The organism is Geodermatophilus normandii, assembly GCF_003182485.1.
In the GTDB taxonomy this organism is placed as follows: Bacteria; Actinomycetota; Actinomycetes; order Mycobacteriales; family Geodermatophilaceae; genus Geodermatophilus; species Geodermatophilus normandii.
Window position 1 is genome coordinate 3,877,938 of sequence record NZ_QGTX01000001.1, and the last position, 230,686, is coordinate 4,108,623.

Below are 230,686 nucleotides of genomic sequence, written 5' to 3' on the forward strand. Positions count from 1 at the left end.
GCGGCGGGCGAAGTCGGAGACGGCGATCCGGCCGGTGATCTTCTCCAGCCACGGCCGCACGACCGGCCCCCAGGCGGCCAGCCACTTCGACCGGACGGTGGCGGCGTGGAAGGTGGCCACGATCGGCCCGGTGGCGATCATGCAGACCAGCAGGCCGATCGACGGCGGCGCCGGGTCGTGCACGTGGACGACGTCGAAGTGCCCCTCGCGCAGCCAGCGGCGCACCCGGGAGGCCGAGACGGGCCCGAACTGCACGCTGGCCATCGACCCGTTGTAGGGGATCGGCACGGTCCGCCCGGCGAAGGTGACCCACCGGTCGGGGAGCGACTCCTCGCGCTCGGCGGGGGTCAGCACCTCGACGTGGTGGCCGAGCCCGCGCAGCGTGTCGGCGAGGTCGCGCACGTGGTACTGGACGCCCCCGGGGACGTCCCACTGGTACGGACAGACCAGCCCGACGCGCATCAGCGGCGCTCCCCGGCCGGTGGGTCCGGCGGCACGTCGGCCCAGATCCGGCCGGGCACGTGCCAGTCCTCGGGCTGCTCGGCGATGCCCGCGGCGAACGCGTCGGCCACCCCCTGCATCGCCGACCGCACGCGGTCGCGCAGCCGCGTCGCGCCGTCCAGCGGCACCTCGGGGCGGAAGTCGAGCTCCCAGCCCCGCGCGGTGAACCGGCACACCATGGGCAGGAGGGCCGCGCCGGTCTGGGCGGCCAGCAGCGCCGGGCCGCCGGGCATCGTGGCCGGACGCCCGAAGAACTCGACCGGCACGCCCCCGTCCCCGAGCGCCCGGTCGGCCAGCAGGCAGACCACGCCGCCGTCGTCGAGCCACTCGCGCAGCACCGTGGCGCTGGGCCGGCTGCCGCCGGTCAGCGGCACCACCCGCATGCCGAGCGTCTCGCGGAAGGCGACGAACCGCTCGTAGAGCGACTCCGGGCGCAGCCGCTCGGCGACGGTCAGGAAGGGGCCCCCGAGCCAGTCGACGAACCAGACCCCGGCGGCGTCCCAGTTGCCGCTGTGCGGCAGGGCCATGACCAGCGGCCGGCCCGCGTCCCGGGCGGCCGCCACGTGCTCGACGCCGCGGACGACGGTGTCCCCCACGACCCGTGCGGGGTCCAGCCGCGGCAGCCGGAAGGCCTCCTGCCAGTAGCGGGCGTAGGAGCGCAGCGCCCGGGCGGTGAGCTCGTCGAGCTGGTCCTCGGACAGCTTCCCGCCGGTGGCCACGCGCAGGTTCGCCCGCAGCTGGCGGGCACCGCGGCCCGCGCGGCCGGCGGCGTACCGGCCGGCGGCGTCGAAGGCGCCGCGGGCCACCGGCTCGGGCAGCCGCTGCACCGCCTGCCAGCCCGCCGCGTAGCCCAGGTCGGTGAGCCGGGGCAGGACCCGGGCCCGCAGACCGCTCACGGGGCCGGGGCCGACGGCGTCAGCGACCTGCCCGCGGCGCCGCGGCGCACGGCGACCACGCGCTGGGCGACGGTCACCGCGCCACCCACCACGAGCAGCCACAGGCCCACGTCGACGGCGTACGGGAGCCCCAGGCCGGTGAGACCGGTCCCGGCGAGCACGAGGATCAGCCGCTCGGTGCGCTCCACCAGCCCGACGTCGCAGGGGATCCCCACGCCCTCGGCGCGGGCCTTGATGTAGCTGGTCAGCACGCCGAGGACCAGGCCGACGAGGGCCAGCAGCGCCAGCAGGCGGTCGCCGCCGGCGCCGGTGTACCACCAGACCAGCGCCCCGAAGACGGCGGCGTCGACGGCGCGGTCGCAGGCCGAGTCGAGCACCGCGCCGAACGCCGAGCCACCGCCGCGGGCCCGCGCCAGGGCGCCGTCGAGCATGTCGAGCAGCACGAACACCGTGACGGCGAACGCGCCCCAGAACAGGACCCCGTGGGCGATGAGCGCCACGGCCGCGGCGATCGCGCCGACCGTGCCGGTGACGGTGATCGCGTCCGGCGTGACCCCGGCCCGCGCCAGCCGCGACACCACCGGTGCCCAGAACCGGCCGACGGCCGCCCGGGCGCCCGACCCCAGCACGGGTCAGTCCCCCGCCGGTGCCGGCCGGACGCCGCCCGGCCAGGCCGCGGCCAGCAGCGTGCGGGTCTCGGCCAGCACCTGCGGCAGCACCCGGGTCAGGCCGATGACCGGCATGAAGTTGGTGTCCCCGCCCCAGCGGGGCACCGCGTGCTGGTGCAGGTGGTCGGCGATGCCGGCACCGGCCACCGACCCCTGGTTCATGCCGATGTTGAAGCCGTGCGCTCCGGTCACCTGCCGCACCACCCGCATCGCCGTCTGCGTGAACGCGCCCAGCTCGGCGACCTCGGCATCGGTCAGGTCGGTGTAGTCGGGCACGTGTCGGTAGGGGACCACCATGAGGTGCCCGGCGTTGTAGGGGTAGAGGTTCAGCACCGCGAACACCGTCTCCCCGCGCGCCACCACCAGCCCGTCCTCGTCCGCCATCGCCGGGATCAGGCAGAACGGGCAGTCGTGCTCGCCGGTGGGCTTGCCGGAGCCGCGGATGTAGGCCATCCGGTAGGGCGTCCACAGGTGCTCGAAGACGGTGGCCGGGCCGCCGTCGTCGCTGGAGACGGGGACGGTGAAGCCCTCCGGGCCGACGGTCACGGCCGTTCCAGCGGCGCGTCGGCGGTGGGGTCGGGGTTGTGCCGGGCGGCCACCCAGGCGACGACGGCCTCGACGGCGTCGGCCACCGGCACGCCGTTGCGCTGGCTGCCGTCGCGGTAGCGGAAGGAGACCGCGCCCGCCTCGGCGTCGGTGGCCCCCGCGATGAGCACGAAGGGCACCTTCTGCTTGCTGGCGTTGCGGATCTTCTTCTGCATGCGGTCGTCGGAGTCGTCGACCTCGACCCGGATGCCGCGGGCGCGCAGCCGCAGGGCGACGTCGGTGAGGTAGCCGACCTGGTCGTCGGTCACCGGGATGCCGACCACCTGCACCGGCGCCAGCCAGGCGGGGAACGCGCCGGCGTAGTGCTCGGTGAGGACGGCGAAGAAGCGCTCGATCGAGCCGAACAGCGCGCGGTGCAGCATGACCGGCTGCTGCCGGGAGCCGTCGGCGGCGGTGTACTCCAGCCCGAAGCGCTCCGGCAGGTTGAAGTCGACCTGGATGGTCGACATCTGCCAGCTGCGGCCGATCGCGTCGCGAGCCTGCACGGAGATCTTCGGGCCGTAGAAGGCCGCGCCGCCCGGGTCGGGCACGAGCTCGAGGCCGGAGTCGAGCGCGGCCTGCCGCAGCGCCTCGGTGGCCACCTCCCAGCTCTCGTCGGACCCCACGGACTTCTCCGGGTTGCGGGTCGAGAGCTCCAGGTAGAAGTCGGACAGGCCGTAGTCGGCGAGCAGGCCGAGCACGAAGTCCAGCAGGCCGCGCAGCTCGCCGGCCATCTGCTCGGGGGTGCAGTAGATGTGCGCGTCGTCCTGGGTGAAGCCGCGCGCGCGGGTCAGCCCGTGGATGACCCCCGACTTCTCGTACCGGTAGACGGTGCCGAACTCGAACAGCCGCAGCGGCAGCTCCCGGTAGGACCGGCCGCGGGACCCGAACACCAGGTTGTGCATCGGGCAGTTCATCGGCTTGAGGTAGTAGTCCTGCCCCTGCCTGCGGACGGTGCCCTCGGCGTCGCGCTCCTCGTCGAGCTGCATGGGCGGGTACATGCCCTCGGCGTACCAGTCGAGGTGCCCGGAGATCTCGAAGAGGCGGCCCTTGGTGATGTGCGGGGTGTTGACGAAGGAGTACCCGGCCTCCTCGTGCCGCTGCCGGCTGTAGGCCTCCAGCTCCCGCCGGACGACGCCGCCCTTCGGGTGGAACACCGCCAGCCCCGAGCCGATCTCGTCGGGGAAGCTGAACAGGTCCAGCTCCGCGCCCAGCCGGCGGTGGTCGCGGCGCTCGGCCTCGGCCACCTGCTCCAGGTACGCCTTGTGCGCCTCGCGGCTCTCCCACGCGGTGCCGTACACGCGCTGCAGCTGCGGGTTCTTCTCGCTGCCCCGCCAGTAGGCGGCCGCCGAGCGGGTGAGGCTGAACGCCGGGATGGTGCTCGTGCGCGACAGGTGCGGACCGCGGCACAGGTCGGTCCACACGCGGTCGCCGGTGCGGGCGTCGAGGTTGTCGTACATGGTCAGCTGCGCGCCGCCCACCTCGACGTCGGCGCCCTCGGTGTCGCCGGCACCGCCCTTGAGGCCGATCAGCTCGAGCTTGTACGGCTCGTGGGCCAGCTCGGCGCGGGCGTCGTCGTCGCTGACCTCCCGGCGGGCGAAGCGCTGGCCGGCCCGCACGATCTGCTGCATGCGCTTCTCCAGCGCCTGCAGGTCCTCCGGGGTGAAGGGCTTCTCGGGGTCGAAGTCGTAGTAGAAGCCGTTCTCGACCGGCGGGCCGATGCCCAGGCGGGTGCCGGGGAAGAGGTCCTGCACGGCCTGGGCGAGCACGTGCGCGGTCGAGTGGCGGATGACCGCGCGGCCCTCGGGGCTGGCGGCCGGCACCGGCTCGACCTCGGCGTCGGCGCCGGGCACCCAGGCCAGGTCGCGCAGGTCGCCGGTGGCCACGTCGCGGACGACGACCGCGCCGTCGGGGCCCTTGAGCGCCACCCCGGCGTCCTTGAGCGCCTGCTCGGCCGTCGTCCCGGCCGGCACCCGGACGAGGGTGGTGGCAGCAGGACGGGGCGCGGCGGACACGGGGTCTCCTGGGGGTCGCGAGGTGCTCGGGAGGGCGTCCGCCGGGGCGGACGCGCACCGGCCAGCCTAACGAGCGCCCTCCCCCTGGCCGGGCACCCGACTACGCGGGGACGACCTCGTCGCCGACGGCGACCGTGCCCGGCTCGGCGACCTCGGCGTAGACGCCCAGGCAGTGCTTGGGCAGCCGGGTGACCTGCAGCACCGCCGAGCCCAGCCGCAGGCGCCGGCCCACCCAGGAGCGCTCGTCGTCGGCGGGCAGGTCGAGGACGAGGTTCGCGCGGGGGTCCTCGGCGCCGCAGCCGGCCGGGACGACCCCCGCGGCCGCCCGGTCCAGCGCCTGGCGGGACACCAGGTGCACCGCCGCGGCACCCTCGGGACGTCCCGTCAGCGGCTCCAGCCGCACCGCCTGCCCCAGGGCCGCGGTGACGGCGGCGGCGTCCAGGTCCGGGTGCCCGGTCGGGGTGACGCCGGCCAGGCCGGGGACGTCCCGGCCGCGCAGCACCCGCCCGGCCGGGTCGACGACGGCGAACGCACGGTCCCCGGCCAGTCCGGCCGGGCCGACGTCGGCCCGCTCGAGCGGGGTGCCGGCGCAGCCGCGCACGGGGTAGACCGAGATGCCGACGACGGTGCCCACGGCGTCACGCTACGACCGGCCGGGCGGCGGGTCAGGCGGCGAGGGCGCCGCGCCTGCGCAGCCGGCGGAGCTGGGACTCCAGGTAGGGCCGGGCCCTGCGCTGCCCGCCGCGGACGGCGATCGCGGCGGCCAGGTCGGCGAGGACCCGGGCCAGCCGCACCTCGTCGGCCGGCCAGCCGCGGCGCAGGCACTCCTCCAGCCACTCGACCGGCGCGGTGTGCCCCCGCTCACCGTTGCAGCGCCCGCAGGCGGCCACCTCGTTCTCCAGCCACGACGGGCCGCCCTTGACCCGCGGCACGACGTGCTCGGTGGTGGCGGCGACCTGCCCGGTGAGAGCGCGGCCGCACCAGATGCAGGTGGGGCCGTCCCGTTCCACGGCCGCCTCGAGGCGGGCGGCCCTGTCCAGTGCCATCGGTTCCATGGTGCGCCCGGACCGTGCCGCGCGCCTGAGGGATCGGCCACTCAGCCCCGGCGGCGCCGCCCGGCCACCCGCGGCCGGCGCGGGGCCACCGCCGCGGCGAGCGCGCTCTCCCGGCGGCGGACCGCCCGGCGGAAGCGCGCGCGGCCGGGGTGGACGCCCGGCGGGTACGCGTACCAGCCGAGGTCCTCCGACGGCGGGTCCGGCGCCGCCTCGTCCTCGCGCATCCGGTGCCGCAGGCGGGCGAGGACGGCCTCGGCGACGTGGTCGTGGTCGAGCACCCGCCGCGGGTCGGTGACCCCCTCGGCCTCCAGCGCCTCGCCGTACCACCGCTGCCAGCCGTGCCCGAACGCCCGCTCCGCGAGGTCGGTGACGACGGCGTACGCGGCGTCGACCCGCACGTCCGCCTCGAGGGCGAGATCGAGCTCGACGACCGCACGCAGCGTGTACGGGCCCGGCCCGGGCCACTGGCCGCCGTCGGGGAGGGTGGGCGGGTGCTGGTCGGTCACCGGCGCATCGTGGCAGTCGGCGGGTCACTCACCGATGAGAAACGGGATCGGCCAGTGTCTGACCCCACGAGACCGACCGACCGGCCGACAGCGGCCGACCGACCTCGCGAGGAGACAGACATGGGCGTCATCCGGGTGCACGAGTTCACCACCGTCGACGGCGTCGTCGACGCACCGATGTGGACGGTGGACTACGGCTTCCCCGACGACCTGGCGACGTCCATCGGCGCGCTGACCGCGCCGGCCACGGGCATCCTGCTGGGGCGCACCACCTTCGAGATGTTCGCCCCGGCGTGGTCGACGCGGACCGAGGAGGAGGACCCGGGCGCGCCGTTCTTCAACGACACGACCAAGTACGTCGTCTCCTCCACCCTGACCGACGCCGAGGGCGTGTGGCGGAACTCGACGGCCCTCGGCGGCTACGACGCCGACCGCATCCGCGAGCTCAAGGCCGACCACGACCTCTACGTCAGCGGCAGCGCCACCCTCGTCCGCGGGCTCGTCGACGACGGCCTGGTCGACGAGCTGCACCTCTACGTCTACCCGGTGGCCGTCGGCTCGGGCATCCGGCTGTTCCCGGAGGGCCGGCCGCAGACCAAGCTGTCCCTGGTCGGCGTCGAGGCGCTGAGCAACGGCGTGGCGCACCTGACCTACGGCCCCGCCGCCTGACGACGGCAGCCCCCTCACGGCAGCCCCCTCACAACAGAGGCCCGGGTCCCCTCGCGGGACCCGGGCCTCTCGCGCGGGGTGGGCCCGTCGACGACTCCCGGGCCCGGCGCAGGTCACGGCCGCATGGCCGGGTTCGTCACTCGATGACGACCTCGCTCGACGGCGGAGCCGGAGCCGCCGGACCCGACGCGCCGCCGCACGTCGTGCGGTCCGCGCGCGAGCGGCCGGCCGCCGAGGAGGTCGTCCACGCCCGCCACCGGACCCGCTGGGCCGCGCCACGACCCCGGACACCAGGAAGGGCCAGGCTCCCCCGTCTCCGGGGTGACCTGGCCCTTCCCGCGGTGGGCGATACTGGGTTCGAACCAGTGACCTCTTCGGTGTGAACGAAGCGCTCTACCACTGAGCCAATCGCCCGCTGCGCCGTCCATGATGCCAGACGGTCACCGCCACAGCGGCACCCACCCCGGCACCCAGTCCGGCACGCCCATCACGTGCAGCACGACCACCAGGACGCCGTAGACGAAGGCCGCCGTCAGCGCGGCGATGCCCAGCCGCACCCAGACCGGCTGGCGGCCGAGCCAGTCGGTCCATGCCTTGACGTTGCGCTTGGTGTACTCCAGCAGCCGCTCGGCCCAGGTGAACTCGCTGGCGAGCACGAACAGGCCGGCGATGACGGTGAGCCAGCCGGGGCCGGGCAGCGGGATGGTGACCAGGCCGACGGCCACGATCAGCCCGCCGATGATGCCCACGCAGACGCGGTAGGCGTGGTCGAGCGAGCGGCGGGCGCCCAGGCGGCGGCGCCAGCCGGTGTCGGCGATGCGCTCGCGCAGGCTGTGGTGGCCGTCGCTCGCGTACTGCTCCCGCCGCTCCTCCGCGGTCGGTCGTGCCCGCCGCTCCCGCGGGAGCGGGGGCACCGTGTCCTGTCCGCTCAGCTGGTCACCTGCCCGCTCGCCACCACGTCCGTCGGTTCCGACGGCATCTGACGACCGGGCTCGATGCTGATCGCGTACCCCACGTAACCGTCCAGCCCGGTCGAGGCGGAGCCTACGGTCCGGAGGTCCGTTTGTGGGGAGACGACGTCGAAGGTGCCGAGCGCCACGGGCGAGTCGTCGACCATCCCCCACACCACGTACACGCTGTCGCTGTCGTCGTTGACCTGCAGCCCGTGGGTGACGACCTCCAGCTGCGCCTCGCGGGCGACGACGGTGGCCACCTGCTCACCGTCGCCGTCGCGGTAGACGGGCGCGATCGTCGCCCGGCCCGGCTGCAGCACCGAGTCGAGGACCTGGGCCTGCTCGGCGGCGGCCGCCTGCGCGTCGTCGCGGGCGGAGCTGAGCACGACGTTCCAGGTGCCCAGCGCCAGGATCGCGGCCACGGCGGCGGCGACGAGGGCGTTGGGCAGCACCCGCCGCCACGCGGTGGGCGCGGGCGGGACGGGCGCCGCGGCCGGCGGCTCGTATCCCGGGAAGCCCGTCGCCGCGGGGGCGTCGGTGCGGCGGCGCCCGCCGGACGCGGCGGTGGCGCCGGACGGCCGGGCAGGGGGGACGTCGGCCGGGAGGTCGGCGCCGGCCGGGGGCGGCAGCTGCTCGGTCTGCTCGACGGCGGCACGCAGCCGGTCGCGCAGCCCCTCGCTCGGCTCGGCCTGCGGCAGGTCGCCGGCCAGCGCGGACATCACCTCGGAGGTCTCGGCGACGGTCCGGGCGCAGCGGGGGCAGCTGGGCAGATGGGCGCCGAAGAGCGTCTCGTCCTCCGGCTCGAGCGCGTGCAGCGCCCAGCCGACGGCGAGCTCGTCGTAGGGCTCGTGATCGTCGTCGCGCGGGTTCACCGGGCTCCTCCGTCGACCGCGGCGGGGCCGCTGAGCGCGCCGCCGGCGGTGCCTCCGGCCACGGCACCGAGCTCCTCCTTGAGCCGGCGCATCCCGGCGAGCATGCGGGTCTTGACCGTGCCGAGCGGCGCGCGGGTCAGGGCGGCGACCTCGCGCTGGGTGTAGCCGCCGTAGTAGGCCAGGGTCAGCGCCTCGCGCTGGGCGTCGGGCAGCGTGCCGAGCGCGGCGCGCACCCGCTCGGCCACCAGCCGGGTCCAGGCGTCGTCCTCGACGTCACGGGCGCTCGTGGGCGCGCTGAGGGCGAGGTCGTCCTCGGCGCGGGCCTGGCGGCGGCGGTGGGACTCCTCGCGGCGGACGGCGTCCACGGCCTTGTGGTGCACCATCGCCATCAGCCAGGAGGCGAAGCTGCCGCGGCCACCGTCGTAGGCGTGCGGATCGCGCCAGACGGTGAGGAAGACGTCCTGGACGACGTCCTCGGCGAGGGTGTCGTCGGCGAGGATCCGGCGGGCCAGCGCGAAGGCGGGCCGCCGGAAGCGGTCGTAGAGGTCGTCGACGGCACCCCGCTCGCCGGCGCGCACGCGGGCGACCAGGTCCGCGTCGCCGGGGTCGCCCTCCGGACGTCGTGCCGGACGCGTCACGGCTCCCATCGTCACACGTACCGTTCGCCACAGGGAGGCGTCACGGTTCACCACGCCGGGTAGTGCCTCCCCTCGAGGGAGCCGGACAGGTCGAGACGACGTCCACCGGCGGCCCTCGTCCGCACGGGCGACACGCCCGGAGACCGGTCGGCGCAACATCCGGCCGTTCCGGTCGTTCTACCGATCATGGAACGAGGCGACATGGCACACCGCTCCTCCCCCGGGTACACCGTCCCCACGACGCTGTACCTGGTCGGCCCGACCTCCTGGACCGAGGTGCCCGCCGTCCTCTCCTACGCGGTGTCCGACCCGTTCGCGGTGCGGATCGGCTTCGGCGACGCCGACGAGCCCGTCGACGACGGCATCACCTGGTTGCTGGGCCGCGAGCTGCTCGCCGCGGGGCTCGAGCGGCCGGCCGGCGACGGCGACGTGCGGGTCTGGCCGGCCCGCACCAGTGGCGACGTCCTCTACCTGCACCTGCGCGCACCCTCGGGCGAGGCGCTCTTCGAGCTGTCCCGCGCCACCGTCGCCGCCTTCCTGCAGCGGACCGAGGAGCTCGTGCCCTCCGGGCAGGAGACGGCGGCCCTCGACGTCGACGACGCGCTGGCCGCACTCCTCTCCGGCGGCGGCGCCGACCCCGGGACGCGCTGACCCCGCGGGGGGACCCCCCGTGAAAGCCCCTGTGGTGGTCGGGTATCGTTCTCCCTGCACGACAGCGACACGGCAGGACAGCAGCACAGCAACGCGGACGTGGCTCAGTTGGTAGAGCATCACCTTGCCAAGGTGAGGGTCGCGGGTTCGAATCCCGTCGTCCGCTCGGGACCTCGGGCGCTGGTCGCGAGACCGGCGCCCGTGTGTGCGGTGGAGTGGCCGAGAGGCGAGGCAACGGCCTGCAAAGCCGTCTACACGGGTTCAAATCCCGTCTCCACCTCGCCTCCTCGCCGAGCGCGGTGGAGCGGGCCGGTCGACTGACCGGACTCGGGCGATTGGCTCAGTGGTAGAGCGCTACCTTGACACGGTAGAGGTCACTGGTTCGAACCCAGTATCGCCCACCGGCACGCAGAGCCCCGGACCCCCGCGGTCCGGGGCTCTCGTCGTCCTGCGGAGACGTCGCCCCTCACGCCGCCGGGGGCGGATCGTCACCAGGGTGGGTCGGGGTCCCGCTCACCGGCCTCCTCCTGCCGGCGCTCGCGCGACAGGACCGAGCCGGGAGACCCGGACCGAGCCGGAGGACCCTCCGGACACCGTTGACGAGCCGCCGGTGGCGTCGCACGATCTGCCGCCACGCGAGTGCCGCGCCCACTGCTCGGCCGTGGCTCCCACGGATGACACCTCCCGGCACCAACTGGACACGGTAGGAGGTGTGCTGCACGTTGGCGGCCCTCAACTTGTACGGCTGCATACCGCGGAGGAAGTCGATCTGGGCTGCTCCCGCCTTCGCTGCACGGACCCTGCTCTGACTCTCGAGGTAGGTGCCCACCCCGAAGGGCGCGACGTCGGCGTGGTAGGAGGCGTAGTAGGTGGCCACCGTCGAGGGAGCGACCAGGTCGAGTTGATAGGCGACGAGGCGGCCGTCGACGCGGACGCCTGACAACCACCGCGACGACGAGGGTGCCGCGGACAGGAAGTCCCGGAGCAGCGCGCCGGAAGGACCCCTCCAGGGATGGGTGCGACGCTTCGCCTGGGGATGGCCGGCGTCGACCGCGGCGCACTCGTCAGCCAGCGAGAGCACCTCGGCTCGCGTGGGCACCCGCGAGAGCAGGTCGGCGAGCACCTCGACCTCGCCCAGCGACTCGAGCAGTCGCAGGGTCCGATGACCGTGACGGCGCATGCTCCTCGTCTTGGGCGGTACGGGTACGCCTCTCTCGACCTGGAAGACCTCCTGCATGCTCTCCGACTGCCGCCGGCAGTGGACGCTCAGCCCCCGCCGGCGCCCCCAGTCCTGCAGGAGAGGGAGGACCGGGTCCGCGTCGGAGACCTGTTCGAGGTCCAGGAGGCTCCCCGGCACCACCGCACGTGCGGCGTCGAGCAGCGCGTCGAGGATCCGTGGCTGGTCCTGCGGTGAGTCGGGATCCACGAGGATCGTGCCGTAGTCGCTGGGACCTGCGCCGAGGAAGGACAGGATCGACAGGCCACACCGGCGCCGGACGGTGAGGGCGAGCAGGCCGACGAGGTCACCCTCGTCTCGAGCTGTGATCACCAGCGGCCACCCCCGCCCCGTGTGCCGGTGAGCCGACCAGGCCCAGGCCGGTGTGGCGAACACCGCCCCCGCACGGGCGGCCAGCCCCTCCCACTCGCGCGTGAGGAGGGTCCACTCCCCCGTGGGGCCGTCGGCGGGTGCGAGGACCTCCACCTTCAACGGAGAGCGAGGACGCCCACTGTCGGCTCGAGCGCTCGTCGCGGTCATGCGTGGACGTCACCGCCACCCGGACGCTGGGCCCGTCTCGCCACGTGCGTGTCCCAGAACCGGTCCACCTGGGCGGCGAGGTCCTCGGGGGTGCCGCTGTTGTCCAGGACGACGTCGGCCACGGCCCGCCGCTGCGAGTCGGTGGCCTGCGCGGCGATGCGGGCCCGGGCGTCCTGCTCGGACAGCCCGCGCAGCCCGAGGCGGGCCACCCGGGTCTCCAGGTCGGCCTCGACGACCAGCACGAGGTCGTGCGCGCCGGCCTGCCCGGTCTCCACCAGCAGCGGCACGTCCTGCACGACGACGGCGTCGTCCGGCGCCGCGCCGATGACCTCCTGTGCCCGGGCCCGCACCAGCGGGTGGACGATGCCGTCCAGCCGCGCCCGCGCGTCGGGGTCGGCGAAGACGATCCCCGCCAGCGCCGGGCGGTCCAGCGCTCCTTCGGCGGTCAGCACACCGGGGCCGAACACCTCGACGACGGCCGCCAGCCCCGGGGTGCCCGGCTCGACCACCTCCCGGGCGATCCGGTCGGCGTCGACCACCAGCGCTCCACGGGCGGCCAGCAGCGCCGCCACCGTGCTCTTCCCCGACCCGATCCCGCCGGTCAACCCGATGCGCAGCACGTACGGACGGTAACGAGCGCGCGGGCGGCGGTCACAGAGGGGTAACACCTGCCCGTCGAACACGGCGCGTCGCTCCAGTCACACCCGTCACTCCTCTTAACGTCCGCCTCGTCGGTTCCCCACGGAGGGGGACGCAGCCGAGAGAGGCAGGCACTGACGATGTCGCAGTCCCGTACCGCCGTCGCGACGGTCCCCGCCGGTTCCTCCGCAGCGGGGCGGCACCGGGTGGAGCGTGCCGGCGGCATCCGGGTGGCCGACCTGCCTGCCGTCCGGGAGCGTCGCGCGCTGCAGGCCGCCGCGCCCGCGCGCCGCAGCTTCCTGCGCTGGCTGCTCGACGCCGCCCCGGCCGGCCGGCACACCTGGCAGGCGCTCGCTGCCGCCGGTGGCCGCCCGCGCTCGGCGTTCGCGATCATCCTGAGCCTCTGAGCGGGGCCCCGCGGGGCCACCACAGACCGGGTGCCCGCCCGGACGGGGACGGCGGGCGGGCACCCCTGCTCCCGTGCCTCCGGCCGGGTGCACGCACGACAGAGGCCCAGGACCTCGCGGGTCCTGGGCCTCTGTCGTCGATCAGACCGTCAGCCGACGGTCAGCGGGTCACTCCCCGCCGGCGAGCTTCGCGCGCAGCGCGGCGAGCGCCTCGTCGCTGGCCAGCGTGCCGCCCGTGGCGGCCTCGGGGCCGGCCTCGGCACCGGAGGTGTAGTTGCCCCCGGCAGCAGCCTCGGCGTCGGCCTCGCGGGCCGCGGCGATCTGCTTGCGGTGCGCCTCGAAGCGGGCCTGGGCCTCGGCGTACTGCCGCTCCCAGGTCTCGCGGGCCTCCTCGTAACCCTCGAGCCACTCGCCGGTGTCGGGGTCGAAGCCCTCGGGGTAGATGTAGTTGCCCTGCTCGTCGTAGGACGCGGCCATGCCGTAGGCGGCGGGGTCGAACTGCTCCTCGTCGCCGATGACGCCCTCGTTGGCCTGCTTGAGCGACAGCGAGATGCGGCGCCGGTCGAGGTCGATGTCGATGACCTTGACGAGGATCTCGTCGCCGACCTGCACGACCTGCTCCGGGATCTCCACGTGGCGCTCGGCCAGCTCGGAGATGTGGACCAGGCCCTCGATGCCCTCGTCGACCCGGACGAACGCACCGAAGGGCACCAGCTTGGTGACCTTGCCCGGCACGACCTGGCCGATCTGGTGGGTGCGGGCGAACTGACGCCACGGGTCCTCCTGCGTCGCCTTCAGCGACAGGGAGACCCGCTCGCGGTCGAGGTCGACGTCGAGGACCTCGACGGTGACCTCCTGGCCCACCTCGACGACCTCGGAGGGGTGGTCGATGTGCTTCCAGGACAGCTCGGAGACGTGCACGAGGCCGTCCACGCCGCCAAGGTCGACGAACGCGCCGAAGTTGACGATCGAGGAGACGACGCCGGTGCGCACCTGGCCGCGGGCGAGCTTGTTGAGGAACTCGCTGCGGACCTCGGACTGCGTCTGCTCCAGCCACTGCCGGCGGGAGAGGACGACGTTGTTGCGGTTCTTGTCGAGCTCGATGATCTTCGCCTCGAGCTCGCGGCCCACGTAGGGCTGCAGGTCGCGGACGCGGCGCATCTCGACCAGCGAGGCGGGGAGGAACCCGCGCAGGCCGATGTCGAGGATGAGACCGCCCTTGACGACCTCGATGACGGTGCCGGTGACGACCTCGTCGGCTTCCTTCTTGGCCTCGATCGTGCCCCAGGCGCGCTCGTACTGGGCGCGCTTCTTGGACAGGATCAGCCGGCCCTCCTTGTCCTCCTTCTGGAGGACGAGGGCTTCCACCTCGTCGCCGACCTTGACGACCTCGTTGGGGTCGACGTCGTGCTTGATGGACAGCTCACGCGAGGGGATGACGCCCTCGGTCTTGTAGCCGATGTCCAGCAGCACCTCGTCCCGGTCGACCTTGACGATGACGCCTTCGACGATGTCGCCGTCGTTGAAGTACTTGATCGTCTGGTCGATCGCGGCGAGGAAGTCCTCGGCGGTGCCGATGTCGTTCACCGCGATCTGGGGGGTGCTGTCAGGACGGACCTGGGTGGAGGTCATGTGGTCGAGTGCTCCGGACGGGGGGTGCGTAGGGACGGGGGTACCGCGGCCGGGTGACCGCGGGAGCGGGGAGAGCCGGCGCGCGCCGATCCCCTGCGGGGACAGCACTGACAGACCTCTGGCGCACCCCCCATGGTACGGACGCGCGCGCACCCGGGTCCACCTGGGTGGGCGACCTCTGCCGGGCCCGCACGGCGTGTCACGCTGGGCGTGTCATGACCCCGCTGCCCGAGCTCCCCCTCGGCCCCGACGGCTACCCCGCCGCCGGTGGCGTCGAGCGCCGGCCGGCCGGGTCGGCGGAGTCCGCCCGCGCCAACCGCGGCTGGTGGGACGCCGCCGCACCGGCCTACCTCGCCGAGCACGGCGAGGACCTGGGCGACGTCGACTTCCTGTGGTGCCCGGAGGGGCTGCGCGAGGCCGACGCCTCCCTGCTCGGCGACGTCGCCGGCCGCCGGGTGCTCGAGGTCGGCTGCGGATCGGCGCCGTGCGCGCGGTGGCTGCGCCGGGCCGGTGCCGACGTCGTGGCGCTGGACCTCTCCGGCGGGATGCTGGCCCGGGCCGCGGAGCTCAACCGGTCCACCGGCGTCGCGGTCCCGCTGCTGCAGGCCGACGTCGGCGCGCTGCCGCTGGCCGACGCGTCCGTCGACGTCGTGTGCTCGGCGTTCGGCGGGCTGCCGTTCGTGGCCGACGTCGAGGGGGCGCTGGCGGAGGTGGCGCGGGTGCTGCGCCCGGGTGGGCGGTTCGCCGCGTCGGTCAACCACCCGTTCCGCTGGCCGCTGCCGGACTCCCCCGACCCCGGGGACCTGCGGGTCGTCTCGTCCTACTTCGACCGGCGGCCGTACGTGGAGACCGACGGCGAGGGGCGGACGGTCTACGTCGAGCACCACCGCACGGTCGGCGACTGGGTGCGGGCCGTCGTCGGCGCGGGCCTCGTCCTCGACGACCTGGTCGAGCCGGAGTGGACGCCGGGCCGGACGCAGGAGTGGGGCCAGTGGTCCCCCGCCCGCGGCGCGCTGGTCCCCGGGACGCTGGTCCTGGTCGCGCACCGACCCTCGACCTCGACCTGACGGTCAGTGCGCGGCGGCGTCCCAGCTGGCGCCCAGGCCGACGGACACCTCGAGCGGCACCGACAGCTGGGCGGCGCCGGCCATCTCGCGGCGGACGACGGTCTCCAGCGCCTCCCGCTCCCCCGGCGCCACCTCGAACACGAGCTCGTCGTGCACCTGCAGGAGCATCCGCGAGCGCAGCCCCTCGGCGGTGATCGCCCGCTCGACGCCGAGCATGGCGACCTTGATGACGTCGGCCGCCGAGCCCTGGATCGGGGCGTTGAGCGCCATCCGCTCGGCCATCTGCCGCCGCTGCCCGTTGTCGCTGGTCAGGTCGGGCAGGTAGCGGCGGCGGCCCAGCGTCGTCTCGGTGTAGCCGGTCTGCCGGGCGTCGTCGACGACGCCGTCGAGGTACTCGCGGATCCCGCCGAAGCGCTCGAAGTAGGCGTGCATCTGCTCGCGCGCCTCCTCGGTGGAGATGCGCAGCTGCGCCGCGAGGCCGTAGGCCGACAGCCCGTACGCCAGGCCGTAGCTCATCGCCTTGATCCGGCGCCGCATCTCCGGGTCCACCTGGTCGATGGGGATGTCGTAGGCGCGCGAGGCGACGAAGGAGTGCAGGTCCTCGCCGGAGGTGAACGCCTCGATCAGGCCGGCGTCCTCGGACAGGTGCGCCATGATCCGCATCTCGATCTGGCTGTAGTCCGCCGTCATCAGCGACTCGAACCCGGGGCCGACGACGAACGCCTGCCGGATGCGGCGGCCCTCGGCGGTGCGGATCGGGATGTTCTGCAGGTTCGGGTCGATCGAGGACAGCCGGCCGGTGGCGGCGATCGTCTGCTGGAACGTCGTGTGGATGCGGCCGGCGTCGTCGACCATCGGGATCAGCCCGTCGATGACCGTGCGCAGCCGGGTGACGTCGCGGTGGCGCAGCAGGTGCTCGAGGAAGGGGTGCCCGGTCGAGGCCAGCAGGCCGGTCAGCGCCTCGGCGTCGGTGGTGTACCCGCTCTTGATCTTCTTGGTCTTGGGCAGGCCCAGCTCGTCGAAGAGCACCGCCTGCAGCTGCTTGGGCGAGCCGAGGTTGATCTCCTTGCCGATGACGGCGTAGGCCTCGGCGGCCGCGGCGGCCACGCCCTCGGCGAACTCCCGCTGCAGCTCGTGCAGCAGGTCGGTGTCGACGGCGATGCCGGTGCGCTCCATGCCGGCGAGCACGCGCGTGAGCGGCAGCTCGATCTCGCCGAGTAGGTGGTCGCCGCCGCGCTGGCCGAGCACCTGCTCCAGCGCGTCGGAGAGGTCGTTGACCGCGACGGCCTTGAGGACGTCGGCGTGCGCGGCCTCGGCGGCGAGGTCGGCCTCGCTCGGCCCCAGCCCGTCGAGGGTCATCTGCCCCTCGGGCTCCGCGGCGTCCCGGAGCTCGCGCTTGAGGTAGCGCACCGAGAGGTCGCCGAGGTCGAAGGACCGCTGCCCCGGCGTCGCCAGGTAGGCCGCCAGCGCGGTGTCGCTGACCAGTCCCTGCAGGTCCCAGCCGCGCGCCCAGACCGCGAGCAGCGGGCCCTTGACGTCGTGGGCGACCTTCTCGGTGGCCGGGTCGGCGAGCCAGGCGGCCAGCGCCTGCTCGTCGGCGACGTCGAGGTCCGGGCCGAGGTCGACGAAGACGGAGTGGTCGTCGGCGGCGGCCAGCGCCAGCCCGGTCAGCTCTCCGGTGCCCCGGCCCCAGGTGCCGCGGAAGACCAGGCCGGTCCGGCCGGTGCGGGCGTGCGCGTCGAGCCACGCGGACAGCCCGCCGGCGGGGACGTCGTCGGCGGTGACGTCGAAGCCGCCCTCGACCTCGGGCTCGGCGCTGGTCAGCGTGGCGAACAGCCGGTCGCGCAGGACGCGGAACTGCAGGTTGTCGAAGAGGGTGTGCACCTCGTTGCGGTCCCACGCGCGGACGGCGAGGTCCTGCGGGCCCAGCTCGAGGGCGACGGACCGGTCGAGCTCGGTGAGCCGCCGGTTCTGCAGCACCGAGGACAGGTGCTCGCGCAGCTTCTCCCCGACCTTGCCCTTGACGGTGTCCACCCGGTCGACCAGCTCGTCGAGGGAGCCGTACTCGCGGACCCACTTGGCCGCGGTCTTCTCCCCCACGCTCGGGATGCTGGGGAGGTTGTCGCTCGGGTCGCCCCGCAGCGCGGCGAAGTCGGGGTACTGCCGCGGCGTCAGGCCGTACTTCGCCTCGACCTCCTCCGGTGTGAACCGGGTCAGGTCGGAGACGCCCTTGCGCGGGTACAGCACGGTCACGTGCTCGTCCACGAGCTGCAGGGCGTCGCGGTCGCCGGTGCAGATGAGCACGTCCATGCCCTGCTCGACGGCCTGCACGGTGAGCGTGGCGATGACGTCGTCGGCCTCGTAGCCCGGCGCGGTGATCACCGGGACGTGCAGCGCGGCGAGCACCTCCTGGATGAGGCTGACCTGCCCGCGGAAGTCGGTGGGGCTCTCGCTGCGGTTGGCCTTGTACTCGGCGTAGATCTCGCTGCGGAAGGTCTGCCGGCCCACGTCGAAGGCCACGGCCAGGTGGGTGGGCTGCTCGTCGCGCAGCACGTTGATCAGCATCGACGTGAAGCCGTAGACGGCGTTGGTCGGCTGTCCCGTCGTCGTGGAGAAGTTCTCCACCGGGAGCGCGAAGAAGGCCCGGTAGGCCAGGGAGTGCCCGTCGAGCAGCAGCAGCCGCGGGCGCGTGGCCGGGCTGGTGGGGGCGGCGGACTCGGGAGTGGTGACCGGAGCGGACATCGCCGCCGATCCTAGGTCCGGGGGACGACCGTCCGAGGTCCGGCAGGCGAGGGCGCCGCGGCGCTGGCTACCGTGCCGGGCGTGACCTCCGCTCCCCCGGACTGGCTGCCCCCGAGCGCGGCGAGCCCGCTCGACGACAAGCTGGGCATCACGATCGTCGACTACGACCCGCAACGGCTCGTGGCGACGATGCCGGTGGAGGGCAACCAGCAGCCCTTCGGCCTCCTGCACGGCGGGGCGACCTGCTCGCTGGTGGAGACGATCGGCTCGTGGGCGGCGATGCTCAACGCCGGACCGGGCAGGAAGGCCGTGGGCGTGGAGCTCAACGCCAGCTACCTGCGTGCGGCCACGTCCGGCACGGTCACCGCCGTCTGCACGCCCGCGCGCACCGGGCGCACCCTGTCGACGTTCCTCGTCGAGGTCACCGACGACCGCGGGCGCACGACCGCCACGGCCCGTCTGACCTGCGCGATCCTCCCCGCCTAGCGAAAGGACCTGCTGCCCCCCACCGCTCGCACGCTCGCGGCGGGCCCCTGCAGCGAGGCCGGACCACCGGAACCCCACCGCTCGCACGCTCGCGGCGGGGCCCTGCAGCGAGGCCGGACTACCGGATGCCCACCGCGGGCAGGACCGGCGGCACCGGGCGCCGGCGGGTCAGCGGGCGGCGGGGCACCGGGACGCCGCCGCGCTGCCAGGCGGCCAGCGACCGCACGAGGGTCTCGCGCGGCACGATCCGGCGGGTCGTCAGCGGCGCGAAGCCCATCCGCGCGAAGAACCGCTGGCGCTCGGCCTCGTGCCCGCCGACCGCCGCGACGACGTGCTCGGCGCCGACCTCCCCGGCGTAGGAGGCCGAGGCCGCGAGCAGCGCGGCGCCGGTCCCGCGACGGCGGTGCTCGCGGTGCACGACGAGGTTGTCCACGGTGACCTGCGGGACGCCGAGCACCGCGGAGAGCGGGTCCAGGCCCAGCACGGCCAGGCCGACGACGACCTCCCCCGCGCTCGACGCCGTCGCCGCGTTGGCGCCGGGCAGGACGGCGAGCACGACGCGGTGCGCGGGGTCGGCCAGCAGCCGGCGGAAACCCGCCGCGGCGGCCGCACCCGGCGTCTGACCGGTGAGGACGCCCTCCGCGTGCGCCTCGGCACGGTGCTGGCGCACCAGCGTGAGGACGGCGGACAGGTCGTCGGGTCGCGCCGTGCGCGTGACGACGCGGGACCGCTGGCCGGTACCTGACACGGGAGCCCTCCCCTGGGACGGTGCCGCAGAGCCTGCACCCCGCGCACCCGGCCGCCACGCCGACGCGCCGGTCCTGGGACGGGAGTGATCACTCCGACGGGTGGGTCGGCGCGTCGCTCTTCGGTCACAGTGCGGCGACGAGGGAACGGGGACGCAACACGCCTGGGTTACCGTCACGCCTCCACTGCCACGACCAGGGAGGTTGTGTGAGGCACCCGTCAGCCACTGCGGGGCGACCCGAGCCGCTCCGGAGCGCGATCCGCCCGGGCCCCGGGGCCGCCCTCCGCGGGGTGCTGCTGCGGCTCGTCCTCGTCCTCGTCGCCGCCACCGGGCTCGCCCTGCTCGTCCCCGGCGTCGCGAGCGCCGAGGGGGAGACGATCGTCGGCACGCTGCAGACCAGCCGCAGCGGCCCGATCGAGGGCATCGAGGTCACGGTGGCCACCGCCGACGGCGACGAGGTCGACAGCGTCGAGACCGACGAGGACGGGAAGTTCGCCGTCGAGGTCCCCGGTGCCGGCCAGTACACCGTCAGCATCGACGCCGACTCGCTCCCCGAGGGCGTCGTCATCACCGGCGAGGACAGCCGCACCGTCACCGTCGACCCGGGCCGCCGCCAGCCGGTGCAGTTCGGCCTCAACGACGGCACCCAGGGCGCGGGCAGCGGCAACATCGAGGCCATCCAGCTGTTCGTCGACGGCCTGCGCTTCGGTCTGCTGATCGCGATCTCCGCCGTCGGCCTGTCGCTGATCTTCGGCACCACCGGCCTCACCAACTTCGCCCACGGCGAGCTGGTCACCATCGGCGCCCTGTTCGCCTGGTGGGTCAACACCGGCCTGGGGGTCCCGATCATCCCCGCCGCGATCATCGCCATGATCGGCGGCGCGGCGTTCGGCGCGCTCAACGAACTGGGCCTGTGGCGGCCGCTGCGCCGCCGCGGCACCGGCCTGGTCGCGGCACTGGTCGTCTCGATCGGCCTGTCGCTGCTGCTGCGCTACCTGATCCAGATCGTCTACGGCGGGTTCTCCAACCCCTACTCGGGCCTGGGCACCTCGCGCGCGGTCGACTACGGCGTGTTCCGGCTGACCAACCAGGCACTGATCTCGATCGTCATCTCGGTCGTCGTCCTGGTGCTCGTGGCGGTCATGCTGCAGCGCACCAAGATCGGCAAGGCCATGCGGGCGGTGTCGGACAACCGCGACCTCGCCGCCTCCTCGGGCATCAACGTCAACCGCGTCATCCTCGTCGTCTGGATGATGGGCGGCGCCCTGGCCGCGCTCGGTGGCGTCCTGCTCGGCCTGTCCGACCAGGTCCGCTGGGACATGGGCTTCCAGCTGCTGCTGCTCATGTTCGCCGGGGTCACCCTCGGTGGCCTGGGCACCGCCTACGGCGCGCTCGTCGGCAGCGTCATCGTCGGCGTGTTCGTGCAGATGTCGACGCTGGTCATCCCGAACGACGTCAAGTACGTCGGCGGGCTGCTGCTCCTCATCGTCATCCTCGTCATCCGGCCCCAGGGGATCCTGGGCAGCCGCGCACGGATCGGCTGACCCATGGGCGACCTCCTCAACGCGCTCGCCGTCGCCGGCAAGTCGGCGCTCGGCTTCCAGGCGGTGTTCTTCGCACTGCTGGCCATCGGCCTGAACGTGCACTTCGGGTACACCGGCCTGCTCAACTTCGGCCAGATCGCCTTCGCCATGCTCGGTGGCTTCGGCATCGCCATCTCGGTGACCCAGTGGGGCTGGAACTTCTGGGTCGGGGTCGTCGTCGGCATCGTCGCGGCCGTCGTCCTCGCCCTGCTGCTCGGCCTGCCGACGCTGCGGCTGCGGGCGGACTACCTGGCGATCGCGACCATCGCGACGGCGGAGGGGCTACGACTGCTCTTCCGGTCGGTGTCGGCCAGCCCGGTCACCGGTGGCACCCGCGGCCTGGCCGCCTTCAACGGCTCGTTCATCTCGCTGGCGCCGTGGGACACCAGCCGGCGCTACGCCGTCCTCGGCACCCGCTGGAGCGGCGGCGAGCTGTGGGTCGCGCTGGTGGGCTGGTTGCTCGTGGCCCTGCTGTGTCTGCTGGTGTGGCTGCTCATGCGCAGCCCCTGGGGCCGCGTCCTCAAGGCGATCCGCGAGGACGAGGACGCCGTGCGCGCGCTGGGCAAGAACGTCTACCTCTACAAGATGCAGGCGCTCGTGCTGGGCGGCGTGATGGGCGCCCTCGGTGGCATGGTGTACGTGGTGGCCACCGGCGCGGCGAACCCCGACCAGTTCCAGAACGCCAACACCTTCCTGGCCTACACCGTGCTCATCCTGGGCGGTGCCGCACGGGTGCTCGGCCCGGTCATCGGCGCGGTCATCCTGCTGTTCGTGGTCCAGTTCGCCGACACGGGGCTGCGGGCACTCATCGGCAACGGCGTCATCCCGGAGGGACTGCTCTCGGCCACCGACGTGGCGCAGATCCGGTTCGTCCTGGTGGGGCTGGGCCTGATGCTGCTGCTCGTCTTCCGCCCGCAGGGCATCTTCGGCGACCGACGAGAGGTGATGCTCGATGCCCGCTGAGAACCAGCCCACGGGCGCCCACGCGGCGTCCCTCGACAAGGGCGCGCAGACCGCCGGCACGGGCACCCGCCCCGGCGGCGGCGCTCCGCAGCGACTGGCGCAGGCCGCGCTGCGGGACCTCCCCTGGGAGGTCGGCGTCGCCAAGCCCGACCCGGCGATCGTCGTCGAGAACGTCACCCGCACCTTCGGTGGCCTCACCGCGGTGTCGGTGGACCACCTCGAGGTGCAGCGCGGCGGGATCACCGGCCTGATCGGGCCCAACGGCGCCGGCAAGACGACGCTGTTCAACCTGCTCACCGGCTTCGACCAGCCCAACACCGGCACCTGGAGCTTCAACGGCAAGCCGCTGGGCAAGCTGGCGCCGCACCAGGTGGCCCGCCTCGGCGTCGTCCGGACCTTCCAGCTCACCAAGGCGCTGTCCCGGCTCACCGTCCTGCAGAACATGCTGCTGGGCGCGCAGGGCCAGCGCGGCGAGAGCTTCCTGCGGGCGCTGGTGCCGGGCACCTGGCGCGGCCAGGAGAGGGAGAACACCGACAAGGCGATGGACCTGCTGCGGCGGTTCAAGCTCGACGCCAAGAAGGACGAGTTCGCCGGCACCCTCTCCGGCGGCCAGCGCAAGCTGCTGGAGATGGCCCGGGCGCTCATGAGCGACCCGCAGGTGGTCATGCTCGACGAGCCGATGGCCGGGGTGAACCCGGCGCTGACGCAGAGCCTGCTCGGGCACGTCAAGGACCTCCGCGAGGAGGGCATGACGGTGATCTTCGTCGAGCACGACATGGACGTCGTCCGCGACATCAGCGACTGGGTGGTCGTCATGGCGGCCGGCCGCGTCATCGCGGAGGGTCCGCCGGAGTCCATCAGCCAGAACCAGGCCGTCGTCGACGCCTACCTCGGCGCGCACCACGACGCGCCGCTGACCGTCGAGGAGGAGGACCAGGTCCTCGCCCAGGCGGAGGCGGCGATCGCGCAGGAGGAGCACGGCGGCGGCGAGGTGCTGGGGAGCGACAGCACGACCGGGAGGACCGAGCGATGAGCGAGCCGCTGTTCGAGGTCGACGAGTCCGGCGAGGACGTCACCCGCGCCGCCGAGGCCTCCTCCGGCACCGCGGCGCTCTCGCCGGCGGAGAAGGCCGCCACCCGCGAGGAGCACCTGCGCCTGGCCGAGGGGGCGCTGGTGCGCGCCGACGACCTGGTCGCCGGCTACGTCCCGGGCGTGAACATCCTGCGGGGGTGTGACTTCTACCTGCAGGAGGGCGAGCTCGTCGGCATCATCGGCCCGAACGGGGCCGGCAAGTCGACGCTGCTCAAGACGCTGTTCGGGTTGATCCCGGTGCGCTCGGGCTCGGTGCGGCTGCGCGGTGAGGACATCACCTCCGCGCCCGCCCACCGGCTGGTGTCCCTGGGCGTCGGCTACGTCCCGCAGAACAACAACGTGTTCCCCTCGCTCACCATCGAGGAGAACATGCAGATGGGCGTCTACCTGCGGTCGAAGACCTTCAAGGAGCGCTTCGACTACGTCGTCGACCTGTTCCCGCTGCTCGGTGAGCGGCGCAAGGGCAAGGCCGGCTCGCTGTCCGGCGGTGAGCGGCAGATGGTCGCGATGGGCCGGGCGCTGATGATGGACCCGTCGGTGCTCCTGCTCGACGAGCCGTCGGCCGGCCTCTCGCCGGCGTACCAGGACGAGGTGTTCATCCGCTGCCGGCGGATCAACGCCACCGGTGTCTCGATCATCATGGTCGAGCAGAACGCGCGTCGCTGCCTGCAGATCTGCGACCGCGGCTACGTGCTCGACCAGGGCCGCAACGCCTACACCGACACCGGCCGGTCGCTCATGACCGACCCGAAGGTGATCGAGTTGTACCTGGGGACCCTCGCCAAGGCGCAGTGACCACCTGAGCACCACCGGCCGAGGCCGGCGTCCCCACGGGGCGCCGGCCTCCGTCGTTCCCGGGCGTCCCCACGGGGGCCGGCGGTACGTGCGGAGCCGGTCCGGCTCCTGCGGTGTCGCGGGTGTCCCCGCGGCGCTGCAGCACCGCAGGAGCGAGGGGGACACCGCAGGAGCGAGACCGACCCCGCGGGAGCGGCCGGCGGATGAGCGGCCGGACCGGGACCGACGACAGCGGCCCGGCACCCCGCGAGGGGTACCGGGCCGCTGCCGGAGGGGACGTTGCAGGCGCCGTGTCACCACGGCGCCTCGGCACTCAGCGCTGCGGGCCGATGCCGTTCTCGTTCAGGCCCTGGATGATCCGCGAGGACTCCTCGAACCCGATGACGACGATGCCGTCGGGGTTGAGGTCCACCATCTGCTGGACCTCGGAGTCGAAGTTCGCGGCGTTCGGGTCGTAGGTGATGCTCACGACCTGGTCCTCGGCCAGACCACCGGCGAGCAGGTTCTCGACGGTGTTCTCGGCAAGCCCGGTGCCGTAGGGGTCGTTGCGGGCGAGGATGCCGACGGTGTTGTTGCCGTCCTCGGCGAGCAGGTCGGCCAGGGCGCGGGCCTGCAGGACGTCCGGCGGGGCGGTGCGGAAGTACAGACCGTTGTCGTTGTAGGTCGTGAACTGGTCCGACGTGTTGGCCGGGCTGATCTGCATGACACCGGCACCGGTGATGCGGTCGATCACGTTGAGGCTCACGCCCGAGGACGCTGCACCGACGATCGCGTTGACGCCGGCCTGCAGCAGGCGGTCGACGGTCTGCGTCGCGGTGTCGGTCGTGGCGTCGCCCGAGTCACCCTCCTCGAGGCGGACGTCCTGACCGAGGACGCCACCGGCGGCGTTGATCTCCTGGACCGCCAGCTTGGCGCCGGCGACCTCCGGGGGGCCGAGGAAGGCGAGGTCACCGGTCAGCGGCAGCAGCGTGCCGATGACGAGCGGCTCGGGGCTGGTGGTGCCGGGGGCCGCGGGGGCCGGACCCTCGTCGGTGGTGGCGTTGGCCTCGTCGCCCGCGAGGACGAACTGGGTCAGCGAGTCGTCGATCGTGTTGTCGTCGCCGAACTGCTGGATGCCGAAGCTCGCGGCGGCCGGCTCACCGGCGTCCACGAAGGCCAGCGGGCCGCTGACGCCGTCGTAGTCGGGGTTGCCCCCGGCGTTGACGATGTCGAGGCAGGCCTGCAGTGCGTCACACTTCTCGCCGCCGGTGGTGACGCCGTTGACGTAGGCCTTGAAGACGTTGGCGTCGTTGGTACCGGCCAGCTGCGCGGCCAGCGCGGTGATCACGACGGCGTCGTAGGTCTCACCGGCGTAGTTGAACGTGTTCCCCAGGTTCGGGTCGACCGCCAGCAGCCGCTCGGTGAAGTCACCGGCCAGCTCGGTGAGCGGCAGCGTGCCCTTCATGCCGGCCAGGGCACCCTGCTCCTCGAAGTCCTCCCCGAGGGTGGAGCCCATGTTGCCGTCGGTGCCGTAGATGTTGACCTGCTTCTCGCCGCCACCCGCGGCGGCGTCGCCGCCCGAGCCGCTGCCGCTGTCGTCGCCGCCACCGCAGGCGGTGAGGGCGACGAGCGCGGCGGAGGTGACGGCGATGCTGCGGGCGTAGGTACGCGTGCGCATCCAGCAACTCCCAGTTGTCGTACGTCGGTCCGGCGGGCTCCGGGCGTGCCGGGGCCCCGTCAGTCCGCAGAACGTAACTGCTGGGTCCGGGGATGGATGCGGGTCGTGGGAGACCGTGATGGGGTCGTGACCTGGCCTGTTCCGCCTGGGTTACGCGTTCCCCCGGGAGGGTGCACCCTCCGCAGGAGCCCCGTCCGAGGCCAGGATCCTCTCCGCGAGGGCCTTCATCGACGTCCGGTCGTTCATGGCGGTGCGCTGGATCCAGCGGAACGCCTCGGCCTCGGTCATCCCCTGCTCGGCCATGAGCCGGCCCTTGGCCTTCTCGACCACCTTGCGGGCCTCGAGGCGCTCCTCGAGCGTCCGGACCTCGCCGTCGAGGGCGGCCATCTCGGTGAAGCGCGCGCGGGCGACCTCGATCGCCGGCACGAGGTCGTTCTTGCTGAACGGCTTGACCAGGTAGGCCATGGCGCCGGCGTCGCGGGCCCGCTCGACCAGCTCGCGCTGGCTGAAGGCGGTGAGCACGATGACCGGGGCGATGCGGGCGGAGGCGATCTGCTCGGCGGCGGCCAGCCCGTCGAGGACCGGCATCTGGATGTCGAGGATGACCAGGTCGGGCGTCAGCTCGCGCGCGCGGTCGACGGCGGCCTGCCCGTCCCCCGCCTCGGCGACGACGACGTACCCCTCCTCCTCCAGCATCTCCTTGAGGTCGAGGCGGATCAGTGCCTCGTCCTCGGCGATGAGGACCCGGGTCGGCTCGCTGCTCACGCGCAGGAGCCTAGCGACGACGGCTGGGAGTGGCTGCCCGGCTACGCTGGCCGGGCCGTGACCTCGGTCGCGGCGGGCCCCCGTACCCCAATCGGCAGAGGGAGCGGATTCAAAACCCGCGCAGTGTGCGTTCGAGTCGCACCGGGGGCACCGTGTTCTTGGTCGTCCTACCGGACGACACCGCGACCAGGTGCCGTCCCGGCCTGCACTGAGCCGTCACCGGCCCTCGTCGCGGAGGCCTCCGGCCCCCACTCCTCGGACCGCCTCGCAGGGCGGCTCACCGGGTCGTCGTCCCGAGTGGCCGCGTCGGCACCCGGTCGCCACCGCATACGGTGATCGGCGTGAGCGAGCCCGTGCCCCACATGACACCCGAGCAGTTCCGGCAGCACGGTCACGAGGTGGTCGACTGGATCGCCGACTACTGGTCGCGCATCGAGTCCTTCCCCGTCCGCTCGCGGGTCTCCCCCGGCGACGTCCGCGCCGCGCTGCCGCCGTCGGCGCCCGAGCGGGGCGAGCCCTTCTCGGCCGTCCTCGCCGACCTCGAGCGGGTCGTGCTGCCGGGCGTCACCCACTGGCAGCACCCGGGGTTCCTCGCCTACTTCCCCGCCAACACCTCCGGCCCGTCGGTGCTCGGCGACCTCCTCTCGGCCGGCCTCGGCGTCCAGGGCATGTCCTGGGTGACCAGCCCGGCGGCCACCGAGCTCGAGCAGCACGTCATGGACTGGCTGGCCGAGCTGCTCGGGCTGCCGGCGGCCTTCCGCTCCACCGGGACCGGCGGCGGGGTCGTGCAGGACTCGAGCTCCGGGGCCAACCTGGTCGCGCTGCTGGCGGCCCTGCACCGGGCCAGCGGCGGGGCCACCGTCCGGCACGGGGTGCTGCCGGAGGAGTACACGGTCTACGTCTCCTCGGAGACGCACTCCTCGATGGAGAAGGCCGTGCGGATCGCCGGGCTCGGCACCGACGCCGTCCGGATCGTCGAGGTCGACGGCGACCTCGCCATGCGCCCCGCCGCGCTGGCGGCCCGGCTGGAGCGCGACACCGCCCGCGGGTACCGGCCGGTGCTCGTCTGCGCCACGGTCGGGACGACGTCGACCACGGCGATCGACCCGCTCGCCGAGATCGGGCCGATCTGCCAGAGGTACGGCGCCTGGCTGCACGTGGACGCCGCCTACGCCGGCGTCAGCGCCGTCGCCCCGGAGCTGCGGGCCCTGCAGGCCGGCGTCGAGGAGGCCGACAGCTACACCACCGACGCGCACAAGTGGCTGCTCACCGGGTTCGACGCGACGTTGTTCTGGGTGGCCGACCGCGCGGCGCTGACCGGGGCGCTGGCGATCCTGCCCGAGTACCTGCGCAACGCCGCGACCGACGCCGGATCCGTCGTCGACTACCGGGACTGGCAGGTCGAGCTCGGCCGCCGCTTCCGCGCGCTGAAGCTGTGGGCGGTGGTGCGCTGGTACGGCGCCGAGGGGCTGCGCGCGCACGTCCGCTCCGGGGTCGCGCTGGCACAGGAGCTCGCCGGCTGGGCCGCCGCCGACGACCGCTTCGACGTCGCCACGCCGCACCCGCTGTCGCTGGTGTGCCTGAAGCCCCGGTGGCCGGCCGACGTGGACGCCGACGTCGCCACCATGACCCTGCTCGAGCGGCTCAACGACGGCGGCGAGGTCTACCTCACCCACACCGCCGTGGGCGGCTCGGTGGTCCTGCGGGTGGCCGTCGGCGCGCCGACGACGACCCGGGTGCACGTCGAGCGGGCCTGGGCGCTGCTGTGCGAGGGCCACGACTGGCTGGCGGCCGACTTCGCCGAGCAGGCCGCCGAGCGGGCGCGGGCCGAGGCCGAGCGCAAGGACGCCGAGCGCCGGGCGGCCGAGGAGGAGGCCGCGCGCCGCCACGCCCGCGAGCAGGAGGCCGCCGGCGCCGGGACCGACCCGGAGGCGGTGGCGGCTACTCCCCCAGTGACCGGATGAGCCCCTCCTGGGCCACCGTGGCCACGTGCCGGCCGTCGGCGGTCCAGATGCTGCCGAAGCACAGCGCGCGGCCCTCGGAGGCGGCCGGGCTGTCGGTCTCGTAGAGGAACCACTCGTCGGCGCGGACCGGCGCGTGGAACCAGATGGCGTGGTCGAGGCTGGCACCGACGTAGCGCCCGCCCCACCCGCCGCCGACCCGTGCCAGACCGGCCGACAGCAGCGTCAGGTCGCTGACGAAGGTGAGCGCCGCGGCGTGCACGCCGGCGTCGTCGGGGAGCCTCCCGGCCACCCGGAACCACGCGTGCGACTGGGTGTGCGGCGGGGACTTCGGATCGGGGGCGAAGGGGTTCACCAGCGGCCGCTGCTCCACCGCCCGGCTGATCTCCAGGGCCGGGGCGGCCAGCTCGCCGTACCCCGCGGCGTGGTCGGCCAGTGTGCGCAGCTCGTCGGGGCCGGGCACCTCCGGCATCGGCCGGGCGTGGGTGACGACGGCCGGCTCGCCGGCGTGGAAGTCCGCCGTCAGCGCGAAGACGGCGACGTCCTCACCGCGGCGCTGCTGGCAGGCGATGACCCGGCGGGTGGAGAAGGACCGGCCGTCGCGGATCCGCTCGACGGTGTAGCGCAGCTCCTCGTTCGGGTCGCCGGGCCGCAGGAAGTACGAGTGCAGCGAGTGCACGCCGCGGCCGCCGGGCACCGTGCGCGCCGCCGCCATGAGCGCCTGCCCGGCCACCTGGCCGCCGAAGATGCGCTGCAGCCTGGTGGTGGGGGTCTGCCCGACGAAGACGCCCGGCGAGCGCTCCTCGAGGTCCAGGACACCCATCAGCGCGGCGGCCTGGGTCTCCCCCGCGGTCACGAGTCCGTGCCGACTTCGTGCACCCGGATGAGGTTCGTCGAGCCGACCGTGTTCGGCGGGCTGCCGGCGACGACGACGACGCGGTCGCCGACCTTGAGCCGGCCGATCGACAGCAGCGAGAAGTCCACCTGCTCGACCATGTCGTCGGTGTGCTCCACCGAGGGCACGAGGAAGGTCTCCACGCCCCACGACAGCGCCAGCAGGCTGCGCACCCGGCCGTCGACGGTGAAGGCCAGCAGCGGCTGGCGGGGGTGCAGCGCGGCCAGGCGGCGGGCGGTCTCGCCGGTCTGGGTGAACGTGCACAGCGCCTTGACCTCGAGCGCCTCGCCGATGTCCTTGGCGGCGCGCACGATGGCGCCCGAACGGGAGCGGGAGCGGCGGTTGAGGTCCGGCACCCGCACGTCGTCGCTCTCGACGGCGTCGATGATCCGCTCCATCGTGCGCACCGCCGCGATCGGGAAGCGGCCGACCGAGGTCTCGCCCGACAGCATCACCGCGTCGGCGCCGTCGAGGACGGCGTTGGCGACGTCGGAGGCCTCGGCGCGGGTGGGCCGGGAGTTGGTGATCATCGACTCGAGCATCTGGGTGGCCACGATGACCGGCTTGTTGCGCTCGCGGGCGGCCTGGACGGCGCGCTTCTGCACCAGCGGGACCTGCTCGAGCGGCAGCTCCACGCCGAGGTCGCCGCGGGCCACCATCACGCCGTCGAAGGCCTCCACGATGGCCTCGAGGTTGGCCACCGCCTCGGGCTTCTCCAGCTTGGCGATCACCGGGACGAAGACGTCCTCCTGCCGCATGATGTCGCGGACCAGCTCGACGTCGGCCGGCGAGCGGACGAACGACAGCGCGATGAAGTCGACCGACAGGTGCAGGGCGAAGCGGAGGTCCTCCTCGTCCTTCTCCGACAGGGCGGGGACGCTGACGGCGACGCCGGGCAGCGACAGGCCCTTGTTGTTGGAGACCTCGCCGCCCTCGACGACCAGGCACCACACGTCGGGGCCGTCGACGGCGACCACCGACAGGGCGAGCTTGCCGTCGTCGACCAGCAGCCGGTCGCCGACGCGGGCGTCGTTGGCCAGGCCCTTGTAGGTGGTGGAGACCCGCTCGGCGGTGCCCGGCACGTCCTCGACGGTGACGCAGACCCGGCTGCCGGTGGCCCAGTGGACCGGGCCGTCGGCGAAGGTGCCGAGCCGGATCTTGGGCCCCTGCAGGTCGGCCAGGACGGCGACGGCGTGCCCGGTGGTGTCGGAGGCCTTGCGCACGTTGCGGTAGGCGGCCTCGTGGTCGGCGTGCGCCCCGTGGCTGAAGTTGAGCCTGGCCACGTCCATCCCCGACTCGACCAGGGCGGTGATCTGCTCGAGGGAGCTGGTGGCCGGGCCGAGGGTGCAGACAATCTTCGCGCGGCGGGACATGGGGAGAACGCTAGTGGGCTGCCCACCGCCGCACGGACAGGGGCCGGGCCCCGCGGGTGTCGCGGGGCCCGGCCCCCGGCCGGTCGGAGTGGTCGCGCCCGTTACCGGAGGGCGACCGCCGTCGGCGTGACCGGGCGCGGCAGCATCGAGCTGCCGGTCAGGTACGTGTCGACGGCGCCGGCGGCCGCGCGGCCCTCGGCGATGGCCCACACGATCAGCGACTGGCCGCGGCCGGCGTCCCCGGCCACGAACACCCCGGGCACGGAGGACATGAACTCGTCGTCGCGGGCGACGTTGCCGCGCCCGTCGACGTCGACGCCGAGCGCCTCGACCAGGCCCTCGCGCTGCACGCCGGTGAAGCCCATCGCCAGCAGCACCAGCTGGGCGGGGAGCTCGCGCTCGGTGCCCTCGATCTTCTGGAACCGGCCGTCGACCCGCTCGACCTCGTGGACGACCAGCGCGCGCACGCGGCCCTCGTCGTCGCCGAGGAAGCGCTCGGTGTTGACCGAGTAGAGCCGCTCGCCGCCCTCCTCGTGGGCCGAGGACACCCGCATCACCATCGGGTAGGTGGGCCAGGGGTTGCCCTCGGCCCGCTTGTCCGGCGGCGCCGGCATGATCTCCAGCTGCGTGACCGAGCGGGCGCCCTGGCGGTGCGAGGTGCCCAGGCAGTCCGCGCCGGTGTCGCCGCCGCCGATGATGACGACGTCCTTGCCCCGGGCGGTGATCGGCGGGTCGTCGAGCTCGCCGAGCGCCTGCCGGTTGCCGAAGGGCAGGAACTCCATGGCGAGGTGGATGCCGTCGAGCTCCCGTCCGGGGGCGGGCAGGTCGCGGCCGACGGTCGCGCCCGCGGCGATCACGACGGCGTCGTACTCGCCGCGCAGCTGCTCGGCCGACAGGTCGCCCTCGCCGGAGCCGCCGACCTCGACGCCGGTGACGAAGCGGGTGCCCTCGGCGCGCATCTGGTCCAGCCGCCGGTCGAGGACGGCCTTCTCCATCTTGAACTCGGGGATGCCGTAGCGGAGCAGCCCGCCGACCCGGTCGGCCCGCTCGAAGACGGTCACGTCGTGCCCGGCGCGGGTGAGCTGCTGGGCGGCGGCCAGGCCGGCCGGGCCGGACCCGACGACGGCGACCTTGCGGCCGGTGCGCTCGGCCGGCGTCTGCGGCTCGACGTAGCCGTGCTCGAAGGCCTGGTCGATGATCTCCCACTCGATCTGCTTGATCGTGACCGGGGAGTCCTGCAGGTTCAGCACGCACGCGCCCTCGCACGGCGCGGGACACAGCTTCCCGGTGAACTCCGGGAAGTTGTTGGTGGCGTGCAGCCGCTCGATGGCGTCGCGCCAGTCGTCGCGGCGGGCGAGGTCGTTCCACTCCGGGATCAGGTTGCCCAGCGGGCAGCCGTGGTGGCAGAAGGGGATGCCGCAGTCCATGCACCGCGCGGCCTGCTGGCGCAGCGCGGCGACCGGGTAGACGCCGTCCTCACCGTTCTGCCGGGTGAGGTAGACGTCCTTCCAGTCCAGGATCCGGACGTCGACCGGCCGCCGGGGCGGCAGGGCCCGCTCGTACTTCAGGAACCCCGTGGAGTCAGCCACGTGCGGCCTCCATGGTCTCTAGGCGAGGGAAGTTGCAGGGTCGGGGGCGCGAGTCAGCCACGGGCTGCCTCCATGACCGCGCGGTCGACGTCGGTGCCGGCGGCCTCCGCGGCGCGCCGGGCCTCCAGGGCGCGGCGGTAGTCGCGCGGCATGATCACGCTGAACTGCTCGGACCAGCGGCCCCAGTCGGCCAGCAGCGCGGCGGCCACCGGCGACTCGGTCTCGGCCGCGTAGCGCACCAGGACGTCCCGCAGCCACTGCGCGGACTCGCCGTCGAGGGCCTCGACGTCGACCATCTCGGGGTTGACCCGGTGCCGGGCGAGGTCGAGGACGTAGGCGACGCCGCCGGACATGCCGGCCGCGACGTTGCGGCCCGTGGGCCCGAGGATCACGGCGCGGCCGCCGGTCATGTACTCCAGCGCGTGGTCGCCGACGCCCTCGACGACGGCCAGCGCCCCGGAGTTGCGGACGCAGAACCGCTCGCCGACCCGCCCGCGGAGGAAGACCTCCCCGCTGGTGGCGCCGTAGCCGATGACGTTGCCGGCGATGACGTTGTCCTCGGCGGCGAAGGTCGCCTCCCGCGCCGGGCGGACGACGATCCGCCCGCCGGAGAGGCCCTTGCCGACGTAGTCGTTGGCGTCGCCGAACAGCCGCATGGTCATGCCGCGCGGGACGAAGGCGCCGAAGGACTGGCCGGCCGACCCGGTGAAGGTCAGGTCGATCGTGCCGTCGGGCAGGCCCTGGCCGCCGAAGCGGCGGGTGACCATCGAGCCGAGCATCGTGCCGACGGTGCGGTTGACGTTGCGCACCGGCAGCTCGAGGGTGACCGGCCGCGCGTCGAGCAGCGCGCCCTCGCACAGCTGGATGAGCGTCTGGTCCAGGGCGACGTCGAGGCCGTGGTCCTGGGTGCGCACCGCGCGGCGCGGGGTGCCCTCGGGCAGCTCCGGCAGCGCGAGCATCCTCGACAGGTCCAGCCCGCGGGCCTTCCAGTGGTCGACCGCCTGCCGGGTGTCGAGCAGCTCGACGTGGCCGATGGCCTCCTCGACCGAGCGGAAGCCCAGCTCGGCCAGGTACTGCCGCACCTGCTCGGCGAGGAACTCGAAGAAGGTGACGACGAACTCCGGCCGCCCGGTGAACCGCTTGCGCAGCTCCGGGTTCTGGGTGGCCACGCCGACCGGGCAGGTGTCGAGGTGGCAGACCCGCATCATGATGCAGCCGGAGACGACCAGCGGAGCGGTGGCGAAGCCGTACTCCTCGGCGCCGAGCAGCATCGCGACGACGACGTCGCGGCCGGTCTTCATCTGCCCGTCGACCTGGACCACGATCCGGTCGCGCAGGCCGTTGGCCAGCAGCGTCTGCTGGGTCTCGGCCAGGCCCAGCTCCCACGGCGAGCCGGCGTGCTTGAGCGAGGTCAGCGGCGCGGCACCGGTGCCGCCGTCGTGCCCGGAGATGAGCACGACGTCGGCGTGCGCCTTGCTGACGCCGGCCGCGACCGTCCCGACGCCGACCTCGGCGACCAGCTTGACGTTGACCCGCGCCTCGTTGTTGGCGTTCTTCAGGTCGTGGATCAGCTGCTTGAGGTCCTCGATCGAGTAGATGTCGTGGTGCGGCGGCGGGCTGATCAGGCCGACGCCGGGCGTCGAGTGCCGGGTGCGCGCCACCCACGGGTAGACCTTGCCGCCGGGCAGCTGACCGCCCTCGCCGGGCTTGGCGCCCTGCGCCATCTTGATCTGGATGTCGTCGGCGTTGACCAGGTACTCGCTGGTCACGCCGAAGCGGCCGCTGGCCACCTGCTTGATCGCCGAGCGGCGCAGGTCGCCGTTGGGGTCGGCCACGTACCGGTCGGGGTCCTCGCCGCCCTCGCCGGTGTTGGACCGCCCGCCGAGCCGGTTCATGGCGATGGCGAGGGTCTCGTGCGCCTCCTGCGAGATGGAGCCGTAGCTCATCGCGCCGGTCTGGAAGCGCTTGACGATCTCGCTGACCGGCTCGACCTCCTCGATCGGCACCGGCGGGCGCTCGCCGCTCCGGATGCGGAACAGCCCGCGCAGGGTCGCGGCCTCCTCCGACATCGCGTCCACCGTCTGCGTGTAGCGCTCGAAGACCTCGTACTGCCGCGAGCGGGTGGAGTGCTGGAGGAGGAACACCGTCTCGGGGTTGAACAGGTGCACCTCGCCCTCGCGGCGCCACTGGTACTCCCCGCCGGTCTCCAGCCGGCGATGCGCCCGCTCGGTGGGGTTCTCCGGGTAGGCGCGCCGGTGCCGCATGGCGACCTCCTCGGCGAGGACGTCCATGCCGACGCCGCCCAGCGGGCAGGAGGTGCCGGTGAAGTACTCGTCGACGACGTCCTGCGACAGGCCGACGGCCTCGAAGATCTGCGCCATCGTGTACGAGCCGACGGTGCTGATGCCCATCTTGCTCATGACCTTGAGGACGCCCTTGCCGAGCGCCTTGACGACGTTGCGCACGGCCTGCGCCGGCTGCACGCCGGTGAGGACGCCGTCGCGGATGAGGTCCTCGATGGACTCGAAGGCCAGGTAGGGGTTGACCGCGGCCGCGCCGTAGCCGAGCAGCAGCGCGACGTGGTGCACCTCGCGGCAGTCACCGGACTCGACGACGAGGCCGACCTCCATGCGGGTCCGCTCCCGCACGAGGTGGTGGTGCACCGCCGCGGTCATGAGCAGCGACGGGATCGGGGCGCGCCGCTCGTCGCAGTCGCGGTCGGAGAGCACGATGACCCGGGCGCCGGCGGCGATGGCCTTGCTGACCTTGGCCCGCAGCTGCTCGACCGCCTGCACGAGCGCCGGGCCGCCGCCGGTCACGTCGTAGTGGCCGGTGATCCGCACGGCGGCGAAGCCGGGCAGGTCGCCGTCGTCGTCGATGTGCAGGATCTTGGCGAGCTCGTCGTTGTCGATGACCGGGAAGGGCAGGTACACCTGCCGGCAGGACGCCGGGGTGGCCGAGAGCAGGTTCTGCTCCGGGCCGAAGGTGCGCCCGAGGCTGGTCACCAGCTCCTCGCGGATGGCGTCCAGCGGCGGGTTGGTCACCTGGGCGAACAGCTGCTGGAAGTAGTCGTAGAGCTGCCGTGACCGGTCCGACAGCGCCGCGATCGGGGTGTCGGTGCCCATGGAGCCGATCGGCTCGGCGCCGCTGGAGGCCATGGGGGTGAGCAGGACGCGCAGGTCCTCCTCGGTGTAGCCGAAGAGCAGCTGCCGGCGGACGACCGACTCGTGGCTGGGCCGCGCGCGGCGCCGCTCGGGCAGCGAGGGCAGGTGCACCAGGCCGGCGTGCAGCCAGTCCTCGTAGGGCTGCTGGGCGGCCAGCGCCCCCTTGACCTCCTCGTCGGAGACGATCTGCCCGGAGGCGGTGTCGACGAGGAACATCCGGCCCGGCTGCAGGCGGCCCTTGGCGACCACGTCACCGGCCGGGATGTCGAGGACGCCGGCCTCGCTGGCGAGGACGACCAGGTCGTCCTCGGTGCGCCACCAGCGGCCCGGGCGCAGGCCGTTGCGGTCGAGGACCGCGCCGATGAGCGTGCCGTCGGTGAACGCGACGCAGGCCGGCCCGTCCCAGGGCTCCATGATCGAGGCGTGGAACCGGTAGAAGGCCCGGCGGGCCGGGTCCATCTCGTCGTGGTTCTCCCACGCCTCCGGGATCATCATCAGCACGGCGTGCGGCAGCGAGCGGCCCGACAGGTGCAGCAGCTCGAGCACCTCGTCGAAGGTCGCCGAGTCGCTGAAGTCGCTGGCGGTGACCGGGAAGATCCGCTCCAGGCCCAGCTCGCCGGCCGGCCCGGCCGGGCCGTCGAACAGCTCGGTCTCGAGCTTGGCCTCACGGGCGCGCATCCGGTTGCGGTTGCCCTTGATGGTGTTGATCTCGCCGTTGTGGGCGATGAACCGGAACGGGTGGGCCAGCGGCCAGCTCGGGAAGGTGTTGGTGGAGAACCGGCTGTGCACCAGCGCGATCGCCGACTCGTAGCGCTCGTCGCGCAGGTCGGGGAAGAACGCGGGCAGCTGGTCGGTGGTCAGCATGCCCTTGTAGGTGATGGTGCGCGAGGACAGCGAGACGACGTAGAGCGAGCTGCCGGCCTCGCGGGCCTCCCGCTCGGCGCGCTTGCGCAGCACGAACGAGCGCCGCTCCAGGCGGGTGACGCCGTTGACCTCGCGCGGGCCGCCGAAGGCCGCGGCGTCGGCGCGGGCGCCCATCGTCTCGGCGACGAACAGCTGCCCGAAGTGGGGCATGACCGCGCGGGCGGTGGGACCGAGGTCGGCGCCGTCGGGGTCGACCGGCACGTCGCGCCACCCGAGGACGGTCAGGCCCTCCTCGGCGGCGATCCGCTCGACGTCGGCGTGGCGGGCGGCGCGCTCGTCGGCGTCGACGGGGAGGAAGGCGATGCCGACGGAGTACTCCCCCATCGGCGGCAGGTCGAAGTCGACCTCGGCACGCAGCAGCGCGTCGGGCACCTGGGTCAGGATCCCGGCGCCGTCCCCGGAGTTGGGCTCGGAGCCGGCCGCCCCGCGGTGGTCGAGGTTGTGCAGCGCGGTCAGGCCGGCCGCGACGATCGCACGCGAGCGGCGGCCGCGGGCGTCGGCCACGAAGGCGACACCGCAGGCGTCCGAGTCGTTGGCCGGGTCGTAGAGACCGGCGGCCGGCGGGGTGGCCGAGAAGGGCACGGCCTGGGGGGCGGGGGTGTGGGACCCGGACATGATCACTCCCGTCGTCGGCTGGCACGCCGCCCTCGCGGAGGACGACGTGGGGGCGCAGGGCCCGGCCGGGGGTCAAGGGGGGCGGAGCGGCAGGGGTGCAGCGCGGGACTGCGGTGAGCCGGCATCCGGCGGGACACGGTGTGCCCGGGCCGGCTGGAGCTCGCGGCCCGCGGGTGGTGCCACGGGGTCGTCGTCCGCGGGGCAGCGCTGGCCCGGTTCCGACGGGGTGACCACCCAGGATCACTGGGGTGTCTGGTCAGGAGGGTACACAGCGGGAACGCCCGCTTCCCACGCCGAAAGCCCAGGTACGGCGCGTCCCGTCAGGCCGGTCCCGGCGTGTCGTGAGTCCGGTCACGCACCCGCGCCGGGGCGTCGGCATCGGTGCTGGTCGGCGCCTCGTCGGGAGTTCCCGCGGGGTCGTCGGCGGTGTCGCCGTCGTCACGCCGGAGGTCCTCCCCCGGCTCCCCGCGGTCGATGACCTCGCGGGGGCGGCCCCGCTGCCAGACCAGGTAGGCCACCGCGAGCAGGCCGACCACGACGCAGGTGAAGACGTTGAGGCGGACGCCGAGGAACCGGTTGGCGTCGTCGATGCGGAGCACCTCGATCCACAGCCGGCCGGCGCAGTACAGCGCCACGTACAGGGCGAACGCGCGGCCGTGGGAGAGCCGGAACCGGCGGTCGGCCCACACCACGACGGCGGCCGCGGCCAGGTTCCACAGCAGCTCGTAGAGGAACGTGGGGTGGAAGGTGGCGAAGGCCTCGTAGCCCTCGGGCCGGTGGGCCGGGTCGATCTCCAGGGCCCACGGCAGCGTCGTCGGACCGCCGAAGAGCTCCTGGTTGAACCAGTTGCCCAGCCGGCCGACGGCCTGGGCCACCAGCAGGCCCGGGGCGATGGCGTCGCCGAACGCGGGCAGCGGGATGCCCCGACGACGGCAGGCGATCCAGGCGCCGACGCCGCCGAGGGCGATGGCTCCCCAGATGCCCAGGCCGCCCTCCCAGATGGCCAGCGCCCGCAGCGGGTCACCGCCCTCCCCGAAGTAGGGCTGGGGCGTGGTGACCACGTGGTAGAGACGGCCGCCGACGATCCCGAACGGCACCGCCCAGATGGCGATGTCGAGCACCTCGCCGGGCCGCCCGCCGCGGGCCACCCAGCGCTTCTCGGCGATCCAGCAGGCGGCGACGATGCCGGCGATGATGCACAGCGCGTAGGCGCGCAGCGGGAACGGCCCGAGCTCCCAGACCCCCTGCGAGGGGCTGGGGATGGCGGCGAGGGCGCTCACGAGGGCACCCCGGCCCCGCGGCGCACACCCTCGGCCAGCTCCGCCGAGAGGGCCCGGACCCCCTCGGGGCCGCGCCCGTCGAGCATCCGGCGGACGTAGGCCGAGCCCACGATGACCCCGTCGGCGAAGCCGGCCACCACGGCGGCCTGGTCGGCGTTCGAGACGCCGAGCCCGACGCAGACCGGGAGGTCCCCGGCCACCGGCCGGGTGCGGGCGACGAGCTCGCCCGCGGCCGTGCTGACCGTGGCGCGCGTGCCCGTGACACCCATGGTGGAGGCGGCGTAGACGAAGCCCCGGGACGCCGCGACGGTGGCGGCCAGCCGCGCGTCGGTGGACGACGGGGCGACCAGGAAGACCCGGTCGAGGCCGGTGCGGTCGGTCGCGGCGATCCAGGCGCCCGCCTCGTCCGGGATGAGGTCGGGCGTGATCCCCCCCGCTCCCCCTGCGGCGGCCAGGTCGTCGGCGAACCGGTCGACGCCGTAGCGCTCGATCGGGTTCCAGTAGCTCATCACCACCGGCACACCGCCGGCTGCCGCGACCGCACGCACGGCCGGCAGGACGTCGCGCAGGCCGACGCCCGCCCGGACGGCCACGTCCATGGCCTCCTGGATGACCGGCCCCTCCATGCCGGGGTCGGAGTAGGGAACACCGACCTCGAGGGCGTCCGCGCCTCCCTCGATGGCCGCGACCATCGCCTCGATGGACGTGTCGACGTCGGGGTAGCCGACCGGGAGGTAGGCGATCAGTGCCGCGCGGCCCTCGGCCCGGGCGGCGGCGATGCGGTCGGCGAGGAGGCTCATGCCTGGCTCCCGGCGTCCTGGCCGGGCACCGCGTCGCCGTTGGCGACGGCGCCCTCGGTCGGCTGCTGGTCGGTGTCCATGCCGGGGCCGGGGTCGACCTCGGTGCGGTCGCCCTGCCCGTCGTGACCGAGACCGAACCAGCGCGACGCCGTCTCGACGTCCTTGTCGCCGCGGCCGGAGAGGTTCACCAGCAGCAGCGCGTCCGGGCCCAGCTCCTGCCCCAGTCGCATCGCGCCGGCCAGCGCGTGCGCGGACTCGATCGCCGGGATGATCCCCTCGGTGCGGCACAGCAGCGCGAAGGCCTCCATGGCCTCGGCGTCGGTGACGGGGGCGTACTCGGCGCGGCCGATGTCGTGCAGGTACGAGTGCTCGGGACCGACGCCCGGGTAGTCCAGGCCCGCGCTGATCGAGTGCGACTCGATGGTCTGGCCGTTGTCGTCCTGCAGCAGGTACGAGCGCGCGCCGTGCAGCACGCCGGGCGCTCCCCCGGTGATGGTCGCGGCGTGCCGGCCGCTGCCGACGCCGTCGCCGCCGGCCTCCAGCCCCACCAGGCGCACCCCCTCGTCGGGGACGAAGGCGGTGAAGATCCCGATCGCGTTGGAGCCGCCGCCGACGCAGGCGAGCACGGCGTCGGGCAGCCGGCCCTCGCGCGCGAGCACCTGGCCGCGGGCCTCGTCACCGATCACGCGCTGGAAGTCCCGGACCATCGCCGGGAAGGGGTGCGGGCCGGCGACGGTGCCGAAGACGTAGTTCGTGGTCTCGACGTTGGTGACCCAGTCGCGGAACGCCTCGTTGATGGCGTCCTTGAGGGTGCGCGAGCCGGTGGCCACCGGGACGACCTCGGCGCCGAGCAGCCGCATGCGGGCGACGTTGAGCGCCTGCCGGCGGGTGTCCTCCTCGCCCATGTAGACGGTGCAGGACAGGCCCATGAGCGCCGCCGCGGTGGCGGTGGCGACGCCGTGCTGGCCGGCCCCGGTCTCGGCGATGACCCGCTGCTTGCCGATGCGCTTGGTGAGCAGCGCCTGGCCCAGCACGTTGTTGATCTTGTGCGAGCCGGTGTGGTTGAGGTCCTCGCGCTTGAGCAGCACGCGGGCGCCGCCGCAGTGCTCGGCGAAGCGGGGCACCTCGGTGACGGGGCTGGGGCGGCCGGTGTAGTCGCGCTGCAGGGCGGCGAACTCGGCCAGGAAGGCGGGGTCGACCCGCATGGTCTCGTAGGCCTCGGTCAGCTCGTCGAGCGCGGCGACGAGCGCCTCGGGGACGAAGCGGCCACCGAAGACGCCGAAGTGGCCGGTGGCATCGGGCCAGGTCGGGCGGGCCGGCTCGAGTCGTTCCTCGGGCGGGTGCACGGCGCTGGTCGTCATGCGCCCAGTGTCGCGCGCCGCGGCGCCCCGGTGGTGGAGGGGGTCGGCGGTGCGTCAGCGGGTGGTGCGCGGCACGGCCGGGTGCGACCCGGCGGTCACCAGGTCGGCGACCGCCTGGCGGGGGTCGCCGGCGGTGACCAGGCCCTCGCCGACCAGGACGGCGTCGGCGCCGGCGGCGGCGTAGCCGATGAGCTCGCGCGGGCCGCGGACGCCGGACTCGGCGACCTTGACGATGCCCGAGGGCAGCCCGGGGGCGATCCGCTCGAACGTGCCGAGGTCGACGTCGAGGGTGGTGAGGTCGCGGGCGTTGACGCCGATCACCGACGCGCCGGCCGACAGCGCCCGGTCGGCCTCGGCCTCGGTGTGCACCTCGACCAGCGCGGTCATGCCGAGCGACTCGACCCGCTCGAGCAGGCCGATGAGGGCGTTCTGCTCGAGCGCGGCGACGATGAGCAGGACGACGTCGGCGCCGTGGGCCCGGGCCTCGTGCACCTGGTAGCTGCTGACCACGAAGTCCTTGCACAGCACCGGCACGCGGACGGCGGCACGGACGGCGGCGAGGTCGGCGTGCGAGCCGCCGAAGCGGCGCCGCTCGGTGAGGACGCTGATCACCCGGGCGCCGCCGGCGGCGTACTGCGCGGCCAGGACGGCGGGGTCGGGGATGTCGGCGAGCGCGCCCTTGCTCGGGCTGCGACGCTTGACCTCGGCGATGACGCCGACACCGGGCTCGCGCAGGGCGGCGAGCGCGTCGAGGGCGGGACGGGCGTCGCGGGCGGCGGCCTTCACCTCGGCGAGCGGGGTGGCCGTCTCGCGCGCCGCGACGTCCTCACGGACGCCGGCGACGATGTCGTCGAGGACGGTCACTCCGCCTCCTCGCTGCTGGGGGTCGGCCGTGCCCGGCCGGACGGTGCGTCCACCCTAGCCGCGGCGTCCCCCGTGGTCGGTCGCCGGGTCGGCCTCCCCGGGGGTCGGGTCCTCGGTCGGGTCGTCACCGCGGTCGAGGGCGCGCCAGGCGTCGAGCGCGCGGTCCTCGTCGGTACGCGCCCGCGCCGGCGCCGCGGCCGCGCCGGGGATCCGCTCGTAGCGGCGCCCCATGCCCGGCCAGCGGCGGCCGCGGACGGCGACGAGGACCCCGGCGGCCAGCGCGACCACGGCGGCGACCACGACCAGCACCGGCCAGGCCGCGGCGAGCTCGGCGCTGCGCCGCTCCCCCGGTCCCGCCGTGGCGGTGTCCGGCCCGGAGACCAGGACGCGCAGGGCCGACCAGCCCAGCGCGGCCCCGGCGAGGGCCACCAGCACCCCGACGGCGATCCGCCCCGCGCCGCGCACCGCGAGGACGGCGACGGCGGCGGCCAGCAGCAGCAGCCCCGCGGCGGGGACCAGCGGGGCGACCGCCGACCCGGCCAGCGTCTCGGTGACCGGCGGCAGCGGCGGTGTGCGGGTGACCGTGACGGTGGCCCAGGCCTGCCCGCCGGCCGACAGCGCCAGGCCGCCGGCGACTGCGCACCCGGCGACCGCGGCGCCCAGCTCCCGCCGCGCGGCCGTCACCGCACCTCCCGCATGCCCTCCGCCGTCGCGATGGCCGACAGCACCGCCCGCGCCTTGTGCCGGGTCTCGGCCTCCTCCGTGGCGGGGTCGCTGTCGGCGACGATGCCGGCGCCGGCCTGCACGTAGGCCCGGCCCTGGTGCAGGACGGCGGTGCGGATGGCGATGGCCATGTCCATGTCGCCGCTGGCGTCGAGGTAGCCGACGGTGCCGGCGTACAGCGCGCGCCGGGTCGGCTCGAGGGACTCGATGATCTCCATCGCCCGCGGCTTCGGCGCGCCCGAGACGGTGCCGGCGGGGAAGGTCGCGTCGAAGACGTCGAGCGCGTCGCGGCCGGGCGCCACCTCGCCGGAGACGGTCGACACCAGGTGCATGACGTGGCTGTAGAGCTCGATCCGCATGAAGTCGGGGACCTCGACGGTGCCCGGCACGCAGACCCGGCCCAGGTCGTTGCGCGCCAGGTCGACGAGCATGACGTGCTCGGCGCGCTCCTTGGGGTCGGCGAGCAGGCCCTCGGCCAGCCGCAGGTCCTCCTCCTCCGTCGCCCCGCGCGGGCGGGTGCCGGCCGGCGGGTGCACCACCGCGCCGGTGCCGGTGACGGTCACCAGCGCCTCCGGCGAGGAGCCGACGACGTCGAAGGGCGTCTCCCGCCCGGCGAAGCGGAGCAGGTACATGTACGGCGAGGGGTTGGTCGCGCGCAGCACCCGGTAGAGGTCGAGGGCGTCGACGTCGGTGTCGGTCTCGAACCGCTGGGCGAGCACGACCTGGAACGCGTCGCCGGCGCGGATGTGCTCGCGGATCGTCTCGACCGCGGCCTCGTACCCGCCCGGCGGCATCGTGCTGCGCACCGGCGGCGGCTCGGCGGGCGAGAAGGTGGCCACGCCCGGCGGGACCGCCTCGGTCAGGTCCGCGGCCATGGCGTCGAGTCGGGCGACGGCGTCGTCCCAGGCCGCGCCCGGGTCGGCGGTGCCGTCGGAGGTGCCGGTCAGGGCGTTGGCGATGAGCAGCACCGTGCCGTCGGTGTGGTCGAGGACGGCGAGGTCGGTGACCAGCAGCAGCGACAGCTCGGGCATGCCGAGGTCGTCGGTGGCGGTGCTCGGCAGCCGCTCCAGCCGCCGCACGACGTCGTAGCCGAGGTAGCCGACCAGCCCCCCGGTCAGCCGGGGCAGGTCGGCCCGGCGCGGCGAGCGCAGCCTGCGGGCCAGCGTGCGGACGGCGGCCAGCGGGTCCGCGGGCAGGTCGTCGGTGAGGCCGGGCAGGTCGTCGCCGAGCCACAGGGTGCGGCCCTCGCGCTCGCTGAGCACCCCGGCGCTGCGCACGCCCACGAAGCTGTAGCGCGACCAGCGCTTGCCCTGCTCGGCCGACTCGAGCAGCACGGTGCCGGGCCGGTTGCCGGCCAGCTTGCGGTAGACGCCCACCGCGGTCTCGCCGTCGGCCAGCAGCCGCCGGGTGACCGGCACGACCGCCTGGCCCAGGGCGGCGAACTCCTCCCGGGAGGGACTGGTCTCACCGAGCCGCACGGGTGACCTCCAGGTCACGGGGGAGGATGTCGCGGGAGAAGCAGGAGCGGGTGCCGGTGTGGCAGGCCGGGCCCTCCTGGTCGACGAGCACCAGCAGCGCGTCGCCGTCGCAGTCCAGGCGCACGTCGCGGACCCACTGCCGGTGCCCGGAGGTCTCGCCCTTCACCCAGTACTCCCGCCGGCTGCGGGACCAGTAGGTGGCCCGGCCGGTGGTCAGGGTGCGGTGCAGCGCCTCGTCGTCCATCCAGGCGACCATGAGCACCTCGCCGGTGTCGTGCTGCTGGACGACGGCGGCGACCAGCCCGGCGGGGTCGCGGCGCAGCAGCGCGGCGACGGCGGGGTCGAGGGCGGAGTCGAGGGCGGAGTCGACGGCGGGCACGGCGGACATGCCGGCGATTCTCCCCCGCCCCGCCGGACCACCGGGTCAGCGGCCCCGCGTGGCCTTCCGGACGGCGAGCCAGCGCGCCGCGGACGGCGCGAGGGCGAGGGCGCCGGTCGCCACCGCGAGGGCACCGAAGACCACCGCGGCGCCGCCCAGGACGAGCCGGTCGCCGTCGTGCGCCCCCAGCGGGCCGGTGGACAGCTGGACCAGCCACCACCCGACGAAGCCGAGCTCCACGACGCAGGTGACCACCAGCGTCCACCGGTCGATGCCGGTGACGACGAGCACCGCGCCGGTCACCAGGGCCCCCACCGCCGCGAACTCCAGCAGCGCCACCACCAGGCCCTGGCGGGGGACGCTCGACCCCAGCTCGCCGTAGGGGTCGCTGAAGCCGGCGAACCACCAGGTGGCCACGGCCCCGGGCACGGACAGGGCGGCCAGGACGCAGGCCAGCACGCACGCGGTGACCGCCGTGCCGGGCCGGCGCGGGGGACGGGCCGGCCCGGCACGGCGGGCGCGAGCGGCGGGTTCGCCCAGCCGGTCACCGCGCCGCCCCCCCGACGGGTGCGGCGCCGGCGTCGTCGGACCACCGCCGGACCGGCCCGACCAGCAGCAGGCCCAGCGCCACGGCCGGTGCCGCGACGTAGAACAGCACCGCGGCCACGAGCAGGCCGGCGGAGCCGAGGACGTCGTCGGTCAGGGCGTCGAGCGAGGACAGCCGCACCAGCCAGTAGACGGCGAGCAGGAGCTGGACGGCCAGGGCGACGAGCAGGGTCAGCCAGGACGAGCGGCTGCGCCGGTTGAGCACGAGGATGCCGCCGACCACGAGCGCGACGACCGACAGCAGCTGCACGATGGTCACGACGGTGCCCTCGGCGACCAGGGCGTCGGCCTCGGCGTCGCCGCCGAACCCGGTGGAGACGACGCCCAGCGTGCTGGCCAGCAGCAGCAGGTACGCCGACGTCAGGGCGACCAGCCCGCCCTGGACGAAGGCGAGCACCGAGGAGGCGACGAGCTGCCCGGGCCGGCGCGGGCGGGCGGGCACCGGCGGGCCGTAGGCCGGCCAGTACGGGGCCGGCACCGGCCAGCCCCCGCCGTAGGGGCCGGGAGCCGGCGGCGCGTACGGGGCCGTGGGCGGTGGACCGAGGTAGGCGACCGGCTCGGTCGTGGTGGCCGGGTCGGCCCAGGGACTGCCGGGCGCGGTCACAGCGCGGCCGCCAGGGCCCGGCCGGCGACCCGCCCGGAGAACAGGCAGCCGCCGAGGAAGGTGCCCTCGAGCGACCGGTAGCCGTGCATGCCGCCGCCGCCGAACCCGGACGCCTCACCGGCGGCGTACAGGCCGGGGAACGGGCCGCCGCCGTCGGCGCGCAGCACCCGCCCGGACAGGTCGGTCTCCAGGCCGCCGAGCGTCTTGCGGGTGAGCAGGTTGAGCCGCACGGCGATCAGCGGGCCGGCCTCGGGGTCGAGCAGCCGGTGCGGCGGGGCGACCCGGATGAGCTTGTCGCCCAGGTAGCCGCGGGCGCCGCGGATCGCCGTCAGCTGCAGGTCCTTGGTGAAGGGGTGGTCCACCTCGCGGTCGCGGGCGACGACCTCGTGGTGCACCGTCTCGAGCGCGATCTCGGGCGCTCCGCCGGTGATCCGGTTCATCCCGGCGACGAGCTCGGGCAGCGTCGTCGCCGTCACGAAGTCCTCGCCGCGGTCCAGGAACGCCTGGACGGGGGCCGAGACCCCGGACCGGACCCGGCCGAGGAGCAACTTGAGGTCCCTACCGGTGAGGTCGGGGTTCTGCTCGGAGCCCGACAGCGCGAACTCCTTCTCGACGATCTTCTTCGTCGACACGAACCAGGTGTGCTCGTACCCGGTCTGCCCGATGTGGGCGAGCGTGCCGAGGGTGTCGAAGCCGGGGAACAGCGGGACCGGCAGCCGCTGCCCGGTGGCGTCGAGCCACAGCGAGGAGGGGCCGGGGAGGATCCGGATGCCGTGCCGCGCCCACACCGGCGAGTGGTTGGCGATGCCCTCGGTGTAGTGCCACATGCGGTCGCGGTTGACCAGGTGCGCGCCGGCGTCCTCGGTGGCCTGCAGCATCAGCCCGTCGACGTGCGCGGGGACGCCGGAGAGCAGGCGCTGCGGCGCGGGACCGAGCCGGGCCGGCCAGTTCCGCCGGACGAGGTCGTGGTTGCCGCCGATGCCGCCGGAGGTGACGACGACGGCCTGCGCGGCGAGCTCGAAGTCGCCGACGGCGGTGCGCGAGCTGGCCTCCCCGCGGGCGGCGTCACTGGGCTCGAGCACCTCGCCGCGCACGCCGGTGACCGTCCCGCCGGTGACGACGAGCGAGGTCACCCGGTGGCGGAAGCGCAGCTCCACCAGGCCGCGGTCGACGGCCGCGCGCACGCGGCGGGCGAAGGGCTCGACGATCCCGGGGCCGGTACCCCAGACGATGTGGAAGCGGGGCACCGAGTTCCCGTGGCCGGTGGCCGTGTAGCCGCCGCGCTCGGCCCAGCCGACGACGGGGAAGAACCCGACGCCCTGCTCCCGCAGCCAGGCCCGCTTCTCCCCCGCCGCGAACTGCAGGTAGGCCTCGGCCCACTGCCGCGGCCAGTGGTCCTCGGGACGGTCGAAGGCGGCGGTGCCGAACCAGTCCTGGCGCGCCAGCTCCAGGGAGTCGCGCACCCGCAGGCGGCGCTGCTCGGGCGAGTCGACGAGGAACAGGCCCCCGAAGGACCACCACGCCTGCCCGCCGAAGGTCGCCTCCGGCTCCTGCTCCAGCAGCACCACCCGCTTGCCGGCGTCGGCCAGCTCGGCGGTCGCCACCAGCCCGGCCAGGCCGGATCCCACCACCACGACGTCTGTGTCGCTCACGGCGGGCACGCTAGCGGGCGCGGCCGTCCCGGCGGGGACCGGCGGACGGCGGCGTCCGCGGTGTCGCCCGGCCGGGACGGGTCCACTCCCGGATCGGGCGGCGCACCGCCAGCGTCAGGCAGCCGACCGGGCCGACGAGCAGCAGCAGCGCCCAGCCGACCGCGGAGTCGTCGCCGAGCGCACCGAAGAGCGCGGCCACGCCGAGCAGCAGGAGCAGCGGGAGCGCCGCGGCGGCGGTGAGCACCAGCCAGCCGCGGCCCCGGCCGAGCCACACCAGCGCCGCGCCGGCGACCGCCAGCAGCGCCAGGACCGCCGACACGGCCAGGTGGCGGCCCCACCCCGCGGGCTGGCCCGCCCACAGCAGCCAGCCGAGGTAGAGGTCCTCGGCGGCGACCAGCAGGCCGAACACCGCGGCGAACGGCGCGGTGAGCGGACGGCCCGGCGAGGGCACGGGCGGGGCGACCCGCCGGACCGCCGGCGACGGCGCGGCGGCCGCCCGGGGGAACGGCGGGTCGTCGCCCGGCGGGATGGGGACGACGGCATGCCGCGCAGCGTAGAGAGCGGACCTCCCTGCCCCCGCCGCTCGCACGCCCGAGGCGGGACCCTGCGGGGAGGCCACCTGCGGCGGGCTACGCCGCGCGGCCGCGCCGGTGGGCCCGCGCCTCGGCCAGCCAGCGGCCGACGGCCGGGGTCATCGCCAGCCCGGCCGCCAGCACGGGGCAGACGGCGAGGACGAACGGGCCCAGGCCCACCGACTGCCCCACCGACGCGGCGGTCGCGAGCACCAGCACGCCGGCGGCGATCGCGGCCAGCGCGGCGAGCACCAGCGGCACCCGCCCGCGCCGGAGGAGGAACCAGCCGAGGGCGAACAGCTGCAGCAGGGGCGGCAGGAGCAGCAGGACCACGCTGACCCAGTCCCGCCGCCCGGAGTCGGCCTCCAGGCCGCCGAGCGCGACCACCAGGAAGGCGACGACGACCAGCGGCAGCACACCCAGCGCCGCGAGGACGGCGGCGGCCAGGGCCGGCCCGGGGATCCGAGAGGGCGTGCTCATGGGGCGCAGCCTAGGAGAAGGACCGTCCCGCACCCCACCGCCCGCACGCTCGCGGCGGGCCCTGCGACAGGGCCGCCCCCCTGGGCACCCGGGGTCAGCCGACCGCTTGGGGCTCGCCGGCCGACGAGCGCCGCCAGGAGGCGTGCAGGCGGGCGTAGGGGCCGACGGCGTCGACCAGGTCGGCGTGCGTCCCACGTTGCACGACCCGGCCGGCGTCGACGACGAGGACCTCGTCGGCCCGCTCGGCGGTGGACAGCCGGTGGGCGATGGTCAGCGTGGTGCGGCCCTCGGTGAGCCGGTCGAGCGCCAGGGTCAGCCGCCGCTCGGTGGCCGGGTCGACGGCGCTGGTGGCCTCGTCGAGGACGAGCAGGTCGGGAGCGGCCACGTGCGCGCGGGCGATGGCGACCAGCTGCCGCTCCCCCGCCGACAGCGACTCCCCGCGCTGGCCGACCGCCGTCGCGACGCCGCCGGGGAGACCGGCGAGCCAGTCGCCCAGGCCCAGCTCCTCCAGCGCCGCGGTGACCTGCGCGTCGGTGAGCCCGGGCCGCCCGTAGCGGACGTTGTCGGCGACGGTCGCGTCGAAGAGGAACCCGTCCTGCGGCACCATGCCCACCCGCCGGCGCAGCGAGGAGAAGGCGACGTCGGTCAGGGGCACCCAGCCGGACGCGTCCGACCCGAGCAGCACGCGCCCCCCGGTCGGGTCCATGAGCCGGGTGACCAGCTTGGCGAACGTCGTCTTGCCCGAGCCGGTCTCCCCCACGACGGCGTAGCGGCGCTGGGGGGCCAGCGTCAGGTCGACGTCGTCGAGGGCCGGCCGCGCGCCCGGCGCGTAGCGGAAGGTGACGTGCTCGAGCCGGACGCCGAGCGGCCCGGCGGGCAGCTCGAGGGCCGAGCCGGTGGCGGCCGGGTCGCGGACGTCGGGCCGGGTGTCGAGGACGTCGAGCACCCGGCGGAACCCGGCGACGGCGTTCTGGCCCTCGTTGAGCACCTCGCTGGCGGTCTGCACCGGCGCGACGAACAGCGTGACGAGGAAGAGGAAGGCGACCAGCGTGCCGGCGGTGACCTGACCGGCCAGGCCGAGCCAGACGCCGACCACGACGACGGCGGCGTTGGCGACGGCGGCCACGAACTCGCCGCTGACGAACACCGCGGCGGTGACCTTCTGCGCGTCGACCTGGGCGCGGTAGTGCCGGCCGATGGCGCGGTCGAGGCGGGCCGCCGTCCGCTCGCGGATGCCGTAGGCACGCACCGTCGGGGCGCCGACGACGGACTCCGCGACGGCCGCGAGGACGTCGCCCACCCGCTCGCGGACCACGCCGTAGGCGACCTGCAGCCGCTGGGCGAACCAGCGGACGGCGATCGCCAGCGGGACGAAGCAGACGAGCACCAGCAGGGTCAGCTGCCAGGAGTAGACCGCCATGACGACGGTGGCCACGACCAGCTGGCCGAGGCTGACCACGCCGAGCACGCCGCCCCACTGCATGAAGGTCGACAGCTGGTCGACGTCGCTGGTGACGCGGGAGACCAGCGAGCCGCGGCGCTCGCCCTGCTGGTGCAGGACCGACAGGTCGTGCACGTGCCGGAACGCCCGCGAGCGCAGCCCGGCCAGCGCGGTCTCGGTGGTGCGGAAGAGCCGGACGTTCATCCGGTAGACGGCGACGCCGGTGACCAGGACGACGGCGGCGCAGACGGCCACCAGGGTGCGGACCAGCCCGAGGTCGGGGCCGCCGGGGGCGAGCAGGCCGCGGTCGATGACCTGCTGGACGGCGATCGGCACGACGACCCGCCCGGCGGTGGCGATCAGGGCGAGCGCGAAGGTGGCCGGCAGCCCGCGGCGGAACTCGGGCATGGTCCGCAGGCCGCGGCGCAGCGTGGCGATCGCGCCTCGCCCGTCGCTCACGCCGCCACCTCGGCCTGCGAGTACGCGCGCACCAGCGCCGCGTAGCCGGGGACGGTGGCCAGGAGCTGCTCGTGGGTGCCGCGGGCGGTCACCCGGCCGTTCTCCAGCCAGACCACCTCGTCGGCCAGCGCGATGGTGGCCTGCCGGTAGGCGACGACCACCACGGTCGAGGGCCGGTCGGCCGAGCGCAGCGCGTCGAGGATGCGCGCCTCGACGGTGGGGTCGACGGCGCTGGTGGCGTCGTCGAGGACCAGCAGCCGGGGCCGCCGGATGACGGCGCGGGCGAGCGCGAGCCGCTGCCGCTGGCCGCCGGAGAGGGTGGCGCCGCGCTCGCCGACGCGGGTGTCGAGGCCCTCGGGCAGCCGGTCGACGAAGTCCTCGGCGGCGGCCACCCGCAGCGCCGCGCGGACCTCGTCGTCGGAGAAGTCGCCGCCGAGGGTGACGTTGCCGCGCACGGTGTCGTCGAAGAGGAACGTGCCCTGCGGGACGAACGCGGCCTGACCGCTGACCTCGCCCTCGCGCAGCCGGCGCACGTCGACGCCGTCGAGCAGGACCTCGCCGGCGATCGGGTCGACCAGCCGCACGAGCAGCCCCGCCAGCGTGGACTTGCCCGACCCGGTCGGCCCGACCACGGCGACCGTGCTGCCGGCCGCGACGTCGAAGGTGATCCCGGAGAGCACCGGCGCCGCGGCGCCGTCGAAGACGTGGTCGACCGCGCGCAGGCCCAGGCGGGCGCCGCCGTCGCCGCCGGCCGCGGCGTCCGGGCCGTGCGGGGTCTCGCCTGTCGCGTCGAGGACCGGGGTCACCCGGTCGAAGCCGGCCAGCGCGCGCGGGAGGTCGGCGAGCACCCAGCCGATCGCGCGGATGGGCAGCGCGAGCAGGGTGAACAGGTAGGCGATGCTCACCAGGTCGCCGGCGTCGGTGTCCCCGGAGGCGACCCGGCCGGCGCCGACCAGCAGCACGGCGAGCGTGCCGAGGTTGGGCAGCGCCTCCATCAGCGGGTCGAACAGCCCGCGCACCCGGCCGACGGCGACCAGCCCGTCGCGCAGCTCCTCCGCCCGCTCGGTGAACCGGGCGCTCTCGACGTCCTCGCGGCCGAGGGTCTTGACCACCAGGCCGGCGTCGAAGCTCTCGTGGGCGATCTCGCTGACCTCGGCGCGCAGCTGCTGGGCGCGTTGCATGCGCGGGCTCATCACCTGCGAGTAGACGGCGTTGACGACGAACACCAGCGGGAAGACGACCAGGCCGACCAGCGCGACCACGGGGTCGGTGAGCACCAGCGCGACGGCGGTGATGGCGATCATCACGAGCGTCCCGCAGGCGAAGGGCAGCGGCGAGACGAAGTACCAGGCGGCCTCGACGTCGGAGTTGGCGTTGGACAGCAGCTGCCCGGTGGGGTGGCGCTGGTGCCAGGCCAGCGGCAGCCGCAGGTACTGCCCGGTCACGCGGCGGCGGTAGTCGGCCTGCAGCCGGTAGGCCATGATCCCGGCGAACAACCGGCGGCCGAGGATGCCGAGGATCTTGAGGACGGCGACGCCCAGGACCACGGCGACGGTGAGGGCGAGCGCGCCGGCGGTCGTGTCGCCCTCGGCGAAGGCCGGGAGGATCACGCGGTCGGTGATGCCGCCGACCACGAACGCCGACAGCACGGTCATCGCGGCGTAGACGCTGCTGGCCAGCACGGCGAGGGTGAACATGCCCGGCTGCTCGCGGATGGACAGCAGCACGTGGCGCAGGCCCCGCCGGACGACGGCGTCTCGGGCGCGGGGCACGGGTCTCCTCGGGGTCGCGACGGCGGGGGCGTCCGCACGTCCTACGTCAGGCTAACCACCTGCCGGACGACCGGCCCCGGGGTTTCCGGGGCGGGCACGATCGGTAACCCGCGGCGGTGACCGATGCTTCCCGCCCGCTCGCCGCCCGCGAGCGCGCGGCCCTCGCCGACCTGCTCGACGACCTCGGACCGGACGCGCCGACGTGCTGCGAGGGGTGGAGCACGGCGCACATGGCCGCGCACCTGGTGACCCGCGACCGCCGTCCCGACGCGATGCCGGGCTACGCGCTGGAGCGCACGCCGGTCGGCGCGGCGCTGCACGCGCACGCGGAGCGGCTCGAGGACCGGCTGCGGACCACGACGCCGTATCCGGAGCTGGTGTCGCGCGTGCGCACGGGCCCGCCGGGATGGCTGCCGGGTGGCTGGCCGCTGGCGCAGCTGGTGGACGGGCCGGAGTTCGCCATCCACCACGAGGACGTGCGGCGCGCGCAGCCGGGTTGGGAGCCGCGCGCCCTGCCGCTGCCCGACGCCGACCGGCTGTGGAGCGCCGCGCAGCTGTTCGCGCGCACGGCGGCGCCGCGGTACCCCGGCGGCCTGGTGCTGCAGCGCAGCGACGTCCCCGGGCCCGGCAGGCGGATCCGCGCGGGCTCCGACGTCACGACCGTCGAGGGCGAGCCGCTGGAGGTCCTGCTGTGGGCGACCGGCCGCGACGTCGCCCGCGTCGCCGTCCGGGGCGGGGCGCCCGCTAGCTGAGGGGGGTGTCCCGCTCCGCCCGCACCGGGGCGCCGGCCCGTGCCAGCGCCTGCTTGACGTCGCCGATCCGCAGCGTGCCGAAGTGGAAGACGCTGGCGGCGAGCACCGCGTCCGCGCCGGCCTCGACCGCGGGCGGGAAGTGCTCCACCGCGCCGGCTCCCCCGCTGGCGATGACCGGCACGCTCACCTCCCGGCGCACCGCGCGGATGAGCTCGGTGTCGAAGCCGGCGCGGGTGCCGTCGGCGTCCATCGAGTTGAGCAGCACCTCCCCCACCCCGAGCTGTGCGGCCTGCACCACCCACTCGACGGCGTCGCGGCCGGTGCCGCGGCGCCCGCCGTGCGTGGTGATCTCGAAGCCGGAGTCGGTGACGGCGCCGTCCCGGCACCGCCGGGCGTCGAGGGAGAGCACGAGCACCTGGTTGCCGAAGCGGTCGGCGATCTCGCTGATCAGCTCGGGCCGGGCGACGGCGGCGGTGTTGACCGCGACCTTGTCGGCGCCGGCGCGCAGCAGCCGGTCGACGTCGTCGGGGCTGCGCACGCCGCCGCCGACGGTGAGCGGGATGAAGACGCTCTCGGCGGTGCGCCGGACGACGTCGTAGGTGGTCTCGCGGTCGCCGGAGCTGGCGGTGATGTCGAGGAAGGTCAGCTCGTCGGCGCCCTCGGCGTCGTAGACGCGGGCCATCTCCACCGGGTCGCCGGCGTCGCGCAGGTCGACGAAGTTGACGCCCTTGACCACCCGGCCGGCGTCGACGTCGAGGCACGGGATCACGCGGACGGCGAGGCTCACGGGACCCGCACCGCGTCGGCCTCGACCTCGACGAGCATGTCGGGGTGCAGCAGCGAGGCCACGCCGATCATCGCGGTGGCGGGCCGGACGGCGCCGAAGACCTCGCCGTGCACGCGGCCCACCTCCTCCCAGCGGGACGTGTCGGTGACGTACATCCGGGTGCGGACGACGTCGGTCGGGCTGAACCCGGCGGAGGTGAGCGCGTCGACCAGCACGCCGAAGGCGACGCGGGCCTGCGCGGTCACGTCCCCGGGGTGCACGACGGCGCCGTCGACGGTGGCGGTGCAGCCGCTGACCCACGCCTGCTGCCCGGCGACGACGACCCGGCTGTAGCCGACGACGTCCTCCCACGGCCCGCCGGAGCCGATGCGCCGCACCGTCACGACGACGCCTCGCGGGTCACCTGCAGGGCCTCCGGCAGCGTGAAGGCCCCGGCGTAGAGGGCCTTGCCGACGATGGCCCCCTCGACGCCGACGGCGGCCAGCCCGGCCAGCGCGCGGATGTCGTCGAGCGAGCTGACCCCGCCGGAGGCGACGACGGGCTTCGGGGTGGCGGCGCAGACCTCGCGGAGCAGGTCGAGGTTCGGGCCGCGCAGGGTGCCGTCCTTGGTGATGTCGGTGACGACGTAGCGGGCGCAGCCCTCGGCGTCGAGGCGGGCGAGGGTCTCGTAGAGCTCGCCGCCCTCGCGGGTCCACCCGCGCGCGGCCAGCCGGGTGCCGCGGACGTCGAGGCCGACGGCGATGCGGTCGCCGTGCTCGGCGATGGCGCGGGCGCACCACTCGGGCGACTCCAGCGCGGCGGTGCCCAGGTTCACCCGGCGGCAGCCGGTGGCCAGCGCGGCGGCCAGCGACTCGTCGTCGCGGATGCCGCCGGAGAGCTCCACGTCGACGTCGAGCTCGCCGACCACGCGGGCCAGCAGCTCGTGGTTGCTGCCGCGTCCGAAGGCGGCGTCGAGGTCGACCAGGTGCACCCACTCGGCGCCGTCGCGCTGCCACTGCAGCGCGGCGTCGAGGGGGTCGCCGTAGGAGGTCTCGCTGCCGGCCTCCCCCTGGACGAGACGGACGGCCTGGCCGTCGGCGACGTCGACGGCGGGGAGCAGCTGGAGGGTCGGCACGGCGACCAGCGTAGGGACCGGCCGCCGTGCCCCGAGGCACCCGGGGCAGGCTGCGGGCGTGGAGTTCGCCGACGTCGTCCGCAGGCGCCGCATGGTGCGCGACTACGACCCCGACCGGCCCGTGCCCGCGGAGGTGCGCGAGCGGCTGCTCGCCCACGCGATCCGGGCGCCGTCGGCCGGGTTCACCCAGGGGTGGGCCTTCCTGGTCCTGGAGTCGGCGGAGGAGCGGGACCTGTTCTGGTCGGTGACGGCCGGTCCCGGGGCCCCGGACGCCTGGCTGACCCGCATGCGCCGCGCCCCGCTGCTCGTCGTCCCGCTCTCGTCGAAGGACGCCTACCTCGACCGCTACGCCGAGCCGGACAAGGGCTGGACCGACCGCGACCCCGCCGCCGTCGCTGCCCGCTGGCCGGTGCCCTACTGGGACGTCGACGCCGGGATGGCCGCGCTGATGATGCTGCTGACCGCCGTCGACGAGGGGCTGGGCGCCTGCCTGTTCGGGATCCCGGGCGAGCGGGTGGACGCCTTCCGGGCCGCGTTCGGGATCCCGCCGTCGCACCGGCCGGTCGGCGTCGTGTCCGTGGGCTACCCGGGCGACGGCGACCGGCGCTCCCCGTCGCTGAAGCGGGGGCGGCGGGGCGTGGACGAGGTCGTGCACCGGGGCCGGTGGTGAGCGGGCCGCCTGGTTGACTGCCCGCCCGTGACCGACACCTCGCGCGCCGTCCTCGTCACCGGTGGGTCCCGCGGCATCGGCCGGGCCATCGCCCGCGCCTTCGCCGGGCGTGGCGACCGGGTGGCCGTCCACTGGGGCACCTCCCGGGAGCGCGCCGAGGACGTCCTCGCCGGGCTGCCCGGGTCCGGCCACGCGCTCGTGCAGGCCGACATGGCCGACGCCGCGTCGGTCGGCGCGATGGTCGACGCCGCCGCCGAGGCGCTCGGCGGGCTCGACGTGCTGGTCAACAACGCCGGCGTCTTCGTGGCGTCCCCGCCGCTGACGTCGTCGTACGAGGAGTGGCAGGCCGTCTGGGCGCAGACCCTGGCGGTGAACCTGCTCGGCGCGGCCAACGCCACCTTCCGCGCCGTGCCGCACCTGCGGGCCGCCGGGGGTGGCGCGGTGGTGAACGTGTCGAGCCGCGGCGCCTTCCGGGGCGAGCCGCAGAACCCGGCCTACGGCGCCTCGAAGGCCGGGATGAACGCGTTCGCGCAGTCGATGGCCCTCGCGCTCGCGCCGCTGGGCATCTCGGTGACCTGCGTGGCGCCGGGCTTCGTGCAGACCGAGATGGCGCGCGAGGTGCTCGACGGGCCCGGCGGGGACGCGGTGCGCGCGCAGTCCCCGCTGGGCCGCGTCGCCCGGCCCGAGGAGGTCGCCTCGGCGGTGGTGTGGCTGGCCTCGCCGGAGGCGCGGTTCTCCACCGGGACGATCGTCGACGTGAACGGGGCCTCCTACCTGCGCAGCTGAGCGGGTCAGCCGCGGTGCGCGGCCGCCCAGTGCGGGTTGGTCATGAGGCCGAGCAGGTTGCCGAACGGGTCGGCCACCACGGCGGTGGCCCAGCCCTCGCCGCGCACGGTGGGCGGCTGCACGACGGCGGCGCCCGCGGACTCCATCCGCGCGACCGCGGCGGGCAGGTCGTCGACGTGCCAGTGGACGACGACGCCGGCCGGCTGCCCGGCGGTCCAGGTGGCGTAGCGGACGTCCATGACGCCGAGCTCGTCCTCGTCGTCGCCGATGCGGAACTCGACGTAGGCCGGCGGGCCCTCCAGGGGCCGGGTGAAGTAGGGCTCGGCGTCGAGCACGCCGGCGTACCAGCGGACCGCGGCGGGGACGTCGGCGGCGAGCAGGGTCACGGTGGCGAGGCCTCGGAGCACGGGAGGGTCCTTCCGTCGGGCGGTCCGCCGGCTGCGATCCGCTCGAGGACGACCCTGCCGGTCGAAGTGCTCACCTCCTGAGCACTTTGCGGGGCATCCTCTCCCGCGTGCGCGCCGACCGGCTGGTGGCCCTCCTCCTGCTGCTGCAGACGCGCGGCCGGGTCACGGCCGCCGAGGCGGCCGGTGAGCTGGAGGTCTCCGTGGCCACGGCCCGGCGGGACCTCGAGGCACTGGCGGCGGCGGGCGTGCCCGTCTACCCGCAGGCCGGGCGGGGCGGCGGCTGGCAGCTCGTGGGCGGTGCGCGCACCGACCTGACCGGGCTGTCCGCGCCGGAGGCCCGGGCGCTGTTCCTGCTGCTGGGCCCGGCGTCGTCGGCCGGCCCGGACGCCCGCGGCGCCCTGCGCAAGCTGCTGCGGGCGCTGCCGGGGACCTTCCGCGCGGACGCCGCGGCCGCGGCCGAGGCCGTCGTCGTCGACCCGGCGGGCTGGGGCGAGCGGGCGCGCGAGCGGCCGGAGGTGGCCCTGCTGCTCGACGCCGTCGTCGCCCGGCGGGTGGTGGAGTTCGACTACGCCGGCCGGGGTGGTGCGCCGGGCCGGCGGCGCGCGGAGCCGTGGGGGCTCGTGGACAAGGACGGCACCTGGTACCTGGTCGCCGGGACGCAGGCCGGGCGGCGCACGTTCCGCCTGGACCGGATGGGTGCGCCCGCGGTGACCGGGGAGGTGTTCGAGCGGCCCGCCGACCTCGACCTGCCCGGGGTGTGGGACGAGGTGGTCGGCGCGGTGGAGCGCTCCCGGTCGCTCGTGGCGGCGACCGTGCTGGCGCCCGGGCGGCTGGTGCCGGTGCTGCTCGACCGGTTCGGCCGGCACTGCACGGTCGAGGACGCGGCCGTGCACGGGCCGGACGCCGACGGGCACGTGCGGCTGCGGGTGGCCGCGCACACGGCGCGGTCGGTCGCCGAGCAGCTGGCCGGCTTCGGCGGTGTACTGCAGGTGCTGGGCCCGCCCGCCGTCCGCGCCGAGCTGGCGGCCCTCGGCGCCGAGCTGGTCGAGCGCCACGGCGGTGCATGAGAGCGCCCTCATCGCGCTCTCACCGCCGCGTCACCGGCGGTCCCCAGGGTGGGCCGGTGGACACCTCGCTGCTGCCCCCGACCGCCGTGCCGCCGTCGTGGCCGCCGTCCCTGCGGGTGCTGCTGGGAGAGCCGGCGGCGGGCTCGACGCGCTGCCCGCGGTGGGCACCGCCCGGCGCGGCGCGACCGACCCGGTCCCGCGGGTCCGGGCGCACGCGACCGTCTCCGTGACCCCCGGGTGAGACGCGGATGAGAGCACTCTCATCCGACCGGCTCGGCGAGCGCCGTCAGAACGGCGGTGGGTGCGTCCCCCCGGCCGCGGACGGTGGTGCGCCTGCCCGGACCGGCGGCGCGTCGACCACGCGCGGCGGATCGGTGACCCGGGTGACGCCCGAGGGCGTGGTCACCTCCAGCCGGCCGCCGGGCAGCATCCGGAAGCGCCAGCCGCGGGCGTGCGTCTTGAGCCGGTGGTGCCGGCGGCACAGGCAGCACAGGTTGTCGCAGGTCGTGGCCCCGCGCGGCCAGGGGACGCAGTGGTCGAGGTCGGTGCGGCCCACCCGGCGCGTGCACTGCGGATGCCGGCACCGGCGGTCGCGGATGGCGGTGAACCGCCGCTGTCCCGTGCGCGGCCGGTAGTGCGGGGTGCCGGGAGGGCGCCGCAGACCCGCCTCGCGGGCCCCCCGCTCGACGGCCCGCCGGGTCCCCACGGCCACCAGGTCCCCGGCCCCGTCGTGGACGGCGAACTCGAGGCTGCCGCCCTCCGGACGCCGCAGGCCCAGCGCGCCGGCCTCCGCCAGGAGCGCGCGGCACTGCGCCCCGCTCACGGGGTGGCCGTCGACCTCCGCCGGCCCGTCCCCGCCCCGCAGCGTGGACAGCTGCGCGTGGACGACGAGCGAGACGCCCACCGCGGGGCGCCGCTCCCAGGGCCGCAGCACGAGGTCGCGGAGGACCGCGGTGCGCAGCTGACCGATCGGCCGCGCGTCGCCGGCGGCGCGCAGCTGGCGCGCCCAGCCGTCGATGGCCGTGCCACACGCAGCGGCCTCGGGCAGCGGCAGGTCGGCCATCAGCCGGCCCATCCCGTCCTCCGTCGCCCACCAGCGGACGTCGGCGGCGGAACGGGCCCGCTGGTGGCGCCGCTCGCGCGCCTCGGGGTCGAGCCGGTCGATGCGCCGACGGAGGGCGTCCCGCAGCCCACCCGGTGTCCGGCCTCCCGCCCGGGGCAGCACGTCGGTCTCCACGCGCGCGGCGAGGTCGGCGTCGAGCGGCTCGAGCAGGTCGACGACGGCGTCGGCGTGCGCCTCGTCGATCTCGCCGCGGCGCAGCGCCTCCAGCGTGGCGAGGAACCGGGTGGTCAGCGCCAGCGACGTCCGGATCAGCCGCCCGGCCCGGCGTTCCCCGTAGGGGTGGACGAGGGCCAGCTCGCACGGCAGCCACTCGCTGACGTCCATGACCTCGGGGACGGCCGGGCCCGGCTCGGCGGGGCGCTGCGCGGCCAGCAGCCCGACCAGCTCGGCGCGGTCGGCGGCCAGCGCGGCGGCGCGGCGCTCGCCCAGCTGCAGCAGCCGGACGATCCACCGGTCGGGCAGCGCCGCCCGCTCGGGACTGCCCGGCGGGCAGGCGGCGGCGATGAACTCGTCGGTGGACGGCAGGTCGTCGAGCGCCGCGACCAGCTCCTCCCGGGACACCGGCGTGCCGTCGTCGGCGAAGCAGCCGAGGGACCGGACGACCCCGTCGGCGGACACCTCCGCACACTCGAACACGTGTACGAGAGTAGCGGTTCCGGTCGGGTACGGCGCGGTGGATCCCCAGGTCAGCAGCCGGTCCACAGCTTCCCGGGGCCTAGCCGAGGTCGGTCGTCGCGCCCACGACCACGAGGCCGGAGCCGGGGCTGCCGGCCGAGTCGACCCCGGGTGGGCGCGGCTCGTAGCCGGGCAGCCGGGTCAGCCCGTCGCTGCCGTCGACCACCCGCAGGGCCAGCGGCCCGTCCCCGTCCACGGTGAACGTCGCCTCGACGCCCCGGGCGGCGGCGCGTGGAAGGTCACCGCGAGCCGGTCCTCCCCCAGCGCGTCGGCGGGGACGTCGCGCGCCTGCAGCCGGGCCGCGCTGACCGTGCCCCCGGGAGCGGTCAGGCCGAGCACGACCAGCCGGACGTCGCGCTGGGGGGTGACCCGCACGGTGACCGTGCGCTGCCCGCCGGAGGACCGGTCGTCGAGCACCTCGACCGCCGACGCCGGCAGGGCGGCGACCTCCGCGGGCCCGGCCGCCACCGCCCGCCCGCCCAGGTGGGGGTAGTCGTGCGGCAGCGTCCGCGGCGTGCCGACGTAGCGCGCGGTGTACTCCCCCGGCTGCTCCTCCGTGCTGGCCCACCACGCCTCGCCGGTGTCGGCCTCCAGCGCGTACACCAGCTGGCTGGGCACCGGGTGCTGCTGGTCGAAGCGGTCCACGGCCAGCCCGACCGCCGTCAGCAGGACGGCCAGGACCACGGCGGCACCCGGCACCGCGAGCGCCCGCAGCAGCGCCGGCCCGGCCGGGAAGAGCCCCTCCAGCGCCGGCAGCAGGGCCAGCGCGAGCAGCGTCGCGACCACCGCCGGGGCGGCACCGCCGGCCAGCCCGAGCGCCGGGAACAACAGCGCCACGGCGGGCGCCAGGACGACGACCGCGACCGCCCCCGCTGCCAGCGCACCGAGCAGGTGCACCGGCCGGGGCAGCAGCCCCGCCAGCACACCCGCGAGCGCCGGGAGCGCGGCCAGGTAGGACCCGCCGGGCGCGAGCGCGGCGAGGACGACCGCGAGGGCGGCGAGCAGCACCAGCGCCCCGGTCCGCAGCGCGGCCGCGCCCAGGCGGCGGCGCAGCAGCGCGTACCAGGCCAACACCACGACGGCGACCAGCGCGACCGCCGCCAGCCGGAACCAGCCCGGCCGCCACGGGTCGGTCATCGAGGCGTACGCGGGACGGACGAGCACCAGCACCCGCCACAGCCCGACGACCGCCAGCGGCGCGAGCGCCAGCGGCACCAGCGCGGCGACCGTCCCGAGCAGCGTCCGCGGCAGCGACGACCCGCGGCGCCGGTCCACCACCGCCAGGACAACGACGCCGAGCACCGCGGCCCCGGCCAGCGGCCACACCAGCGACCCGGGGTAGCGGACGAGCCCGGTCGGCAGCGGGAAGTACGTGGCGTCGCCGTCGCCGGGCCGGGCGAGGTCGGTGAGGTCGGCGTCGCCCAGCTCCCGGGCGAGCGCCAGCGTGTTGTCGCCGAGCGCCTGCAGGGTCCCCCGGTCCAGCCGCGAGGGCGTGTCCTGCGGGGTGTGGTACGCCGCTCTGCCGTCGATGAAGGCGGTGTCCAGGCCGGTGAAGCCGTCGGCGAGCAGGACGCTGAGGTCGGTGTCGTCGGACAGCCTCCGGTAGACCTCGACGGCGAAGCTGGTCGCCACCGGGTGCGGCACGGCGGCGGCGTAGCGCTCGGCCAGCCCGGCGTTGCCGAGCGACGTCTCGGAGGTGATCGGCGGGCCGGTGGTGCCGCGGGCCCCGAGGTTGAGCACCACGCCGCCCTCACCGGCGAGCGGGTGGCTCTCCGTGAACGCCTCCGCGCCGCACAGGCACGCCTCCTCGGCGTCGGTGAGCAGCACCACGACGTCGTTGCGCAGCGGCTCGCCCGCGGTCAGCGCCCGCACCGTCTCCAGGAGCGTCGCCACGCCGGCGGCGTCGCCACTGGCACCCGGCCCGGTCTCCACCGAGTCCGAGTGCGCCACGAGGAACAGCCGCCCGGTGCTGTCGGTGCCCGGCAGCACCGCGACGACGTTGCGCACCCGCGCCATCTCCGCCTCCCCGGCCCGGACGGCCGGGTGCCGACGGCGTTCTGCACGCGGGTGTCGAGCCCCAGCCCGCCGAGCGTGGCGACCAGGCCGTCGACGACGCGGTCGTGCGCCGGGCTGCCCGTCACGTGCACCTCCCCGGCGATCTCCTCGACGTGCGCGAACGCCCGGCCGGCGCTGAACGACGCCGCGGGCGCGTCCGCCGCGACGGGCGCCGGAGGGCCCAGCGCCAGCACGCTCCACGCCGTCAGCCCGGCCAGCAGGACCAGGACGGCCAGCGACCCGAGCAGCCGCCCGCGGCTCTCGGGCGCGGGGGCGGGCGGGCGCGACGCGGGCAACGGGTCCTCCTCGACCGGGGGGCGGGCCGCGTCACCCTAGGGGCGCGGGGAGGACACTCCGGGGATGCCGGCCGGTGCGCTCCCCCGTCGCGCCGGGCGGCGGACCGACCTCGGCCTGCTCGCGCTCCTGCTCGTCGCGGGGGCGTCGGGAGTGCTCGCCTTCGGCGTCGGGACGCCGCTGCCCTCCCGCGCGGTAACCGCCGTCCACGGTGCCGCCGGCCTCGGGCTGCTGCTGCTCGTCCCGTGGAAGGCCGTGGTCGTCCGGCGCTCGTGGGCGCGGACCCGCGGCCGGCGCGACCCGACCGCCGCGTGGGCCCTCGTGGTCCTGGTCGCGCTGACCGTCGTCACCGGGGTGCTGCACACCGTCGCCGGCACGACGGTGGCCGGGGTGGGCGTGCTGCAGGTGCACGTGGCCGCCGCCGTCGGCACGGCCGCCCTGGTGGTGGTGCACGCCGTCGGCAGCCGGCAGCGTCCGCGGCGCAGCGACGCCTCGCGCCGCGCCCTGCTGCAGACCGGCGGGCTCGCCGTCGGAGCGGCCGCGTTGTGGGGTGCCACCGAGGGCGGCCTGCGGCTCACCGGGGCGCCGGGCGCGCGGCGGCGCGGCACCGGCTCGCACGAGCGCGGCAGCGGCGACCCCGACGCCATGCCGGTCACCCAGTGGTTCACCGACGCGGTGCCCGCGGACGGCGACGGCGCCGTCGACCTCGTCGCCGGCGGGCGCACCACGCGGCTGCGGCGGCGGGACCTCGACCGCGGCGACACCGTCGAGGCCGTCCTCGACTGCACCGGCGGCTGGTTCGCCGTCCAGGAGTGGCGCGGCGTGCGCCTCGACCGGCTGCTGGCCGGCCTCGACCTGCCCGACGGCGGCAGCGTCGACGTCGTCAGCGTCACCGGCTACCGGCGGCGGCTGCCGCTGGCCGACGCGGGCTGGCTGCTGCTGGCCACGCACTGCGCCGGCCGGCCGCTGTCGGCCGGGCACGGGGCGCCGGTGCGGCTGGTCGCGCCCGGCCGCCGCGGTTACTGGTGGGTGAAGTGGGTGCGCCGGGTGGAGGTCGTCGACGCGCCGTGGTGGCTGCAGCCGCCCGTCCCCCTCCAGTAGCTCAGAGGGTCGCGAGCCAGTTGGTGAGCAGCTGGGCGCCGGCGTCGCCGCTCTTCTCCGGGTGGAACTGTGTCGCCGACAGCGCGCCGTTCTCCACCCCGGCGACGAACCGGTCGCCGTGCTCGGCCCAGGTCACCTTCGGCGCGGCCAGCGGGCCGGGGCGGCCGTCCTGGCCGAGCGGGAAGTCGCGGACGCCGTAGGAGTGCACGAAGTAGAAGCGCTCGTCGGCCAGGCCGTCGAACAGCACCGTGTCCTGCGGCGCGGTGACGGTGTTCCAGCCCATGTGCGGGAGCACCGGTGCCTCCAGCTGCTCGACCGTGCCGGGCCACTCGCCGCACCCCTCGGCGTCGTGGCCGTGCTCGACCCCGCGCTCGAAGAGCACCTGCATGCCCACGCAGATGCCGAGCACCGGGCGTCCGCCGGCCAGGCGGCGGCCGATCGTGCGCGGGCCGTCGACGGCGCGCAGCTCCTGCATGCAGTGCGCGAAGGCGCCGACGCCGGGGACGACGAGCCCGTCGGCGTCGAGCGCGGCCTGCCGGTCGGCGGTGACGGTCACGTCGGCGCCCACCCGGGTCAGCGCCCGCTCGGCGGAGCGCAGGTTGCCCGACCCGTAGTCGAGGACGACCACCTTCTTCACGGCTGCCACGGTACGTCGCAAGCACCGGGGACCCGCCGGGGATTCCCGCTCGGTCCTCCGGCAGTCGCGGAACGGCGCGGGCGGCGCGGTGCCGAGGCGGTCGGCGCACCGGAGGTGCACGGCCACCGTCGGGTCGGCGAGGACCAGCCGGAGGAGCTCGTCCTCCGGCATCAGACGACGCGCAGCACGCCCGACGCGGTCGCCAGCAGCGCCGCCACCAGCAGGACCACCGCGAACAGCACCTGGGGGCCGGTGCGGCCCTCGGTGTCGTGGTCGGCCCGCCAGATGCTCCACGCCCCGCCGAGCAGGAACCCGCCCAGGACCATCAGACCGACGCCGAACTCCATGCGGTTACAGCGCGCCCTTGGTGGAGGGGACGTCGGCCACCCGCGGGTCGATCGCGACGGCCGTGCGCAGCGCCCGCGCGAGCGCCTTGAACTGGCCCTCGACGATGTGGTGGGCGTCGCGGCCGGCGTACAGCACCCGCACGTGCAGCGTGATCCGCGCGTTGAAGGCGAAGGACTCGAGGACGTGCTTGGTCAGCGACGTCGGGTAGTCCGGCCCGATCATCGGCGTCATCGTCTCGGGCTCGGCGTGCACGAAGTACGGCCGGCCCGACAGGTCGACGGCGGCCTGCACCAGCACCTCGTCCATGGGGATCGTGGCGTCGCCGTAGCGGGTGATGCCCCGCTTGTCCCCGAGCGCCTCGGCGAAGGCCTGGCCCAGCGCGATCGCGACGTCCTCGACGGTGTGGTGCGCGTCGATGTGCAGGTCGCCGTCGGCCTGCACGGTGAGGTCGATGCCGCTGTGCCTGGACAGCGCGGTGAGCATGTGGTCGTAGAAGCCGACGCCGGTGCTGATCGAGCTCTTCCCGGTGCCGTCGAGGTCCAGCTCGACGACCAGCTTGGTCTCGCTGGTGGCCCGCTCGACGCGTGCAGTACGGCTCATGGGGTCAGTCTCCCAGGCGGTGGTCGGGGGCGACCTCACCCAGCGCGGTGAGGAAGGCGTCGGTCTCCGCGGGCGTGCCGGCGGTGACCCGCAGCCAGCCGGGGATGCCGACGTCGCGGACGAGGACGTCGTGCTCCAGCAGCGCCCGCCACGCGGCGGAGGCGTCGGCGAACCGGCCGAACAGGACGAAGTTGGCGTCGCTGGGCACGCTGGTCAGCCCCAGCGCGGGCAGCGCGGCGACGATGCGGTCGCGCTGCTCCTTGACGGCGTCCACGGTGGCCAGCAGCGCGTCGGTGTGCGCGAGCGCGGCTCGGGCGGCGGCCTGGGTCAGCGACGACAGGTGGTAGGGCAGCCGGACCAGCTGCAGCGCGTCGACGACGGCCGGGTCGGCGGCCAGGTAGCCCAGCCGCAGGCCCGCCATCCCGAACGCCTTGCTCATCGTGCGGCTGACCAGCAGCCGCGGCCGCCCCGGCAGCAGGGTCAGCGCCGACGGCGTCCCGGTGCGCGCGAACTCCGCGTAGGCCTCGTCGACGACGAGCACGCCGGCGCGCCCGTGGCCGTAGGACGTGGCGTCGTAGAGCTCGGTGATCGTCTGCAGCGCGACGGCGGTGCCGGTGGGGTTGTTCGGGCTGGTCACGAAGACGACGTCGGGACGCAGCTCGCGCACCTGCGCGACCGCGGCGGCGGGGTCGATGGTGAAGTCCGCGCGCCGGTGCCCGTCGGCCCACGCCGTCCCGGTGCCGGCGGAGATGATCGGGTGCATCGAGTACGACGGCGTGAAGCCCAGCGCCGTCCGCCCGGCCCCGCCGAAGGCCTGCAGGACCTGCTGCAGGACCTCGTTGGACCCGTTGGCCGCCCACACCTGCGCCGGCTCGACGTGCTCGCCGCCGCGGCTGAGGTAGGCGGCGAGGTCGCTGCGCAGCGCGACGGCGTCGCGGTCGGGATAGCGGTTGAGCTCCAGCGCGGCGTGTCCCAGCGCCTCGCCCAGGCTGGCGAGCAGCTCGGCCGGCAGGGGGTGCGGGTTCTCGTTGGTGTTGAGGCGGTGGGTGACCTGCAGCTGCGGGGCGCCGTAGGGCGTGCGGCCGCGCAGCTCCGGCCGCAGCGGGAGCGCCTCCAGCCCCGTCGTCGGAGTGGGTGTCACCGCTGCTGCCGGAGCCGGACGGCGGCCGCGTGCGCGGGGAGGTCCTCGGCGGAGGCCAGCGCGTCGACGTGCCCGGCCACCTCGGCGAGGGCCCGCTCGTCGTACTCGACGACGTGGATGCCGCGCAGGAACGTCTGCACCGACAGGCCCGACGAGTGCCGCGCGCAGCCGCCGGTGGGCAGCACGTGGTTGGAGCCGGCGATGTAGTCGCCGAGCGACACCGGCGACCAGGCGCCGACGAACACCGCGCCGGCGTTGCGGACCCGCATCGCCACCTCGCGGGCGTCCCGGGTCTGGATCTCCAGGTGCTCGGCGGCGTAGGCGTCGACCACCGCGAGGCCGGCGTCGAGGTCGTCGACCAGCACGATCCCCGACTGGCTGCCGTCGAGCGCGGTGAGGATGCGGTCGGAGTGCTTGGTGGCCGCGACCTGGCCCGGCACGAGGTCGAGGACGGCGTCGGCGAGTGCCTCGCTGGGAGTCACGAGGACCGCGCCGGCCAGGGGGTCGTGCTCGGCCTGGCTGATCAGGTCGGCGGCGACGTGCACCGGGTCGGCGGTGTCGTCGGCGAGGATCGCGACCTCGGTCGGGCCGGCCTCGGAGTCGATGCCGACGAGCCCGCGCAGCAGGCGCTTGGCGGCGGTGACGTAGACGTTGCCCGGGCCGGTGACCAGGTCGACCGGCTCGCAGGAGCCGGCGCCGTAGCCGAAGACGGCGATGGCCTGCGCCCCGCCGACGGCGTGGACCTCGTCGATGCCGAGCAGCGCGCACGCGGCCAGCACGCCGGGGTCGGGCAGCCCGCCGTGGTCGCGCTGCGGCGGGGAGGCGACGGCGATGGAGGTCACGCCGGCGATCTGCGCCGGGACGACGTTCATCACCACGCTCGACAGCAGGGGGGCCAGGCCACCGGGCACGTACAGCCCCACGCGGCGCACCGGCAGCCAGCGCTCGGTGACGGTGCCGCCCGGGACCACCTGCGTGGTGACGTCGGCGCGGGCCTGGTCGGCGTGCACCCGGCGCACCCGGGCGATCGACTCCTCCAGGGCGGCGCGCACGGCCGGGTCGAGGCCGTCGAGCGCCGCGCGCAGGGCCTGCGGCGGGACGGTGAAGTCCTCGGCGTCGACGCCGTCGAGGCGGGCGGTGATCTCGCGGACCGCCTGGGCGCCGCGGAGGCGCACGTCCTCGCACAGCGGGCGGACGGTGGCCAGGACCGAGTCGATGTCGGTGGCGGCGCGCGGTAGCAGGCCGGCCAGGTCACGGACCCCCGGCAGCGCGGAACCGCGCAGGTCGATGCGGGCGAGCACGGGGGGCCTCCGGGGTACGGGCGAGGGAGGGACGACCCCCCGAGGGTAGTCGGGGCAGCGCTGCCCCTGTCACGGCGCCGGGGGTCCCGGGCCGCCCGTAGGCTCCCCCGTGTGGGCGACCTCATCCCGCTGTTCCCGCTGGGGTCGCCGCTGTTCCCCGGGATCGTGCTGCCGCTGCAGGTCTTCGAGCCCCGCTACCGGGTGCTGGTGCAGGACCTGCTGGCCCTGCCCGAGGGCGACCGGCGCTTCGGGGTGGTCGCCATCCGCCAGGGCTGGGAGGTGGAGCGCGTCGCGCCGGCCGAGGCGCTCTACGACGTCGGCTGCACCGCCCGGCTGCAGGTGGTCCGGCCCCAGCCCGACGGCGGGTTCCGGGTCGTCACCGTCGGCGGGGACCGGTTCCGGCTGCTCGACGTCCTGGTCGGGGAGACGGCCGGGGAGGCCGCCGGCAGCGCCCCGCCCTACCTGCGCGCCGAGGTCGAGTGGCTGGCCGAGGAGGAGGCCGCGGAGGAGGCCGCCGGCGACCAGGAGCAGGTGCTGGGCGCGCCCCCGGTCGGCGGCCTGGACGAGGGCCTGGTCGCCGAGGCGGCCCGCGGGTCGCTGCGGCTGCTCGAGCGCGGGGTGGGCCGGCTGTTCACCCGCTACGTCACCGCCGTCGCCGGGCTGCAGAGCGGCCGCGAGGAGACCGCCGTCGCCGGCGAGGCGGAGGGGCTCAGCGGCGCCGCGGCGCTGCTCGACGCGGTCGCCGGGGACCCGCGGGCGCTGTCCTACCTGGTGGCGTCGGCGGCGCTGTTGACCACCGAGGACCGGCAGGCGCTGCTGGCCGAGTCGGCGACCCGCCGCCGGCTGCTGACCGAGACGCGGATGCTGCGGCGGGAGCTGACCCTGCTGACGACGCTGGGCGCGGTGCCGGCACCGATGCAGCAGTTCGCCGGGCCGTTGAGCCTGAACTAGCGGCGGCCCAGGTCGTCGGCGCCGGCGAACAGCGCGGCGACCACGTAGACCAGCAGCGCGGTGAACGGCGCGACGGCCAGCGCCGGGAGGCTGGAGAGGTCCAGGCCGGTGGTGACGCGGGTGCCGACGTCGCCGAGCTGGGCCGCGGTCGGCCCGGGGGCGAGCAGCTCCCCCAGCTGCCAGGCGAGGACGGCGGCCAGCGCGGTGCCGACGGCGGTGGCCACCAGGGTGGCCACCCCGCGCCGGCGGCGCATGGCCCAGGCGGTGCCGCCGGCGAGCAGGCCCAGGCCGGCGAGGACGAGGACGAGGACCGAGTCGTCGGCGACCAGGAGCTCCGCCGACGGATTGCCCACCGGCACCGCGCCGCCCTCGACGACCTCGAAGCGGGCGCGCGGTGCGAGCCACACCCACAGCAGGCCGGCCGGGATCCCGGTGACGACGAGGGCCAGCGCCCACACCGCGGCCCCGCGCAGGTCCCGCCGCACCTCGGCGAGGACCGCGCGGGCGACCGGCCGCACGGGCGCCACCGCGGCGGGTGCGGGAGGAGCGCTCGCCACCGGGGCGTACGGACCGTCGGGGAGCGGAGAGGGGCTGCTCACGGACCCCAGTGAACCCCGCCCCGCGGGGTCCTCGCTCACAGGAGAGCGACGCTCGTGGGCCCGAGCAGCGCCTTGATGTCCCCCATCAGCGCGGTGCTCGGCCGCACGCGGAGGCCCTGGTCGAGCCGCAGCACGGTCTCCCGGCCGTTGTTCACCAGCTTCAGGTGCACCTCGGTGGTGCCCGGGTGGCTGCCCAGCACCTCGCGCAGCCGCTCGACCACCGGCGGGGTGCACCGGGCCGCCGCCATCTGCACCAGCACCGGGCCGCGCGGACCCTCGGTGAGCTCGGGCACGGTGACCTCGGACCCGAACAGCGAGGGCTGGTCGTCGCGGCGGCTGATCCGCCCCTTGACCACGACGATCTGGTCGCGGACGACCTTCTCCGAGACCTCCGCCCACGTCTTGGGGAAGAACAGCACCTCGATGCCGGACTCGAGGTCCTCCAGCGTCGCGATCGCCCACGGCGCGCCCTGCTTGTTGGTGCGCGGGCTGACCCCGGTGAGGATGCCGGCGATCGTGACGTTCGCGCCGTCCTCGACCCCGCCGGCGTTGATCTCGGCGATCGGGGTGTCGGCGTTGGCCGCGAGCACGTGCTCCACGCCGTGCAGCGGGTGGTCGGAGACGTAGAGGCCGAGCATGTCGCGCTCGAAGACGAGCCGCTCGGACTTCGACCAGTCCGCCGTCGGGACGACGATGTCGAGCGCGCCCCCGAACGGGTCGTCGTCACCGGCGTCGGCGCCGAAGCTGCCGAACAGGTCGAACTGCCCCTCGGCCTCCTTGCGCTTGAGCGCCATCGCGGAGTCCACGGCCTGGGCGTGCACGGCGGCGATGCCCTGCCGCGAGTGGCCCATCGAGTCGAACGCGCCGGCCTTGGCGAGGGACTCGATCACCTTCTTGTTGCAGGCGACGGTGTCGATCTTGCGCATGAAGTCGGCGAAGTCCTTGAACGCGCCCTTCTCCTCGCGCGCCCGGACGATGGAGTCGACGACGTTGTGCCCCACGTTGCGCACCGAGGCCAGGCCGAAGCGGATGTCGTCGCCGACGGCGGTGAAGTCCCAGGAGGACTCGTTGACGTCCGGGGGTAGCACCTTGATGCCCATCCGCCGGCACTCGGCCAGGTAGACCGGCCGGCGGTCCTTGTCGTCGCCGACGCTGGTGAGCAGCCCGGCCATGTACTCGGCCGGGTGGTTGGCCTTGAGGTAGGCGGTCCAGTACGAGACCAGCCCGTAGGCGGCCGAGTGCGCCTTGTTGAACGCGTAGTCGGCGAACGGGACGAGGATGTCCCACAGCGTCTTGATCGCGGCGTCGGAGTAGCCGCGCTCCTTCATGCCGGCCTCGAAGCCGACGAACTCCGCGTCGAGGACCGACTTCTTCTTCTTGCCCATGGCGCGGCGCAGCAGGTCGGCCTTGCCGAGCGAGTACCCGGCGACCTTCTGCGCGATCGCCATGACCTGCTCCTGGTACACGATCAGGCCGTAGGTGCCGCCGAGGATCTCCTCGAGCGGCTCGGCCAGCTCGGGGTGGATCGGCGTGATCTCCTGCTGGCCGTTCTTGCGCAGCGCGTAGTTGGTGTGCGAGTTGGCACCCATCGGGCCGGGCCGGTACAGCGCGCCGACGGCGGAGATGTCCTCGAAGTTGTCCGGCCGCATGAGCCGCAGCAGCGAGCGCATCGGCCCGCCGTCGAACTGGAAGACGCCGAGGGTGTCACCGCGGGCCAGCAGCGCGTAGGTGGCCGGGTCGGTGAGGTCCTTGCTGATCTCGTCGAGGTCGATCGGCTCCTTGCCGTTCGCGACGATGTTGCGCAGCGCGTCGTCGATGACCGTGAGGTTGCGCAGGCCCAGGAAGTCCATCTTGAGCAGGCCGAGCGTCTCGCAGGTCGGGTAGTCGAACTGCGTGATGATCGCGCCGTCGGCCTCGCGCCGCATGATCGGGATCGAGTCGATCAGCGGGTAGCGGCCGATGATGACGCCGGCGGCGTGCACGCCCCACTGGCGCTTGAGGCCCTCGAGCTTGCGGGCCTGGTCGACCACCTCGGCCGCGCCCGGGTCGGACTCGTAGCGGGCGCGGAACTCCGCGGCCTCCTTGTAGCGCGGGTGGGCCGGGTCGAAGACCCCCGCCAGCGGGATCCCCTTGCCCATCACGTCCGGCGGCATGAGCTTGGTGAGCTCGTCGCCCACCGAGTAGGGCCGGTCGAGCACCCGCGCCGCGTCCTTGATCGCGGCCTTGGCCTTGATGGTGCCGTAGGTGACGATCTGGCTGACCCGCTCCTCGCCGTACTTCTGCGAGACGTACTGGATGACCTCGCCGCGGCGGCGGTCGTCGAAGTCGATGTCGACGTCGGGCATCGAGACGCGCTCGGGGTTGAGGAACCGCTCGAAGATCAGCCCGTGCGCCAACGGGTCGAGGTCGGTGATGCCCATGGCGTAGGCGGCCAGCGAGCCGGCGGCCGACCCGCGGCCCGGCCCGACGCGGATGCCGTTGTCCTTGGCCCAGTTGATGAAGTCGGCGACCACGAGGAAGTACCCCGGGAAGCCCATCTGGGTGATGATCCCGACCTCGTAGTCGGCCTGCTTGCGCACGTGGTCGGGGATGCCGTTGGGCCACCGCTTGTGCAGCCCGCGCTCGACCTCCTTGACGAACCAGGAGGTCTCGTCCTCCCCCGGCGGCAGGGGGAAGCGCGGCATGAGGTCGGCGCCCTCGGTGAAGGACACCTCGCACTGCTCGGCGATCAGCAGCGTGTTGTCGCAGGCCGCGGCGAGGTCACCGGTGAACAGCGCGCGCATCTCCGCGGCGCTCTTGAGGTAGTAGCCGTCGCCGTTGAACTTGAAGCGGTTGGTCTCGTTGAGCCGCGACCCGGTCTGGATGCACAGCAGGGCGTCGTGGGCCTCGGCGTCCTCCTTGTGCGTGTAGTGCAGGTCGTTGGTGGCCAGCAGCGGGATGCCGAGGTCCTTCGCGATCTGCAGCAGCGCCGGCCGGGTCGCCTTCTCGATGGACAGCCCGTGGTCCATCAGCTCGGCGTAGAAGTTCTCCCGCCCGAAGATGTCCTGGAAGTCCGCCGCGGCCTGGCGGGCCCTGTCCTCCTTGCCCGCGCGCAGCCACATGTTGACCTCGCCCGACGGGCAGCCCGTCGTCGCGATGAGGCCCTTGCCGTAGCGCTCGAGCAGGTCGCGGTCGAAGCGCGGCTTGCGGTACTGGCCCTCGAGGCTGGCCAGCGAGGAGATGCGGAAGAGGTTGTGCATACCCTCGGTGCTGCGGGCCAGCAGGGTCATGTGGGTGTAGGCCGCCTTGCCGCGGTTGGACCCGCCGTCACCCTCCTCGTCGATCAGCTTGTCGCCGAAGTCGAAGGGCGCGCGGTCGAACCGGGAGCCGGGCGTGTAGTAGCCCTCCATGCCGATGATCGGCTTCACGCCGGCGGCCTTGGCCTGCTTGTAGAAGTCGTAGGCGCCGAAGACGTTGCCGTGGTCGGTCATCGCCAGCGCCGGCATGCCCTGCTCGGCGGCGGCCCTGGTGACCTCGGGGAGCTTCGCCGCCCCGTCGAGCATCGAGTACTCGGTGTGGACGTGCAGGTGCACGAACGAGTCTGACGGGCTGCTCACTGCGGTGCGGTGCTCCTCACGGGTCGTGCTGGCCCGGCCGTCGGGTGCTCCGGCGGGCGACCGGCGGGGAAGACCGGGCGGTGCGGTGCGGGCTCGGGGACCGACTCCTCCCGGGCGACCGACGCGGGCCCGGGCCGGTCTCCCGATCCTCGCACCGGGGACGTTCTACGCCGAGGGTCTGACAGGACGTGTCTCGGCCCGCGGCGAGGCGCCGGTCACGTCCGCGGCGGGTCGAGTGCGCGCCGCATCGTCACGTGCACGATCCCGGCCTCCTCGTACTCCCCGCCGACGGCGGTGTAGCCGGCCCGCTCGTAGAAGCCCCGCGCGGTGACCTGCGCGTGCAGCTCCACCTCGGTCAGGCCTCGGGCGAGGGCCTGCCGGTGCAGCTCGCCGAGCACCGCCGCCCCGTGGCCGCGGCCCCGGACCGCGGCGTCGACGGCCATGCGCCCGATCACCGCCCGCCCGTCGCGCTCGAGCAGCCGCCCGGTCGCGACCACCCGGCCGGACCCGTCGCGGGCCACGGCGTGGACCGCGGTCGCGTCCGCGGCGTCCTGCTCGACCTCCGGCGGCACGCCCTGCTCCTCGACGAAGACCCGCGTGCGGAGGGCGACCACCTCGGGCCAGTCGGCGGCCGTCGCGACCGCGGCCGTCGCGGCGCTCACGCCAGCGCTCCGCCGGCGGCGCGCCGGGCGTGCAGCACCTCCGGCAGCGCCGACGACGGGACGAGCAGGAACCGCAGGTCGACGGCGGCGTGCAGCAGCACCGGCAGCAGCAGCGACCCGGTCTCCAGGTACAGCGCCGCGAACACCCCGCCGAGGACGCCGGTGAGCACGATCCCGGAGACGCCCTGGTAGGCGTGCGCCAGCCCGAAGGCCACGGCCGCGACGGCGACGAGCGCGACCCGCGGCAGGTCGCCGGCGACGGCGGCCACGACGGCGAGGAAGAAGCCGCGGTAGAGCCACTCCTCGCACACCCCCGCGGTCACCCCGACGACGGTGAACAGCCGCCGCTCGGACCGGCTGCGCGGCAGCAGCGCCAGCGTGGCGTGCACCGTCGGCTCGGCGTGGCGCCCCTCTCCCGGCTGCGGCAGCGTGGCCGCGCGGGCGAGTGCCCCGCCGCGCAGCGCCCGCACCGACGCCAGCGCGAGGACCAGGACCAGCACCGCGGCGACGCCGGTGACCGGCCCGGGCCACCCGGTGGGCCAGGCCAGCCCGACGGCGGCGGCGTCCACGTCCGGCGCCGCGAGCCAGATGGCCAGGGCGAGCAGCGCCAGGCCCCACTCGAGGACGAGCAGCCGCAGGTAGAAGGAGCGCCGGGCGGCCGGGTCCGACCGCAGCCGGCCCTCGAAGCGGCGGTGCAGCACCTGCCCGACCAGCGGCTCCCCGAGCACGAGGTAGACCCCGACGACGACGGCCGACAGCGCGGCGGGGCCGTAGTCGGCGAGGGAGGCGGGCAGACCGGACACGGGCGGCTGCTAGGGCTGCGGGCGCACGGTCAGGACTCGGCGCGCAGGATCGCCAGCGCCCCGGCGAGGTCGGCGGGGTAGGCGCTGGTGAACTCGACCCAGGAGCCGTCGGCGGGGTGGGCGAAGCCGAGCCGGACCGCGTGCAGCCACTGCCGGGACACCCCGAGGCGGGCGGCCAGCGTCGGGTCGGCGCCGTAGGTGGTGTCACCGACGCAGGGGTGGCGCAGCGCGGAGAAGTGCACCCGGATCTGGTGGGTGCGGCCGGTCTCGAGGTGGACGTCGACCAGGCTGGCCGCGGCGAAGGCCTCGACCACCTCGTAGTGCGTGACCGAGGGCCGCCCGCCGGAGACGACGGCGAACTTCCAGTCGTGCCGCGGGTGGCGGTCGATCGGGGCGTCGATGGTGCCGCGCGACGGGTCGGGGTGGCCCTGCACGAGCGCGTGGTAGCCCTTGTCGACGGTCCGCTCCCTGAACGCCGCCTTGAGGACGGTGTAGGCCCGCTCGCTCTTGGCGACCACCATCAGCCCCGTCGTCGCGGCGTCGAGGCGGTGCACCACGCCCTGCCGCTCCGGCGCGCCGGAGGTGGAGATCCGGTAGCCGGCCGCGGCCAGGCCGCCGACGACGGTCGGGCCCTCCCAGCCGGGGCTGGGGTGCGCGGCGACGCCGACCGGCTTGTCGACGACCACCACGTCGTCGTCGTCGTGGACGACGGTGAGGCCGGGCACCGGCTCCGGCGGCGGGGCCTCGACCGGGGGCGGGGGCAGCTCGACCTCCAGCCAGCTGCCGCCGCTGAGCCGGTCGCCCTTGCCGCGCACGCGGCCGTCGACCCAGACCTTGTCGGCGTCGGCCAGCTCGGCGGCGACCGCGCGGGAGAGGCCGAACAGCCGCGTCAGCGCCTGGTCGACCCGCTGCCCCTCGAGGCCGTCGGGCACCGGGAGGGCGCGGTGCAGGCCGGGAGCGCTCACGCCCCCATCGTGACAGAGGAAGGACCCCCTCCTCCCCACCCCTCGCAGGCTCGGGGCGGTGCCCTGGAGGGGCCGCTCAGGAGCGGCGGACCGCGTCGTCGCCACGGTCGCGGGCGCGGCTGCCGTCGAACTCGACGCCGCGCAGGGCGAGGACGGCGCCGAGCAGCCCACCGCAGACGATCGCCGAGTCGGCCACGTTGAAGATCGGGTAGACCTCGCCGTCCGGCGCGAACACCGACACGAAGTCGACGACGCCGCCGCGCAGGAACCCGGGGTCGCGGAACACCCGGTCGACGAGGTTGCCCAGGGCACCGCCGAGCACCAGGCCCAGCGCCACCGCCCAGCCGGTGGAGAACAGCCGCCGCGCCGTCCGGACGATGACCACCACGACCGCGACGGCGATCAGCGTGAAGACGACGGTGAAGCCCTCGGCGAAGGAGAACGCCGCGCCGGTGTTGCGCGCGTGCGTGAGGTAGAGCAGCCCGCCGAGCAGCCGGAGGTTCTCGCCCCGGTCGACCGTGGCGACGACGAGCAGCTTGCTGCCCAGGTCGGCGAGGAAGACCAGCACCGCGAGCCCGAGCAGCAGCCGGGTGCGCGGCCGGCGCGGCGGCGTCGCGGGGGCCCCGGCGGCGGCTCCCGGACCGGCCTCGGCCCCGTCGTCTCCGGCGACCTCGGGCTGCTCGTCCAGCGGGGGCTCCTCCTGCTCCGGGCGGCCGCGGGAGGCGGCCGACGAGGCGACGATAGCCTCGGCCGCCGACCCCTCCGGGCCGCCGCGCGGCCGTACCACCGCGCCGGTGGTGAGGCACGTCACCCGTGGGTAGACCAATCTCACACCCGCCGGGCGCGTGTACGGGCTCCGTTCGGCCGATCGTCGGAGATGGCGCACGTCCACCCGGCAGGAAGGCAGTCGTGTCCACCGACCTCGGTTCAGCAACCGACCCCGATGTGGTCCTCGTCGGCGGGGGCATCATGAGCGCGACGCTGGCGTCGCTGCTGGGTGTCGTCGCGCCCGACTGGAGCATCACCGTCTTCGAGTCCGCGACCGAGGTCGCCGGCGAGAGCTCCGACGCCTGGAACAACGCCGGCACCGGCCACGCGGCGCTCTGCGAGCTCAACTACACCCCGTCGGGGCCAGACGGCCGGGTCGACACCCGCAAGGCCCGCACCATCAACGAGCAGTTCCAGGTCTCGCGCCAGTTCTGGTCCCACCTCGTGCGCACCGGCCTGACCGGCTCGCCCAAGGAGTTCATCTCCCCCGTCCCGCACGTCAGCTTCGTGACCGGGGAGGGCGGCCGCACCTACATGCGCAACCGCCACGCAGCACTGTCGGCCGAGCCGCTGTTCGCCGGGCTCGAGTACACCGACGACCCCGCCGAGCTGGCGCAGTGGGTCCCCCTGGTCATGGACGGCCGCGACCCCGCGCAGGTCGTCGCCGCGACCCGCTCGGTCGCCGGGACCGACGTCAACTTCGGCGCCCTCACCCGGCTGCTGCTCGAGCAGGGCGAGGCCCGCGGCGTGCAGGTGCACACCGGCCAGCTGGTCACCGGCCTGGAGAAGCTCGACGACGGCCGCTGGAAGGTCACCGTCACCGACCGGCGGACCGGCGAGGACCGCACCCTGCGCACCCGGTTCGTCTTCGTCGGCGCCGGCGGAGGTGCCCTGCCGCTGCTGCAGAAGGCCGCGATCCCCGAGATCCGCGGGTTCGGCGGCTTCCCGGTCAGCGGGCTGTTCCTGCGCACCCGCTCGCCGGAGCTGGTCAGCCGACACCAGGCCAAGGTCTACGGGCAGGCCGCCGTCGGCGCGCCGCCCATGTCGGTGCCGCACCTGGACCTGCGCCTCGTCGACGGCGAGTACTCGCTGCTGTTCGGCCCCTACGCCGGGTTCTCGCCGAAGTTCCTCAAGGCCGGCTCGATGTTCGACCTGCCGCTGTCGGTGAAGCCCAACAACCTCGGCTCGATGCTCGGTGTGGCGCGCACCGAGATGGCGCTGACCAAGTACCTGGTCACCGAGCTGCTGCAGAGCCGCAAGGCCCGGCACCGCACCCTCGTCGAGTTCGTGCCGCTGGCCGAGCAGGCCGACTGGGAGATGATCACCGCCGGGCAGCGGGTGCAGGTCATCAAGCAGGACCCGACGAGCGGCAAGGGCGTGCTGCAGTTCGGCACCGAGCTCATCGTCGGCTCCGACCGCTCGATCGCCGGCCTGCTGGGCGCCTCCCCGGGCGCCTCGACGGCGGTCTCGGCGATGCTCACGCTGGTCGAGAATGCCTTCCCGGAGCGCGTCGCCGCCCGGCGGTCGGCGCTCGAGGAGGCCATCCCCTCCTACGGCCGCGACCTCTCCTCCGACCCGGCCCTGCTGGCCGCCGTCCGCACGGAGACGATGCAGACCCTCGAGCTCAACGGCTGAGACCCCACGCGACTGCGGGGAGACACCGTCCGGGCCTCCTCCGGACGACGACTCCCCCGGCAGTCGTCCCCCGGCTCCTCAGTCGGACTCGGTGGCCGCGCCCTGCTCGCCGCGCCAGCTGGCCAGCCGGCCGGCGCGGCTGACCGCCCGCAGCCGCCGCTCGGCCTCCGGGCGCGACCGGCGCGCCGAGACCAGCAGCGCCTGGTCCCCGCGCATGAGCCGGGTGGTCTCGTCGGGCACGAACGAGCGCCCGTCGCGGACGATGAGCACCACGGCGGCGTCCTCGGGCAGCCGCAGCTCGGGCAGGTAGACGCCGTGCAGCCGGGAGCCGTCGGGCACCCGCATCTGCATGAGCTCGGCGTCGAGCTCCTCCAGCGGCGCGGACTCCACCTCGATCTCCCGCGGGGTCAGCGGCGCGGCGATGCCCAGCCGGCGGGCCATCCAGGGCAGCGAGGAGCCCTGCACGAGCGTGAAGACGACGACCAGCACGAAGACCGTGTCGAACACGAGGGTGGCGCGGGACACCCCGGCGGTCAGCGGGATGGTGGCCAGCACGATGGGCACCGCGCCGCGCAGTCCCGCCCACGAGACGAAGGCCTGCTGCGCCCACGGCATCCGGAACCAGGCCAGGCTCGCCGCCACCGACAGCGGCCGCGCCACCAGCAGCAGCGCGAGGCCGATCAGCAGCGCCGGGCCGACCGCGGTGGGCAGCCGGCCGGGTGAGACGAGCAGGCCGAGCAGCACGAACAGCCCGATCTGCGCGAGCGAGGCCATGCCCTCGGCGAAGCCGATCGTCACCGCCCGGTGCGGCAGCGCGGCGTTGCCCAGCACCAGCCCGCACAGGTAGACCGCGACGAAGCCCGAGGTGTGCGCCAGCGACGCGGAGGCGTACGCGAGCACGCACAGCGCCAGCGTGGCCAGCGGGTAGAAGCCCGACAGCGGCAGCGCCGAGCGGCGCAGCAGCCAGGCGCCGCCCGCGCCGAGCGCCAGCCCGACCACCGCGCCGCCGGCGAGCTCGGCCACCACGACGACCGCGGTGACCCACCACGCCTCGGACTCCCCGCCGGTGAGGGTCTCCGACAGCGCGGCCACCAGCAGGATGACCGGGGCGTCGTTGAGGCCGCTCTCCACCTCCAGCGCGGCCACCATCCGGCGCGGCAGCGGCAGCCGGCGCAGCGTGGCGAACACCGCGGCGGCGTCGGTGGAGCTGACGACGGCGCCCAGCAGCAGCGCGAAGGGCCAGTCCAGGCCCAGCAGCCAGACGCCGACCGCCGCCGTCGTCGTCACGCTGACCGCGACACCGACCGTCGACAGCGCCAGCCCCGGGCCCACGGCGCGGCGGACGTCGGCCCACCGCGTCGTCAGCCCGCCCTCGGCGAGGATGACGACGAGCGCGGCGACGCCGAGGGTCTGGGTGAGCGCGACGTCCTCGAACTCGACGCCCAGGCCGCTCTCCCCCAGCGCCACGCCGAGGGCGAGGTAGAGCAGCAGGCTGGGCAGGCCCAGGCGGTCGGCGAGCCGCAGCGCCAGGGCGGCGACCAGCACGACCAGCGCCCCGACGGCGAGGGCCACGGTGACCGTGGTGTTCACCGCCGCCCGCCCATGGTGATCAGTCTCCCGTACGCCCGTGTCGGGGCCGTTGCGCCTGCACGCGATCGCGCTCGACGGCTCGGGGACAATGGAGGCGTGAGCTCTCCGTTCCGTGCGCTGCCGCCCCAGGTCGACCTGCCCGCGCTCGAGCAGGACGTGCTGCGGCGCTGGGAGGACGCCGACGTCTTCGCCCGGTCGCTGGAGGCCTCGCAGGGCAGGCCGCAGTGGGTCTTCTACGAGGGCCCGCCCACCGCCAACGGCCGCCCGGGCACCCACCACATCGAGGCGCGCGCCTTCAAGGACGTCTTCCCCCGCTTCAAGACGATGCAGGGCTGGCACGTGCCCCGCCGCGCCGGCTGGGACTGCCACGGCCTGCCGGTCGAGATCGCCGTCGAGCAGGAGCTCGGCTTCGCCGGCAAGCCCGACATCGAGCGCTACGGCATCGCGGAGTTCAACGCCCGCTGCCGCGAGTCGGTCATGCGGCACGTGGACGCCTTCAGCGACCTCACCCGCCGCATGGGCTACTGGGTCGACATGTCCACCGCCTACTGGACGATGGACCCCGCCTACGTCGAGAGCGTGTGGTGGTCGCTCAAGCAGGTCTTCGACAAGGGCCTGCTCGTCGAGGACCACCGCGTGGCGCCCTACTGCCCGCGCTGCGGCACCGGCCTGTCCGACCACGAGGTCGCGCAGGGCTACGAGTCGATCACCGACCCCTCGGTCTACGTCCGGCTGCCGGTCACCGACGGCGAGTGGGCCGGAAAGGCCGACCTGCTGGTCTGGACGACGACGCCGTGGACGCTGCCGTCCAACACCGCCGTCGCCGTGAACCCCGACGTCGCCTACCTCGTGGTGCGCAAGGACGACGCCGTCCTCGTCGTCGCCGAGCCGCTGGTCGCCGCGGTCCTGGGCGAGGACGTCGAGGTGCTGGCCCGCACCACCGGCCGCGACTGGGAGCGCACCCACTACCGGCGCCCCTTCGAGCTGGTCGACTTCCCCGAGGGTCCCGACGGCCGGCCACAGGACGCCCACTACGTCGTCCTGGCCGACTACGTCACCACCGACGACGGCACCGGCCTGGTGCACCAGTCCCCCGCCTTCGGCGCCGACGACCTCGCCGTCTGCCGCGCCTACGGCCTGCCCGTCGTCAACCCGATCGACGCCTCCGGCCACTTCCTGCCCGAGGTCGCGCTGGTCGGCGGGCGGTTCTTCAAGGCCGCCGACGACGAGCTCGTCGTCGACCTGCAGGCGCGCGGGGTGCTGTGGCGCGAGCAGCGCTACGAGCACAGCTACCCGCACTGCTGGCGCTGCCACACGCCGCTCATGTACTACGCGCAGCCGTCCTGGTACATCCGCACCAGCGCGGTCAAGGACCAGCTGCTCGCCGAGAACGAGAAGACCCGCTGGCACCCCGAGACCATCCAGTGGGGCCGCTACGGCGACTGGCTGAACAACAACGTCGACTGGGCGCTCTCCCGGGACCGGTACTGGGGCACGCCGCTGCCGATCTGGCGCAACGACGCCGACCCCTCGCGGATGGTCGTCGTCGGGTCGCTGGCGGAGCTGTCGGAGCTGACCGGTGAGGACCTCGCCGGCCTCGACCCGCACCGGCCGTTCATCGACGAGGTGACCTTCACCCGCCCCGGCGAGGAGGGCACCTACCGGCGGGTGCCGCAGGTCGTCGACGCCTGGTACGACTCCGGCTCGATGCCCTTCGCGCAGTGGGGCGCCCCGCACCGGAACCTGGCCGAGTTCGAGGCGTCCTACCCCGCGCAGTTCATCTGCGAGGCCATCGACCAGACCCGCGGCTGGTTCTACTCGCTCATGGCGGTGGGCACCGTCGTGTTCGGGAGGAACGCCTACGAGGACGTGCTGTGCCTCGGCCACATCCTCGCCGAGGACGGCCGCAAGATGAGCAAGCACCTGGGCAACATCCTCGAGCCGATCCCGCTGATGGACCGCCACGGCGCCGACGCCGTCCGCTGGTTCATGCTCGCCGGCGGCTCGCCGTGGTCGGCCCGCCGGGTGGGCCACGAGACGCTGTCCGAGGTGGTCCGCAAGGTCCTGCTGACCTACTGGAACACCGCGAGCTTCCTCACGCTCTACGCCGAGACCAACGGCTGGGACCCGGCCGCGACGCCGGCCCCGCCGCGCGCCGAGCGGCCGCTGCTGGACCGCTGGGCGCTGGCGCAGCTGGCCGCGGTCACCGAGGGCGTCACCGAGGCGCTGGAGGCCTTCGACACCCAGGGCGCCGGCCGGCTGCTGGCGCAGTTCGTCGACGACCTGTCCAACTGGTACGTGCGCCGCTCCCGCCGCCGCTTCTGGGACGGCGACCCCTCGGCGCTGGGCACGCTGCACGAGGTGCTCGACGGCCTGACCCGGCTCATGGCGCCGTTCACGCCGTTCGTCACCGAGGAGGTGTGGACCCGCGTCGTGCGGCCCGGCCTCGGCGGGGACGCCCCCGACTCGGTGCACCTCGCCTCCTGGCCGGCCGTCGACGCCGCTGCCCGCGACCCGCAGCTGGTGGCCCAGGTCGACCTGGTGCGCCGGCTGGTGGAGCTGGGCCGCGCCGCCCGCACGGCGGCGAAGGTGCGCACCCGGCAGCCGCTGGCGCGGGCGCTGGTGGCCGCGCCGGGCTGGGCGACGATGGGCCGCGACCTGGTGGCCGAGGTCGCCGACGAGCTCAACGTGGCCGAGCTGGTCGAGCTCGCGGCGGTGGGCGGCGACCTGGTCGACGTCAGCGTGAAGGTCGACTTCCGCGCGGTCGGCCGGCGGCTGGGCGGGCAGGTGCAGGCGGTGGCGAAGGCCGTCGCCGCGGCCGACCCGGCCGCGCTCGTGTCGGCCTACCGGTCGGGGACGGCGACGGTCGACGTCGAGGGGCAGACCGTGCCGCTCGAGGACGGCGACCTGGTGGTCACCGAGACGCCGCGCGAGGGCTGGGGCGTGGCCAGCGCCGGCGGCCTCACCGTGGCGCTGGACCTGACGCTGACGCCGGAGCTGGAGCGCGCCGGGCTGGTCCGCGAGGCGGTGCGCCTGGTCCAGGAGGCCCGCAAGAACGCGGGCCTGGCGGTCAGCGACCGGATCCGGCTGTGGTGGACCGCCGAGGGCACGATGGCCGAGGCACTCACCGGGGCCGGCGAGGAGCTGGCCGGCGAGGTGCTCGCGACCGCCGTGCACGCCGGTGCCGCGGGTGAGGGTCCCGGCGTCGAGGGACCCTCGGGCTCGCGCTTCTGGCTCGCCCGCGCCTGACCTCGCCGCCCGCCGCGGTCAGCCGCGGCGGGCGGCCTTCCGGGCGCGCTCGGCGTCGGCGAGGAACCGGTCGGGGCCGCAGCGTCCGCACGGGGTGAACCCGTCGGTGCGCGCCTCCCTCACCGGCAGCGGGATGGTCTCCCGGCCGGCCAGCCAGGGGCAGTCGGCCAGGTGGTAGCGGGGGTGCTCGTCGACCACGAGCACCTCGTCGGTCAGGTCCACGACCAGGAGCAGGTCGGTGACCTCGACGTCCTCCTCCGGCGGGTCGGCCTGGTCCGCGGCCGCGGCGGCGGGGGTGCCGTTGCCGCTGGCGGCCGTGGTCGGCCGGGACGCGGTGACCGGGGGGTGGGCGGACGCGGGGGCCCCCGCCACGTCACCGGGGGCCTCGTGGTCACCGGGGGCCTCGTGGCGCCCGTGCCGGCCGGCGGGCCCGTCGTCGGCCGGGGGTCCGTCGGCAGCCGGCGTCGGCGGGGCGGCCGGCGTGGCGCTCGGCGCCGCCGTCGCGGCGGCCGCCGTCCGGCCGGCGGAGCGGGCCGGCTGCGGCTCGGACCCCGGTCGGCGGGCCGGGACGCGGGTGCCCGCCGGTGCCCGCAGCCGGGCGACCACCAGCAGGACCGCGGCGAGGGCGCAGGCGGCGACGCAGGCCCAGTACCAGGCGGTGTCGGCGGTCAGGACGCCGGCGACGAACAGCCCGAGGCCGGCGAGCACGAGGAGACCGGCGGCGACGACCACGGCGCGACTGTAGCGGCGGACGGGCCGGGGACCCCGGCCCGTCCCGGCCCGGGAACGCGACAGGGCCCCCGGACGGGAGTCCGGGGGCCCTGTCGGGGATCGCGCGTCAGGCGGGAGCGTGCTGCGTCTGCCGGGTGGCCGACGACGGCTCGGCCGAGCCGCGGGCGTCGAGGTCGCGCAGGTGCGACTCGAGGTAGGACCGGAAGCGGGTCCGGTACTCGCGCTCGAAGGTGCGCAGCTCCTCGATCTTGCGCTCGAGGTTGGCCCGCTTCTCCTCGAGGCCGCCCATGACCTCGGCGTGCCGGCGCTCGGCGTCCTGGTCGAGGGCCGCGGCCTTGGCGCGGGCCTCGCGCTCCATCGTGTCGGCGCGGGTGCGCGCGTCGTTGAGCATCGAGTCGGCCCGGGTGCGGGCCTCGCTGACCATCTGCTCGCTCTTGGCGCGTGCCTCGGCGACCATCCGGTCGCTGTTGGTCTTGGCCGTGGAGACCATCTGGTCGGCCTGGGACTTGGCCTCGTTGACGTAGCGGTCGGCGGTCTCCGACGCCAGCGCCAGCATCCGGGAGGCGCGCGCGGTGTCGTCCTCGCGGGCCACCGGCTGCGGCGGCGGGGCGGGCGCCGGAGCCGGCGTCGGCTCCGGGGCCACCGGCTGGGCGGCGACACGGCCGGTGCTCGAGCCGGCGCGCAGCTCGTTGTTCTCCTCGATCAGCCGGGCGAGCTCGGCCTCCACCACGTCGAGGAACGCGTCGACCTCGTCCTCGTCGTAGCCACGCTTACCGATCGGCGGCTTCTTGAAGACGACGTTGTGCACGTCGGCTGGCGTGAGTGGCAAGGGGCTCACCTCGGGTCGGACGGCGGGTACGGGGTCTGTCGGGTCGCGCGCCGGTGCGCGCGCACGGCGGTCACGCGGTGAGGGCGAGACCGGACGTGATGCTCCGCAGGATGTAGACGGCGATCAAGAGCACCATAAACGCGAGGTCCAGTCGGATGGACCCCAGGTTCAGGGGCGGGATCACCTTCCGGATCGCCTTGAGCGGCGGATCGGTGGTCGCGTACACGACCTCCAGGCCCGCGGCGACGAAGCCGGACGGGCGCCAACTGCGCGCCAGCACCATCACCCAGTCCACGACGAAACGCGCGAACAGGAGGATGAGGAAGACGAGCAGGACCGATGACACGACCTGCCAGAAGATGCCCACTGTCCTCGCTCGTCCCGGGGCACCAGCGGTGCCGTTGTCTCTGCGCTCCCAGCGCCCCGGCCGACGGCGTCAGGACTCCTCGAAGAACCCGCCCTCGCGGATCTTGGCCTTGTCCTCGGCCGTCACGTCGACGTCCCGCGGGCTGAGCAGGAACACCTTGGCCGTGACGGGCTCGATGCTACCGCGCAGCCCGAAGACGAGTCCCGCGGCGAAGTCCACCAGTCGCCGCGCGTCGGCGTGGTCGAGCTCGGTCAGGTTCATGATGACCGGGCTCCCCTCGCGGAACGCCTCGCCGATGGCGCGCGCCTCGTTGTAGGTCTTGGGGTGCAGCGTGGTGATCCGGTAGGGCTGCGCCACGGGGGCGGGCGCCGGCTCGGGCACCGCGGCCACCTGCTCGCGGGCCGCCAGGCCGGCCGCGGAGGCACCCGCGCCGCCGGCGCCGACCGCACCGAGCCGCGAGGGTCCCGAGGCGGCCGGGGCGACGCCGGACACCGGCTGCGCCAGGCCGATGCGGGGTGCGCCCGCGCGGCGGAGGACGGCGGGCTCGGAGCCGGCCGGGGCGGGGGTGCGGACGGCGGGACGGCCCTCGTCGGCGCGGTCGCCGTCGTAGCGGTCACCGGAGGAGCGGTCGCCGTCGTAGCGGTCGCCGTCGTAGCGGACACCGTCGTGCCGGTCGGCCTCGCGGCGGCGCCCCTCGTCGGTGCGCTCGCCGGGGTGGCTGTCGCCCAGGCGGTCGTAGCGGCGCTCGTCGTAGCGGCCGGAGTCGAAGCGGCCGTCGTCGTACCGGGCCGCGTCGTAGCGGCCCTCGTCGTAGCGGCCCTCGTCCAGGCCCCGGGAGTCGAACCGGCCCTCGTCGTAGCGGCCGTCGTCGTAGCGGCCGTCGTCGTACCGGTCGTGGTGGTCGGACTGGCGCGCGTCGTAGCGCCCGTAGGCGCGGGCGTCGTCGTCCTCGACGAGTCCGAGGTAGATGCCCATCTTCCGCATGGCACCGGCCATCAGACGACCTCCTCCGGGGATCCGGGTGGGACCCCTGTGACTGGTGTGACTCGCGCCGAGGTTAGGGGCCGGGAGCCGAAGAGCGCGGTACCGACACGCACGAGCGTGGCGCCCGCCGCGATCGCCTCCTCGAGGTCCCCGCTCATCCCCGCCGACAGCTCCGCGGCGCCGGGGTGGTCGGCCCGGACGCGCGCGGCGAGGTCCGCCAGGCGGGCGAAGGCGGGCCCGGGCTCCTCGCCGCGCGGCGCGACCGCCATGAGGCCGCGCAGCGTCAGGCCGGGCAGGTCCGCGACGGCGTCGGCGAGGGCGGGGACGTCCTCCGGCGCGGCGCCGCCGCGCTCGGCCAGCTCGCCGGCCGCGCCGCCGAGGTCGACCTGCAGGAAGACCCCGACCGGGTGGCCGGTCTCCTCCCCCACCCGGGCCAGGGCGCGGGCCAGCGGGAGCCGGTCGAGGGAGTGCACGACGGCGCCGGTGCGGGCGACGGCGGCGGCCTTGTTGCGCTGCAGCTGACCGACGAAGTGCCACTCGAGCGGCAGGTCGGCGAGCTCGGCGGCCTTGGCGGTGAGCTCCTGGGCGCGGTTCTCGCCGAACGCCGCCTGGCCGAGCGCGGCGAGCTCGCGGACCGCCCCGGCCGGCCAGGTCTTGCTGACGGCGAGCAGCGTCACCGACGACGGGTCGCGCCCGGCGGTCCGGGCCGCGGTGGCGATGCGGTCGCGGACGGCCTGCAGGCGGTCGGCCGGGGAGGTCATGGGCCGATCCTCCCCGCCGCTCACCCCAGCCAGGTGACGCCGGCCTGCCGGCCGGTGACGCCGTCGCGGCGGTGGCTGAACAGCCGCCGGTCCTCGACGGTGCAGCGCGGGTCGTGCACCACCTGGGGCAGGCCCGCGCGGGTCAGCAGCTCGGCGAGGCCGGCGCGCAGGTCCAGCCCGGGCGTCCCCCTGCGGGTGCGGACGGCGGCGGCGGGCGCCACCCGGGCCACCTCGGCCTGCATCTCGCGCGGCACCTCGTAGTCGGCGCCGCAGACGGCCGGGCCGAGCAGCGCGGTGGTGTCCGACGGCCGGCTGCCCAGCCGGGCCATGGCGGCCAGCGTGGCGGGGACGACGCCCCGGCGGACGCCCTCGCGGCCGGCGTGGACGGCGGCGACCACACCGGCGACCGGGTCGGCCAGGAGCACCGGCACGCAGTCGGCGACCAGCACGCACAGCACCAGGCCCGGGGTGCGGGTCACCAGCGCGTCGGTGGCGGGCAGCGGGCCCTCGACCGGCCCGTCGACGACGGCGACGCCGGTGCCGTGGACCTGGTCCATCCACACCAGCCGCTCGCCGGGCACGCCGATCTCGCGGGCCAGGCGCTCGCGGTTGGCCGCGACGTCGACGGGGTCGTCGCCGACGTGGCCGCCGAGGTTGAACGCGTCGTGGGGCGGACGCGAGCGGCCGCCCCGCCGGTCGGTGACCACCCTGCGGGGGCGCACCGCCGGCGGGGCAGGTGACGTGCTGGAACGGCCCCCGTGCAGGGGCCCGCCCTGAGCGGAGCGAGGGGTGGGGGGCACGGGGGTCCTTCTACTGGCGCAGGAACTCCGGGATGTCGAGCTCCTCCTCGAAGTCCTCGTTGCCCAGCGGCCGGCGGCCGGCCGACGCTGCGCTCGCCGCGGCGTTCTGCACCGGCGGCAGCGGCGGGACGGTGATCCCGCCGCCCGGAGGCGGGGCCTGCCGGACCGGCGCCGGGGCGGGTGCCGGCGCGGCGGCCGGTGCCACGGGCGCCGGCGGGACGTGCCCGACGAGGCGCTCCCCCGTCGCCCGCGGCGGGGCGGGGGCGACCGGCGGCGACGCGCTGAACCGGCTCGGCGCCGCGGCCGGGGGCGCCGCCGGGACCGACGCGACGGCGCCGTCCTTGCGGGCCGAGGGCCGGCCGCCGTCGAAGCCCGCGGCGATGACGGTCACGCGGACCTCGTCGCCCAGGGCGTCGTCGATCACCGCACCGAAGATGATGTTGGCGTCGGCGTGCGCGGCGTCCGAGACCAGCGAGGCGGCCTCGTTGATCTCGAACAGGCCGAGGTCCGACCCGCCGGAGATCGACAGCAGGACGCCGTGGGCGCCCTCCATCGAGGCCTCCAGCAGCGGGCTGGCGATGGCCTGCTCGGCCGCGAGCAGCGCGCGGTTGTCGCCGCGGGCGCTGCCGATGCCCATGAGCGCCGAGCCCGCCCCGGACATGACCGACTTGACGTCGGCGAAGTCCAGGTTGATCAGGCCGGGCGTGGTGATCAGGTCGGTGATGCCCTGGACACCGGAGAGCAGCACCTGGTCGGCGGTGCGGAAGGCGTCCATCACGCTGACGTTGCGGTCACCGAGCTGCAGCAGCCGGTCGTTGGGGATGACGATGAGCGTGTCGCACTCGTTGCGCAGCTCCTCGATCCCCGACTCGGCCTGCACCGCGCGGCGCTTGCCCTCGAAGGAGAACGGCCGGGTCACCACACCGATGGTCAGCGCGCCGAGCTTGCGGGCGATCGAGGCGACGACGGGCGCACCGCCGGTGCCGGTGCCGCCGCCCTCGCCGGCGGTCACGAAGACCATGTCGGCGCCCTTGAGCACCTCCTCGATCTCCTCGCGGTGGTCCTCGGCGGCCTGCCGGCCGACGTCGGGCTGCGCGCCGGCGCCGAGGCCGCGGGTGAGCTCGCGGCCGACGTCGAGCTTGACGTCGGCGTCGCTCATCAGCAGCGCCTGCGCGTCGGTGTTGATGGCGATGAACTCCACCCCCTTCAGACCGACCTCGATCATCCGGTTGACCGCGTTCACGCCGCCGCCGCCGATGCCGACGACCTTGATGACCGCGAGGTAGTTGTGCGGAGGTGTCATGTGGGGCTCCCGACCTCGACCCTCATCCTCAAGTGGAGACTTAGTGTTATGTCAACTGGGTCGACGCGGACGAAGTTAGGTGGGGCGCGTCCGGCCCTACAAGCACCCTCCCCGGCCCGGCGTGTCGCGACCACGACACCTCACGGACACCGGGCGACCCGGTGGTCACATCTGCACCACTGTGGGTGACGACCCGCCTGTCCCAGGCCTCATCCCCGGCTCGAGAGTCGCTCCACGAGCGGGACCAGGACGAATCGGATCCGTGCTGCGTGTCGGGCGTGTCGCGGCAGTGGGCGTGTCGGCGGCGCACCGCCGCGACCGCTGTCCGCGCCCGCCCGCGCACCCTCTGCGAGGACCTCGGCCCTCCTGCGGGGGCCCGCGGCGAGCACGCGAGCCGTGGGGGGCAGGGAGGTCCTCACCGGAGGACGACGGCGCGCGGAGCGCTCACGTCGATCGCGGCCGCGGGGTCGAGCGCACCGGAGGCGACCTGGGCCAGCAGGGCCACGAGCACGGCGGCCTTGTCGTCGGCGTCGTCGGCACCGCCCCAGACGACGGTCGTGCCGTCGGCCAGGGTCAGCGTGACGTCCTCGCCGGTGGTGGCCCGGGCGCCGGTGACCTGCGCGCGGACGTCGGACGGCAGCGACACCAGCGCGCCCAGGGCCGAGCGGGTGGCCGGGTCGTCGGGGCCCGGTGCGGCGACGTCGAGCGGGACGACGCCCTCGGGCGCCTCGCCGGTGACGGTGTCGAAGAGCACGCCGGAGGCGTCGACCAGCGAGCGCGTGCCGGCCTGCTCGACGACCGCGACCGGCCGCCGCTCGACCACCGTGACGACGACGCTGCGCGGCCAGCCCCGGGTGACCGCGACGTCGGCCACCTGGGGCAGCCGGGCCACGCGTGCCGCCGCGGCCTCGACGTCGACCCGCAGCAGCGGCGTCCCCCCGGGGATCCCGGCGGCGGAGCGCACCTGCTCGGCGGTGAGCGTCGTGGCGCCGTCGACGCGGACCTGGTGCACGGCCAGCAGCGGGCTGGCCCACACCGCCCACCAGGCCAGGGCGACGACGGCGACGGCGACCACCGCGCGGACGACGCGGCGCCGGCGGCGGTCGGCCGGGGTGTCGCGGCGCGGGCGGCGCCGGGCCGGCCGGACGACCTCGGCCGGGACCCCGCGCTCCCGGTCGGCGGTCGTCAGGCCGGAGCGGCTCACTGCCGGGGGTCCCCGTCGTCGCCGGGAACGCCGCCGTCCAGCGCGGCGAGGACCTCCGGGCCGAGCATCGAGACGTTGCCGGCGCCCATGGTGATGACCAGGTCGCCGGGACGGGCGCGGCCGGCCAGGGCCGGCGCGGCCGCCGACCACGAGGGCTCGAAGGCCACCTGCCCGGCCGGCAGCGGGACGGCGTCGGCCACCAGCGCCCCGGTGACGCCGGGCACGGGGTCCTCGCGGGCGCCGTACACGTCCATGACCACGACCTCGTCGGCCAGGCCGAGGGCGGCGCCGAAGGCGGTCGCGAACTCGCGGGTGCGGCTGTAGAGGTGCGGCTGGAAGGCGACGACGACGCGCCCCTCGCCGGCCACCGCGCGGGCGGCGCGCAGCTGGGCGGTCACCTCGGTCGGGTGGTGGGCGTAGTCGTCGTAGACGCGCACCCCCGCGGCCACGCCCTTGAGCTCGAACCGGCGGTGCACGCCGCCGAAGCGCTCGAGCCCCGCGATCAGACCCTCGGCGGGCAGGCCGAGCTCGAGGCCGGCCAGCAGCGCGGCGGCGCTGTTGCGGGCCATGTGCTCGCCGGGCACCCGGATCCGGACCCGGCCGAGCACCGCGCCGTCCAGGACGGCGATCCAGCTCGTGGCGTCCGGGCCGACGTCGAGGTCGACCATCCGCAGGTCGGCGTCCGCGGCGGTGCCGTAGGTGCGCACCCGGGCCGGCGTCGGGACGCCGCGCAACCGGGCCGCGCCGGGGTCGTCGGCGCAGAGGACGACGAACCCGCCGGGGTGCACCGTGCCGAGGAACCGGTCGAAGGCCGCCTCGACCGCGGCGAGGTCGCCGTAGTTGTCCAGGTGGTCGGCCTCGACGTTGGTGACGATCGCCCCGTGGGGGGCCAGCAGCAGGAAGGAGCGGTCGCTCTCGTCGGCCTCGGCGACGAAGACGTCGCCCTCCCCCGCGTGCGCGTTGCTGCCCGACTCGTTGAGGGTGCCGCCGATGGCGAAGGACGCGTCGACCCCGCAAGCCTGCACGGCGACGGTGAGCATGGAGGTGGTCGAGGTCTTGCCGTGGGTCCCGGCGACGGCCACGCTGCGCCGCCCCGCCATGACCGCGGCGAGCGCCACCGCGCGCGGCAGCACCAGCAGCCCGCGGGCGCGGGCGGCGGCGAGCTCGGGGTTGTCCTCGCGGATCGCGGAGGAGACCACCACGCTGTCGGCGTCGCCGAGGTGGGCGGCCTCGTGCCCGACCTCCACCCGGGCGCCCAGGGCGCGCAGCGCCAGCAGGGTCGGGGTGTCGCGCCGGTCGCTGCCGGAGACCCGCACCCCGCGGGCCAGCAGGATGCGCGCGATGCCGCTCATGCCGGCACCGCCGATCCCGACGAAGTGCACCGCGCCGAGCTCCTCCAGGGAGGGCACGGGCGCCGTCCAGGCCGCCGTCGCGTCAGCGGTCACCGGTGGCCACCTCCAGCACGATGTCGGCCAACCGCTCGTCGGCGTCGGGCACACCGGCCGCCGCCGCGTGCGCGGCGTACGCCGAGAGCGCGGCGGGGTCGGTCAGGAGCGGCAGCAGGGTGGCCTCGATCCAGGAGGGCGAGAGGTCGGCGTCGTCGACCAGGAGCCCGCCGCCGGCCTCCACCACCGGCAGGGCGTTGCGCCGCTGCTCGCCGTTGCCGATGGGCAGCGGCACGAACGCCGCGGGCAGGCCGACCGCCGAGAGCTCCGCGACGGTCACCGCGCCCGAGCGGCACAGCGCCAGGTCGGCGGCGGCGTAGGCGAGGTCCATCCGCTCCAGGTAGTCGACGACGACGTAGGGCGCCGCGCCGGCCGGGCGGGGCGGCACCGAGACGTCGGTGTTCTTGGGGCCGCGGGCGTGCAGCACCTGGACGCCGGCGGAGGTGAGCGCGTCGGCCGCGGCGGTGGCCGCCCGGTTGAGCGAGGCCGCGCCCTGCGAGCCGCCGAAGACCAGCAGCGTGGGCCGGTCGGCGTCCAGGCCGAAGGTCTCCCGGGCCTCGGCGCGCCGGGCGGCGCGGTCCAGGCCGCTGATCGCCGTGCGCAGCGGCATGCCCACGTGCTCGCCGCGGTGCAGCGGCGTGTCCGGCACGGTGACCGCCACGCGGGCGGCGATCCGCGCACCGATCCGGTTGGCGAGCCCGGGCAGCGCGTTCTGCTCGTGCACGACCACCGGCACCCCCGCGCGCCGGGCGGCCAGGTAGGCCGGCAGCGCGACGTACCCGCCGAACCCGACGACGACGTCGGCGGCCAGCTCCTCGAGCAGCGCGCGGGTCTCGGCGACCGAGCGGCGCACCCGGCCGGGCACGCGCAGCAGGTCGAGCGTGGGCCTGCGGGGCAGCGGGACGGGCGGGATCAGCCGCAGGTCGTAGCCGCGGGCGGGCACCAGCCGGGTCTCCATGCCGCGGGCGGTGCCCAGGCAGGTGATCCGCGGCGCCTCGGAGCGGCGGCCGAGCGCGTCGGCCAGCGCCAGCATCGGCTCGATGTGGCCGCCGGTGCCGCCACCGGCCAGGACCACCGACCGCGGGCTCACCGGGACCGTCCCGGGCGGTCGGCCGGGCGCACGGGGGCGCGGTCGCGGTCGGCCGGGCGGGCCGGCACGCGGTCCCGCTCGGGCGCCGGGCGGCCGGGGACGCCCCGCGGCGGTCGGCCGGCCGCGGCCCGTCGGGCAGGTGGACGTCGGCGGCGCGCCGCACCGGGTGGGCCTCCACGGGACGGCGGCCGACCGGGCGGGGTGCCCGCTCGGGGCGGGGCCGGCGGGGCCGGACCGGGTCGACGGCGTGCGCGGGGACGGGCAGCAGCCAGCGGGCCAGGCGGCCGCGCGGGACGCGGCGCAGGTGCTCGATGGCGTCGGGCTCGGATCGGGCGAAGCGGATGAGGAGTCCCACGATGAAGAGGGTGAGCACCAGCGAGGTGCCACCGGCGGAGACCAGCGGCAGCGTGACCCCGGTGACCGGGAGCAGGCCCACCACGTAGCCCATGTTCAGGGCCGCCTGGCCGACCAGCCAGACGGTGATCGCCACGCTGGCCAGCGACACGAAGCGGTCGGCCGAGCGGCGGGCGATGCGGAAGCCGGCGTAGGCCAGCACCGCGTAGAGGGTGATCACGACCAGGCAGCCGAGGAAGCCGAGCTCCTCGCCGATGATCGCGAAGATGTAGTCCGACTCGGCCTCGGGCAGCAGGTTCCACTTCATGGCGCTGTTGCCCAGGCCCACGCCCCACAGGCCGCCGGTGGCCAGGGCGTAGAAGCCACGGATCGCCTGGAAGCCGGTGTCGGTGGGGTCGTCGAAGGGGTGGAGGAACGCGGTGACCCGCTCCATCCGGTACTCCGACGTCCCGACCATGAGGACGACGAGGGTGACCACGCCCGCCCCGGCGATCGCCCAGAGCCGGCCGGGCAGGCCGCCGGCGTAGAGCAGGCCCGCCACGACCAGCAGGAGGCTGACCACCGCGCCGAAGTCCGGCTCGAGCATGAGCAGCCCGCACAGCAGGACGAACACCGGGACCAGCGGCAGCAGCAGCGTCTTGACCGTCAGGTGCCGCCCGTGCACGGCCAGCACGTGCGCGCCCCACAGGGAGACGACGAGCTTGGACAGCTCGGAGGGCTGGAAGTCGGTGAAGCCGAGGCTGATCCACGCCCGGGAGCCGTTGTACTCCACGCCGATGCCCGGCACGAGCACCGCCACCAGCAGGACGACGACGGCGACGAGCGCCATCGGCGACCAGCGGCGGACCAGACCCGCGGGCAGCCGCACCGCCACCCCGAGGGCGACCAGGCCGAGGGCGGCGAACAGCAGCTGGTCGACGCCGGGGCGCCAGGCCGGCTGGTCGGCCAGCGCGGCCTCGATCGCCGAGGCGGAGAAGACCATCACCAGCCCGATGGCCAGCAGCAGCCCGGCGGCGCCGATGACCAGGTGGCAGCTGGTCATGGGCCCGTCGAGCCAGGCGGGCCCGCGCAGCCGCGGGCGCGGGCCGGCGGCGGGCGCCCGGCGCGGCGTGCGGCGGGTGCGGGTCGACTCGCTCCGGCCGTCCATCCCGCCATCGTCGCCGCTGGCGGCGTGCAGCCGGGTCAACGGCCGCGCGTGTCGCGCCCGGTCCCCGCGGGACCGCACGCTCCCCGACCGCGTGCTCACAGCCCGGTGATGGACAGCCAGTCGGCGTAGAACAGTCCGAGGCCGAAGGCCACGGCCATGCCGGTGACCAGCCAGAACCGCACGATGACGGTGTTCTCCGCCCACCCGGCCAGCTCGAAGTGGTGGTGCAGCGGTGCCATCCGGAACACCCGGCGGCGGGTGGCGCGGAAGAAGGCCACCTGGATGACCACCGAGAGGGTCACCGCGACGAACAGGCCGCCGAGCACGATGAGCAGCAGCTCGGTGCGGGTGACGACGGCCAGCCCGGCCAGCAGGCCGCCGAGGGCCAGCGAGCCGGTGTCGCCCATGAAGATCCGCGCCGGGCTGGTGTTCCACCACAGGAAGCCCAGGCAGGCGCCGAGGCCGGCGGCGGCCACCAGCGTGATGTCGAGCGGGTCGCGCACCTGGTAGCAGCCGTCGACGAGCGCGCTGGAGCAGTCGTGGGTGAACTGCCAGAACGAGATGACCGTGTAGGCGCCGCAGACCATGGCCGAGCAGCCGGCCGCCAGCCCGTCGAGGCCGTCGGTCAGGTTGACCGCGTTGGAGAACCCGGCGATGAACAGGTAGGCCAGGATCACGAACCCGACCGAGCCGAGGAACAGCGGCCCGATGTCGCGGACGAAGGAGACGAACTCGGAGGCCGGCCGCACGCCGGCCTCGTCCGGGAAGTTCATGGCGAGCACGGCGAAGGAGACGCCGACGACCAGCTGGCCGACCAGCTTCGACGTCTTGTTGAGGCCGAGGCTCCGCCGGAACCGGATCTTGAGGTAGTCGTCGAGGAAGCCGACGGTGCCCAGGCCCACCATGAGGAAGAGCACCAGCAGCCCGCTGGCGGTGACCCCGCGGTTGGGCTGGCCGATGAGGAACAGGTGCGAGAGCAGGTACCCGCCGACCGTCGCACCGACGATGACGGTGCCCCCCATGGTGGGCGTGCCCTTCTTCGACAGGTGGGACTCGGGACCGTCGTCGCGGATCTCCTGCCCGAAGCCGCGCCGGCGGAAGACCCGGACGGCCAGCGGCGTGCAGAGGATCGAGATGATCAGCCCGAAGGCCGCTGCGATGAGGACGGACTTCACGCGCCTGCCCCGGCCCGGTCCCCGTCGGCCCCGTCCGCGGTCAGCAGGCCGTCCGCCAGGACCTCCAGCCCGTGGGACCGGCTGGCCTTCACCAGCACGACGTCACCGGGCACCAGCACCTCCGAGAGCAAGTCGAGTGCGGCCGCCCGGTCGGGCACGGACACGGCGGCCGTCCCGTGCCCTCCTCCGGCGCCCTGCCCGTGGCGGGCACCGGCGGCCGTGGCACCCGCCACCATCCCTACCCCATCCGGCCCGACGGCGACGAGCAGGTCGACCCCGGCGGCGACCGCGTCTCGCCCCAGCCGCTCGTGCTCGGCGTCGGCGTCGGGACCGAGCTCGGCCATCCCGCCGAGGACGGCGACCCGGCGGGTCGCGGGGAGCCCGGCGAGCGCGGCGAGGGCGGCGCGCATCGACTCGGGGTTGGCGTTGTAGGCGTCGTTGACCACGGTGACCCCGTCGGCGCGGCGGGTGACCTCCATGCGCCAGCGGCTGCGCGGCCGCGCGGCCGACAGCGCCGCGGCGACCGCGGCGGGGGTCATGCCGGCGGCCAGCGCGGCGGCGGCGGCCGACAGCGCGTTGGCCACCTGGTGCTCCCCCACGACCTGCAGCGCCACCGGGTGTTCCTCCCCGGCGGCGGCGAGGGTGAAGCGGGCGCGGGCGGCGTCGTCGAGCGTGACGCCGGTGGCGCGGACGTCGGCGTCCGCCGAGCGGCCGGTGGTGACCACCCGGGCACGGGTGCGCGGCGCCATCCCGAGCACCCGCGGGTCGTCGGCGTTGAGGACGGCGGTCCCGGACTCCGGCAGCGCCTCCACCAGCTCGCCCTTGGCCAGCGCGATCCCGTCGACCGAGCCGAACTCCCCGAGGTGCGCCGAGCCGACGTTGAGGACGACGCCGACGTCGGGCCGGGCGACGCCGCACAGCCGGGCGATGTGGCCGACGCCGCGCGCGCCCATCTCCAGCACCAGGTGGCGGGTCGTCTCGTCGGCCGACAGCACGGTGAGCGGCAGGCCGATGTCGTTGTTGAAGGAGCCGGGCGGGCTGACCGTGGGCCCGGCGGCGGCGAGCACCTGGCCGAGCAGGTCCTTGGTCGAGGTCTTGCCCGAGGAGCCGGTGATGCCGATCGTCAGCAACCCGCCCGCCCGCGGGCCGTCCGCGGCCAGCCGGGTGTGCACGGCGGCGGCCAGCCGGCCCAACGCGGCGACGGCGTCGTCGACGACCAGCGCCGGCAGCGGGCCACCGGGGCGGGTGGTCAGCGCGGCGACGGCACCGGCGGCGGCCGCGGCGTCGAGGAAGTCGTGCCCGTCGACGCGCTCGCCGGCGACGGCGACGAACAGGTCGCCGGGGCCGACGGTGCGCGAGTCGAGGGTGACGCCGGTGACGGTCCCCTCGGCGGCGTGCGGAAGCGCTGCGCCGACGGCCTCCGCGACCTCGGCGAGGGTCAGGGCGATCACCGGCGGGCCGCCCCGGCGGGCGTGCCGGCGGTGGTGGCGGCGGTGGCGGCAGTGGTGGCGGCGGTGGTGGCGGCGATGACCTCGCGCAGCACCGCGCGGTCGTCGAACGGCGTCACGGTGCCGGCGACCTCCTGACCCGACTCGTGTCCCTTGCCGGCCACCAGGACGGTGTCGCCGGGGCCTGCCAGCGCGACGGCGCGGGCGATGGCCGCCCGGCGGTCGCCGATCTCCTCGACCGACCCGCGCCGCTCGGCCGGCACGCCGGCGAGGACGGCGGCGCGGATGGCCGCGGGGTCCTCCGAGCGCGGGTTGTCGTCGGTGACGACGAGGTGGTCGCTGCCGAGCGCCGCGGCGGCACCCATCGCCGGGCGCTTGCCGGGGTCGCGGTCACCGCCACAGCCGAGCACGGTCACCAGCCTGCCGGTGGTGGCGCCGCGCAGCGCGGCGAGCGCGGAGGCGACGGCGTCCGGGGTGTGCGCGTAGTCGACGACGGCGGTGAACGGCTGGCCGGCGTCGACCGGCTCCATGCGGCCGGGGACGACGGCGCCGCCGATCCCCTCCAGCGCCGCCGGTACCGGGACGCCGACCGCGTCGAGCAACGCGACGGCGAGCACGGCGTTGGTGACGTTGAACCGCCCGGGCAGGCGCACCCGGGCGGGCCAGGTGCCGCCGGGGCCGGTGAGGGTGAACGCCGATCCGCCGTCCGGGGCGGCCTCGACGCCGGTGGCCGTCCAGTCCGCCCCGGCCCCCGCTGCCGAGACGGTGACCGCCCGATCCCCGAGCATCCCGGCCAGGCGGCGGCCGTGGTCGTCGTCGACCACGACGACCTCCCGCGCGGCGCGGCCGTCGAACAGCAGCGCCTTGGCCCGGAAGTAGTCCTCGAGGTCGCGGTGGAAGTCGAGGTGGTCCTGGCTGAGGTTGGTGAACCCGGCGGCGGCGAAGGGCACGCCGCCGACCCGGCCCTGCACCAGCGCGTGGCTGGAGACCTCCATGACCACGGTGTCGACCCCGGACTCGGCCATGGTGGCCAGCAGGGCGTGCAGCACGGGCGCCTCGGGCGTGGTGCGGACGCTGGGGAAGGCGGTCTCGCTCCCCCGCGCGCGCACGCGGGTCTGCACGGTGCCGATCAGGCCGGTGCCGTGCCCGGCGGCGGCCAGGCCGGCCTCCACCAGGTACGCCGTCGTCGTCTTGCCGTTGGTGCCGGTGATGCCGATGACCGGCAGCCGGCGGGCCGGCTCGCCGTACACCCGGGCGGCGACGTCGCCGAGCAGCGCCCGCGGCCCGTCGACGACGCACACGGGCAGGCCGGTGGCGGCGGCCTGCTCCAGGCCCGCGGGGTCGGTGAGGACGGCGACCGCGCCCCGGCCGGCGGCGTCGGCGGCGTAGCGCGCGCCGTGGGTGCGGGCGCCGGGGAGCGCGGCGTACAGGTCGCCGGGGCGCACCTCGGGCGAGGCGAGCGTGACGCCGGTGACCGTCGTCGCGGGATCCCCCTGCACGGGGTCGCCGAGGAGGTCGCGCAGCGCGCTGAGGGCGAGCGGGCGGGTCCCCGCAGGCCGGGGCACCGACCCGGGTCCGGTCGGGCTCACGTCGGCCCAATCTACCGGCGGACCCGTCCCGTCCCGCGCACCCGCGGGCCCTCGGCGGTGTCCCGCCCCGTGCACTCCCGCGGACGTGCCCGTCCCGCGCCTCAGTCCCCGGCGGGGCCGCCGGTCGCGGCCTCGGCGAGGTCCTCACCGGTGAGCGCGAAGTCCGGCCGCGGCGTGCCGGAGGGCACCACCCCGCCCTCGGTGAGCACGTAGCGCATGACGTCGGCGAACACGGGCGCGGCGACCTGGCCGCCCTCCGCGGAGCTGGTGGGCCGCTCGAGGTCGACCGCGACGACGTACTGCGGGTCGTCGGCGGGGGCGAACCCGACGAACGTGGTCACGTAGCCGCCGCCCTCGTAGCAGCCGCACTCGGGGTTGGCCCGCTGCGCCGTCCCCGTCTTGCCGGCGACGCGGTAGCCCTCGACCTCGCCCAGCGGTGCCGTGCCGCCCGGGCCGACGACGGCCTCGAGCATGTGGGCGAGGGCGTCGGCGGTGTCCTCGCTGACCACGCGGGTCGGCTCCGGCGCGGCCGGGGTCGACGTCGTCCCGTCGGGCGCGGTCACCGAGGCGACCACCCGAGGCGGTACGCGCACGCCGCCGTTGGCGAGGGTCTGGTAGATCGAGGCCATCTGCAGCGTCGTCACGGACACGCCCTGCCCGATCGGCACGTTGGCCGCGCGGCTCTCGGTCCAGTCGGCGGAGTCCTGCAGGATGCCGGCGCTCTCGCCGGGCAGCTCGATGCCGGTCTCCTCGCCGATGCCGAAGGCGCGCAGGTAGCGCTCGAGCGTGTCGTCGCCGACCTCGCGGGCCAGCATGATCGTCCCGACGTTGCTGGACTTGGCGAGGATGCCGGTCACCGTCCAGTCGACCGGGGCGTGGTCGTGGGCGTCGGTGACGACGGCGTCGCCGGCCTGGATGTGCCCGTTGACGGTGAGCACCCGGTCGGGGGTGGCCTTCCCCTCCTCGACGGCGGCCGCCATGGTCACCGCCTTCATCACCGAGCCGGGCTCGAAGACGTCGGAGACCACCGGGTTGCCGAGCAGCTCCGGGTCGGTGCTGCCGGCCTGCCCGGGGTCGTAGCCGGGGCAGGACCCCATCGCCACGACCTGTCCGGTGTGCACGTCGAGCACCACCGCGGAGGCGCGGGTGGTCGCGCCGTCGGCACAGGCCTCCGCCAGGCGCTGCTCGGTCGTGTACTGCACGTCCTGGTCGATGGTGAGCTCGACGGTGCTGCCGTCGGTGGCCGGCGACGACTCGTCGATGCCCGAGGGGATCGGGTTGCCGCCGCTGCCCACCTCGACCCGCCGCTGCCCGTCGGTGCCGGCGAGCGCGTCCTGGAAGCGCAGCTCGACACCGCCCAGGCCCTCGCCGTCGCGGCCCACGAAGCCGATCACCTGCCCGCCGACGGTCCCGGTCGGGTAGAGCCGCACCGGGTCGTCCTCGAAGACGATCCCGGCCAGGTCGAGCGCGTCGATGGCGTCGACGGTCTCCGGCGACACCTGCCGGGCCAGGACGACGTAGCGGCCGTCCCGGGTCAGCTCCTCGGTCAGGTCGGCCACCGGCACGTCGAGCAGCGCGGTGAGCGCCAGCGCGGTGCGCTCGGGGTCCTCGACGACGGTGGGGTCGGCCACCACCCGCGAGGCGTCGACGGTGTAGGCGAAGGGGTTGCCGTCCCGGTCGACGATCGCGCCGCGCAGGGCGGCGATGGGATAGGTGCGCAGCCGGTCCTGCTCGGCGGCGTTGGCGTAGGCCCCGCCGTCGACGCCCTGCAGCAGCACCAGCTTGCCGGTGACCACCAGCAGCGGGACGACGACGAGGACCAGGCCCCACCACAGCCGCCCGGGGCCGGAGGTCAGCGGCCGGCCGACCCGCCGGCTGCCGGGGGCGCGGCGCGGCGCGAAGGCCCCCGACCGCGGCACCGGCTCCCGCGTCAGGGGCTCACGGGGGCCGCGGGGCGCACCGGCGCGTGGGGAGGGACGGGGCACGGCGCCCCGGCTGCCGCGGGGAGCGGTGCGCGGGGCGGTGCGGCGGCCGGGCTCGGGGCCGCGGACGGGAGGGGCCACCTCAGCCCTCCCCCTCGGGCGCCCCGGGGGTCTCGGGGACCGGGGCCGGCTCCGGCGCGCCGCGCAGGACGGCCGCGCCGTCCTCGCCGAGCACGAGGTGGCCGGCGGCCCCGGCGGGCACCAGGCCGGCGGCGACGGCGGCCGCGGCCAGCTGCGCCGGCGTGTTGCCGGAGACGACCTGCTGCTCCAGCTCCTGCACCTCCTCGGCCTTCTCGGCGTTGGCGGTGCGCAGCTCGGTGGCCCGCAGCGAGTTGACCGCGATCGCGGTGTTGAGGACCAGCAGGCCGATGGTGGTGAGCACCAGCAGCCCGACGAGCGCCAGCGCGAACGGCGCGCGCCGCCGGGCGTCGGCCCGGCGGGTCCGGGCCCGCCGCCGGGCAGCAGCCGCAGCTCGGGCGCCGGCGTCCGGGTGGCGGCGGTCCGGGCCGAGGAGGTCCGGGCCGTGGAGGTGCGGGCCGTGGAGGTGCGGGCCGTGGAGGTGCGGGTGGGGGTGACCCGGGGCGCCGGTCCCGTGGTCCGGGTCCGGCCGGGGACGGCGCGCAGCGGCCGCGCCGCCGAGGTGCGGGCGCCGCGGTCCCCCGGGGGCCGCGGCGGTGTCGGCTCGGCGCGCGAGGCACGGGCGGCGGCGCTCACGCGTCCTCCTCGCCGGCGCTCGCCGGCCGCGTCCGCGGGACTGCCGTGCCCATCGGCGCGCTCGCGAGCTCGCTCACGCGGCCCGCCGGATGCGCTCGGCCGCGCGGACCCGGGCCGAGGCCGCGCGCGGGTTGGCGGCGAGCTCGTCGTCGCCGGGTCCCTCGCCGCCGCGGGTGAGCAGGCGCAGCACGGGGCCGTACTCGGGCAGCCGGACCGGGAGCTCCGGCGGCGTGCGGTCGGTGGCACCGGCGGCGAGGGTCTGCTTCACGATGCGGTCCTCGAGCGAGTGGAAGGTGATGACGGCGATCCGGCCGCCCACGGCGAGCGCGTCCAGCGCCGCGGGCAGCGCCCGCTGCAGGGCGCCGAGCTCGTCGTTGACCTCGATCCGCAGCGCCTGGAAGGTCCGCTTGGCCGGGTGGCCGCCGGTGCGGCGGGTGGCGGCGGGGATGGAGTCGCGCACCAGGTGGGCCAGCCGCTCGGTGCGGCTGAACGGCTCGCGCGCCCGCTCGCGGACGATCGCCGCGGCGATGCGGGAGGCGAAGCGCTCCTCGCCGTAGACGCGCAGCACCCGGGCGAGCTCGGCCGCGGGATAGGTGTTGACGACGTCGGCGGCGCTGCGCGGGGCGCCGGGGTCCATCCGCATGTCCAGCGGCCCGTCGCCGGCGTAGCTGAAACCGCGCTCGGGGCGGTCGAGCTGCAGCGAGGAGACGCCGAGGTCGAACAGCACGGCCTGTACCTCGGGCAGGCCGAGCCGGTCGAGGACGTCGGGCAGCTCGTCGAAGACGGCCGGGACGAGGGTGACGCGGTCGGCGTGGCCGGCGGCGGCGATGCGGGCGGCCGCCTCGGCGCGCGCCTGGGGGTCGCGGTCGAGGCCGACCAGGCGCAACCCGGGGTGGGCGTCGAGGAGGGCCAGCGAGTGGCCGGCCAGGCCGAGGGTGGCGTCGACGAGCACGGCGCCCTCGGCGGCGCAGGCCGGCCCGAGCAGCTCGGTGACGCGGCCGAGGAGGACCGGGACGTGCACCGCGGGCGTGCTCACGACGGTCCTCCTCGCAGGTCGGGCCCCCGGGGCGGGGCGGGCGTCTCATGGTGACGCGGACGGCGGGTCGGCTGCGGGAGCTCGCCGGGCGTGCCGCGCGGGAGTGCGGTGTCCGGGGTGCGGGCGGGCCCGGGGAAGAGGAGACCCCCACCCCCCGCGGGACCGCCTGGCGCCGGGGAAGAGCGTCAGGAGGCCGCGGGGGGCGGGGGTCGCCGGATGCCGGTGGCCGGTCCGGCCGGCGGCGCGGGGAGGCGCCGGTTCCGCTGCTGCGGACCGAGCCGCGGGGAAGGCGGTTCGGGCCGCGTCCGGTCGAGCCGCGGGGAAGACGGCTCGCGACGGGGCGCGCGGCGGCCGGGGCGACCGGCGGGACGGGGGGTCAGGACAGCGTGGGCATCCCCTCGCTCTCCATGGCGGCGTAGGCCGCCTCCTGCTCCTCCACGTAGGCGTCCCACGTGGCCTGGTCCCAGATCTCGAAGCGGGTGTCGACACCGACGACGACGACGTCGCGGTCGAGGCCGGCGTACTGGCGGAGGTTGGCGGGGATGGTGATGCGGCCGGTCTTGTCCGGCTCGACCTCGACCATGGAGCCGAAGCTCATGCGGGCCCGCATGCGCGCCTCGGCGGTGTCGGCGGGGGCCATCGACGCGGCGGCGCGGCTCTGCTCGGCGACCCGGGCCAGGGTCAGGCCGTAGACGCAGCGCTCCTGCCCCTTCTTGATCACCATGCCGTCGGCCACCTGGTCGCGGAACCGCACCGGGAGTGCGAGCCGGCCCTTCTCGTCCAGACGCAACGCGAAGCTGCCGACGAACACCGGATCACCTCCCCCATCGGTCCTCCTCGCGTCCTCCGCGGACCCGGGACGGGCCCTGGCTCCCCACCGCGCCACACACTAACCCACTACGCCCCACCAGACACCACTCGACACCATGTCGTGACCGGTCTCCTCCACCCGCTCGCGTGCAGGTCAGGGGCGTGGGGACGGCCGGGGGAGCCGGGTGGGGCCCGGTGGGGGACGGCCCGCCGGGAGGGGTCCCGGGGACCTCCCGGACGGGGGCCTGGTGGGGACCCGGCAGGGACGGCCCGCGACGGTGCGGGGGCGGAACGCGATCGGCGTTGCGGACGGCTCCGGACACGTACCGTGTGTCGGGTGACCGACACCATCCGTGCGGCCGACGGGACGGCGGGGCTGCCGGTCGACGTCGCCGCCGAGGGCGCACGGATCGCGGCCAACGTGTCGCGCGTCGTCCAGGGCAAGCACGACGTCGTCCGCCTGGCCCTCGTGGTGCTGCTGGCCGAGGGGCACCTGCTCGTCGAGGACGTGCCCGGCACCGGCAAGACGACGCTGGCCAAGGCCCTGGCCGCCTCCATCGACGCCAGCGTGCGCCGCATCCAGTTCACGCCCGACCTGCTGCCGAGCGACGTCACCGGTGTGGCCGTCTACGACCAGGAGACGCGGGCCTTCGAGTTCAAGCCCGGCGCGGTGTTCGCCAACGTCGTCGTCGCCGACGAGATCAACCGGGCCTCGCCCAAGACCCAGTCGGCGCTGCTGGAGTGCATGGAGGAGCGCCAGGTCACCGTCGACGGCGTCAGCTACGAGCTGGCCCGGCCGTTCCTGGTGATGGCCACCCAGAACCCGGTGGAGATGGAGGGCACCTACCCCCTCCCCGAGGCGCAGCGCGACCGGTTCACCGCGCGGGTGTCCATGGGCTACCCCGACCGCGAGGCCGAGGTCGCCATGCTCGACGACCGCGGCACCACCGACCCCCTGACCAGCCTGCAGCCGGTGGCCGACGCCGCGACCGTGCGCGCGCTGGTCACCGCGGTGCAGGGACTGCACGTCTCCGACGCCATCCGCCGCTACGTCGTCGCGCTGGTCGAGGCCACCCGGCGCTCTCCCGACCTGCGGCTGGGCGCCTCCCCGCGGGCCGGGCTGCAGCTGCTGCGCACCGCCCGCGCCTCCGCCGCGCTGGCCGGGCGCGACCACGTGCTCCCCGACGACGTCCAGGCGATGGCCGGCCCCGTGCTCGCCCACCGGCTGCTGCTCACCGGCGACGCCGCGGCCGCCCGCCGCACCGCCGAGCAGGTCGTCGCGGGACTGCTGTCGTCGGTCCCCGTCCTCCGCGGGCGCTGACCGGCGTGGGCGGGCCGGTGCGCACGGCGCTGACGTCGCTCACCCTGCGCGGCCGCTGCCTGGTCGCCGCCGGGATCACCCTGCTCGCCCTGGGCATGCTGCTCGGGGAGCGGCCGCTGGTCCAGATCGCCGTCTTCGTGCTGGCGCTGCCGCTGCTGTCGGCGCTGGCCGTCTCCCGGCAGCGGTTCCGCGTCGGGGTCCGACGCACGGTCAGCCCGGCGCGGGTGCCGCGCGGGCAGGACGCCGAGGTGCTGCTCGAGGTCACCAACGCCGACCGGCGAGCCGGCCGGCTGTGGCTGCTGTCGGAGCAGCTGCCCGCCGACCTCGGCCGCACCCCCTCCTTCGTCGTCGAGCGGCTGCCCGGGGGCGACACCGCGGCGATGCGCTACCGGGTCTCCGGCGGCCGCCGCGGCCGCTTCCGGCTCGGCCCGCTGCGGCTGCGCCTGGTCGATCCCTTCGGGCTGGTGCAGCGCACCACCAGCGGCACCGACGGTGCGCCCCTCGTGGTCGTGCCCCGGGTGCGGCCGCTGGGTGCCGGCGGTCCGGGCGGCGGGCACGGCGGCGGCGGCGCGGGCGCCCGCCGCTCCATCGCGGTGCACGGCGAGGACGACGTCAGCACCCGGCAGTACCGGCACGGGGACGACCTGCGGAAGGTGCACTGGCGGGCCACCGCGCGCACCGGCGAGCTGATGGTCCGGCTGGAGGAGCGGCCCTGGCGTGCCCAGGCGGCCCTGCTGCTCGACACGCGCTCGGGCGCGCACCTGCTCACCCGCGCCGCGGGTCCCGGACCGGCGGCCGGCAGTACGCCCCCCGGCCCGCCCGGGGACCCGGCGCCACCGCACGACAGCCTCGAGTGGCTGGTGGAGGCGGCGGCCAGCATCGGCACCCACCTCGCGCAGCGCGGCGCGGTGCTGCGGGTGCTCACCACCGGCGGCGAGCTCACCCCGGCGGCGGGGCCCGCGGCGCGGGGAGCCGCGGGCCTGGGCAGCACCGAGCTGCTGGACCGGCTGGCCACGCTCGGCCCGGGCCGTGGCGCGGGCCTCGGGCAGGCCGCCCAGCTGGTGCACCGCGCGGCCGGCGAGGGTCCGGTCGTGGCACTGCTCGGCGCCGTCGGCCCCGACGACCTCACCGAGCTGGTCTCGGTGCGCTCGGGCCCGGCCCGCGACGTCGCCGTCCTGCTCGACGTCAGCAGCTGGGCCGATCCGGCTCCGCGCAGCCGGCGCGGCCTGTCGGGCACGGCCCGCGCGGCGCTCACCGCCCAGCTGGAGAAGTCGGCCACGCTGCTGCGCGGCGCCGGCTGGCAGGTGGTCGTCGCCGACGCCTCCCGCACCGTCGAGTCCGTGTGGGCCGACCTCGCCCTGTCGGCGGGGGACGGAGCCGGGTCGCGGCCCGGCGGGACCCTGGGGGTGCCGGCGTGACCGCCCTCGCCCCGCCGCCCGTCCGCGCCGGCGGGCCGGTCCCCCGCCGCACCGGCCCGCGCCGCCGCCCCCGGCCGAGCCCGCCGTCCCGGGCACCCTGCGCCGGGAGGGCGCCGCCACGCTGGCCGCGGCGGTCGCGACGGCGCTCGGCGTCTGCGCGCTGGGTCCGGTCTTCACCCGCCCCGCCTGGGTGCCGCCCGCGCTGGCCGCCGTCGCCGTGGTCGCCCTCACCGGGCTGGTGCTGCGGGCGGCCGGTCCGGCGCTGTGGGCCTGGGCCTCCGGCGGCCGCGTCCTGCCCGCGCGCGCCGCCGCCGTCGGCGTCCCCCTCGTGCCGCTGGGCCAGCTCGGCGCGCTGCTGTGCCTCATGACGCTGCTGTTCTCCCCGGCCGGCGCGATCGGCGGCTGGCTGCCCACCCCGGGCTCGCTGGCCGGCCTCGGCGCGGTGCTCACCGACGGCTCGGCCGAGATCCGCGAGCAGTCGACGCCGGCGCTGCCGCTGACCGGGCTGCTGGCGCTCACCGTGCTGCTGGTGGGGATCGTCGCGGTCGTCGTCGACCTGATCGCCGTCGGCGGCCGGCAGCCGGCCCTGGCCGGGCTGGGCCTGCTGGTGCTGTTCTGCGTGCCGGTCAGCACGGTGACCGGGAGCATCGGGCTGGCGGCGGTCGCGGCACCGGCGGCCGGGCTGGCGCTGCTGCTGTGGGCCGACCAGTCGCGGCGGCTGGCCGGCCGGGGCGGGCGCAGGAGGCGGGGCGGCGCCGGCGCGCTCGCCGCCACCGGCACCGCGCTGCTCGCGCTGCTCGTCGCACTGGTGGTGGGCAGCGTGGTCCCGGCCCTGCCCGAGGGCCGGCTGGCGCAGGGCTTCGGCTCCGGGGGCGGCGGCGGGTCCACCGGCACGGCGCTGGACCCGGCCGCGGCGCTGCAGGGCCAGCTCACGCTCCCCGAGCCGATCGACCTCCTGAAGGTCGACGCCTCGGTCCTCGACCCCGGCTACCTGCGCGTGGTGACCCTCGAGGTCTACTCCGCCGAGGAGGGCTGGACGGTCGGCAACCTCGACGGCGAGGAGTCGGTGGCGCAGGTCGAGGAGCTCGCGCCGCTGCCGGGGCGCCGCGAGGGCCGGGAGGTCACGGCCACGATCACCGCCGTCGGCCACGACGACCGGTTCCTGCCGGTGTTCGCCTCGCCGCTGGCGGTGTCCATCTCCGACCCCGGCGCCTGGCGGTTCGACCCGGCCGCCGGGACCGTCTTCGGCCGTGACGTGTCCACGACCGGCGACCGCTGGGCGGTCACCGCCGTCGAGCCGCAGCCCTCCGAGGAGGAGCTGCGCGCCTCCGGCCCGCTGCAGGGCGGCTCGTCGGTGCTCGAGCGGGACACCGCCCTGCCGCCGCTGGACCCCGCCGTCACGGAGCTGGTCGCGGGACTGACGGCCGACGCGGCCACCCCCTACGACGCGGTGCTCGCCATCCAGCGCCACTTCTCGCGGGAGAACGGCTTCGTCTACAGCCTCTCCACCACGCCGGGCACCACCGGCGACGACCTGGCCGACTTCCTGCGGCTCAAGCAGGGCTACTGCGAGCAGTACGCCGGTGCGATGGCCGCGATGGTCCGGGCCGCGGGCATCCCCGCCCGGGTGGCGCTCGGCTACACGCCCGGCCGGGTCCAGCCCGGCGGCGGGCGGATGGTCACCAGCGACGACGCGCACGCCTGGGTGGAGGTGTACTTCGACGACCTCGGCTGGATCCCGTTCGACCCGACGCCGATCGACAGCGAGCGCGCCGTCGACCTGCCGTGGGCGCCGCGGCCGGCCGACCAGGAGGTGCTCGAGCGCCCGCAGGACGTGCCGACCGTCCCGACCGCGCCCACCGGTCCGACGCCGGCCCCGCTGGACCGGGTGGACGGCGCCGTGCCGCAGGGCCAGACCGCCGCGCAGGGGTCGACGTCGGCGCGCCCGGTGCTCGTCGGCGCCGGCGTGCTGCTGGGGCTGGCCGCGCTGGGGCAGCGCCGGCCGGTGCGCGGGCGCTGCAGCGGCGTCGGCGGGTCGCCGGCGGCAGCCCGGCCGCGCTGTGGGACGAGCTGGCCGCGACCGCCCGCGACCTCGGGCTCCCCTGGGACCCGGCGCAGACCCCGCGCCAGCAGGCGGCCGCGCTCACCCGCCTGCTCGATGGGACCGGAGGCCGCGGTGCGCACCGGGCCGGCGGTGCCGGCGCCGCCGACGCGGTCGGGCGGCTGGCCCGCGCGGAGGAGGCGGCGAGCTACGGCCGTCCCGGCGCGGCCGCCGACCCGGCGCTGGAGGTCGCGCTGGCGCAGGCCCGCTCGGGCCTCACCGCCGCGGTCCCGCCCCGCGCCCGGCTGCGGGCGCTGCTGTGGCCGGCGTCGCTGGGCGACGCGCTCGGGGCCGCGGTCACCTCCCGCCTCCCCCGCCGCACCCCCGCCTGAGGCATCCACCGCCTGCAACCGGGCGGCAGGATGGCCGCTTCTGTCATCCGGCCCCGGGAACGCCGACGGCCGCCGTCCCGGGTGGGACGGCGGCCGTCGGCGGAGGTCGGGTGCGGCTACTGGTCGTAGCGGCGGCGGAAGCGCTCCTCGAGCCGGTTCTTCAGCGGCTGCTTGCGGGGCTTGCCGCCGCGGCCGCGGGCGGCGGTGGCGCCGCCACGGGCACCGGCCGGGCCGGCCTCGACGACGCCGGTGGCCGAGCGGTAGTTGAGGACGCCGAGCGCCGCGCCGCCGAACATCACCAGGAAGCCCAGGACGCCGAGCGGGACGGACGGGGCGACCGCGCCGCCGACGAGGACGGCCAGGCCCACCAGCACCAGCAGCGCACCGAGTTGCAGCTTCCGACGGGCCTTGAGCCTGCGGTCACCCGTGCGGACGGAGGAGGCGAACTTGGGATCGTCGTCGACGAGGGCGCGCTCGATCTGCTCCAGCAGTCGCTGCTCGTGCTCGGAGAGCGGCACCGAGACCTCCAGGTGGGCGGAGCCGGACACCCCCGGGTGAGTACCCGGGGGTGCCACCGAGGATACGAGCCGTTGGCGGGGTGCGAAAGGCGAGCGCGCGGGGACCCGTCACACCCGCCCCGTGACCACCCTCACGGGTGGCATCCGGGCAGGTGAGGGGCCCGCCGGGTCAGCGCAGCCGGCGGTCGCGGTCGCGGTGCAGCAGCGTGGCGGGCCGGACCGCACCGGCGCCGAACCGGCGGGCGGCGCGGTCGGCGGCCAGTTCGGCGTCGCGGCGGCCGTGCTCGCGGGCGCCGAGCTCGAGCTGGCGCGGCGCCTGGCCGGCCTGCACCAGCCGCTCGGCGCGGACGCCGACCAGCCGGATCCGCGCCCGGTCCAGCCCGAGGGCGTCGAAGAGCGCGCGGGCGGTCTCGTACACCTCCTGCCCGACGTCGGTGGGGACGCCGAGCGTGCGGCTGCGGGTGATGGTGGTGAAGTCGGCGAAGCGGACCTTGATGCTCACCGTGCGGGTCAGCCAGCCGCCGGCGCGCAGCCGTCCCGCCGTCCGCTCCGACAGCCGCAGCAGCTCCCGGTGGACGACGGCGGGGTCGTCGACGTCGGTGCCGAAGGTCTCCTCGTGCCCGGTCGACCTCTCCGGCTCGTCGGGCACCACCCGGCGCGGGTCGCGTCCCCAGGCCAGCTCGTGCAGGTGGCTGCCGGCGGCCGGCCCGACCGCCCGCTGCAGGGTGCGCGCCGGGACGTGCGCGAGGTCGCCGACGGTGCGCAGGCCCAGCCGCAGCAGCACCTCCTCGGTCTTGGCGCCCACGCCCCACAGCGCGCCGACCGGCAGCGGGTGCAGGAAGTCGATGACCTCGGCCGGGCGGACGACGAGCAGCCCGTCGGGCTTGGCGCGGGTGGAGGCCAGCTTGGCCACGAACTTGGTGCCGGCCACCCCGACCGAGCAGGTGATGCCCTGCTCGTCGAAGACGCGGGCGCGCAGGTACTCGCCGATCTCCGCGGCGTCGCCCAGCCGCCGTCCGGCCCCGCCGACGTCGAGGAAGGCCTCGTCCAGGCTCAGCGGCTCCACGACCGGCGTCACCGACCGGAACAGCGCCATGACCGCCCGGGACACCTCGGCGTAGAGCGCCAGGTCCCCCGGCAGCACGGTCGCCGTCGGGCACAGCCGCAGCGCCCGCGCCGTCGGCATGGCGGCGTGCACGCCGTACGCGCGGGCCTCGTAGGTGGCCGAGGTGACCACCCCGCGGTTGCCCGCGCCGCCCACGATCACCGGGGTGCCGGCCAGCTCGGGGTGGCGGCGCACCTCGACGCTGGCGAAGAAGGCGTCCATGTCGACGTGCAGCACCGTGCACCCCTCGGCACGCCCCGACGACCGCACGGACCCTCCCTGATCGAACACCTGTTCGCACCGACCCGGGGAGGGTAACGGCACCGTGCGGCCGGTGGCGCGCCGTCCCCGCGGACCCTCCCGGCGTGTCCCGGCGTGCCGAGAACTCGCTGGTCGACGCATGTGTGACCGGCCCGTGATCGAGGTAGGTGGGACGCGACCGACCGTCGTCCGGCGGCCGGTCCCGACCCGGATCCCGGAGGAGCCCGATGGCGCTCGACGACGACGACATGACCAGCACGGAGGGTCCGGCCGACAGCGGCGCCGGAGAGGGCACGCCCGGCCAGCACGACGGCGGTGCCGACGGCGGCGCGGACAGCGGCGCCGGTCACGGCCCGGCCGACGGCGGCGCGGCGGGCGGCGGCTCCGACGGCGGGGCTGACGGCGGCGCTGACGGTGGTGCCGACGGCGGGGCCGACGGCGGCGCCGGTCACGGCCCGGCCGACGGCGGCGCGGCGGGCGGCGGCTCCGACGGCGGCTCCGACGGTGGCGCTGACGGCGGGGCTGACGGTGGCGCTGACGGTGGTGCCGACGGCGGCGCGGACGGTTCGGCCTGAGCCAGGACCCGACCGTCGCGGGGCCGGGTGGGGCGCAGGCCCGCCCGGCCCTGCGCCGGTGCACGCACCTCGACCCCGAGGTCTTCGCCGAGGAGTACTGGTCCCGCCGCCCGCTGCTCGCCCGCGCGGAGGACACCGGGGAGTCGTTCACCGACCTGCTGACGCTGACCGCCGTCGACGAGCTGCTCTCGCGCCGCGGCCTGCGCACGCCGTTCCTGCGCGTCGCCAAGGACGGCGCCGTCGTCGACCCGAAGCGCTTCACGACCTCCGGCGGCGCCGGTGCCGAGGTGGCCGACCAGGTCTCCTCCGACGCCGTGCTGCGGCTGTTCGCCGACGGCAGCACCGTGGTCCTGCAGGGCCTGCACCGGCTCTGGCCGCCGCTGATCGAGTTCGCCGACTCCCTGGCCGCCGACCTGGGGCACCCGACGCAGGTCAACGCGTACGTCACGCCGCCGTCCTCGCGCGGCTTCTCCCCCCACTACGACGTGCACGACGTCTTCGTGCTGCAGGTGGCCGGCGAGAAGCACTGGACCATCCACGCGCCGGTGCTCGACGACCCGCTGCGCACCCAGCCGTGGACCGACCGCGCGGCCGCCGTCGCCGCGGCCGCCGAGCGGGAGCCGGTGATCGACGCCGTGCTGCGCCCGGGCGACGCCCTCTACCTGCCCCGCGGCTACCTGCACTCGGCCGTCGCGCTGGGCCGGACCAGCGCGCACCTGACCATCGGCGTGCACTCCGTCACCCGCTGGGCGGCCGCGGAGTCGGCGCTGGACCTGGTGCGGGTGCTGGCCGCCGAGGACCGCGAGCTGCGCCGGTCGCTCCCGCTGGGCGTGGACCTGTCCGACCCGGCGTCGGTCCGTGACGACGTCGCCACCGTCGTCGCCGCGCTGCAGGAGTGGCTCGGCCGGGTCGACCCCGACGAGGTCGCCGACCGCCTGCGCTCGCGGACCTGGTCGCAGGTGCGCCCCGAGCCGGTCGCGCCGCTGGCCCAGGCCACCGCGGCCGCGGCACTGTCGCCGGACACGGTGCTGCGCCTGCGCCGGCGACTGCGCTGCGCCCTGCGGGACGCCCCTCCCACCGCCGAGGGCGAGCGGGTGGCCCTGCTCGCCGGCCGGCGCCGGCTGGAGTTCCCCGCCTCGACGCGCGAGGCCCTGACCGGGCTGCTGTCCACCGGCGAGACCAAGGTCGCCGACCTGGCCGGGCTCGACGCCGCGGATCAGCTCACGCTGGCGAAGCGGCTGGTGACCGAGTCGGTCGCGCTCGTCGCCGACGCGGCCGTGCAGGGCGCCGACGGGTACGACGGCGTCCCGGCCACCGCACCCGAGCCCGGCCCGACCGGACCGGACGCACCGGCCCCGGACGCCGGCGGGGACGATGGGGAGCGTGCCGACGCCCTCGGGACCGGGTCGTGACCGGGCCGCTCCCCCCGGGGTGAGCGGCGCGGTCCCCGAACGTGCCGGCCGGCTGGACGCCACCCGCTGCTCGGTGACGGCCCTGGTCCGGGGGGACTCCCCCGTGGCGACGGCCGGGCCGGCGCAGCGCTGGCTGCTGGTCGAGCAGCCGGGACCGTGGGGCCGTGACGCGCTCACCGGTTCCCGCTTCGACCAGGCGGTGGCCGCGCGGCTGTCGGCCCGTGCCCGCGCCGAGGGCGTGCGCGTGCTGCTCGTGCGCCGGCCGGGTGGGCGGCTGGCCGACGCCGGCCGCCGCTGGGCCTACGCCGACGGCCGCCCGGGCCACGAGGGCCTGTGGTGGTCGGTGCGCACCGACGACGCCGACGTGGTCGACGCGCCGTGGGACGGCTCGGTCGGCGAGCGCACCGACCGGCCCACCTACCTGGTGTGCACCCACGGCCAGCACGACGCCTGCTGCGCGCTGCGCGGCCGGCCGCTGGCCGCCTCGATGCCGGCGCCGGACGTGTGGGAGTGCAGCCACCTCGGCGGCTGCCGGTTCGCCACCAACGTGCTGGTGCTGCCGCACGGCTTCGCCTACGGGCAGGTCACCGGCGACGGCTCCGACGTGGTCGCCGCGCACGCCCGCGGGGAGGTGGCGCTGCCGTGGCTGCGCGGGCGGGCGGGGTGCCGCTGCCGGCCCAGGCCGCCCAGCAGGCCGCCCGCGAGCGGCTGGGCCTGCTGGGGGTCGACGACCTGCCGGTGCGCGGGTCGCGGCGGCTGGCCGGCACGGGCACCGAGGACGCCGACGGCGTCGAGCGGTTCGAGGTGGTGCTGGGCAGCGCGGACGGCGACGTGGTGGTGCGGGTGGAGAGCCGGCCCGCGGACGAGGCCGCGCAGCTGACCTGCCGGGCGCTGCACCCGGCGCACCCGCGCACCTGGACGGCGCTGTCGGTGTCGCCGGTCCGCTGATCCGCTAGCCGAGCGCCCGGCCGCGGGCGAGCAGCAGCGGGATCGCGACCTCGGCCGCGGTCAGGGAGCCGTGGTAGGCCGCCAGCCGGCTGGGCCCGGGCTCGGTGGCCGACGCGGTGACCGCCCACGGGCCGCGGGCCAGCGCGACGACGTCGCCGATGCGGGCCGCCATGCCCTCGCCCACGGCGCCGAAGACCCCGCTGGCGACGGCCTCCTCGCGCCCGGCCACCCACGCCCGGTCGCCGAGGACGCCGCGCCACGCGTCGAGGACGTCGCCGGCGGCGCCCGGGACGGCGTGCACGTAGCGGGCGCGCGGCTCCCCGGCCAGCATCGCGACGCCGTCGAGCAGCGCGGGCTCGTCGTCGACGTCGACGCGGGTGCCGCGGGGGACGTCGAGCATGCCGTGGTCGGCGGTGACGAGCAGGGCGGCGTCGTCGGGCAGTCCGTCGACGACCTGCTCGACCACCCGGTCCACCAGCCCCAGCTGCAGCCGCCAGCTGTCGGAGTCGATCCCGCGGACGTGGCCGGTGAGGTCGAGCTCGGGGGTGTAGCCGTAGACCAGCCCGGTGGGGGACGCGGCCAGCGACCGCAGCACCCCCGCGGCGAGGTCGCCGGCGCTGACCGTGCCCGAGTAGCCCGCGCCGCGGTAGGCGGCGGTGGTCAGCCCGGAGCCGGCGTAGGCGTACGGGGCGACGGCGGTGACGGACAGGCCGGCCGCCGCGGCCTGCTCGAAGACGGTCGGGCGGGGCTGCCAGTGGCCCGGGTCGGGGTCGTCGGCCCACTGCACGTGGTTGAGCAGCCGGTCCTCGCCGGGGACGGCGGTGACGAAGCCGAGGACGCCGTGCCCGCCCGGGGGGACGCCGGTGCCGAGCGTGACGAGACTGACCGGGGTGGTGCTCGGGCACGGGGCGGCGAGGTCGCCGGCGGGGGCGCTCAACGCGGCGAGGGCCGGGGCGAGCCCGGCGTGCGCGCGCAGCAGGTGCGCGCCGAGGCCGTCGACGAGCAGGACGGCGAGCCGGCGGGCTCCGGCCAGGGCGGCGGTGAGGCCGAGCGGGTCGGGCGGCAGCCCGCCGCGGTCGACGGGAACGCCGAGGGCGGCGGCCGCGCCGGGGAGGACGTCGGCGAGGCTGGCCGCGCCGTAGGCCGGCGGGACCAGGTCGGGAGGCAGCACGCCGGGGGGCGGCCCGTCGGGGGGCACCGCCGTCACGGGCGGGTGGCCAGGACGTGCAGGCCGGTGGCGACGTCGCGGTAGGGCGAGGTGCCGGCCAGCGCGAGCTCGAGCCGGCGGACGGCCTCGGGGTCGGCGCCGGAGCTGGCGTCGAGCAGGTCGGCGACCACCGCGACGCCGCGCCACTCCCCCGGCTCGAGGCCGGCGTTGCGCAGGAGCGCGAGCAGGTCCTCGGAGGCGAAGCGGCGACGGGCCGGGCGGGTGCGGCCGGGGGCGGGGTCGCGGTCCTCGAGGAGGGCCAGCGCCTCCTTCGGGTGGCCGCTGAGCGCTCGGGCGAGGACGGCACCGGCCCGGTTGGCGGTGGCCACGCTCACCTGGCCGCCGGGGCGCAGCGCCCGGGTGATCTCGCCGAGGGTGGTGGCGGGGTCGTCGACGACCTCGAGGACGGCGTGGCAGAGCGCGAGGTCGTAGCCACCGTCCCCGAGGGGCAGCTCGTGCAGCAGGTCGCCGTCGCCCTGCAGGCCGCGGACCCGGTCGCCGACGCCGGCGGTCTGCGCGCGGCGCTCGAGGGTGGCCAGGGCGTCGGCGCTGGGGTCGACGACGGTGACCTCGTGGCCGAGGCGGGCGAGCGGGACGGCGAAGACGCCGCTGCCGCCGCCGACGTCGAGGACCCGCAGCGGCGTCCCGCCGCCGGCCAGCGCGTCGAGCGCGGCCCAGACCGCGGCGGTCCGGACGGGCAGGTGCTCGCCGGAGGACGGTGCGGGGGCGGTCACCCGTCGGAGACTAGTGGCGCCGCCCCGCGCACACCGGGCACCGCTAGGCCGAGACCGAGTCGGCGGCCCGCTCCAGGTCGGCGATGACGATCTTCCGCATCGTGAACATCTCCTGCACGGCGCGCTGCCGGCGGTCGGGGTCGGGGTCGGCCTGCAGCTCCAGCAGGCGGGTGGGCACGACCTGCCAGGAGACGCCGAAGCGGTCCTTGAGCCAGCCGCAGGGGGCCTCCTGGCCGCCGTCGGTGAGGCGGTCCCAGTAGTGGTCGACCTCCTCCTGGTCGGCGCACAGGACCTGGAAGGAGATGGCCTCGCTGAAGGACCAGTCCTGCGGGCCGCCGTTGAGGCCGACGTACTCGGTGTCGCCCAGCCGCCAGCTGACGGTGAGGGCCTGGCCCTCCCGCGCGGGGTCCTCCGCGCCGTAGCGGACGGTGCCGAGGACCTCGGCGTCCGGCCAGATCGACGTGTAGAACCGCGCGGCCTCCTCGGCCTCGGTGTCGAACCACAGGCACGGGATCTGCTTCGGCATGGCCGTGTCCTCCTCTGCGGGGCCGGCGGGGTGCCGGCGCTCACCGTTCCGACCGCGCCCGCGGCCGGGACTCATCGCCGGCAGCGGGCCCCCTAGTGGCCGGAGCTGCCGGGGCTGGAGTGCCAGAGCTTGCGCGGGGCCGCCGCGGCGCGGCGGGCGGCGGTCGCGGCGTCCTCGCCGGCGGGCTTGACGTCGGCGTAGGGCGACATCCGGAAGCCGGTGGGGTGCACGAGCACGGGTGTGACCACCACCGGCCGCGAGCCGTGCGAGGCCGCGGCCCCGGCGATCGCCTGGTCGGTGTACTCCCCCGGCGCGGCCATGTGCTCGGCCACCGCGGCCGGGCCGCCGTTCTCCCACGCCTCGTGCAGCGCCGGCAGCTCCCACGCGCCGGTGGCCCGGATCGACACCCCGCGCGGGCCGGTGCGCCGCAGCACCCCGCGGATCACCAGCAGCCACGAGTGGAACACCGTCGCCGCGTAGGGGCCCTGCACGTCCTCGAAGAAGGTCGAGTCGGTGCAGCCGGTGCCGTCGTCGAGGGTCACGAAGACCACCCGGCGTCCCGACCGGATCGGCGGCGTCTGGGTGGCCACCTTGACCCCGGCCACCAGCACCTCGGCGCTGCTGCGGCAGCCGAGCAGCTCCCCCGCCGGCACCGCGCCGATCGCCGCCAGGAACGGCCGGTAGAAGTCGACGACGTGCCGGCTGGCGTCCAGCCCGAGCACCTCGAGCTCGGCGCGGACCAGTTCGGCGTCGGTGAACTCCGGCAGCCCGCTCCCCCCACCCCACTCCGGCCCGGCCCACTCCGGCCGGGCCCACTCCGGCCCGGCCCACTCCGGCCCGGTCTCCTCCGGGCCCGGCCCGTCCGGTCCGGAGTCCTCCCCCGGCAGCTCGAGGCCGAGCAGGTCCAGGCTCAGCTGCCCGACCGCGCCGGCCTTCTTCCCGCTGCGGCTCCACCGGTCGAGCTCGCTGATCTGCAGCAGCAGGTCGCGGCGGGTCACCGACCGGCGCGAGCCGGTGGGCCGGCCGACCTCGCGGTCGCGCACCCCGAAGCCGTAGAGCGAGTCGAACCCGCCGGCCAGCACCAGCCGCTCGACCACCGGGCGCGACACCGAGGCCCGCGACCAGAAGTCGGTCAGCGACCGGTAGGGCTGCCCGGCGACGATCCGCGCCACCTCGTCCTCGCCGATGCCCTTGACGTCGGTCAGGGACAGCCGGATGCCGTGGCCCGACGGGTCGGCCATCGACGGCGGCATCCAGTCCGGCCGCCGCCAGTCCGCCCGGCGGTCCTCCTCGGCCAGCCGCTCCACCCGGTAGGCGCCGGTCGAGGCGTTGACGTCGAGGCCGAGCACGCGGATCCCGAAGTTGCGGGCGTCGTCGAGGATCAGCCGCTTCGGGTACATGCCGGGGTCGTGGGTGAGCACCCCGGCGAGGAAGGCAGCCGGGTGGTGGGTCTTCAGCCACGCCGACTGGTAGGTGGGCAGCGCGAACGCCGCCGCGTGCGCCTTGCAGAACCCGAACGAGCCGAAGGCGACCAGCACCTCCCACACCTGCTCGACCACCTCGACCGGATAGCGGCGCAGCGCCTCCGGCACGAACCAGGCCCGCACCTCCGGGTGCAGCTCCCGATCGCCGAGCGCGCGGCGCGCCTCGTCGGCCTGGGCGAGGTCGCAGCCGGTCATCTGCGCCACGATCTGCAGCACCTGCTCGTGGAAGACGACGACGCCGGCGGTCTGCTCGAGGAACGGCGCGAGGTCGGGGTGCGGGTAGACCGGGTCCCGCCAGCCGTTCCGGGCCAGCAGGAACGGCGTCACCATGTCGCTCTTCACCGGCCCGGGCCGGAACAGCGAGATGTCGATGACGATGTCCTCGAACGTCTCCGGCCCGAACTTGCCGACCAGCTCGCGCTGCCCCGGCGACTCGATCTGGAACATGCCGAGGGTCCGGGTGCTGCGGATGAGCTCGAAGGTCGTCGGGTCGTCGCGCGGGACGGCGTCGATGTCGACCTCGGTGCCGTCGACCCGGGCCACCTCGTCGAGGGCGTGCGCGATCGCCGACTGCATCCGGATGCCGAGCAGGTCGAGCTTGAGCAGCCCGAGCTCCTCGACGTCGTCCTTGTCGAACTGGCTCATCGGGTAGCCGAGATAGCTGCTCTCCACCGGCGTGCGGTCGAGCAGCGTGGCGTCGGACAGCAGCACCCCGCACGGGTGCAGCGCGATGTGCCGGGGCAGGCCGTCGAGCCGGGCGACCAGGTCGAAGAGCAGGTCGAGGTCGCCGGTGCCGCCACCGCGCCGGGACCCCAGCCGGCTGGCCCGCAGCTCCGGCAGGTCCTTGAGCGCGGCGTGCACCTGGTTGGCCCGGACATGCGGGAAGGCCTTGGCGACGGCGTCGATCTCGGCCGGCGGCAGCCCGAGCGCGGCGCCGACGTCGCGGATGGCGTGCCGCACCCGGTAGGTGTCCATCATCGAGATGCAGCTGACCCGGTGGGCGCCGAAGCGGTCGAGAACCGCGTCGTAGACCTCCATCCGCCGGGCGGACTCCACGTCGATGTCGACGTCGGGCAGCTGGTGGCGCAGCGGGGAGAGGAACCGCTCCATCAGCAGGCCGTAGCGGATCGGGTCGACGTCGGAGATGCCCAGCAGGTAGGTGACCAGGCTGCCGGCACCCGACCCGCGCGCTGCCGCCCGGACCCGCAGGCTCCTGATGAGGTCGACCACGTCAGCGACGGTGAGGAAGTAGGACGGGTAGCCGAGGGAGTCGATCACCGCCAGCTCGTCCTCCAGCCGGCCGAGGACCTCCTGGCTGCGCGCCATCCCCCGCCGGCCGAGCCCGGCCTCGCAGCGGGCGCGCAGCACCTCCGAGGCACCCGCGCCGCGCTCCCCGGGCGCGGTGACGACGTCGAGCTCGGGATAGCGCACGGTGCCGACGCCGAGGTCCTCGCGGACGTCGACGGCGCACTGCTCGGCCAGCCGGGCGGTGCGCTCGGTCAGCCGCAGCGCCGCGTCGCGGTCGGGGCCGACGAGGTCGGCGGCGACCTCGGCCATCTCCTTGCCCGACTTGAGGTACCCCTCGGCGGTGCGCCGGTCGACGTGCCGGGTGTCGAGGGCGACCAGCCGCCGGGAGGCGTCGAGGACGTCGGCGGTGGGCGCGTCGAGGGCGTCGACGTAGCGGACGGCGTTGGTGAGGACCGCCGGCACGCCCTCCTCCTCGGCGAAGCGCAGCAGCCGCTGGGCGCGGGAGCGGTCGCCCCGGCCGCGGTGGTGCACCAGCTCGACCACCAGCGCCCCCGGGCCGAACACCGACCGCCAGGCCGACAGCCGCGCCGAGGCGACGTCGGCCCGCCCGGCGGCGAGCGCCCGGCCCACCGGGGAGTCCGGTCCCAGGACCGCGACCAGCCCCGGTGCGTGCTCGGCGGCCAGGGCCAGCGAGGCCACCGGCTCGCCGCGGGTGCCGCGCAGGTGCGTGGCGCTGGTCAGCCGGCACAGCGAGCGCCAGCCGGCGCCGTCGCGGGCGAGGAAGGTGACCCGCGGCAGCTGCGGGTCGACGCCGGCGCCGCCGCGCACCGGGCTGCGGCGTGCCGGCACCGGTCGCACCGAGCCGCTCCCGGTGCGGCGGAGGGAGAACTCGTCCTCACCCAGCACGTGCGCCCGCGCCGGCGGCACGGCCGTGTCCACCCCGGGGGCGACCGCCAGGTCGACCCCGAACAGCGGCCGCAGCCCGGCCGACCGGCAGGCCAGCGCGAACTTGACCGCGCCGTAGAGACCGTCGCGGTCGGTCAGCGCCAGCGCCGTCATGCCGTGCTCGGCGGCGCGCGCGACCAGGTCGGCCGGGTGGTTGGCCCCGTACCGCAGGGAGTAGCCGGAGGCGACGTGCAGGTGGACGAAGGGGTCCCCGCTCACCGCCCGCGCACGGGACGGTGAGCGGTGCCGCCGACCACGCGCGGACGCGGAGCCGGCTCGGGCGTGCGGGCCAGCACCTCCTCGACCACGGTCAGGAAGGCGCCGGCGTCGCGGACCAGGTCGTCGGCCTCGCGCTCGGTGACCGCGCGGGACAGCCCGGCCTCGGCCGCGGCGCGCTTGGCCGCCCCTGCGGCGAAGAAGGTGGCCCACTCCCCCAGCTCCGGGGCGACCTGCTCGAGCAGCACCCAGGCGCTGCGCGGCCGGCGGCGGCTGCCCTCCGGCCGCGTGCGGGCGGCCAGCACGCCCGCGGCGGCGCGCAGCGCCGCCAGGTGGGCGGTGGCGTAGCGCCGGCACGCGTCGGGAGCGTGGCGGGCCTCGGCCAGCGCGCGGGTGGCCTGGTCGAGCAGCTGGGCCGCCGCCGCCGGGAGCGGCGGGGGCAGGGGCAGCTGGTCGGCCGGGTCGTGGGTCATGGCGTACGCGGCGCCCATCAGTCGTGCACCCGCACGAGCGACCAGCGGTTGTCCGCCGCGTCCCAGCACAGGTCGTAGACGCCGGCGAAGCTCGTCCGCGAGCGCCCGGCCCGCAGCGCCTCGACCCGGAACACCTCGCGAGGGGCGACCAGGTCGGCCGAGGCACCGCCGGCAGCCTGCTGCCACCACGGCGCGGTCTCGACCCAGGAGTCGAGCAGCTCGCCGACGACGTAGCGGCCCTGCCCGCGCCAGAACTGCGCGGGCCCGAGCGGACCGCGCTCGACCTGCACCTCCTCGCCGACCCGCTCGCCGACGTCACCCAGCACCCGGCTCATGTCCGTCTCCCCACCCCGTGCCGCTGACGGTCCGGCCACCGGCCCGGGCGGGGAAGGTCCCGGAGCGGTGGTCGACCCGTTCGAACGCGTGTTCGAACACGTCGAGTGAACCCGACCGCGCCGGTCGCGTCAAGCCGGACGCCCCACCCGCGGTCCTCCTGGCGCGGGGTCCCCTCCCGCCCGTGCACCGGACGGTAGGGCGGGGGTCCGACAGCGGTGGCAGGATCGACGCATGAGCCGACCCACCCACCCCCGGGTGGCCGCGATCGCCGGCCTGCTCGCCGAGGCCGGCGCTCCCGGGCGGGTCCACGAGCTCGCCGAGGGCGCGCACACCGCCGCCGCGGCCGCCGCGCAGCTCGGCGTCCCGGTCGGGGCCATCGCCAACAGCCTGGTCTTCGACGTCGGCGGGCAGCCCCTGCTCGTGCTCACCAGCGGCGCCCACCGGGTCGACGTCGGCCGGGTGGCCACCCTGCTCGGCGTGCCCCGCGTGCGGCGCGCCGCGGCCGACTTCGTCCGCGAGCACACCGGCCAGCCGATCGGCGGGGTCGCCCCGATCGGGCACCCCGCGCCGATCGGCACGCTCGTCGACGTCGAGCTCGCCCGGTACGAGCGCGTGTGGGCCGCGGCCGGCCACCCCTCGGCCGTCTTCCCCACCACCTACGACGAGCTGCTGCAGCTGACCGGCGGCACCCCCGCCGAGGTCGGCGACGGCCCCACGGCCGACAGCCCGGCCACCGTGACCCACCCGGCCGCGGTGGGCCCGTGAACGAGGAGACCCCCGTGACCGGCACGACACCCGCGACGCGGGTGACCGAACTGCCCGCCGGCTGGCTGCGCGAGCACATGCACGAGGCGCTGACCATCTACGGCGAGGCGATGGGCTACGACGCCTCGGTGGTGGCCGGCCGCTACGGCTACGCCGTCCAGCACACCGAGCGCCCCGGCTTCCGCGCCGTCGGGGGCTTCGAGTCCACCCCGGACGGCGAGCGGCTGGTCGGCTTCGGCTACGGCTACCTCGTCGCCCCCGGGCAGTGGTGGCACGACCAGGTGCGCGCGGCCCTCGACCGGCGCACCGCCAAACGGTGGCTGCCCGGCGCCTTCGAGGTCTGCGAGCTGCACGTGCACCCCGACGCGCAGAGCCGCGGGCTGGGCCGGCAGCTGCTGCACGCGCTGGTCGAGGGCGTCCCGGCCCCGGTGGCGCTGCTGTCCACGCCCGACGCCGACACCAAGGCCTTCCGGCTCTACCACGCCGACGGCTTCGTCGACCTCGCCCGCGGCCACCACTTCCCCGGCGACGCCCGGCCCTTCGCCATCCTCGGCGCCCGCCTGCCGCTGCGGCCGGGCGCGGGCCCGTCCTGAGCGCGCCGGACCTCGCCGTCGACGCCGTCGTCGTCGGCGCGGGCCACAACGGGCTGGTCGCGGCCTGCTACCTGGCCCGGGCGGGGCTGTCGGTCGAGGTCGTCGAGCGCGACGAGGTCCTCGGCGGGGCGGTGTCCACCGTCGAGCGCTGGCCGGGGGTGCGGGTGGACCGCGGCTCCAGCGCGCACGTCATCGTCCGGCACAGCGGCGTCGTCGAGGAGCTCGACCTCGCCGCCCACGGGCTGCGCTACCTCGACTGCGACCCGTGGGGCTTCGCGCCCGCCCCCGTCCCCGGCGACCCCGGCCCGGACGGCCGCCCGCTGGTCTTCTCCGTCGACCTCGACGCCACCTGCGCCTCGATCGCCGCCGCCTGCGGGGAGGACGACGCCGCCGCCTACCGCCGATTCGTCGCCGTGTGGGGCCCGCGCAGCCGCGCCGTCGTCGACTCCTTCGGCCGCCGGCCGACCCCGCTGGGCCTCGCCCGGGCGTTCTGGCCGCTCGGCGCCCCCAGCGGCGACGCGCCGCGCACCCCCGGCGGCGACCTCGCCGTCGACTTCCTCGGCTCGGGCGACGCGCTGCTCGACCGCTGGTTCGCCAGCGAGCGGCTCAAGGCGGCGCTGGCCTGGTTCGGCGCCCAGTCCGGCCCGCCGGTGTCCGAGCCGGGGACGGCCGCGATGGTCGCCTGGGTGGCGCTGCTGCACGACACCCCGCCGGGCCACCCGGTGGGCGGCTCCGGGGGGCTCACCCAGGCGCTGCGGGCCCGGCTGGAGTCCGACGGCGGGCACGTCACCCTGGGCGACGGCGCCGCGCGGCTGCTGGTCGAGGACGGCCGCGTCCGCGGGGTGGAGACGACGTCCGGACGGCGGGTGCACGCGCCGGTCGTCGTGGCCGCCTGCCACGTGCTGGCCACCCGGGACCTCGCCGGCGACGACGCCCCGCCCGCGCTGGCCGACGCCGCGCCGCCCGTGGGCAACGGCTTCGGCCTGGTGCTGCGCTGCCTCACCGACGCGCTGCCCGGCTATCCCGGCGTCGACCCGGCGGTGTCGAGCCAGGGCCTGCAGCTGCTGTGCACCGACCGCGCGCAGCTGGCCGCCGCGCACGGCGACTGGCTGGGCGGCCGGCTGCCGCGCGAGCCGGTGCCGCTGGCGATGTCCTTCTCCGCGAGCGACGACACCCTCGCCCCGCCCGGGCAGCACGTGGTCACCGTGTGGGGCCAGTGGTACCCCTACGCGCTCGCCGACGGCGGCGACTGGGACGCCCTCGCCGAGGTCGAGGCCCAGCGGCTGGTGGCCGCCGTCGACCGCCACGCGCCCGGCTTCGCCGGCTCCGTCCGGGAGCTCTACGTCCAGACGCCGCTGCTGCTGGAGCGCGAGCTGTCGCTGCTGCGTGGCAACGTCATGCACGTGGAGATGGGGCTGGCCAGCATGTTCTCGCTGCGGCCCACGCCCGCGCTGGCCGGCTACCGGGTGCCGGGGCTCGCCGGGCTCTACCTCGCCGGCGCCTCCACCCACCCCGGCGGCGGGGTCTCGGGCAACTCCGGCCGGACGGCGGCGCGCGCGGTGCTGGCCGACCGCCGGCCGCTGGCCCGGGCGCGGGCGGCCGCCGGCCGGGCGGTGCGCGCGGCCCGTCCCCGGTGAGCGCGACCGTGGGCTCCGGCCTCGCGGCCGTCCGCCGGGCCACGGCACCGGCCGCGCGGCTCCCGCTGGCCCTCGCCGTGCTGCTCGTGCTCGCCGCCGTCGCCTATCCGCTGACCGGCGGCGGCGCCCGGGACGCGGTGTCCTGGACGATCGTGCTGCTCGGCTCGGCGGTGTCGGTGACCTCCGCCGCGGCCGCCCACGGCGCCCGCACCGGGGCGGCGGTGCTGGGGACGGTGGCGGTCACGGCCGTCGCGTTCGAGGCGGTCGGGCTGGGCACCGGGTACCCCTACGGCGGGTACTCCTACAGCGACGCCCTGGGCCCCACGCTGCTCGGCGTCCCGTTCCTCGTGCCGCTCGCCTGGCTGATGATGGCCTGGCCGAGCCGGGTGCTGGCCGCGCTGCTCACCCGCCGGGTGCGGCCGGACCGGCAGCGGACCGCGCGGGTCGCCGTCGCCGCGGCGGTGTTCGCCGGCTGGGACGTCGTCCTCGACCCGCAGCTCGTGCAGGCCGGCTACTGGACGTGGGCCCACCCCGCCCCGGGACTGCCCGGCATCGACACCGTGCCGCTGACCAACCTCGCCGGCTGGCTGCTGGCCGGGCTGGTGCTCATGACGCTGCTCGAGGCGGTCGTCGCGCGCACCGCCCGCGCCGACGTCCCGGGCACCGGCGCCGCCCCGCTGCTGGTGATCGCCTGGATGGTGGCCGGCGGGGCGCTCGCGCACGCCGTCTGGCTGGACCTGCCCGGGTCGGCGGCGTGGGGGGCGGCGCTGTCGGCGGTCGTGCTGGCCGTGCTCGCCGCGCAGGCCTGCCGCCGGTGAGCGGCCCGGCGGTCCGGGTCCTCTCCGGCCTGGCGGTGGCCGGCGCGGTGCACGCGGCGGTCAACGCCGCACTGCTGCGCCGCCCGCCCGCCGACCCGCCCGAGGTGACCCGGCCGGTCACCGTGGTGCTGCCGGTGCGCGACGAGGAGGCGCAGGTCGGCGGCTGCCTGGCCGCGCTGCTGGCGTCGACCGGCGTGCCCGACCTGCGGGTCGTCGTGGTCGACGACGGCTCCACCGACGGCACGGCCGCCGTCGTCCGCGCCGTCGGCGACCCGCGGGTGCGGCTGGTGACCGCGCCTCCCCCTCCGGCCGGGTGGCTGGGCAAGCCGCACGCCTGCTGGGTGGGCGCGCGGACCCTGGACGACGAGGGGTACCTCGTCTTCGTCGACGCCGACGTCCGGGTGACCCCGCGCGCGCTGGCCGCCGCCGTCGCGCTGCTCGACGCGCACGGACTGGACCTGGCCTCGCCCTGGCCGCGGCCGGTGGCGGGCACCCCCGCCGAGCGGCTGGTGCAGCCGCTGTCGCCGTGGCTGTGGATGACCACGCTCCCCCTGCGGCTGGCCGAGCGCTCCCCGCGGCCCTCGCTCACCGCCGCCAACGGCCAGTTCCTGGCCCTCACCCGGCGCGGCTACCTGCGCGCCCGGGGGCACGCGGCGGTGCGCGACGAGGTGGTGGAGGACGTCGCGCTGGCCCGGGCGGTGAAGCGGGCCGGCGGGCGGGCGGTGCCGGTGGGCGGCGCGGCGCTGGCCGAGTGCCGGATGTACGACGGCTGGGCGGCGATGCGGGAGGGCTACGGCAAGTCGCTGTGGGCGTCGGTGGGCGGGTCGACGGCGGCGTCGGTGGCCGCGGCGGCCGTGCTCACCGCCGTCGGCGTCGTCCCCCCGCTGGCCGCGCTGCGGGGGTCGCGCGCCGGGCTGGCCGGCTGGGCGGCCGGCGTGGCCGGGCGTGCGGTGAGCGCGGCGGCGACCGGCGGGCGGGTGTGGCCCGACGCCCTCGCCCACCCGGTCTCGCTGCTCGCCCTGGACGTGCTGCTGGCCGGATCGGTGGCCGGGCACCGGCGGGGCACCCTCACCTGGCGCGGGCGCGCGCTGGCCTGACCCGGGCGAGGATGGGGCGTGACCTCGCCCGACAGCAGCACGGCCGGCACCGGTGCGCCCGGCGCCGGCACGCCCCGCACCGCCTTCGACCCCGGCGGCATGCGCCCCTCGGACTTCTACCGGGTGATGAACTCCGTGGTGGTCCCGCGGCCGATCGCGTGGGTGTGCAGCCGCTCGGCCGAGGGCGTGCACAACCTGGCGCCGCACTCCTTCTACACGGTGGCGTGCGTCCGGCCGCCGGTCGTGCAGTTCACCTCGGTGGGCCGCAAGGACTCGCTGAACAACGTCGAGGCCACCGGCGACTTCACCGTCAACCTGGTCCCCGAGGAGCTGTTCGAGCAGGCCAACGCCACCGGCACGGACTTCCCGCCGGACCAGAGCGAGGCCGAGGCCGCCGGCGTCCGGCTCGAGCCGAGCGAGAAGGTGGCGTCGATGCGGGTCGCGCAGTCGCCGGTCACCATCGAGTGCACGCTGCACTCCACGCTGCGGCTGGGCGACAGCACCGTCGTGTTCGGCCGGGTCGAGTGGATCAGCGTCTTCTCCCGCGCCGTCCGCGAGGGCCGCCCGCGGATCGAGGAGCTGCGGCCGCTCGCGCGGCTCGGTGGCAACGAGTGGTGCACCGTCGGCGAGCTGCGCGTGATCCCGCGGATCCCCTACGCCACGTGGGCCGGGGACCCCTCGATCGGCGAGCAGGTGCGGCGGGACCGGCGCGGTGGGCCGGACCACGGATCGTCAGGGAGCTCCTACGCGGAGGGATGACGCACACCCTCCGGCGCTTCCCCACCGCTGCGCCGGCGTCGGACCTCCACGTGCGGCAGCGACCTCCCTACGCTGCGTTCCTGCGCTCGGTCTGCGGCTCACCAGGGGGAAGCCATGGACGGCTCGACGACGCACGCGGCGGAGGAGAGCGTCCCCGGTCGCGCGCCGACGACGACGGGACACCCCGGGCCCGTGCTGCAGACCTGTGTCCTGCTGACGGTCACCGCCCTGACCTACGCCCTCGTCTCCGTGGGTGCCGGCAGGACGTCGGTGCTCTCGACCCGTGAGTGGTTCGTCTGGCGCTTCGCGGCGTCCCTCGGTGTCGGCCTGGCGTGGTTGATGGCCCTCCGCTCGGTGCGCGATCTCCGACCGGCGGCCCGGCGCGTCGGCACCCGCCTCACCGGCCGGGACCGGCTCGGCTACGCCCTCGTGACCGCGGTGCTCGTCCTCGGCGTCTTCCTGTTCCTGTACAACGCCGGGCAGATGGACCGGACCTGGCAGATCGCGCACATGGAGGGCCGGCTGGCGGGTGTGGTGCTGGCCGTGGGGGTCACCGGTGTCCCGTGGGTCTACCTCCTCCTCACGACCAGCGCCACGCTGGGTCGCTGGGAGCCGCACCACCGCCTGGCGGGGCTGCTCGAGTCCTGGGACGTCCTCGTGCGGTGCCTGACGGTGTTCGCCGTCCTGGTCGTGATCTCGCTGGTGCCCACGGGTGCTCTGCGGGCGCTGTGGCTCGCCCAGCGCGGGGACACCGATCGACTGGCCGACCAGTTCCCCGCGTCCGACGTCCTGCTCTACGGCGCCTTCTTCACGGTCGTCCTGGCGGCGATCACCCTGCCGGTCGTCGCCGCGTGGCGGACGGAGGCCAGGAGGCTGGTCGCGCACGTCTACCCGGTGACGACCGTCGAGGACCTCACCGACGACTGGGACAAGGGACGCAAGCGCCTCGAGGAGGTCCTGCACCTGGACAAGGGGATCCTGCGCAACCCGTTGACGGCGTTCACCGTGTTCACCCCTCTGCTGACCTCCGTGCTGGCCGGCTTCGTCCCCGGGCTCGCCGCGTCCTGAGGCCGGCTCCGCCACGGCCGCGACGGGAGCCGACCCGGGGCGGAACGGGCTCAGCCCGGCAGGTGCGGGGCCACCTCGGCGGCGGCGTCGGCCCCGAACGCGGCGGCGAACCGCTCCAGGAAGGGCTTCCGGCGCAGCTCGTACTCCTGCGTGCCCACCACCTCGACCGCCTCGGTGGCCACCGCGGAGCCCAGCTGGGTGGCCCGCTCCAGGCCCAGGCCCCAGATCCGGCCGGCGATGAACCCGGCGCGCAGCGCGTCGCCGCCGCCGGTGGGCTCGACCGGCTTGGTCTCGGGGACGGCGATGACCTCGATCGGGTCGGCGCCGGCCTGGCGCACGAGCACGCCGTTGGCCGCGCGCGTGGTGACCCAGGTGCCCACCCGGCCGAGGATCTCCGGCGCGTCCCAGCCGGTCTTCTGCATGAGCAGCGCCGACTCGTACTCGTTGGTGAACAGCAGGTCCGCGCCGTCGACCAGCTCGCGGATCATCTCGCCGTCGGCCCAGGCCAGCTGCTGGCTCGGGTCGGCGGCGAAGGCGTAGCCGCGGTCCCGGCACTCGCGGGTGTGCCGCACCATCGCCTTGGGGTCGTTGGGGCCGACGACGACGAGGTCGGGCGCACCGACCCGCTCGCACACCGGCGCCAGCTCGATCTCCCCCGCCTCGCTCATCGCGCCCGAGTAGAACGACGCGATCTGGTTGTTCACCGCGTCGGTGGTGCACACGAAGCGGGCGGTGTGCTTGAGCTCCGACCAGCGCACGTCGGCGGTGTCCACGCCGTTGCGGGTCAGCCAGGCGTCGTAGTCGGCGAAGTCGCTGCCCACCGAGCCGACCAGGACCGGCGAGAGGCCGAGCAGCCCGAGGCCGAAGGCCATGTTGGCGCCGGCACCGCCGCGGTGCTGGATGAGGTCGTCGACCAGGAAGGACAGGGACACGTTCTCCATCTGTCCCTCGACGAACTGGTCGGTGAACCGACCCGGGAAGGTCATCAGGTGGTCGGTGGCGATGGAGCCGGTGACGACGACGGGCACGGTGGCTCCTCGGGAGCTGCGGGAGGACGGCGAGCAGCGCAACCCTAAGAGGCGCCGGCGACGGCGCGCGCCCCGGAGGCCTACCCCTCCCCGAGCGCCCGGCGCAGCGACACGCCCAGCTGCGCGGTCCCGACCAGCCCGAGGACGGCGCCCACGGCGGTCCCCAACGTGACCACGACGGCCGGGCCGTCGGCCACCCCGACCGCCCCGGCCAGCCCGGTGGCCGCCACGATGCCGGCCCCGCCCACGGTGAACCCGGTCATCACCACCCGGGTGGGCCGCTCCCACACCGAGATCGACCCGGTCTCGGACACCCCGGCCTGACCGGCACGGGCACGCAGGTAGTCCGGCAGCCAGCACAGCGCCCCGAAGGCGGCGGCCAGCCAGCCCGGCGCGCCGGCGACCCACAGTGCCAGCGCGTACGCGGCCTCGGTGAGCCGGTCGACGGCGGAGTCGAGCACGTACCCGCGCCGCGAGGCCCGGCCGCCGGCGAGGGCGAGCGCGCCGTCGAGGGAGTCGAGCAGCCCCGAGAGCCCCACCAGCAGCCCGCCCGCGACCAGCCAGGCGCCGCCTGCCAGCGCCGGGCCGACGGCGGCGACCGCCACCAGCAGGCCCAGCGCGGTGGCGGCCAGCGGCGGCAGCCACGACACCGCACGGGCCAGCGCGTAGGCCAGCGACAGCCACCCGTGCACCAGGCGGCTCGCGGCCGGGTCGGTGCCGCCGTGCCACCGCGACCACTCGGCGAGGTACTCGTCGCGGCTCAGCACCGGCGCAGTCTCTCCCAGCCCCGCCGCCCCCGGGCGCGACCGGGGACAGTGGGGAGGTGCTCGCCGGCCTCGCCCCCGCCCGCCGCCGCCTGGTCCTCGCCGTGCCGGTCCTCCTCGTCGTCGCCGCGCTCACCGCGGTCGCCCTGGTGCTGGTCACCCGCGAGGACTCCCCGGCTCCGGCCGCGCCGGTGTCGCAGGAGGAGCCCGGCCCGGTGCTGCTCGTGCCGGGCTACGGCGGCGGGACCGGCTCGCTGCGGGGACTGGCCGACCGGCTGACCGCCGCGGGCCGCGACGTCACGGTGGTGTCGCTGCCCGGCAACGGCACCGGCGACCTGTCCGCCGCGGCCGACGCCCTCGGGACCGCCGCCGACGCCGCGCTGGAGCGCACCGGGGCCGGCAGCGTCGACGTCGTCGGCTACTCGGCCGGGGGCGTCGTCGCGCGGCTGTGGGCCGCCGACGGCGGGGCGGACTCGGCCCGGCGGGTGCTGACGCTGGGCTCGCCGCACCACGGGACGACGCTGGCCGACCTCGCCGCCGGCGTCGCCCCCGGCTCGTGCCCCGAGGCCTGCCGGCAGCTGGCCACCGACAGCGACCTGCTCGCCGGCCTCAACGCCGGCGACGAGACGCCGGCCGGCCCGACGTGGGTGTCGGTGTGGACGGCGCAGGACACGACGGTCACCCCGCCGGACTCCGCCCGCCTCGACGGCGCGCTCAACCTGGAGGTGCAGTCGGTCTGCGCGACCGCGCAGGTCGCTCACGGCGACCTGCCGCGCGACCCGCTGGTGCAGGCGATCGTGCTGGCCGAGCTCGCGCCGGGCGACCCCGTGCCGCTGGGCGCGGCCGACTGCGCCCGCCTCGGCGGCTGAGGACCGCGGGTCGCTGCCGGGGACCGGCGGGGTGCTGCCCGAGGAGCCGGGGGCGATGCCGGTGCGGGCGTGACCGGCGACCCGGCCTCCCCCGGCCGGCGGCGCCCCTGGGCGCGGTCACCGGCGGGCAGCCGTTCAGCTCGTGACGTCCTTGGTGGCGAAGTTCGCCCACGCGGCGGTCAGCAGCACCCCGACGTAGACGCCCTGCAGCGCCAGCCCGCGGACGACGTCGCGCCACAGGACCGGGTCCCGGAACAGGTCGACGAACGCCAGCCAGTAGCGCGTGGGCAGGTACGGCGCGATCGGCGAGGCGGCGTCGAGGGTGAACAGCAGCGAGGAGGTCACCAGCACCGCCAGCGCGCCGAGGGCGGCGGCCAGCGGCGAGTCGGTGAGCGTGGAGAAGAACAGCCCGAAGGCCGCGACGCCGAGCATCGACACCGCCACGTAGCCGATGGCCATGACCGTGCGCCCGGCGAGCTGCTCCGGCGTCAGCGAGGTGCCCGACACCGACGTGCCCGCGGCCACCGGCTGGGCGTCGAAGAGCAGGGTGCCCACGAGGTAGCCGACGGCGGCGACCACCACCACGGTGACGACGACGAAGGCGAGCACCGCCACCAGCTTGGCCACCAGCAGCCGGGTGCGGCCGGCCGGGCGGGCGAGCAGGTAGCGCAGCGTCCCGGCCTGGGCCTCCCCCGCGACGGCGTCCCCGCTGACCACCGCGACGGCGATCGGCAGGAACAGCGGCAGCACGATGGCCAGCGCCGCGAGCGGGTAGAGCTGGCCGTTGGTGAGGACGGCGGACAGGAACGGCGGGCCCTCGCCGGGTCGCGGCGCGAGGTCGGTGAGCCGCAGCAGCACCGCGACGAGCACCGGCAGGGCGTTGAGGACCGCGATGGTCACCCAGGTGCGCGGCCGGCCGAACGTCTTGCGCAGCTCGACGCCGATCACGCCCGCTCCACCCGGTCGGCGCTGGTGCCCGCGGCGGCGAGCACCACCTCCTCGAGCGTGGGCCGCTGCAGCGCCAGGCCGCGCACCGGCACGCCCGCGCCGACCAGCAGCGCGTTGACCTCCGCCGGGTCGGTCCCGCGCACCACCACCCGCCCGCCCTCGGCGCCGAGCACCCGCCCGTCGAGCACCGCGCGCACCCGCTCGGGCGCCGGCGTCTCCACGACGGTGGCGCCGGTGGGCGCGGTCAGGGAGGCCATCTCGTCCTGGAGCACCAGCCGCCCGCGGTCGAGCACGCCCACGCGGCTGCACAGCTGCTCGACCTCGGCCAGCAGGTGGCTGGAGAGGAACACCGTCGTCCCGCCGCGGTGCAGGTCGAGCAGCAGCGCGCGGACCTCGGCGATGCCCTGGGGGTCCAGGCCGTTGGTCGGCTCGTCGAGCACCAGCAGCTCCGGCCGCCGCAGCAGCGCCCCGGCCAGCCCGAGGCGCTGGCGCATGCCGAGGGAGTAGGCGCCGACCTTCCGCCGTCCCACCCCGCCGAGGCCCACCTGGTCGAGCACCTCCGCGATCCGGCGCCGGCGCGTGCGGCGCGACCCGCCCGGCCCGGCGGCGTCGAGCAGCGCCAGGTTGGCCGCTCCGGACAGGTGCCGGTGGTGCGCCGGCCCCTCGACGAGCGCGCCCACGCGGGGCAGCACCCGGCGTCCCGCCCGCGGCATCCGCTCGCCGAGCAGCTCGACCTCACCCCGGGTGGGCAGCACCAGGCCGAGCAGCATGCGCACCGTCGTCGTCTTCCCCGAGCCGTTGGCCCCGAGGAAGCCGTAGACGTCGCCGGCGCGGACGTCGAGGTCGATCCCGTCGACGGCGCGCACCCGGCCGTACTGCTTGACCAGCCCCCGCGTGACGATCACCGACGTCACGACGGCCCGCCGGAGAGCGCCTCCGCGGCGTCGGCCAGCGCGTCGAGCGTCACCGTGCCGGTGAGCACGCGGGTGCCGGCGCCCGGCGCGTCGACCAGCATCAGCCCGAGCGGGCCGGCGGCGATCCGGGTGCCCCGCGCGTCGCGCACCGCGTCGGGGGCGGCGGCCAGCGTGGAGCGGATCGCCGAGGCCAGGCGAGCCGGGACGGGCGCCACCGCGAGCAGCGTGACGCCGCTGCCGTAGAGGCCCACCGCCTCCGGCGCCCCGGCGAGCGCCCGCCGCGGCAGGCCGGCCAGCTCGCCGGGCAGCGGCACCGGGGCCAGCCGGCGGCCGGCCTCGCGCAGCAGCCCCTCGGCGTCCTGGCCGGTCCGCACCCGCGCGGCGGCCGGCGGGGTGAACGCGACGACGCCGGCCGGCGGGACGGCGAGCTCGAGGTCGAGGAACCGGGTGTCGAGCGCGGGCACCGCAGCGTCCTCGGCCACCACCTCCACGGCCAGCGGCAGGCCGGTGGCCGCGTCGGCCCAGACGTCGACCCGGGCCACCGAGGCGGCGGGCGCCGCGGGCACCAGCCGCAGGCCGAGCGCGTCCCGGCCGGCCACGCGGCGGGCGCCGATGCGCGTGAGCTCGTCGTCGGCGGCCTCGGACAGCAGCCGCCGGCCCAGGCTCGCGGGCACCAGGTCGGGAGGGGCGGGCAGGGTCAGCGGCGCCGGCGCGGTGCGGGTGGCGGTGGCCGACTCGTACTCCCAGGTCCACGTGCCGCCCGGGTCGACGTGCACGCCGGTCTCCCCCGCGGCGGACACGACGTCGACGCGGTGCTCGGCCGGCCCGCGCCACCAGACGCGCAGCGCCGTCCGGTCGCTGAGCAGGTCGGCGACGGCGGGCAGCCGGTCACCCACCGGGAGCGCCAGCCCGCCGGCGGAGACGGCGTACCCGGAGAAGCCGACGCGGTCGCTGGCGAGGACGGCGGCGCGCAGGTCGGCGGCGGGGACGTCGGCGTCGTCGGCCGGCAGCGCGCCCACGACGGCGGGCAGCGACGCGAGGACGGCGACCAGCGCGACCACGACCGACCAGCGGCGGGCCCGCCCGTACCCGCGTGCGGTCATGGCCGACACGGTACGAGCGCCGGGCACGCGCGGCTCCGGGTGACCGGCTCCCGTCCGCGGCGCGTCCGCGGGGTGCCGGGACCGCCGTCGACGGGAGGTGATCACGGGGACCCCGGCGGGTAGGTGTCCCCGCATGGCTCCTCCCCTCAGCGACGCCGTCGTCGTCGACGTCCTGCGCCGGCTCGACCGGCTCACCGCGCCCCTCGTGCGGCGGCTGGGCCGCCCGCCGGAGCTGCCGGCCGCCGAGCGGGACGCCTGGTGGGCCACCCGGGCGGCGCAGGTGGGCGCCGTCGCGGGCGGCCTGCCGCGGCTGGCCGGCCGGCTCGCCGACCTGCTGCCGCTGCAGAACACCGTCGGGACGGCGGTGCAGTCGCTGGTGGTGCTCGGTGTGGCCGGCGAGCACGGCGTCACCGACCCGGCCGAGCGGGTGGCGCTGCTGTCGGCGGTCCTGCTCGACCGCGACCTGCCCGCCGAGCGGGTGCGCCCGCTGCTGGAGCGGGTCCGCGGGAGCTACGTCGAGGCCGCGTTCGGGGCGCGCGAGGAGCGCGCCGGGCTCGCCGGTGCGGGGCGCACCGTCTGGCGGGCCGCGCGGCTGCTCGGCCGCATCGACGAGGCGCTCGACGCCCGCCCCAAGGGCCGGCTCGGCGCGCGGGCGCTGTCCCAGCTGCCCGTCGTCGGCGTCCTGGGCGGCTACGCCGCGGAGCGCGAGGCCCTGCGCCGGGCCGCGCGGATGACCGCCGAGCTGCTGGAGCCCGGCCGCCGGGTGACGGTCTAGGGCACGGCCAGCGTCGAGGGGACCGAGGTGGCGGCGCCGGTGAGGTTGGTGAACACCTCGCGGGTCGCCGTCGACCGGTTCATGGTGATGAAGTGGATGCCGGGCACGCCCTCGTCCAGCAGCCGCCGGCACATCGCCGTCGCCACCTCGACGCCGTAGGCGCGCACCGCCGCCTTGTCCTCGGGGGCGTCGCCGTCGAGCTCGGCGAAGCGCGCGGCCAGCTCCTCGGGGAACGCCTGCCCCGACAGCTGCACGATCCGGGCGATCTGCCGGGCGTTGGTCACCGGCATGACGCCGGCGATGACCGGGACGTCGCAGCCGCGGGCGGCCACCCGGTCGCGCAGCCGCAGGTAGTCCTCGACGCGGAAGAACATCTGGGTGACCGCGAAGTCCGCGCCGGCCCGGCACTTGCGCACGAACATCTCGACGTCGGTGTCGAAGTCCGGCGAGCGCGGGTGCCGCTCGGGGAAGGCCGCGACCCCCACGGAGAAGTCGCCCATCGAGCGGATGAGCTCCACCAGCTCGGAGGCGTACTCCAGGCCCTGCGGGTGCTTCACCCAGTCGGCCTGCGGGTCGGCGCCCGGCGGGTCCCCGCGCAGCGCCAGCAGGTTGCGCACGCCCGCGGCCGCCAGCCGGCTCACCACGTGCCGCAGCTCGGCGACCGAGTGGTCGACGGCGGTCAGGTGCGCCAGCGGCGTCATCGTCGTCTCGGCGGCGATCCGCTCGGTGACGGCGACGGTCCCCTCGCGGGTGGAGCCGCCGGCGCCGTAGGTCACCGACACGAACGACGGACGCAGGCGCTCGAGCTCGCGCAGCGCCGTCCACAGCTGGGCCTCGCCCTCGGGCGTCTTGGCCGGGAAGAACTCGAAGGACCAGGTGGGCCGCGACGAGGCGAGCAGCTCGCGGACGCTTCGGGTCACGGGGACCGAGGGTACGTGCGGGACCGGGCGCTTCCCTGCATCCGCCCCGCCACCCGCGGCGGAAGACAGCCCGGAGAGCGACCCCGAGGAGGAGCCGGTGAGCAGGCAGCCCCACCCCCTGGACAGGACGCGCACGACTCGATGGGGCGATACTGGCCGGGTGATCACCGGCGCGGCGCAGCGGGACCCCGTCGTCCGGCCCCTGGTCCCCTCGCTCGAGGCCGCCGACCTGGGCCGGGTCCGCGGCGCGGTGTCGGCCGCGCTGACCGGCTTCCTCGAGGAGCAGCGCACCACGCTGGCGGCGATGGACCCGTCGCTGACGCCGGTCGTCGACGAGGTCTGCGCGCTGGCCGACGGCGGGAAGCGGCTGCGGCCGGCCTTCGCCTACTGGGGCTGGCGCGGCGTCACCGAGGGCCTCAGCGCCCCGGCCGAGGACGACGCCGCGGTGCTGCGCGCCGTGGCCGCGCTGGAGTTCGTGCACGCCAGCGCCCTGGTGCACGACGACGTCATGGACGGCGCCCTCACCCGCCGCGGCCGCCCGGCCACGCACGTCGGCTTCGCCACCCGGCACGGCGACGGCGGCCTGTCCGGCGACGGCGACACCTTCGGGGTGGGCGCGGCGATCCTCGTCGGCGACCTCGCGCTGGTGTGGTCCGACGAGCTGCTGCGCCGCTCGGGCATCAGCGGCCCCGCGCTGGCCCGCGCCCGCTCGGTCTGGGACACCATGCGCACCGAGGTCACCGCCGGGCAGTACCTGGACCTGCTGCGCGCCGCCGGCGGCCTGCCCGGCGCCCAGGGCGCGCTCACCGTGGCCCGCTACAAGAGCGCCGGCTACACCGTGCAGCGCCCGCTGCAGCTCGGCGCCGCGATCGCCGGCGCCGGTCCGCGCGCGGCCGACGTCTACACCGCCATCGGCCTGCCGCTCGGCGAGGCCTTCCAGCTGCGCGACGACGTCCTCGGCGTCTTCGGTGACCCCGCCGTCACCGGCAAGTCCGCCGACGACGACCTGCGCGAGGGCAAGCAGACGCTGCTCGTCGCGCTGGCCGAGGAGGAGGCCGACGACGACGGCCGGCGGCTGCTGCGCGAGTCCCTCGGCGACCCCGACGCCGGCGAGGAGCAGTTCGCGGCGCTGCGCGCGCTGATCGAGGACACCGGCGCCCGCGCCCGCGTCGAGGAGCGGATCGCCGAGCGCACCGCCACCGCCCGCGGCGCGATCGCCGACGCCCCGATCGCCGAGGAGGCGCGCGCCGCCCTCGACGCGCTCGCCGTCGCCGCCACCTCGCGCACGGCCTGAGCGTGCGCACGGTCCCCGGCACGACCGACCGGGTCGTCGTCGTCGGTGCCGGTCTCGCCGGCCTGGCCACCGCGCTGCGGCTGCGCGGCGCGGGCCGCGAGGTCACCGTCGTCGAGCGCGGGGACGGGCCGGGCGGGCGCGCCGGCGTCGTGCGGCGCGACGGCTACGTCCTCGACACCGGCCCCTCGGTGTTCACCGCGCCGGAGTTCGTCGCCGACACGCTGGCCGCCGTGGGCGAGCGGCTGGAGGACCGGCTGACGCTGGTCCCGCTGGAGACCACCTACCGCGCGCAGTTCGCCGACGGCTCGCACCTGGACGTGCACGCCGACGTCGACGCCTTCGCCGCCGAGGTGGAGGCGCTGGCCGGCCCGGCCGAGGCCGCCGCGCTGCGCCGGTACCTCGCCGACCTCGCCGAGCTCCACCGGCTGCAGGTCGACACGTTCATCGACCGCAACCTCGACACCCCGCTGGACCTGCTCGGCCCGGAGCTGTGGGCGCTGGCCCGCCGCGGGGGGTTCGGCCGGCTGTCCGCGCACGTGGCGCGCTTCTTCGACGACGACCGGCTGCGGCGGCTGTTCAGCTTCCAGGCGCTCTACGCCGGCGTCTCACCGTTCCGGGCGATCGCCGCCTACGCCGTCATCGCCCAGCTCGACATCGGCGCCGGCGTCTGGCACCCGGTCGGCGGGATCGGCGCGGTGCCGCGGGCGATGGCCGCCGCGGCGCAGGACGCCGGGGTCGTGTTCCGGTACGGCGCGACGGTCGAGCAGCTCGACGTCCGCGGCCGGCGCGTGACCGGCGTCTGCCTCGCGGGCGGGGAGCGGCTGCCCGCCGACGCCGTCGTCGTCACCACCGACGTCCCCGAGACGCTGGTGCCGGGCCTGCGGCGCCGCCGGCCCACCTACTCGCCGTCGTGCGTGACCCTGCACCTCGGCGTGCGCGACGAGCTGCCCGGGCAGGCGCACCACACGATCAGCTTCGGCGCGGCGTGGCGGCAGGTCTTCGACGAGCTGACCCGCGACGGCCGGCCGATGAGCGACCCGAGCCTGCTGGTCAGCATGCCCTCGCGCACCGACCGGTCGCTGGCACCCGCCGGCGGGCAGGTGCTGAGCGTGGTCGCGCCCGCGCCCAACCTCGACCCGCACAGCGGCGGCAACCCCGGCATCGACTGGGACGCGCTGACCCCGCGCTACCGCGAGGAGGTCCTCGGCGTGCTCGAGGCCCGCGGCTGGACCGGCCTCTCCGACGCGATCGAGGTGGAGCACGTGGACACCCCGCTGACCTGGGCGCGGCAGGGCATGGCCGCCGGCACGCCGTTCGCCCTCGCCCACACCTTCGGCCAGACCGGCCCGTTCCGGACGCCGACGCTCCCCCGCCGCGGGCCGGAGAACGTGGTGCTGGCCGGCTCGTCGGTGCAGCCCGGCGTCGGCGTCCCGATGGTGGTCATCAGCGGCCGGCTCGCCGCCGAGCGGATCACCGGGCCGGCCCGGTGACCGCGACCGAGCGGCCGCTGTCGATGGCCGAGCGGCAGGAGCGCCTGGACGCCGCCTACCGGTTCTGCGCCGCGGTCAACGCCGAGCACGGCAAGAGCTACCACCTGGCCACCCGGCTGCTCACCCCCGACCGGCGCCCGGCCGTGCACGCCCTCTACGCCGCGGCGCGCACCGCCGACGACCTCGTCGACCACCCCGGCGCCGACCCCGAGGCCGACCTCGCCGACTGGTCGCGGGCGCTGCTGGCCGAGCTCGAGGCCGGCTGGTCCGACGACCCCGTGCGCCTGGCCACGGTGCACACCTACCGCCGGTACCGCATCCCGGTCGAGCACCTCGTCGACTTCCTCGCCGCCATGACCAGCGACCTCACCGTCACCGGCTACGCCGACATGGCCGCCCTCGACCGGTACATGTGGGGCTCGGCGTCGGTGATCGGGCTGCAGGTGCTGCCCGTGCTCGGCACCGCGCCCGGGGTGTCGCAGGAGGAGGCCGCGCCGCACGCGATCGCGCTCGGCGAGGCGTTCCAGCTCACCAACTTCCTGCGCGACGTCGCCGAGGACGCCGACCGCGGCCGGGTCTACCTGCCCGCCGACGTCATGGCCGCGCACGGCGTCACCCGCGAGCAGATCGAGGCCAAGCGGTACGACGCCCGGTACCGCGCGCTGATGCAGGAGATGGTGGCGATCGTGCGCCGCCGCTACGACGACGCCGCCCCGGGGACGCCGATGCTGGCGCCGGAGTCGCGCGACTGCGTGCGGGCCGCCACCGCCCTCTACGGCGGGATCCTCACCGAGATCGAGCGCGCCGACCACCGCGTCCTCGACCGCCGCGTGACGGTGTCCAAGCCCCGCCGGCTCGGCATCTTCGCCCGCCGCCTCGCGTCGGCCCAGGCCGCGCGGCTGCGGCGGCGCTAGAACGCCAGGGCCTGCGCACGCCTCGTGACCTCGGTGTGCCGGTCGTCACGCAGCGCCTGCACCGGCGTGCCGGGCAGCGACTCGTCCTCGCGGAAGAGCCACTCGAACACCTCGGCGTCGGTGAACCCGCCGTCCTTGAGGACGGTGATCAGCCCCGGCAGGTGCCGCAGCACCGCGCCGTCCTGGAGGAAGTCGGCCGGGATGCGGCTGTAGCCGCTGCCCGGCACCGCCATGAGCTTGCCCTCGCGGATCAGCTGCCGGACCTTGTTCGGCGAGACGCCGAGGGCCGCGGCCACCTCCGCGGGCTGGAGGGTCTCCATGGCCGGCAAGCCTATGGGGCCGGGGACGGGGCGGGCGCCGGAGGTCGTCTCCCGCCGGGCTTCCGCTCCCCGTGCCGGGCGCGCACGATCGCAGGCGGGCGCCGGCTCCGGGCCCTCCGCCCCCGACCCCGAGGAACCGCACCGATGCGCATCGACACCGTCCTCACCAACGCCCGCATCACCACGCTGGACCCGGCGCGGCCGACGGCCTCCGCGATCGGTGTCCTCGACGGCCGGGTCGTCGGCGTCGACGAGGAGCTCGACGGGGTCACCGCGGACGTGCGCCACGACCTGCGCGGCGCCCCCGTGGTGCCGGGCCTCAACGACGCCCACCTGCACTTCTCCGTGCTGGGCAGGGAGATGACGCAGCTCGACCTCTCCGCCGAGGCCGCTCCCACCCTCGACGCGCTCTACCGGCGGGTCGCCGAGTGGGCCGCCGCCAGGCCCGAGGGCGCCTGGGTCGTCGGCAACGGCTACGACCAGAACAAGATCGGCGAGCACCCCACGCGTCAGGCGCTGGACCGCGTCGCCGGGGGCCGTCCGGTCTACCTCCTGCACGCCAGCAACCACATGGCGGTCGCCAGCACCCAGGCGTTCCGTCTCGCGGGCCACGACGACCCGGACGCGGTCGAGGCGCCCGCGGGCGGCAGCGTCGTGCGCGTCGACGGCGTCGTCACCGGGCTGCTGCAGGAGCAGGCGATGGCGCTGGTGAGCTCCGCCCTGCGCCCCGTGCCCCAGGAGGAGCTGGTGGCCGCGCTGGGGGCGGCGTCGGCCTGGGCGCTGCGCAACGGCCTCACGAGCGTGACCGAGCCCGGGATCGGCGGCCGGATGATCGGGCACGGGCCCGCGGACGCCCGCGCCTTCCAGCTGGCGCGCGAGCGCGGGGTGCTGCGGACGCGGGTCACGGCGATGCCCTTCGTCGACGCCCTCCACGAGCTCGGCCGGGTCGACGACGGGCTCGAGGGCTGGGGCCTGGACCTCGGCATCCGCACCGGTCTGGGCGACGAGTGGTTCCGGCTGGGACCGGTGAAGATCATGTCCGACGGCTCGCTCATCGGCCGGACGGCCGCGATGTGCTGCGACTACGCCGACACCCCGGGGAACGCCGGGTTCCTGCAGACGGAGGCCGAGGCCCTGCACGAGACGATCGTGCGCAGTCACGAGAACGGGTGGCAGGTGGCCACCCACGCGATCGGGGACCGGGCGCTCGACGTCGTCCTGGACGCCTACGAGGACGCCCAGCGCCGGGCCCCCCGCGCGGGTGCCCGGCACCGGATCGAGCACGTCGGGGTGGCCTCCGACGAGCAGGTCGCGCGGATCGTGGCAGCGGGGCTCGTCCCCGTGCCGCAGGGCCGGTTCATCTCCGCGCTCGGCGACGGGTTCCTGACGGCGCTCGGCCCGGAGCGGACCGACCTCGTCTACCGGATGCGGTCCTTCGTCGAGGCCGGTGTCGAGCTGCCCGGGTCGACGGACGCGCCCGTCGTCCCCGGCGAGCCGATCCTGAGCATCCACGACATGGTGAACCGACGGTCCGCCGGCGGGGACGCCATCGCCCCGCGCGAGGCGCTCACCGCCCGCCAGGCCCTGCGCGCCTACACCGTCGGCTCCGCCCACGCGGTCTTCGAGGAGACGCGCAAGGGCGTGCTGCGCAGGGGCATGCTCGCGGACCTGGTCGTCCTGTCCGACGACCTGCTGGCCGTCGCTCCGGAGCGGATCCGCGACGTGCAGGTCCGGGCCACCATGGTCGGCGGCGTGTTCGGCCACGACGCCGAGGGAGAGCTCACCGGGGCGTGAGCGCGCGGGCCGGCGTCCGCCACCGCGGGCCCGCCGACCCCCGGTAGGATCGGCCGGGGCCGTGACTGGCGCATCGAGGTGGGGCACCACCGGGGAGCGGCCTGCACTCCCCCGCCGGGCGCCTGGGCACCGCTGACGCCGACACCCGCCAGGAGCCCCCATGAGCGACGTGACCCCCTCCTTCGACGCCGCCGCCGCGTCGACCGCCTACCGCAGCGCCCTGTCGGTCATCGCCGAGGTCGAGCCGCGGGTGGCCGACGCGATCGGTGCCGAGCTCGCCGACCAGCGCGCCTCCCTCAAGCTGATCGCCAGCGAGAACTACGCCAGCCCCGCCGTGCTGCTGACCATGGGCAACTGGCTGAGCGACAAGTACGCCGAGGGCACCGTCGGGCACCGCTTCTACGCCGGCTGCCAGAACGTCGACACCGTCGAGGCGCTGGCCGCCGAGCACGCCCGCGAGCTCTTCGGCGCCCCCTACGCCTACGTCCAGCCGCACTCGGGCATCGACGCGAACCTGGTCGCCTTCTGGGCGGTGCTCGCCCAGCGGGTCGAGTCCCCGGCGCTGGAGCGCGCCGGCGTCCGGCACGTCAACGAGCTCACCGACGAGGACTGGGCCACGCTGCGCCACGCCCTCGGCGACCAGCGGATGCTCGGCATGAGCCTCGACGCCGGCGGCCACCTCACCCACGGCTTCCGCCCGAACATCAGCGGCAAGATGTTCGCCCAGTCCTCCTACGGCACCGACCCGGAGACCGGGCTGCTCGACTACGACGCCGTCGCCGCCCGCGCCCGCGAGTTCCGCCCGCTCATCCTCATGGCCGGCTACTCCGCCTACCCGCGCAAGGTCGACTTCGCGAGGATGCGCGAGATCGCCGACGAGGTGGGCGCCACGCTCATCGTCGACATGAGCCACTTCGCCGGCCTGGTCGCCGGGAAGGTGTTCAGCGGCGACTTCGACCCGGTGCTGCACGCGCACGTGGTCACCAGCACCAGCCACAAGTCGCTGCGCGGCCCGCGCGGCGGGTTCGTGCTCGCCCAGCCCGAGTACTCCGACGCCGTCGACCGCGGCTGCCCGATGGTCCTGGGCGGCCCGCTGCCGCACGTCATGGCCGCCAAGGCGGTCGCCTTCGCCGAGGCGCGCCGCCCGCAGTTCGCCGGCTACGCGCAGGCCGTCGTCGACAACGCCGTCTCCCTCGCCGAGGGGCTGTCCCGGCGCGGCGCCCGGCTGGTCACCGGCGGCACCGACAACCACCTCGTGCTGCTCGACGTCTCCGGCTACGGGCTGACCGGCCGGCAGGCGGAGTCCGCGCTGCTCGACGCCGGGATCGTCACCAACCGCAACGCCGTCCCGGCCGACCCGAACGGCGCCTGGTACACCTCCGGCGTCCGGCTGGGCACCCCGGCGCTGACCACCCGCGGGTTCGGCGCGGCCGAGTTCGACCGCACCGCCGAGCTGATCGTCGACGTGCTGTCGAACACCACCCCCACGGCCACGAGGGACGGCTCGCCGTCCAAGGCGAAGTACGTCGTCGACGGCGGCCTGGCGGAGAAGACGCGCGCCGCCGCCTCCGAGCTCGTCGCCGCCCACCCGCTCTACCCCGGCCTGGAGCTCTGAGCGGGCAGCCCCCCTGCTGAGGCGCCGGCGGGCCCTCCCGTGACCCGTGTGACGGGAGGGTGCGCCGGACCCGCCACCTGCGTGTGGGGACGCCGTTCGCGCGCCGGTCGCTCCTAGACTCGTCCCCGTGGACACCGCCGTGACCGACCCCGTGGTCGGCCTGGTCCTCGAGGGGCGCTACCGCCTCGAGGAGCGGCTGGCCCGCGGCGGCATGTCCACCGTCTACGCCGCCACCGACCTGCGGCTGCACCGCACGGTGGCGGTCAAGGTCATGGCCGAGCACCTGGCGCACGACCCGACCTTCGTCGACCGGTTCACCCGCGAGGCGCGCGCCGCGGCGATGCTCAGCCACCCCAGCGTGGTCTCGGTGAGCGACCAGGGCGCCGACCAGGGCCTGGTCTTCCTCGTCATGGAGCTCGTGCGCGGCCGCACGCTGCGCGACCTGCTGCAGGCGCGCGGGCGGCTCACCGTCGCCGAGGCCTTCGCCGTCCTCGAGCCGGTGCTGGCCGGGCTGTCGGCGGCGCACCGGGCCGGGATCGTGCACCGCGACGTCAAGCCGGAGAACGTCCTCATCGGCCACGACGGGACGGTGAAGGTCGCCGACTTCGGCCTGGCCCGCGCCCTCACCGGCACCGGGCAGACCAGCCACACCGGCGGCGTGCTCATCGGCACGGTCGCCTACCTCTCGCCCGAGCAGCTCGAGCGCGGCCGCGCCGACGCCCGCAGCGACGTCTACGCCGCCGGGCTCGTGCTCTTCGAGATGCTCACCGGCCACCCGCCCTACGGCGGGGACACCCCGCTGGCGGTGGCCTACCAGCACGTGCACCACGACGTCCCGCTGCCGTCGGCCGAGGCGCCGACCGTGCCCTGGCAGGTCGACGAGCTGGTCAAGCGGACCACCCGCCGCGAGCCCGCCGTCCGCCCGCTCGACGCCGGTGCCTTCCTCGCCGACCTCGAGGACGTCCGCAGCGACCTGGGCCTGGCCCGCGTGCCGGTGCCCACCGGGCGCAGCTCGGCCGGCCCGGCCACCATCCGCCCGACCAACCGGCCCTCCCGGCGGCACCCCAGCGACCCCGGGGAGGGCAGTGACCCGGGCACCGAGGTGCTCGGCGGCCGCTCCTCGCGCGCCGGCCGCACCAGCCTGCTGCCCGCCGTGGGCACCGGCTCCACCGCCGACGTCGGCGGCCGGCGGCCGGCCCCTCCGCAGCGCCCCGGCGTGGCTCCGCAGGTCCGGCGCCGCCGCGCCCGGCTGGCGGTCGCGGTCGTGCTGCTCCTGGCGATCACCGTCGGCGCCGTCGGCTGGTGGATGGGCTCGGGGCGCTGGACCGAGGTCCCCACGCTGGTGGGCAGCGACCGCGCGGCCGCCGTCGACCTGCTGCAGGAGGCCGGGCTGGACCCCGTCTTCGCCGAGGAGGAGTTCAGCGAGACCGTGCCCGAGGGCGTGGTCATCTCCGCCGACCCCGAGGGTGGCGAGGCCATCCGCAACAGCGACGTCGAGCTCGTCGTCTCCAAGGGACCCGAGCGCTTCGTCGTGCCGACCGACCTCGTCGGGCAGCCGATCGAGGTGGTGCGCGAGAGGCTGACCGGCATCCCCGTCGTCCCCACCGAGCAGCAGGACTACGACGACGACGTCCCCGTCGGCTCGGTCACCGGCTTCGAGCCCGAGGCCGGGACGGAGGTCCGGCGCGGTGACCCGGTGACCGTGTACGTCAGCCGCGGCCGCGCGCCGGTCGCGGTCGCCAACGTCGTGGGCCAGCCCGCCGACGCCGCGGAGGCGAACCTCGAGGCGCAGGGGTTCAGCGTCGTCCGCACCACGGGCCGCAGCGCCGACGTCCCGACCGAGGCGGTGATGGCGGTCAGCCCGGCGCCGGGCACCGAGGCGCCGTACGGCAGCGAGGTGACCATCCAGGTCTCCGAGGGCGTGCCGCAGGTGACCGTGCCCGACGTGTCCGGCGAGCGCGCCGCCGACGCCATCGCGACGCTGGAGGCGGCCGGGCTGGAGGTCACCACCTCGACCTTCATCACCGGCGACCGCGTGTACCGGCAGAGCCCGGGCCCGGGCACCGTCGTCGACCAGGGCAGCGAGGTCAACCTGCTGCTCAGCTTCGGGTGAGCGCCGCGCCCTCCGTCCCGGTCGGTGCGCACGTCCAGGTCGCCGGCGGCCTGGCCACCGGGGGGCTGCGCTACACCGACGACGTCGGCGCGCAGGCGGTGCAGGTCTTCGTGGGCAACCCGCGCGGCTGGAGGCGGTCGGCCGGCGACCCGGCGCAGGACGCCGCGTTCGTCACCGGCCTGGCCGAGCGCGGCGTGCCGTCGTTCGTGCACACGCCGTTCCTGGTGAACGTCGGCTCCCCCACGCCGGCCACCGTCGACCGCTCGATCGAGACGATCGCCGCCGACCTCGCCCGCGGCGTGCGGCTCGGCGTGCGCGGCGTCGTCGTGCACGCGGGCTCCGCCGTCGACGAGGACCGCTACGAGGCCGCGCTGCGCCAGCTCCGCGAGCGGCTGCTGCCGGTGCTCGACGCCCTGCCCGACGACGGCCCGCGGCTGCTGGTCGAGCCGACGGCGGGCGGCGGCCGGTCGCTCGCGGCCACCGTCGAGGACCTCGGCCCCTACCTCGCGGCGCTGGACATGCACCCGAAGGTCGGCGTCTGCCTGGACACCTGCCACGCGTGGGCCGCCGGGCACGACCTGGCCGCGCCCGGCGGCACCACCGCCACGCTCGACGCGCTGGAGGCCGCCGTCGGCCCCGGCCGGCTCGGGCTGGTGCACGCCAACGACTCCCTCGACGCGCGCGGCTCCCGGCGTGACCGGCACACCACGATCGGCGAGGGCTCGATCGGGGTGGGCGCCTTCGCCGAGCTGATGGCGCACCCGTCGATGGCCGGGGTGCCGGTCGTCGTCGAGACGCCGAGCGCCGACCGCGGCCACGCCCGCGACATCGCGCTGCTGTGCGCGCTGCGCGACGGCCGCCCCGCGGACGAGGTCCCCTCCGCCGCCTGAGCACGGTCCCCACCCGTGCGCGGTGGTCCGGGCACGGGTGGGGACCACCGTGGCCGGAGGTGGCCACGATGGGACGGCGCGCCCGGGAGGCGCCGACACGCGCGTCACCCTGCGCATTCGCGTCTTCGCTTGCGGTGATCTACGACACCACGTTGGCTCGGATCACCTCGCGGCCGACCGGCCGCCGGGAGCCTCCCCGAGGAGCCGTCCTTGCCCACCCGCCGCACCCTGGCCGTCGGGATCGTCGCGCTCGCGACCACCGGCCTCGGCGTCACCGCCGGACCTGCCGCCGCCGCCCCGCCCGACACCGGCCCCCGCGCCACCTACGTGGTCACGGTCGACCGCTCGACCCCGCCCGACCGGGCCGCGGAGCGGGCGCGCGGCATGGGCGGGCGGGTCGCGCACGTCTACACCGCGGCGCTGACCGGCTTCGCCGTCGAGCTGCCCGAGGCCGCCGCCGGCCGCCTGTCGTCGATCCCGGGCGTGGTCGCCGTCGAGCGCGACCAGGTGGTCACCGCCGACGGCACGCAGGCCGGCGCGCCGTGGGGCCTCGACCGCGTCGACCAGCGGGACCTGCCGCTGGACTCGACGTTCGGCTACACCGCCACCGGCAGCGGCGTCACCGCCTACGTCATCGACACCGGCATCGCCTACGGCCACGCCGACTTCGGCGGCCGCGCGGTGTCCGGCTACGACGCCGTCGACGGCGGCTCGGCCGACGACTGCAACGGCCACGGGACGCACGTGGCGGGCACGGTCGGCGGCGGCACGCACGGCGTCGCGAAGGGCGTGCGGCTGGTCGGCGTGCGGGTGCTGGGCTGCGACGGCAGCGGCACCACCTCCGGCGTCGTCGCCGGCATCGACTGGGTGACCGCCCACCACGCGGCGGGCGCCCCGGCGGTGGCGAACATGAGCCTCGGCGGCGGGGCGAGCACGGCGATCGACAACGCCGTCCGCTCCTCCATCGCCGACGGCGTCACGTACGCGGTCGCGGCCGGCAACGGCAACTCCGCGGGCGTGGCCCAGGACGCCTGCGCCTCCTCCCCCGCGCGCGTGCCCGCCGCGCTCACCGTGGGCGCCACCGACCGCACCGACACGGCCGCCGCGTTCAGCAACTACGGCTCCTGCGTCGACCTGCTCGCCCCCGGCGTCGCCATCACCAGCGCCTGGCACACCGGCACGACGGCGACGAACACCATCAGCGGGACGTCGATGGCCACGCCGCACGTCGCGGGCGTCGCGGCGCTGTACCTGTCGGGCAGCCCCACCGCCGCCCCGGCCGCGGTCGCCGGCGCGGTCACCGCGGCCGCGACGACGAACCACGTGACGATGTCGCGCACGGCCACGCGGGCCGGCACGCCCAACCGGCTGCTCTTCAGGACCTGGTGAACCGCGGCGCCTGCCGGCCACCCCAGCGGGAGCCGGCAGGCGCCTCAGCGGTCGAGGAGGTCGGCCAGCACGTCGCCGGCGCGGTCGACCGCGGCCCGGTCCACCTCGAGGGAGGTGACCAGGCGGATCCGCCGCGGGCTCACCTGCGACACGAGCACCCCGCGCGCCTTCGCGGCCTCCGCCACGACCGGCGCCGGGACGTCGTCGACGACGACCATGTTGGTCTCCACCGTCGCCGGGTCCATGCCGAGGCGCTTGGCCAGCAGGCGGGCGTGCTCGTGGTCCTCGGCCAGCCGCGGGAGGTGGGCGTCGAGCGCGTGCAGCCCGGCCGCGGCGAGCACGCCGGCCTGGCGCATCCCGCCGCCGAGCCGCTTGCGCCACAGCCGGCCGACGGCGATCCGCTCCGCGGAGGCCACGAGCACCGAGCCCACGGGCGCGCCCAGCCCCTTGGACAGGCACACCGACGCGGTGTCGGCCAGCCGCCCGTAGGTGGCCAGGTCGACCCCGGAGGCCACGGAGGCGTTCCAGATCCGCGCGCCGTCGAGGTGCACCGCGACACCGGCGTCGCGGGACCAGGCGAAGAGCCGCTGGAGCTCGCCCAGCGGCTGCACGCGCCCGCCGCCGCGGTTGTGCGTGTTCTCCACGGCGACGGCGGCCGTGGCGGTCAGGTGCCAGTCACCGCGCGGGCGCACCTGGTCGATGAGCGCACCGGCGTCGAGCAGGCCCCCGGAGGACACGACCGTGCGGGTGGAGATGCCGAAGACGGCGGCCGCGGCGCCCATCTCGTAGGTGACGACGTGCGCGTCGGCGTCGCAGAGCACCTCCTGGCCGGGCTCGCAGACCAGCCGCATGCCGATCTGGTTGCCCATCGTCCCGGAGGGCACGAACAGCGCCGCCTCGTGGCCGAAGAGGTCCGCGACCCGCTCCTCCAGCGCCCGGACCGCCGGGTCCTCGCCGTAGACGTCGTCGCCGACCTCGGCCTCGGCCATGACCCGGCGCATGGCCGGGGTGGGGCGGGTGACGGTGTCGGAGCGCAGGTCGATCACGGCCTCGTCCCGAGGCTCGTCCCGAGCGTGCGAGCGATGAGGAGGACGAGGTCCTTACCCACGCAGCATCTCCGCCACGAGGAAGGCCAGCTCGAGGGACTGCCCGGTGTTCAGCCGCGGGTCGCAGGCGGTCTCGTACCGGCTGTTGAGGTCCTCGTCGCTGATCTCCATCGCCCCGCCGAGGCACTCGGTGACGTCCTCGCCGGTGAGCTCGACGTGGATGCCGCCGGGCCAGGTGCCCAGCGCCCGGTGCACGTCGAAGAAGCCGAGGACCTCGTCGACGATCCGGTCGAAGTGCCGGGTCTTGTAGCCGGTGGAGGACTCGTGGGTGTTGCCGTGCATCGGGTCGCACTGCCACACGACCTGGTGGCCGGAGGCGGTGACCTTCTCCACGATCGGCGGGAGGACGTCGCGGATCTTCCCGTTGCCCATGCGGCTGATGAGCGTCATCCGGCCGGGGACGCCGTCGGGGTCGAGCCGCTCGACGAGCTCGGTGGCCTGCTCGGGCGTCGTCGTCGGGCCGATCTTGACGCCGATCGGGTTGGCGATGCGCGACATGAACTCCACGTGCGCGCCGTCGAGCTGGCGGGTGCGCTCGCCGATCCACACGAAGTGCGCCGAGGAGGCGTAGGGCCGGCCCTCGTGCACCCGCAGCAGCGCGGCCTCGTAGTCGAGGACGAGGGCCTCGTGGCTGTTGTAGAGCTCCACGCCGCGCAGCGCGGTGTCGTCGACGCCGCAGGCCTTCATGAACGCCAGCGCGCGGTCGATCTCGCGGGCGATGACCTCGTAGCGGACGCCGGCCGGCGAGTGCGCGACGAAGTCCTTGTTCCAGTCGTGGACGGCGTGCAGGTCGGCCAGGCCGCCGCGGGCGTAGGCGCGGATCATGTTCATCGCCGCGGCCGCGTTGGCGTAGGCGCGCACCAGCCGGTTGGGGTCGGGGATGCGCTTCTCGAGCACCGGCTCCAGCGAGTTGACCATGTCGCCGCGGTAGGACGGCAGGCCGAGCGCGTCGAGCTCCGAGGAGCGCGGCTTGGCGTACTGCCCGGCCACCCGGCCGACCTTCACCACCGGCACGCTCGCGCCGTAGGTGAGGACGACGGCCATCTGCAGCAGCGTGCGCGTGGTGCTCTGCAGGTGGGCGTCGGTGTTGAGGTCGAAGGTCTCCGCGCAGTCCCCGCCCTGCAGCAGGAACGCCCGGCCCTGCGCCACCTCGGCCAGCCGGCCGCGCAGCTCGTCGACCTCGGTCGGCGCCACGATCGGCGGCACGGTCGCCAGCGTCGTCAGGACGCCGTCGAGAGCGGCGCGGTCGGGCCACTGCGGCTGCTGGGCGGCGGGGAGCTCCCGCCACCGGTCGAGACCGGGGGCCGGCTGCGCGGTGGAGAGCAGGTTCACGCACCCGAGGGTACGGCGGGCCCGCCGGTCAGCCGAAGAAGACCTCGGCCTCGGCGTACCGCTCGAGGGGCACCAGCTTGAGGCGGGCGGTGGCCTCGGCGATCGGCACGAGGACGACGTCGGTGCCGCGCAGGGCCACCATGACACCGGAGCGCCCCTCCTGCACGGCGGCGACCGCGGCCAGACCGAAGCGGGTGGCCAGCACCCGGTCGAAGGCCGAGGGCGTGCCGCCGCGCTGGACGTGGCCGAGCACGACCGCCCGGGCCTCCCGCCCGGTGCGCTCCTCCAGCAGCGCCGCCAGCGCCGCGCCGATGCCGCCGAGCCGGACGTGGCCGAAGGCGTCGGTCTGCCCGGAGGCGGTGACCAGCGCGCCGTCGGCCGGCCGCGCGCCCTCGGAGACGACGACGATCGGCGAGTAGCCGGACTCGAAGCGGTGCAGGCAGTGCCCGACGACCGCCTCGACGTCGAACGGGCGCTCGGGGACCAGCACCACCGTGGCCCCGCCGGCCATGCCCGCGTGCAGCGCGATCCAGCCGGCGTGCCGCCCCATCACCTCGACGACGAGCGTGCGGTGGTGGCTGTCACCGGTGGTGTGCAGCCGGTCGATGGCCTCCATCGCGACGCCGACGGCGGTGTCGAAGCCGAAGGTGTAGTCGGTGCCGTCGAGGTCGTTGTCGATCGTCTTGGGGACGCCGACCACCCGCAGCCCCTCCCCCGCCAGCTTCGCGGCCACGCCGAGGGTGTCCTCGCCGCCCACCGGCACGAGGGCGTCGATGCGCTGCCGCTCGAGCGTGGCCGTCAGCCGCCCGGGCCCGCCGTCGATGGCGTAGGGGTTGGTGCGGGAGGTGCCGAGCACGGTGCCCCCGCGGGGCAGCAGGCCGCGGACGGCGGCGAGGTCCAGCGGAACGGCGTCGTCGTCGAGGACGCCGCGCCAGCCGTCGCGGAAGCCGACCACCTCGTCCCCGGCGGCGACCGCGCTCCGGACGACGGCGCGGATGACCGCGTTGAGGCCGGGGCAGTCGCCGCCGCCGGTCAGGATGCCGATGCGCACGACGCCTCCCGTGGGGACGAACCGCAGGTCAGGGCCGATCCTGCACCATGGACGTGACCGCGGTCACGCCTGCCCCGCGCGGCGCGGCAGGATCCGCGCATGGACCCCGCCGCCCTGCTCGCGCTCATGCCCTTCGCCGTCACCACCGGCATCGAACTCGACCGCGCGGACCCCGCCGAGGTGGCCGGGCGGCTGCCGTGGGCGCCGGAGCGGTGCACCGCCGGCGGCGTGCTGCACGGCGGCGCGCTCATGACCCTCGCCGACACCGTGGGAGCGGTCTGCGCCTTCCTCAACCTGCCCGCCGGCGCCTCGACGTCGACCCTCGCCTCGGCGACGTCGCTGCTGCGCGCCGTGCGCGGCGGCACCGCGCACGCCACCGCCCGGCCGCTGCACGTCGGCCGCTCGACGATCGTGGTCCTCACCGAGGTGACCGACGACGGCGGCCGCGCGGTGGCCTCGGTCACCCAGACCCAGGCGGTCCTCGGCCCCGCCTGACCCCACCGCCTGACCCCACCGCCTGGTCACACCGCCTGATCACACCGCCGTCGCGGCTCGTCCCACCCGTCCCGCCCGCCCCACCCCGGGGGGTTCCGGTACAGGCACGGCCGCCTCGTGCCGACCCTGCGCGCGGTGCCGTGGGACCTGCCCGGCCCGGGAGGGGGACGACGTGCGCGGGCTCGGTCAGTGGGGCATCCGGACGAAGGTGGTCGCGCTCGCGGTGGCCGGCGTCGCGGTCACCGGCGGGGCGATGGCCGGGGTGAGCGCGTGGCAGAGCGCCCGGTTCGCCGACACCACGCAGGACTCGGTCACCGACCTGGTCGAGGCGAGCGTCGCCCGCACCGCGGCCGGCGTGCACGACGTCGTCGCCACCCAGGGACAGTCGACCGCCGCGCGGGTGGACAGCCAGCTCGCCGTCGCGCTCGACGTGCTCGCCGACTCCGGGGGCCTGACCGTGGGTGGCCCCGGCGGGCCCGTGCGCTGGGAGGCGAAGAACCAGCTCTCCGGCGAGGTCACCCCCCTGGACCTGCCCCGCGTGACCGTGGGCGGCGCCTGGCTCGGGCAGAACGCCGACCCCGCGGTGCCCACGGCCGTCGTCGACCAGGTCGAGGCGCTGGTCGGCGGCACGGCGACGATCTTCCAGCGGACCCCGTCGGGCGACATGCTGCGCGTGGCCACCAACGTCACCTCCGCCACCGGCAGCCGCGCGATCGGCACCTACATCCCGGCCGTGGACCCCGACGGGCATCCCAACCCCGTGGTCTCCGCGGTGGCCTCCGGGCAGACCTACCGGGGCAACGCCTTCGTCGTCGACTCCTGGTACGTCGCCGCCTACACCCCGCTGCTCGACCGGGCCGGCCAGCTGGTCGGGATGCTCTACGTCGGGGAGCAGCAGCAGGCGATCCCCGCGCTGCGGGAGAGCCTGGAGGCCACGCAGGTCGGCGCGCACGGGCACGTGGAGGTGTGGGGCGGCACCGGCGACCGGGCCGGCACCGTGCTGGTCAGTCCCGGGGGCACCCGCGACGGCGAGCGGCTGGTCGACGCCACCGACGCCGACGGCCGCCCCTACGTGCAGGAGATCGTCGACGCCGCCGTCGCGCTGGAGGACGGCGAGCAGGCCACCGTGCACCTCACCGACCCCGACGCCGGCGCGACCACCGCGCAGGTCACCTACTACGCGCCGTGGGACTGGGTGCTGGTGACCCTCGCCCGCGACGCGGACTTCACCGGGCCGGTCGACCAGCTCGCCGACGGCCGCTCGGACATGGTCACCGCGCTCGTCCTCGCCGCCGTCGCGATCGCGCTGCTCGGTGGCGTGCTGGCCCGGCAGGTCGCCCGCCGGCTCACCGCGCCGCTGGAGCAGCTGCGCGCCCGCATGGCCGAGATCGCCGACGGCGAGGGCGACCTGACCCAGCGCATGCCGGTCACCGGCGACGACGAGGTCGGCCAGCTCTCCGCGGCGTTCAACCGGTTCGTCGGCAAGGTGGCCGCCACGGTCCGCGACATCGGCCGCTGCGCCTCCCAGGTGGCGGAGTCGGCCTCCGGGGTGGCCGGCGTGGCCGACGGGCTGGCCACGCGGGCGGCCCGCAGCCGCGACCAGGCCCGGTCGGCGCACACGGTCGCCAGCGACATCAGCGCGAGCGTGACGGCCGCGGCCGCCGGCGCCGAGGAGATGGGGCTGTCGATCACCGACATCGCCCGCAGCGCCGCCGAGGCCGCACAGGTGGGCCGGCAGGCCGCCGAGCTCGCCCGCCAGACCGAGGGCGCGATCGCGGCCCTGGGCACCAGCTCCGCGGAGATCGGCGAGGTCGTGCGGGTCATCGCCGCGGTCGCCGAGCAGACGAACCTCCTGGCGCTCAACGCGACCATCGAGGCCGCCCGCGCCGGCGAGGCGGGCAAGGGCTTCGCGGTCGTGGCCAACGAGGTCAAGGAGCTGGCCCAGGAGGCCTCCCGCGCCAGCGACGACATCGCCCGCCGGGTGGAGGCCATCCAGGCCGACACCGGCACCGCCGTCGGCTCGATCACCCGCATCGCCGAGGTCGTGCACGCCATGAACGACCACCAGCTCACCATCGCCAGCGCGGTGGAGGAGCAGTCGGCGACCACCCGCGAGCTCACCCGCAGCGTCGCCTCCGCCGCCGAGGGGGCGGGCTCGGTGTCGACCACGCTGACGGCGGTCAGCACCGACGCCCGCGACAGCGCCGACGACGTCGGCCGGGCGCACGCCGCCGCGGTGGAGCTCGACGGGCTGTCGCAGGAGCTGACCCGCCTGCTCGCCGTCTTCACGGTGTGAGCCCGGAGGGGTCCGGTGCGCGGCGTCCTGCTCGCGCCAGGCGGGCCCGGCCAGGGGCACCCCGAGACGAACGGCATCGCCAGGGCGCCCAGGCCGCGCCGACGGCGACCGTGCGGCGGGCGCCGCGCGGCCCGGCGGCAGGGCCAGCGCCCCCAGCGCCGCGACCGGGGACGGCGACGACCAGGACGCCGGGCCCGGCCACCCATCCGCCGGGACACCGGCACGGTCAGCCGCGGGCGGCCTCCATCACCTGCCAGCGGGCGAGGTTGTAGCGGGCGTCGACGAGCGCGTCGTGCGTGCCGGCCGGGCGGGGCGGGAGCTCCGGCCGGCCGACGTCGTCCCACCGCTGCCGCAGCTCACGGGTGAACCGCGGGATCGGGCGGGGCAGCCCCGTCATCGGCCCCCACAGCTGGGCCAGCGCGACGTGGTCGTAGGCGGCGAACCACGCCCACAGCTCGACCTCCTCCCCCGGGCCGGTGAGGAAGGCGAGCAGGTCGTCGCGGATGCGGCGCCGGTCGCGCCAGGCCCGGTCGGCCGGCGGCGGCAGCTGGTCGAGCACGTTGCGGCGCACCCACGGGATGGCCTTCCGCTCGTCGAACTCGGTGCTCACCGCGTAGAACTCGCGGCCGGTCTCGTCGACGACGCCGATCGAGACCAGGTCGATCGTCGTCCCGTCCTCGATGAACTCGGTGTCGTAGAAGAACCGCCGCACGCCACCCACCGTAGGTGTGCTCAGTCCGCCCGGCGGCCGCCCACCGAGGAACGGCCGAACTCCTGGCCCTGCAGGGCGGCGATGTCGCGCTCCAGGTCGGGCACCCGCGCGGCCGACAGCCGGAGCAGCACCTTCTCCGCCACGGCGCCGGTGACCACCTGCCGCAGCGCGGAGACGACGCCGACCGAGCCGGGCACGAACACCCGGCGGCCCCGGGTCTCCAGGTTCTCCACCAGCGCCTCGGCGCACTCCTCCACCGAGGTGCAGGCGCCCAGCGGTCCGGGGAGCCGCGAGCGGGTCTCCCTGAAGGTGGGCAGCGCCTCCTCGGTGTCGCGCACCAGGTCGGTGTCGATCCACGTCGGGTGGGCGCTGGCCACGGTGACGCCGCGGTGGGCCACCTCCAGGCGCAGCACGTCGCCGAAGCGCTCGAGCCCCGCCTTGCCCGCGCAGTAGGCGCTCATGCCCGGGAGCACCGTGAACGCGGCCGCCGAGCTGACCAGCAGGACGTGGCCGCGGCGCTGCGCCACGTGCGGCAGCGCGGCGTGCGCCGTGAGCATCGCGCCGGTCAGGTTGACCTCGACGGTGCGCGCCAGCGCGTGCGCGGAGCTGGTCATCACCGTGGTGAGCGGGGCGATGCCGGCGTTGGCGACGACGACGTCGAGCCCGCCGAAGGTGTCCACCGTGCGGGCGACGGCGGCGCGCAGCGCCTCGGGGTCGGTCACGTCGCACTCCACCCACAGGTGCTCGGGGCCGAGCTCGGCGGCGACCCGCGCCAGCAGCTCGGGCTCGAGGCCGGCCAGCGCGACGCGCGCGCCACGGGCGGCGGCCCGGCGGGCCAGCTCGGCGCCGATGCCGCGCGCCGCGCCGGTGATGAGCACGCTCCTCCCCGCCAGCGGCGTGCGGGACTTCCTGCGCGACAGCGCCATCGGTGCCTCCTGACCTCTCCCGTGCCCGTGTCGAGCACTGCTCAGCTGTCGTTGTAGCTTGTTGACCGTTGCTCAGCAAGCCGGACGTCGTCGTCGGAGGAGCCCCGTGACCAGCACGCTGGACGAGCCCGTCCCGGGCCCGCAGGACACCCGCGAGGTCGGGGTGGCGATCATCGGCTCGGGCTTCGCCGGCCTGGGGATGGCGATCACCCTGCGCCGCCGCGGCGAGACCGACTTCGTCGTCCTGGAGCGGGCGCACGACGTCGGGGGCACGTGGCGGGACAACCACTACCCGGGCGCGGCCTGCGACGTGCAGTCCAACCTCTACTCGTTCTCCTTCGCGCCCAACCCCGACTGGCCGCGCTCCTACTCCGAGCAGCCGGAGATCCAGGCCTACCTGCAGGCCACCGCCGACCGCTTCGACGTCCGCCGGCACTGCGTCTTCGGCGCCGAGGTCACCGCCGCCCGCTGGGACGACGACGCGCGCCGCTGGGACGTCGAGACGACGGCCGGCCGGTTCCGCGCGCGCGTCCTGGTCTCCGCCGCCGGCGTGCTGGCCGACCCCCGTTCTCCCGACATCCCGGGCCTGGAGACCTTCGTCGGCACGGTGATGCACTCCGCGCGGTGGGACGACGGGCACGACCTCACCGGCGAGCGGGTCGCCGTCGTCGGCACCGGCGCCTCGGCGATCCAGATCGTCCCGGCCATCCAGCCGCACGTCGGCAGCCTCGCCGTCTACCAGCGCACGCCCCCGTGGATCGTGCCGCGCACCGACCACCCGGTGTCGCCGCGGGTGCAGCGGCTGTACCGGCTGGTGCCCGGCTTCCAGCGGCTGGTCCGCGCGCTGCTCTACCTGTTCCGCGAGTTCCTCGTCGTCGGCCTGGCCAAGGACCGGCGGTTCCTGGAGCCCGTGGGCCGGCTGGCGGAGGCGCACCTGCAGCGGCAGGTCCGCGACCCGCGGCTGCGCAGGGCACTGACGCCGGACTACACGATCGGCTGCAAGCGGATCCTGATCAGCAACGACTACTACCCGGCGGTGTCGGCACCCAACGCCGAGCTGGTCACCGCCGGCATCGCCGAGGTCCGGCCGCACTCGATCGTCACCCACGACGGCGTGGAGCGGCCCACCGACACGATCGTGCTGGCCACCGGCTTCCACGTGACCGACCTGCCGATCGCCGAGCGGATCACCGGCCGCGACGGCCGCACCCTCGCGCTGGTGTGGGACGCGGGCATGGTCACCAACCGGGGCAGCGCCGTGGCCGGCTTCCCCAACCTGTTCCTGCTGGTGGGGCCGAACGTCGGCGTCGGCCACACGTCGATGGTCTACATGATCGAGTCGCAGGTGGCCTACGTCGACGACGCCCTGCGCACCCTGGACGCCGAGGGCCTCGATGCGCTGGAGACCACCCCGGAGGCCCAGGAGGCCTACCGCGAGCTCGTCGCGCAGCGCTCCCGGGGCACGGTGTGGCTGGCCGGGGGCTGCGGCAGCTGGTACCTCGACCGGCACGGCCACAACACCACGCTCTGGCCGGACTTCACCTTCCGCTTCCGGAAGCTGACCCGGCGGCTGGACCGCGAGAACTACGTCGGCACCCCCGCCGGCGCCCCCGTCCGCACCCCGGAGGTGGCCGCGTGAGCACCCCCCTGCGCCTGCGCCGCACCGCCGCCGTCGCCACCCCCGACGGCGCCCTGCTGCACGCCACCGTCGACGGCGTCGACGACGCCCCGGTGACGCTCGTCCTCGCGCACGGCTGGACGCTGTCGCAGGCGGCGTGGGACGACGTCGCCGGACTGCTCGGCACGCAGGTCGCCGACGGCCGGCTGCGCCTGGTCCGCTACGACCAGCGCGGGCACGGCCGCTCGACCTGGGGTCCTCCCACCCGCCCGACCGCCGACGTCTCGATCGACCAGCTGGGCGCCGACCTCGGCACCGTGCTCGACGAGCTGGCGCCGTCCGGGCCGGTCGTCCTCGGCGGGCACTCGATGGGCGGCATGACCGTCATGTGCCTGGCCGCCGCCCGGCCCGAGCTGTTCGGCGACCGCGTCCGCGGCGTCGCGCTGGTCTCGACGTCGGCCGGCGACCTGCGGCCGGAGCCGCGCACGCGCGCCGAGCGGGTCCGGCAGCGGCTCACCCCCGGGGCGCTGGCCCTGGCCCTGGCCGGTGCGCGCGCCGTCGAGCGGCTGCGCCGGCTGCTCCCGCCGGAGCACCCGCGGCACCGGGCGCTCGTGCGCGACCTGCTCTACGGCGCCGACGCCACCGACGGGATGGTCCGCGCCGGGGCCGAGATCGTGCACGCCAGCACGGTGCGGGCGTTCACCGCGTTCCTGCCCGCGCTGGGCAGGCACGAGAAGCGCACCGAGCTCGCCGCGCTCACCCGCGTGCTGGTCGAGGTGCTCGTCGGGGAGTCCGACAGGCTGACCCCCGTGCGCCACAGCCGCCAGCTCGCCGAGGTCCTGCCCGACGCCCACCTACAGGTGGTGCCGCGGACCGGCCACATGCTCCCGGTCGAGCGCCCGGCCCTGGTGACGGCGTCGATCGCCCGGCTGCTCACCGAGGCCGCCGCCTCCCGGGCCGCCGCCTGAGCGGACCGGCCGTGCCCCCGTCCCCCGCGCGCACCCGCCGGTCGGCCGCCGACCGGCGGGAGCAGCTGGTCGGGATCGGCCTGCAACTGCTGCCCACCACGCCGGTGCAGGAGCTGACCATCGACGAGGTGGCCCGGCGGGCGGGCATCAGCCGCAGCCTGCTGTTCCACTACTTCCCGTCCAAGCGGGAGTACTACCAGGCCGTCACGCGCGCCGCGGCCGACCTGCTGCGCGCCCACCTCACCCCGCCGGCGGACCTGCCCGCCGAGCAGCGCCCGGCCTGGATGCTCGAGCGCTACGTCGGCTGGGTGGAGACCTACCGCGAGTCCCACCTGGCCTTCGTCCGCGGCGCGGCCGGCGGCGACCCGTGGGTGGCCGAGGTCTACGAGGAGACCCGCGAGGCGCTGGTCGACCTCGGCATCGGCGCGCTGGGCGGCCTGCAGGACCCGCTGCGCCGTCAGCTGGTGCGGTCCTGGTTCGCCTTCACCGAGGACCTGGTGCACCAGTGGGTGCGCGAGCCCGCCGTCAGCCGCGAGGAGCTGCTCGCCCTGCTCACCGACCTGCTGGAACAGCTCCTCAGGTGCTGAGCCCGGCCCCGCAGCCAGGATCCCGCCGCGAGCTCGCGACCGGTGGAGGCGGAGGGGTCCTCGCTCAGCCGGCGAGGGACCGGGGAGCCCGGTCGCCCGCCTCGCCGGCGGGCGGCTGCAGCCGGCCGACGACGTCGGAGGCGCTGGCGCCGGTGGCCTCCATCGACTTCTTCACGGTGGCGCCGTACACGTCGACGTACTCCTGGCCCGACAGCGTCATGATCTCGTACATGATCTCGTCGGTGACCGACCGCTCGACGAAGCGGTCACCGGCCAGGCCCTCGTAGCGGGAGAAGTCCAGCGGCTCGCCGAAGCGCACGTGGACCCGCACGAGCCTGCGGCCGAAGGGCATCCGCCGCGGGGTGTAGGTCATGGCCACCGGGATCACCGGGACGCCGGTCTCCAGCGCCATGCGCGCCACACCGACCTTGCCGCGGAAGAGCCGGCCGTCGGGCGAGCGGGTGCCCTCCGGGTAGATGCCCAGCACCCGGCCCTGCCGGAGCATCTCGATGCCGGTGCGGATGGCGTCCTCGGCGGCCGAGGCGCTGGAGCGGTCGATGGGCACCTGGCCGGCGCCGGTGAAGAAGGCCCGCTGCAGCGCCCCCTTGAGGCCCGTGCCGGTGAAGTACTCCCGCTTGGCCAGGAAGGTGACCCGGCGCCGCAGGGACAGGGGCATGAAGATCCAGTCCGCGGCGGAGATGTGGTTGCTCGCCAGGATCGCGGCTCCACCGGCCGGCACGTGCTCACGGCCCTCCGCCCGGGGACGGAACACCAGCTTCACGACCGGACCGATCGCCACGAACTTGAGGAACCAGTAGAACAACACGCCTCCCTGGGGAAATGCCAGACTAGGGAGCCGGGTGCCCCGGCGACAATCCGCCCCGCGCGTCGGTCCCCGACGGCACCCCGCCCGACCCCGGAGGAGGACCACCGTGGCTGCAGACCGGCCGACCGGGGACCGGGTGTGCACCCGCGGAGCCGCCGCGTGACCGGCCCCGCCGCGGCCGCGGCCGGCGCGACAACGGCCTCGACGCCACGCTCTGGGCACCCCTGCGCGACGTCGACCCGCGCGTGGGCGAGCACCTGCTCGACGTCCTCCGCGACGCCGGCATCGCCGCCTACCTGGAACCGGCCGCCGACGTCGGCCCGTACACGCGCACCGTCTTCCTGCCGAGTCCCCCGGCCGACCGGCTCTTCGTCGACCGCACCCGGCTCGGCGAGGGCCGCACGCTGGTCGACCGGCACGCCGACGACCACGCCCCCGCGCACGGCCCGGCCGCCGAGCGCCGCCCGCTGCGGCGCGACCTCGACGAGGACGCCGAGTGGGCGCGGATCGTCGCCGCCTACGAGGCCGAGCACGGGCGCACCGTCGTCGAGGACACCGCGGCACCGCAGCCCTCGGCGCCCCGCCCGGTCCCCGCGCCGGTCGAGGAGGTCGAGGACCCGGTCGCCGAGGAGCACTACGAGCCGCCGCCCGCGCCGCCGGTGCCGATGCCCTCGCCGTCGACGCTGTACGCGGTGCTGCTGGCCGCGGCCGGCGTCGTGCTGGTCGGCGCCCGGGCGTCCTGGGTCTCGCCTCCGAGACCGGCCTGGTGCTGGGTGTCGCCGCGTTGGTCGGCAGCGCCGCCCTGGCGCTGTCCCGGATGCGCGACCGCGACGACGACGGCGACGACGGGGCCGTCGTCTAGCGGCTCCGGCAGACCGCCGCGCGCGCGAGGTCGGCGGCGCCGACCAGCCCGGCCTGCGCGCCGAGGGCCGCCGCGACCACCCGCGGGCCGGGCCGGAAGCCGCGGCCGGGCAGCGCCCGCGCCAGCCGCTCGCGCGCGGGGTCGAGCACCATGTCACCGAGGACGCTGACCCCGCCGCCGATCACCACGACGTCGGGGTCGAGGACGGTGGCCAGGTCGGCGATGCCCTGCCCGAGCCACTCGCCGACGTCGCCGACCAGGTTCAGCGCCACCGGGTCGCCGTCGGCCGCGGCGCGGGCCACGTCCTCACCGGTCAGGCGCGACGCGTCGCCGTCGACGCGGTCGAGCAGCCGGGCCGCCGCGGCGGGCGAACGGGTGGCCACCTCGCGGGCAGTGGTGGCCAGCGCGCTGCCGCTCGCGTACTGCTCCCAGCAGCCGCGGTTGCCGCACGCGCACAGCCGCCCGTCGGGGACCACGCGCATGTGCCCCCACTCCCCCGCCACCCCGTGCGCGCCCCGCTGCAGCCGCCCGCCGGCGACGATCCCGCCGCCGATGCCGGTGCCGAGGGTGATGCACAGGGCGAGCTCCGCCCCCGCGCGGCACCGAAGCGGTACTCCGCCCAGGCCGCGGCGTCGGCGTCGTTGCCCACCCACAGCGGCCGCTGCAGCCGGGCGGCGAGGTCCCGCCGCAGGGAGGTGTGCCGCCAGGCGAGGTGCGGGCTGAAGAGGACGACGTCGCCGGTGCGGTCGAACCAGCCGGCCGCCCCCACGCCCACCGCCACCAGGGGCCCGCCGTGCCGGACGGCGAGCTCCTCGACGACGCCGGCGATCGCCGTCTCCGCGTCGGCCACCGACGCGGTCGGCGTCGAGCGGCGGGCGGTTCCGAGGACCGTTCCGTCGGGGGCGACGACGCCACCGGCGACCTTGGTCCCGCCGACGTCGACGCCGAGGGCCGGGAGGCCGGCGGGGTCGGCGGTCACTCAGCCGAGCTCGATGTGCTGCACCCGTGCCGGCTCCGGAGCCGCTTCCTCGGCCGGCACCGGCTGCTCCGGCCCGGCCGGCGCCTCGGGCGGGGTGGCCACCGTCCGCAGCGCCACCGCCGCGGAGCTCAGGAGGTCGGCCAGCGCCTCGGACACCTCCGGCCGCCGCGCGACCGCCGCCGCCCGGCACAGCGGGCACCACTGGCAGTCCCCGCCCGGTCCGTGCCCCGGACCCCCGTGCCCGGCGTCCGCGTGCTCCCCGGCGCCGGACTCGGCCCAGGCCTGCCCCACCCCGGCCACCAGCCGCCGTGCCTGGTCGAGCCAGTCGGCTCCCTCGCTCACTCGGTCCCCCTGTCCTGCAGCCCCGTGTCCTGCTGCCCCGTGTCCTGTGAGTCCGTCGTCCCCGCCGGGTCCCGTCCCGCTGCCGCCAGCAGGTCGGCCGGCCACTGCTGCGGATCCGCGGCGAACCCGACCTGCAGCCGTGCCGAGGCGGTCCCCGGGTCGGCCAGCTCACCCGAGGTCACCACGCACCGGCGCAGCAGCGCGTCCAGCCGCAGCGAGCGGCGGGTGCCCGCGGCGGTCACGACCAGGTCGTCCTCCCAGCGCGTGAGCTGCACGCCCTCCCGCCCGGCGAAGGGCAGCGGCAGCGTGAGCCGCCAGCCGCCCTCGACCCGCTCGGGCGCGGGCGCGGCCGGCTCGCCGGCGCGGTCGGGCAGGTCGGGCAGCAGCGCGGCGAGCGCGGCGGCGCCGGTGGGCTCGACGGCGGCCTCGGCCACCTCGTGCACCGGGGCGACGTCGGCGAGCGCGGCCAGCGCGGCCTCCTCCTCGGCGGCGCGCGCGGCCGTCCAGTCCCCGGCGTCCCCGCCGGGCCAGCGGCGCGCCAGGACACCCACCGGGCGCTGCCCGTGCACGGCCAGCGCGGTCGCGGCGGTCCGCAGCGCGGCCACGGCGGAGGGCCGCGGCCTCGCGGTCAGCCAGACGGCGGTCTCGGCCGGGTCGGTCAGCGGGAGCCGGTCCAGCAGCGCCTCGAGCTCCGGGACCGCCGCCAGCGCCAGGTCGACCGCGCCCCGGCGCACCGTGCCCGACCGCACCGCGGCGGCGCGCACCGCGGCGAGCACGCGGACCCGGGTGGAGAAGGCCTGGTCCAGCCACCAGCGCAGGGCGCCGGGCAGCGCGACCAACCCGGCGCCGCCCCCCAGCGGCCCGGCGTCGACGACGACGAGGTCGGTCCCCGGCCCCACGCGCCCCAGCGCGGCGAGGACGGCCAGCTCCCCGGCGCCCGGCAGCGGCACCACCGACGTCGCCGGCGGCAGCCCGACGTCGGGCAGCGTCGCGGCCAGTTCCGCCGCCCGTGCCGCCCACAGCGCCTCCGAGGCGGCCTGCGGCTCGGCGCGCACGACCGCGACGCCGTCGTCCGCCGTGCCCGCGGGCACCTCCTGGCGGGTCACCAGGACCACCCGCCGGCCGGCCCGGGCGGCGCGCACGGCGGCGGCCGAGGCGAGGGTGGTCGTGCCGGCCCCGCCGGGACCGGTGAACAGCAGGGTGCGCACGGAGGTCAGCCCTCGACGCGCTTCTTGAGCTCCTTGAGCGCGGTGTCGAGGATGACCTTCTCCGCCCGGCGCTTCATCATCCCCAGCATCGGCATGGCGATGTCGACGGTGAGCCGGTAGGTCACCTCGGTGGCGTCGCCGGTCGCGCGCAGCGTGTAGGAGCCGTCCTGGCGCTTCATCAGCTTGCTCGACACCAGGGTCCAGGAGACCTGCCGGTCGTCGTCCCAGGTGTAGTCGAGGACGTACTCGTCGGTGAGGACGGTGGCGTCGATGACGAACCGGACCCGGCGGGCGCGGCCGTCGGGTCCGCGCTCCTGCACCTCGACGGTGCGGGCGGCCCCCACCCACTGCGGATAGGCCTCGAAGTCGGCGATCACCGCCATGACGTCGGCCGCCGGCGCGGAGACGACGATCGACTGGGTGGACTGCTCGGCCATGCGCCAGAGGCTAGAGCGGTCCCCGGGCGCGCTGCAGGGCGGGCGCGGGTGGGCACGGCTACTCCCCAGTAGCCCCAGCCGGTAGATTTCCCAGGACGTGTCCCGCGCGGGACCGCGGGCAGCGGCGCCCCGGCCGCGCGGAGGAGGAGGACCGAGCGTGCGCGAGTACAGCGTCCCGGCGACGACCGAGGTCGGCCCGTCCGAGGCACTCACCGACATGCTGGCCGAGAACGTCGCCCAGCACGGCGACGAGGTGGGCCTGCGCATCCAGCGGGACGGCCGCTGGGAGGACGTCACCTGGCGGGAGTTCGGCGAGCAGGTCGCTGGGGTGGCCAAGGGCCTCGTCGCCGCGGGTGTGCAGCCCGGCGACCGCGTCGCCCTGCAGGCCAAGACCCGCTACGAGTGGACCGTCATCGACTACGCCATCTGGTCGGCCGGTGCCGTCACCGTCCCGGTGTACGAGACCTCCAGCCCCGACCAGGTCGCCTGGATCCTGTCGGACTCCGGCGCGGTCGCCGCGATCGTCGAGAAGGCGGAGCACGCCACCGCCGTCGACTCGGTGCGCGACCAGGCCCCCGACCTCGGCCCGCTCTACGTCATCGAGGACGACGCCGTCGGCACGCTGACCGCCGCGGGCGCCGACGTCCCCGACAGCGAGCTCGAGGCCCGCCGGGCGACCCTGAACGCCGACAGCCTGGCCACGCTCATCTACACCTCCGGCACCACCGGCCGGCCCAAGGGCTGCGAGCTGACCCACGGCAACTTCCTGTTCGAGGTCGGCAACGGCATGAGCCTGCTCGACCGGTTCATGAACGTGCAGGGCTCGCTGCTGCTGTTCATCCCGCTGGCGCACGTGCTCGCCCGCGTCCTGCAGGTCGGCGCGGTCAGGACCCGCACCGTCATCGGCCACACCCCCGACGTCAAGAACCTGGTCGAGGACCTCGGCGCGTTCAAGCCCACCTTCGTCCTCGCCGTCCCGCGGGTGTTCGAGAAGGTCTTCAACCAGGCCAAGGCCAAGGCCGAGGGCGAGAGCCCGGTGAAGGGGAAGGTCTTCGACCGGGCCGCCCAGGTGGCCATCGCCTGGTCCCGGGCGCAGGACACCGGCGGCCCCGGCCTGGCGCTGCGGGCGCAGCACGCGCTGTTCGACCGGCTCGTCTACAGCAAGCTGCGTGCCGCGCTCGGCGGCCGCTGCCTGGGCGCCATCTCCGGTGGCGCACCGCTCGGCGACCGGCTGGGCCACTTCTTCCGCGGCGCCGGCGTCACCGTCTTCGAGGGCTACGGCCTGACCGAGACCACCGCGGCCGCGTCGGTGAACCACGACCGCGCGCTGCGGATCGGCACCGTCGGCCGGCCGCTGCCCGGCGTCGGGTTCCGCATCGCCGACGACGGCGAGATCCTCATCCGCGGCGGCGTGGTCATGCGCGGCTACTGGAAGAACCAGCAGGCCACCGCGGAGGCCATCGACGCCGACGGCTGGTTCCACACCGGCGACATCGGCGAGATCGACGCCGACGGCTTCACCCGGATCACCGGCCGCAAGAAGGAGATCCTGGTGACCGCGGGCGGCAAGAACGTCGCCCCCGCCGTGCTCGAGGACCGGCTGCGCGCCCACCGGCTGGTCAGCCAGTGCATCGTCGTCGGCGACCAGCGGCCGTTCATCGCCGCGCTGATCACCCTCGACGAGGAGGCACTGCCGGGCTGGCTGGAGAGCAAGGGCAAGCCGGCCGGCACCCCGGTCGCCCAGCTGGTCGACGACCCCGACGTCAAGGCGGAGATCGACGCCGCCGTCGCCGACGCCAACCGGGCCGTGTCGCACGCCGAGGCGATCAAGAAGTACCGCGTCCTCACCACGGACTTCACGGAGGACAACGGGATGCTCACCCCGAGCCTGAAGCTCAAGCGCTCGGTGGTCATGAAGGAGTTCGACACCGAGGTCGAGGCGCTCTACAGCCGCTGACGGAGGCCCCCCTGCACCTCCCCGCTCGCACGCTCGCGGCAGGACCCTGCAGGGGGGCTAGGGGTCGAGCAGGGCGGCGAGGTCGGCGGCGATCGTCGTCCACGACCAGCGCTCCTCCACCCAGGCCCGCCCGGCGGCTCCCATGGCGCGGGCCCGGGCGGGGTCGTCGAGCAGCGCCGTGACGGCGGCGGCCACCGCCTCCGGCGAGCGCGGGTCGGCGACCACCGTCCCGGTCTCGCCGTCGCGGACCGCCTCCGGGGCCCCGCCCGAGGTGCCCGCCACCACCGGCAGCCCGACCGCGGCCGCCTCGAGGTAGACCATCCCCAGGCCCTCGACGTCCAGGCCGCCGCGGCGGGTGCGGCACGGCATGGCGAACACGTCGCCGGCCGCGTAGTGCTCCGGCAGCTGCGCCGGCGGCACCGGGCCGGTCAGCACCACCGAGTCGCCGACTCCCCGCTCGGCCACCGCGCGGCGCAACCGGGACTCGTCCGGACCACCGCCGACCAGCAGCAGCCGCGCCCCCGGGTGCCGGTCCAGCACCCGCGGCCAGGCCGCCACGAGGACGTCCTGCCCCTTGCGCGGCACCAGCCGGGACACGCAGACGACGACCGGCGTCTCCCCCAGCCCGTGGCGCCGGCGCACCGCGGTCCCGTCGGCCGACGGGGTGAACCGGTCGACGTCGACCCCCGGCGACAGCTGGGCCAGCCGCGTGCGCCCGCGCAACGCCGGCTCCAGGCGGCTGCGGGTGTAGTCGCTGATGTAGGTCACGACGTCGAGGCCGCCGGCGATGCGGCGCATGAGCTGCCGGGCGCCGGGCAGCGCGACCCACCCGGTCTCGTGGCCGTGCGTGGCCCCCACCAGGTGGCGCACCCCGGCTGCCCGCAGCGCCGGCGCGATCAGGCCCAGGGGCGCGGCGGCGCCGAAGAAGGCGGTGTCGCAGCCGTGCGCGGCGGCCAGCGCCACGGCGGCGCGGGTGGTGGCGGGGGTGGGCAGCAGCATCGCCGTCCGCTGCCGGACCACCGGGTAGGGCAGCTGCGCGTCGTACCGCTCCCAGCCCGGCGAGCGGGAGGCCAGCACGACCAGGGACTCCGGCGGGCGGCGCTCCAGCAGGGCCGCCACGAAGGTCTGGATGCCGCCCTGCCGCGGCGGGAAGTCGTTGGTGACGACGAGGGTGCGACCACTCACCGGTCGTCCAGCCGCAGCCAGTCCTCCGCCATCGCGATCCGCTGCGCCGCCGTCGGGTGCGAGCCGAACCACCACTGCCACGGCACCGGCGGGCTCGGGTCGGAGACGTTGGTCTCGGCCAGCCGGCGCTGCATCTCCTCGAACGCCGCCGCGTTGCCCGTGAGGTCGAGCGCGTGCAGGTCCGCGCGGGCCTCGACGTGCCGCGAGACGAGGTTCTGCACCGGTGTGGACACCAGCGTGCCCAGGGCGATCAGCAGCAGGACGAGCGGCACGACGCGCGGGTCGGCCGCGGAGTCCGCGCCCGCCCGGCGCAGCAGCGGCGCCCAGCCGAGCAGCCAGCCGAGCAGGGCGGCCGCGGCGGCGGCACCGAGCGCGCCGATCAGCGTGCCGGTGAGGACGTCGTCGGTGGCCACGTGCCCCAGCTCGTGGGCGACGATCGACTCGATCTCGTCGTCGGGGACGTCGGTGAGCAGCGTGTCGTAGAGGACCACCCGCCGGGTCGAGCCGAAACCGGAGACGTAGGCGTTCAGCGACGTCGTCCGGCGGGAGGCGTCGGCCACGAGGACGTCCTCGACCGGGGTGCCGCTCTCCTCGGCGAGCTCGAGCAGGTCGGTGCGCAGCTGGCCGGCGGGCAGCGGGGTGAAGCTGTTGAACGCCGGCTCGATGGCCACCGGGTAGAGGAAGGAGCCCGTGACCACCAGCGCGGCCGCGCCGCCGGCAGCCCAGGCCCACCAGGTGCGGGGCGCGCGGCGGGCGAGGGCGACCAGCGCCAGCAGGCCGAGCGCGGTGAGCCCGGCGTCGATGGCGGTGGAGACGGCGACGTCGCGCAGCCAGAGCGGCCACGAGCGGGTGGACAACTCGTAGCGGTGCCGCACCACCTCGCCGTAGGCCGCGATCGGCAGCGTCGCCAGGCGGCCGATCACCAGGAGCGCCACGGTGCCCAGCAGCACGGTGAGCGGCCAGCGGCGCCCGACCGGGCGGGCGAGCGCCCCCACCAGCCGGCTGCCCAGCCGGGTGAGGCCGAACAGCGCCGACACGGCCAGCCCGAGGAGGAGGTTGGCCAGGGACGCCGGGCGGATCTGGGCGGCGAGCGCCTCGGCCCGCGCGACGGCGGCGGCGGGCAGACCGGCGTCGTCGCTGACCGGGGCGGCACCGCCGGGCGGGACGGGCAGCAGGGTCCACGGCGTGCGGACGGCGATGACCACCACGAGCGCGACCCCGAGGACGGCCGCGACCAGGAGGGCGGCGCGAGCACTCCCCCGCCCCGCCCCGCGCACGCGGCCGATCCTAGGCGGACCGGTCCGGTCGCCGGCCGGGCGCCGAGGACACCCCCGACGCGACGGGGCCGGTGACCCGAGAGGTCACCGGCCCCGTCGCGGAGCGCTGCCGGCTCAGGCGATGCGGCGCATGGCGGTGATGCCGCCCATCGAGTCGACCGACACGACCTTCACCGGCTGGCCCGAGGTGGAGGCGTGCACCATCTGGCCGTTGCCGACGTACATCGAGACGTGGCTGACCGGGCTGTAGTAGAAGATCAGGTCGCCCGGCTGCAGGTCCGCCCGCGAGACGGCGGTGCCCATCCGCGACTGCATGCTGCTGGAGTGCGGGAGGCTGATCCCGGCCGCCGCGTAGGCGTACTGGGTCAGGCCCGAGCAGTCGAAGGAGTTGGGCCCGCCGGCGCCCCACACGTAGGGGTCGCCGACCTGGGCCAGCGCCGTCTGCACCGCCGTCTGGGCGGCGCCGCTGCCCCGCTGCCCGCCGACGCCGCCGGCGCCGGGGCGGGAGCCGCGGCGCGGGTGGCCGCGGGCGCGGGTGCACTCGAGCCGGCGGCGGCCGTGGTGCCGGACGCCCCGGCGGCGGCCTCGGCGGCCTCCGCGGCCTCGGCGGCCTCCGCGGCAGCGCGGCCTCCGCGGCAGCGGCGGCCCGGCCGGCCTCCTGGGCGGCCAGGGCCGCCTGCCGCTCGGCCTCGGTCAGCGCCGCGACCTGGGCCTGGTAGTCGGCGATGTCGCCCTCGAGCTGCTCCTCCTGGGCGTCGAGGCCGTCGAGGGTGCGCTGCGCCTCGGCCTCGGCGGCCTCGGCGTCGGCCCGGGCCTGCTGGGCGGCGGCGGCGGCGTGCGAGACCTCGTCGAGCACGGAGGTGGTGTGGCCGGCGATCTGGTCGAGCGTGGCCAGCGAGCTGACGAAGTCCTCGGCGGAGTCGCTGCTCATCAGCAGGTCGAGCCCGGCGAAGGTGTCGCTGTGCCCGCCGGTGTAGGCGCTGCGGGCCACCTGGCGGATCTGGCCGTCGAGGTCCTGCAGCTGGGCCTGCTTCTCCGCGGCGGCCCGGTCGGCCTCGTCGGCGGCGGTCTGCTGCAGGGCCAGGACCTCGCGGGCCTCGTTGACCTGCTCGCTGACGACCTCGAGCCGGTGACCGGCCTCGGCGGCGAGCTGGGCGGCTTGCTCGGAGGTGGTGGCCTGCTCCGGGTCGGCGGCCGCCGTGCCGGGCAGGAGGGTCATCGTCAGCGCGGCGGTGGTGCCGGCGACCGCGACGCGGCCGAGACGGCGGGCCCGTGACGGGCGGTGCGGCCCGGCGACGCGGGCCCCGGAGCGGGAGGTGGCGGTGGACTGTGCGCGCGCATGCCCCAGGAGGGGGCGGGGGGTCGCCACGGGCGGCGGCTCTCCGTTTCTTCCTCAGCTACCGCCTACCGAGTTAGCTGACGGGTTCGGGCTGGGAAGACGTGCCCTATCTCTGCACGCCGGTCGCTGACCGGCGCACGCGAGAACTCACCCCAGTGCTGCGGTGGGTCCCCGGCTCACCTCGCGCACCCCCGGGAGGGGCGTCCGGTGACTCGGCGGTGCCCGGCCGAGGTCACCTCGTGACGGGTGACGACCACCCGGTCGGACGCGGCCACAGTACGGACGTGATGCAGTTGTGACAAACGAGGGGTGCGTGGACTGTGAGGACTCACACGGTGAGCAGTCACGCCACTCCGGCGCGTACTCCCCGTGGGTGCCCCCGCCGGTCAGCCCGTGCGCCGGCGCCCGTTGCCCGCCGGCCGGTGCCGCAGCGGGGGAACCAGACCCCCCTCGGCCAGCGCACGCACCGCACGCCGCTCGACGTCGTCGAGCTCCACCACCACGCCGGGCCGCGGGACGGCGGCGTCGGCCGCCCGGGCCGCCGGGACGGGCGGCACGGGCAGCAGCACGGGGCCCGTGTCCCGCTCCCCCGGCGGGGCGCCCAGCAGGGCGGTGACGACGCAGTCGGCGCAGCCGACGCCGCGCGCGGTGCACGAGTCGCAGTCGATGAGCATGGCCGTGTCCCTCCGTGCCCCGGCCGCGCCGCCCGCTGCCGGGCCGCGGTCGGGACGGGTCTCCCTGTCGGTTGGTCGGCACGCTAGGGACGACCACCGACAGTCCCGGCTCAGCCGCCCGCGTACTCCCAGTGCCAGGGCTCCTCGCGGCCGTTGCCCGGGTCGGCCCACGTCGGGTGCAGCCACCCGAACCGGCCCGCGTTGGCCTGCATCCACGCGTACTGGGGGCTGCCGAAGCCGTCGATGCCGCCGCACAGGTCGACCGCCAGGCCCCAGCCGTGGTTGCTGGTCCCCGGGACGGCGGCCAGCGCCGGCTTCTCGCCGTACAGGCGCACCTGGCTGGCATAGGTCCGGTAGGAGTCGGTGATGCAGATCGGCCGGCCGAAGGTCGCCGCGTAGGCGGAGCTCATCGCCCGGTAGGCCGCGGCGGCGTCGCACCGCAGCGAGTGACCGCCCACCCCGATGGGGCACAGCGCGCTCGGCGGGATGAGCCCGTTGGGATAGCCGCCCCAGGAGCGGGCACCGTCGAAGCTGGGCGGGTAGACGGCGTTGCCGCACTCGACCCGCAGCGCGCCGCCGGTCGGCCCGGGGGCAGGCTCCTCCGGCCGCGGGCCCAGGCTGGGCCGCCCGACGTGGACGACCTGCTCCACGGGCAGCCGGCGGACGACGACGGCGCCGGCCCGCCCGTCGGCGGCGAGCATCGTCTGACCGTCGAGCGCGATCCCGACGTGGCCCAGCCCCGACTCGGGGGTGCCGAGGAAGACCAGGTCACCGGGCAGGACGTCGACCAGGTCGACCGGGGTGCTGACGGCGAACAGGCCGGACTGGTCGGAGGGCAGGTCGATGCCGGCCGCGCCGTAGACCGTGGACACCAGCGAGCCGCAGTCCCACGAGTCCGGCCCGGCCGTCCCTGGCGCGTAGGGCCGGCCCAGGGCCTCCATGGCCGCGGAGACCGCCGCGATCGTCTCGGCGGGCAGCACGAGCAGCGACGTCGGCTCGCGGGGGAACTGGGCCGCGCCGCGCTGCGCACCGCCGGCGGCCGCGCCGATCGGCGTCAGCCCGGCGCGCAGGCTCGCGACCGGGTCGAGCAGCTCCGCCGCCGGCGGGGGGACGACGCCGGCCTCGCCCAGCTGGTCGACGTAGGCGCGCCAGTTGGCCGCCGTCTGCGTGTTGACGTCGACCTGCTCCCGCTGCAGGTCCGACAGCTGCCGGTCGACGTCCCTGAGGGCCACGTCGAGCTCCGCGGTGACCGCGTCCGCCGAGGCCTCGAGGTCGGCCACCTCCGCGGCCAGCTCGTCGGCGCGCTGCTGCGCCTCGGCGAGGGCGGCGTCCGCGGTGACCTGCTGCGCGAGCGCGGCCTGCCGCTGCTCCTCGGCGGCGCCGACGACCGCGGCGGTGTGGTCGTCGACCGCCTCGAGGTAGCCCATCGCCGCGACGACGTCGGCCGGGTCGCCGCCGCTGAGCAGGACGGTGAGCGGGGTGAGCGCGCCGCCGTCGCGGTAGACCGCCGAGGCGTACTGCGCCACGACCGCCTGGTTCTCCGCCAGCACCCCCTCGGCGGCGTCGACCACGGCGCGGGCGGCGTCGACGTCGGCCTGCGCGTCGGACAGCTGCTGGCGCGCCGCGGCCACCTCCGTCTGCCGCTGCTGCAGGTCGGCCTGCACCTCGGCGGCGCGCCGCTGCAGCCGGTCGAGCGCCTCGCTGTCGAGGACGCCGCTCGTGCCGCCGGGCTGGTCGCTCGGCTCCGCGCCCGCGGGGCCCGCGAGGGGCACCGCCAGCAGGACGGCGGCCGCCACCGTGACCAGCACCGACGCCGGGCCACGGCGGGTGCGCCACGGGGAGCGCGCGCGCATCGGACTCCCTCTGCTGATGCGGACCCCCCTGGTCCGCCCGGGGATCGTCGTCCGCGCGCGGCCGCTCCCGCAACCGGGTCCGGCGCCGCCGGTCCCCCGCCCGGGCGAGGCGTCCCCCGGGCGGGCGCCGGGCGCGCGTCCCCGGGACTGTCCGACCCCCGGCCTACCGTCCCGCCGTGCTCTTCCCCGACACCGGCGCGGGCTCCTCGCTGCCGCGCCACGAGCAGGCCCCGGCCCACGGCGACCGGCCGCTCCCCCGCTCCCGCCGGGCTCCCGCCGCCCCGGGACGGCAGGCGCACGACGGATACGTCCAGGCGAGCATCGACGACCTCGGGACGCCGCTGGCCGGCACCACCTTCGTCGTCGTCGACCTGGAGACCACGGGCGGATCGCCCAAGGACAGCGCGATCACCGAGATCGGGGCGGTCAAGGTCCGCGGCGGTGAGGTGCTCGGGGAGTTCCAGACGCTGGTCGACCCGGGCTGCGAGGTCCCGCCCTACATCAGCGTGCTCACCGGGATCACCACGGCCATGGTCGCCACCGCTCCGCGGATCGCCGCGGTGCTGCCGGCCTTCCTCGAGTTCGCCCGCGGCGCCGTGCTCGTGGCGCACAACGCCCCGTTCGACCTCGGCTTCCTCCGGGCGGCCTGCGAGCAGACCGGCGTCGCGTGGCCCGCCGCCGCCTCGGTCGACACCGCGGTGCTCGCCCGGCGCCTGCTGTCCCGCGACGAGGTGCCCAACTGCAAGCTGGCCACCCTGGCGCCCTACTTCTCCGCCACGACCTCGCCGTGCCACCGCGCCCTCGACGACGCCCGCGCGACCGTCGACGTGCTCCACGGCCTGTTCGAGCGACTCGGTCCCCTCGGGGTCACGTCGCTGGAGGAACTGCACGGGCTCACCCGCCAGGTCGACCCGGTGCGCCGGGGGAAGCGCCACCTCGCCGACGGCGTCCCCTCCGGCCCCGGCGTCTACGTGTTCCGCGGCCCGCGCGACGAGCCGCTGTACGTCGGGACGTCGAACGACCTGCGCACCCGCGTCCGCAGCTACTTCTCCTCCGGCGAGCAGCGCAGCCGCATGACCGAGATGGTGGCGCTGGCCCAGCGCATCGAGTCGGTGTCCTGCGCGCACGACCTCGAGGCCGCCGTCCGCGAGCTGCGGCTCATCGCCGAGCACAAGCCGCGCTACAACCGCCGGTCGCGCTTCCCGGAGCGCGCCCTGTGGCTGCGGCTCACCGAGGAGCACTTCCCCCGGCTGTCCACGGTCCGGCGGGTCCGGCCCGACGCCGGCGCCTTCCTCGGGCCCTTCCCCGACCGCCGCGCCGCCGAGATGGCCACCGCCGCGATCCACGAGGCGCTGCCGCTGCGGCAGTGCACCACCCGGCTCTCGCCGCGGGTGCCCACGAGCACCTGCGCGCTGTTCGGCATGGGCCGCTGCGGGGCGCCGTGCGCGGGCCACCAGTCGGTCGAGGAGTACGCGCGGATCGCCGCCGTGCTGCGCGCCGCCGTCGACGGCGACCCGAGCGCCCTCGTCGAGCCGCTGCTCGCCCGCGTCGACCGGCTGTCGGCCGAGCGCCGGTTCGAGGACGCCGGGGTGCTGCGCGACCGGATCGCGGTCCTGGTGCGCGCGGTGCGCCGGCGCCAGCGGTTGCAGTCGCTGGCCGCCGTCCCGGAGCTGGTGATCGCCCGGCCCGACGGCGAGGGCGGGTGGGCGCTGTCGATCGTGCGCCGGGGCCGGCTGGTCGCCGCCGGGTCCGCACCGCGCGGGACGTCGGTGCGCGACACCCTCACCGGGCTGCGCGCCACCGCCGAGACGACGCCCGACGACGAGGGCCTCGCGGCCACCGTCGACGAGACCGAGCTCGTGATGCGCTGGATGGAGAAGCCCGGTACCCGCCTGGTCGAGGTCACCGGCACGCTGGCCTGCGTCGCGCCGGGCACCGGCGGGTTCAGCGGCTTCCTCTCCCGCGTGGAGGCCGGCCGCGCGCTGCGGGACCCGTTCGCCGACGGCCGCCAGCTGGGCACCCGCGCCCGCCCGGAACGGGTGTCCGGCGGTCCGCCGTCGGCCGGCGGTCAGGTGACCTCGGTGGGCGGCCCGGCTGCAGGGGCCCGCCGCGAGCGGAGCGAGTGGTGGGGGGCAGCAGGGTCCTTCTAGCATCCCCGGCGTGATCACCGCCATCGTGATGGTCGACGCCGCCACCGACGCGATCCCCGAGGTGGCGGCCGCGATCGCCGACCTCGACGGCGTCAGCGAGGTCTACTCGACCGCCGGGGAGGTCGACCTGATCGCGATCGTGCGGGTGCGCGAGTTCGACCAGGTCGCCGAGGTGATCGCCGGGCGGATCAACAAGGTGCCCGGTGTGCTCGAGACCGAGACGCACATCGCCTTCCGCGCGTACTCCCGGCACGACCTCGAGGCGGCCTTCTCCCTCGGGCTGGAGTCCTCGTGAGCGGCCTCAGCGGCCGCCGGCCTCGCGACTGACGGCCACCCACCGGTCGAGCAGCGCGGCGGCCCGGCCGTCGTCGACCGCGGCCGCGGCCCGCCGCAGACCGGCGGCGAGGACGTCGTCGAGCTCCCCGCCGCGTTCGTCGAAGGCGGCCAGCGCGGCCGCGGCGTTGAGCAGGACGGCGTCGCGCACCGGTCCGCGCTCGCCGTCGAGGACCCGCCGGAAGACCGCCGCGTTGTGCGCCGGGTCGCCGCCGCGCAGCGCGTCCGGGCCGGCCGCCGCGATCCCCAGCGCCGTGGGGTCGACCCGCTCCGCGGTCACGGCGCCGTCGCGGGCCACCCACACCCGCGACGTGGTCGCGGTGGTGAGCTCGTCGAGGCCGTCGTCGCCGCGGAAGACCAGCGCGCGGGCCCCGCGGCCGGCGACCACCTGGGCCAGCACCGGCGCCATCCGGGCGTCCGCGCAGCCGATCGCGGCGGCCACCGGCCGCGCGGGGTTGGTCAGCGGCCCGAGGAAGTTGAAGACGGTGCCGATGCCCATCTCCCTGCGCGGCGCCGCGGTGTGCCGGTAGCCGGGGTGGAAGACCGGCGCGAAGAAGAAGCCGATGCCGGCCTCCCGCACGCAGCGGGCCACGGCCGGGGCCGGCAGGTCGATGACGACGCCGAGGGCCTCCAGCACGTCGGCCGCCCCGGAGGACGACGACGCCGCGCGGTTGCCGTGCTTGGCCACCGGCGCACCCGCGGCCGCGGTGACGACGGCGGCCATCGTGGAGATGTTCACCGTGTGCGCGCCGTCGCCGCCGGTGCCCACGACGTCGACGGTGGCCAGGGGCAGCTCGACCGGCGTCGCCCGCTCGAGCATGGTGGCCGCGAGCCCCGCGACCTCCTCCGGCGCCTCGCCCTTGGCGCGCAGCGCGACGGCGAAGGCGGCCACCTGCGCCGGTGTCGCCTCGCCGGTCATCACCTCGCGCATGGCCCAGGCCGTGTCGGCGGCCGGGAGGTCCTCGCGGGCGAGCAGGCGCGTCAGCAGGCCGGGCCAGGTCGGCCCGGCGGTCGGGCCGGCGCTCACCGGGAGACGGGTCGGCGGCCCCGCGCCGCGTGCGCGCGCAGCAGGTCGGCGACGACCTGCGGGGCGGTCAGCGGGTCGACCGGGAAGGCGAGCGTGGCGTCGGCCTGCGACCAGTGCGCCAGCCAGCGGTCGGGCTGCCGGGCGATGAGGACGCACAGGGCCGGCCGGTCGGCGACCTCGACCGTGATCTGGCGGGACAGCGCCAGGCCGCCGGTGGGCTGCGCCTCGCCGTCGAGGATGCACAGGTCCACCCCGCCGCCGTCGACGGTGTCGACGACGTCCTCGCCGGTGGCGCACTCCACCCAGGTCAGGGGTCCGACGTCGGGTGCCGGACGGCGCCCGACGGCGGTGCGGACGGCCTCGCGGACCTCGGGCCGGGAGCTGTAGACCAGGACGGTCGCGGGCGCGTCGCTCACGCCCGGCAGCCTAGTGCCCACGCGGCTCCCGACCGGGTGGACGCGGCCCCTCGTCCGGGGGACGGTCTCGGCGCGGTCACGGTGCGGGCACGCCGTGCCACCCACGGTCGGTGCAGGTCGTCAGCCGGTGCCATGATGGGCGGCGTGACAACGGCCCCCGTGGCGAGCAGCACCTTCGACACCTCGCGGGTGCACTCGCTTACCCGACCGAACATGGTCAGCGTCGGCACGATCATCTGGCTCTCGAGCGAGCTGATGTTCTTCGCCGGGCTCTTCGCCATGTACTTCACCGCGCGAGCCCGTGCGACCGAGGGCTGGCCGCCGGAGCCCACCGAGCTGAACCTGCCCTACGCGCTGGTCTTCACGCTGATCCTGGTGGCCTCGTCGGTCACCTGCCAGATCGGTGTGTTCGCGGCGGAGAGCGGCAACGTCTACGGGCTGCGCCGGTGGTTCACGATCACCTTCGTCATGGGCCTGGTGTTCGTGCTCGCCCAGATGAACGAGTACCGCGTGCTGGTCACCGAGCACGGGACCACCCTCTCGAGCAGCACCTACGGCTCGGTCTTCTACCTGACGACCGGCTTCCACGCCCTCCACGTCATCGGGGGCCTCGTGGCCTTCGTCTACGTGCTCATCCGGTCCACCATGGGCCGGTTCACGCCCGCGCAGGCGACCTCGGCCATCGTGGTCTCCTACTACTGGCACTTCGTCGACGTCGTGTGGGTCGGGCTCTTCGCCACGATCTACCTGATCCGCTAGGGAACCGGTGTCCACCACGAACCCCCAGTCCGACACCCAGCCCGACGAGGGGCCGCGGCGGTCGCGCTGGTCGCGTCGCCCGGCCGAGGGCACCCCGGCCGCCGCCGCCCGCGCCCGCCGCCGCTCCAAGCAGCGCCGCCGGGTCGGCAACGTCGCGGCGCTCATGGCCGGCCTGGTCCTGACCGGCGCGCTCTACTCGACCTTCGCGCCGGCCCAGGCCGCCGACGAGGGCAGCGAGTCCAGCGCCGAGGCCGCTGGCCGCGAGCTCTACGAGCGCAGCTGCATCAGCTGCCACGGCGAGAACCTCGAGGGCGTGCCCAACCGTGGCCCGTCGCTGATCGGCGTCGGCGAGGCCTCCGTCTACTTCCAGGTGCACACCGGCCGCATGCCGCTGGTGCGCCAGGGCTCCCAGGCCCCCGACAAGCCGGCGATCTTCTCCGACGAGGAGATCGACCAGCTGATGGCCTACGTGCAGGCCAACGGCGGCGGCCCAGTGCTCCCCTCGGGCGACCTGCGCGACGGCGACCTCGCCCTCGGCGGCGAGCTGTTCCGGCTCAACTGCGCGCAGTGCCACAACTTCGTCGGCGAGGGCGGGGCGCTGTCCTCCGGCAAGTACGCACCGAGCCTCGAGGACGCCAACGACCTCGAGATCTACTCCGCCATGCTGAGCGGGCCGGAGAACATGCCGGTCTTCGGGGACAACCAGATCACCCCCGAGGAGAAGCGGGCGATCATCAACTACGTGCAGACGATCACCGACATGCCGGACCCGGGTGGTGCGGGCATCGGCCGCATCGGCCCGGTCAGCGAGGGCGTGGTCATCTGGGTTGTCGGGATCTCCGCGCTCATGTTCGGGATCTTCTGGATGGGGAGCAAGGCGTGACCACGCACGACACCCGCCCCGGCTCCACCGGCGGGGCGGCCACGCCGGGCCCGCTGTACGGCGGCCCGGACGACGACTACACCCCCGAGCAGCTCGCCGCCCTCCCCCGGGAGGAGCTCGACCGCCTCGGCGCCCACTACGACGGCGTGGAGGTCCTGCACGTCGAGCCGGGGCCCGAGCCGGGCTCGGCGCTGGAGAAGCGGGCCGTCCGCCAGGTCGGCCTCATGTTCGCCCTCGCCGGCCTGTCGGCCTTCGCCTTCGCCGCCGTCTACGCCGGTGCCGGCTGGTTCCTCCCCGACTGGCAGTGGGAGCTGGGCAGCAGCACCTTCAGCGCGCTGTACACGCCGCTGCTCGGTGCGCTCATGGGCCTGGCGTTCACCTTCTTCGGTGTCGGCCTCGTGCTCTACACGAAGAAGCTGCTGCCCCACGAGACCGCCGTGCAGGACAAGCACGACGGCTCGCACTTCGACCGCGTCACCACCGGCGCGACCCTCGTGGGCGGCCTGCACAACAGCGGCCTGAAGCGGCGCAAGCTGATCACCCGTTCGCTGCTGTTCATGGGCGGCGGCCTGGGCCTGATGCTCGTCGCCCCGCTGGGCGGTCTGATCAAGAACCCGAACCGGGGCAACCCGCTCGGCACCACCGAGTGGGCCGAGGGCGTCCGGCTCGTCCGCGACGACGGCACCCCGGTCCGTCCCGGCGACCAGGAGCCCGGCTCGCTGGAGACCGTCTTCCCCGCCGTCCCCGGCGGCAACCGGCAGACCGACGCCGCCACGATGCTCATCCGGCTGCGCCCCTCGCAGCAGGACGAGGCGGTGCCCCGGCAGGGCCAGGAGGACTTCGGCTACGGCGACTACGTCGCGTACTCGAAGATCTGCACCCACGCCGGCTGCCCGGTGTCGCTCTACGAGCAGGAGACCAGCCGGATCCTCTGCCCCTGCCACCAGTCGCAGTTCGACGTCACCCAGGGGGCCAAGCCGATCTTCGGGCCCGCGACCCGCTCCCTCCCGCAGCTGCCGATCACGGTCGACGACGAGGGATTCTTCGTGGCGCGGAGCGACTACATTGAGGCCGTGGGTCCCACCTACTGGAACCGGGAGCGCATCTGATGGCTCGTACCGCCACCGCGCCGGGCGCGCCCACCACGGCCCTCGGCAAGGCCGCTCTCGAGGTCGACGACCGGCTCATCGTCGCCGGTCCCCTCCGCCGGACGCTGAACAAGGTCTTCCCCGACCACTGGTCGTTCCTGCTCGGGGAGATCGCGCTCTACTCCTTCATCATCCTGCTGCTGACCGGCACGTACCTGACGTTCTTCTTCCAGGCCTCGATGACCGAGGTCACCTACGACGGCTCGTACGCGCCGCTGCGGGGCATCGACATGTCGATCGCCTACGCCTCGACGCTGGACCTCTCCTTCGACGTCCGCGGCGGTCTGCTCATCCGGCAGATCCACCACTGGGCGGCGCTGCTGTTCATGGCCGCGATCGTCTGCCACATGCTGCGGATCTTCTTCACCGGAGCCTTCCGCCGGCCGCGTGAGACCAACTGGCTGATCGGTGTCGCGCTGCTGATCCTCGGCATCTTCGAGGGCTTCGCCGGCTACTCGATGCCCGACGACCTGCTCTCGGGCACCGGCCTGCGGATCATGTCGGCGATCATCCTGTCGATCCCCGTCGTGGGCACCTGGGTGCACTGGGCGGTCTTCGGCGGCGACTACGTCGGCGAGCTGATCGTGGGGCGGCTCTACATCGCGCACGTGCTGCTCATCCCGGCGATCATCCTCGGGCTCATCGCGGTCCACCTGCTGATCCTGGTCAAGCAGAAGCACACCCAGTTCCCCGGCCCGGGCCGCACCGAGCACAACGTGGTCGGCAACCGGCTCTTCCCGACGTTCGCCGGCAAGGCGACGGGCCTGCTGCTGGTCGTCTTCGGTGTCTGCGCCGCCCTGGGCGGCCTCGTGCAGATCAACCCGGTCTGGCTGTGGGGCCCGTACAACCCGGCGCAGGTGTCCTCGGCGTCGCAGCCCGACTGGTACGTGATGTTCCTCGACGGCTCGACCCGTCTGTTCCCGGCGTGGGACATCTACCTGCCCGGCAACTACAACATCCCGGCGCTGTTCTGGCCGACGGTGGTCCTGCCCGGCATCATCTTCACGCTCCTGCTCGCCTATCCGATGCTGGAGCGGAAGCTGACCGGCGACACCGCCTCGCACCACCTGCTCCAGCGCCCGCGCGACGTCCCCGTCCGGACCTCGCTCGGCATGATGGCGATCGCCTTCTACGTGGTGCTGCTGCTCTCGGGCGCCAACGACGTCATCGCCGACAAGTTCGACATCAGCCTGAACGCGATGACGTGGATCGGCCGGATCGCCCTGGTCCTCCTGCCGCCGATCGCCTACGTGCTCACCTACCGGATCTGCCTGGGTCTGCAGCAGCACGACCGCGAGGTGCTGGAGCACGGCATCGAGACCGGTGTCATCCGCCGGCTGCCGCACGGTGAGTTCATCGAGGTCCACCAGCCCCTCGGCCCGGTGGACGCCCACGGTCACGGCGAGCTGGCCTACGGCGGTGCCCCGGTGCCCAAGAAGATGAACCAGGTCGGCGGTGCCCGTCGCGCCATCCGCGGGTTCTTCTCGCCGATCGAGGAGCCGTCGGCGGTCGAGCTCGAGCAGCGCGGCGAGGAGCGGGGCCTGGCCTCGGCCGACCCGCAGCGCGAGCTGACCAGCAGCGGCCGTCCCGCCGAGGGTGGCCGTCCCGCCGAGGGCGGTCGTCCCTCCGAGGGTGGCCGTCCCTCCGAGGGTGGTCGTCCCTCCGAGGGTGGCCGGCCGCAGGAGCCGCGCGACTGACGCCTGGTCCGCGTACCGCAGCAGGGCCCCGGTGGAGCACTCCACCGGGGCCCTGCTGCATCTCGGGGCGCCCCCGGGCGCACGGCGGACGAGGCGCCGGGCGTCAGCCCGTCGACGCCGGCCCCGGCCGGGGACCCGGGCCCGGCACCGGGCCTGGATGACGCGCTCCCCGCGCCACGGCCCTCCGCCGCCCGCACCGGCCGGTCCGCTCCCGAGGCGACCGGCCGGGTGACGACGGCGCGTCCATGCCCGGTCCGCGGGGCGGGTGGCCGGTCCCGCGTGGCGGGTGGCCGGTCCCGCGTCGTGGCGAGCGCCACGCCGACGGGAGCCGGCGGGCGGTCGCGGTGGCTGGGCCGGGAGGCGGAGGCAGGGCCGGGAGGCGGAGGCAGGGCCGGCGGGGTGCGCGGACGACCCGCTCCTCCCCGGTCCTCGGGCACCGTCGCGAGCGGCACTCCACCGGACCAGGACGCCGTCCGTCCGGGGGCGCCGCTGCACCCCACGGCGGCGGGAACGCCCGAGGCGGGCAACGGCTCACCCCACCGGCCCACACCGGGGCTCCCGGGTCCTCGGAGCGGGCCCCGGACACCCGTGCGGAGGCCGGCCCGGTCGTCCGTCCGCAGCCCGGTCGCCGGAGACGCACGAGGGCCCCTCCCGCAGGTGCGGGAGGGGCCCTCGTCAGCTCGGGGACGTCAGCTCGACTGCGCGTTCTGCCCCGTGTAGTACTCGAACAGCAGGCCACCGACGGTCACCAGGATGGCGGCGACCCCGATGGCGATCAGCCAGTCGTACCAGAACGCCATGCCCAGACCGGTGATGGCGGCGGCCGAGGCCAGGCCGAACGGCCAGTAGCTGGCGGGGCTGAAGAAGCCCAGCTCGCCGGCGCCCTCGGCGATCTCGGCGTCCTTGCGGTCCTCCGGCCGGGCGTCGATGCGCCGGGACACGAACCAGAAGAAGCCGCCGATGAGGCCGGTGAGCCCCCCGGAGAGGATCAGCGCGGTCGTGCCGATCGGCTCGCGGGACCAGATGCCGTAGACGGCTGCCGCGACGATGCAGAAGACCGCGATGAGGTTGAAGATGAGCGCCTCGACCTTCACGGTCGTCCTCCCTGCGCAGCGTCGGTGCAGTGGTGAGCGGTGCCGGTGGTCACGTCAGTCGGCCGCGCGCTGGTAGTAGTCGTCGCCCACCCGGAACGGGCGGGTGGTCGTGGCCTCGCCCTCCTGGCCGATGCTCTCGAGCGCCTCGCGGGTGCTCTGGCCCTCCTCGCGGGCGGCCAGGTAGGCGTCGTAGTCGTCGGCGCTGACCACGCGGACCTCGAAGTTCATGTACGCGTGGTAGCTCCCGCACAGCTCGGCGCACCGGCCCACGTAGGCACCCTCCTGGTTGGGGTGCACCTCGAAGACGTTGTCCCGGCCGTTCTCGTTGCCCGGGATGACGTCGAGCTTGAAGAGGAACTCCGGCACCCAGAACGAGTGGATGACGTCGGCGGAGGCGACCTCGAACCGGACGTCCTGGTCGACCGGGATCACCAGGATCGGGATCTCGTCCGTGGCGCCGACGGTGTTGACCGGCTCGCCGTCCGGACCGGTGGTCTCGGGGTAGACGAACTGCCAGTTCCACTTGAACGCGTTGACCGCGATGGTGGTGTCGGGGTCGTCGCTGCGCTCCATGACGTCGTTCTGGACGGTCACGGTGAAGAAGAACAGGCCCGCGATGATGATGAACGGGAAGATCGAGTACGCGATCTCCAGCGGGAGGTTGTAGGCCGTCTGCCGCGGGAGGTCGTCGCCCTTCTTCCGGTGCATGATCACCGACCAGACGATCAGGCCCCAGACGATGAAGCCGATGACCAGCGCTGCGATGACCGAACCGGTCCACAGCTGGCGGACCTCGGTGGCCTCCTCGGTGACGCCCTCGGGGAAGCCGAAGCGCCAGAACTCGTTGTTCAGGTCGCACCCGGTGAGGGTGAGCACCCCCAGGAGACCGAGCGCGGCGACCCGCGCGAGCCTGCTGCGTCGAGCCACTGCTCGCTGCCTCCTCGTCCTCCGCCCGGGGACCCCCGGGCGGCTCTCCGGCGCGGCCGGCCGCGGGTGCCCCGCGCCGGCACGTGCGCCGACCACAGTCTGGGCCGAGACTAGCCGACCCCGCACGGTGGCCGGGCACCGGAGAGCGGAGAGCCGCGGGTCGGCCGGGGCGGCCGGGACGTGCGTGACCACGCGGCCCGTGGGGCTCCTCACCGCGGCGTCCCCCCGAGCGTCCGGGCGGTTAGAGTCGGGGCCGTGTGGACGCGGCTGCTGACCCCTCGGTGGGTCCTGCTGCACCTGCTGGTGGTGGCCCTGTTCGTGGCCACGTTCTTCCTCGGCTACTGGCAGCTGACCAAGGCCGAGAACGGCGGCGGTGCGGTCAACTGGAGCTACGCCCTGCAGTGGCCGCTCTACGGGTTCATGGGCCTGTGGTTCTACGTCCGCATGGTGCGCGTGGAGCTCAACCGCGACCCCGACGAGGAGGAGCCCAGCTCCGCCGTCGTCCTGTACCAGCGGCCGCGGGTGGACACCTCGGGCGACCCGGAGCTGGCCGCGTACAACGCCTACCTCGCCGAGCTCAACGAGAAGGCACTGGGGCAGCGGGGTCCGGGTGGCCGCTGAGCCCCAGGAGGTCGCGCTGTCCCGCCAGGTGGCCGGCGCCCTCACCCGCTACCGCGTCATGGCCTACGCCGTCGGCGTGATGCTGCTCGTGCTCGTGGCCGTCGCCATCCCCCTGCGGTACGCCGCGGGGGTGCCCGAGGTGTCCGCGGTGGTCTCGCCCGTCCACGGGCTGCTCTACATCGTCTACCTCGCGACGGCCTTCGACCTGGCCCTGAAGGCGCGGTTCACCGCCAAGGGCACCCTGCTGGTGCTGCTCGCCGGCGTCGTCCCCCTCGTGTCCTTCGTCGCCGAGCGCCGGGTGACCACCCGCGTCCGCTCCGGCCGACCCCTCTGACCGTCCTCCTCACTCCCCGGAGAACACCGCATGTGCGGCCTGCTGGCCTACCTGTCCACCGACGCGCCCCGGGTCGCCGAGGCCCACGTCGACGACGTCCGCGAGGCGCTGCACTGCCTGCACCACCGCGGTCCCGACGACACCGCGGTGTGGTCCGACGACCACGTGGTCCTCGGTTTCAACCGGCTGTCGATCATCGACGTCGAGGGCAGTCCGCAGCCCCTCCCCTACGCCGGTGACCGCTACCGGATCCTGTTCAACGGCGAGATCTACAACTACGTCGAGCTCCGCGAGGAGCTGCAGGCCGCCGGCGCTCAGCTGGCCACGCACGGCGACACCGAGACGATCGTCGCGGGCTACCACCTGTGGGGCCAGGACGTCGTCCGGCGGCTGCGCGGGATGTTCTCCTTCGTCATCTGGGACACCCGGACGCGCACCGCCTTCGGCGCCCGCGACCCGTTCGGCATCAAGCCCCTGTTCACCGCGCGCCTGGCCGACGGCGGCCTGGTCTTCAGCTCGGAGAAGAAGGCGCTCCTGCAGCTGCTCGGCGGCAGCGCGGCCGCCGGGGGCGTCGACCCCGCGTCGCTGCAGCACTACCTGACCCTGCAGTACGTGCCCGAGCCCGCGACGCTGCACCGCGGCATCCGTCGGATCGAGAGCGGCACCAGCTTCACCGTCGTCGACGGCGAGCTGGCCACCGCCCGCTACTTCCACCCGGCGTGGAAGCCGCAGCCGGTGCCGGCCGGCGGGGAGCAGGAGCTCTACGACCGCATCGCCGACGTCCTCGACGAGTCGGTGGCCAAGCACATGCGCGCCGACGTCACCGTCGGGTCGTTCCTCTCCAGCGGGATCGACTCCACCGCGATCGCCGCGCTCGCGCACCGCTACAACCCCGACCTGCTGACCTTCACCGTCGGCTTCCAGCGGCAGGCGCAGTCGGAGATCGAGATCGCCGCCGAGTCGGCGTCGATCCTCGGGGTCAAGCACGTGCCGGTGGAGGTGACCGCCGAGCAGTTCGCGGCGGCCATCCCCGAGGTGGTCTGGTACCTCGACGACCCGGTCGCCGACCCCGCGCTCGTGCCGCTGTACTTCGTGGCCCGCGAGGCGCGCAAGCACGTGAAGGTGGTGCTCTCCGGCGAGGGCGCCGACGAGCTGTTCGGCGGCTACACGATCTACCGGGAGCCGATCAGCCTGGCCTGGGCCTCCGCGCTGCCGCCGGCCGGGCGCCGGGCGATGGCCCGGATCGCCGACCTGCTGCCCGAGGGCGTGCGCGGCCAGGACCTGCTGCGCCGCGCCGCCACACCGCTCGAGCAGCGCTACTACGGCAACGCCCGCAACATGCGCGACGACGAGCTCGCCGCGCTGCTGCCCGGCCGCGACCCCGACCTGTCGCACGTCACGGTCACCGAGGACCTCTACCGGCGCACCCGCGAGGCCGGGTACGACGACGTGACGGCGATGCAGTACGTCGACCTGTTCACCTGGTTGCGCGGCGACATCCTCGTCAAGGCCGACAAGATGACGATGGCCAACTCGCTGGAGCTGCGGGTGCCCTTCCTCGACCCCGAGGTGTTCGCCGTCGCCAGCTCCCTGCCGGTCGAGCAGCGGGTCCCGCGCCGCGGGGACGCGACCAAGTACGCCCTGCGCCAGGCGATGCGCCAGATCGTGCCCCCGCGCATCATGAACCGGCGCAAGCTCGGCTTCCCCGTGCCGACGGCGGAGTTCCTCGCCGGCCCGCTGCACGACTGGGCGCGCGGGATCGTGACCGAGAGCCAGACCCAGCAGTGGCTCGACCGCGACGTCGTCCTCGGCCTGCTCGACCGGCTGCGCACCGACGAGGTGCCCAGCAAGCGGATCGCCCGCCAGCTGTGGTCCGTGCTGGTCTTCATGGTGTGGCACGGGATCTTCGTCGAGGACCGGATCGTCGTCGACGTCCCGGAGACCGTCTACCCCGTGAGGCTCTGAGAACGCAGGACGGCGCCCGTCCCCCCGGGAGGGGACGGGCGCCGTCCTGTCGGCCCCTCTGCAGGGTCCCGGCGCCGAGGTACGGGGTGCCGGGGGGCAGAGGGGTCCTTACATCAGTGGAACGAGTCCCCGCAGGCGCAGGAGCCCTGCGCGTTCGGGTTGTCGATGGTGAAGCCCTGCTTCTCGATGGTGTCGACGAAGTCGATCACCGCGCCGCCCAGGTAGGGGCCGCTCATCCGGTCGACGATGACCTCGACCCCACCGAACTCGTAGGTCTGGTCGCCGTCGAGGAACCGCTCGTCGAAGAAGAGCTGGTAGCGCAGGCCGGAGCAGCCGCCGGGCTGGACGGCGATGCGCAGACGCAGGTCGTCGCGGCCCTCCTGGTCCAGCAGCGCCTTGACCTTCGAGGCGGCCGGGTCACTCAGCAGCACGCCGGTGCTGCCGGGGGTCTCGGTGTCCTGCACCGTCATGTTCTGTCCTCCCACATCCGAGGGCGTCCGTTGCGGCACTCCCTGCCGCTGCCAACACCGCCGTGGCCGGAGCTGTTCCGGGGCCTGTTCCACTGTACGGCGCGCAGCGCACCAGGCCAGCCCCTCGCCGGGACGCACGTAGACTCCCGGGTCGTGAAGCTCCGCCTGCCCGGGCGCCGGACCCGCGCCGCCGAGACCGCCCCGGACACCGCCGCCGACCTGACCCCCCAGCTGGTGAAGGCCGGCGGCAAGGGCCGCCCGACGCCCCGGCGCGCCGAGGCGCAGGGCCGCCGCCCGGGTCCGCCTCCGCCGCCGCCCACCACGCGCAAGGAGGCCTACGCCCGCATGCGCGCCCAGCAGGCCGAGCGGCGGGCCGACACCCGCGCGGGCATGGCCCGCGGGGACGACTCCTACCTGCCGGCACGCGACCGCGGCCCGGTGCGCAAGCTCGTGCGCGACCTCGTCGACACCCGCCGCAACGCGGGCAGCTTCTTCCTGCCGGTGGCCGCTCTGGTCCTGGTCGGGTACTTCATCCCGAACCCGGCGGTGCAGAACTACACGGTCTTCGTCTGGTTCCTCTTCTTCCTGGTGATCATCGTCGACTCGGTGTTCCTCGGCCGGCGGATCTCGAGGACGGTGCGGCAGCGCTTCCCCGACCAGCCGCACCGGATGAAGGGGCTGATCTGGTACGGCGTCAGCCGGGCCACGATGATCCGCCGCTGGCGCTTCCCCAAGCCCGAGGTCGCCATGGGCGCCCAGGTCTGAGCAGGTGGGCCCGGTGATCCCCGGCTAGCGTCGGAGCACGTGGAGTACCGACGCCTCGGCCGTTCCGGCCTGACCATCTCCGAGATCGCCTACGGCAACTGGCTCACCCACGGTGGCCAGGTCGAGGAGGACGCCGCGCAGGCCTGCGTGCGCGCCGCCCTCGACGCCGGCATCACCACCTTCGACACCGCCGACGTCTACGCCGGCACCCGTGCCGAGTCCGTCCTCGGCCGCGCCCTGGCCGGGCAACGCCGCGAGGGCCTGGAGATCTTCACCAAGGTCTACTGGCCCACCGGCCCCGGCCCCAACGACCGCGGCCTCGGCCGCAAGCACGTCACCGAGAGCTGCGAGGCCTCGCTCCGGCGGCTGCAGACCGACCACATCGACCTCTACCAGGCCCACCGCTACGACGAGACGGTGCCGCTGGAGGAGACGATGACCGCCTTCGCCGACCTCGTGCGGGCCGGCAAGGTGCTGTACATCGGCGTCTCGGAGTGGCGTGCCGACGAGATCGCCGCAGGCGCCGCCCTCGCCCGCGAGCTCGGCATCCAGCTCATCAGCAACCAGCCGCAGTACTCGATGCTGTGGCGGGTCATCGAGGACGAGGTGGTGCCGACGTCGGAGCGCGAGGGCGTCTCGCAGATCGTCTGGTCGCCACTGGCCCAGGGCGTGCTCACCGGCAAGTACCTCCCCGGGGAGCAGCCGCCGGCCGGCAGCCGCGCCACCGACCCGGAGGCCGGGCGCTTCATCCGGCGGTTGATGACCGACGACGTCCTCGCGCGCGTGCAGGACCTGCGCCCCGTCGCCGACGACCTCGGGCTGTCGATGGCCCAGCTCGCCGTCGCCTGGGTGCTGCGCAACGAGAACGTGGCCGCGGCGATCATCGGCGCCACCCGGCCCGAGCAGGTGCACGACAACGTGAAGGCCGCCGGCGTCCGGCTCGAGGACGACGTCATGGCGCGCATCGACGAGGTGCTCGGCGACGTCGTCGAGCGCGACCCGGGGAAGACCGCGCGCGGCTGACGACAGCCCCGGCCTGGACCTCGACCTCGAGTCGAGGTCCAGGCCAGGGGCCCAGGCCAGGGGCCAGGCCGGGGCCCAGGCCGGGGCGGTGCTCAGGCCGGGGCGGTGCTCAGGCCGGGGCGAGGCCCATCGGGCCGTAGGCCTTCGTCTCGCCCTCGTACAGGCTCACCGTGGCCACGCCGCGGGCGAGCAGGTCGCGCCAGTGCTCGCCGAGCCACGACTCGGCGTCGCCCTGGTTGTCCGCCGGCGGCACCTCCACGCCGAGGGTGGCCGGGTCCAGGGTCGCGCCGTCCGGGTCCTCGAGCCGCCACGTCCAGGTCATGGCCGCGAGGGTAGTGACGGCGACCCGGCCCGCGCCGTGTCCGGGGTGTGACCACCCGCCGGGTTACGCGGGCGATCAGCGGGGGCACAGGAGGTCATCGACCGTCCCGATCCCCCGGAGGACCGATGACCGTGCCCCATGCCGGGGGCGCCTCGCGCGCCACCCCGCCTCCCCCGACCACCGAGGACTCCTCGACCGGCCAGCTGATCAGCCAGCTGACCGAGCAGGTCTCCCGCCTGGTCCGGGACGAGGCGCGCCTCGCGCAGGCGGAGATGACGCAGAAGGCCAAGCGCCTGGGCGTCGGCGCGGGCCTGTTCGGCGGGGCCGGCCTGTTCGGCTTCCTCGGCCTGTGCGTGCTGGTCGCCACCGCCGTGCTCGCCCTCGACGTCGTGCTGCCCGCGTGGCTGGCCGCGCTGATCGTGGCCGTCGTGCTGTTCGCCGTCGCCGGGGTCCTGGCCCTGGTCGGCAAGAAGGACGTGCAGAAGGGGACGCCGCCGGTGCCCACCGAGGCGATCGCCAGCACCAAGGCCGACATCGCGACCGTGAAGGAGAACGCGCGCCGATGACCACCCCCTCCGGGAGCTCCCGTCCCGACGACGCCGCACGCACCGGCGCGGCGGCCGGCGGGACCAGCGGCCCCACCGACCCCGACGCCATCAAGGCCGAGATCGAGGCGACCCGCGAGCAGCTGGGCCGCACCGTCGACGAGCTGAGCCACCGCCTCGACGTCCCCGCCCGGGCCAAGGAGGGCGCGGCCCGCGCCAAGGACACCGCGGTGGAGACGTACCGCGAGAGCCCGCCGGCCGTCGTCGGTGCCGGCGCCGGCCTGGCCGGCCTGATCGGGCTCGTGGTGTGGCGCCGCCGCCGCAAGCGCCGCCGGGCCGCGGCCGCCGCCACCGGGTCCGCCGCCGCCCTCGCCCAGGCCCGGGCGGAGGCCCGGGTGGCGCGCAAGAAGGCGGCACGCGAGGCGGCCCGGGCGCGCAAGGCGGTCGCGCGGAACGCCCAGCGCAGCAAGCGCAGGACGCGGAAGGCCACGAGGAAGGTGCGGAAGTGAGCAACAAGGGCGCCAAGCTCGTCTACCGCCCGGTCGGGCTGGCCGGCGGCATCCTCGCCGGCGTGGTGTCCGGTGCGATCTTCAAGCAGGTCTGGAAGCGGGTCTCCGGCGAGGACGACGCCCCGGACGCGCTGCAGAGCGAGTACGGCATGCGGGAGGTGGTCCTCGCCGCGGCGATCCAGGGCGCGCTGTTCGCCGCGACGAAGGCCGCGATCGACCGGGCGGGGGCCCGGGGCTTCACCAAGCTGACCGGCAGCTGGCCGGGCGACTGACGCTCGGCCGGCGCACGCGAGGACGACCGACAGAGGGGGCCGGGGATGGCCGGGACCAGGCAGCGCGACAGCGCCGTCGACCGGATCCGGGAACGGGTCGAGGAGAAGGCGGCCCGGCGGGCAGCCGCCCGGGAGGCGGCCGAGCGGGCCGAGCGCGGGGAGCACGCGCCCGACCCCGGGCGGGTGCCGCCCGGCGGCCCGAGCCCGTCGGAGCTGCCCGGTGTGCACGCGGAGGCGCCCACGCAGATCCCGGCCCGCGGCTGGAAGCAGATCGTCAAGCGGGCGTGGGCGGAGAACAACGCCGACAACATGCCGATCATCGCCGGTGGCGTCGCGTTCTTCGCCTTCCTCGCCATCTTCCCGGCGCTGATCGCGACGATCTCCATCTACGGGCTCGTCGCGTCCCCCGAGACGGTCGCGCGGCAGGTCGAGAGCCTCTCCGCGCAGCTGCCCGACAGCGCGGCGGACCTCATCGGCGACCAGCTCACGTCGATCACCCAGAACAGCGGGGGGGCGCTGTCGCTGTCGCTGCTCGTCTCGGTGCTCGGCGCGCTGTGGTCGGCCTCGGGCGGCACCGGCAACGTCATCACGGCGGTCAACATCGCCTACGACGAGGTCGAGACCCGTTCCTTCGTCAAGCGCAAGGCCCTCGCCCTGGGGCTGACCCTCGGGGCGATCGTGTTCGTGCTGCTCACCTTCGCGCTGGTCGCGGTCGTGCCGGCCGTGCTCGACCAGCTGCCGCTGGGCGTCGTCGGGACGGTGCTCGCCCAGGTCGTGCGGTGGGTGCTGCTGCTGGGCGTCTTCGCCGGGTCACTGGCCGTGCTCTACCGGGTGGCCCCCGACCGCGACGCCCCGCAGCTGAAGTGGGTGAGCCTCGGCGCGGTCGTCGTCACGATCATCTGGGCGCTGGTCAGCCTGGGCTTCAGCTTCTACGTCAACAACTTCGGGTCCTACGACAAGACCTACGGGACCATCGCCGGCGTCATCGTCCTGATGCTGTGGCTGTACCTCACCTGCTACCTGGTGCTGCTCGGCGCGGAGATCAACTCCGAGGCCGAGCACCAGACGGCCGAGGACACCACCGAGGGTCCCCCGGTCCCGATGGGCGAGCGCAACGCGACGATGGCCGACGAGCTGCCCGACCCGCCGGAGCCGACGAAGGAGTCGAAGCAGAAGGCGTGAGACCGGCGGTCAGCGCACGTGCGAGGGCACGAACGGCGGCCTGACCACCTCGACCGGCTGCGGGCGTCCCCGGACGTCGACGGCCAGCTCGCCGCCCTCGGCGACGCCGGCCGCGGTGTCGAGCAGGGCCAGGGCGATACCGGTGCGCAGGGTCGGCGAGAAGGTGCCGCTGGTGACCTCGCCGACCCGCGCGCCGGCGCCGTCGAGGACGGCCATGCCCGGTCGCGGGATGCCCCGGCCGGGGGCCCGCAGACCCCACAGCAGCCGCGCGGCGCCGGCCTCCTTCTCCGCCAGCAGCGCCTCGCGGCCCCAGAACGCGGGCTTGCGCCAGCCGACGGCCCAGCCGCTGCGCGCCTGGTTCGGCGTGATCTGCCGGGACAGCTCGTGGCCGTGCAGCGGATAGCCCATCTCGGTGCGCAGCGTGTCCCGGGCGCCCAGCCCGCAGGGTCGGATGCCGTCGGCCGCGCCGGCCTCGAGCAGCCGGTCCCACAGCTCGCCGGCCCGCTCGGCGGCGACGAGGAGCTCGTAGCCGTGCTCGCCGGTGTAGCCGGTGCGGCAGACGGTGACCTCCTGCCCCTCCCCTCCGGCGAAGGCCATGTAGGACAGGTCGGCGGCGAGCCCGGCGGCCTCCAGGACGGCGGCCGACCGCGGCCCCTGGACGGCGAGGACGGCGACCTCCTCGTGCCGGTCGGTGACGGTGACCCCCGCGGGCGCGGCGTCGGCGAGCCGGGCCAGGACCTCCGCCGCGTTGGCCGCGTTCGGCACGAGCAGCACGTCGTCGGGACCGTGCAGGTAGACGATCAGGTCGTCGACCACCCCGCCGGCGTCGGCCTCGCCGTCGGGGACGCAGCACAGCGTGTACTGCGCCTGCCCCGGGCCGATCCGGCCGAGGTCGTTGGTGAGCGAGGCGTCGACGAGGGCGGCGGCCCCCGGTCCGCGCACCGTGCCGGTACCCAGGTGGGAGACGTCGAACAGGCCCACCGCCTCGCGCACGGCGGCGTGCTCGGCGAGCACCCCGCCGCCGGCGTACTCGATCGGCATCGACCAGCCGCCGAAGTCGGCCAGCTTGGCGCCGGCCGCGACGTGCCGGTCGTGCAGGGGTGAGGTCCGCGCGGTCACCCCGGCACGCTATCCGGCGACGTGCCGGAACGGCCCCGTGCGGGGGCCGGCGCCGGGCGTGCGCGGCGTGGGGGGGGCACGGGGGGCCTTCTAGGATCGAGCGGTGCCGCCGACGATCACCGCCACCGACCGCCCGCTCGAGAAGACGCCCGCCGACGCCGTCGTCGTCGGCATCGGGAAGGGCGTCTCCGGCCCGCTGCCCACGCCCGGCGCGGAGGCGGTGGACCGGCTGCTGGGTGGCCGGCTGCTCCCCGCGCTGGCCGACCTCGGTGCCCGCGGCGGCGAGGACGAGGTGACCCGCGTGGCCACCCTCGGCCAGGGCCCGTTCCCGGTGGTCGCCGCCGTCGGACTGGGCGCTCCCCAGGCCACCGGCGGGTACCCGGCCGAGGCGGTCCGCCGTGCCGCGGGCGCGGCCAGCCGCGCGCTGACCGGACGCGGCTCGGTCGTGACGCTGCTCGCCGCCGTCGGCGGGACGCCGGACGCCGAGCGGCTGCACGCCGTCGGCGAGGGGGCGCTGCTGGGCGCCTACGAGTTCACCGAGTACAAGTCCGACCTGCCGGCCGACCGGCCCGCGCCGCCGCGCGAGTTCACCGTCGTCGTCCCCGACGCCGGTGCGGCGAAGGCGCCGCTGGCGCGCGTCCGCGCGGTCGCCGACGCCGTCGCGCTGGTGCGCGACCTGGTCAACACCCCGCCCAACGACCTCTACCCGGCCGAGCTCGCCGCCCGGGGCGCCGCCGCGGGCAAGGCGGCGGGCCTGTCGGTCGAGGTCCTCGACGAGGACGACCTGGTGGCCGGCGGCTACGGCGGCATCCTGGCCGTCGGCAGCGGCTCGGCGCGCGGCCCTCGCCTGCTGCGCCTCGGTTACAGCGGCAAGAAGGCGCAGAAGAAGGTCGCCCTGGTCGGCAAGGGGATCACCTTCGACAGCGGCGGCCTGTCGATCAAGCCCGCCGCGAACATGCACCACATGACCAGCGACATGGCCGGCGCCGCCGCCGTGATCGCCACGGTCTGCCTCGTCGCCCGGCTCGGCCTGCCCGTCGAGGTGACCGCCACCGTGCCGATCGCGGAGAACCTCCCCAGCGGGACCGCCTACCGGCCGGCCGACGTGGTGACCTTCCGCAACGGCAAGAAGGCCGAGATCACCAACACCGACGCCGAGGGCCGCGTGGTCCTCGCCGACGCGATCGCCCGGGCCGCCGAGGACTCCCCCGACGTGCTGCTCGAGACCTCGACGCTCACCGGCGCCCAGCTGGTCGCCCTGGGGTCGCGCACCGCCGGCGTGATGGGCAGCGACGACCTGCGCGACGCCGTCGTCGCGGCCAGCCGGCGCAGCGGTGAGCCGATGTGGCCGATGCCGATGCCCGAGGAGCTGCGCCGGGGCATCGACTCCCCCGTCGCGGACTTCGTCAACGCCAACGCCGACCGCATGGGCGGGATGCTCGTCGGGGCGCACTTCCTCGCCGAGTTCGTGCCCGCGGGGCTGCCGTGGGCGCACGTGGACATCGCCGGCCCGAGCTACAACACCGGCGCACCCTGGGGCTACACCCCCAAGGGCGGCACCGGGGTCCCGGTGCGGACCCTGCTGGCCACCATCGAGGACCTGCTCGCCCGCTGATGCCCGCGCGGCCGGGACACCCGGCCGCGCGGCGCACAGCCGCCCTCGACTCCCCGCGATCCGCGGAGTGGCAGGATGGACGAGGACCATCCCCCACCCGGTCGGGTGGGGCAGGCCGAGAGCATCGAGGAGCACGTCGTGAGCGCACCCACCAGCCCCGCCGACCTGGTCATCCTCGGTGGTGGCTCGGGTGGCTACGCCGCCGCGCTGCGGGCCGCCGAGCTGGGCATGTCGGTCGTCCTGATCGAGAAGGACAAGGTCGGCGGCACCTGCCTGCACCGCGGCTGCATCCCCACCAAGGCGCTGCTGCACGCCGGCGAGGTCGCCGACCTGGCCCGCGAGGGCGAGCAGTTCGGGGTGAAGACCTCGCTGGCCGGCATCGACATGGACGGCGTCAACTCCTACAAGGACGGCGTCATCTCGCGGCTGTACAAGGGCCTCCAGGGCCTGATCAAGAGCCGCAAGATCACCTACGTCGAGGGGGAGGGCCGGCTGGTCTCCCCCACCGCGGTCGCGGTGAACGGGCAGACCTACGAGGGCCGCCACGTCCTGCTGGCCACCGGCTCCTACTCGCGCTCCATCCCGGGCGTCACGCTCGACGGCGTCCGCGTCATGGACAGCGAGCAGGCCCTGGCGCTCGACCGCGTCCCGACCTCGGCGATCATCCTGGGCGGCGGCGTCATCGGCTGCGAGTTCGCCAGCGCCTGGAAGTCCTTCGGCGTCGACGTCACGATCATCGAGGGCCTCACGCACCTGGTCCCGCTGGAGGACGAGAGCTCCTCCAAGCTCCTCGAGCGCGCCTTCCGCCGCCGGAAGATCAACTTCGAGCTGGGCAACATGGTGTCGTCGGTCCAGCCCACCGAGAACGGCGTCAAGGTCAGCCTGCAGAACGGCAAGGACTTCGAGGCCGAGATCGTGCTGGTCGCCATCGGCCGCGGCCCGGTCAGCCAGGGCCTCGGCTACGAGGAGGCCGGCGTCGCCATGGACCGCGGCTACGTGCTGGTCGACGAGTACTGCCAGACGAACGTCCCGACCATCTCCGCCGTCGGCGACCTCATCCCCACCCTGCAGCTGGCCCACGTCGGGTTCGGCGAGGGCATCCTCGTCGCCGAGCGGCTGGCCGGTCTGCCGGTCGTGCCCATCGACTACGCCGGCGTCCCGCGGGTCACCTACTCCGACCCCGAGGTCGCCTCGGTCGGCCTGACCGAGACCCAGGCCCGCGAGAAGTACGGCGACGTCGAGACCCTCGTCTACGACCTGGGCGGCAACGGCCGCAGCCAGATCCTCAAGACGCAGGGCGCGGTCAAGCTGATCCGCCAGAAGGACGGCCCGGTCGTCGGCGTGCACATGGTCGGCAGCCGGGTCGGCGAGCTCGTCGCCGAGGCGCAGCTGATCTTCAACTGGGAGGCGCTGCCCGACGAGGTGGCCGCCCTCATCCACCCGCACCCCACGCAGAGCGAGGCGATCGGCGAGGCCCACCTGGCCCTGGCCGGCAAGCCGCTGCACGCCCACAGCTGACCCCGTCCGGTCCGCCCTCCCCCACCCGCGCCGCCACGAAGGAGCCCCGCCCCGATGCCGACCTCCGTCACCATGCCCGCCCTGGGCGAGAGCGTCACCGAGGGCACGGTCACCCGATGGTTGAAGCAGGAGGGTGAGCAGGTCGAGGTCGACGAGCCGCTCCTCGAGGTCTCGACCGACAAGGTCGACACCGAGATCCCCTCGCCCGCTGCGGGTGTCCTGACCAGGATCCTCGTGTCCGAGGACGAGACCGTCGAGGTCGGCGCCGAGCTCGCGGTGATCGGCGGGGACGGCGACGGCGGGGACGCGGGCGCGCCCGCGTCGGCCGACGACGCCACCCTCCCGCAGACGCCGGCCGACCAGGTGGAGGACGCCGGCCCCGGCCCGTCCGAGGAGCCGGCGCCCGCGCCGGCGGCCGAGGCTCCCTCCGCCGGCGGCCAGGACGGCAGCCAGGACGGCGGGCAGGGCGGCGGCCAGGGTGGTGGCGAGGGCACGCCGGTGACCATGCCGGCGCTCGGTGAGAGCGTCACCGAGGGCACCGTCACCCGCTGGCTCAAGGCGGTCGGGGACGAGGTCACCGCGGACGAGCCGCTGCTGGAGGTCTCGACCGACAAGGTCGACACCGAGATCCCGGCGCCGGTGTCGGGGACGCTGCTGTCGATCAGCGTCAACGAGGACGAGACGGTCGAGGTCGGCGCGCAGCTGGCCGTGATCGGCTCCGGGGCGGCCGGCGGCGGCGCGCCCGCTCCGGCGCCCGCAGCCCAGCAGGAGGCCCCGGCTCCCGAGCCCGCTGCTGCCCCCGCGCCGGCTCCGGCCCCGCGCCAGGAGCAGCAGCCGGCGGCGCAGCCGCCGGGCGCGCCGCCGTCGGTGCCCGCGGGCGCCGACTACGGCTCCGGTGAGGCCGAGACCGTCCGGGCGCAGCAGAGCAACCAGCCCTCCCAGCCCTCGCGGGCGCAGGCGCCGGCCCAGGCGTCGGCCCCGGCACAGGCCCCGGCACAGGCCCCGGGTGCCGCGCCGGCCGACGGCTCCGGCACCTACGTGACGCCGCTGGTGCGCCGGCTGGCCGCCGAGCACGGCGTGGACCTCGCCAGCGTCACCGGCACCGGGGTCGGCGGGCGGATCCGGAAGCAGGACGTCCTCGCCGCCGCCGAGTCCGCCGCGCCGGCCGCCGCTCCGGCACCGGCCGCCGCCCCCGCACCGGCGGCGACCGCCGGCCGTTCCGCGACGCCGTCGCCGGCGGCCCAGCCCGACACGTCGCTGCGCGGTCGCACGGAGAAGATGTCCCGCCTGCGCGGGGTGATCGCCCGGCGGATGGTCGAGTCCCTGGCGATCAGCGCGCAGCTGACCACCGTGGTCGAGGTCGACGTCACCCGGATCGCCAAGCTGCGCGACCGGGCCAAGCGGGACTTCGAGGCCCGCGAGGGCGTGAAGCTGTCCTTCCTGCCGTTCTTCGCCAAGGCGGCCGTCGAGGCGCTCAAGGCCCACCCGGCCGTGAACTCCTCGGTGGACATGGAGGCCGGCACGGTCACCTACCACGACGCGGAGAACCTCGGCGTCGCCGTGGACACCGAGCGCGGCCTGCTCGTGCCGGTCATCCACGGCGCCGGTGACCTGAGCATCGGCGGGCTGGCCCGCAAGATCTCCGACCTGGCGGAGCGGACCCGGCTGAACAAGGTGACGCCGGACGAACTCGGTGGCGGCACGTTCACGCTGACCAACACCGGCAGCCGCGGCGCCCTGTTCGACACCCCGATCATCAACCAGCCGCAGGTGGCGATCCTCGGCACCGGCACGGTGGTCAAGCGGCCGGTCGTCGTCCAGGACCCCGACCTCGGCGAGGTCATCGCGGTGCGGTCGATGGTGTACCTGGCCCTCACCTACGACCACCGGATCGTCGACGGCGCCGACGCCGCGCGCTTCCTCGGCACGGTGAAGGAGCGGCTCGAGGCCGGGCAGTTCGAGGGTGAACTCGGCTTGAGCTGACGTCCCCCCGGTCGGGCCCCGGCGCGCGCGCCGGGGCCCGACGTCGTACAGGGCAGGGGGACGAGGAGGGTCATGAAGATCGCGGTCACGGGGGCCTCCGGCCTCATCGGGTCGACGCTGGTGCCGGCGCTGCGCGCCGACGGGCACGAGGTGATCCGGCTGGTCCGCCGCACCCCCCGCACCGCCGACGAGCACCGCTGGGACCCCCAGCACCGGCGGGTCGACCCGACGCTGCTGCTCGACGTCGACGCGGTGGTGAACCTCGCCGGCACACCGATCCGGCCGCGGCCCTTCACCGAGACCTACCGCCGCGACGTGCTGACCAGCCGGGTGGACAGCACGACCACGATCAGCGAGGCCCTCGCCGCCGCTGCGGCCGAGGACCCCTCGCGCCGGCGGGTGCTCGTGTCGGCGTCGGCGGTCGGCTACTACGGCGACACGGGCGACCGGGTCGTGGAGGAGGACGCCCCGCCCGGGGACGACTTCCTGGCCAGGGTCTGCGTCCAGTGGGAGGCGGCCACCCGGCCCGCCTCCGACGCCGGGGTCCGGGTGGTCACCGTGCGCACCGGCCTGGTCATCGGACGGGGCGCGATGCTGGTGCGGATCCTCGGCACGGTCTTCCGGCTCGGCCTCGGTGGCCGCATGGGGTCGGGGCGGCAGTTCTGGCCCTGGGTGAGCCTGGCCGACGAGATCGGCGCCCTCCGGTTCCTGCTGACCGCCGAGGACGTGGCCGGCCCGGTGAACCTGACCGGGCCCGAGCCGGTGCGCAACAGCGAGTTCGTGCGCGAGCTGGCCCGCGCCGTCCGGCGTCCGGCCGTCCTGCCCGTGCCGGGTCCGGCGATCCGGCTGGCGCTCGGCGAGTTCGGGCGCTCCAGCGTCCTGGCCGGACAGCGGGCCGTCCCGGCGCGGCTGAAGGCCGCCGGCTACCGGTTCCGTCACGCGGACCTCCCCTCCGCCCTGCAGGAGGCGCTCGGCCGCGGCTGACCCCGCCGCGGCCTCACGCCAGCCGCCCCGCGCTCCCGATCCGCCAGCCGTCGGGCCCGGGCACCAGGACCATCGCGACCGCGACCTCGCCGCGGCCGGGTTCGGTGCGCAGCGGCGGGCCGTCAGGAGCCGAGGCGGGCACCACCTCGCAGTCCGGCCTGCTGTCGACCAGGCGCACCTGCACCGCCCCGTCAGGAGCCGGCCCGGCCGTCACCGTCACCCCGGACACCGACGGGGCGAAGCCGCGCAGCACCTCACCGGCAGCGCCGAGGGCCTGCAGGTACGCGCGGTCGGCGGCCAGCAGCGGACTACCGGCCGCGTGGACCTGCTCGAGCAGTGCGGCGTCCCCGGTCGCGAAGGCCCGCGCGCGGCGCGCGTAGAGCTCCGTGAGGACGGCGGTCCAGTCGGCCGCGGTGGGCGGCGCGGCGGGCGGCGCGGAGGACGCCGGGGGTGGGGCGGGCGGCGCGGAGGACGCCGGGGGTGGGGCGGGCGGCGCGGAGGACGCCGGGGGTGGGGTCGCAGCGGCCCTGTCCGCTGCCGCCGGGGCGGCTCCCCCACCCGGCCCCGAGCGCGTCAGCGCCAGCCCGAGCGCCACCGCGCCGAGCACCAGGGCCGTGACCGCGATCCCGGCGGCGGCCCGGCGGGCCAGGAGCCCGGCCGCTCCCCACGACCGGTCGCGCCGTGTCCGCACCTCCGGGGGTGCCTCGCGGCGGTGTCGCGCAGGCACCCGGTGGGTGAGCTCCGTCCGCGGCCCCCGGCCGGTCCGGGCCAGGTCGGCGTCGGGGACCCCCGAGGTGGGCAGCCGCACCGGTTCGGGCCGGCAGGCGTGCCGCAGGTCCAGGGCGAACGCCGCGGCCGACCCCCGCGCATGCGGATCGACCGCCAGGCCGCGGGCGACCACGTCCAGCAGGGCCGGTGGCGTGCCGGGGGCCAGCTCGGCCAGGTCGGGCAGTTCGCCGGTCGCGGCGACGGCGAGCGTGTCGGCAGGCGTCGCGGCGTTCCACGGCGGGACGCCGGTCAGCGCGTGGAAGGCCGCCGCCGCGACGCCGAACACGTCGGAGGCCGGGCCCGGTGCACCGCCGCGGGCGACAGCGGGGTCGACGTAGGCGGGCGTCACCTCGCCGGCGGCGTCCTCGCCCAGCACCCGCGCGACGCCGAGGTCGGTGAGCACCGGCCGGCCCTCGGCGGTGAACACCACGTTGCCCGGGGACAGGTCGCCGTGGACGACGCCCTGCTCGTGCGCGCACGCCAGGGCCGCGGCCACCGGGGCCAGCGCGGTCACCACCTCCCCGGGACGCAGTCGCCTCCGCCGGGCCAGCAGCGCCGCCAGGCTGCCGCCCTCGAGCAGGTCGAGCACGAGGGCGACGCGGGCGGGGCCGCCGCGCCGGGGCTGGTGCACCACCTCGTGCAGCCGGACGAGGTGCGGGTGGTCGAGGGCACCGAGGAGCGCCGCCTCGCGCGCCTGCCGCTCGCCGTCCCCGGCGACGAGCAGCTTGACGGCCACCGGAGGGCCGCCGTCCCGCGGCAGGGCCCGCCAGACCTCGCCGGACCCCCGCGGCCGAGCAACCGCTCGAGCCGGTAGCCGGGCACGGCGGGGGCTGCGGGGCAGCGCCGGAGGAGGCATCCGGCGGCGCGTCACCGGGGTCGGGAGAAGCAGGCACGGCGGGGACCGTAGGCGGACGGGCCCCGTCGGTGTCCCGTTCGTCCACAGGCCCGGGAGTCGTCCACAGGCCAGGTCCCGGACGGGTGGGCGTGGCCGCCTGCCCCTAGGTTCGGAGCCATGCCGCTGCCCGCCCGTGCCGAGGTCGTCGTCGTGGGGGCGGGTCTGGCCGGGCTGTCGGTGGCCACCCGGCTGGTCGCGGCGGGCTGTGACGTGCACGTCCTGGAGGCCGCCGCGCACGCGGGTGGGCGGCTGGCCACCGAGCGGGTGGACGGCTTCGTGGTCGACCGGGGCTTCCAGGTGTTCAACACCGGCTACCCCCGCGCCGCCGACCTCGACCTGCCCGCCCTCGACCTCGGCTTCTTCACCCCGGGAGCCGTGGTGCGGGTCGGGGACCGGGCGCACCGGGTGGCCGACCCCCGCCGGCGGCCGTCGGCGCTGGCCGACACCCTGCGCGCGCCGCTGGGCTCCCTGCGGCACAAGGTCGCCATCGCCGCCTTCTCGGCACGGGCGGGCTACTGGCCGGTCTCCCGGTTGCTGGCCGCCCGCGAGACCTCGGCCGCGGTCCACCTGCGGCGGGCCGGCGTCGGGGAGGTGGCGCTGCAGCGCTTCTTCGGCCCGTTCCTCGCCGGCGTGCTGCTCGAGGACCGGCTCGAGACCTCCAGCCGTTACCTCGACCTGCTCTGGCGCAGCTTCGCCCGCGGCGGGACGGCGCTACCGGCGCGGGGCATCCAGGCCATCGGCGAGCAACTGGCCGCACGGGTCGGCGAGGAACGCGTCCACCACGGCGTGCGCGTCACCGCGGCGTCCGGGACCTCGGTCGACAGCGACGCCGGCCGGGTGCGCGCCGACGCCGTCGTCGTGGCCACCGATCCCGGCACCGCCGCCGGCCTCGTCCCGGCCGTCGAGGCCGCCGCTCCCCGGCAGGTGACGACGCACTACCACGTGCTGCCGGCCTCGCCCTGGACCGAGCCGCTCATCGTCCTCGGGACGCCGGACGGGCAGCTGGTCAACAGCGTGGTGCTCAGCGACGCGCAGCCGGCCTACTCCCCCGACGGCCGCGCCCTGGTCGCCAGCAGCACGCTCGCCCCGACCCGGGCGGCGGAGGTGCGCGACGAGGTGGCCCGGCTGCACGACGTCGCGGCGGGCGACCTCGAGCACCTGACCACGGTGACCGTGACCGGCGCGCAGCCGGCCGCGCTGCCCCCGCTCCGGCATCGACGTCCGGTCGACCTCGGCGGCGGCCTCTACGTCTGCGGGGACCACCGGGACACCCCGTCGATCCAGGGCGCCATGGCCAGCGGCCGGCGCACCGCGGCGGCGGTGCTGCGGGCGCTGCGGTCCCCTGCCCGGCGCGACGACCGGCCGGGGGCCGCCTGATGCCCGCGACCTCGCCGACGATCCTGGCCACCAGCATCGGCTTCGACTCCCGCGGCCGCGGCCCCTACGACTGGGCTCCGGGCCCGGTGTTCGACCTGGCCGCCGAGCTCGCCGGGGCGCCCGAGCAGCCCCGGCTGTGCCACCTCGGGACCGCCACCGGGGACGACCCCGCCCGCATCGCCGGGGTCTACGGCGCGTTCGCCGGCAGCCGCGTGCGGGTCAGCCACCTGAGCCTGTTCCCGATGCCGACCGTCCCCGACGTGCGGGCGCACCTGCTCGCCCAGGACGTCATCTGGGTCGGCGGCGGCAGCGTCGCCAACCTGCTCGCCGTCTGGCGCGTGCACGGCCTCGACGAGGTGCTGGCCGAGTGCTGGCGCGCCGGGGTGGTGCTCGGTGGGGTGTCGGCGGGCTCGCTGTGCTGGCACGTCGGCGGCACCACCGACTCCTACGGCCCCGACCTGCGGCCGGTCACCGACGGCCTGGGGCTGATCCCGACCTCCAACGGCGTGCACCACGACTCCGAGGAGCAGCGCCGGCCGCTCTACCAGCGCCTGGTCGCCGACGGGACGCTGCCGGCCGGGCACGCCACCGACGACGGCGTGGGTCTGGTCTACCGCGGCACCGCGCTGGCCGAGGTGGTCGCCGACCGGCCCGGCAAGGCGGCCTACCGGGTCGAGCGCGGTCCCGACGGCACCGCCGTCGAGACCCGCATCGAGCCCCGGCGGCTGCGCTGAGGACCGGCCTAGGCTGGGGACCGTGACCGAGTTGCGCGTCGTCCGGGCCGGCACCGTCCCCTACGAGGAGGCGTGGGCGCGCCAGCGGGAGATCCACGCCGCCCGGGTCGCCGGTGAGGGGCCGGACACCCTGCTGCTGCTCGAGCACCCGTCGGTCTACACGGCGGGCCGGCGCACGGAGCCGCACGAGCGCCCGTTCGACGGCACGCCCGTCGTCGACGTCGACCGCGGCGGCAAGATCACCTGGCACGGGCCCGGTCAGCTGGTCGGCTACCCGATCGTCGCGCTGCCCGACCCGGTCGACGTCGTCGCGCACGTGCGCCGGCTCGAGGACGCGCTCATGCAGGTGTGCGGCTCCCTCGGCGTGGAGACCGTGCGCGTCGACGGCCGCAGCGGGGTGTGGCTGCCCGCCGACGCCCCCGGCCCGGACAGCCGGTTCCGGCCGGAGCGCAAGATCGCCGCCATCGGCGTGCGCGTCGCCCGCGGCGTGACCATGCACGGCTTCGCGCTCAACTGCGATCCCGACCTCGGGGCGTTCGGCGCGATCGTGCCCTGCGGCATCGCCGATGCCGGGGTCACCTCGCTGTCGGCCGAGCTGGGCCGCGACGTCCCCGTCGCCGAGGTGCTCGACGCGGTCGAGGCCGCGATGCGCCGGGTGCTCACCCTCACCCCGGCGGTCTGACCCGCACCGTGCCCGGCCTGCCGCACAGCACCTACGTCAGCCTGACCACCTTCCGCCGCACCGGGCAGCCGGTGTCCACGCCGGTGTGGGCCGCGCCCGACGGCGAGGACCTGGTGGTGTGGACCCGCGCCGACTCCGGGAAGGTCAAGCGGCTGCGGCACACCCCGCGGGTCACCGTGGCGCCCTGCGACGTCCGCGGGCGGGTGCGCGGTCCCGCCGTCGAGGCCACCGCCGGGTTCGTCGACCGCGCCGACCGGCCGCGGGCGCTCGCGGCACTCCGCCGCACCTACGGCTGGCGCTTCCAGGCCGGGTACGTCACCTCGCGGCTGTGGGCCCGCCTGACGAGGCCGGGCACCGAGCGGCACGAGATCCTGCGCATCCGTCCCTCCTGACCGACGAGGCCAGGAGGGACGGCGCCTCAGCCGACGACGAAGTTGACCAGCCGCCCGGGCACCGCGACGACGCGCCGGACCGTCTTCCCGGCCAGCTGCGCGGCGACCCGCTCGTCCTCCCGCGCCGCCGCCTCCAGCGCCGCGGCGTCGGCGTCGGTCGGCACGGTCACCTGCGCGCGCACCTTGCCGTTGACCTGGACGGCGACCTGCACGGTGTCCTCGAGCAGCCACTGCTCGTCGGCCACCGGGAACGGCGCCCAGGCGACCGAGTCGGAGTGACCCAGCCGCGCCCACAGCTCCTCGGCCAGGTGCGGGGCCAGCGGCGCCACCAGCAGCACCAGCGGCTCGGCCACCGACCGCGGCACGGGCGCGTCGGCGCCGTAGGCCGCGGTCAGCGCGTTGGTCAGCTCCGCGATCCGGGCGATGGCCACGTTGAACCGCAGCGTCGCCATGCCGTCGCGCACCCCGGCGACGGCCTTGTGCAGCGCCCGCAGCACGTCGTCGGAGGGGGTGGCGTCGTCGGCCCGGACCGCGCCGGTCTGCTCGTCGACGACGACGCGCCAGATCCGCTGCAGCAGCCGCTGCGACCCGACCACGGCCTTGGTGTCCCACGGCCGGGACTGCTCCAGAGGCCCGGTCGACATCTCGTACACCCGGAACGTGTCCGCGCCGTACGCGCCGATCATCTCGTCGGGCGTGACCATGTTCTTCAGGGACTTGCCGATCTTCCCGTACTCGCGGGTGACCGGCTTGCCCTCGAAGAAGAACCGCCCGTCCTCCTCGACCACCTCGGCGGCGGGCACGTAGAAGCCGCGCTCGTCGGTGTAGGCGTAGGCCGAGATGTAGCCCTGGTTGACCAGCCGCCGGAACGGCTCCTCGCTGGAGACGTAGCCCAGGTCGTGCAGCACCTTGTGCCAGAACCGGGCGTAGAGCAGGTGCAGGACCGCGTGCTCCATGCCGCCGACGTAGAGGTCCACCCCGCCGACGTCGCCGGGCGCGCGCGGGCCCAGCCAGTAGCGCTCCAGCTCCGGGTCGACCATCTGCGCGTCGTCACCCGGGTCCAGGTAGCGCAGGTAGTACCAGCAGGAGCCCGCCCAGTTGGGCATCGTGTTGGTCTCGCGGCGGTAGGGCTTCACGCCGTCGCCCAGGTCGAGCTCGACGGTCGTCCACTCGCTCACCCGCGACAGCGGCGGCTCGGGCACCGACGTGGCGTCGTCGTCGGCGAAGGTCTTCGGCGAGTAGTCGTCGACGTCGGGCAGCAGCACCGGCAGCAGCGACTCGGGCACCGCGCGCGGCAGGCCGTCGGCGTCGTAGACGACCGGGAACGGCTCGCCCCAGTAGCGCTGCCGGCTGAACAGCCAGTCGCGCAGCTTGTAGGTGGTCGTCGCCTCGCCGTGCCCGGAGGCCACCAGCCAGTCGGTCATCGTGGCGATGGCGGCGGCCTTGTCGGTCAGCCCGTCCAGCGACACCCGCTCGTTCGACGAGTTGATCATCGCGCCGCTGCCGGTGTACGCGCCGCCGTCGAAGTCGGCGGGCGGCTGCACCGTGCGCACCACCGGCAGGCCGAACGCCTCGGCGAACTCCCAGTCGCGGGTGTCCTCGCCGGGGACGGCCATGATCGCGCCGGTCCCGTAGCCGGTCAGCACGTAGTCGGCGATGAAGACCGGCAGCTCTCCGCCGGTGACCGGGTTGGTGGCGGTGACACCCAGCCACACGCCGGTCTTCTCGCGGCTCTCGTTCTGCCGGTCGAGCTCCGAGCGCCGGGAGGCCTGCCGCTGGTAGGCCTCCACGGCCTCGCGCGGGGTCGCCGCGCCGATGGTCCACCGGGGGTCGGTGCCGTCGGGCCACGCGTCGGCGGTCAGCTCCGCGACCAGCGGGTGCTCGGGCGCCAGCACCACGTACGTGGCGCCGAACAGCGTGTCCGGGCGGGTGGTGAAGACCTCGATGGTCCGCTCCCCGGCCGCGAAGCGGATGCGGGCGCCGGTCGAGCGGCCGATCCAGTTGCGCTGCATCTGCTTGACCGAGTCCGACCAGTCCAGCCGGTCGAGGTCGGCCAGCAGCCGCTCGGCGTAGGCGGTGATCCGCATCATCCACTGGGTCAGCGGGCGCCGGAACACCGGGAAGTTGCCGCGCTCGGAGCGGCCGTCGGGGGTGACCTCCTCGTTGGAGAGCACCGTGCCCAGGCCCGGGCACCAGTTGACCGGCGCCTCGTGGAGGTAGGCCAGCCGGTGGTCGTCGACGACCTTCCGCTTGTCGACGTCGGACAGCTCCGCCCACGGCCGCCCCGACGGGTTGGTGCCGGGCGCGGGCTCGCGGGTGCCGGCGTCCAGCTCGGCCACCAGCTCCTCGACCGGGCGGGCCCTGCCGGCCTCCTCGTCGAACCAGGCGCCGAAGATCTTCAGGAAGATCCACTGGGTCCACCGGTAGTAGCCCGGGTCGATCGTGGCGAAGGTGCGCCGCTCGTCGTGGTCGACCCCCAGGCGGCGCAGCTGCGCCCGGATCGCCGCGATGTTGGCCTCGGTGGTGATCCGCGGGTGCTGGCCGGTCTGCACCGCGTACTGCTCGGCGGGCAGGCCGAAGGCGTCGTAGCCCATCGGGTGCAGCACGTTGTCGCCGTCCATGCGGCGGAACCGGCTGGTGACGTCGGTGCCCAGGTACCCCAGGGGGTGCCCGACGTGCAGGCCCGCACCCGAGGGGTACGGGAACATGTCCATGAGGAAGGCCTTGGGACGGTCGGCGACCCGGTCGAAGCCCGCCGAGAGCCGCCCCACGGGGTTGGGCGTGTGGAACGTCCCCTCCCGCTCCCACCGGTCCTGCCACTCCAGCTCGATCCGCTGGGCCAGGGCCGGGGTGTAGCGGTGCGGGGGGACGCCCTCCTCGGCCGGCTCGGTCGTGGGCTGGCTGGCCGTCTGGCTCATCGCGGTGCTCCCGGGGTCATCCGTCGGCGGACATGAAAAGACCCCTCGCGCAGGAGGGGTCGCCGTGCTGCCTGAGAGGTCAGGTCAGCACGGCCGCAGAAGCAGCCGTCCGCCGGTCACACCGCGAGTCTAGCGCCCGGCGACTCACCCGGAGGGGTCGGTCACGGGCGTCGGACTGCACTCCGGGGCCCCATCTGCCGTTGTCGGATCCGTGCGACGCGGTCCGCTGTCCCCCCGGCGTGCGGGGACCGATCCCCGCGACCTCCTCGTGGCGGTCGCGGTGCTCGGCGTGGCCGCCTTCGCCACGGGCGTCGGCCCGCGCCCGTCCGGCGCGGCGTGGGACGTCCTCTACGACGTCGTCCTCTACCACCTGTCCTGGCTGGCCGCCGGCACGGCGTGCTGGCTGACCGCCCGCCGGGCGCCCCGCGAGGCACTGGCCTGGCGGGCGCTGGCCACCACGCTGGTCGCCGGTGCCGCCGGCAACGTCGCCCGCATCGTCGAGACCGGCCAGGCGGGCACCACGCCGGCGCCGGTGGCCGACACCTGCGTCGCGATCGCCTACGCCAGCCTCTACGTGGCGCTGTTCGTCCTCATCCGCGCCCGCGTGCCCCGGTTCCTGCCCAGCATGTGGCTCGACGGCGTCGTCGGCGCCCTCGGCACCACGGCGGTCGGCACGGGCTTCCTGCTCGGCCCCTACCTCACCGACGGCGGCCACGTGTCGGTCGCCCAGCTCGCCTGGCCCGGCGCCGACGTCCTGCTGCTCTCCCTGCTGGTCGGCGTCAGCGCCATCCTCGGCGTGCACCTGGACCGCACCCTGCTCTGCGTCGCCGGGGGGATCGCGCTGTTCTGCGTCGCCGACGTCGCCCTGTTCGCCCTGAGCGCCGAGGGCCGCTACGCCGACGGCGGTCCGCTGGAGCTGCTGTGGCAGGCCGGCATCCTGCTCACCGCCCTCGCCGCGCGGCGCACCACCGGCGACCCGCGGCCCCCCGACGGCCAGGAGGGCGTGCGCATCACCTGGCGGCTCGTCGCGCTGCCCCTCGCCGGCACGCTCGCCGCCCTCGTCGTGCTCGCCGCCGGCTACGGCGACGACCTCCCCGACACCGCCGGCTGGCTGGCCGTCGGCTGCGTCCTGGCCGCGCTGGCGCGCACCGCGGTCACCTTCCGCGAGGTCCGGTCCTTCACGGCGGTCCGGCAGGAGGCGCGCACCGACGAGCTCACCGGGCTGCCCAACCGCCGCGCCCTGCTCGAGCACGCCCGGACCGTCGTCGCCGGGGCGAGCACCGCCTCCCCCGCGGCCCTGCTGCTGCTGGACCTCGACGGCTTCAAGGAGGTCAACGACAGCCTCGGGCACGGCGCCGGCGACGAGCTGCTGTGCCAGGTCGGCCCGCGGCTGGCCCCCGCGCTGCGCCCCGGCGAGGTGCTCGCCCGGCTCGGCGGCGACGAGTTCGCCGTCCTGCTGCCCCACGTCGACCTCGACACCGCCGCCGGGCGCGCCGGCGCCGTGCACGACCTGCTGCGGCAGCCCTTCGAGGTCGACGGCATCCGGCTGCACGTCGGCGTCAGCATCGGCGTCTCGACCGCACCGGTCCCGGCCGACGACGTCCAGGAGCTGCTGCGCTGCGCCGACGTCGCCATGTACGCCGCGAAGACCGAGCGCACCGGCGTGCACGTCTACGTCCCCGACCCGAACAGCGGCTCCGGGGAGCGGCTGCGCACGATGGAGGAGCTGCGCACCGCCCTGGTCGCCGACCAGCTCGACGTCCACCTGCAGCCGCAGGTCGCCATGGACGACGGCCGCGTCGTCGGCGTCGAGGCGCTGCTGCGGTGGCACCACCCCGAGCGCGGGCTGCTCTCCCCCGCGCACGTGCTGCCCGCCGCCGAGCAGGCCGGCCTGCTGCGCCCGCTCACCGACACCGTGCTCGAGCGCTCGCTCGACGCGGTGGCGCAGTGGTGGGACGAGCACCGGGTGCCGGTGTCGGTGAACCTGTCGGCCGCCAACGTCGCCGACATCGACCTGCCCGGCAAGGTCGCCGCGAAGCTCGCCCGGCGCGGGCTGCCGGCCGCGGCGCTCACCCTGGAGCTGGTCGAGGACACCCTCATGGCCGATCCGGAGCGAGGCCGGTCCGTGCTCGGCGAGCTGCGCCGCCTCGGCGTGCGCACCTCCATCGACGACTACGGCACCGGCTACAGCTCGCTGGCCTACCTGCGCCGGCTGCCCGCCGACGAGCTCAAGCTCGACCGCAGCCTCACCGCCGACGTCGACGTCGACGAGCGGGCCGCGGCGATCGTCCGGCACACCGTCGCGCTGGCCCACGACCTCGGCCTGAGCCTGGTGGCCGAGGGCGTCGAGGACGTCGTCACCGCCCGCCGGCTGGCGGCGCTGGGCTGCGACGTCGCGCAGGGCTACGCCATCGCCCGCCCGATGCCGGTCGGGGACCTCCTGCACTGGTTGTCGGCCCGGCGCACCGGGCTGGTCCGCTTCGCCTGAGCACCCGCCGGGGTGTGCCGCCCAGCCCGAGCGGGCAGGATGGCCGGAGTCGATCAACCCGGAGGTGCATCCCGTGTTCCGCACACAGTCCCGCGGCCAGGTCATCCAGGCCGAGCTCCAGGAGGGGCTGAACCACCTCGGCGCCGCCGTCACCGAGGCCGGCCGCGCCGCCGCGGAGCAGCTCGGCCCGCGGATAGACGCCGCGTTCGAGGCGGCCGGACCGGTGCTCGACGCCGCCCGTGTGGCGGTCGCCCCGAAGGTGGCCGCCGCCGTCGCCGTGGCCGCGCCCGCCGTCGCCTCCGCCCGGGAGGCCCTGACGCCGCGGGTGGACGCCGCCCGCGACGCCGCCGGCCCCGTCCTCGAGGCCGCCCGCGAGCGGGTCGACGCCGCCGTCGTGGCGCTGACCCCGCGCGTCGTCGCTGCCCGCGAGGCCGCCGCCCCCACCGTCAGCTCGGCGCTGACCGCCGCCGGTGCCGCGGCCGCCCGGGCCGCCGCCGACCTCGCGCCGCGCGTCGAGGCCGCCTCGGCCGCCACCCGCAGGCTGGCCAGCGACGTCGCGCCCCGCGTGGCCGCCGCCCGGGACACCATCGTCCCCGCGCTGGAGAACGCGCGCGGCACCCTGGTCGCCGGCGTCGGCACCGCCCTGGGCGAGTTGCAGGACCGTCGCGCCGAACTGGTGTCGGGGACCACGAAGGCGGGCAAGAAGGCCAAGCGGAAGACCGCCAGGAAGGCCGTGGAGGCGAGGCGGACGGTGACTGTCGAGCAGGGGTCGCGGCGCTGGCCGTGGCTGCTGGTGGCACTCGCGGTCGGTGCGGCCGCGTTCTCGGTCCTCCGCCGCAGGAAGGACCCGTGGACGCCGGCCCCGGCCGGTGACGGGCCCGTGCCGAGCTACCGAGAGGACCCCGTGCCCAGCTCCCCGAGCAACGACCAGTCCGGCAAGACCGTCTCCGACGCGATGTTCGTCGCGGGTGACTCCGCTCCCGCCGAGTCCGACATGGGCATCCGCGACGCCCAGAACGTCGCCGGTGACGACAACGCCGGCGCCACCGACCCCACCCAGACCGCTCCCGAGCCGTTCACCAGCGGCGGGGGCGCCCAGGAGGGTCCGACCGCCGGTCCGGCGGCCGGCCAGGCCTGAACCGACCCGCACTCGACGCGGACCGCCCCCGCCGCCTCCCGAGGCAGCGGGGGCGGTCCGCGTCCGGGGGTACCGTGGGGATCATGAGCGAGACGGTGACGACCAGTACCTCCGAGCCGTCCCCGACCGGTCCCGCGGGCCGCAGGCTCCTGCGCCTCGAGGTGCGCAACAGCCAGGTCCCGATCGAGCGCAAGCCCGAGTGGATCAAGACCCGGCTCAAGACCGGGCCGGAGTACACCGAGCTCAAGTCGCTGGTCCGCCGCGAGGGCCTGCACACCGTCTGCGAAGAGGCCGGCTGCCCCAACATCTACGAGTGCTGGGAGGACCGGGAGGCCACCTTCCTCATCGGTGGCGACCAGTGCACCCGGCGCTGCGACTTCTGCCAGATCGACACGGGCAAGCCCGCCGACTTCGACGCCGACGAGCCCCGCCGCGTTGCCGAGAGCGTCGCGGCCATGCAGCTGCGCTACGCCACCGTCACCGGCGTCGCCCGCGACGACCTGCCCGACGGCGGTGCGTGGCTCTACGCCGAGACGGTCCGCCAGATCCACGCCGCCGTCCCCGGGTGCGGCGTCGAGCTGCTCATCCCCGACTTCAACGCCGACCCCGCGCAGCTCGCCGAGGTCTTCTCCTCCCGGCCCGAGGTCCTCGCGCACAACGTCGAGACGGTGCCGCGGATCTTCAAGCGCATCCGGCCCGGTTTCCGCTTCGAGCGGTCCCTGTCGGTCATCACCGCCGCCCGCGAGGCCGGGCTGGTCACCAAGTCCAACCTCATCCTCGGCATGGGCGAGGAGCCGCACGAGGTCGTCGAGACCATGCGGGCCCTGCACGAGGCCGGCTGCGACCTGCTGACGATCACCCAGTACCTGCGACCCTCGCCGCGGCACCACCCCGTCGTCCGCTGGGTCAAGCCCGACGAGTTCGTCGGCTTCCAGCAGCAGGCGGAGGAGATCGGCTTCCCGGGCGTCCTCGCCGGGCCGCTGGTGCGCAGCTCCTACCGCGCCGGGCGGCTCTACCAGCAGGCCGTCGAGGCCCGCGGGCTCACCACTCGGGGCTGACCGGCCCGCGGGCTGCCCGGGACCACCGCACCGCGCCCCTATCCTGGGGGCATGGCACGCAGCAAGCCCACAGACTCCCCCGCTCCCGCCGGCAACGCCGGGCGGGGCCCCGCCGCCGGACGCGGCCGGTCCTCGGGGGCCGGGTCCTCGGGCGCTGGAGCCACCGCGGTCGGCAAGAGCAAGGCCGCCAAGCCCGCGAAGACCGGCAAGGACGGCCAGCCGAAGGTCGGCCGGCTGAAGAAGGTCGGCAACCAGGCCCGCCTGATCAAGCAGGCCTACACGCTGACCAGCAAGAACGACCCCAAGCTGCCGTGGCTGATGCTCATCGCCTTCGTGGCGGTGGCCGGTCTCGTCGAGCTGCTGGCGATCCTCTTCGACGCCCCGTTCCTGTTCCTGCCGATCGCGGTCGTCCTGGGCCTGCTGGCCGCGATGATCGTGTTCGGCCGCAGGGCGCAGGGCTCCGCCTACCGCCAGGTCGAGGGCCAGCCCGGTGCCGCCGCCTGGGTGCTCGAGGGCATGCGCGGTGACTGGCGGGTGTCGGCCGGCGTCGCCGGGACCGCGCAGCTGGACTCGGTGCACCGGGTGCTGGGCCGCCCCGGCGTGATCCTGGTCGCCGAGGGCTCCCCCGCCCGCGTGCGCGGCCTGCTCGCACAGGAGAAGAAGCGGATCGCCCGCGTCGTCGGCGACACCCCCATCTACGACATCACCGTCGGCGACGAGGAGGGGCAGGTGCCCCTGCGCAGGCTCAGCACGCACGTGATGAAGCTGCCGCGCAACCTCTCCGCCGGGGAGGTCAACACCCTCGGCCGTCGCCTGGCCGCCCTCGGCGGCCCGCGTCCCCCGGTCCCCGGCGGTCCGCTGCCCGGCGGCCGGCAGATGACGGTCAGCCAGCGGCAGGTCCGCCGCCGCTGACGGAGGGCCTCCCTTCAGGGAGACCCTGGAGGCGGTCGAAGGGCGCGGCGTACCGGAAGGTGCCGCGCACCTCCGGACCGGCCAGCCGGCGGGCCTGGAAGTGGACCCCCCAGGCCGGGTCGGGCGGCTCGATGCCCAGCCCGGAGGCGCGGACGAAGCCCGCGCGCGAGTAGAACGCCGGGTCCCCGAGCAGCGCGACGAGGGACTCCCCCGCGGCCTCCGCGACGGCGACCAGGGCGTGCACCAGGACGGTCCCGACGCCCCTCCCCTGCCGATCCGGCCGCACGCCCAGCGGCCCCAGCCCGAGGGCGGCGACGCCCGGCGGGTCGATCCGGCCGCGGGTGGCGACGACGTGTCCGACGACGTCGTCCCCGTCGACGGCGACCAGCGACAGGTGCGGCAGGAAGCCGGCGTCCTCCCGCAGTCCGGCGAGGAGGCGGGCCTCGGCGTCCGTGAGGAACGCCGCCCGGTGGAGCGCGTCGACGCCCGTGTGGTCGGCCGGCCGCTCGCGCCGCACGATCATCAGCGGTCGAGGACGACGGCGGTGTCGGTGAGGCGGTCGTGCAGCCCGCGGCCGTCGGCGTCCACCACGAGCGCGGGCACCAGCAGCATCAGCAGCCCGGTGCGGACGACGGCGCGCCAGAGAGCCAGGCGGGCGGCCGGCCGCGGATGGGCCAGCCGCAGGCCGGTCACCTTCATGCCCGGGGTCTGCCCGACCACCACGAGCGACACGACGTAGACCACCGCGAACGACAGCAGGCTCCAGTTGCCCGGCAGGTCCGGCGCGGTGAAGAAGCCCGCGACGACGGCGGACAGGAACGCGTCGACCAGGAAGGCGAGCACCCGCGTGCCGAAGGACGCGAGCGATCCGGGGCCGCTCGACGGCAGGCCCAGGGAGGCGCCCCGCCGTCGCTCCTGAGAGGGTTGCTGCGCGTCCCCGACCATGTCCGCCAGCGTAGGACCCACCCACTGCGGGCCCGTCCGAGCGGCGACGACGACGTCCGGCCCGACACGCCGAGAGCGTTGTTACCGCGCCGAAACAGACGGGACACCCCGGGGCAACCCCCCGGCCATAGGTTCGCAGCCGGCTGTCCGCCCACTCCCGGAGGATCGATGTTCACCAGTCCCGACGAGGTCGCCGCCTACATCCGCGACAACGACGTCGAGTTCGTCGACGTCCGCTTCTGCGACCTGCCCGGCGTCATGCAGCACTTCACCATCCCGGCGTCGACGTTCGGCGAGGACACCTTCTCCGACGGCCTCGGCTTCGACGGCTCGTCGATCCGCGGCTTCCAGGCGATCAACGAGTCGGACATGCTGCTGCTGCCCGACGCCAACAGCGCCTTCCTCGACCCGTTCCGCAAGCACAAGACGCTGAACGTGAACTTCTTCATCCACGACCCGATCACGCGCGAGGCCTACAGCCGTGACCCGCGCAACGTGGCCAAGAAGGCCGAGGCGTACCTCGCCAGCAGCGGCATCGCCGACACCGCCTACTTCGGGCCGGAGGCGGAGTTCTACGTCTTCGACTCGGTCCGGTACGACACGGGCATCAACGAGGGCTACTACCACCTCGACTCGGTCGAGGGCTCCTGGAACACCGGCTCGCTGACCGGCGAGCACGGCGTCGGCCCCAACCGCGGCTACAAGGCGCGGATGAAGGGCGGCTACTTCCCGGTCGAGCCCTACGACCAGCAGAGCGACCTGCGCGCCGACATGATGAAGAACCTCGCCGGCGTGGGCCTCGAGCTCGAGCGCGGCCACCACGAGGTCGGCACCGGCGGCCAGGCCGAGATCAACTACAAGTTCGACACGCTGCTGCGGTCGGCCGACAGCCTGATGCTGTTCAAGTACGTCATCAAGAACACCGCCTGGGCGCACGGCAAGACCGCGACCTTCATGCCCAAGCCGCTGTTCGGCGACAACGGCTCGGGCATGCACTGCCACCAGAGCCTCTGGCGGGACGGCGAGCCGCTCTTCCACGCCGAGACCGGGTACGCGGGCCTGTCCGACACCGCCCGCCACTACATCGGCGGCCTGCTGGCCCACGCGCCGTCGCTGCTGGCCTTCACCAACCCGACGGTCAACAGCTACCACCGCCTGGTGCCCGGCTACGAGGCCCCGATCAACCTCGTGTACTCGGCCCGCAACCGCTCGGCCTGCTGCCGCATCCCGATCTCGGGCGACAACCCGAAGGCCAAGCGCATCGAGTTCCGCGTGCCCGACCCGTCGGCCAACCCCTACCTCGCCTTCTCGGCGATGCTGATGGCCGGCCTCGACGGCATCAAGAACAAGATCGAGCCGCCCGCGCCGGTGGACAAGGACCTCTACGAGCTGCCGCCCGAGGAGGCCATGGGCATCGACAAGGTGCCCGCGTCGCTGGACGCGGTCCTCGACCGGCTCGAGGTCGACCACGAGTACCTCGTCGACGGTGGGGTGTTCACCCCCGACCTGATCGAGACGTGGATCGAGTACAAGCGGGAGAACGAGATCGACCCGATCCGCCTCCGCCCGCACCCGCACGAGTTCGCGATGTACTACGACATCTGATCCGGATCCGAGAGGGGCCGGTGACCTGCGCAGGCAGGTCACCGGCCCCTCTCGTGTTCTCGATCTGCTCTCAGCGCAGACGATCTTCGGTGGCCGAGCGCGAGCGGAGCACCGATCCGACGACGGTCCGGGTCGCCTCGTCCCGGTCGGGCCACAGGTGTCCGTAGGTGTCCAACGTCGTGGTGGCCGAGCCGTGCCCGAGCCGGCGCCGCACGGTCTCCACGTCCGGCCCCGAGGCGATGAGCAGCGAGGCGTAGATGAGCAGCGAGGCGTAGATGAGCAGCGAGGCGTAGGAGTGCCGCAGGTCGTGGAACCGGGAGTCCTCCGGGAGGCCGACGCCCTTCCGCCCGGAACTCCCGCTGCAGGGCGGTGGCGGCGCCGATCGGCACCCGGGGTCCGCGCCGGGCGCAGTCGCCGTGAGCGCGGACCTCGACGTCGACCTCAGGCGTCGCGCCGACGGAGCGTCACCGCTCCCGCCACCAGCGGCACGAGGGCGTAGGCGGCGACGACCAGGATGCCGGTCACTGGAGAGAGTTCGTCGCCGACGGCCGAGAGGGAGTCCTCACCGCCACCGAGGAAGGCTCCGGAAGCCGGCAGCGGCAGGTAGTCGACGATCACCTCGACCCAGTCCAGGGCGATGAAGACCAGCACCGTCGGCAGCAGCAGCAGGACGGACAGCGCCACTGTGATGGCTCCTGCGCTGGAACGCAGGAGCGTTCCCACGCCGAGTGCGAACAGCGCCGCGGCGATGAGGAAGTAGACGGTGCCCCCGAACACCTGCCAGGTCCGGGCCTCGTCGAGTGCGGGGACCATGTCGCGCTCGGACAGCAGCGGCATCGTCGCGGCGTAGGAGAGGACGATGCCCAGCGCCGCGACGGCGGCGGTGGTCACGGACACCGCGATCGCCTTCGCGGCCAGCACCGGCACCCGGGTGGGCACGGCCGCCAGCGTCGAGCGGATCGTCCCGGTGGTGTACTCCCCGGTCATCGACAGAGTGCCCAGCACCGCGATGGTCAGCATGCCGAGTTGGAAGCCGCCGGAGACGACCTCGGCACCGGACAGGGCCGCGAGTCCGGGTGCCGTCGTGGGGTCGGTGGCCGTGGCGTCGAGGGAGGCGGCCACGGCCAGCGAGACGCCGGTCATGAGGAGGGCGGTCGCGGCGAGCGTCCACCAGGTCGACCGCAGGGAGAGCAGTTTGACGAGTTCGCCGCGGAGGACCCCGCGGAAGGTCGGCCTGGCGGGAACGGCGGCGCGGACGGCCGGCACGGGTGCGGCGACGGCGACGGTCGTGCTCATCGGTGCTCCCCCTTCGGGGCAGACGGGGTGGCGGTCAGGTCGGAGCGGTACTCGACCGCGTCCTGGGTGAGGCTCATGTAGGCCTCCTCGAGGGTGGCGCTGCGGGGGCTGAGCTCGTGCAGCGCGATGCCGTGGGCGCAGGCGATCTCCCCGACGTCCGCGGCGTCGACGCCTCGCAGGTCGAGCGTCCCCGGCTCCGGTGAGCTGACAGTGACACCGTCGGCCCGGGCGAGTTCCGCCAGCTCGCCGGCGCGTGGACTGCGCACGCGGACGGCGGCAGCCGACACGGAGTCGATGACCTCCTGCACCGGGCCGCTGGCGATGATCCGGCCCCGGCCGATGACCAGGAGCTGGTCGGCGGTCTGCGCCATCTCGCTCATGAGGTGGGAGGACAGGAACACCGTCCGTCCTTCGTCGGCGAGGGAGCGCACGAGCCGGCGCACCCACTGCACGCCCTCGGGATCCAGTCCGTTGACCGGCTCGTCGAGGATCAACGTCCGCGGGTCCGCCAGCATCGCCGACGCGATACCGAGGCGCTGTCCCATGCCGAGGGAGAAGCCACCGACCCGCCTCCCGGCGACGGTGGCCAGGCCGGTCATCTCGATGACCTCGTCCACCCGCGAGCCGGGGATGTTGTGGGTGGCGGCCATGGTGCGCAGGTGGGAGCGGGCACTGCGGCCGGGGTGCACGGCCTTGGCGTCCAGCAGTGCGCCGGCCTCGCTGAGTGGGGAGCGGTGGGCGGCATAGGGCTTGCCGTTGACGGTGACGGACCCCGAGGTGGGCCGGTCCAGTCCCATGATCATCCGCATGGTGGTGGACTTGCCGGCGCCGTTCGGTCCGAGGAAGCCGGTGACCGAGCCGGGGGCGATGGTGAAGTCGATGCCGTCGACGGCGGTCTTGTCGCCGTAGCGCTTGGTGAGCTCGCGTGCCTCGATCATGACGCTGCCTCTCGCGAGCGGTGCTCGGTGGTCGATGTCGTTGATCCAGGTCCACCCGTGAGGCGGAGGACGACGTTGCCCCGCTTGTGGCCGGTGTCGACGTAGCGGTGCGCGTCGACGACGTCGGCGAGGTCGAAGGTGCGGTCCCGGACCGCCCGGTAGGCGCCGGCCTCGGCGAGGGCGACGAGGGAGGCCAGGTCGTCGGCGGTGGGCTTTCCGCCATCAACGGTGACCCGATGGCCGCTGCGCCGACTGCGGACCGGTGCCCGCAGGATGGCGGGCAGGTCGGCGATGACCAGCAGCAGCGCGCCGCCGGGCCGGAGCAGGGGCCGGGCGCGCTCGTACGGGGCGTTGCCGACGCAGTCGACGATCACGTCGTAACCGGCCCGCTCGGCGGTGAAGTCCTCGGTGGTGTGGTCGATCACCCGGTCGGCGCCCAGGGAGGTGACCAGGTCCCGGTTGCGCCCGCTGCACACCGCGGTCACGCGCCCGCCGGCGTACTCGGCGAGTTGCACCACCGCCGTGCCGACGGCACCGGAGGCGCCGTTCACCAGCACCGTGGCTCCCGGGACGAGATGCGCCTGCCGCAGGAAGCCGCGAGCGGTGAGGCCGCCGAAGACGAGGGTGACGGCGTCCTCGAACGTCATGGTCCGGGGCTTGAGTGCGATGGCGCCGTCGGACCGGATGCGGGCGTACTCAGCGTGCCCGCCGAAGTCCGCCCCCAGCATCGCGACCACCTCGTCGCCGGGAGCAAAGCGGGTGACGTCGCGGCCGATCGCCTCGACGACTCCGGCGGCGTCCATGCCCAGCACCCGGCGCTTCGGACGGAGCAGCCCGATGCCCGTGGCGGCGAGCAGGCCGAGGCCGCGGGGCACCTCGCGGCTGCGGGCGCGGTGGTCGGCGGCGCTGACGGTGCTCGCGTGCACCCGGATGAGGACGTCGTCGGGCCCCACCGACGGCCGTGGGATCTCCTCGACGCCGACGGTGTCCGGTCCGCCGAAGCGGCGGTACACCGCGGCCCTCATCGGACGGCCCGCGCGGGCGACAGGGCAGCGACGGCGGAGGGCCGGAAACCCCTGACGACCAGGTAGACGCCGAGCGAGAACTCCCAGACCGCGATGGGCGCCGCGGCGAGGAGGGCGATCGGCGCCGCACGGTCGTAGACGCCGGAGAAGATCGCGACGTCGGAGGCCAGCAACAGCGGCGCGCCGATGAGCCCGAGGGTGGGGAGGATGCGGGGCACGAGCCCCGACCGGTACAGCGCGTAGCCCAGGAACAGCGCGTTGAAGACGGGCATCAGACTCTGAGAGAGCAGGAACGTCCAGCCGTAGGCGGCACTCAGCGCGTGGCCGGCCGTGACGAGGGAGGCCGGGTCCGCGTCGGCGGTGCCGGCGACGTCGGTCCGCAGGGTGGACAGGGTGAGCACGGTGACGACACCGACGATGATCAGGGCCCCTTCGGTGACGCGGGAGGCCAGGAAGCCGATGGCGGCGGTCTCGCTCTGCCGCCTGAGCACCGGGAAGAGCACGACGGCGGTGCCGATGCAGGTCACAGCGACGACGACCTCGGTGCCCGCGGCGAGGAGCACGCCGTTGCCACTGCCGGCACCCAGGACGAAGCCGGCGTCGTTGCGCGCGTCCTGGTACAGCGCGAGGGTCGGCACGGACACGAAGGTGAGCAGGTAGAGGATCCCGGCGGCGAGCGAGGTCCGCCGCAGCTGGTCTGCCGGGGGTCGGGTCACTGCCCTGCTGGAGGCGGTGGTGGTCATGGCGTGTCCCTCTCGGGCTGATGGGGCGTCGGGGTGGAGCCGTACGTCTGGTCCGCGTCGAGGCGGATGAGCGACAGCAGCGGCAGACCCAGGTCCCGCACCAGCTGCAGGACACCGTGCAGTGCGGCCTGGTCGAGGACCGTGCCGCGCAGGATGGTGGTGCCATCGGGCTCGGTGCGGAAGGACAGCCCGTCGAACGTGGCGGCCCACCGTGCGTCGAGGTGGCCCTCGAGCCGGATCTCGTAGCGCGGGGGGACGTCCGGACGACCGGTCGTCGGTCTGCTCATGTCTGCTCCCGCCTCCTTCGACGCGGGAAAGCTAGGAGCGGAGGTGATGAGCCCGGATCACCACACCTGGTGATCCGGGTGGTGATCCGCGGGGAGCCCGGTCCCCGAGATCAGCGCTGGGGTCTGCGCGGCAGGAGACCGAGCTCGCCGGCCCGGCGGACCGCTGCCCGGCGGCTGTTGACGCCGAGCTTCGCGTAGACGTTGCGGGTGTGGGTGCGCACCGTGTTGAGCGAGAGGTACAGCTCGCGGGCGATGCCGGGACCGTCCAGATCGGTTCCGAGGAGGCGCAGGACCTCCAACTCCCGGCCGCTGAGCGGTTCGATCAGGTGCTGCTGGGCGAGCGGTCCGCGATCAGGAGCAGGATCGGCGTCGAGCAGCCGGCGGACGTGGGCGTGGGTGCCGCCGCCCGTCTCGAGGGTCCGGAGGAGCGAGGCCATCGCCTGCCCCTCGTCGAGGAAGACCCGCACGTGACCCTCCGGGGCGGCGAGGGTGAGCGCACGGTCCAGTGACGCGAGGGCAGCGGGGACGTCGCCGCCCGCCTGGCGGGCCAGAGCCAGGTGCACGGAGAGCTGGATGACGCTTCCCCGGCGTCGCCCTGCACCGGCCGCCTCCACCAGCCGCTCCAGCAGCCCGGTCGCCTGGACGAGGGAGGTCGGGTCGCCTGAGTGCTCGTGCTGGGCCAGCAGGATCCGGGCCAGGGTGGCGTGCTCGAACTCGCGCAGGTAGGAGAGCGCGTCGTCGGGCGACAGTCCCCGCTCGCGCGCCCAGCCGAGGGCCTCGCCGACCCGGTGCTGTGCCACCCACATCCGCGCCCGCACCGCGGGGATCGGCCGCACGTCGGGGAACATGTCGCCGACGTACAGGCGCTCGGCCTCGTCGAGCAGGCTGACGGCGGCGTCCGGGTCCCCTTCTGCCGCGCGCAGTCGCGCCATCGCGATCCTGCTGCGGTGCCGGTTCTGCGGCAGTCCGGCGCCGTCGCCCAGGTGGTCACTGAGAGCCAGGTGTTCGTGCGCCGCCTCGAGTTCGTTGCGCTCCAGGAAGAGCTCGCTCAGGCCCACGTGCATGTCCGCCACGCCACGCAGCACCCGCGGGTCGTGCCGAGCTGCGGTCGTCAGACCGGCCTCGTAGGTGGTGCGGGCGTCCCGGAGCCGACCACGGGCGAGGTCGATGTCCGCCAGGGCGATCGAGACGCCCAGGGTGTCGGAGTGGTGGCCTGCCCGGTGCAACTGCGCGCGGGACTCGTTCCACCACCGGTGGGCGGCGTCGAGGTCACCGCTGGTCCAGTGCGCCAGTCCCAGCAGGCCTGCAGCGGACCCGCGCACCAGGTGCTCGTCGTCCCCGGCGAGTTCGAGGACGCGTTCCGCGTGCGTCACGGTCCCCTGCAGGTCACCGGTCAGACGAGCCTGGGCGGCGCGATAGACGGCGACCTGGCTCCGGACCACCCGGACGACGGCCTCGTCCGCACTCGCCCCGACCGGTTCACGCGAGCCGACGGCCTCCAGCCACCGTTCAGCATCACGGAGGTGCTCCTCCACCCCGTCCACCTCCCCGTGGACGAGGATGGCGCCGGCGTATCCCGCGCGGAGGACCGGCCGGTCCCGGAGCACGTGCTCGGGGAGCTGCTTGAACCAGTGGCGGAGCGTGGTCTCCTGGCGGTTCTGCCGCGCCGCCGGCATGGCGAGCTCCACCAGCTCGGCAGCACGTTCGGGGTCCCCACCGGCCAGCGCGTGCCGGATCGCCTCACCCGGTTCCTCGTCACGGGCCCACCACTCGCTGGCCCGCCGGTGCAGCACGGGCACACGCTCGGGCTGTTCGGCCAACAGCCGCGCGTGCAGCACGTCGGCGAAGAGGTGGTGGTAGCGGTACCAGTGGCGGCGGTCGTCGAGCGGCACCAGGAAGAGGTTCGCGCGGTCCAAGTCCTCGAGCATCGCCGCGCCGCCGTCCCGGCCGACGACGACGTCGCACAGTGGGCCGCTGAGGCGGCTCAGGACGGCCGTCGACAGGAGGAAGTCCCGGACGACCTCGGGCTGCCGCTGCAGCACCTCCTCGACCAGGTAGTCGACGATGTACCGGTCGTCGCCCGCGAAGCCGGCGATGAAGGCCGCGAGGTCGTCGCGCCCCTGCATCGAGAGGGCCGCCAGTTGCAGCGCGGCGATCCAACCCTCGGTGCGGGCATCGAGTGCCGCCACGTGCTCCGGGGGCAGGGCGAGCCCCATCGCCTCGTTGAGGTAGGCCGCCGCCTCGTCCGCGGTGAAGCGCAGGTCGGCGGCACGCACCTCGACCAGCTGTCCGCGTGCCCGCAGTCGGGCCAGAGGCAAGGCAGGGTCGGCACGGGTGGCGATCACCAGGTGGACGTTCGGGGGCAGGCGCTCCAGCAGGAAGGCCAGCCGGTCGTGCACCTCCCGCGTGGCGATGACGTGGTAGTCGTCCAGGACCAACACCACGTCGCCCGAGGCCGCATCCAGCTCGTTGACCAGGGTGGCCAGCACCTCGTCCATCGCCGCGTGGGGCTCCTGCAGAACCGCCAGAGCTCCGTTGCCGACCCTGTCGACCGCGGTCTGCAAGGCGGAGACCAGATAGGTCCAGAAGACGACCGGGTCGTTGTCCCGCTCGTCGAGCGAGAGCCATGCGATCGACCGACCGGGGGCTGCGACGGCGAGCCACTCGGTCACCAGTGTCGTCTTCCCGAACCCGGCGGGAGCCGAGATCAACGTCAGGACCGCCTCGTCCCCGCGGTCGAGGCGCTCGGTCAACCGGGCACGCGCCACCACACCGCGCCGCCGCCGAGGAGCGTGCAGCTTGGTGCTGAGCAGGGGTTCCAATCCGACCACCACCCTCGCGGGGCCGAGCCCCGGCGTCGACGACTCAGTCCACCGGCAACACCGTCGGCCCAGGTGACGCATCCTGGCAGCGCGGTCCGGCAGTGTCGACGGCCTTCCACCCCGTCACGTGCCGACGGCCTCGCGGCATGGTGCGGCACGGACACGGGTGCGCTCCCCGCACCTGCCGGACAGACCGAGCACCTACAGCACCCGGTCCCGGCCGGTCCGCACCAGTGCGGCACCCCGGTGTCTGACTCGGCGGCCTCACCGGGACCGAGGGTCGTGTCGTGACCGGCCGGGACACGCCGCACCCGACCGGTCGGACTCCTCCGTTCGGGCCGTTCCGCCGGCGAGCGCGCCCCCCCGAGGGCGGGGCGCGGCGGGCGGCGGCGGTGTCGTGCGCCTGGTGCGGCGGCTCGGTCACGCCGCGGTCCCGAGGACCCATCCCGAAGTGGTGCTCGGGCAGCTGCAGACGCCCGGCGTGGGAGCAAGCCCGCGCGGCGGCGTCGGGCCGGTCACCGGTCGAGGTGGTCGAGCGCCGCGTCCTGGTCCGTGTACCGGCCACCCCCACCTGTCGGGACCGGGCGCGGTCGCTCCACGAGTCGGCGACACAGGCCCGACGACGGGCGCGTCCGTGACCGCGATCTCGCCGCGCCAGCTGTCGCTCTCAGCGACGTCTCGAGGACCGTCGAGCGCCGGTCGGCGAGCACCCACTCAGCCGGCGACACCCCGCTGCCAGCAGGGCGCCACCGGTGTCCCCGAACGGCCCACCCAGGGCGGCAGGTCCGGGCGCTGTGGTGTCCGGAGGGCGCCGGGAACGACCCGGGACCGCTCCCCAGCACTGCTCACCGAGGTGGTCCCCACGGGCAGGGCACTTGTGCTCTGGGTCACAGGCTGCGCGGGGTCGACAGTTGCTCTCCCCGACCAACCGTCGAGGGGCGTGTCGTCATCACAACCAGCGGACGCATGTCCCTGCAGTACCACTTCCCGCCGGCATGACGGGCTTCTGTGAACCCTTCCCACACCCATCGCAGGAGGATGAGATGACGAATCGACTGGTCAGGGCCACGGTCATCGGCGGTGTCGGGGTCGTACTGGCGACCGCAGTGCCCGCCACAGCGCAGGCGGCAGCGGTGGTCATCCGCAACCGGCAGGTGGTGGACTGCTACACCGAAGCCGGCAACCTCCCGTTCCTGCCCGTGCCGGAGGTCGGGATCGAGAACTCCACGGTCGTCCTCACGCCGCGAGGAGGCCTCAACGTCACCTGCTTCGGCCAACTGCCCGAGGGGATCTCACCGCCGGCGAAGACCTACCAGGCCTGGGTGCCCTGTCACAGCGACACGGACGTCGTCCAAGGCCACATCGTCGTCACGGCCAGCGGCCGGGTGACGATGACCTGTCATTTCCCACCGCCAGCGTGAGTCGCTGAGCAGAACAGCGAACCCGCGGGGATGGTGGCCGACAGGCCGCCCACGAGGGCCTGGTCCCAGGTCACCGGCCCCTCCCGGATCTGGATCGGATGTAGTAGGACATCGCGCCATCGTGCCGTTCCCTGTCTTGCGTTGACTGAGAACTGATCTTCGGCTCGACCTGCGGCTTCGCGGTTGACGACCGTTGATCGGCAACGGCATCCAGCCGCCCTGCTGAGAGCAGATCGAGAGCAGTCCCGCCGCGCAGGCAGGTCACCGGCTCGCCTCGTGCTCCTCCGGATCGTGCGGTCGATCGGGGTGGAGCACGGGGCCTACTCGTCCTCGTCGAGGCGGGTCTCGGTGGCCTCGTAGCCGCCGCCCGGCCACTCCCACCGGCCCCTGACGGTTCCGGCGGTGCGGTCGATGGTGCCGCGGAACCGCGCCGGGGAGTCCTGGGCCCCGTGCCAGATCGTGAGGTCGTCGCCCTCGATCCGCCAGAAGTACTCGAGCGCGAACGAGCAGAACGGACCCGGTCCCTCGTCGCTGAAGAACATCGACCGCAGCGTCTCCTGTGCGTGGTCGTAGCCGATGTACTCGGCGCCCTCCTGCTCCTTCCCGTCGATCCTCATCCGCTGCACGAGGAAGTGGCCGCCCGGCAGCCAGCGCCGTGTCACCGTGCCGGTGAACGGCGCGCTGCCGTCGAGGTCGTGGCCCTCCAGCCGCCACGTGCCCTCCAGCCCGTGGAGCCGGCGCAGCTGCGGGTGGGGATTCGGGGCCCGGGGCCCGCTCGCCTGTTCGGTGGGGTCGGGGTCGGTCGTCACGGTGGACCTCCTGGACGAGCGGGGCAGGGTCGTCACGGTCTCGGACCCGCGGAGAGCCGAGAACTGATCGGTCCGGGTCCGTCCGGCAACGGGTTCCTCGGGCACACCGCTCGGCGCGGTGCGGACGGCAGTCGGGTGCCGGGTCACCGCAGCACCGGGAACACCAGGAGGGTGAGCCTGTCGCCCGGCACGCAGACCGTCGGAATTGCCGAGCGGGACGTCCGGGGACGACAGCCTGCCGGAGGAGGGGCGGTCGCCCTCCCCCATCACGACGGGGACCAGGCCCACGGCCACCTCGTCGAGCGACCCCAGGTCCAGGCACTGCCGGGCGATGGACCGCCTGCGGCTCGCGCCGGGAGCACCTGGCGCGGGAGCACCCACCGGCAGCTCGACGACGGGTGCGGTGAGGGCGCGTTGCCCCGACCGGCTGCCCACCCCCTCGGCGAGTGCTCCGGTCGGCGGCTACTCGGGACCACCGCGGCCGGCGGCCGCTGCGGCGACGGCCCCGAGGTCGTTGGCGGCCAGGTGGAGCAGCACCGGTGCCAGCAGGCTGCCGCTGCGCCGGCGGAGCCGGGTGAACAGGACGTCGACGCCCGCAGTGGCCAGGCAGGCCGCGGCGACCGTGCCGGTCCGGCGCGCCGGCGTCGTCCCCACCCCGTTGAGCGCGAGCCCCTCGAGCGTCGGCGCGACGTGCCAGAGCCCGAACAGCCCCGCCGCCGCGGCATCCGCCGCCCGCGAGGGCAGCACGCGGTGCAGCGCCGGCGGCAGGACGCCGCGGAAGGCGACCTCCTCCCACACCACGGTGCCGACCGGGATTCGCACCAGCACCCGCCACGCCAGCTCCCACCGGTCCAGCCCGGTGACCCGCGCGTCGGCGAGCAGCGGCCGGACGGCGGGGACGGCGAGCGCGACCGCGTACCCGGCGCCGACCACGGCGGCGCAGGCCCCGCCGTGGCGCGCGCCGGAGCGCAGCCGCCGGGGGTCCAGGCCCAGCTCGTCCCAGGAGGCGCCCCGGGCACGGGCGGCCGCCAGCAGTGCCGCGGTGGCGGTGGCGTTCACCGGCACGTACGCGCGCCGCGGCAGCCGCGGCACCACGAGGTCGTTCCACGCCGCGAGCAGGAGGACCAGGCCCGCGGCCCACCGGACGTCGGAGCCGCGGGCGGACACGGGCCCGTCAGCGCTGCCGGGAGCAGGTGAGGACGGCGGGGCCGCCGGGGGAGGTCCGCACGCCGTCCAGGACGAAGCCGGTGGGTGCGACGTGCGCGCCGAGGGCGGGCCGGCCGGCCCCGGCGACGACGGGGTACTGCTCGACGACCAGCCGGTCGATCTCGCCGAGCAGCTGACCGGCCAGCTGACCGCCGCGTGCGAGGTGGACGTGGAGGCCGGATCCCGCCTCGAACGCGCGCACGGCCGACACGCTCCCGTCCTCCGGCACGGCGCGCAACCGGCCGCGGGCCGGTGACCTCCGCGGGGAGGTCACCGGCCCGCGGCGGGACGAGCCGGGGTCAGACGGCCGCGGGCTGCCGCAGGTCGGCGTCGACCCCGCCGGTCTCGGCGGCGACCGGCGCGGACGCGCGGCCCGAGCGGAACCGCTCGAGGTCGAGGATGCCCTCGCGCTTGGCGACGATCGTCGGGACCAGCGCCTGGCCGGCGACGTTCACCGCGGTGCGGCCCATGTCGAGGATCGGGTCGATCGCCAGCAGCAGGCCGACGCCGGCCAGCGGCAGGCCCAGCGTGGACAGGGTGAGCGTCAGCATGACCACCGCGCCGGTGACGCCGGCGGTGGCAGCCGAGCCGACCACGGACACCAGCGCGATGAGCAGGTAGTCGGTCACCGACAGCGGCACGTCGAAGAACTGCGCCACGAAGATCGCCGCGAGCGCCGGGTAGATCGCCGCGCAGCCGTCCATCTTCGTCGTCGCCCCGAGCGGGACGGCGAAGGAGGCGTAGGACCGCGGCACGCCCAGGCTCTGCTCGGTGACCCGCTCGGTCACCGGCAGGGTGCCGATCGAGGACCGCGAGACGAAGGCCAGCTGGATCGCCGGCCAGGCACCCGCGAACCACCGCAGCGGCGAGAGGCCGTGCAGGCGCAGCAGCACCGGGTAGACGACGAACAGCACCAGCGCGAGCCCGACGTAGACCGAGCCGGCGAAGACGCCCAGCGAGCCGAGGGAGTCCCACCCGTAGGTGGCGACGGCGTTGCCGATGAGGCCGACGGTGCCCAGCGGGGCCAGCAGGATGACCCACCACAGCACCTTCTGGACGACGGCCAGCGCGGACCGGACCAGACCGAGGAACGGCTCGGCCGGCTCGCCGACCTTGAGCACCGCGACGCCGATCGCGACCGACAGCACGATGAGCTGCAGGACGTTGAACGACAGGGAGCCGTCCGGTGAGCCCTGCAGGCCGAGGATGTTCTGCGGGACCAGGCCGGTGAGGAAGTCCCACCAGGAGCCGGTCGACTCCGGCACGGCCTGGGCGGCGGCGTCGACGGAGCTGTTGCGGCCGGGCTGGGTGAGCAGGCCCAGGCCGATGCCGATGGAGACCGCGATCAACGCGGTGATCGCGAACCACAGCAGGGTCTGTCCGGCCAGCCGGGCGGCGTTGGAGACCTGCCGGAGGTTGGCGATGCTGACGATCACCGCGGTGACGACCAGCGGCGGGACCAGGACCTTGAGCAGCGTGACGAAGGTGCCGCCGATGGTCTGCAGGGTGCTGGTGAGCCAGTTCGGCGTCCCGTCGGCGACGGGACCGAGGTCGCGGGCCACGAGGCCGAGCGCGACGCCGACGACGAGGGCGAGGAGGACCTGCGCCGCGAACGGGACGCGGCGGAGACGGACGAGCACGGAGGGGCCTTTCGGGGAGGACTCAGGACGGACGACGAGCGGTGTCCTCACGACAGCCCGCGGTCGTCACCCGGCCGAAGTCCAGCTCACGGCGCCGCGTGAGCCCCCAGACGTTCTCCACGGTGGAGGTCAATGCGGCGCCGTCGCCGGCGCATCCCCGCTGTGCCCGTTCTCACCCCGGTCCCGCGCGGTGCCCGGCCACCCGGGCACCGCGCGGGCCGCGTCAGCGCCGTACCGGGGTGCTGTCGCGGGGCGCCGGGCGCGGTCCGGGGATCCGGACCCCACCCGGCGCGGGCGGGGTCGCGGCCGTCCGGTGGGCGCCCAGGACCACCAGCGCCGTGCCCCCGGCGGCCAGCGCCGCGCCGGCGAGCAGCAGCGCGACCGAGAGCCAGGTCAGGCCCGGCACCGGAGCCGCCACCGCGACCTCGGCGGACACGCCGGCCGCGCCGTCGGCACGCATGAGGACGAGCGTCCAGTCGCCGTCGCCCGGACGCCAGTCCAGGTCGCGGGTGCCGGCACCGGACGCCGAGGCCACCCAGATCCCCGCCTCGCCGGGCTCCACGGCGGGGGCCTCGCCGGGGACGTCGCGGGTGGTCACCGTGTCGGACGGGACGCCGTCGCCGCCGATCTCGTCCAGCACGGCGTGCCCGACGCCGTCGAGGTAGCGGGCCACGTCGGCGGTGCGGCCGACGCCGACGAACAACTCGTCGTCCGGATCGGCCGGGGCCGCCTGCAGCCGGACGGTGCCCAGCAGGTCGTCGACGACCCAGTCCAGCCCCTCCCCGCCGAGCGCGAGGTCCCCGGTGGTGACGGCGTACCGGTCGCTGGTGACGTCGGCGTCGGCCGACCACAGCAGGCCGTCCTCGCGCTGGGTGGTGTCGGCCCAGAGCAGCGCACCGCCGGCGACGATCGGCCCCGTGGACGCGGCCAGCAGCAGCGCACCCACGACGACGGCGGTCACCCGGCCGGCCGTCCACCGGCCGGGCGCCGGGCGCGGGCCCGCCGGTGCGGCCCCCGCCGTCGTCCCGGTGAGCACCGGGTCCGCGCCGGCGGAGGTGGGCACGGCGCGCCCCGAGCCGGGGTCGGTGCCGCCGAGGTCGAGCCGGAACGGCGGGTAGGCGTCGGTGAGCAGGCCGGTGTAGGCGGCCACGCGCAGGACCCAGCGGTCCATCCCCAGGACGAGGTCGAACAGCGGCTGGGGATAGCGGCCGGTCACCAGCAGCACCACGGCCGCGATGACGACGAGCAGGGACACCAGCCCGCCGAACGCCCAGCCCTCGTCCCAGCCATCACCCCAGCCATCGCCCCAGCCGGTGGTCCCCACCCAGACGCCCCCGCCGATGAACAGCGCGACCACGAGGTAGTGCGGCAGGGCGAGCAGCCACTTGACCAGCACCAGGCCCCGCGACATCCGCTCCGGGTACGAGACGGAGAAGGAGGCCGGGTACCCCGGGACCTCCGCGAGCGTGAACGGCGGGTACCGGTCGGTGCCCAGGGCGCTGTAGCCGTAGTACTGCACGCGCCACGTCCAGCGCAGCACCCCGACGGAGAAGTCGAAGAGCGGCCGCGGGTACCGCCCGGTGACGAGGACCGCGACGAACGCCGCGACGGTGCACCCGATCCAGGCCAGCCACAGGAACACGAGCACGACGACGTGCGGCAGCAGCAGCAGCCACTTGAGCAGCCACAGCCAGCGGGACAGCGGGGCGTCGAGCACACCGTCCACCCGCACCGGGTGGGACGGCCGGATCTCGGTCACGGGGCTCCCCCTCCCCCGCCGCGCGGGGTCCGCGACCGGTCGTCCCGGGTCGCCGGCGGACCTCCCCGACGGTGCTCGCGCCCCCTGGTGCGGGACACCGACCAACGACCCGGGCCGACCGGGACCTCCGCCCCGCCCGCGGCCGGGGACACGGCGCGCCGACGGTGGGTTCCCGGCCGCCGCGTCCGGTGTCAGGCTGGGGGCAGCGGGGTTCGCCGGGAGGAGGTGGCCGTGACCGAGTCCCGGGTCGTGCCGGTCCCGCGCGCCGCCGGCGACGTCGTGCTCGACGAGGTGCGCGAGCGCCTGGCCGACGTCCACCGCAGCCAGGAGCGGGTCGCCGACCTGCTCGACGCCCTGCTCAACACGGCCCCCGCACCCGGCCCGGTCCCGCCCGGCGACCCGACGCCCTCCCCGGAGCAGCTCGCCGTCTCCGCCGACCGCGACCGCATCGCGCGGGACCTGCACGACCACGTCGTCCAGCAGGTCTTCGCCGCGTGCCTGTCCCTGCAGTCGGTGCTCCCCCGGGTGGCCGACCCGGCGGCCCGCCGCCGGATCGCCGAGGTCGTCGAGCAGCTGGACGGGGCGGTCCACGACCTGCGGACGACGATCTTCGACCTGCACACCCGCGACGCCGCGGGCGGTGGCCTGCGCCGCCGGCTGCTCGACGTCGTCACGGCGACGGCCGGTGCGCTGTCGTCGACCGTGCGCGTGTCCGGGGTCGTCGACGACCTGGTCGTCGGGTCGCTGGCCGCCGATGTCGAGGCGGTCGCGCGCGAGGCGGTGAGCAACTGCGTCCGCCACGCCGGAGGGCGGCACGTCACCGTCACCCTCGACGTGACCAGCGAGGTGGTGCTCGAGGTCGCCGACGACGGTCACGGCATCGACCCCCGGGCCGCCCGCAGCGGGCTGCGCGACCTGGCCGAGCGGGCGCAGCGGCGCGGGGGCGGGCTCACGGTCACCCGCCGGCCCGGTGGCGGCACCTGCCTGCGCTGGTGGGCGCCGCTGGGCTGACCGTGGGCCTCAGGGCGGCAGGGACCCCGTGCGGATCTCCGTCGCGAGGACGGCCGCCTGGGTCCGCCGCTGGAGGCCGAGCTTGGCCAGCAGGTGCGAGACGTGGTTCTTCACCGTCTTCTCGGCGAGGAACATCCGCTGGCCGATCTGCCGGTTGGTCAGCCCCTCCCCGATCAGCTGCAGGACGGTCCGCTCCTGCGCGGACAGCCGGCTCACCGGCCCCGTCGGCTCGATGGTCCGGCGCAGCCGCGCGAAGACCGCCGCCGTCGCCGCGGGGTCCAGCAGCGACCCGCCGGCGGCGACGGTGCGGACGCCCGCGACGAGGTCCGCGCCGAGGACCTGCTTCAGCAGGTAGCCCGAGGCGCCGGCGAGGATCGCGTCGACCAGTGCCTCGTCGTCGCTGTAGCTGGTGAGCACGACCAGCGCGAGACCGGGCACGCGGGAGCGCAGCTCGCGGCCGACCGTGATGCCGTCGCCGTCGGGGAGCCGGACGTCGACGACGGCGACGTCGGGCCGCAGCGCCGGCACCCGCGCCAGCGCCTCGGCCGCGGTGCCGGCCTCGCCCACGACGGCCAGGTCCGGAGCGGCCCCGAGGACGGCGACGACACCCCGCCGCACGACCTCGTGGTCGTCGAGCACGAAGACGCGCGTGGCGGGGGTCCGCCGGTCGGTCTCCACCGGTCGCCCTTCCGTCCCGCCGCCGCAGCGGCGTCCGGCCACCGGCCCGCCCGGTGGCGTCCCGTGGGTCGGAGGCTAGGCGCCGGGGCCGCCCGGCACACGGGGTCGGAGGTCCCGGTCCGGTGCGAGGCGTCAGGCCGCGTCGTCGACCACGTCGTCGTCGACCGCGTCGTCGTCGACCGCGTCGTCGTCGACCGCGTCGTCGATGGCCGCGTCGTCGATGGCCGCGGTGTCCTGGAGGCCGACCATGACCTCGTTGGTCTGCAGGGTGACCAGCCAGGCCAGCGCGTGGTCCTCCACCGGCCGGCCGGTGACCTGCGCGATGGCGTCGAGCTGGGCGGCCACCAGCCCGCGGGCGGCCTGGTAGACGTCGGCCGCGGAGACGGCCATGTCCAGCTCGTCGAGCCACAGCCGGCCGTCGGGCAGCACCCGGACGTCGGGCTGGCTGCCGACGCCGAGGTCGGCGGCGGCACTGGTCAGGACGGACATGCCGGCGCGCAGCTCGGTCAGACGGCGGGAGCGGCGGTCGGGGGACGGCACGGACACGACGTCTCCTCTCGGACGGGCCCGATCACCTCGGGACGTGCCCTCAGAGTCGGCACCCGCGCGGCGCGGCCGGAGTGCTCCTGGGGCGCCCGCCGACGCCTGTGACGGGAGGGACGAGACGTTGCGCGGCCGACCCGCGCGGCAGGCCCTTCCGCCGGAGGCCCGCGACCTGCACGATCCCCCGCCGTGACCAGCCGCCCCGGGTGCACCCGACGACGCCACCGCTCCAAGCGGAAGGGCGCGAGCAGCGCCGACGCCTCGTGCGACGGCTGCGAGAGCGGCTGCGACGCCATCAGCCTGTTCTCCCTGCTGTGGCTGGCCCTGCCCGCGGCGCTCGTGACCCCGGCGCCCGCCGGCACGCCGTGGGCGGCGCGCGTGCCGGTCCGGCTGGTCGTCGCCTACCGCGAGCGCGTCAGCCCCGGCCGGCCGCCCTGCTGCCGGTTCACCCCGACCTGTTCGACCTACGGGCTCCAGGCGCTGCGGACGCACGGCGCCCTGCGCGGGCTGCGGCTGACCCTGGCCCGGCTGCGGCGCTGCCGGCCCGGAGCAGGCGGCAGCGACCCGGTGCCGGCCCGGGCCGGCACCGGGGCTGCGGCTCAGGCGTAGCCCCACACCTCCTGGGCCACCTCGACGACCAGCGCCAGCTTGGCCACCTGCTCGTCGCGGGTCAGCGCGTTGCCCTCCACCGTGGAGGAGAACCCGCACTGCGGCGAGATCGCCAGCTGCTCGAGCGGCACGTGCCGCGCCGCCTCGTCGATGCGGCGCTTGAGGTCGTCCTTGCTCTCCAGCTCCGGCCGCTTCGTCGTCACCAGGCCGAGCACCACCCGCTTGCCCGGCGGCACGAAGCGCAGCGGCTCGAAGCCGCCGGAGCGGGCGTCGTCGTACTCGAGGAAGAACCCGTCGACCTCCAGGCCGCCGAACAGCGCCTCGGCGACGAAGTCGTAGCCGCCCTCGGCGACCCACGACGAGCGGAAGTTGCCGCGGCACATGTGCGTGGTCACGGTCAGGCCCTCGGGACGCCCGGCCAGCGCGGCGTTGATCTGCCGGATGTAGCGCTCGTGCTGGTGCTCGGCGTCGCGGCCCTGGGCGGCGAGCTCGGCGCGCTGGGCGGGGTCGTTGAGGTAGGCCAGGCTGGTGTCGTCGAGCTGCAGGTAGCGGCAGCCCTGTGCGGCGATGCCCCGCACCTGGGAGGCGTAGGCGGCCGACAGCGCCGACCAGAACGCGTCCTCGTCGGGGTAGACGGCCGGGTCGATCGCCGCCGCGCCGCCGCGGTAGTGGACCATCGACGGCGAGGGGATCGTCAGCTTCGCCGTCTGCCCCTCGGTGACCTGCTCCTGCAGGAACGCGAAGTCGCGGCCGAAGATCGGCTCCGGGATGCCCAGCGGCCCGTCGACGTGCAGGCCGGCCGGGGTGTAGTCGAGCGTCCCGTCGGCGTTCTTGAAGTGGACGACGATGTCCTCGCCGGTGACCTTGCTGATGCCGTCGATCGCGTAGATGAAGTCCATGTGCCACGAGGCGCGGCGGAACTCCCCGTCGGTGGCGGTGTGCAGCCCGACGTCGCCCTGCAGCCGGACGACGTCGGCGACGGCCTCGTCCTCGGCGCCGCGGAGCTCGGCGTCGTCGATCTCCCCGGCGGCGTGCCGGGCGCGGGCCTCGAGCAGGGACGGGGGGCGCAGCAGGCTGCCGACGTGGTCGGCGCGGAACGGCGGGCCGGAGGCATCGGTCATGCCCGCGAGCCTCGCGCAGACCGGCTCCGGACGCGCGTCGGCGGCGGCCCTCCGGGGAGGACCGCCGCCGTCGGGCGGGGGTGGTGCGGGTCAGGCGACGGTGATGCGGTCCGTCGCGGGGGCGCTCACCGGGGAGTTCGCCGTCAGGTAGGCGACGAGGGCGTCGAGGTCGATCGAGCTCGTGACCGGGTCCGTGCCGCCGGTCAGCACGGAGAAGCCGTCGCCGCCACCGGCGAGGAAGCTGTTCACCGTGATCCGGTAGGTCGCGGCCGGGTCGACGGCGTCGCCGCCGATGGCCAGGTCGCCCACCCGCTGCCCGGAGCAGGGGTCCGCCGCGGTCCCGGCCGGAGCGCCGGGTGTCACGGTGTAGCTGACCGTCGACGACGGCTGCAGCACCCTGCCGACGACGTACTGCTGCTCCAGCAGGCAGTCGAGCTGGGCGCCGGTCAGGTCGAGCGTCACGAGGTTGTTGGCGAACGGCTGGACGGTGAACGCCTCCTCGTAGGTGATCGGCCCGTCCAGCAGGTCGGCACGGACCCCGCCCGGGTTCATGAACGCCGCCACGGCCCCCTCGTCGGCGGTGTCGGCGAGCTGCGCGTCCGCGATGAGGTCGCCGAGCGCGGACTCCCCGGACGGCGCCGGCGCGCGTGTGATGTCGCCGGAGGCGGTCCCGACGACCTCGGAGGCGATGGGCCCGAGGGCCTCGCGGTAGTGGGCGATCAGCCCGGTCTGGGCCGGGTCACGGGCGACGTCGCGGGTGACGACGACGTTCTCCGCCGCCGCGGTGAGGACGTCGCCGGTGCGCTTGTCGAGGGTGAGGTCGATGTCGGTGACCAGCCGGCCCGCGGAACTGGCGCTGGTGACCAGCTTGCCGTCGATCTCGCAGTTGTAGGCCTGGTGGGTGTGGCCGCTGACGACGACGTCGATGGCGTCGCTCATGCCCTCGGCGATGCCGGTGATCGGCCCGGTCAGGCCGGTGCAGCCGTTGACGTCCCAGGATCCCGGTGCCTGGGCACCCCCCTCGTGCAGCAGGACGACGATCGTCTCGACGCCCTGGGCCTGCAGCTCCGCGGCGTAGCGGTTGGCGGTCTCCACCTCGTCGGCGAAGTCGAGCCCGGCCACGCCCTGCTGGCTGACGATCTGTTCGGTGCCCTCGAGCGTCATGCCGATGAAGCCCACCTCGACGCCCTGCACGGTGTCGACGGCGTAGGGCGGGAGCAGCGGCTGCCCGGTGTCGGTCACGAAGGCGTTGGCCGACAGGTACTGGAAGTCCGCGCCCGCGTACGGGGTGCCGTCGGCGCAGCCGTCGACCGGGTGGCAGCCGCCGTTCTGGATGCGCAGCAGCTCCTGGGCGCCCTCGTCGAACTCGTGGTTGCCGACGCTGGCGTAGTCCAGGCCCGCCAGGCCGAGCGCCTCGATGGCGGGCTCGTCGTGGAAGGCGGCCGACAGCAGCGGGGAGGCGCCGATCAGGTCGCCGGCGGCGACGGTGATGGTGTTGTGCTTGCGCGCCTCGGCGGCGAGCTCCTGCAGCTGGGTGGACAGGTACTCGACGCCGCCGGCGTCGACGGCCGGAGCCGTGCCGGGGCCGGAGCCGTCCGGGTCCGGGCCGGTCGGGATGCGGCCGCCGGAGCCGGTCGGGACCTCGAGCTGGCCGTGGAAGTCGTTGAGGGCCAGCAGCTGCAGGTCGACCGGCTTCGGTCCGTTGGCGTTGGCGGGGGCGGCACCGGCGGGTGCCAGGGCCGCGGCGACGACCAGGCCGCTCATCGTCGTCGTCACGGCCGCGGCGACACCGGCGCGGCGCAGGACGCTGGGGGACATGGGGGTTCTCCTGTGATCCCGGGGACGGACGCCGGCCGTTCCCCGACGCCCTGCGGAGGAGTCTGACCCACGTCCGTCCCCTCGGGAACCGCGCGAACGGGTCCTCAGCCGGGGTCGCGCGACCACGGCCGCACGCCCGACTCACCCGACACCAGCCGCTCCGCGGCCGCGTAGACCAGCAGCCCGGGGACCACCAGCAGCGACGGCGGCAGCACGAGCGGCGCGGCCAGCACCGTGATGGCCAGGACCCCGGGGGCGCTGAGCAGCCAGCCGGGCCGCCGCTCGGCATCGGCCAGCGCGCCCCAGCGGACGCCGGCCCACATCAGCCACCGCAGCAGCACCGGCACGCCGGCCTCCCGCATCACCCGGCGGAAGACGCCGTCGGCCTGCTGGGAGGTGACCGCACCGGTGCGGATGCCGACCGTGCACAGCCAGTCGTGCAGCACCGCGGCCAGGGTGTAGCGCCCCGACCGCGGCACCAGCCACAGCACCGGCCGCGGCACGCTGGCCAGGTCGGTGACGAACCCCGCGGGGACGACGAAGCGCTCCCGTGACCCCACGTACGTCAGCGGCTCGACGAGCGTCCAGCCGTCGGCTCCGGCGGTGCGCAGCACCGCCGACGCCGGCTCGAACGGCACGTCAGAGGCGCGGCCGGGCCGCGCCCTCGGCGCGGGCGCCCGGACGGCGCGCGGAGAGCGGCGTCGCGACGTCCTCGAGCGACCTGCCCTCCGCGTCGATGCCGAGCACCGCGGCCACGATCCCGCCGAGCACCATCACGCCGGCCCCGAGCAGGTAGCCCCAGAACAGCCGGATGGGCTCCGAGCCGTCCCCGATGAGCGAGCCGTAGACGACCGGCCCGAGCGCGCCGAAGCACTGGGCGATGGCGAAGAAGACGGCGATCGCCTTGGCCCGGACCTCCATCGGGAAGATCTCGCTGACGGTCAGGTAGGCGGAGCTGGCGCCGGCCGAGGCGAAGAAGAAGATGACCGACCAGGCGATCGTCTGGGTGACGGCGGTGAGCGCGCCGGCCTGGAACAGGAACGCGGTGACGGCCAGGAGGACGCCGGACAGGACGTACGTCCCGGCGATCATCTTCCTGCGGCCGACGGTGTCGAACAGGTGCCCGAGCACGAAGGGTCCCGCCAGGTTGCCCACCGCGAACGCGATGAGGAACAGCGGCGCGTCACCGGAGTCGACCCCGTAGTAGGTGCCGAGCACCAGGACGTAGGTGAAGAAGATCGCGTTGTAGAGGAACGACTGGGTGACCATGAGCGTCGCGCCGTAGACCGCCCGGGCCGGGTACTCCGAGAACAGCACCCGGGTCAGCGCCGCGTAGCCGATGTCCGGCGTCGGCTTGAGCTCGATCGCCCGGCTCTCGTCGACCGGCTCCAGCGTCCGGCCGCCGTGCTCGACCTCGTGCTCGATGTGGGCGATGGTCCCCTCGGCCTCGTGCTCCCGGCCGTGCATGACCTGCCAGCGCGGGCTCTCGGGGAGGTGCCGCCGGACGAGGAGGATGACCAGCCCCAGCACCGGGCCGATGA

The 230,686-nt window shown here is 75.6% G+C and carries 207 protein-coding genes, 5 tRNA genes, 3 pseudogenes and 2 riboswitches (2 of these 217 only partly in view); of the genes and pseudogenes, 83 read left to right on the forward strand and 132 right to left on the reverse strand.

Annotated elements, in window-relative coordinates:
- The 8 genes from JD79_RS18715 to JD79_RS18750 form a co-directional block, all read right to left on the reverse strand.
- Positions 1 to 462, reverse strand: the beginning of a protein-coding gene (locus tag JD79_RS18715; RefSeq protein WP_110006740.1) for a glycosyltransferase family 4 protein. 759 nt of this gene lie to the left of the window's left edge; 462 of the gene's 1,221 nt are visible here — the first part of the coding sequence; it begins with the start codon at positions 460 to 462; its stop codon lies beyond the left edge, outside the window.
- Entirely contained in the window at positions 462 to 1,397 is a 936-nt protein-coding gene (locus tag JD79_RS18720; RefSeq protein WP_110006741.1) for a phosphatidylinositol mannoside acyltransferase, read from the reverse strand. The genes JD79_RS18715 and JD79_RS18720 overlap by 1 nt, the downstream gene beginning before the upstream one ends.
- Complete coding sequence (pgsA, locus tag JD79_RS18725; RefSeq protein ID WP_110006742.1) at positions 1,394 to 2,026, reverse strand: phosphatidylinositol phosphate synthase; 633 nt, start codon at positions 2,024 to 2,026, stop codon at positions 1,394 to 1,396. The genes JD79_RS18720 and pgsA overlap by 4 nt, the downstream gene beginning before the upstream one ends.
- A 3-nt stretch (positions 2,027 to 2,029) precedes the next feature.
- The gene (locus JD79_RS18730; protein WP_211308054.1) at positions 2,030 to 2,611 is read right to left on the reverse strand and encodes an HIT family protein; all 582 of its coding nucleotides are present in this window, start codon (positions 2,609 to 2,611) and stop codon (positions 2,030 to 2,032) included.
- Positions 2,608 to 4,665: a threonine--tRNA ligase gene (gene thrS / locus JD79_RS18735; RefSeq protein ID WP_110006743.1), complete on the reverse strand. Its 2,058-nt coding sequence runs from the start codon at positions 4,663 to 4,665 to the stop codon at positions 2,608 to 2,610. The genes JD79_RS18730 and thrS overlap by 4 nt, the downstream gene beginning before the upstream one ends.
- Before the next feature lie 100 nt (positions 4,666 to 4,765).
- On the reverse strand, positions 4,766 to 5,299 hold the full coding sequence (locus JD79_RS18740; protein WP_110006744.1) for an MOSC N-terminal beta barrel domain-containing protein: 534 nt from the start codon (positions 5,297 to 5,299) through the stop codon (positions 4,766 to 4,768).
- Positions 5,300 to 5,330: 31 nt separating this feature from the next.
- Positions 5,331 to 5,711 (reverse strand): HNH endonuclease, encoded by a 381-nt coding sequence (locus JD79_RS18745; RefSeq protein ID WP_211308055.1) that lies wholly within the window; start codon positions 5,709 to 5,711, stop codon positions 5,331 to 5,333.
- 50 nt (positions 5,712 to 5,761) lie between these two features.
- Positions 5,762 to 6,226, reverse strand: coding sequence for a hypothetical protein (locus JD79_RS18750; RefSeq protein WP_110006745.1), 465 nt, complete (start codon positions 6,224 to 6,226; stop codon positions 5,762 to 5,764).
- 120 nt (positions 6,227 to 6,346) lie between these two features.
- Here JD79_RS18750 and JD79_RS18755 point away from each other — a divergent pair, with 120 nt between their 5' ends.
- Positions 6,347 to 6,895: a dihydrofolate reductase family protein gene (locus tag JD79_RS18755; protein ID WP_110006746.1), complete on the forward strand. Its 549-nt coding sequence runs from the start codon at positions 6,347 to 6,349 to the stop codon at positions 6,893 to 6,895.
- A gap of 342 nt (positions 6,896 to 7,237) precedes the next feature.
- Here the strand turns inward: JD79_RS18755 and JD79_RS18760 are convergent.
- The 4 genes from JD79_RS18760 to JD79_RS18775 form a co-directional block, all read right to left on the reverse strand.
- A tRNA-Val gene (locus tag JD79_RS18760) sits at positions 7,238 to 7,309 on the reverse strand.
- Between the two features lie 26 nt (positions 7,310 to 7,335).
- Positions 7,336 to 7,809, reverse strand: coding sequence for a TIGR02611 family protein (locus JD79_RS18765; RefSeq protein ID WP_245900217.1), 474 nt, complete (start codon positions 7,807 to 7,809; stop codon positions 7,336 to 7,338).
- 14 nt (positions 7,810 to 7,823) lie between these two features.
- Complete coding sequence (locus JD79_RS18770; protein ID WP_110006747.1) at positions 7,824 to 8,720, reverse strand: anti-sigma factor domain-containing protein; 897 nt, start codon at positions 8,718 to 8,720, stop codon at positions 7,824 to 7,826.
- Positions 8,717 to 9,367, reverse strand: coding sequence for a sigma-70 family RNA polymerase sigma factor (locus JD79_RS18775; RefSeq protein ID WP_245900218.1), 651 nt, complete (start codon positions 9,365 to 9,367; stop codon positions 8,717 to 8,719). Before JD79_RS18775 ends, JD79_RS18770 begins: the two co-directional genes overlap by 4 nt.
- Positions 9,368 to 9,559: 192 nt before the next feature.
- On the opposite strand from JD79_RS18775, the gene JD79_RS18780 reads away from it, so the two are divergent.
- The 4 genes from JD79_RS18780 to JD79_RS18795 all read left to right on the forward strand — a co-directional run bounded on the left by JD79_RS18780 (position 9,560) and on the right by JD79_RS18795 (position 10,410).
- Positions 9,560 to 10,009: an SsgA family sporulation/cell division regulator gene (locus JD79_RS18780; RefSeq protein ID WP_110006749.1), complete on the forward strand. Its 450-nt coding sequence runs from the start codon at positions 9,560 to 9,562 to the stop codon at positions 10,007 to 10,009.
- Positions 10,010 to 10,102: 93 nt separating this feature from the next.
- Positions 10,103 to 10,175: transfer RNA gene (locus tag JD79_RS18785), tRNA-Gly, on the forward strand.
- A 43-nt stretch (positions 10,176 to 10,218) separates the two neighbouring features.
- A tRNA-Cys gene (locus JD79_RS18790) sits at positions 10,219 to 10,289 on the forward strand.
- 49 nt (positions 10,290 to 10,338) lie between these two features.
- Positions 10,339 to 10,410: transfer RNA gene (locus JD79_RS18795), tRNA-Val, on the forward strand.
- 65 nt (positions 10,411 to 10,475) lie between these two features.
- On the opposite strand, the gene JD79_RS18800 is transcribed toward JD79_RS18795, so the two are convergent.
- Together JD79_RS18800 and coaE are read right to left on the reverse strand one after the other, a co-directional pair.
- Entirely contained in the window at positions 10,476 to 11,558 is a 1,083-nt protein-coding gene (locus JD79_RS18800; protein WP_146220488.1) for a GNAT family N-acetyltransferase, read from the reverse strand.
- Between the two features lie 203 nt (positions 11,559 to 11,761).
- The gene (gene coaE, locus JD79_RS18805) at positions 11,762 to 12,385 is read right to left on the reverse strand and encodes a dephospho-CoA kinase (protein ID WP_110006751.1); all 624 of its coding nucleotides are present in this window, start codon (positions 12,383 to 12,385) and stop codon (positions 11,762 to 11,764) included.
- Positions 12,386 to 12,544: 159 nt separating this feature from the next.
- Between coaE and JD79_RS18810 the strand changes: the two genes are divergently transcribed.
- On the forward strand, positions 12,545 to 12,811 hold the full coding sequence (locus JD79_RS18810; protein WP_110006752.1) for a hypothetical protein: 267 nt from the start codon (positions 12,545 to 12,547) through the stop codon (positions 12,809 to 12,811).
- 168 nt (positions 12,812 to 12,979) lie between these two features.
- Here JD79_RS18810 and rpsA read toward each other — a convergent pair whose 3' ends face one another.
- The gene (rpsA, locus tag JD79_RS18815; RefSeq protein ID WP_110006753.1) at positions 12,980 to 14,443 is read right to left on the reverse strand and encodes a 30S ribosomal protein S1; all 1,464 of its coding nucleotides are present in this window, start codon (positions 14,441 to 14,443) and stop codon (positions 12,980 to 12,982) included.
- A 215-nt stretch (positions 14,444 to 14,658) separates the two neighbouring features.
- Between rpsA and JD79_RS18820 the strand changes: the two genes are divergently transcribed.
- Positions 14,659 to 15,510 (forward strand): class I SAM-dependent methyltransferase, encoded by an 852-nt coding sequence (locus JD79_RS18820; RefSeq protein WP_110006754.1) that lies wholly within the window; start codon positions 14,659 to 14,661, stop codon positions 15,508 to 15,510.
- A 3-nt stretch (positions 15,511 to 15,513) separates the two neighbouring features.
- On the opposite strand, the gene polA is transcribed toward JD79_RS18820, so the two are convergent.
- Complete coding sequence (polA, locus tag JD79_RS18825; RefSeq protein ID WP_110006755.1) at positions 15,514 to 18,252, reverse strand: DNA polymerase I; 2,739 nt, start codon at positions 18,250 to 18,252, stop codon at positions 15,514 to 15,516.
- A gap of 81 nt (positions 18,253 to 18,333) precedes the next feature.
- On the opposite strand from polA, the gene JD79_RS18830 reads away from it, so the two are divergent.
- Positions 18,334 to 18,738, forward strand: coding sequence for a PaaI family thioesterase (locus JD79_RS18830; RefSeq protein WP_110007869.1), 405 nt, complete (start codon positions 18,334 to 18,336; stop codon positions 18,736 to 18,738).
- A 118-nt stretch (positions 18,739 to 18,856) separates the two neighbouring features.
- Here the strand turns inward: JD79_RS18830 and JD79_RS18835 are convergent, their stop codons facing one another.
- Positions 18,857 to 19,486 (reverse strand): GNAT family N-acetyltransferase, encoded by a 630-nt coding sequence (locus JD79_RS18835; protein ID WP_170149268.1) that lies wholly within the window; start codon positions 19,484 to 19,486, stop codon positions 18,857 to 18,859.
- Between the two features lie 290 nt (positions 19,487 to 19,776).
- Between JD79_RS18835 and JD79_RS18840 the strand changes: the two genes are divergently transcribed.
- Genes JD79_RS18840 through JD79_RS18855 form a run of 4 tightly spaced genes read left to right on the forward strand, consistent with a single transcriptional unit; the run spans position 19,777 to position 23,919 of the window.
- On the forward strand, positions 19,777 to 21,030 hold the full coding sequence (locus tag JD79_RS18840; RefSeq protein ID WP_110006757.1) for a branched-chain amino acid ABC transporter permease: 1,254 nt from the start codon (positions 19,777 to 19,779) through the stop codon (positions 21,028 to 21,030).
- Between the two features lie 3 nt (positions 21,031 to 21,033).
- On the forward strand, positions 21,034 to 22,032 hold the full coding sequence (locus JD79_RS18845) for a branched-chain amino acid ABC transporter permease (protein ID WP_110006758.1): 999 nt from the start codon (positions 21,034 to 21,036) through the stop codon (positions 22,030 to 22,032).
- Positions 22,022 to 23,065: an ABC transporter ATP-binding protein gene (locus JD79_RS18850; RefSeq protein ID WP_110006759.1), complete on the forward strand. Its 1,044-nt coding sequence runs from the start codon at positions 22,022 to 22,024 to the stop codon at positions 23,063 to 23,065. Before JD79_RS18845 ends, JD79_RS18850 begins: the two co-directional genes overlap by 11 nt.
- Positions 23,062 to 23,919 (forward strand): ABC transporter ATP-binding protein, encoded by an 858-nt coding sequence (locus tag JD79_RS18855; RefSeq protein WP_211308056.1) that lies wholly within the window; start codon positions 23,062 to 23,064, stop codon positions 23,917 to 23,919. Before JD79_RS18850 ends, JD79_RS18855 begins: the two co-directional genes overlap by 4 nt.
- 313 nt (positions 23,920 to 24,232) lie before the next feature.
- Here JD79_RS18855 and JD79_RS18860 read toward each other — a convergent pair whose 3' ends face one another.
- Positions 24,233 to 25,576: an ABC transporter substrate-binding protein gene (locus JD79_RS18860; protein ID WP_110006760.1), complete on the reverse strand. Its 1,344-nt coding sequence runs from the start codon at positions 25,574 to 25,576 to the stop codon at positions 24,233 to 24,235.
- A 150-nt stretch (positions 25,577 to 25,726) separates the two neighbouring features.
- Positions 25,727 to 26,341, reverse strand: a complete 615-nt coding sequence (locus JD79_RS18865; RefSeq protein WP_110006761.1) for an ANTAR domain-containing response regulator — start codon at positions 26,339 to 26,341, stop codon at positions 25,727 to 25,729.
- 76 nt (positions 26,342 to 26,417) lie between these two features.
- Between JD79_RS18865 and JD79_RS18870 the strand changes: the two genes are divergently transcribed.
- Positions 26,418 to 26,491: transfer RNA gene (locus JD79_RS18870), tRNA-Leu, on the forward strand.
- Positions 26,492 to 26,682: 191 nt separating this feature from the next.
- On the forward strand, positions 26,683 to 28,305 hold the full coding sequence (locus JD79_RS18875) for an aminotransferase class V-fold PLP-dependent enzyme (protein WP_245900219.1): 1,623 nt from the start codon (positions 26,683 to 26,685) through the stop codon (positions 28,303 to 28,305).
- Here the strand turns inward: JD79_RS18875 and JD79_RS18880 are convergent.
- From JD79_RS18880 to JD79_RS18965, 18 genes are all read right to left on the reverse strand, one after another.
- Positions 28,283 to 29,158 carry an acyl-CoA thioesterase gene (locus tag JD79_RS18880; protein WP_245900220.1) on the reverse strand — a complete coding sequence of 292 codons (876 nt, stop codon included), beginning with the start codon at positions 29,156 to 29,158 and terminating at the stop codon, positions 28,283 to 28,285. The genes JD79_RS18875 and JD79_RS18880 overlap by 23 nt on opposite strands.
- Positions 29,155 to 30,570, reverse strand: a complete 1,416-nt coding sequence (gene pyk, locus JD79_RS18885; RefSeq protein WP_110006762.1) for a pyruvate kinase — start codon at positions 30,568 to 30,570, stop codon at positions 29,155 to 29,157. Before pyk ends, JD79_RS18880 begins: the two co-directional genes overlap by 4 nt.
- 101 nt (positions 30,571 to 30,671) lie before the next feature.
- A complete protein-coding gene (locus tag JD79_RS18890; protein WP_110006763.1) occupies positions 30,672 to 32,159 on the reverse strand; it encodes a glutamate synthase subunit beta in 1,488 nt (495 codons plus the stop codon).
- A gap of 53 nt (positions 32,160 to 32,212) precedes the next feature.
- A complete protein-coding gene (gltB, locus tag JD79_RS18895) occupies positions 32,213 to 36,862 on the reverse strand; it encodes a glutamate synthase large subunit (protein WP_281270330.1) in 4,650 nt (1,549 codons plus the stop codon).
- Positions 36,863 to 37,182: 320 nt separating this feature from the next.
- Positions 37,183 to 38,142, reverse strand: coding sequence for a prolipoprotein diacylglyceryl transferase (lgt, locus tag JD79_RS18900; protein WP_110006764.1), 960 nt, complete (start codon positions 38,140 to 38,142; stop codon positions 37,183 to 37,185).
- On the reverse strand, positions 38,139 to 38,942 hold the full coding sequence (trpA, locus tag JD79_RS18905; protein WP_110006765.1) for a tryptophan synthase subunit alpha: 804 nt from the start codon (positions 38,940 to 38,942) through the stop codon (positions 38,139 to 38,141). The genes lgt and trpA overlap by 4 nt, the downstream gene beginning before the upstream one ends.
- On the reverse strand, positions 38,939 to 40,303 hold the full coding sequence (gene trpB, locus JD79_RS18910) for a tryptophan synthase subunit beta (protein WP_110006766.1): 1,365 nt from the start codon (positions 40,301 to 40,303) through the stop codon (positions 38,939 to 38,941). Before trpB ends, trpA begins: the two co-directional genes overlap by 4 nt.
- A 54-nt stretch (positions 40,304 to 40,357) precedes the next feature.
- Positions 40,358 to 41,167, reverse strand: coding sequence for an indole-3-glycerol phosphate synthase TrpC (trpC, locus tag JD79_RS18915; RefSeq protein WP_110006767.1), 810 nt, complete (start codon positions 41,165 to 41,167; stop codon positions 40,358 to 40,360).
- 54 nt (positions 41,168 to 41,221) lie between these two features.
- The gene (locus tag JD79_RS18920; RefSeq protein ID WP_110006768.1) at positions 41,222 to 41,851 is read right to left on the reverse strand and encodes a Trp biosynthesis-associated membrane protein; all 630 of its coding nucleotides are present in this window, start codon (positions 41,849 to 41,851) and stop codon (positions 41,222 to 41,224) included.
- Positions 41,848 to 43,368: an anthranilate synthase component I gene (locus JD79_RS18925; RefSeq protein WP_110006769.1), complete on the reverse strand. Its 1,521-nt coding sequence runs from the start codon at positions 43,366 to 43,368 to the stop codon at positions 41,848 to 41,850. The genes JD79_RS18920 and JD79_RS18925 overlap by 4 nt, the downstream gene beginning before the upstream one ends.
- The gene (gene hisI, locus JD79_RS18930) at positions 43,355 to 43,756 is read right to left on the reverse strand and encodes a phosphoribosyl-AMP cyclohydrolase (RefSeq protein WP_110006770.1); all 402 of its coding nucleotides are present in this window, start codon (positions 43,754 to 43,756) and stop codon (positions 43,355 to 43,357) included. Before hisI ends, JD79_RS18925 begins: the two co-directional genes overlap by 14 nt.
- 36 nt (positions 43,757 to 43,792) lie before the next feature.
- On the reverse strand, positions 43,793 to 44,206 hold the full coding sequence (locus JD79_RS18935; protein WP_110006771.1) for a hypothetical protein: 414 nt from the start codon (positions 44,204 to 44,206) through the stop codon (positions 43,793 to 43,795).
- Between the two features lie 85 nt (positions 44,207 to 44,291).
- Positions 44,292 to 44,957 (reverse strand): hypothetical protein, encoded by a 666-nt coding sequence (locus JD79_RS18940; protein ID WP_110006772.1) that lies wholly within the window; start codon positions 44,955 to 44,957, stop codon positions 44,292 to 44,294.
- Complete coding sequence (locus JD79_RS18945; RefSeq protein ID WP_110007874.1) at positions 44,954 to 46,609, reverse strand: FAD-binding dehydrogenase; 1,656 nt, start codon at positions 46,607 to 46,609, stop codon at positions 44,954 to 44,956. The genes JD79_RS18940 and JD79_RS18945 overlap by 4 nt, the downstream gene beginning before the upstream one ends.
- A 10-nt stretch (positions 46,610 to 46,619) precedes the next feature.
- On the reverse strand, positions 46,620 to 47,060 hold the full coding sequence (locus tag JD79_RS18950; RefSeq protein ID WP_110006773.1) for a hypothetical protein: 441 nt from the start codon (positions 47,058 to 47,060) through the stop codon (positions 46,620 to 46,622).
- 178 nt (positions 47,061 to 47,238) lie between these two features.
- Entirely contained in the window at positions 47,239 to 47,661 is a 423-nt protein-coding gene (locus tag JD79_RS18955) for a hypothetical protein (RefSeq protein WP_110006774.1), read from the reverse strand.
- A 94-nt stretch (positions 47,662 to 47,755) separates the two neighbouring features.
- Positions 47,756 to 49,561, reverse strand: a complete 1,806-nt coding sequence (locus JD79_RS18960; RefSeq protein ID WP_245900221.1) for an ABC transporter ATP-binding protein — start codon at positions 49,559 to 49,561, stop codon at positions 47,756 to 47,758.
- On the reverse strand, positions 49,558 to 51,333 hold the full coding sequence (locus JD79_RS18965; protein WP_110006775.1) for an ABC transporter ATP-binding protein: 1,776 nt from the start codon (positions 51,331 to 51,333) through the stop codon (positions 49,558 to 49,560). Before JD79_RS18965 ends, JD79_RS18960 begins: the two co-directional genes overlap by 4 nt.
- 116 nt (positions 51,334 to 51,449) lie before the next feature.
- Between JD79_RS18965 and JD79_RS18970 the strand changes: the two genes are divergently transcribed.
- A complete protein-coding gene (locus JD79_RS18970) occupies positions 51,450 to 52,085 on the forward strand; it encodes a TIGR03085 family metal-binding protein (protein WP_110006776.1) in 636 nt (211 codons plus the stop codon).
- Here the strand turns inward: JD79_RS18970 and hisF are convergent.
- The 3 genes from hisF to priA are packed head-to-tail and all read right to left on the reverse strand — an operon-like array spanning position 52,078 to position 53,986.
- The gene (gene hisF / locus JD79_RS18975; protein WP_110006777.1) at positions 52,078 to 52,872 is read right to left on the reverse strand and encodes an imidazole glycerol phosphate synthase subunit HisF; all 795 of its coding nucleotides are present in this window, start codon (positions 52,870 to 52,872) and stop codon (positions 52,078 to 52,080) included. The genes JD79_RS18970 and hisF overlap by 8 nt on opposite strands.
- Entirely contained in the window at positions 52,869 to 53,255 is a 387-nt protein-coding gene (locus JD79_RS18980) for a RidA family protein (RefSeq protein WP_110006778.1), read from the reverse strand. Before JD79_RS18980 ends, hisF begins: the two co-directional genes overlap by 4 nt.
- Positions 53,252 to 53,986, reverse strand: a complete 735-nt coding sequence (gene priA, locus JD79_RS18985; protein WP_110006779.1) for a bifunctional 1-(5-phosphoribosyl)-5-((5-phosphoribosylamino)methylideneamino)imidazole-4-carboxamide isomerase/phosphoribosylanthranilate isomerase PriA — start codon at positions 53,984 to 53,986, stop codon at positions 53,252 to 53,254. Before priA ends, JD79_RS18980 begins: the two co-directional genes overlap by 4 nt.
- 58 nt (positions 53,987 to 54,044) lie before the next feature.
- On the opposite strand from priA, the gene JD79_RS18990 reads away from it, so the two are divergent.
- Both JD79_RS18990 and JD79_RS18995 read left to right on the forward strand, forming a co-directional pair.
- Positions 54,045 to 54,656 carry a nitroreductase family protein gene (locus JD79_RS18990; RefSeq protein ID WP_110006780.1) on the forward strand — a complete coding sequence of 204 codons (612 nt, stop codon included), beginning with the start codon at positions 54,045 to 54,047 and terminating at the stop codon, positions 54,654 to 54,656.
- A gap of 27 nt (positions 54,657 to 54,683) precedes the next feature.
- Positions 54,684 to 55,442: an SDR family NAD(P)-dependent oxidoreductase gene (locus tag JD79_RS18995; RefSeq protein WP_110006781.1), complete on the forward strand. Its 759-nt coding sequence runs from the start codon at positions 54,684 to 54,686 to the stop codon at positions 55,440 to 55,442.
- Positions 55,443 to 55,447: 5 nt separating this feature from the next.
- Here the strand turns inward: JD79_RS18995 and JD79_RS19000 are convergent, their stop codons facing one another.
- A complete protein-coding gene (locus JD79_RS19000) occupies positions 55,448 to 55,849 on the reverse strand; it encodes a VOC family protein (protein WP_110006782.1) in 402 nt (133 codons plus the stop codon).
- Positions 55,850 to 55,956: 107 nt separating this feature from the next.
- Between JD79_RS19000 and JD79_RS19005 the strand changes: the two genes are divergently transcribed.
- On the forward strand, positions 55,957 to 56,916 hold the full coding sequence (locus JD79_RS19005) for a helix-turn-helix transcriptional regulator (protein ID WP_110006783.1): 960 nt from the start codon (positions 55,957 to 55,959) through the stop codon (positions 56,914 to 56,916).
- 286 nt (positions 56,917 to 57,202) lie between these two features.
- Here JD79_RS19005 and JD79_RS19015 read toward each other — a convergent pair whose 3' ends face one another.
- The 3 genes from JD79_RS19015 to JD79_RS19020 form a co-directional block, all read right to left on the reverse strand.
- Entirely contained in the window at positions 57,203 to 58,675 is a 1,473-nt protein-coding gene (locus JD79_RS19015; RefSeq protein WP_110006785.1) for an HNH endonuclease signature motif containing protein, read from the reverse strand.
- Positions 58,676 to 58,754: 79 nt separating this feature from the next.
- Positions 58,755 to 58,910, reverse strand: coding sequence for a hypothetical protein (locus JD79_RS23165; protein WP_211308057.1), 156 nt, complete (start codon positions 58,908 to 58,910; stop codon positions 58,755 to 58,757).
- Positions 58,856 to 60,730 (reverse strand): M28 family peptidase, encoded by a 1,875-nt coding sequence (locus JD79_RS19020; protein ID WP_211308058.1) that lies wholly within the window; start codon positions 60,728 to 60,730, stop codon positions 58,856 to 58,858. Before JD79_RS19020 ends, JD79_RS23165 begins: the two co-directional genes overlap by 55 nt.
- A gap of 399 nt (positions 60,731 to 61,129) precedes the next feature.
- Between JD79_RS19020 and JD79_RS19025 the strand changes: the two genes are divergently transcribed.
- On the forward strand, positions 61,130 to 62,164 hold the full coding sequence (locus JD79_RS19025) for a molybdopterin-dependent oxidoreductase (protein ID WP_110006786.1): 1,035 nt from the start codon (positions 61,130 to 61,132) through the stop codon (positions 62,162 to 62,164).
- A gap of 1 nt (position 62,165) precedes the next feature.
- On the opposite strand, the gene hisH is transcribed toward JD79_RS19025, so the two are convergent.
- From hisH to hisD, 5 genes are all read right to left on the reverse strand, one after another.
- Positions 62,166 to 62,801: an imidazole glycerol phosphate synthase subunit HisH gene (gene hisH, locus JD79_RS19030; protein WP_110007876.1), complete on the reverse strand. Its 636-nt coding sequence runs from the start codon at positions 62,799 to 62,801 to the stop codon at positions 62,166 to 62,168.
- A gap of 170 nt (positions 62,802 to 62,971) precedes the next feature.
- Positions 62,972 to 63,148 (reverse strand): hypothetical protein, encoded by a 177-nt coding sequence (locus tag JD79_RS22790; protein ID WP_170149270.1) that lies wholly within the window; start codon positions 63,146 to 63,148, stop codon positions 62,972 to 62,974.
- Positions 63,149 to 63,152: 4 nt separating this feature from the next.
- Positions 63,153 to 63,749 carry an imidazoleglycerol-phosphate dehydratase HisB gene (hisB, locus tag JD79_RS19035; RefSeq protein WP_110006787.1) on the reverse strand — a complete coding sequence of 199 codons (597 nt, stop codon included), beginning with the start codon at positions 63,747 to 63,749 and terminating at the stop codon, positions 63,153 to 63,155.
- A 4-nt stretch (positions 63,750 to 63,753) separates the two neighbouring features.
- A complete protein-coding gene (locus JD79_RS19040) occupies positions 63,754 to 64,890 on the reverse strand; it encodes a histidinol-phosphate transaminase (protein ID WP_110006788.1) in 1,137 nt (378 codons plus the stop codon).
- The gene (gene hisD, locus JD79_RS19045; RefSeq protein WP_110006789.1) at positions 64,887 to 66,191 is read right to left on the reverse strand and encodes a histidinol dehydrogenase; all 1,305 of its coding nucleotides are present in this window, start codon (positions 66,189 to 66,191) and stop codon (positions 64,887 to 64,889) included. The genes JD79_RS19040 and hisD overlap by 4 nt, the downstream gene beginning before the upstream one ends.
- A gap of 111 nt (positions 66,192 to 66,302) precedes the next feature.
- On the opposite strand from hisD, the gene JD79_RS19050 reads away from it, so the two are divergent.
- The gene (locus tag JD79_RS19050; protein ID WP_110006790.1) at positions 66,303 to 67,142 is read left to right on the forward strand and encodes an LON peptidase substrate-binding domain-containing protein; all 840 of its coding nucleotides are present in this window, start codon (positions 66,303 to 66,305) and stop codon (positions 67,140 to 67,142) included.
- Here JD79_RS19050 and JD79_RS19055 read toward each other — a convergent pair.
- The 6 genes from JD79_RS19055 to lspA form a co-directional block, all read right to left on the reverse strand.
- A complete protein-coding gene (locus JD79_RS19055; protein ID WP_146220489.1) occupies positions 67,139 to 67,741 on the reverse strand; it encodes a DUF2567 domain-containing protein in 603 nt (200 codons plus the stop codon). The genes JD79_RS19050 and JD79_RS19055 overlap by 4 nt on opposite strands.
- A 35-nt stretch (positions 67,742 to 67,776) precedes the next feature.
- Positions 67,777 to 71,337: a DNA polymerase III subunit alpha gene (dnaE, locus tag JD79_RS19060; protein WP_211308059.1), complete on the reverse strand. Its 3,561-nt coding sequence runs from the start codon at positions 71,335 to 71,337 to the stop codon at positions 67,777 to 67,779.
- Positions 71,338 to 71,552: 215 nt separating this feature from the next.
- Positions 71,553 to 71,999, reverse strand: a complete 447-nt coding sequence (locus JD79_RS19065) for a GNAT family N-acetyltransferase (protein WP_110006792.1) — start codon at positions 71,997 to 71,999, stop codon at positions 71,553 to 71,555.
- Entirely contained in the window at positions 71,996 to 72,802 is an 807-nt protein-coding gene (locus JD79_RS19070) for a CPBP family intramembrane glutamic endopeptidase (RefSeq protein ID WP_110006793.1), read from the reverse strand. The genes JD79_RS19065 and JD79_RS19070 overlap by 4 nt, the downstream gene beginning before the upstream one ends.
- Before the next feature lie 29 nt (positions 72,803 to 72,831).
- A complete protein-coding gene (locus JD79_RS19075) occupies positions 72,832 to 73,767 on the reverse strand; it encodes an RluA family pseudouridine synthase (protein ID WP_211308060.1) in 936 nt (311 codons plus the stop codon).
- A gap of 76 nt (positions 73,768 to 73,843) precedes the next feature.
- Positions 73,844 to 74,578, reverse strand: coding sequence for a signal peptidase II (lspA, locus tag JD79_RS19080; protein ID WP_245900222.1), 735 nt, complete (start codon positions 74,576 to 74,578; stop codon positions 73,844 to 73,846).
- 98 nt (positions 74,579 to 74,676) lie between these two features.
- Here lspA and mqo point away from each other — a divergent pair, with 98 nt between their 5' ends.
- Entirely contained in the window at positions 74,677 to 76,170 is a 1,494-nt protein-coding gene (gene mqo, locus JD79_RS19085; protein WP_110006794.1) for a malate dehydrogenase (quinone), read from the forward strand.
- Between the two features lie 78 nt (positions 76,171 to 76,248).
- On the opposite strand, the gene JD79_RS19090 is transcribed toward mqo, so the two are convergent.
- Entirely contained in the window at positions 76,249 to 77,760 is a 1,512-nt protein-coding gene (locus JD79_RS19090) for a potassium/proton antiporter (RefSeq protein WP_110006795.1), read from the reverse strand.
- A gap of 96 nt (positions 77,761 to 77,856) precedes the next feature.
- Here JD79_RS19090 and ileS point away from each other — a divergent pair, with 96 nt between their 5' ends.
- Positions 77,857 to 81,009, forward strand: coding sequence for an isoleucine--tRNA ligase (ileS, locus tag JD79_RS19095; RefSeq protein ID WP_110006796.1), 3,153 nt, complete (start codon positions 77,857 to 77,859; stop codon positions 81,007 to 81,009).
- A gap of 18 nt (positions 81,010 to 81,027) precedes the next feature.
- Here the strand turns inward: ileS and JD79_RS19100 are convergent, their stop codons facing one another.
- The 18 genes and pseudogenes from JD79_RS19100 to mraZ form a co-directional block, all read right to left on the reverse strand.
- A complete protein-coding gene (locus JD79_RS19100; RefSeq protein WP_110006797.1) occupies positions 81,028 to 81,741 on the reverse strand; it encodes a hypothetical protein in 714 nt (237 codons plus the stop codon).
- Positions 81,742 to 81,847: 106 nt separating this feature from the next.
- Positions 81,848 to 82,570 (reverse strand): DivIVA domain-containing protein, encoded by a 723-nt coding sequence (locus tag JD79_RS19105; protein ID WP_110006798.1) that lies wholly within the window; start codon positions 82,568 to 82,570, stop codon positions 81,848 to 81,850.
- 70 nt (positions 82,571 to 82,640) lie between these two features.
- Positions 82,641 to 82,937, reverse strand: a complete 297-nt coding sequence (locus tag JD79_RS19110) for a YggT family protein (RefSeq protein WP_110006799.1) — start codon at positions 82,935 to 82,937, stop codon at positions 82,641 to 82,643.
- A 69-nt stretch (positions 82,938 to 83,006) separates the two neighbouring features.
- Positions 83,007 to 83,933: a cell division protein SepF gene (locus JD79_RS19115; protein ID WP_281270331.1), complete on the reverse strand. Its 927-nt coding sequence runs from the start codon at positions 83,931 to 83,933 to the stop codon at positions 83,007 to 83,009.
- Complete coding sequence (locus JD79_RS19120; protein ID WP_110006800.1) at positions 83,933 to 84,682, reverse strand: YggS family pyridoxal phosphate-dependent enzyme; 750 nt, start codon at positions 84,680 to 84,682, stop codon at positions 83,933 to 83,935. The genes JD79_RS19115 and JD79_RS19120 overlap by 1 nt, the downstream gene beginning before the upstream one ends.
- A gap of 20 nt (positions 84,683 to 84,702) precedes the next feature.
- Positions 84,703 to 85,404 carry a peptidoglycan editing factor PgeF gene (gene pgeF / locus JD79_RS19125; RefSeq protein ID WP_110006801.1) on the reverse strand — a complete coding sequence of 234 codons (702 nt, stop codon included), beginning with the start codon at positions 85,402 to 85,404 and terminating at the stop codon, positions 84,703 to 84,705.
- 88 nt (positions 85,405 to 85,492) lie between these two features.
- Positions 85,493 to 86,785: a cell division protein FtsZ gene (gene ftsZ / locus JD79_RS19130; protein WP_110006802.1), complete on the reverse strand. Its 1,293-nt coding sequence runs from the start codon at positions 86,783 to 86,785 to the stop codon at positions 85,493 to 85,495.
- Positions 86,786 to 87,200: 415 nt separating this feature from the next.
- Positions 87,201 to 87,989: a cell division protein FtsQ/DivIB gene (locus JD79_RS19135; RefSeq protein WP_245900223.1), complete on the reverse strand. Its 789-nt coding sequence runs from the start codon at positions 87,987 to 87,989 to the stop codon at positions 87,201 to 87,203.
- Positions 87,986 to 89,434, reverse strand: a complete 1,449-nt coding sequence (murC, locus tag JD79_RS19140; protein ID WP_110006803.1) for a UDP-N-acetylmuramate--L-alanine ligase — start codon at positions 89,432 to 89,434, stop codon at positions 87,986 to 87,988. The genes JD79_RS19135 and murC overlap by 4 nt, the downstream gene beginning before the upstream one ends.
- Positions 89,424 to 90,524, reverse strand: coding sequence for an undecaprenyldiphospho-muramoylpentapeptide beta-N-acetylglucosaminyltransferase (gene murG / locus JD79_RS19145; protein ID WP_110006804.1), 1,101 nt, complete (start codon positions 90,522 to 90,524; stop codon positions 89,424 to 89,426). Before murG ends, murC begins: the two co-directional genes overlap by 11 nt.
- Before the next feature lie 385 nt (positions 90,525 to 90,909).
- Positions 90,910 to 92,025: pseudogene (ftsW, locus tag JD79_RS19150) on the reverse strand (putative lipid II flippase FtsW); the annotation flags it as partial.
- Positions 92,026 to 92,120: 95 nt separating this feature from the next.
- Positions 92,121 to 93,200, reverse strand: coding sequence for a phospho-N-acetylmuramoyl-pentapeptide-transferase (gene mraY, locus JD79_RS19155; protein ID WP_110006805.1), 1,080 nt, complete (start codon positions 93,198 to 93,200; stop codon positions 92,121 to 92,123).
- The gene (locus JD79_RS19160; protein WP_110006806.1) at positions 93,197 to 94,651 is read right to left on the reverse strand and encodes a UDP-N-acetylmuramoyl-tripeptide--D-alanyl-D-alanine ligase; all 1,455 of its coding nucleotides are present in this window, start codon (positions 94,649 to 94,651) and stop codon (positions 93,197 to 93,199) included. Before JD79_RS19160 ends, mraY begins: the two co-directional genes overlap by 4 nt.
- Complete coding sequence (locus JD79_RS19165; RefSeq protein ID WP_110006807.1) at positions 94,648 to 96,237, reverse strand: UDP-N-acetylmuramoyl-L-alanyl-D-glutamate--2,6-diaminopimelate ligase; 1,590 nt, start codon at positions 96,235 to 96,237, stop codon at positions 94,648 to 94,650. Before JD79_RS19165 ends, JD79_RS19160 begins: the two co-directional genes overlap by 4 nt.
- A 101-nt stretch (positions 96,238 to 96,338) precedes the next feature.
- Positions 96,339 to 98,156 carry a peptidoglycan D,D-transpeptidase FtsI family protein gene (locus tag JD79_RS19170; RefSeq protein ID WP_245900224.1) on the reverse strand — a complete coding sequence of 606 codons (1,818 nt, stop codon included), beginning with the start codon at positions 98,154 to 98,156 and terminating at the stop codon, positions 96,339 to 96,341.
- Positions 98,157 to 98,301: 145 nt separating this feature from the next.
- The gene (ftsL, locus tag JD79_RS19175) at positions 98,302 to 98,622 is read right to left on the reverse strand and encodes a cell division protein FtsL (RefSeq protein WP_484098145.1); all 321 of its coding nucleotides are present in this window, start codon (positions 98,620 to 98,622) and stop codon (positions 98,302 to 98,304) included.
- Positions 98,623 to 99,006: 384 nt separating this feature from the next.
- Positions 99,007 to 99,969, reverse strand: coding sequence for a 16S rRNA (cytosine(1402)-N(4))-methyltransferase RsmH (rsmH, locus tag JD79_RS19180; protein WP_110006809.1), 963 nt, complete (start codon positions 99,967 to 99,969; stop codon positions 99,007 to 99,009).
- A 376-nt stretch (positions 99,970 to 100,345) separates the two neighbouring features.
- A complete protein-coding gene (gene mraZ / locus JD79_RS19185; protein WP_110006810.1) occupies positions 100,346 to 100,780 on the reverse strand; it encodes a division/cell wall cluster transcriptional repressor MraZ in 435 nt (144 codons plus the stop codon).
- A 336-nt stretch (positions 100,781 to 101,116) separates the two neighbouring features.
- Here mraZ and JD79_RS19190 point away from each other — a divergent pair, with 336 nt between their 5' ends.
- The 3 genes and pseudogenes from JD79_RS19190 to JD79_RS23980 form a co-directional block, all read left to right on the forward strand.
- Positions 101,117 to 102,100 carry an AAA family ATPase gene (locus tag JD79_RS19190; protein ID WP_110006811.1) on the forward strand — a complete coding sequence of 328 codons (984 nt, stop codon included), beginning with the start codon at positions 101,117 to 101,119 and terminating at the stop codon, positions 102,098 to 102,100.
- 5 nt (positions 102,101 to 102,105) lie between these two features.
- Positions 102,106 to 103,518: a DUF58 domain-containing protein gene (locus JD79_RS19195; RefSeq protein ID WP_245900225.1), complete on the forward strand. Its 1,413-nt coding sequence runs from the start codon at positions 102,106 to 102,108 to the stop codon at positions 103,516 to 103,518.
- Between the two features lie 190 nt (positions 103,519 to 103,708).
- Positions 103,709 to 105,208, forward strand: a pseudogene (locus tag JD79_RS23980) (transglutaminase TgpA family protein); the annotation flags it as partial.
- A gap of 859 nt (positions 105,209 to 106,067) precedes the next feature.
- On the opposite strand, the gene JD79_RS19205 reads toward JD79_RS23980, so the two are convergent.
- Together JD79_RS19205 and dinB are read right to left on the reverse strand one after the other, a co-directional pair.
- Positions 106,068 to 106,499 carry a DUF3040 domain-containing protein gene (locus JD79_RS19205; protein ID WP_245900226.1) on the reverse strand — a complete coding sequence of 144 codons (432 nt, stop codon included), beginning with the start codon at positions 106,497 to 106,499 and terminating at the stop codon, positions 106,068 to 106,070.
- Positions 106,500 to 106,638: 139 nt separating this feature from the next.
- Positions 106,639 to 107,811, reverse strand: a complete 1,173-nt coding sequence (gene dinB / locus JD79_RS19210) for a DNA polymerase IV (protein WP_245900227.1) — start codon at positions 107,809 to 107,811, stop codon at positions 106,639 to 106,641.
- Positions 107,812 to 108,062: 251 nt separating this feature from the next.
- Between dinB and JD79_RS19215 the strand changes: the two genes are divergently transcribed.
- From JD79_RS19215 to JD79_RS19225, 3 genes are all read left to right on the forward strand, one after another.
- Complete coding sequence (locus JD79_RS19215) at positions 108,063 to 108,410, forward strand: BatC protein (RefSeq protein WP_110006814.1); 348 nt, start codon at positions 108,063 to 108,065, stop codon at positions 108,408 to 108,410.
- A 287-nt stretch (positions 108,411 to 108,697) separates the two neighbouring features.
- Complete coding sequence (locus tag JD79_RS19220) at positions 108,698 to 109,822, forward strand: cupin domain-containing protein (protein ID WP_342767668.1); 1,125 nt, start codon at positions 108,698 to 108,700, stop codon at positions 109,820 to 109,822.
- A gap of 103 nt (positions 109,823 to 109,925) precedes the next feature.
- Positions 109,926 to 110,702, forward strand: coding sequence for a sucrase ferredoxin (locus JD79_RS19225; protein WP_245900228.1), 777 nt, complete (start codon positions 109,926 to 109,928; stop codon positions 110,700 to 110,702).
- A 72-nt stretch (positions 110,703 to 110,774) separates the two neighbouring features.
- Here the strand turns inward: JD79_RS19225 and JD79_RS19230 are convergent, their stop codons facing one another.
- From JD79_RS19230 to JD79_RS19255, 6 genes are all read right to left on the reverse strand, one after another.
- Positions 110,775 to 111,977, reverse strand: coding sequence for an alkaline phosphatase family protein (locus tag JD79_RS19230; protein ID WP_245900229.1), 1,203 nt, complete (start codon positions 111,975 to 111,977; stop codon positions 110,775 to 110,777).
- Positions 111,974 to 112,711, reverse strand: a complete 738-nt coding sequence (locus JD79_RS19235; protein ID WP_110006816.1) for a methyltransferase domain-containing protein — start codon at positions 112,709 to 112,711, stop codon at positions 111,974 to 111,976. The genes JD79_RS19230 and JD79_RS19235 overlap by 4 nt, the downstream gene beginning before the upstream one ends.
- Positions 112,712 to 112,754: 43 nt before the next feature.
- Positions 112,755 to 113,237, reverse strand: coding sequence for a VOC family protein (locus tag JD79_RS19240; protein ID WP_110006817.1), 483 nt, complete (start codon positions 113,235 to 113,237; stop codon positions 112,755 to 112,757).
- A gap of 92 nt (positions 113,238 to 113,329) precedes the next feature.
- Positions 113,330 to 117,133, reverse strand: a complete 3,804-nt coding sequence (locus tag JD79_RS19245) for a DNA polymerase III subunit alpha (protein WP_110006818.1) — start codon at positions 117,131 to 117,133, stop codon at positions 113,330 to 113,332.
- Positions 117,130 to 117,621, reverse strand: coding sequence for an SAV_6107 family HEPN domain-containing protein (locus tag JD79_RS19250; protein ID WP_110006819.1), 492 nt, complete (start codon positions 117,619 to 117,621; stop codon positions 117,130 to 117,132). Before JD79_RS19250 ends, JD79_RS19245 begins: the two co-directional genes overlap by 4 nt.
- Positions 117,621 to 117,938, reverse strand: coding sequence for a DUF6504 family protein (locus JD79_RS19255; protein WP_110006820.1), 318 nt, complete (start codon positions 117,936 to 117,938; stop codon positions 117,621 to 117,623). Before JD79_RS19255 ends, JD79_RS19250 begins: the two co-directional genes overlap by 1 nt.
- 232 nt (positions 117,939 to 118,170) lie before the next feature.
- Between JD79_RS19255 and JD79_RS19260 the strand changes: the two genes are divergently transcribed.
- From JD79_RS19260 to JD79_RS19290, 7 genes are all read left to right on the forward strand, one after another.
- Positions 118,171 to 118,704: a YbaK/EbsC family protein gene (locus JD79_RS19260; RefSeq protein ID WP_110006821.1), complete on the forward strand. Its 534-nt coding sequence runs from the start codon at positions 118,171 to 118,173 to the stop codon at positions 118,702 to 118,704.
- A gap of 14 nt (positions 118,705 to 118,718) precedes the next feature.
- Positions 118,719 to 119,297, forward strand: a complete 579-nt coding sequence (locus JD79_RS19265) for a GNAT family N-acetyltransferase (RefSeq protein ID WP_110007886.1) — start codon at positions 118,719 to 118,721, stop codon at positions 119,295 to 119,297.
- The gene (locus JD79_RS19270) at positions 119,294 to 120,934 is read left to right on the forward strand and encodes a phytoene desaturase family protein (RefSeq protein ID WP_110007887.1); all 1,641 of its coding nucleotides are present in this window, start codon (positions 119,294 to 119,296) and stop codon (positions 120,932 to 120,934) included. Before JD79_RS19265 ends, JD79_RS19270 begins: the two co-directional genes overlap by 4 nt.
- A complete protein-coding gene (locus JD79_RS19275) occupies positions 120,931 to 121,752 on the forward strand; it encodes a carotenoid biosynthesis protein (protein ID WP_245900230.1) in 822 nt (273 codons plus the stop codon). Before JD79_RS19270 ends, JD79_RS19275 begins: the two co-directional genes overlap by 4 nt.
- A complete protein-coding gene (locus JD79_RS19280; RefSeq protein WP_110006822.1) occupies positions 121,749 to 122,849 on the forward strand; it encodes a glycosyltransferase family 2 protein in 1,101 nt (366 codons plus the stop codon). Before JD79_RS19275 ends, JD79_RS19280 begins: the two co-directional genes overlap by 4 nt.
- A gap of 18 nt (positions 122,850 to 122,867) precedes the next feature.
- Positions 122,868 to 123,608 (forward strand): flavin reductase family protein, encoded by a 741-nt coding sequence (locus JD79_RS19285; RefSeq protein ID WP_245900231.1) that lies wholly within the window; start codon positions 122,868 to 122,870, stop codon positions 123,606 to 123,608.
- Between the two features lie 192 nt (positions 123,609 to 123,800).
- Complete coding sequence (locus JD79_RS19290) at positions 123,801 to 124,676, forward strand: hypothetical protein (RefSeq protein WP_110006823.1); 876 nt, start codon at positions 123,801 to 123,803, stop codon at positions 124,674 to 124,676.
- Between the two features lie 50 nt (positions 124,677 to 124,726).
- Here JD79_RS19290 and JD79_RS19295 read toward each other — a convergent pair whose 3' ends face one another.
- Positions 124,727 to 125,704: a carbohydrate kinase family protein gene (locus JD79_RS19295; protein ID WP_110006824.1), complete on the reverse strand. Its 978-nt coding sequence runs from the start codon at positions 125,702 to 125,704 to the stop codon at positions 124,727 to 124,729.
- 80 nt (positions 125,705 to 125,784) lie between these two features.
- Positions 125,785 to 126,471, reverse strand: a complete 687-nt coding sequence (locus JD79_RS19300) for a CDP-alcohol phosphatidyltransferase family protein (protein WP_110006825.1) — start codon at positions 126,469 to 126,471, stop codon at positions 125,785 to 125,787.
- A gap of 56 nt (positions 126,472 to 126,527) precedes the next feature.
- Between JD79_RS19300 and JD79_RS19305 the strand changes: the two genes are divergently transcribed.
- Positions 126,528 to 127,337: a lipase family alpha/beta hydrolase gene (locus JD79_RS19305; protein WP_110006826.1), complete on the forward strand. Its 810-nt coding sequence runs from the start codon at positions 126,528 to 126,530 to the stop codon at positions 127,335 to 127,337.
- A gap of 135 nt (positions 127,338 to 127,472) precedes the next feature.
- On the opposite strand, the gene JD79_RS19310 is transcribed toward JD79_RS19305, so the two are convergent.
- From JD79_RS19310 to JD79_RS19320, 3 genes are read right to left on the reverse strand one after another with little or no spacing between them, the layout of a single operon-like run.
- Positions 127,473 to 128,285 carry an ABC transporter permease gene (locus JD79_RS19310; RefSeq protein ID WP_110006827.1) on the reverse strand — a complete coding sequence of 271 codons (813 nt, stop codon included), beginning with the start codon at positions 128,283 to 128,285 and terminating at the stop codon, positions 127,473 to 127,475.
- Complete coding sequence (locus JD79_RS19315) at positions 128,282 to 129,190, reverse strand: ABC transporter ATP-binding protein (protein WP_170149271.1); 909 nt, start codon at positions 129,188 to 129,190, stop codon at positions 128,282 to 128,284. Before JD79_RS19315 ends, JD79_RS19310 begins: the two co-directional genes overlap by 4 nt.
- Positions 129,191 to 129,195: 5 nt before the next feature.
- A complete protein-coding gene (locus JD79_RS19320) occupies positions 129,196 to 130,302 on the reverse strand; it encodes a transcriptional regulator (RefSeq protein WP_245900232.1) in 1,107 nt (368 codons plus the stop codon).
- Between the two features lie 133 nt (positions 130,303 to 130,435).
- Here JD79_RS19320 and JD79_RS19325 point away from each other — a divergent pair, with 133 nt between their 5' ends.
- Positions 130,436 to 131,077 carry a hypothetical protein gene (locus JD79_RS19325; RefSeq protein WP_110006830.1) on the forward strand — a complete coding sequence of 214 codons (642 nt, stop codon included), beginning with the start codon at positions 130,436 to 130,438 and terminating at the stop codon, positions 131,075 to 131,077.
- Here the strand turns inward: JD79_RS19325 and metF are convergent.
- Positions 131,074 to 131,997: a methylenetetrahydrofolate reductase [NAD(P)H] gene (gene metF / locus JD79_RS19330; RefSeq protein WP_110006831.1), complete on the reverse strand. Its 924-nt coding sequence runs from the start codon at positions 131,995 to 131,997 to the stop codon at positions 131,074 to 131,076. The genes JD79_RS19325 and metF overlap by 4 nt on opposite strands.
- A gap of 160 nt (positions 131,998 to 132,157) precedes the next feature.
- Between metF and JD79_RS19335 the strand changes: the two genes are divergently transcribed.
- The 3 genes from JD79_RS19335 to JD79_RS19345 are packed head-to-tail and all read left to right on the forward strand — an operon-like array spanning position 132,158 to position 135,695.
- The gene (locus tag JD79_RS19335; RefSeq protein WP_110006832.1) at positions 132,158 to 133,291 is read left to right on the forward strand and encodes a polyprenyl synthetase family protein; all 1,134 of its coding nucleotides are present in this window, start codon (positions 132,158 to 132,160) and stop codon (positions 133,289 to 133,291) included.
- A gap of 2 nt (positions 133,292 to 133,293) precedes the next feature.
- On the forward strand, positions 133,294 to 134,781 hold the full coding sequence (crtI, locus tag JD79_RS19340) for a phytoene desaturase family protein (protein ID WP_110006833.1): 1,488 nt from the start codon (positions 133,294 to 133,296) through the stop codon (positions 134,779 to 134,781).
- Positions 134,778 to 135,695 (forward strand): phytoene/squalene synthase family protein, encoded by a 918-nt coding sequence (locus tag JD79_RS19345; protein ID WP_211308062.1) that lies wholly within the window; start codon positions 134,778 to 134,780, stop codon positions 135,693 to 135,695. Before crtI ends, JD79_RS19345 begins: the two co-directional genes overlap by 4 nt.
- Here JD79_RS19345 and JD79_RS19350 read toward each other — a convergent pair.
- Positions 135,692 to 136,015 carry an Rv2175c family DNA-binding protein gene (locus JD79_RS19350; RefSeq protein WP_110007891.1) on the reverse strand — a complete coding sequence of 108 codons (324 nt, stop codon included), beginning with the start codon at positions 136,013 to 136,015 and terminating at the stop codon, positions 135,692 to 135,694. The two genes, JD79_RS19345 and JD79_RS19350, sit on opposite strands and share 4 nt — an antisense overlap.
- Before the next feature lie 144 nt (positions 136,016 to 136,159).
- Here JD79_RS19350 and JD79_RS19355 point away from each other — a divergent pair, with 144 nt between their 5' ends.
- The 5 genes from JD79_RS19355 (at position 136,160) to JD79_RS19375 (ending at position 143,816) form a co-directional block, all read left to right on the forward strand.
- Entirely contained in the window at positions 136,160 to 137,809 is a 1,650-nt protein-coding gene (locus JD79_RS19355) for an amidohydrolase (RefSeq protein ID WP_110006834.1), read from the forward strand.
- Positions 137,810 to 137,860: 51 nt separating this feature from the next.
- Positions 137,861 to 137,944: riboswitch (ZMP/ZTP riboswitch) on the forward strand.
- Positions 137,945 to 137,969: 25 nt separating this feature from the next.
- Positions 137,970 to 139,424 (forward strand): glycine hydroxymethyltransferase, encoded by a 1,455-nt coding sequence (locus JD79_RS19360; protein ID WP_211308063.1) that lies wholly within the window; start codon positions 137,970 to 137,972, stop codon positions 139,422 to 139,424.
- A 127-nt stretch (positions 139,425 to 139,551) separates the two neighbouring features.
- Positions 139,552 to 141,537: a Stk1 family PASTA domain-containing Ser/Thr kinase gene (gene pknB, locus JD79_RS19365; protein WP_110006835.1), complete on the forward strand. Its 1,986-nt coding sequence runs from the start codon at positions 139,552 to 139,554 to the stop codon at positions 141,535 to 141,537.
- Entirely contained in the window at positions 141,534 to 142,427 is an 894-nt protein-coding gene (locus JD79_RS19370; RefSeq protein ID WP_110006836.1) for a deoxyribonuclease IV, read from the forward strand. Before pknB ends, JD79_RS19370 begins: the two co-directional genes overlap by 4 nt.
- A gap of 210 nt (positions 142,428 to 142,637) precedes the next feature.
- Positions 142,638 to 143,816 (forward strand): S8 family peptidase, encoded by a 1,179-nt coding sequence (locus tag JD79_RS19375; protein ID WP_110006837.1) that lies wholly within the window; start codon positions 142,638 to 142,640, stop codon positions 143,814 to 143,816.
- A 44-nt stretch (positions 143,817 to 143,860) separates the two neighbouring features.
- Here the strand turns inward: JD79_RS19375 and JD79_RS19380 are convergent, their stop codons facing one another.
- Genes JD79_RS19380 through JD79_RS19390 form a run of 3 tightly spaced genes read right to left on the reverse strand, consistent with a single transcriptional unit; the run spans position 143,861 to position 147,305 of the window.
- Positions 143,861 to 144,862 carry a threonine aldolase family protein gene (locus JD79_RS19380; protein WP_245900233.1) on the reverse strand — a complete coding sequence of 334 codons (1,002 nt, stop codon included), beginning with the start codon at positions 144,860 to 144,862 and terminating at the stop codon, positions 143,861 to 143,863.
- A 54-nt stretch (positions 144,863 to 144,916) separates the two neighbouring features.
- A complete protein-coding gene (locus JD79_RS19385) occupies positions 144,917 to 146,254 on the reverse strand; it encodes a class II 3-deoxy-7-phosphoheptulonate synthase (RefSeq protein ID WP_110006838.1) in 1,338 nt (445 codons plus the stop codon).
- Between the two features lie 28 nt (positions 146,255 to 146,282).
- Positions 146,283 to 147,305 (reverse strand): 6-phosphofructokinase, encoded by a 1,023-nt coding sequence (locus tag JD79_RS19390; RefSeq protein WP_110006839.1) that lies wholly within the window; start codon positions 147,303 to 147,305, stop codon positions 146,283 to 146,285.
- 99 nt (positions 147,306 to 147,404) lie between these two features.
- Here JD79_RS19390 and JD79_RS19395 point away from each other — a divergent pair, with 99 nt between their 5' ends.
- Both JD79_RS19395 and JD79_RS19400 read left to right on the forward strand, forming a co-directional pair.
- Positions 147,405 to 147,800, forward strand: a complete 396-nt coding sequence (locus tag JD79_RS19395; protein WP_110006840.1) for a PaaI family thioesterase — start codon at positions 147,405 to 147,407, stop codon at positions 147,798 to 147,800.
- Between the two features lie 172 nt (positions 147,801 to 147,972).
- Positions 147,973 to 150,096 carry a methyl-accepting chemotaxis protein gene (locus JD79_RS19400; protein WP_245900234.1) on the forward strand — a complete coding sequence of 708 codons (2,124 nt, stop codon included), beginning with the start codon at positions 147,973 to 147,975 and terminating at the stop codon, positions 150,094 to 150,096.
- Between the two features lie 226 nt (positions 150,097 to 150,322).
- Here JD79_RS19400 and JD79_RS19405 read toward each other — a convergent pair whose 3' ends face one another.
- Both JD79_RS19405 and JD79_RS19410 read right to left on the reverse strand, forming a co-directional pair.
- Positions 150,323 to 150,808 (reverse strand): polyadenylate-specific 3'-exoribonuclease AS, encoded by a 486-nt coding sequence (locus JD79_RS19405; RefSeq protein ID WP_110007895.1) that lies wholly within the window; start codon positions 150,806 to 150,808, stop codon positions 150,323 to 150,325.
- A 20-nt stretch (positions 150,809 to 150,828) separates the two neighbouring features.
- A complete protein-coding gene (locus tag JD79_RS19410) occupies positions 150,829 to 151,734 on the reverse strand; it encodes a short-chain dehydrogenase/reductase (protein ID WP_110006841.1) in 906 nt (301 codons plus the stop codon).
- A gap of 106 nt (positions 151,735 to 151,840) precedes the next feature.
- On the opposite strand from JD79_RS19410, the gene JD79_RS19415 reads away from it, so the two are divergent.
- Genes JD79_RS19415 through JD79_RS22300 form a run of 3 tightly spaced genes read left to right on the forward strand, consistent with a single transcriptional unit; the run spans position 151,841 to position 154,907 of the window.
- The gene (locus JD79_RS19415; protein ID WP_110006842.1) at positions 151,841 to 153,373 is read left to right on the forward strand and encodes a flavin-containing monooxygenase; all 1,533 of its coding nucleotides are present in this window, start codon (positions 151,841 to 151,843) and stop codon (positions 153,371 to 153,373) included.
- The gene (locus tag JD79_RS19420; RefSeq protein WP_170149272.1) at positions 153,370 to 154,320 is read left to right on the forward strand and encodes an alpha/beta fold hydrolase; all 951 of its coding nucleotides are present in this window, start codon (positions 153,370 to 153,372) and stop codon (positions 154,318 to 154,320) included. The genes JD79_RS19415 and JD79_RS19420 overlap by 4 nt, the downstream gene beginning before the upstream one ends.
- An 11-nt stretch (positions 154,321 to 154,331) precedes the next feature.
- Entirely contained in the window at positions 154,332 to 154,907 is a 576-nt protein-coding gene (locus JD79_RS22300) for a TetR/AcrR family transcriptional regulator (protein ID WP_170149273.1), read from the forward strand.
- Positions 154,908 to 154,971: 64 nt separating this feature from the next.
- On the opposite strand, the gene JD79_RS19430 is transcribed toward JD79_RS22300, so the two are convergent.
- From JD79_RS19430 to JD79_RS19455, 5 genes and pseudogenes are all read right to left on the reverse strand, one after another.
- A complete protein-coding gene (locus tag JD79_RS19430) occupies positions 154,972 to 155,733 on the reverse strand; it encodes a lysophospholipid acyltransferase family protein (protein WP_245900235.1) in 762 nt (253 codons plus the stop codon).
- An 858-nt stretch (positions 155,734 to 156,591) separates the two neighbouring features.
- Positions 156,592 to 157,574, reverse strand: a pseudogene (locus tag JD79_RS19440) (ROK family glucokinase).
- Positions 157,575 to 157,916, reverse strand: a complete 342-nt coding sequence (locus tag JD79_RS19445; protein ID WP_110006844.1) for a hypothetical protein — start codon at positions 157,914 to 157,916, stop codon at positions 157,575 to 157,577.
- A complete protein-coding gene (locus JD79_RS19450; RefSeq protein WP_170149274.1) occupies positions 157,913 to 159,124 on the reverse strand; it encodes an ArsA family ATPase in 1,212 nt (403 codons plus the stop codon). Before JD79_RS19450 ends, JD79_RS19445 begins: the two co-directional genes overlap by 4 nt.
- 5 nt (positions 159,125 to 159,129) lie before the next feature.
- On the reverse strand, positions 159,130 to 159,561 hold the full coding sequence (locus JD79_RS19455; protein ID WP_110006845.1) for an SRPBCC family protein: 432 nt from the start codon (positions 159,559 to 159,561) through the stop codon (positions 159,130 to 159,132).
- A gap of 157 nt (positions 159,562 to 159,718) precedes the next feature.
- Between JD79_RS19455 and JD79_RS19460 the strand changes: the two genes are divergently transcribed.
- Positions 159,719 to 161,518 (forward strand): AMP-dependent synthetase/ligase, encoded by a 1,800-nt coding sequence (locus JD79_RS19460; RefSeq protein ID WP_110006846.1) that lies wholly within the window; start codon positions 159,719 to 159,721, stop codon positions 161,516 to 161,518.
- Positions 161,519 to 161,575: 57 nt separating this feature from the next.
- Here JD79_RS19460 and JD79_RS19465 read toward each other — a convergent pair whose 3' ends face one another.
- From JD79_RS19465 to JD79_RS23170, 3 genes are all read right to left on the reverse strand, one after another.
- Positions 161,576 to 162,703, reverse strand: a complete 1,128-nt coding sequence (locus tag JD79_RS19465; protein ID WP_110006847.1) for a glycosyltransferase family 4 protein — start codon at positions 162,701 to 162,703, stop codon at positions 161,576 to 161,578.
- Positions 162,700 to 163,980: a M48 family metallopeptidase gene (locus JD79_RS19470; protein WP_110006848.1), complete on the reverse strand. Its 1,281-nt coding sequence runs from the start codon at positions 163,978 to 163,980 to the stop codon at positions 162,700 to 162,702. Before JD79_RS19470 ends, JD79_RS19465 begins: the two co-directional genes overlap by 4 nt.
- 114 nt (positions 163,981 to 164,094) lie before the next feature.
- Entirely contained in the window at positions 164,095 to 164,427 is a 333-nt protein-coding gene (locus tag JD79_RS23170) for a C40 family peptidase (protein ID WP_342767669.1), read from the reverse strand.
- A gap of 418 nt (positions 164,428 to 164,845) precedes the next feature.
- Between JD79_RS23170 and JD79_RS23175 the strand changes: the two genes are divergently transcribed.
- The gene (locus JD79_RS23175; protein ID WP_211308064.1) at positions 164,846 to 165,256 is read left to right on the forward strand and encodes a hypothetical protein; all 411 of its coding nucleotides are present in this window, start codon (positions 164,846 to 164,848) and stop codon (positions 165,254 to 165,256) included.
- A 110-nt stretch (positions 165,257 to 165,366) separates the two neighbouring features.
- Positions 165,367 to 165,532, reverse strand: a riboswitch (cyclic di-AMP (ydaO/yuaA leader).
- A gap of 173 nt (positions 165,533 to 165,705) precedes the next feature.
- Here JD79_RS23175 and JD79_RS19490 read toward each other — a convergent pair.
- Both JD79_RS19490 and JD79_RS22795 read right to left on the reverse strand, forming a co-directional pair.
- Positions 165,706 to 165,993: a hypothetical protein gene (locus JD79_RS19490; RefSeq protein ID WP_110006851.1), complete on the reverse strand. Its 288-nt coding sequence runs from the start codon at positions 165,991 to 165,993 to the stop codon at positions 165,706 to 165,708.
- Between the two features lie 110 nt (positions 165,994 to 166,103).
- Positions 166,104 to 167,846 carry a D-alanyl-D-alanine carboxypeptidase family protein gene (locus JD79_RS22795; RefSeq protein WP_110006852.1) on the reverse strand — a complete coding sequence of 581 codons (1,743 nt, stop codon included), beginning with the start codon at positions 167,844 to 167,846 and terminating at the stop codon, positions 166,104 to 166,106.
- A 176-nt stretch (positions 167,847 to 168,022) separates the two neighbouring features.
- On the opposite strand from JD79_RS22795, the gene JD79_RS19500 reads away from it, so the two are divergent.
- Both JD79_RS19500 and JD79_RS19505 read left to right on the forward strand, forming a co-directional pair.
- Positions 168,023 to 169,996, forward strand: a complete 1,974-nt coding sequence (locus JD79_RS19500; protein WP_245900237.1) for a DEDD exonuclease domain-containing protein — start codon at positions 168,023 to 168,025, stop codon at positions 169,994 to 169,996.
- Between the two features lie 10 nt (positions 169,997 to 170,006).
- On the forward strand, positions 170,007 to 170,291 hold the full coding sequence (locus tag JD79_RS19505) for an Lrp/AsnC family transcriptional regulator (RefSeq protein WP_110006853.1): 285 nt from the start codon (positions 170,007 to 170,009) through the stop codon (positions 170,289 to 170,291).
- A gap of 6 nt (positions 170,292 to 170,297) precedes the next feature.
- Here JD79_RS19505 and trpD read toward each other — a convergent pair whose 3' ends face one another.
- Positions 170,298 to 171,356, reverse strand: coding sequence for an anthranilate phosphoribosyltransferase (trpD, locus tag JD79_RS19510; protein ID WP_110006854.1), 1,059 nt, complete (start codon positions 171,354 to 171,356; stop codon positions 170,298 to 170,300).
- Complete coding sequence (locus JD79_RS19515) at positions 171,353 to 171,772, reverse strand: response regulator (RefSeq protein WP_110006855.1); 420 nt, start codon at positions 171,770 to 171,772, stop codon at positions 171,353 to 171,355. Before JD79_RS19515 ends, trpD begins: the two co-directional genes overlap by 4 nt.
- A gap of 135 nt (positions 171,773 to 171,907) precedes the next feature.
- Here JD79_RS19515 and ctaE point away from each other — a divergent pair, with 135 nt between their 5' ends.
- From ctaE to qcrB, 4 genes are read left to right on the forward strand one after another with little or no spacing between them, the layout of a single operon-like run.
- A complete protein-coding gene (gene ctaE / locus JD79_RS19520; protein WP_342767670.1) occupies positions 171,908 to 172,531 on the forward strand; it encodes an aa3-type cytochrome oxidase subunit III in 624 nt (207 codons plus the stop codon).
- A 7-nt stretch (positions 172,532 to 172,538) separates the two neighbouring features.
- The gene (qcrC, locus tag JD79_RS24330) at positions 172,539 to 173,414 is read left to right on the forward strand and encodes a cytochrome bc1 complex diheme cytochrome c subunit (RefSeq protein ID WP_110006857.1); all 876 of its coding nucleotides are present in this window, start codon (positions 172,539 to 172,541) and stop codon (positions 173,412 to 173,414) included.
- Positions 173,411 to 174,523 carry a cytochrome bc1 complex Rieske iron-sulfur subunit gene (gene qcrA / locus JD79_RS19530; RefSeq protein ID WP_110006858.1) on the forward strand — a complete coding sequence of 371 codons (1,113 nt, stop codon included), beginning with the start codon at positions 173,411 to 173,413 and terminating at the stop codon, positions 174,521 to 174,523. The genes qcrC and qcrA overlap by 4 nt, the downstream gene beginning before the upstream one ends.
- On the forward strand, positions 174,523 to 176,259 hold the full coding sequence (gene qcrB, locus JD79_RS19535; protein WP_110006859.1) for a cytochrome bc1 complex cytochrome b subunit: 1,737 nt from the start codon (positions 174,523 to 174,525) through the stop codon (positions 176,257 to 176,259). The genes qcrA and qcrB overlap by 1 nt, the downstream gene beginning before the upstream one ends.
- Before the next feature lie 689 nt (positions 176,260 to 176,948).
- Here the strand turns inward: qcrB and JD79_RS19540 are convergent.
- Both JD79_RS19540 and ctaC read right to left on the reverse strand, forming a co-directional pair.
- Positions 176,949 to 177,353 (reverse strand): cytochrome c oxidase subunit 4, encoded by a 405-nt coding sequence (locus JD79_RS19540; RefSeq protein WP_110006860.1) that lies wholly within the window; start codon positions 177,351 to 177,353, stop codon positions 176,949 to 176,951.
- 54 nt (positions 177,354 to 177,407) lie between these two features.
- On the reverse strand, positions 177,408 to 178,280 hold the full coding sequence (gene ctaC, locus JD79_RS19545) for an aa3-type cytochrome oxidase subunit II (RefSeq protein WP_110006861.1): 873 nt from the start codon (positions 178,278 to 178,280) through the stop codon (positions 177,408 to 177,410).
- A 255-nt stretch (positions 178,281 to 178,535) separates the two neighbouring features.
- Between ctaC and JD79_RS19550 the strand changes: the two genes are divergently transcribed.
- From JD79_RS19550 to asnB, 3 genes are read left to right on the forward strand one after another with little or no spacing between them, the layout of a single operon-like run.
- Positions 178,536 to 178,901: a metalloprotease gene (locus JD79_RS19550; RefSeq protein ID WP_110006862.1), complete on the forward strand. Its 366-nt coding sequence runs from the start codon at positions 178,536 to 178,538 to the stop codon at positions 178,899 to 178,901.
- Positions 178,891 to 179,235, forward strand: coding sequence for a DUF3817 domain-containing protein (locus JD79_RS19555; RefSeq protein ID WP_245900238.1), 345 nt, complete (start codon positions 178,891 to 178,893; stop codon positions 179,233 to 179,235). The genes JD79_RS19550 and JD79_RS19555 overlap by 11 nt, the downstream gene beginning before the upstream one ends.
- A gap of 30 nt (positions 179,236 to 179,265) precedes the next feature.
- A complete protein-coding gene (gene asnB, locus JD79_RS19560) occupies positions 179,266 to 181,200 on the forward strand; it encodes an asparagine synthase (glutamine-hydrolyzing) (RefSeq protein ID WP_110006863.1) in 1,935 nt (644 codons plus the stop codon).
- Positions 181,201 to 181,313: 113 nt separating this feature from the next.
- Here the strand turns inward: asnB and JD79_RS19565 are convergent, their stop codons facing one another.
- Positions 181,314 to 181,670 (reverse strand): HesB/IscA family protein, encoded by a 357-nt coding sequence (locus JD79_RS19565; protein WP_091110228.1) that lies wholly within the window; start codon positions 181,668 to 181,670, stop codon positions 181,314 to 181,316.
- A gap of 153 nt (positions 181,671 to 181,823) precedes the next feature.
- Here JD79_RS19565 and JD79_RS19570 point away from each other — a divergent pair, with 153 nt between their 5' ends.
- Together JD79_RS19570 and JD79_RS19575 are read left to right on the forward strand one after the other, a co-directional pair.
- On the forward strand, positions 181,824 to 182,435 hold the full coding sequence (locus JD79_RS19570) for a DUF3043 domain-containing protein (protein WP_110006864.1): 612 nt from the start codon (positions 181,824 to 181,826) through the stop codon (positions 182,433 to 182,435).
- Positions 182,436 to 182,474: 39 nt separating this feature from the next.
- Positions 182,475 to 183,458, forward strand: a complete 984-nt coding sequence (locus JD79_RS19575) for an aldo/keto reductase family protein (RefSeq protein WP_110006865.1) — start codon at positions 182,475 to 182,477, stop codon at positions 183,456 to 183,458.
- 109 nt (positions 183,459 to 183,567) lie between these two features.
- On the opposite strand, the gene JD79_RS19580 is transcribed toward JD79_RS19575, so the two are convergent.
- Positions 183,568 to 183,780: a hypothetical protein gene (locus JD79_RS19580; RefSeq protein ID WP_110006866.1), complete on the reverse strand. Its 213-nt coding sequence runs from the start codon at positions 183,778 to 183,780 to the stop codon at positions 183,568 to 183,570.
- Between the two features lie 125 nt (positions 183,781 to 183,905).
- Here JD79_RS19580 and JD79_RS19585 point away from each other — a divergent pair, with 125 nt between their 5' ends.
- From JD79_RS19585 to JD79_RS19600, 4 genes are read left to right on the forward strand one after another with little or no spacing between them, the layout of a single operon-like run.
- Positions 183,906 to 184,346 carry a phage holin family protein gene (locus JD79_RS19585; protein WP_110006867.1) on the forward strand — a complete coding sequence of 147 codons (441 nt, stop codon included), beginning with the start codon at positions 183,906 to 183,908 and terminating at the stop codon, positions 184,344 to 184,346.
- Positions 184,343 to 184,834 carry a DUF3618 domain-containing protein gene (locus tag JD79_RS19590; RefSeq protein ID WP_110006868.1) on the forward strand — a complete coding sequence of 164 codons (492 nt, stop codon included), beginning with the start codon at positions 184,343 to 184,345 and terminating at the stop codon, positions 184,832 to 184,834. The genes JD79_RS19585 and JD79_RS19590 overlap by 4 nt, the downstream gene beginning before the upstream one ends.
- The gene (locus JD79_RS19595; protein WP_110006869.1) at positions 184,831 to 185,106 is read left to right on the forward strand and encodes a DUF4235 domain-containing protein; all 276 of its coding nucleotides are present in this window, start codon (positions 184,831 to 184,833) and stop codon (positions 185,104 to 185,106) included. Before JD79_RS19590 ends, JD79_RS19595 begins: the two co-directional genes overlap by 4 nt.
- Positions 185,107 to 185,151: 45 nt before the next feature.
- On the forward strand, positions 185,152 to 186,288 hold the full coding sequence (locus tag JD79_RS19600; protein WP_110006870.1) for a YihY/virulence factor BrkB family protein: 1,137 nt from the start codon (positions 185,152 to 185,154) through the stop codon (positions 186,286 to 186,288).
- A gap of 9 nt (positions 186,289 to 186,297) precedes the next feature.
- Here JD79_RS19600 and gcvT read toward each other — a convergent pair whose 3' ends face one another.
- Positions 186,298 to 187,407 carry a glycine cleavage system aminomethyltransferase GcvT gene (gcvT, locus tag JD79_RS19605; RefSeq protein WP_110006871.1) on the reverse strand — a complete coding sequence of 370 codons (1,110 nt, stop codon included), beginning with the start codon at positions 187,405 to 187,407 and terminating at the stop codon, positions 186,298 to 186,300.
- A gap of 103 nt (positions 187,408 to 187,510) precedes the next feature.
- Between gcvT and JD79_RS19610 the strand changes: the two genes are divergently transcribed.
- The 4 genes from JD79_RS19610 to JD79_RS19625 all read left to right on the forward strand — a co-directional run bounded on the left by JD79_RS19610 (position 187,511) and on the right by JD79_RS19625 (position 193,507).
- Entirely contained in the window at positions 187,511 to 189,022 is a 1,512-nt protein-coding gene (locus tag JD79_RS19610) for a leucyl aminopeptidase (RefSeq protein WP_110006872.1), read from the forward strand.
- Between the two features lie 138 nt (positions 189,023 to 189,160).
- A complete protein-coding gene (gene lpdA, locus JD79_RS19615) occupies positions 189,161 to 190,540 on the forward strand; it encodes a dihydrolipoyl dehydrogenase (protein WP_245900239.1) in 1,380 nt (459 codons plus the stop codon).
- Positions 190,541 to 190,594: 54 nt separating this feature from the next.
- Positions 190,595 to 192,523, forward strand: coding sequence for a 2-oxoglutarate dehydrogenase, E2 component, dihydrolipoamide succinyltransferase (sucB, locus tag JD79_RS19620; RefSeq protein ID WP_110006874.1), 1,929 nt, complete (start codon positions 190,595 to 190,597; stop codon positions 192,521 to 192,523).
- A 72-nt stretch (positions 192,524 to 192,595) separates the two neighbouring features.
- Positions 192,596 to 193,507: a TIGR01777 family oxidoreductase gene (locus JD79_RS19625; RefSeq protein ID WP_110006875.1), complete on the forward strand. Its 912-nt coding sequence runs from the start codon at positions 192,596 to 192,598 to the stop codon at positions 193,505 to 193,507.
- Positions 193,508 to 193,520: 13 nt separating this feature from the next.
- Here JD79_RS19625 and JD79_RS19630 read toward each other — a convergent pair whose 3' ends face one another.
- Positions 193,521 to 195,011 carry a serine/threonine-protein kinase gene (locus JD79_RS19630; protein ID WP_245900240.1) on the reverse strand — a complete coding sequence of 497 codons (1,491 nt, stop codon included), beginning with the start codon at positions 195,009 to 195,011 and terminating at the stop codon, positions 193,521 to 193,523.
- Positions 195,012 to 195,287: 276 nt separating this feature from the next.
- Between JD79_RS19630 and JD79_RS19635 the strand changes: the two genes are divergently transcribed.
- From JD79_RS19635 to JD79_RS19650, 4 genes are read left to right on the forward strand one after another with little or no spacing between them, the layout of a single operon-like run.
- Positions 195,288 to 196,547, forward strand: a complete 1,260-nt coding sequence (locus JD79_RS19635) for an NAD(P)/FAD-dependent oxidoreductase (protein ID WP_110006876.1) — start codon at positions 195,288 to 195,290, stop codon at positions 196,545 to 196,547.
- A complete protein-coding gene (locus JD79_RS19640) occupies positions 196,547 to 197,281 on the forward strand; it encodes a Type 1 glutamine amidotransferase-like domain-containing protein (protein WP_110006877.1) in 735 nt (244 codons plus the stop codon). Before JD79_RS19635 ends, JD79_RS19640 begins: the two co-directional genes overlap by 1 nt.
- A 22-nt stretch (positions 197,282 to 197,303) precedes the next feature.
- The gene (gene lipB / locus JD79_RS19645) at positions 197,304 to 197,963 is read left to right on the forward strand and encodes a lipoyl(octanoyl) transferase LipB (protein ID WP_110006878.1); all 660 of its coding nucleotides are present in this window, start codon (positions 197,304 to 197,306) and stop codon (positions 197,961 to 197,963) included.
- 8 nt (positions 197,964 to 197,971) lie between these two features.
- The gene (locus tag JD79_RS19650) at positions 197,972 to 198,355 is read left to right on the forward strand and encodes a PPOX class F420-dependent oxidoreductase (RefSeq protein WP_110006879.1); all 384 of its coding nucleotides are present in this window, start codon (positions 197,972 to 197,974) and stop codon (positions 198,353 to 198,355) included.
- A 26-nt stretch (positions 198,356 to 198,381) separates the two neighbouring features.
- Here the strand turns inward: JD79_RS19650 and leuS are convergent, their stop codons facing one another.
- Positions 198,382 to 201,273 carry a leucine--tRNA ligase gene (gene leuS, locus JD79_RS19655; RefSeq protein WP_110006880.1) on the reverse strand — a complete coding sequence of 964 codons (2,892 nt, stop codon included), beginning with the start codon at positions 201,271 to 201,273 and terminating at the stop codon, positions 198,382 to 198,384.
- A 211-nt stretch (positions 201,274 to 201,484) separates the two neighbouring features.
- On the opposite strand from leuS, the gene JD79_RS19660 reads away from it, so the two are divergent.
- The 4 genes from JD79_RS19660 to JD79_RS19675 all read left to right on the forward strand — a co-directional run bounded on the left by JD79_RS19660 (position 201,485) and on the right by JD79_RS19675 (position 206,869).
- The gene (locus JD79_RS19660; RefSeq protein ID WP_245900241.1) at positions 201,485 to 203,761 is read left to right on the forward strand and encodes a putative bifunctional diguanylate cyclase/phosphodiesterase; all 2,277 of its coding nucleotides are present in this window, start codon (positions 201,485 to 201,487) and stop codon (positions 203,759 to 203,761) included.
- Positions 203,762 to 203,834: 73 nt separating this feature from the next.
- Complete coding sequence (locus JD79_RS19665; RefSeq protein WP_110006881.1) at positions 203,835 to 204,899, forward strand: hypothetical protein; 1,065 nt, start codon at positions 203,835 to 203,837, stop codon at positions 204,897 to 204,899.
- Positions 204,900 to 204,982: 83 nt separating this feature from the next.
- Positions 204,983 to 205,957 carry a lipoyl synthase gene (gene lipA / locus JD79_RS19670; protein WP_110007901.1) on the forward strand — a complete coding sequence of 325 codons (975 nt, stop codon included), beginning with the start codon at positions 204,983 to 204,985 and terminating at the stop codon, positions 205,955 to 205,957.
- Between the two features lie 51 nt (positions 205,958 to 206,008).
- Positions 206,009 to 206,869, forward strand: a complete 861-nt coding sequence (locus JD79_RS19675) for a DUF4191 domain-containing protein (protein WP_110006882.1) — start codon at positions 206,009 to 206,011, stop codon at positions 206,867 to 206,869.
- Here the strand turns inward: JD79_RS19675 and JD79_RS19680 are convergent.
- Both JD79_RS19680 and JD79_RS19685 read right to left on the reverse strand, forming a co-directional pair.
- Positions 206,841 to 207,392, reverse strand: a complete 552-nt coding sequence (locus JD79_RS19680) for a GNAT family N-acetyltransferase (RefSeq protein WP_110006883.1) — start codon at positions 207,390 to 207,392, stop codon at positions 206,841 to 206,843. The two genes, JD79_RS19675 and JD79_RS19680, sit on opposite strands and share 29 nt — an antisense overlap.
- Positions 207,392 to 207,814 carry an RDD family protein gene (locus JD79_RS19685; RefSeq protein ID WP_110006884.1) on the reverse strand — a complete coding sequence of 141 codons (423 nt, stop codon included), beginning with the start codon at positions 207,812 to 207,814 and terminating at the stop codon, positions 207,392 to 207,394. The genes JD79_RS19680 and JD79_RS19685 overlap by 1 nt, the downstream gene beginning before the upstream one ends.
- A gap of 168 nt (positions 207,815 to 207,982) precedes the next feature.
- Between JD79_RS19685 and glnA the strand changes: the two genes are divergently transcribed.
- Positions 207,983 to 209,419: a type I glutamate--ammonia ligase gene (glnA, locus tag JD79_RS19690; RefSeq protein WP_110006885.1), complete on the forward strand. Its 1,437-nt coding sequence runs from the start codon at positions 207,983 to 207,985 to the stop codon at positions 209,417 to 209,419.
- Positions 209,420 to 209,860: 441 nt separating this feature from the next.
- Here glnA and JD79_RS19695 read toward each other — a convergent pair whose 3' ends face one another.
- The 6 genes from JD79_RS19695 to JD79_RS19720 form a co-directional block, all read right to left on the reverse strand.
- The gene (locus tag JD79_RS19695) at positions 209,861 to 210,715 is read right to left on the reverse strand and encodes an ABC transporter permease subunit (protein WP_110006886.1); all 855 of its coding nucleotides are present in this window, start codon (positions 210,713 to 210,715) and stop codon (positions 209,861 to 209,863) included.
- A complete protein-coding gene (locus JD79_RS19700; RefSeq protein WP_110006887.1) occupies positions 210,712 to 211,653 on the reverse strand; it encodes an ABC transporter ATP-binding protein in 942 nt (313 codons plus the stop codon). The genes JD79_RS19695 and JD79_RS19700 overlap by 4 nt, the downstream gene beginning before the upstream one ends.
- Entirely contained in the window at positions 211,650 to 212,678 is a 1,029-nt protein-coding gene (locus tag JD79_RS19705; protein WP_110006888.1) for an NAD(P)-dependent alcohol dehydrogenase, read from the reverse strand. The genes JD79_RS19700 and JD79_RS19705 overlap by 4 nt, the downstream gene beginning before the upstream one ends.
- On the reverse strand, positions 212,675 to 213,421 hold the full coding sequence (locus tag JD79_RS19710; protein ID WP_110006889.1) for a DUF4386 domain-containing protein: 747 nt from the start codon (positions 213,419 to 213,421) through the stop codon (positions 212,675 to 212,677). The genes JD79_RS19705 and JD79_RS19710 overlap by 4 nt, the downstream gene beginning before the upstream one ends.
- Positions 213,418 to 213,708 carry a hypothetical protein gene (locus JD79_RS19715; protein WP_110006890.1) on the reverse strand — a complete coding sequence of 97 codons (291 nt, stop codon included), beginning with the start codon at positions 213,706 to 213,708 and terminating at the stop codon, positions 213,418 to 213,420. The genes JD79_RS19710 and JD79_RS19715 overlap by 4 nt, the downstream gene beginning before the upstream one ends.
- Before the next feature lie 110 nt (positions 213,709 to 213,818).
- On the reverse strand, positions 213,819 to 216,530 hold the full coding sequence (locus tag JD79_RS19720) for a winged helix-turn-helix domain-containing protein (RefSeq protein ID WP_245900242.1): 2,712 nt from the start codon (positions 216,528 to 216,530) through the stop codon (positions 213,819 to 213,821).
- Positions 216,531 to 217,573: 1,043 nt separating this feature from the next.
- On the opposite strand from JD79_RS19720, the gene JD79_RS19725 reads away from it, so the two are divergent.
- Entirely contained in the window at positions 217,574 to 217,951 is a 378-nt protein-coding gene (locus tag JD79_RS19725; RefSeq protein ID WP_110006892.1) for a hypothetical protein, read from the forward strand.
- Between the two features lie 320 nt (positions 217,952 to 218,271).
- Here JD79_RS19725 and JD79_RS19730 read toward each other — a convergent pair whose 3' ends face one another.
- The 5 genes from JD79_RS19730 to JD79_RS19755 form a co-directional block, all read right to left on the reverse strand.
- Positions 218,272 to 218,760 carry a DUF1579 family protein gene (locus JD79_RS19730; protein ID WP_170149276.1) on the reverse strand — a complete coding sequence of 163 codons (489 nt, stop codon included), beginning with the start codon at positions 218,758 to 218,760 and terminating at the stop codon, positions 218,272 to 218,274.
- A 462-nt stretch (positions 218,761 to 219,222) separates the two neighbouring features.
- A complete protein-coding gene (locus JD79_RS19740; RefSeq protein WP_245900243.1) occupies positions 219,223 to 219,927 on the reverse strand; it encodes a CPBP family intramembrane glutamic endopeptidase in 705 nt (234 codons plus the stop codon).
- A 7-nt stretch (positions 219,928 to 219,934) separates the two neighbouring features.
- Positions 219,935 to 220,177, reverse strand: a complete 243-nt coding sequence (locus tag JD79_RS23180; RefSeq protein WP_211308065.1) for a dihydrofolate reductase family protein — start codon at positions 220,175 to 220,177, stop codon at positions 219,935 to 219,937.
- An 88-nt stretch (positions 220,178 to 220,265) separates the two neighbouring features.
- Complete coding sequence (locus JD79_RS19750; protein WP_245900244.1) at positions 220,266 to 221,606, reverse strand: dicarboxylate/amino acid:cation symporter; 1,341 nt, start codon at positions 221,604 to 221,606, stop codon at positions 220,266 to 220,268.
- Between the two features lie 223 nt (positions 221,607 to 221,829).
- Positions 221,830 to 223,365 (reverse strand): DUF4389 domain-containing protein, encoded by a 1,536-nt coding sequence (locus JD79_RS19755; RefSeq protein ID WP_110007904.1) that lies wholly within the window; start codon positions 223,363 to 223,365, stop codon positions 221,830 to 221,832.
- A 231-nt stretch (positions 223,366 to 223,596) separates the two neighbouring features.
- Between JD79_RS19755 and JD79_RS19760 the strand changes: the two genes are divergently transcribed.
- Positions 223,597 to 224,376 (forward strand): sensor histidine kinase, encoded by a 780-nt coding sequence (locus tag JD79_RS19760; protein ID WP_170149277.1) that lies wholly within the window; start codon positions 223,597 to 223,599, stop codon positions 224,374 to 224,376.
- Between the two features lie 9 nt (positions 224,377 to 224,385).
- Here JD79_RS19760 and JD79_RS19765 read toward each other — a convergent pair whose 3' ends face one another.
- On the reverse strand, positions 224,386 to 225,054 hold the full coding sequence (locus JD79_RS19765) for a response regulator (RefSeq protein WP_110006893.1): 669 nt from the start codon (positions 225,052 to 225,054) through the stop codon (positions 224,386 to 224,388).
- A 132-nt stretch (positions 225,055 to 225,186) separates the two neighbouring features.
- Positions 225,187 to 225,600: a hypothetical protein gene (locus JD79_RS19775; RefSeq protein WP_245900245.1), complete on the reverse strand. Its 414-nt coding sequence runs from the start codon at positions 225,598 to 225,600 to the stop codon at positions 225,187 to 225,189.
- A 186-nt stretch (positions 225,601 to 225,786) separates the two neighbouring features.
- Between JD79_RS19775 and yidD the strand changes: the two genes are divergently transcribed.
- A complete protein-coding gene (gene yidD, locus JD79_RS24000) occupies positions 225,787 to 226,206 on the forward strand; it encodes a membrane protein insertion efficiency factor YidD (RefSeq protein ID WP_245900246.1) in 420 nt (139 codons plus the stop codon).
- On the opposite strand, the gene JD79_RS19785 is transcribed toward yidD, so the two are convergent.
- The 4 genes from JD79_RS19785 to JD79_RS19800 form a co-directional block, all read right to left on the reverse strand.
- Complete coding sequence (locus tag JD79_RS19785; RefSeq protein ID WP_110006894.1) at positions 226,197 to 227,327, reverse strand: 5-methyltetrahydropteroyltriglutamate--homocysteine S-methyltransferase; 1,131 nt, start codon at positions 227,325 to 227,327, stop codon at positions 226,197 to 226,199. The two genes, yidD and JD79_RS19785, sit on opposite strands and share 10 nt — an antisense overlap.
- A 90-nt stretch (positions 227,328 to 227,417) precedes the next feature.
- Positions 227,418 to 229,145: a bifunctional metallophosphatase/5'-nucleotidase gene (locus JD79_RS19790; RefSeq protein WP_110006895.1), complete on the reverse strand. Its 1,728-nt coding sequence runs from the start codon at positions 229,143 to 229,145 to the stop codon at positions 227,418 to 227,420.
- Positions 229,146 to 229,249: 104 nt separating this feature from the next.
- Entirely contained in the window at positions 229,250 to 229,783 is a 534-nt protein-coding gene (locus tag JD79_RS19795) for a DUF1353 domain-containing protein (RefSeq protein ID WP_110006896.1), read from the reverse strand.
- Between the two features lies 1 nt (position 229,784).
- Positions 229,785 to 230,686, reverse strand: the 3' portion of a protein-coding gene (locus JD79_RS19800; RefSeq protein WP_110006897.1) for an MFS transporter. 604 nt of this gene lie beyond the right edge of the window; the window shows 902 of its 1,506 coding nt (coding positions 605-1,506); its start codon lies beyond the right edge, outside the window; its stop codon occupies positions 229,785 to 229,787.

Bases quoted from the DNA above. Each gene is read 5' to 3' on its own strand.
- JD79_RS18745 (WP_211308055.1), bottom strand. From the start codon at position 5,711: ATGGCACTGGACAGGGCCGCCCGCCTCGAGGCGGCCGTGGAACGGGAC.
- JD79_RS18755 (WP_110006746.1), top strand. From the start codon at position 6,347: ATGGGCGTCATCCGGGTGCACGAGTTCACCACCGTCGACGGCGTCGTC.
- JD79_RS18775 (WP_245900218.1), bottom strand. From the start codon at position 9,367: ATGGGAGCCGTGACGCGTCCGGCACGACGTCCGGAGGGCGACCCCGGC.
- JD79_RS18780 (WP_110006749.1), top strand. From the start codon at position 9,560: ATGGCACACCGCTCCTCCCCCGGGTACACCGTCCCCACGACGCTGTAC.
- JD79_RS18810 (WP_110006752.1), top strand. From the start codon at position 12,545: ATGTCGCAGTCCCGTACCGCCGTCGCGACGGTCCCCGCCGGTTCCTCC.
- rpsA (WP_110006753.1), bottom strand. From the start codon at position 14,443: ATGACCTCCACCCAGGTCCGTCCTGACAGCACCCCCCAGATCGCGGTG.
- JD79_RS18820 (WP_110006754.1), top strand. From the start codon at position 14,659: ATGACCCCGCTGCCCGAGCTCCCCCTCGGCCCCGACGGCTACCCCGCC.
- polA (WP_110006755.1), bottom strand. From the start codon at position 18,252: ATGTCCGCTCCGGTCACCACTCCCGAGTCCGCCGCCCCCACCAGCCCG.
- JD79_RS18845 (WP_110006758.1), top strand. From the start codon at position 21,034: ATGGGCGACCTCCTCAACGCGCTCGCCGTCGCCGGCAAGTCGGCGCTC.
- JD79_RS18850 (WP_110006759.1), top strand. From the start codon at position 22,022: ATGCCCGCTGAGAACCAGCCCACGGGCGCCCACGCGGCGTCCCTCGAC.
- JD79_RS18855 (WP_211308056.1), top strand. From the start codon at position 23,062: ATGAGCGAGCCGCTGTTCGAGGTCGACGAGTCCGGCGAGGACGTCACC.
- JD79_RS18860 (WP_110006760.1), bottom strand. From the start codon at position 25,576: ATGCGCACGCGTACCTACGCCCGCAGCATCGCCGTCACCTCCGCCGCG.
- pyk (WP_110006762.1), bottom strand. From the start codon at position 30,570: ATGTCCCGCCGCGCGAAGATTGTCTGCACCCTCGGCCCGGCCACCAGC.
- gltB (WP_281270330.1), bottom strand. From the start codon at position 36,862: ATGTCCGGGTCCCACACCCCCGCCCCCCAGGCCGTGCCCTTCTCGGCC.
- trpA (WP_110006765.1), bottom strand. From the start codon at position 38,942: ATGAGCCTCCTCGCCGACCGCATCGCCGCCGCCCGGGCCGAGGGCCGC.
- trpB (WP_110006766.1), bottom strand. From the start codon at position 40,303: ATGACGACCAGCGCCGTGCACCCGCCCGAGGAACGACTCGAGCCGGCC.
- hisI (WP_110006770.1), bottom strand. From the start codon at position 43,756: ATGTCCGCCGTGCCCGCCGTCGACTCCGCCCTCGACTCCGCCCTCGAC.
- JD79_RS18955 (WP_110006774.1), bottom strand. From the start codon at position 47,661: ATGAGCACGCCCTCTCGGATCCCCGGGCCGGCCCTGGCCGCCGCCGTC.
- JD79_RS19020 (WP_211308058.1), bottom strand. From the start codon at position 60,730: ATGGCGCGGGTGCGCAACGTCGTCGCGGTGCTGCCGGGCACCGACAGC.
- JD79_RS19025 (WP_110006786.1), top strand. From the start codon at position 61,130: ATGCCGGCCGGTGCGCTCCCCCGTCGCGCCGGGCGGCGGACCGACCTC.
- JD79_RS22790 (WP_170149270.1), bottom strand. From the start codon at position 63,148: ATGGAGTTCGGCGTCGGTCTGATGGTCCTGGGCGGGTTCCTGCTCGGC.
- hisB (WP_110006787.1), bottom strand. From the start codon at position 63,749: ATGAGCCGTACTGCACGCGTCGAGCGGGCCACCAGCGAGACCAAGCTG.
- JD79_RS19115 (WP_281270331.1), bottom strand. From the start codon at position 83,933: ATGGCCGGTGCCATGCGGAAGATGGGCATCTACCTCGGACTCGTCGAG.
- JD79_RS19120 (WP_110006800.1), bottom strand. From the start codon at position 84,682: ATGACCTCCCCGGCCGACCGCCTGCAGGCCGTCCGCGACCGCATCGCC.
- ftsZ (WP_110006802.1), bottom strand. From the start codon at position 86,785: ATGACACCTCCGCACAACTACCTCGCGGTCATCAAGGTCGTCGGCATC.
- JD79_RS19215 (WP_110006814.1), top strand. From the start codon at position 108,063: ATGGCGCTCGACGACGACGACATGACCAGCACGGAGGGTCCGGCCGAC.
- JD79_RS19240 (WP_110006817.1), bottom strand. From the start codon at position 113,237: ATGCCGAAGCAGATCCCGTGCCTGTGGTTCGACACCGAGGCCGAGGAG.
- JD79_RS19250 (WP_110006819.1), bottom strand. From the start codon at position 117,621: ATGGGCGCCGCGTACGCCATGACCCACGACCCGGCCGACCAGCTGCCC.
- JD79_RS19255 (WP_110006820.1), bottom strand. From the start codon at position 117,938: ATGAGCCGGGTGCTGGGTGACGTCGGCGAGCGGGTCGGCGAGGAGGTG.
- JD79_RS19260 (WP_110006821.1), top strand. From the start codon at position 118,171: ATGAGCCGACCCACCCACCCCCGGGTGGCCGCGATCGCCGGCCTGCTC.
- JD79_RS19320 (WP_245900232.1), bottom strand. From the start codon at position 130,302: ATGACCGCACGCGGGTACGGGCGGGCCCGCCGCTGGTCGGTCGTGGTC.
- JD79_RS19325 (WP_110006830.1), top strand. From the start codon at position 130,436: ATGGCTCCTCCCCTCAGCGACGCCGTCGTCGTCGACGTCCTGCGCCGG.
- JD79_RS19350 (WP_110007891.1), bottom strand. From the start codon at position 136,015: ATGGAGACCCTCCAGCCCGCGGAGGTGGCCGCGGCCCTCGGCGTCTCG.
- JD79_RS19355 (WP_110006834.1), top strand. From the start codon at position 136,160: ATGCGCATCGACACCGTCCTCACCAACGCCCGCATCACCACGCTGGAC.
- JD79_RS19360 (WP_211308063.1), top strand. From the start codon at position 137,970: ATGAGCGACGTGACCCCCTCCTTCGACGCCGCCGCCGCGTCGACCGCC.
- JD79_RS19395 (WP_110006840.1), top strand. From the start codon at position 147,405: ATGGACCCCGCCGCCCTGCTCGCGCTCATGCCCTTCGCCGTCACCACC.
- JD79_RS19410 (WP_110006841.1), bottom strand. From the start codon at position 151,734: ATGGCGCTGTCGCGCAGGAAGTCCCGCACGCCGCTGGCGGGGAGGAGC.
- JD79_RS19455 (WP_110006845.1), bottom strand. From the start codon at position 159,561: ATGGCCGAGCAGTCCACCCAGTCGATCGTCGTCTCCGCGCCGGCGGCC.
- JD79_RS19490 (WP_110006851.1), bottom strand. From the start codon at position 165,993: ATGCTCATCGACTGCGACTCGTGCACCGCGCGCGGCGTCGGCTGCGCC.
- JD79_RS22795 (WP_110006852.1), bottom strand. From the start codon at position 167,846: ATGCGCGCGCGCTCCCCGTGGCGCACCCGCCGTGGCCCGGCGTCGGTG.
- ctaE (WP_342767670.1), top strand. From the start codon at position 171,908: ATGGGCGGCGTGACAACGGCCCCCGTGGCGAGCAGCACCTTCGACACC.
- qcrB (WP_110006859.1), top strand. From the start codon at position 174,523: ATGGCTCGTACCGCCACCGCGCCGGGCGCGCCCACCACGGCCCTCGGC.
- asnB (WP_110006863.1), top strand. From the start codon at position 179,266: ATGTGCGGCCTGCTGGCCTACCTGTCCACCGACGCGCCCCGGGTCGCC.
- JD79_RS19565 (WP_091110228.1), bottom strand. From the start codon at position 181,670: ATGACGGTGCAGGACACCGAGACCCCCGGCAGCACCGGCGTGCTGCTG.
- JD79_RS19580 (WP_110006866.1), bottom strand. From the start codon at position 183,780: ATGACCTGGACGTGGCGGCTCGAGGACCCGGACGGCGCGACCCTGGAC.
- JD79_RS19585 (WP_110006867.1), top strand. From the start codon at position 183,906: ATGACCGTGCCCCATGCCGGGGGCGCCTCGCGCGCCACCCCGCCTCCC.
- JD79_RS19590 (WP_110006868.1), top strand. From the start codon at position 184,343: ATGACCACCCCCTCCGGGAGCTCCCGTCCCGACGACGCCGCACGCACC.
- JD79_RS19600 (WP_110006870.1), top strand. From the start codon at position 185,152: ATGGCCGGGACCAGGCAGCGCGACAGCGCCGTCGACCGGATCCGGGAA.
- sucB (WP_110006874.1), top strand. From the start codon at position 190,595: ATGCCGACCTCCGTCACCATGCCCGCCCTGGGCGAGAGCGTCACCGAG.
- JD79_RS19625 (WP_110006875.1), top strand. From the start codon at position 192,596: ATGAAGATCGCGGTCACGGGGGCCTCCGGCCTCATCGGGTCGACGCTG.
- JD79_RS19635 (WP_110006876.1), top strand. From the start codon at position 195,288: ATGCCGCTGCCCGCCCGTGCCGAGGTCGTCGTCGTGGGGGCGGGTCTG.
- JD79_RS19640 (WP_110006877.1), top strand. From the start codon at position 196,547: ATGCCCGCGACCTCGCCGACGATCCTGGCCACCAGCATCGGCTTCGAC.
- leuS (WP_110006880.1), bottom strand. From the start codon at position 201,273: ATGAGCCAGACGGCCAGCCAGCCCACGACCGAGCCGGCCGAGGAGGGC.
- lipA (WP_110007901.1), top strand. From the start codon at position 204,983: ATGAGCGAGACGGTGACGACCAGTACCTCCGAGCCGTCCCCGACCGGT.
- JD79_RS19675 (WP_110006882.1), top strand. From the start codon at position 206,009: ATGGCACGCAGCAAGCCCACAGACTCCCCCGCTCCCGCCGGCAACGCC.
- JD79_RS19680 (WP_110006883.1), bottom strand. From the start codon at position 207,392: ATGATCGTGCGGCGCGAGCGGCCGGCCGACCACACGGGCGTCGACGCG.
- JD79_RS19685 (WP_110006884.1), bottom strand. From the start codon at position 207,814: ATGGTCGGGGACGCGCAGCAACCCTCTCAGGAGCGACGGCGGGGCGCC.
- glnA (WP_110006885.1), top strand. From the start codon at position 207,983: ATGTTCACCAGTCCCGACGAGGTCGCCGCCTACATCCGCGACAACGAC.
- JD79_RS19695 (WP_110006886.1), bottom strand. From the start codon at position 210,715: ATGAGCACGACCGTCGCCGTCGCCGCACCCGTGCCGGCCGTCCGCGCC.
- JD79_RS19700 (WP_110006887.1), bottom strand. From the start codon at position 211,653: ATGATCGAGGCACGCGAGCTCACCAAGCGCTACGGCGACAAGACCGCC.
- JD79_RS19705 (WP_110006888.1), bottom strand. From the start codon at position 212,678: ATGAGGGCCGCGGTGTACCGCCGCTTCGGCGGACCGGACACCGTCGGC.
- JD79_RS19710 (WP_110006889.1), bottom strand. From the start codon at position 213,421: ATGACCACCACCGCCTCCAGCAGGGCAGTGACCCGACCCCCGGCAGAC.
- JD79_RS19715 (WP_110006890.1), bottom strand. From the start codon at position 213,708: ATGAGCAGACCGACGACCGGTCGTCCGGACGTCCCCCCGCGCTACGAG.
- JD79_RS19725 (WP_110006892.1), top strand. From the start codon at position 217,574: ATGACGAATCGACTGGTCAGGGCCACGGTCATCGGCGGTGTCGGGGTC.
- JD79_RS19785 (WP_110006894.1), bottom strand. From the start codon at position 227,327: ATGACCGATGCCTCCGGCCCGCCGTTCCGCGCCGACCACGTCGGCAGC.
- JD79_RS19790 (WP_110006895.1), bottom strand. From the start codon at position 229,145: ATGTCCCCCAGCGTCCTGCGCCGCGCCGGTGTCGCCGCGGCCGTGACG.